Genomic DNA, 230,686 nt, shown 5'->3' with positions numbered 1-230,686 from the left:
CTCACGAGAATGCATTTTCTAATTAATCATTTATCGCATGATCTGCTTCGATATCCTCACCTGAAACTATTTTTTGAGCAGTCCACTTTGCATTTGGCGCGGACCAGAACTCGTTTTCGGGCGACAGACCTAGCGGCAGAAATACTGCTGCGCATAAATATAAGCTTCCCGTATTGATATAACCCTCAGCAAGGCCAGGTTGGTAGCCATACAATCCAGGACGCAACCAGCCGTTTTCATCAAAATTCCCAGGCGCTTCCATGATTCGTTGAATGACGGCAGTAAGCGCGCACCGAACTTGGGAAGGTTGGAGCTGCTCATCCAAAAATTGCTGCAGCGCAACCTGGGAGAGAAGTTGAAAGGCTCCGAACCGATACGTCAAAGATCTACCTATTGCAGGATAAGTACCATCAGGCGCAATGAACCTCTCCAATATCGTGGCGTATCTCTGAGCCCGATTAAGGATAATTGGTTTTAATTCAGCATAATGAGGTGAGTCTTGTTCAAAAAGTTTTATTAAATCTACTTGCATCGGTTGAATAACAAAGCTGTTGTAATAATCCCAATGAAAATCCTTCCCATCTCCATATATGCCATCGCCTTTGTACCAAATCTTAAACAAATGAATAGCAAAACCAATGCGCATTTTGTCATATTCTTGATCTCCAAGCAAGTATAAGCCAGCTTCAACCATTGCACTGAAAAAGAGCCAATTATTCGAACAATTTGCTGTTTTACGGGTCTTCTTAAAAGCAGATATTAAATTATTTCTAACCCGATCGTCCAGCTTGGCGGTAATATTGTTTGGTGCTCGTAAAAGAGCATGAGCAAGGAATGCTGTGTCAACAAGTGGTTGGCCTTTGGTTATAAAATCCATATAATCCGGCGAGTTTGGGTCTGTTGCTGCATCAAGACTATCCATCATTAGCTGTTCGTATTTGGATCTCAGCTGTTCTTCTTCTCCTTTCAGATCATTCAACTCTATCCAAGGTGCGATTCCACAGGCAAGTCTTCCGAATGCCTCAAGATATGCAAATTGACTGCGATGGCTATTAAACTCAGTTGGTAATTTTTCCTTCAGCTTTCTTTGAGCAAGGGATGACAAAACCGGTTCCGCAATTTTTATCATTGTATCGAGCCAATACTTACGCTGTTTTGTAGCAATCATCTTATTAGCTCCTCATTTTCATTTATTAATTTAATCTTTTCAATTTAATTCTGTCACCAAAGGAGAATATATTTGTCAGACTATAAAGTCTTATCCTAAAAAAGCCGGAATGGAGCATGATGACACCAAATCCGGCTCGTTCACCTTTTATTGAATACTTACATCATCAAAATACGCTGTGTTCGTATTTCCAGACCATAAATCTCCTATCAGTATCCTTTTGAAGCTAGTTACGCCAGTCGGCGATGCAACAAGTATACCGTCGATGTACATGTCTACTTTAGTGCCAGAGGTATAATCCCACTTGAACTCATGCCAGCCTGTAGTTCTGGTTACGTTTGTTGCCGAATGTGTACCGCCTAGCCGTATTGCATATTTAGTTTTGGAAGTCGGGGTATTGACCTCTATTCCCCGAATAGTTACACCGTCATCCACAAAAGCTGCAGTTTGCATGTTCATTGCGCTGGCATTGTCATAAAACCACATCGTAACCACTTTGTTATGACTCGATTCGAACGTTTGCGAGACAGCATCCATATCTTCATTGACGATATAACTATTGCTACCGGAATGCTTAATAGCCGTACTCGTCGACGGAGTTCCTTTGCCTGGTACCGCTGCCCAATTGCTCAAACCACTCTCAAATCCGTCAAACGAATACATCGATTGGAATACGGTTGTGTCAATCACAAGTGCTGCGTCATCAGCATATGCTTCACCAGTTCCGGAAGTTTTCTTGAAGTAAATCGTGGCGCTTGTATTCGCTGCCCCTGTCTGAAAGTAAACTTTAACGAAGGTCCAGGTGGAACTGTTAGATGGAGTCGACACATCGGATCCTCCGTAGTTCTTGACACCTAACACGGCAGTTTCACCTGCTGGCGTTCTAAGCCAACCTCCAGCAACATAATTCGTATTCGGTTGCAGGCCTGTAATCGTCTGAGCCACACCGTCAACCCCACCGCTCAGCTTTACTCCGTATAGCTGAGAACGAGATTTGCCGGAATTTGCGGCTTGTCCCCAGTGATTGTCTTCTACCACTACAGCATTATGTGCGTCCGTTGTTGACCAATTGGTAAGGTCCCCTAGCTCAAATCCTGCGTTTTTAGCCAAATTCATATGAGGTGTACTTGGGGTAGAATAGGACGGACTAGGAGGAGCCGTAAAGTTGTGACCAGCTGTCCAATCGGTCCCTCCGTACTCATAAGCTCCAATATCAGGAGCACTACCCACATAACCATCTGTAATACCAGGAATGACGATCCCAGCATCTTTGGCAGATGAAGTAGAAAGCAAACGATAATCACGACTGGCTTCATTCACAAACCCTGGGGAGTTCGTGAGATTGCTGCCGATTGTTGTGTACGCTGTAACTTCCGGATCATACCCTTTAATAATGTTGTTAAAGATACGATCCCCGTACATATCCGTCAGGAAAGTATTACCCCAAGCATTAATCGTGGAAGCTTGGGTCCAAGCGGTATTATTGTAGACCAAGTTATAGTTGGAAGGTATGTTCAGCTGAATACCCGCGTTATTCCAAGTCACGTTATGATGAATGATGAAATTGCTAGTGAAATTATCCAGATATATACCTATCCCTAGATGAGTAGATTTACTATCATGGACATAATTGTGATGGATCTCGGTATTCCCTCCATCTGTATTTGGTCCATAGATCATTCCCAGGTCAGTGGTTAGCCAGCCGGCGTTATAAACGTCGTTATATTGGATGTTATTCGCGCTCATCCCGGGAGCGAAGAATAGGGTAACCCTACCTGCATCACTCACGGTATTATGGCTAATTAAACTATTTGCCCCTTTAAGGTTCACTAGCCCATCCCAGTCTGGTATATACCCACCGTCATGAATATAATTGTTAATCACGTTGTTTGAGTTGCCTTTAACTGTAACAAGGCTGCCGGAGCTATAGGCAAGCTCACTGTCTCGGATCACATTATGGCTGCCGTCCAAGATTATTCCGAGGTTGGTTTGCTCTTCAGCTGCTGTATTGAGTTTATTGTGAGAAATATATTTGCTAACGATGCCTTGAAGCAGACAGTTATGGGTCAAACTATCCATTTGAATCGTCGCAGCTATGGTTTGAATGCCTTTAATATCGACATAACCTTTATCCGATAGATCGAAGGCGATATTTCTTTTTTTGGCTTCGACTGTTTGGCTTGAAGGGTCTCCACCACCCGGTGCAAAGAAGTAGAGCATGGAGCCCGCAGAATCATACCACCACTCCTTCTCCACATCCAATGCGCCTTTTATTCCTGACAAATAATATTTATTGCCCGATCTTGGAGTATAAGAGGCGCCCGATTGTCTGAGTGCATCAAATGTCAGTGTCTTCGTTGTTGAATCATAGGCAGTAACGGTCGGAGTCTGGGCAATCCATTCACTTCCGCTTGTTATCCAGAGTGTAGCTCCGTTCCAGAACCCCGTCCCTCCGGGAAGATTCGAATCTGTGATATGATTTGCATTAGTCCCAGCGCCTGCGCTTGCTCTCGTTGGACTGAGCAAAGTACCTGTCTGGTTAGGCCAACGTGCTTCATTCATCATTTCACCATTTACGAACACTTGGTTACCTGCCCCTAAGGTCCAATTCATTGATGCTTTATATATATTTCCACTGTCCTGCGTCCAGCCTGAGATGATGTCATTTCCACTTACTGTAACGGTTTCATCCATATAATTCTGGTAAGTAATCTTGTTTCCCGTGGTGCCAGAGTTAGCTGGGGTAACCGTTTCGCGATACGTCCCCTCCCTCACATAGACCGTATCCCCAGCTTGCGCCGTGAGAGCAGCCTGTTGAATTGTTAGAAACGGCGTGCTTAGAGAAGTTCCATCATTGGAATCGCTTCCATTTGTGGCTACATAAAAAGTGGTTCCCGCGGCATTCACTTCAGTGTTGGGGGCTGCTACAGACAAGGGTGCGATTATCAAGGCACTCAACATCAATTTGAATAAACGACTCTTCCATCCACTTGTTTTCCCATACATTTGCACACGCTCCTCTTTGATCATTTGAGGGTTTGGCTGACAAGGTACACTCAAAATATTCTAATGTATTTAGCTACGCTACCCATTCAAAAGAGTTATCCTCCCTCCCTTTGAAAATCCAGCTCTATGCGATAGGCTGCCCATGAAACAATTAACATACTTCAAGGACTCACTAGTACCGCCAATATTATAAAACTTTCTTCGTTATCTCAAAGCAAAGTTCGGAAACAATTCCCCCCGATTAGCTGAGTGCGATTCAACACTATCCGTTGGAATGGAGACTTTTTTAGCTTCCCTCCTTGCTGTGTTCAACCATCAATGTGCGTTCTTATTATCACGTTAGAACTGTACTGATTACTACTGTAATAAATGAAAATCGCTCTACTTATCCCCTGTACAATACTGAAAACACTGTAATTTTACCCAGATACACATTACGCAGTGGTGCTCAGATTTCGTGGGACAAAAAAAACCGGTCGAGATTGCATCTCGCCGGCTGATTGTGTTTGTTATTATATACTGAACAGAGTGTTCATAGGCACCTGTAAATCTTTAAAGACGATGGATTGGATCGTTTCCTGCTCCGTATATTCTTTTTAAAATTCCACTTATTGTGCAAGCAATTTATCCAACAAGCGAATGATCATCGCAACTGACTCAGCACGGGAAGCAGATTCATTCGGTTTGAACAATCCGTTGCCTTTACCACTTACGATACCTGCAGTTGCGAAAACATTGATTTGTTCAGAAGCCCAGTTCGTAACTACATCCGAGAATGGATTGGATGTGCTAGGAGCAAAGTTCGTCAGCCGAGCAAGCATTGCAACGATCTCAGCGCGGGAGATCTTTTGATTAGGATGGAAAAAACCATCACCATAACCCGTGATTATCCCTTTAGCCTGTAATGCTGCAATCGCTCCTGAAGCCCAATGCCCTTTTGTGTCAGAGAAGGAAGAACCGCTTGAATCCGTTAGACCAAAAGCTTTTGCAAGCATCATGGCGAACTCGGCGCGAGTTACCTTTTCATTGGGATGGTAAGAACCATCTTTATAACCCGTTACAATACCCATCTTAGCGGCACGTTCCACTACTGAAGCACTCCACGAAGATGCTGGAACGTCCGAAAAGCTTACAGCAGGAGCCGATTTCTCTTTTTCCACGATAGCCTTAACTACGTCTACATCTACCTTGTCATTGAAGACAAGCTCCGAAGACGTTGGTGTTGGTGTCGGTGTTGGTGTCGGTGTTGGAGTTGGAGTTGGAGTTGGAGTTGGAGTTGGAGTTGGAGTTGGTGTCGAAGGCTCAGTTCCTTTTGTTTTCACGACAGAAAACTCATCGATCACATTACCCGCACTCGTACGTGCTTCCACATGAATCTCATCCTCAGTAATTTCAATAGCGGAATATACCGGAACGTCTTCATCAAAGATATAATTCAAATAATTATATTGAGTACCATCATAGAATTTCCAGCCCGAAGCACCACCATCAAGATATACAGTACCCTCATTTGTAGCTTTATTTGGCTTTCCATCCAGCATTGGATAGGTGCGCGCATACACATGATCATGACCAACTAGAACCAAATCAACTTTCTTCTCTTCTAATATCGGTGCAAAATACGTTTGTGTATACTCAACTAGGGATTCTCGACCATTTTCTGTATGATAGGCAGGACGATGGAACATAGCGATAGTCCACTTTTTATCATTCTTATCCAAATCTTTTTCCAACCATGCTGCTTGATCAATCATTTGTTCCTCTGTACCTTCTGAGTTCAATACGACAAAATGAGTATCATCGACCTCATAAGAGTAAGCATATTGCAGTTGGGATTCTGGTCCGTTCTCTGGGAAATTCGCACCTTTGGTGAATACTTCTTTCCCTTCACTCTTCACATCATGATTACCCAATGTTAGAGCAGTTGGAAGTTTTGTTGCATAGACCGAAGAAGCTTGCCAGAACTTTTGCCATTCTTCGAATGCGCCGCCTACATCAACCATATCCCCGCCATGCATAATAAACTGTGTTGATGGATATTGTGTTATAGCGTTAGTCATTAGTTCTTGATAGGTTTGTATTCCTTGTGATTGATTCGTATGAGAATCTGTAATATACAAGAATGAGATCGGTGTTGATTTATTTTGATCTACTGTAGAATATTCATACCACTCCGACCAATTGCCCTCATAGCCTACACGATATTTGTAAGCGGTATCTGCTTTCAAGCCTTCAATCAGCGCATTATGAAACCGGATTTCACCCTTCGTTCCATTTTCCTTCATACTAAGCACTTGAAGCTCACTCTCAGCTTGATGCTGTTTTACATGATTGATATCAGGGCTATCTCCTGTTCCCCATTCGCTAGCTTCAATGTATTGAAGATAAGTAAAGGTTTGGTCTGGCTTTGTTTGCCAAGCAGCGCTCAGCTCAGAAGACATATCTTCTGCCACATAGGTTTGAACATATTGAGGTTCATCCGTACCGTACTGCTCCACGACTTCATAATTGACAACCTTACTGTTCTGATCACCGTTGACAGCTTGAACCTGATAGGTTCCAAGTGCCAATGTAGTTAGGTCTGTCGTTAATTGTCCTTTAGCATCTGTTTTACCAAGGCTACCGCTCAATAATTGACTGCTAACATCAGCTTCAGAGATATAACCTGTTGTTTGGCCATCTGCGAGAATAACCTCGAATAATCCATCCTCAGCTTCTGCTGTAGCATAGTAACGTTCACCAGCTTTTGCAACCATTAATACACCAGAAGATGTATCATCATCCTCATATACATTAGACGTTACAGTGTTAACTGTAACCACTGAGCTTTGCTTTAATAATCCAGTGAAAACAATATCCGTACCTTCATACGGTTTGCCCTCACGGTCTAATACTGTAAATGTAGATGGTGTGCCCAAACCAACTCCCGTCATTCCCAGCTGATATGGAAATGAGATTGTATAGTGAATAGGAGCAGCTAGTGGTGAGCTAGTCTGAACTTCGCCAGCTGTAAGATTCGTATTACTCATTGTTATGGTTTTGTAATCTTCACCGCGCTCTAACGCGGCATGAGAGCTCACTCTGAAGTTAACAGTAACGACATCATGGGCTGCTGCTATTACGTTATTAAGTGCTACCTGAACAATTCCGTGCTCATTATCAATATCTGAGGTTAGGACAACTCCATTCGCCGGAGTAATGCTTTCTACTTGAAGGGTACTTGCATCATAATTTAATGCGAATTTTGCCCATTCTGCATTCAAGTAATCTTTAATACTAACTTGAACAGAGTAGATTTCATTACTTACTGCTTCTTTGTCAGCAGTCATGACCAAACGTTCTCCTGCATTCAGAGTGAAGGCGAATGTTTTCCCTGCTGGGTTACCATCCTTATCCTTCACTTCAATAACAAGCTCATGATAACCGCCATCCACATATTCTCCTGGATAGGTTAATAAATTTGTATCTGGAGAATAGTGCACTTCATCCGTAATATCCGTTCCGTCCAAAAGAACAGATAATGTATCCAAATCCAGACCTGATCCATTATCGGTCAGCTCAACCTTTAATTCATCAAGTGGAGCGCTTAGTACTTCATTCGGGGCAGGGGCTATAGGTTTAATGTTTGGAACGTCTTTATCCTCATCAAATTCCTCATAAATAAAGGTAATATCATCTACCCAAATAGAGCCCTTATTTTTCTTGCTCATATTCGATTGTTTCAATTGGAAAAACAATTCAAGGACAATCGGACCTGGTTTACCCTGCGGAACATCCGCCTCAATATATTTCCAACCAGACCAGTCGATACCCATTTGATTTTCATCATAGAATTCTGCTTGGAAAGAAGATCCACCTTTATCTCTAAATTTTGTCGTTAGCAAATGTCCTTCATTGTTCCCATAAACCCACATGCCTACTTTAGTAGGGTATCCTGTTACTGGAATATTCCCCGTTTTATACCCTACTTCAATTTGAGAGGGGTTATCTACTATGCCAATCATATCGTAATCAATTCTAGCCGAATATTGTCCATTTCTTACATGCTTCTTGTTATTTTCCAAGTGCAGCGTAGCATCATATATACGTTTAGGATTAAATTTCACATCTGTGATTCCATCTTCAAAATCTTCAATCATGACGGATGGCGCAGTTTCATCTGCTGCATAGATATGATTATTTTGACCAAAACCTGTATGTAACCCTCCTCCTAGCAACGCTATCATGGATGCGATCACTATTGTCTTATGTAATCCTTTTGCCTTCATTGCTTTTCCTTCACCCCTTAGTAAATTTATTATTCAATGAGAACTATAACAGTGCAGTGTAAAATGAAAACTCCTTAATTATTAAGAAATTATTTTTTATTCACATAAATTGTAATTAAATATCCTTCAATTAAGTTGGAACTTGGAAATGCAAAAAATCCACAACCTCTTGCGGTTGTGGATTTACATGGTGGGGGCGAACCGTGGCTGTGCAAAACCACAATTCGCCTTCATGTGTTTATAGGGTACCAGCTTAATCACTTGCTGTTCCAATGTCCAACTTGAACCTCTGCAAAATACGACCCAACCTACGCATTGCTGTCCTCTAGTACGCCCAATTCCCTTGACGAAAAACAGGCTCAATTGTACCGTCAGGCAGTTCTCCGTCAATATCGAGATCAGCGCATCCAATCATGAAGTCAACATGCGTAAGACTTACATTAGCGCCCCGCTCCAGAAGTTCCTCATTGGAAAGCTTCGTCCCGCCTTCTAGGTTAACGGGATAAGCACTCCCAAGTGCAAAATGACAGGACGCGTTCTCGTCAATACCCGTATTATAAAATACTCTGTTCAAGTTTGATATTGGGGAATCATGCGGCACTAATGCCATCTCTCCGAGATAAGATGCACCTTCATCCGTTTCGAGCAACGATGTTAAATGTTCGAGACCCGACTCGGCATCATAAGCAACCACTTTGCCATCCTTGAACGTAAACGTGATCCCTTCGACAAGTCTACCGTTCAAATTGAGAGGCAATGTGCTTGTTACCGTGCCGTTCACACCGGTTCGATGCGGCATGGTGTACACTTCTTCAGTCGGCATATTCGCGACAAAATACACACCTTTCTCATTCTCCCCACCGCCGCCACGCCAAATATGTCCTTCAGGCAGCTCCACACGTAGATCCGTTCCCGTCGCACGATAATGGAGACTCTTGTAGCGTTTCGCATTCAGTAGATTCTGACTCGTCTTCAAATGATTAATATGCTCACGCCAAGCGGCGATAGGATCATCTGTATTCACACGCACCATTTGGAAAATAGCTTCCCACATCGCATCCACTCGTTGCTCCTCCGGAAGGTCAGCGAACACTTTGTCCGACCATGCGCGAGTTGGCGCTTTAATCAGCGACCAGCTAATTTTACTATTCCGCGTATACTTTGAATATTCCTTTCGAGCGATAGCCGCAGACTTGACCGCCGCTGATACTTTAGAAGATTCGATACCATGGAACAGCTCTGGGTTTGGCACTTTGATATGCAATATTGCCCCGCCCTCTTCAGCAAAATGCACCATGCTATCTGCTAACCACTGCGGATAATAGTCGAAGGAATCGTCTGACGCCTTCTCAAATCGAACACGAGTAATCGCATCGTCATCCCACTCGACAATGACAAATTTGGCTCCTGCTTCATAAGCTTTCGCCACAATTAATCGCGTAAGTTCAGCCGTTTCAATCGGGGCATGTACGATAAGCACTTGCCCAACTTGAACATTCACACCAACCCTAACGACTAATTCAGCATATTTGTTCAACATTAACTCAAATGTCTCCATTCACCGAACCCCTCTCTAAATCTTCCTTATTATATCTAAGCTTTTGCTAATTCACTGGACATCTTCCAGCACAATTGCTTTCTCCATTATATTATCGTCCATCACAAATCCATTTCCTATATCAGCCACCTGAGTACGCACTGTTCTAAATCCTTTTTTCTCATAAACAGCAATAGTTGCATCATTATAACGATTTACCGTAAGCCATATAATATTTAGTCTTCGATCTTTGCATATCTCTACCAAGAACTCCATAGCCAGACTTGCATAACCTTTTCCTCGATGCTCTTTTCGTATGTAAAATTTGCTTAAAAATAGCTTGCCTTCTTCTTCTTTTATCCCCAAGTAACCGATATTATTGCCATTTACATTCATAAAATAATATTCATAACCCTGATTTTTAATTTGGTTAGTAAGCGCATGAACGGATTGAAATTTATCCACCATATAATCAATTTGTTCATTTGATATAATGCTTACAAAATATTCATTCCAAATTTCCGATGCCAATTTAGCTAAAGAAGAGACTTCTGCCTCTGTCTCTACTTTTGGATAAAAAAGTTCCATGATTTTTACCAACCACCTTTTTAATTGTAAGTCAATTCTATCATATTCAAAATAATATTAGCGAGAGCAGTTGCTTTGATGCATTAGACTCCGTTCCTTCAGTATGGATGTTCTGATTAATCAGTACTAATAATTGCATTTTATTGGAAAATTAAAGGTCTGTATTATGAGGAGTGATGTAAATGATGGTGAAAATGGTTATTAAAATAAAGCTTAAGGAGGTTTGATATCAAGCGCTTATCGATACAACGGGGAAAGTTGATAATAATGGAGGGCGCAGGATTTCCCATACGCCCTGATCTTCCTAACTAGTAGATGGATAGCAACTTCTTACTCTTTTTGGTGTGAGTCGTCGTCGTTATCTTCAGCAGCCTCTCCCGCTTTATTACCCAATGCTGCACCTACGATACCGCCTACAACAGTTCCAACAGGACCCAAAGCGGAACCCACAACAGCGCCGACAGCACCACCACCCACAGTTCCTACAGCTTCTCCAATGTCAGCTCCATCTGAATTGGTTCTATTGCGGTCAGAATCACCGTTTCGATTGTGGTCATTGTTTTTAGTCATCTAATATCACTCCCTCATTTTAATGAACGCTGCTACTTGTAGTGCAGTCAGAATGTATATCTTCCCCTAACTAGTCAGAATCTATTCTATCCTGGTGATCTACCTGTACATGCTGAACGGTTATGCGATCTTCTTTTCGAATCCTATCCATTATTCACCTTTCCTGCTGTTAACGCGGAGCCCTAACCTTAGCAAAAGACTCTTTCTCCAAAATGGAGAAAGAGTCTTGGTCCACCCATTGATTATGCAAATTAAGCTCTTCCTTAAAAACAGCCTCATGGTCATGCCCGTTCGTTCCATAATTGCTGCTGATCGTGTGTTACGGGAGCAGTACTCCATATCGGAGCTTCCGGTTTTGCTGTTGACCGCGCGTAATCAGCCTGCTGACATCTATACCGGATTCTCGTCAGGAGCGAACGATTATGTTTCCAAACCTATAGATGCGCTGGAACTTAAATACCGGATCAGGGCTTTGACCATGCTGAAGCAGTCCATTAATGAACGTTTGCGCTTAGAAGCCGCCTATCTTCAGGCACAGCTTAAATTGACAATAAAAATGACTCATAAATTGGCAACAATTTGTACGTCATTTTTATTATAGTCCTGTCATTTTTAGTTTGAAATCGTACGATGAAGCCTCAGCTAGTTCTGAGCACTTGTAAGAACCTTTTGGTTCTTACAGAGCCCGCCTGTCGCGTACCTATACCCGTATGATTGCTGTAAGCACATATGTGTTCTTACAGCAGCAAAACTAGCTTATCTGAGCACTTGTAAGAACCTATTGGTTCTTACAGAGTCCGTCTAGCCGCGTACTTATACCCGTATGATTGCTATAAGCGCATATGTGTTCTTACAGCAGCAAAACTAGCTTATCTGAGTGCTTGTAAGAACCTATTGGTTCTTACAGAGTCCGTCTAGCCGCGTACCTATACCCGTATGATTGCTGTAAGCGCATATGTTTTTCCTGACGCAGCATGTATTACAATAAAAGACCCAAATGTTCATTTGCTGATGGTTGTTTTGGAGTTTCTGAACTAACCGCTAAATAAAACCGCTGTAGAATTCATGCGGATAAATCTATGCAAGAGCCCGCAGTACGTCATCGATTTTCATGCCATGAGCGAGAATTCCATAATTCATCCAGCTGAGAAAATCGACCTCGAACACACGATTATGACGCACAGCGGGAAGTGACTGCCAGAGGGACGTCGCATAAAACTCCCTCTTTTCATGCTCCGTTATTTCAAAAGTGACGAACAAGTTATCGGCATCAAGCTGCGCGAGTAATTCTGGTGTTAACTCGGCTGTTCTTGTACAATTCGTCAATTGCTTTACAAGCGGATGAGGCGTCATTTCCAGATCCTTGTATAGAACGGGCCCCGTATAACTCTTCTCCGGACCGCCATACAGCAGGATTCCATTGGCGCTGACTCGAAGAAAAACAGTGGTTTGGTGTTGAATCGCGCGAAGCTTTTTCCGGGCGGCATCTGCTTTTTGTTCATACTTAGATATAATATCAACCACCTTAACGCTTTTGCCTCTACCAATCAGATCTGCCATGGTTCGCAAGGTCTCCCGCCAATCTTCTCCCTCATTGGACATTTTGTAGAGCGGAGCCTGCTCCTCAAAGAGATGATAATCCCATTTATCTTGAAACCCAGAGTCTACCAAAATAAAGTCCGGCTTTATCGGCAGCTGAGCAGCATATTTATCGGAAATCTCAATGGCCGGAATATGATCAAGCCCCAAATATGACTGTTTCCCCCACTTAGAAATGGAGCATTGCAGGATAGGCGTAACGCCAAGCGTCACGAGGAAATCTTCAAGAAATGGTGCGAATACGCGGATTTCCTCCCGGTAATGTCTTCGGTATTGTCCTGGTGATATGCCAACCGACTTCTTGAAACGGCGGTTAAAATAAAACTCATCGCCAAACCCGGCGTTCAGGGCGATATCGGATAAACGATCGCCGGTCACTTGCAGCAGATGCTTCGCTTGATCAATTCGAATCCCAGACAAATACTGCAGTGGCACCTGACCCGTTATCTCTTTGAACAAACGCGAGTACTGCGAGCGACCAATATCGGCCAAATCAGCCAGCTGACCCACCGACCACTCGTTGCGATATTCACGGCATAGTCGATCGATTGTGGCCTCAACCGCATTACGACTGCTCTGAGTGTAAGATATGGTGAGATTCTGCTTGAGAATATGGCGAAGCAATTGTTGAAAACATATTTGTTGATCGAGATAGGCCAATTCATCGCTTGTATCTAATATGCTAAAGCCATAAAGTGTCTCCACCCATTCCAAGCACTGGGAAAACGGGTTGCACACAACTTCTCCTGTGCAAGGAAATAAAGAACCTGCATCGATTTTCAAAGAGGCTTGAGCATCTCTTTCAATATAAAGTATCTCAAAGATCAATTCATAAATAATGAGTCCGTTTTTGCCAACTTCGCTTACGATCGTTGCGCCCGGCTCACATATGAAACATTTGCCGCGCTCGAGCTGAAAGCCGCAGCCATCTAGAACTAGACGCCCTCCGCCGTCCATAATGATGTACAATCGATAACATTCATTTATATTTGCCTTATGTTTTTCATGAGGCTCAAATTCCTTATAGCTTACTCCGATCAAGCGATAGAGCTTGCTAGGAGATACATTCGTATTGGAGATAGTCTCTTGCATAGATTTACCATCCCTCCTTATTGTGAGAATGATTATCACTAAAAACACTATAAACGATAAAGAAGAGCATATCAACTGTACGTTGAAATGCCCTTAGGACCGATCAAGCTAAATCGTCGTCTTCTTTGTATTACTTCAGTAAAATCCTCTGCAGATCTTCAATCTTGAGCTGGTTGGCCATGAAAGCACCCGTTTGCCAGTAGGTCCTATCTACTTGATAAACATTTCCATTTCGGACAGCAGGGACACTTTTCCAAATTGGACTATTCATCAATTCATTGATAGATTGTTGATTCTCAGTCGATGACCATGTTCCGTTCGAAGTCAAAATAATGATATGGTCCGCATTAAGATCAGGAAGCTTCTCCATGGAAATGGTGTCAATGAATGCGTCCATTTCTGCGACCATTTTCGGCGCGGTTAAGCCTAATTCTTTGTATAGGATAGAACCTATGAATTTGTTCTTAATACCAAGTAGATTGAGGTCATTCTCACCGATATTAAGGCGCAGAACGGCAACAGATTCCTCTCCGATCGATACTTGCAGCTTACTTTTTGTATCCGCGATTTTCTGCTCGTAGTCCTTCACCAGCTTCTCTGCTTTCTCTTGTTCACCAATTAGATCAGCAATCTTTAGAAGAATATCGGAGGAACTACTCGTCAAAATTTCGTCAGGCATCCGATAGGTCGGCGCTACTTTAGAGTATTTTTCATAAATGACCTCATCCACGAAACCTTCGGTAATAATGAGATCAGGTTCTGCTTCTAGTAGTGCTTCAATACTTCCTGTGATATCAAATTGAGGAACATCTAAATTCAAATAATCCTGTTTACCCCAATTCGGATGGTACCACTGAATAACAGGTTCCACACCAAGAGCGACTAAATAATCCTCCAAATAAATGGCTGCTATTCGCTTTGGCTTGACCGGAATTTCAACCTCTCCGAAATAATCCTTTACTACACGGGTTTCGTTATTATTCGTTTGTACGCCTTCGCCGTTCTCTGCGGCTTTGTCTGTCTGTGCATTCACTGCATTTCCTTTGTTCGCTGCTTCCTTCTTCTCTTCTTGCGATGTGCTGCATCCTGTAAGTGCCGTGATGACAATGAGAAGAGAAATGAGACCTCTTACAATGATGTTGCGTGCTCCTGTATGCCGAAACATATTTTACCCACTCCTGTATATGTATTTTAGTAACGAAATGTTATCAGTGATTATCATTATCATTTGGTTCATGAGCAATTATATCATTATGGTTTTGGGAAGCAATGTCCTTTCTAATGCGAGTTTTTTATCCAAACGCGTGATCATTAAAAAGAATCAATCCTACAAAACATGTAATCTATATAAAAAAAACAACCGTCTTTAGGCAAAATGCTTTACCCAAAGCCGATTGTTTTTAACTAGCAATAATTACTTCATCGCACCCGAGGTTATTCCAGCTACAATGTATCTTTGAAAAAAACATAAACGAGTATAACAGAAACCATTGAAATTAACAGCCCTGCGAACCATTTGATTATTTACTCGTTTCCTCTGCTAATGCTTACTTTTCCATCCTTACGAATCACGTCAGCACCGATCGTGTCCGTTAAAACAGTCAGCGGAACATAAGCATGACCATTCTTCAGCACGACTGGATTTTTCATCATGATTTGTTTTCCATTAATAGAAACAACTTTCGAATCCACCTTAAAAATCATTTCGGATTTGGATACTTTGTCATCATTAACGATAATTTCATGTTTCCCTACATTCCATTTCACTGTTGCATTTAGACTTTCCATAACAAAACGAAGCGGTGCCATTTCCGTTTGTCCTATTCTGAATACTTTTAGCTCTCGTTCATCCTCAACTAGCAGATCTACTGATTTCCCTTGTTGCACAGGTGGTGAAGGATCTACATTACTATCAGGTTGTTGTGCCTGCGCCGTATAGGCGATTCGATCCACTTCAGCGATCTGAGTTTTACCTGGATACACATACTCGTTCGCCCAGCCATTGGTTTTGGTAGCCGGCCACATGTTAGTAATGATATAACCAGGTGCTGAAGGGAGAGCTCCCCTCGAGCCTGTTTCCGTATGAACGAGCTTGCCGTCTACATACCACTTGATTGAATCCGGTGCCCAAACAAAAGCGTAATCATGGAAATCATCCGCTGCGTCAAAGCCGAGTGGAATGATCGTCGAATGCATGCCAACACCTTTGGTAAAATAATTCGTTTCGAATTGAGTCGTGTTTTTACCTAAAATCTCAATATCAATCTCATCTGCCTTACCATCTGAATCAGCTCCATAGGTGAAAAAAACGGTTACGACTCCATCTCCTTTAACCGCTTTCATTCGCACCTCGAACTTCCCGTATCCGTAACGCTGTGTTGTGGAATACTCCCCCGAAGCGTATGGTTTCTCGGAGCATTGTGCTTGATCCTCTAGACAAGGAGTGTTGTCAATCAACAATTTCAATTTACCGTCTTGAAAGACGACATGATCGTCTCTCCAGCCGCTTAGAAAAGTTCCACCATTGGACCATCCGTTAGAAGCATACCAGCGATCCGAATCCTTCTGATCAAGTAAATCTATGAATGTTTCACCAAAAGCTTCTGGCGTTTCTGCTTCCTCTGCCATAGCAATTACTGGCATTGCGGAGAGCATAACTGCGACAATGAATGTTAGCAGCGTGGATATAAGATTTCGTTTCACAAATGAGCCTCCCCGTCATCATTTTGAGCTTTCCGCCATTTTCATACCATCCTAATTGCCGTTACCTGAGGTCTCACCTCCCAATGTAAAAGGAAAAATAATAAGTTCTTTAGGGTTAAATTTTACAAATAAAATATAACCTTTTCTCCTCCATAACGATTAAAAACTGATACTATCCAACTGTTATTTGACATTCGCCCTTCAGAAATTGGTTTGAGCTTAGGCGCGCAAGATTAATGAAAGGTGAATAACGAAGATGGAGCGGTGCTGCGTTGACATGATCTAACGGATAAGTTACATTTATTATATATTTTAATATATTATATATATTTAACAAGGGAGAGAACTTTTCGTGATAAATGAACAATCAGATCAATTTACAGACATAACGATTATTGGTGGCGGTCCTACGGGGATGTTCGCTGCGTTTTATGCCGGAATGCGCCATGCAAGTGTAAAAATTTTGGACAGTATGCCTCAGCTTGGCGGACAGTTGTCCGCTTTATATCCTGAGAAATATATATATGATGTTGCCGGATTTCCTAAGGTCACAGCCCAGCAGCTTATTCAAAATTTGAATGTACAAATGAATCATTTTCCTGTGCAGGTTTGCCTTGAAGAGAAGGTTCAGCAAGTGATTAAGAAGGACGAGCATCATTTTGAAATCATGACCGATAAAGGAACGCACTACAGCAAGTCTGTCATTATTACTGGAGGCATAGGCGCATTTGAGCCGCGGCGACTAGAGCTACCAGAAGCCAAACATTTCGAAAGCACGAACCTGCAGTATTTTATAAGTGACTTAAGTCAGTATAGCGGCAAAAGGGTTATCATTAATGGGGGCGGCGACTCAGCGGTCGACTGGGCACTTATGCTTGAACCGATTGCAAGCGAGGTTACGCTCATTCATAGGCGGGACAAATTCCGTGCTCACGAGCACAGCGTAGAAAATCTTCTGAAATCCAAAGTAAATGTTGTTACGCCAGCGGAGATTACGGAGCTGCATGGTGATGAGCATATCGAGAAAATAACGATTACCTTTGGCAAAACAGGAGAAACACGCGAGATCACATGCGACGCGCTTATCGTTAATTTTGGCTTTGTTTCCTCGCTTGGTCCCATTTTGGAATGGGGGTTAGAAGTGGAGAATGGCTCCATTGTGGTTGATACTCGCATGGAAACAAATATTAAAGGAATCTTTGCAGCTGGTGATATAACAAGTTATCCCGGCAAAATAAAGCTTATTGCTGTTGGTTTCGGAGAAGCCCCTACTGCCATTAATAACGCAAAAGTTTATTTGGATCCTTCCGCCAAACTCTCGCCCGGCCACAGCAGCAATCTGAAGCTTTAACATAAAAAAATAAGAACAGTGAGATATCAATTCTATCTCACTGTTCTTGTTTTTGTCTCTTTTTTATCGAATAGGTACATCTTTGTCCACCTTTGGCAAGACACTCGGATCTCGAAACATCTACATCACCCAACATCGTTTCAAACAACTTCAATTCACATTGGCAGGCATGCTGATATTTGGTTGCCACTTGCTCAATTGGACAATTGTTTTCTTTCAAAATAAATTGATCATCATCGATCTTTTCCCATTCCACCATATATCCGTTTTCGTTTTGAATATCTGCAAGTGCCTTCACTCTATCCGCCAGGTCTTTGCTTTGCATGCTCGATTCGTATTTTTTAGTCATTTTGTTTTTGCGACCTTCAAAAAGCGATTCCACCGCCGACGCGCCGAGCTGATCCGTAAGCTCATCCAATAATTCAAGAGTTAATGTATGATATTTGCGCGGAAAAAACCCGTCTGCATGCTCCGTTAAGCAATATACCGCTGTTGGTCTGCCCATCGCTTGTCTTACCGTCTTCGATGAAATTAGGTTATCTCTCTCAAGCGATTGGATATGACGTCTGACGGCCATAACCGTAATTCCTAGTTCTTCCGTAAGATCCTTTGTACTTAAGTTACCTTTCGTTTTCAGAAGCTGAAGAATATATTCTCTCGTAGAAAGCTGCCCTTGATCTATATTGGTCATTCCTGATCACCTTCCGATAATTGTCATATGAAATACTACCTGTCTGAAATGAATACTGCAATAATAACATTTTCTAAAATCAATGTCTCCACTCTACAATAGATTTGATCTTTTATATACTATTATATATAATAAATTTAATAATTCAATCCATCCTATTTTCCAATTCCAAGCGAGGTGCATATATGATGATAGAAATCAGCGAAAAAGCAGAATCCATTATTAATCAGATGGTAATAGATACAGGAAATGATCATACGTTTTTGCGAATAGGTGTTGATGATGGCGGCTGCAGCGGCTTATCCTACAACATCAAATTGGATGATACCATCACGAATGATGACCACTCCTTGCAAACTGAACATATTAACGTTGTGTGGAACACTCAGAGCGAGCCCTATTTGGCGGGCTTGAAAATTGATTATGTTGAGCAAGGCATGACTGGTGGATTCACGATTGATAATCCGAATGCTAAAGCAACCTGCGGCTGCGGGGCTAGCTTTCGAACGGCGACCTTCAAAGGTAAACGCGAGAAGTGCGATTAATGGTCCATTGTTAAAAAGGAAACGATACACCCTTTCCTCCAAATCGGAGTGAGGGTGTTTTTTAAATTATACTTATTATATATTTATGTTGACTAAGTATGTAAATTCAATTACGATGTAACTATAACTTACCAAATATATTTATGGAGGAATGAACCATGTCACATCAATTACCTGAACTGCCTTATGCAAACAATGCTTTGGAACCTCATATCGACGAGCAAACCATGATGATTCATCATGACCGCCATCATAATACGTATGTAACAAACTTAAATGCCGCTTTGGCGAACTATCCTGAACTTCAGCAAAAAAGCTTAAATGAGCTGCTTCAAGATTTAAAAAGCATCCCTCTAGATATTCGTACTGCAGTACAGAACAATGGAGGCGGACACGCCAATCACTCATTATTTTGGGAATCGATTGGACCGAGTGGCGGAGGATTGCCCACAGGTCATTTGGCTGATGCTATCGAAAAGGAATTAGGCGGCTTTGATTCGTTTAAGGAACAGTTTTCGAAAGCAGCAACTACTCGTTTCGGCAGCGGGTGGGCGTGGTTAAGCATAGATCATAAAGGCAATTTGTTCGTTTCGAGCACGCCTAATCAAGATAGTCCACTAATGGATAACTTGACTCCAATTCTGGGACTTGACGTTTGGGAGCATGCTTATTATCTTAACTACCAAAATAAGCGCCCTGATTATATTTCGGCATTCTGGAATATCGTGAAATGGGATGTTGTAGCGGAACGTTACGAAGCAGCGAAAAAATAAGATTTCAAAAACATCAAAAAGAGCTAGGCTGCTATTTGGCAACCTAGCTTTTTTTAATTCCACATGTACATTCGTCACGGCTGTTCCAAAATACTGCCGTCACTGCCGTCATCCAATACTTTTGACTCTACGCTTGTCATCGACTTCAGTAACTCCGTTACTGTCACGAATTCAAAACCTCGCTTATCCAGCTCATACAGTATCGTATCCAATGCTTTGACAGTCTGCTCAGAGCCTGGAATGTAATCATGGAGCAATACGATATCACCGTTTCTTGCGTTATTCAATACTTTTTTTACGATTTGGTTTACACCAGGACTTCTCCAATCATTCGTATCCTGATGCCAGGACCACAAAATCGTTTTGTAGCCTAATGTTTTGGCAATCTGTATGGAATTCTCATTGTAATAACCTCCGGGCGGGCGAAATAAAAGTGGCTTTTTCCCCGTCAAGGCTTCTAATGCATTTTCTGTTTTTACGATCTCATCACGAATCGTCGCTTGGCTTATCGATTTCAAGAAGTAAACATGATTAAACGTATGATTAGCTACCTCATGTCCTTCTGCTACTTCGCGCTTGATCGTTTCTGGGTAAAGCTTGACCTTGTTGCCTAATACAAAGAAAGTTGCTTTTGCATCGTATTTCCTTAACAGATCGAGTATCACTTCCGTTGTTTTGGGATATGGCCCATCATCAAAGGTCAAAGCAATTTTCTTATCTTCCGTAGGAACCTCCCACACAATTTCTCCCCGTTTCTCATAAAAAAAACGGTCCTTCTTAATTGGAGTTGAGAAACCTACCAAAAAAACGATCATGAGCAGCAATAGTAGGCCACGCTTACTGATTAACAACGATTTTCCTCCTAGCGGCTTATCGATATGTAGAGGGATAGAGAATATATCGGCAGCTCCATGTGGAGCTGCCGATATCAAGTGTAGATTAACGAAGCGGAGCCGTTATTGCATTGCCGATATCTCGAATAATGGTAGTCACGTCATTAGCTAATGTTTTCAATGGATGTCCATTAGTCATACTAGTGTTCATCGTTTGTATTTTTTTATGCATGCCTTGATCGGACGTTACATGAAAGTTGTACTCTGGGTATTGTCCTTTTAACGCAGCATGTACTTGTTTCTCGATAATTGCTTTTTTGCCTATATTATCAACATCCAGGCCTACGATAGCATCTTTATTATGAATAACGACTGTTGCTTTTTTTACACCGCTGACCGATTTCGCACGGTTGGCTAACTGACTGGCGCTTTTATTATGATCCACACCATATTTGTGTATAGATCCATCTATGCCATTCATACCGTCTCCATCTACGCCATAGGTACGATTAGCACTATACGGATAATTGTTATTATTATTCAATAAAGGATCCACACCATACGCTCTGTTATCCAAATTGTTAATTCTTCTATCTGTCATATTAGTGCCATAAGGAACGGTTTTTGTCTCTATTCGATGCAGATCGTTTTTGGCTCTCATCGATTGTTGCTTCACAGTATTGTTTTGTCCACATGCTGATACCGAAAAGCCAATAGCAAGCACCATTACTGTAGTAAGTACCGGTTTTAAATGCTTTTTCACTACATAACACCTCCTGTTTGATGATAATAAGTTGTACTAAATGCGCTCATTCATACATGGGAAAAATAAAGCTGTTTTCAATAGTTGGCTATTTCCTCTGGAAGGCCCTAGTCATAAGATCTGCAAATCCAAAGCATTCATACGTGGTAAATGCAGCTTCCTGTCATTAAAGAAGCATTTTTCTTATCCAAATCAGGGGAATAACGATTTATTTCCACACAAAAAAGGAACAGTCATCCGCATCCTGCACAAGCGGCTCACTGTTCCCTTTACATTTGATTTTTCATTGTTTAATCCTCAACATTTCTTACATCAACGGATACATGCAATATTTGTTCGCCTGTTCCTCTGTATACACCTTTAACCGGCACAATATCTTTATAATCTCTCCCATGTCCGAGCTTTACATAGCGCTCGCCAACAGGATCAACATTGGTCGGGTCAAAGCTGCACCAACCTAATCCAGGTACAAAAGCTTCAACCCAAGCATGTGAAGCCTGCTCGAAATCAGCGCTTCCTCCCTGTAGATCTCCTACAAAGTGATAGCCGCTTACGTATCTGGCAGGGATGCCGATTGCTCTGCAGCTAGCGATCATCAAATGCGCAAAATCCTGACATACGCCTCGTTTGCTCAAAAACATATCCGATGTTTTTGTCTTTACATCTGTCGCTTCAGGATCATAGATGAATTCGTTCCTAATCTTTGTCGACAGAGCACTTAGCCAATCGAGAACGCTTGCCCCACTATTCTCGTCTGAGCTAAAAATTTCATGAGCAAATTGCTCCACCTCGGACGTCACAGCTGTATATTCAGTCGTAAGCAAAAACTCAGTGAAACGGTTGGCAGCGTCATCTGTTCTGAGCCAATTCCATGCCTGCTCTGGTGGACGCTTGCTTAAGTATTGTTCACGTTCTTCCGACGTTGGTGCCTGCTTCGTTACAACGGTCATAGTCGTCCGAATGGTAAGTCGTTTATGCGGTCCATTTACCGAGAAGGCATGAACACGGTTGCCAAAATAGTCCTCATAAGTGAACAATGAGGCGTTCGGCTCAATAGAAATCGCCTGCTGATAACAAGACTGTCTTTCATTTGTGCTTGGCGTAAGTCTAATTTCATTGACACTGTCCGTCACTGACTCTGCATACTCGTACCGCGTCACATGTGAAATACTCAGCTTCATGCGCTTGCCTCCCCCATCCGAAAAAAGGTTTTAGCGAAAGCCATTCCAAGCTGTTGACAAGCTTCAAGCAAATGAGCAACGATCGTTCCGTTACGATCAATAACCATATCCTCCCGCTCCAGACATGCCAAATCCGCCTTCACCTTACCCACTTGGCGGATTACTTTTTCGTGTGCTGTACGCAGCTGCTTATCCTGCAGCTCAATATGCCGCATATGATCATCAAGCGTATGCAGCGCAAAATGAAGAGATCGCGGAAACACGCCATTTAGAACTACAAATTCGACGATGGACTCCACAGAGATACCATCTGCATAATAACGACGAAATGCCTGATATCCGCTAACCGAACGCAATACGGCCTGCAAATACGGATATGCCCTCGCATTGTCCCAACCCTCGCCGCTCGCTGCATTGCCCACTGCTTTAATGATGCGCAGCGTATTCTCAGAGCGCTCCAAGTACCTCCCGCATTCAATGAAATGCCATTCATTTTCCCTTGGCATAACCGATTGGCTGACCCCTTGAAAAAGTGCCGTCCACTCCTTGATTCGTCCGAAAAACAAATGCGGAGATTCACGCAGCATATCATCCGGCTGCTTCTCCCGCAGCCACAAGTAGAAGGCATTTGTTGCATCCCACATTTCACTCGGAACCTTTTCACGCAGCGTTCGAAGATTACCTCGAGCATGACTGACGCAGGAAACTAAAGAATTGGAATTATCACGATCAAGCGTCGTATAGAAGAGAACATCCCGTTCGTTGTAGCTGCTGTATTGCTGTTCATAAGCCTCTCGACTGCCTAGGGCATCTACGATTCTTGCCCATTTCGAGTAAGGCTCAGTCACATCGCCCTCCAGCCTTGCTTTTAAGCTAGTCGTATCCTCATCAACTTGAAGATGGTAATGAACATCAATTAATCTAGCGTGGTTCTCAGCCCGTTCCATGTAGCGACCAATCCAAAACAATGCTTCTGCATTCCGGTTCAGCATTGCAATCCCTCCTGTTAATTATCGATTTAGGACCCACGTATCCTTAACTCCGCCGCCCTGTGAAGAGTTGACTACAAGCGAACCCTCTTTCATCGCAACACGCGTTAAACCACCCGGAATGACATGTGTCTCTTCCCCCATCAATGCAAAAGCTCGTAAATCAATGTGCCGAGGCGTCATGCCGCCATCAAGCATAACCGGCGCTCGCGACAGCTTCATTGTCGTTTGTGCGATGTATCGTTCAGGTTCTCGTTTGATCGCTTCGGCAAATGCATGAATCTCAGGCAATGTAGCGCTCGGACCAATCAGCATGCCATAACCTCCAGAGAGCGATGTCTCCTTCACAACGAGCTGATCCAAATGATCAAGCACATAATCACGTTCTTCCTTGCGCGATAAAATGTACGTTGGAACGTTATGCAAAAGTGGCTCCTCCCCCAAGTAGTAACGAATCATGTCGGGAACATACGCGTAAACGGCTTTATCATCCGCAACTCCGGTTCCTGGTGCATTGGCAATAGCTACATTGCCGGCACGATAAGCATTCATGAGTCCAGGCACTCCAAGGAAGGAATCAGGCTGAAAGGCAAGCGGGTCAAGAAAATCATCATCAATGCGCCGATAAATGACGTCAACTTGACGAAGTCCGCGTAAATCGCGCAAATAAATCTTGTGGTCTTTGTATACGAGGTCCCTGCCTTCAACGAGGTGAATGCCCATCTGCTGCGCCAAAAAGGTGTGTTCGTAATACGCTGAGTTATAAGCACCGGGTGTAAGCAACACGATGAGGGGGTCGCGTTTGCCATTAGGAGAAAGAGCGCGAAGCGAGCTTAGGAAACAATTTAAGCTGCGGTCAATGCTTTGTACTGAATTCGATAAATACAAATCATGAAACAGCTCATTCATTAACGTTCTGCCCTTAAATAGATAAGAAAAACCAGATGGAGATCGCAAATTATCCTCCAGCACATAATACCGGCCCTTCTCATCACGAATTAAATCAATGCCCGATGCTGTAATATATACACCGCATGGAACATGTAGACCAGCCATTTCAGGCCGAAAATAAGTATTTGAAACAATCATTCTACGAGGAATGATACCGTCTGCAACAATTTTTTGTCCGTGATAAACATCATGAAGGAATGCATTCAACGCTCGGATTCGCTGCCTTACGCCTCGATCAACACCTTCCCATTCATGCTTAGGTATGACGCGAGGGATATAGTCGAACGGAATCGTTCGCTCAAGCGGCTCATTTTGCGCACCATTATACAGAGTGAAGGTAATACCCTCCTCCATCATTCTTTGATTAATCGCATTTTGCCGAACAGCTAGCTCAGCTTCATTCATTCTTCCGAATAAACGATGAACACTTTCGTAGTGGGCACGAACAGAAAAGTCCTTGTCGAACATTTCATCGTAAAAGGTCTGAGCATCGTAATATTGCGATTGCGACTGTTTGGCCGTCGACATGACAACCGCCTCCTTCAAGATGGCCGCTGTACCATTTTGGTACTAGCAAGTTAAACATTTGATCAATAATGTTATTTTTATGTTAAAAAACTTAACAATTTTAGCAAGAATGGATCTGAATGTTAGGATAATCATACTAAATTCTGAATATTGTGTCAACTTACATAACACGAAAGCAGGAACCCTCGGATGAGAGAATTCCTGCTTTTTCTAGGCTGCGTTTTATTTTAGGATTGGTTTAATTGTTGTAAGTCTTTCGTGACCTTATCGACCATGTTAACGAAGGAAGCCAGTTCCTGCGAACGAGCCGCTTGATTACGTGCTTCAACCGAAGTCTGCTCCGATTCTTGTCGTACGGCGGTTAGCTTCTTATCGATTTCCTCCAGCTTGGACTGTATTCCTTCAAGCGCATTCCGTGATGAAGCGGCCAGCTTCCGCACTTCATTCGCAACAACCTCGAAACCTCTCCCATTCTCGCCTGCTCTCGCCGCTTCAATTGCAGCATTAAGACCTAACAAATGAGTCTGATCCGATATGCCGCGAATCAAGGTTCCCATTTCGTTAATGCCGTCAAGCTCCTCACGAAGCTCACCCAATAGTGTATGCGTCTTATCCTGGGATTGCGAAGTTGAAATCGCAGTTGCCGCGATGGATTGTGCACCCTCATCCAATTCAAACATAAGTGAAGCAAGCTCCTGTACAGCACTCGTAACGGTAGTCAGCATGTTGGAACGATTATCCGCCAGCTCTTGAATTTTCTTCTGTTCATGCTGGTTATAAGCTTCAAGCACGAATTGCGAGTCCAGATTAAACAATTTCGTCAAAGCATGTACGACATCCTTCCAGCGTTCAGGAAGAACTCGTTTCAATACATTCGTCGATATGTCCAGGTAAGTCATATATGTACCCAAATACCAGTCCGTCGTCAATCCAATTCGGGAATGGACAGCGCCTATTTTAATTCGATTATCAATATATGATTGATCGATTACCCCTTCGGTAAGCGACATGTAATACCATATCTGCGTTTCCTTTAATCGATCAATGGTACTTACATTAGAGATAATAGCAACCAACTCCGGCTGCTTACCAATACTTTCATAAAATCGGTCGACCACTTCATGGACAATATTTTGAAAAATAGGCTTACATTCCGCTAAAATTTTGAGATCCTGCTCTGTAATACCCGTGTATTCTATCTGTTTCTTTCGCTCTGCTGATAAATTGATCAAATTAGTCCGACTCCTTCGGTATATAGTAGATCACTATTACCTATTATATCGGAAAACATTCAAGAAACAGTATGATCATAATAAAATCTTTTTAAACATAGAGGAAGAAAAGAAAAGCTGATAGACAATTGTCTATCAGCTTCTCTAATACTCAGGCCGATCATTTATCGATTCAACAAGCTACCTACATAACGAAGCAATTCATTCGAGCATACCGGGCAATAGCTATGCTCATCCATAAGACGTTTTGTTACTTCATTAATTCTCTTCAATTGGCTCTCATCCGGTGTTTTTGTAGACGTCGTTATTTTGACAATATCCTTCAGATCAGCAAACAGCTTCTTCTCCACAGCCTCGCGCAAACGTTCGTGGCTCGTAAAGTCGAACTTCTTCCCTTTCCGCGAATAAGAGGAAATTCGGATCAATATCTCTTCGCGGAACGCTTTTTTCGCATTTTCGGAGACGCCAATTTGCTCCTCGATGGAACGCATGAGACGCTCATCCGGATCCATCTCTTCACCTGTTAACGGATCTTTGATTTTGGCCCAATTGCAATACGATTCAATGTTATCCAAATAATTTTCAAACAAGGTGCGAGCAGATTCCTCATAGGAATATACGAATGCCTTCTGAATTTCCTTTTTCGCCAGCAGGTCATATTCCTTGCGCGCCACCGAGATGAAATTCAAGTACCGCTCACGCTCATCCTTCGTAATGGAGGGATGATGATCGAGCCCTTCCTTAAGTGCACGCAACACATCGAGCGCGTTGATACATTGTGTATCCTGCTTAATGAGCGCGCTGGAAATTCGGTTAATAACGTAGCGCGGATCAATACCTGTCATGCCTTCCTCTAAGTATTCGTTCTGCATTTCCTTCAAATCCGCTTCCTTAAACCCTTCCACTTCCTCGCCATCATACATCCGCATCTTCTTCACTAAGTCCATGCCTTGCTTCTTCGTTTCCTTAAGCCTTGTTAAAATGGAGAAGATTGCAGCGGCACGCAGAGCATGAGGAGCAATATGAATATGCCGCATATCACTCTGAGCGATCAGCTTCTTATAAATCTTCTCTTCGTCGGAAACCTTAAGGTTATAAGGAACCGGCATAACGATCATCCTGGAATGCAGAGCCTCGTTTTTCTTATTACTTATGAACGATTTGTACTCCGATTCATTCGTGTGAGCAATAATGAGCTCATCCGCGCTAATCAAAGCGAATCGTCCTGCCTTAAAATTGCCTTCCTGCGTCAATGAGAGCAGATTCCATAAAAACTTCTCATCGCACTTGAGCATTTCTTGAAATTCCATTAATCCGCGGTTTGCTTTATTAAGCTCTCCGTCAAACCGATATGCACGAGGATCGGATTCAGATCCATATTCCGTTATCGTAGAGAAATCAATGCTTCCAGTGAGATCAGCAATATCCTGTGATTTCGGATCGGATGGACTGAATGTGCCGATTCCAACACGATTATCCTCTGAAATAAACACTCGCTCGACGAGTACGTTTTCAATATCGCCGCTGTATTCCGTTGAAAGCCTCATTTGGCATGAAGGACATAGATTGCCTTCAATCCGTACGCTAAGCTCCCTTTCAATATCAAGACGAAGCTCATGAGGAATAAGATGGAGCGGATCCTCATGCATCGGGCAGCCTTTAATCGCATAAACGGCTCCTCGTTCTGTTCTGGAGAAGCGCTCAAGACCTTTTTTGAGCATTGTAACGATCGTCGACTTCCCTCCGCTTACAGGCCCCATTAATAACAAAATCCGTTTGCGAACCTCCAGCCTGCGAGCTGATGAATGGAAATACTCCTCAACCAGTTTCTCGACCGCGCGATCTAGCCCAAAAATCTCTTGATCAAAAAATTTATACTGCTTATTGCCTCCTACAACTTCCACCCCATGAGATTCAATCATTTCATAAACGCGAGAATGTGCAGTCATGGCCGGGGACGGGTCCTTCCTCAGCAAATCAATGTAATCCTTGAATGTTCCTGTCCAAGCAAGTTTCTCGCTCTCAGCCTGATACTCCGATATTCGCTTGAAAATGTCCATACCGTGCCTCCTCCCATCGCTTCCGCATTCCACTTATCATTCTACGCCCGGGATTTGTCTCTAGACGCTCTATCGAGTGGTGCCAACTTTTATTGAGGTATTACATTCCTATGCTTATTCGAGGAGATAATTGCACACTATTTTTGTCCATCATCCATCAAAAAACGACAAGCGCGCAAAATCCTTTGTTATAATGAAGCATAAGCATCAATGGAATTGAACCGGAGAGGAGTCAGCAACAGTGGCAGTAGCAAGAGAAGAAGAGCTTTACAAACCTATAAAAAAGTACTATGAGCAGCTTGGGTATATGGTGAAAAGCGAGGTCCTCCATTGCGATTTGGTCGCTATTCATCCTGAGCGAGCCGATACGATAATTGTCGAAATGAAAAAAACGTTCAACCTCGCCTTGCTTCTGCAAGGGGTTGAACGTCTGCGATTAAATAGCCATGTCGTGCTGGCTGTTGAACGAAACCGAACGAAAAGCGGTGCGCACAACCAACGTTTTGGAGATCTGACGGAACTGTGCCGAATGCTTGGACTCGGATTTATGACCGTCACCTTCTATAAAACAAAGCCGCCGGTCATCGATTGGTTATGCCAGCCGGGCGACCCGCCGCTGCGCAGTGTAAGGCGCAAGAAGCAAGCGCAGCTGCTCACCGAGTTTAAAGAACGCAGCGGCGACTATAACGTCGGCGGCAGCACAGGTCGCAAACTTGTTACAGCTTACCGCGAGAAGGCCCTGCGCTGCGCTTATGCGCTTCACACCTCGGGGCCTTTAGCTCCGCGCGAGGTGGCAGCTATTACTGGCTATAGACGAAGTGGAGAGACGCTGCGCAGCAATTATTACGGCTGGTTCGATCGCATCGAGCGCGGCAAATACAGCCTGCGCCCGGAAGGCGCGGCTGCACTTTCCGAATATGAAAATGTTATCGCTGAGTGGGCAGCCTCGGTTAGCTCCGCGCCGTAAATTCGCCGAGCGCCTCAACAAACCGCAATACACCTTGCTCTGTACGCGCTCCTGTATTGTACGTATAGTTCAGCCTTGCCGTGTTGCGCTGTGGATGATCGGCATAGAACGAGCTGCCCGGTACAAACGCAACTCCTTTTTGAACCGCACAACGCAGGAGTGCCTCTGCATCCAAACCGTCAGGTAGCTCCAGCCATAGGAACATGCCGCCCTTCGGTTTCACCCAATTGACGCCCTCTATCCCCTGGCGCTCAAGGAGCCCATGCATTTCAAGCATACGCTCGCCATATGATTTGGAAATAAGCCTAATATGGTCATCGAGATTAAATCCTTTAAGCAGCTGACTTAATATTTGTTGATCTATCGTACTCGAATGAAGATCAGCAGCTTGTTTAGCCTTGGCAACCATGTTGATGACTTCGCTATCCCCAATTGCCCATCCTGCCCTAAGAGCAGGCGCTACTGTTTTGGAAAACGTGCTCGTATAAAAAACCGCTCCGCCCTCTACTTGTCCTTCTAATGAAAACAGTGTAGGGAATTGCTCACTCTCATCAAATTTTATGTCTCCATAGGGATCATCTTCGATAATAGGCATTTGATTCTGCTTGCAAAGTGCAAGCAGTTTCTTCCTGCGCTCAACACTCCAGACACGTCCCGTAGGATTGCCAAAGGTCGGTACGGCATAAAGCAATTTGGGACGATGCTCGCGAATGAGGCGCTCTGCATCCTCAGGAATGATGCCGTCCTCATCACTCTCCGCAGCTACTACCTTTAAACCATGAAGTGCGAATACTTGCAAGCTTGCCAAGTAAGTAGGCTTCTCAACCAAGACTACATCGCCAGGTTCCGTAAGTACACCAACGAGCAAATCAATCGCTTGCTGTGATCCTGTTGTCAGAATCATTTGCTCTGGATTAACATGCATTTGCTTAACTGCCATACGCTCGCACAGCTGCTCCCGCAGAGGCAAATACCCAGCTGTTAGACCATATTGCAATGCGCTTGCTCCTGCAGTAAATACGCGGTCGGCTGCTTCACGTACTGCTTGTACTGGGAACAGTTCCTCAGCTGGAAGGCCCCCAGCAAACGAGATCATTTCCTTACCTTGCGTCAGCTTTAGTATATCCCTAACCGCAGATGATTTAAGCTGTGACACTCTAGATGAAAAACGATAATTCATATTGATTGCTCCTCCTCGCAAGCTATATTGCTATGCTTATACTCTCTATGTTAACAATGTGTTCACAACTTTTAAAGTTTTCTTTTTTGCCGTCGTTGGTTATAATAAAGACAGCTTACTTGGAGGTGTCCCACAGATGAACTTTATTATCGTTATGACTGTGTTTGCATTGTTCATTGTTGCGATGCTTACCAGCTCCTACAATGATGACAAAACAAAAGGACTATAAGCCGGCTGTATCCGCTTATAGCAAGCGCAACAAAAAAACGAAGCTTCCCGAAGAGCGTCAACACTCTTCTCGGGAAGCTTCATTTCGTTAAAACGGCATGCCATAACGCTGATTAGCGTTGTAGAACTGCCATTTCTTCCATACAAACACCACAAACATAACGATCCTTGAAATCACGAACCTCAACCATTGATCCGCAAAAAACACACTTTGGACGGTAACGCTCCAAAATGATATGGTCACCTTGGACGAAAATTTCAACGGGATCGCCCTCGTTCATCAAATAACGTTTACGTAATGATTTTGGAAGTACAATACGTCCGAGTTGATCCACTTTTCTTACTACACCTGCTGGTTTCATCACTTTCACCTCTTCTGTGTCTGGTTTCGCAAGCTATTTTTGAGAAACCTCTGCGTTATAGTCTTTCGATGGTACTTCTGCATTTCCTTCCTAAATTCATAATTTCTTAATATCCTGCTATAATTCTTTTTTTCAGAGCAAAAAAATTCCAAAAAATGATAAATAAATTAACATTTTTAATCGAGACCTGGAAAATCATTTTGTCTGAGCGCTTCATACACAATAATTGCCGCAGAATTGGACAAGTTGAGCGAGCGTACGGTGTCTGTCATCGGCATTCTAATGCAAGTTTCGATATTCGCATCTATTAGCTCCTGTGGCAGACCCTTTGTTTCTTTCCCGAACACAAAGAAATCGCCATCCTGATACTCGAACTGTGAATACGGCTTTTTTGCTTTTGTGCTTGCATAGAAGAAGCGGCCCTGCGGATAACTTTCGAGCACCTCTTCGAAGGAGTCATGATACTCAATATGAACGGAATGCCAGTAATCGAGGCCAGCCCTTTTCAAAGTACGATCATCCGTATCAAAGCCAAGCGGTCTTACTAGATGCAAAATAGTGCCGGTTGCAGCGCACGTGCGTGAAATATTACCCGTGTTTGCCGGAATTTCTGGTTCTACCAAAACAATATGAAATGGCATAGTTTTATTTCTCACCTCTCATTTTGCCTATTATACACGAAAATGACTAATATTTTTACACCCACTTTACGTACCGTTAATCTTAAGCATAATTTCAACCTTCATAATAGAACCATACTAGGCGGAAGCACATGGAGGAGAGCTGAATCATGCGAAAAAAAATATTAATCGTGGATGACGAACCATCTATTTCAATGCTGATTGAATTTAACTTAAAACTGGCAGGTTATGATGTACGTTGCGTAGGTGATGGTGAAGCTGTATTCGACATGCTTAAGCCCTTCCGTCCCGACTTAATTGTTCTAGACCTCATGCTGCCAAAAATGGACGGACTCCAAGTTTGCCGCGAGCTGCGCAAGCAAAGCAATGCTGTACCGATCGTTATGCTGACTGCACTGCAAGACGTAACCGATAAAATAGCTGGTCTTGATAATGGTGCCGATGATTATATGACAAAACCATTTAGCCCACAGGAGCTTGTGTCCCGTATTCAAGCTATATTCCGTCGTGTTCAATCGCTCCCTGGCACTGCCGATGACACAACCTTCAATATTGGCCGTTTGAAAGTTCAAGTTGAGCAGCGTGAAGTATTCATAGACGGCAAATCCGTTGAGCTGACACCAAAGGAATTTGAGCTCTTATTGTTTCTCTGCCGCCATAAAGGAAAAGTACTCAGTCGCCAGCAGCTGCTCCATGGCGTTTGGGATTACCATTTCCTCGGTGACACACGAATCGTCGACGTTCATATAAGCCATCTGCGTGACAAAATCGAGAAAAACGCACGCACGCCAGAATATATCATGACCGTTCGCAATGTCGGATATAAATTAAACGGTCCTCACGTTGCTGAGAGCACCCTAGCACAGGCTTAACGAACTTGTAACGTCTATACTAAAAAAACCGCCTGCTTCTTATTTAGAAGCGAAGGCGGTTTTTTTCTATTCTAGCAACGATATAGGCAAAACCAAAACCGTTTATTAACCGTTCCGTTTTTGGAAATCAGCCATAAATTGCGCTAGCGCTTGACAGCTCGCAAGCGGCACAGCATTATAGGTTGATGCTCTCAGGCCGCCGACATCACGATGTCCCTTCAAGCCTTCAAAACCTTCTTTCAACGATTCCTTAACGAACTGAGCCTCAAGCTCTTCCGTCTGAATACGGAAAGTGATATTCATCAATGAACGGCTTTGCGGCTGCGCACAGCCCGTGTAGAAGCCGCTGCTTTGATCGATAGCATCATAGATCAGCTTCGTCTTGTCGCGGTTGTATTGCTCAAGCTGAGCAACCCCGCCTTTAGCTTTAATCCACTCCAGAACCAGCTTCACCATGTACACTGAGAAAGACGGTGGTGTATTGTACAGCGAGCCACTCTTCGCATGCGTGCTGTAACGGAACATGGTTGGAATCGTTTTGGAGCTATTTTCAATAAGATCTTTACGAATGATGACAACGGTAACGCCTGATGGCCCAAGGTTTTTTTGTGCGCCAGCATAAATTACACCAAACTTGTTCACATCAATCGGTCTGCTCAATATATCACTGGACATATCCGCAATGAGCGGTACATCGCCCGTATCTGGGAACTCTTGGAACTGTGTTCCACCGATCGTTTCATTCGATGTTAAATGAAGATACGAAGCATTGCTAGGAACTTCAATTTCCGACAAAGTCGGCACACGCATAAATTTGTCAGCTTCTGTCGATGCAGCAATGACTGTTTCTCCGACAAGTTTCGCTTCTTTAAGCGCTTTGTCAGCCCAAGCCCCCGTCATCACGTAAGCTCCTGGCTTGCCAGGTTGCAGAAGATTTAGAGGAAGCATAGCAAACTGCGTGCTAGCGCCGCCTTGCAGCAAGAGTACCTCATAATTTTCTGGAATTCCGAACAATTCACGAAGCAAGGCTTGCGATTCATTGTTCACTTCTTCATACATTTTGCTTCGGTGAGACATTTCCATAATGGACATCCCTGCGCCCTGATAATCAACAAATTGCTCCTGGGCTTGCTTCAGCACCTCAAGTGGTATTGCGGCTGGTCCTGCATTAAAATTAAATGCTCGTGTCATCTTCGGATACCCACCTCTGTTTCTTTATTTATGATATGGTTATGATAGCAATTTTGAAGGGCTGCATCAAGTGTATTCCACATATTAAATAAATAAAAAGTCGAACGTATGTCGCAATACCGACAAAAAACATTCGGTTTTCGTTCATTATTTCTTATAATACATAAAAAAACGGGTCCTAGAAGGACCCGTTTCTTATATTTCTTAACGATTGGATTAGCAATCGTAGTAAAGGCTGAACTCATGCGGATGAATACGGATTGCTACAGCTTTAGCTTCTTGACGTTTTACTGCAACGTAGTTGTCGATGAAGTCTTTAGAGAATACGCCGCCTTCTGTCAAGAAATCGGAATCTGCTTCAAGAGCGTTAAGCGCTTCGTCAAGCGTTCCAGGAACGCTGCGGATTTCTTTTTTCTCTTCTTCTGGCAATTCGTAGATGTTTTTGTCGAAAGGGCCGTAACCAAGAGCAACTGGATCAAGCTTACGCTTGATGCCGTCCAAACCAGCAAGCAGCATAGCTGCAAACGCAAGGTAAGGGTTAGCAGTGTTGTCCGGCGTACGGAATTCAATACGACAGCCTTTAGGTGTTACAGCTGCAATCGGAATACGAACTGCTGCGGAACGGTTACCTTTCGAGAATACAAGGTTAACCGGCGCTTCGTAACCAGGCACAAGACGTTTAAATGAGTTCGTGCTTGGGTTTGTGATTGCGATCAAAGCCGGAGCGTGGTAAAGCACGCCGCCGATGTAGTGCATAGCCATTTCACTTAGGTTTGCATAAGCGCCTTTGTCATAGAACAAAGGAGTGTCGCCGTTGAAGATAGAAGCATGCACGTGCATACCGCTACCATTGTCACCAAATAGTGGCTTCGGCATGAAAGTAGCCGTTTTTCCATATTGGCGAGCAGTGTTGTGAATAATATATTTGAATTTCATAAGATTGTCGGCTGTTTTTGTCAATGTGTCAAAACGGAAGTTGATTTCTGCTTGACCAGCAGTTGCTACTTCATGGTGATGACGTTCAACGCGAAGGCCTGATTCCTGCAAGAGACGAACCATCTCGCTGCGGATATCTTGTTGGGAGTCAACTGGAGCTACTGGAACATAGCCGCCTTTAACTGGAATTTTCGAACCAAGGTTTCCGCCCTCTTCTTTACGGTTCGTGTTCCAGCCAGCTTCCTCGGATTCAACAACATAGGAAGATGAGTTCATTGTGCTTTCATAGCGAACTTCGTCGAAGATAAAGAATTCAGGTTCTGGTGCGAAAAATGCTGTCGTACCAATACCCGTTGTTTGAAGATACTCTTCAGCCTTTTGAGCGATGCTGCGTGGATCACGGTCATAGCGATCGCCATCAGGTGTATGAATATTACACATAACGTTCAGTGTAGGATGATCAGTGAAAGGATCAATAAATACGGATTCAGTATCCGGCATCATTACCATGTCGGAATTTTCGATACCGCGGAAACCTTGGATCGAAGATCCATCAAAAGCTACCCCGTTTACAAAAGTATCAGCATCAACCTCAGCAGCAGGAAGCGTGATGTGGTGTGCATGACCTAGAAGATCCACGAAGCGGAAATCTACAAACATAATGCTGTTTTCTTTAATATTGTCCAAAACATTTTGAACTGACATTATAATTTCCTCCATTTCCGAACATTAGCGTAGTGTTGAACAGGTATTGTTCAATTATTGCTCCAAATCCATGTCGTTATTATAAAACTAGCCTTCAATCTCCGTCAATAGCTATGTAAGGTATTTTTTGAACTCATGTTAGGTATACTTACAAGTTTGTCCGGTTGTTCACAAATCCTCCAAAATAAAAGCTGAAATCCTTGTACATATAAGGCTTTTTGATAGCGGTTACACAAACAAAAAAAAGCTTTGCCATCCTGAGATGGCAAAGCTTCGTTTGACGTTATGTTAGATTTTCCATTCCTTAAATGCGTCTGCTGGAGCTTTCGGCGTATCAAATTGCTTGCCTACGATAGGTGCAAGCTTCTCCAAGTCCTTCAACAAATTAGCGAATTGATCTGGGAACAACGATTGTACCCCGTCGCCCGTCATCGAGTTATCTGGATCGGTATGCATTTCAACGATCAAACCGTTCGCACCAGCCGCTACCGAAGCTTTGGACATTGGCTCTACCAGCTCACGACGGCCTGTTCCGTGGCTTGGATCAGAAATAACAGGCAAATGGCTGAGGGATTGAAGCACAGGAATCGCTGTTAAATCGAGCGTATTGCGCGTGTAAGTTTCGAATGTTCGGATTCCGCGCTCACACAACATGACATTTGGATTTCCACCCGCCAAAATGTACTCAGCTGCATTCAAAAACTCATCATAAGTTGAGCTGAATCCGCGCTTAAGCAGTACTGGCGTTTGAATCGTTCCAAGCTTGCGCAATAAATCGAAGTTTTGCATGTTGCGCGTACCCACTTGAAGAATGTCTGCATATTCCGCACAAACATCTACATACTCTGGCGTCATAACCTCTGTAATCGTCAGAAGCCCATGTTTCTTGCCCGCTTCCGCCATCATAACAAGACCTTCTACACCTACGCCTTGGAAGCTGTATGGCCCTGTACGAGGCTTAAAGGCGCCTCCGCGCAGCACTTGCCCGCCAGCCGCTTTGACCAAACGAGCAATCTCATCAATCTGCTCCGGTGTCTCAACCGCACAAGGACCACCCATAATAACGAGGTTGCTTCCGCCGATTTTCACACCTTTTATGTCAATAACCGTATCGTCTGGATGAAAGTCACGACTTGCTAACTTGTACGATTTTGAAATCTTAATAACGTTTTCCACACCTTTCATTTGACGCAAATGCTCAGCAAGCGTAGGCTCGGCTTTGCCGATAATACCAATGACCGTCCGATCGGTTCCTCTTGATACATGTGCCTGAACACCTGCTCTTTCGATATGAGCAACAATTTCTGTAATGCGTTCTTCTGCAATATTTGAATTAGTTATAACGATCATATGGATCACTCCTTAATATAATTGGGGGTTTGGAAAAATAATATCTGCAAGCATTCGCTTGGTAATGCCAAGCCTCGCTTGCTCCGTGCGTCTTATCTAGCTTTCTAACTTGAACACATATTCACTTCATGGCTTTTAAGCTTCGTAGCTTTTAAGCTTCTACGCTTTTAATCGCTAAAGTAAATATACAAGATAAACTTATTTCCGTCAACCCTTGTCGCAATAAAAAAGGAGATGATACCAATCCATGATGCATTTCCTGCATCACTCATTAGTTTCATCTCACTTTTCATGTTAGCTATTTATTCAGGTTTCTCAGCGGTTGCCGTTGCAGATGCCGCAGGCGTCGACTTCACTCGAACGTTAGGCAGCAGCTTATTCATATTAACCGTACGACGGATTTCCCATGTCTCAGGATTATTATGATCATACTGCTCCAAATAAGTAATGACCTCTTTAGTGAGCGGCGTCGGCGTAGAAGCACCGGATGTAACCGCAACACGATCGACACCTTTTAGCCATTCCTGTTCAATCTCTGATACATCGGAAACGCGGTAAGCTTTCACTCCTGCAATTTCCTCTGACACTTGCGCTAGACGATTGGAATTGTTGCTTCGCGGATCGCCAACTACGATCGTAAGCTGCGCTTCCCCTGCTTGCTCTGCTACCGCCTCTTGACGAACTTGAGTTGCCATGCAAATTTCATTATGAACCTCTGCAGTAGGATAACGCTCAAGAAGCTTGCTTATAACATGACGAATATCCCATTGTGACATCGTCGTTTGGTTCGTTATAAGAATGCGCCCTTCCGGCACATTAAGCGCAGCAATTTCCTCTTCCCGTTCGATGAGGTGAACCTGCTCCGGCGCAACGCCGATCGCTCCTTCAGGCTCAGGATGGCCCTTCTTGCCAATATAAATAATATGATAGCCTTCTGCCGATTTATCGCGAATGAGATCATGTGTCCTCGTAACGTCAGGACATGTTGCATCCACAACGGAAAGTCCCTTTTCTCGAGCACGCTGCCGTACTTCTGGCGAGACGCCATGCGCTGTAAAGATAACGGTGCCTTGTTCGATTTGATCCAAAATGTCGAGTCTGTTGGCACCATCAAGCGTGATGACACCTTCCTGCTCGAATGCTTCTGTTACATGCGCATTATGGACAATCATGCCTAATATATAAATAGGTCGCGGCAGCTCCAAGTTTTTGACCGTTTGCAAAGCCAGCACCATCGCGTCGACGACGCCATAGCAATAACCACGCGGTGATATTCTAACGATTTCCATTCATTGCACCTGCTTTCTGACCGGATATGCGTAACAACTATTATTCCTTCATTTCATCCGTTGCTACTATTATAGACGAATGAGACGTGTCAGAAAAGCTAATTGGCAGCCAAATCGTAAACTTCGTGCCATTTCCTTCGCTAGTGAGCACTTCTACAGAGCCTTTATGCTCATCAATTATCCATTTTGCAATGGATAAACCAAGACCTGTACCAACAGTAACTCCTCGCGATTCGTCCGCTCGATAGAAGCGTTCGAAAATATGAGGAATTTCATCCGGATTCATCCCAATTCCCGTATCTTGGATAACGAAGCCGATTTGCTGCTCTCTTCTGACTGCGCTCAGCTCAACCGAACCTTCCGACGTATATTTGAATGCATTCTCAATAAAAATAAACAACAGCTGCTGCAAATAATTGTGATTGGCATTGACGCGTACCCCATCCAATGCCGATAGATCGCCAAGCTTCCATTCAGCTGTACGCGGGAGCAGCTGCGCTCTGCGCACAACCTCCTCTGTAAGCGGCAGCAGGTCCAGCGGCGTCTTCTCCATCGTATAACCGGCGTCAGCTCTTGCAAGCGCCAGCAGATCGTTAACGAGCGTGCTCATTCGGATCGCCTCAGCAGAAATATCGCTCATCGCCTCCTTAGACATATCCCAACGATCGGAGTCCAACGGCAGCCACTCACCCGTATCGATGTTTTTGTTCGTCTCGCGAACTCGCGTCCACATCCGCTCAAGCAGCTCAATGTTCCCTCGTATCGTCGTCAACGGCGTCCGCAGCTCATGAGAGGCATCGGATACAAATCTGCGTTGCGCCTTGTAAGCTTCATCCAGTTCATTGTACGCCATCTCCAAACGCGCGAGCATCACGTTTAACGTACTTACAAGCCTTCCAATCTCATCCTTCGGTCCCATGACAGGAATACGCACACTGAGATCTGAGCCATTCTCAATTTGCTCCGTAGCACGAATGACGCGTTCAATTGGACGAAGCGCCTGACGTGCGATCAATAGCCCTACTGTAAAGGCTATAAAAACAACAATTGATGATGAAAAAATCAGAATAGTACGTAATCCATTCAGGAATCGTTCCTCATTATATGAAAATACACCCACTTGGACTAATCCCACTAAGCTGTTATCACTCTCTAAATAAACAGGTCGCTGATATGTGAGCATAGCATATTTGTTTTTGTTAATTTCGACGTGGATTTTAACAAAACCCTTCTTAGGCTTAGTATTGACCTCAGGATATGGTATAACAAATTCATAAGGGAAGTTGTTTGATTGCTTAATAGCGCCTTCCTTATAATTTACCAATTGAATATACATGTCTTTTTTGTCAATTCGAAATTGAGGACCTACTATTAAATCCAAAGTTTCATCTAGAAAATTAGTTGCACCGATAACATTGATTTTACTATTTTGAACCAACATTTGTTCTTTAATCTCAGCATACGTATTCCAATTAACAAAAATATATATAAATATCCCGAAAACGATCAATGTAACCGCAAGCAAACCCGAATACCAAAGTGTCAGCCTGAGCCTTATAGACATATGTTTAACCCGCCTCTCCGCGAAGCACATAACCGGTGCCGCGAACCGTCTGAATGAGTCGGTTTTTGCCTCCGTCCTCTACCTTTTGGCGCAGCATCGCGATATACACCTCCAGCACATTCGATTCTCCGCTGAAGTCATAACCCCAAATTTTCTCCATAATCGCATCACGCGTTAGCACTCGACGAGGATTTTGCATGAATAACAGCAATAAATCATACTCCTTGGACGTCAGCTCAATTCGCCGTCCCGAACGAATCGCTTCCCTAGCATCCATATCCAAAATCAAATCCTCATAGAGCAGTTGATTGCTTGACTGTTCTATCTTGTCTGCTTTGCGGCGCAACAAAGCACGTGTCCGCGCAAGCAGCTCCTCCAGTGCAAACGGCTTGACCAAATAATCGTCAGCTCCAAGATCGAGCCCTTTTACCCGGTCATTGATATCATCCTTTGCCGTCAGCATCATAATCGGTACCGTACTGCCTCCCTCGCGCACACGGCGGCAAACTTCCCAGCCATCCACTTGAGGCATCATTACATCAAGAATGAGCAGATCCGGCTCCGTCTTAAGCAGCACCTTCAGCCCTTCCATACCGTTAGCAGCCGTTGTCACCTCATAACCTTCAAACGCCAAGCTTCTGCGAAGCAAAGAAATAATTTTTTCATCATCATCTACGACTACTATATGTTGTCTCAACTGCTTGTCCCCCTCTATTTGCAGCAAAAAGCACAGAGCCTGCTGTCTCTCTGCGCTTTTTGTTCTTATCCATCGTCTTAAGGCATTATTGAGCGCCTAGCGTATTCTTATCACCGATCTCAACCTTCAAATTCATTGCACTGCCTTTACGCAAAATATTCAGCTCGATCTTATCGCCGACTTTTTTTGTTTTAATTTGATCAATAAGAGCTTGCGTGTTTGCGTATTTCTTACCGTCAATGCCGACGATGACGTCGAACTGCTGCAATTCAGCCAAATAAGCTGGAGAATTATAGTATACATTGCGAACGATAGATCCTTCTACTTTATCCATTCCTAACTGCTTCGCAATGTCTTCCGTTACATCCTGAAGCTCAGCTCCAATATATGGTGAGGCTGGCTTAGGAATCGTCTTGTTGTTTTTAAGATTTTCAAGCACATCTTGAATCGTACTCGTCGGAATCGCGAAGCCAATGCCTTGTGCTTGCGAGCTTACTGCTGTATTAATACCAACGACCTCCCCGTTTACATTCAGAAGCGGACCGCCAGAGTTACCTGGGTTAATGGAAGCATCCGTTTGCAGCAAATGCTCGTATTTACGTGCACCCTGCGTATCTGGAATATCAATAGGACGTTCTTTGGCACTTAATACGCCAACAGTAACGGTATGATCGAAGCCGTATGGGTTACCGATAGCAACAACCCAGTCACCAATATTAATATTATCGGAGTTGCCTAGCGGCAGTGTCGGGAACGCTTTATCTCCTGTTACTTTAAGTACTGCTAAGTCTAACTCATAGCTTGAACCCAGCAATTCAGCCGTGAATGGCTTATCATAACCTTGAACGATAACCTTGATTTGATCCGATTCTCCAATTACGTGCTGATTCGTTAAAATATAGCCCGTTGAATCGAAGAAAAATCCGGTACCGATGCCTGATTGCTGCATATTGCCTTCTTCATTCTTTTGTCCTGCATCCGGCTCTGTTGTTCCCGGGTAATCATCGCCAAAAAATTGGCGGAAAAACGAATCATCGGGCATAATGTTGCTATTGTTGCGTTTTGCGGTATTAACGAATGTTTCGATTTTAACTACCGCCGGACTAGCAGTCTCGAACAATTGAGCAATATTGTCTGGTCTAGCCGCAACTGTAGACGCGCCGCCGTTGCTGGTAGTACCCGCAGAAGCAGATGAACCCGATCCGCTAGATTGTGTATTTGATGTTAAAGCAGCTTCTTTCGTGAACCAGTTGTTTATATCCGCTGTATACATCAAGGTGCCCACTACGAGAACACCTGCTAAAAACGATGAAAAAATGGCTTTAAAGGACGTCCGACGCGGTTCCCTTACTTGCCATGGCCCTTTAGAGGACTGCGGCGATGGAGTAAACGTCCGAATTTGCGATTGTATAGACGATTGCGATCTCGCGCGCTCGGATTCCAAAGTTGAATCTGACTGCACTTGCGCTTCCTCTGTACTAGATGCCTGTGTTTGCGTTTCATGCGTATTGCCATAAGGCTGATCTTGTATCAGCTTAGGCTTATCCGATCCGTAGCCAGCAGTGGAAGGATTTCCTCCCTCTTGTGAATTCGCCTTATATGGCCCATACGAATAATAATAAGATGGCTTTGCTGGCTGCTCCTGTGACTCATTTGAGATTTGCTGTGATGAGTCAATCCCGCTTTCATTGCTATCAGCTGAGCCGTGCCCCTCTTCATTTTTCCGAAAGAAATCGTCGAATCCCTTTTTGTTGTTTTGATCGTCCATGTACGTTCTCCTCCTTGAATCTTATTGCATCATGCGTCCAATTGGCACTCTATCCGGAAACATGTTATTTGATATAGTTCTATCATGCACATTCTACCTTAAAACAAACTTAAAAGGAATTTAAACAGAAATAAAAAAAACGCTCCCAAATGATTTTGGCAACGTTTTTTCGAACCCTTTTACGATGAAAATCAATGCAGAAAAAGCTGCTCCACTTCATTCAATGCATCCTTTGCGCGATCGATCCACTTTGGTTCTACCTCAGCATCCGGATTTGAAGGCGATTGAAATTGATCGAACAGCGCTCCTGCTACACGTACGGATGCTTCCGGATCATTTCCTTCTCGGTACTCATGCTTAAGTACATAAGGGGTGCCCATCATGATCCTCGCCTCATTATCTTTTTCCCCAACATCGATATGACCAGCAATGACTTCAAAAGGAATGCGAAGCCAAACTTTATGCGCATCATCAAGCGCTCGGTCAAAGGAACCAGCAGCATACTCCCAATTGCCGCCAAGCGTGAATTGCTGCGACTCCAGCAGCTCTTTCGTTTCTAAGAAATGTTGCTCCCGTGACTCCAGCACGGACGAAATGGGTATCATGAAGGCTTCTCCTCTACACTAGCTTATTTCTAATCTCTTTTTGCTAGTAGGTAGTATACCCTCCCATTTCCACCTTTATGTGCGATTAGCCCAGCCCTTGCGATGGGCCAGCACAGCAAGTTGAGTTCGGTCGTCAAGCTCACACTTCATCAATAAATTGCTGACATGTGTTTTTACCGTCTTCACGCTAATATGCAGCTCTTCAGCAATTTCTTTGTTTGATTGTCCATCTGCGATAAGAAGCAGCACTTCCTTCTCACGTTCCGTCAAGCCCTCATCACCAGACTGCGCTGTCTTCTGTCTTAAGCCTCTCGTTAGCGCCTGCGAAACGTCTGCGGTCATGACCGGCATTCCTTTGAAAGCGCCACTGATCGCATATATAAGCTCTTCTGCAGAAACGGTTTTGAGAACATAGCTGACAGCGCCAGCCTCGATCGCACCATAAACCTTATCATCCTCGAGAAAGCTGGTCAGCATTACGATTTTCATATCTGGAAAATGAGAGATAATCGCCCTTGTCGCCTCAATGCCATCCATGCCAGGCATCATAAGATCCATCAAAATAATATGAGGCCTCATTTCCTCCGAGCTTGCCTTCAGCATGTCTATTGCAGACTGTCCATTGCTCGCTTCAGCAATGACATGAAGCTTCGGCTCCAACATTAGATAAGTTCGAAGGCCCGTCCTTACCATATCATGATCATCCACTATCATCACTTTTATAAGCTCAGATCCACCCATTATTCTAGCTCTCCCCGCTACATTTTTGGTATCGTAACCTTTACCCTCGTCCCGCTTCCTGACTTACTCCAAATTTCGGCCGCGCCGCCAAGCTTCTGAGCTCTTTCCTGCATCGTAGACAGTCCGTATGAGCCGCGCTTCACCCCATCTACATTGAAGCCGATTCCATCATCCTGCAAAATCATGCTAACCTGCCGTTCCGTATCTGCCATTGTCAGCGTACAGCCCTTCGCTTTTGCATGCTTTACGATATTCGCCATTGCTTCTTGGGCAATGAGAAAAAGCTGATGCTCCTTCGCTTCGGATAAGCGCTCCTTCAAACGCCATTCAAGCTCACCCTGCAAATTATTTTGTCGGCAATAATCAGGGAACCACTTATCTAGTGCTTCATATAATGTTCGACCTTCAAGCTCCATAGGCCGCAGCTGAGCAATAAAATTCCTCATTTGTTTCTGAGCTAAATTAGACATATTGACGAGCTGCTCGAGCACGGAGTCAGCCCGTTCACGATCAACCTGCTGCAGCTTTGGAAGCGAAGAGGCGCACATATGAATAGCGAATAATTGCTGGCTTACCGTATCATGCAAATCTCTTGCCAAGCGCTTGCGCTCCTCGAGTACAGCCGCTTCATTCGAGGCCGATTCCGTCATCACGTACTCTTCGCCTCGAACTTGCAGCCATTTCATCTTTTCTTCCATTTGCTGTGCGAGCTCATTAAACTCACGATAAACCTCAATAAACGAATTGTGTCCACCCTCTGTGATCCGAACGCCGAAGTTGCCGTTAGAAGCTTGCTTTAACGATAAATGGAGCGTATCAATTCGGCGTCCAATTCGCTGTGCCGCCCAGTAGCCAAAGGCCACGCTCACAAGGATGAAGACGGAGGCGGCCCCAAGGCGCACTTCCGTCTTATTGACTTCATCTATTAGTCCATTCCAAACCACCGCTCCAAGGAGCAGAGACAGGGAAGATGCAATGACGAACATTCCAATGAGTTCCCACTTTCCGCTCCTCAAAAAACGAACCATCATACCCGGGTCACCCTACCTTTGTAACACGAACATCTCCGATAAACGTGCTAACGACCAGTTTAATTTTTTTGTTCGATTCTTGATAGGTAGGCGATTGAATATTGATATTCGTAAACAATCCGCCTTCTTTCTGGCCTAACACCTTCACATCGCCAATAAAGGCGCTTGAGACGACCTGTACGCCTACTTCGTAATCATTCGGGACGTATACCTTTACATCGCCAATAAATGAAGAAACATGAATTTTCGTTTCACCCATAGAAACCTGAGCCTTTGTTAAATCGAGCACTGTATCTCCAATGAAATGGGATATATTGAGCGGCTTTAAATCCCAATAATCATGACCGATATGAATATCCCCAATAAAGCCGGAGCGATTCTGAACATTCGAATCGTTGTGGTTCCACCACTCCACATGCTCCTTATGATTTCGTTTCCAATCTTTCTCATTTTTTTTGAGCTCTGATTTATGGTGGCTTTTCCATTCCTTATACTCTTTCTTGCTCGCAGAAAAATCATCATAGTGTTTATTTGATGCATTTTCTTGCTTCTCTTCCTTAGAGTGGGTGTCCGCTGGCTGCTTCGTAGGATCGGGATGTAGAGGCGGAGCAGGCGGAACAGATGCTTCATCCGTGTAAGGACGGTACGATTTCCAATCATCAGTTGGCGGAGTCTGGCGCTTTGATCTTGGTCTCCAAATAATATTGATCCCGATTAAAATAACAGCTATTGGCCAAATGTAAGGGATGATGTCGCCAATAGACCAAGAGAACAAATCTAAGTTGCGTCCCAAAAATATACAGCCAATAAGCAGGACGATTGCGCCCCACCAGCTTGAGCCCGAGCCGTATGTTCTGCTGGACAACAATCCGCGAATACCTACAATCATGATGATAACAGGCCAATAGGTAGAAAAAAGATCGCCAATATCAAAGGTCACATGACCCGTTTGATTCAGTAAAAACAAGACGCCAACTGCAATGATGATTAATCCGGTGAATAACCGGTTTGCGAAGTTTCCGTTCATGCGGCACCAGCTCCTTACGATTCCATCGTTGTTTGATAATCATAGTATAACGGACAACATCCAATAGAAAAAGGGACGGCCGATTGAATTGTTAATCGGTCTCTAGACTGAGCATTTGTTGATTCTATCCATTTTAAACCTAACACGCGTCATAAAACATAACGTTCAGCGTTGACATTGCTAACGTCTTCTATTTATAATGATGAACGGATTAGGAAAATCGAGACTACTAAAGATGATTACTAGGAATAGGAGATGAAGAAATGGACGTTATCGAACTGTCAAAAGGCTTAGATACGATCTGGGTCGTTTTGACAGCGGCCATGATCTTGCTCATGGAAGGCGGATTCGCACTGCTTGAAGCAGGATTTGTTAGGCAAAAGAATGCCGTAAGCATCATTATGAAGGTTTTTGTCGACATCGCTTTCGGCGCACTTGTTTTTTACTTTTTTGGATTCGCTCTCATGTACGGGCAGGACGCAGGCGGAATCATCGGAACGACCGGCTTCCTCATCAATGGAGACCTGTCTCACATAAACTTAAATATTACGCATGAAACCTACTGGTTATTCCAATGTGCATTCGTTATAGCCGTCATTTCAATCGTGTCTGGCGCGGTAGCGGAGAGAATAAATTTTAGAGCTTATATCTTATTAACTATTGCAATGACAGGTTTCATTTATCCGTTAGCAGGACACTGGGTATGGTCAAGCAATGGCTTTCTTGGTTCGCTTGGTATGATTGATTTTGCCGGGTCCGCCGTCATTCATGCTTTGGGCGGTTTTTCCGCACTTGCTGCTGCCATTTTCATTGGCCCGCGTATCGGCAAATTTAGCCCTGACGGCAAAGCGAATATCGTCCCGCCTTCTAACTTGCCGCTAGCTTCTGTTGGCGCATTCATTCTTTGGTTTGGCTGGTTTGGCTTCAATGCAGGCAGCACGCTTAGTGCTACAAACGGCTCAATCGGACATATTGCAATTACAACAATGCTCTCGGCTGCTGCCGGAGGCGCCACATGTATTCTGTTTACGATGTTCCGCTATAAGAAAGCTGATCCGCCTATGGTCATTAACGGTTCACTCGCTGGCCTTGTGGGCATTACAGCAGGCTGCGCATTCGTATCCGATATCGCTGCAATCGGTATCGGCGCAGTATCAGGAATTGCGATGGTGCTGGTTACAGAGTGGCTCGAGCGCAGACAGGTCGACGATCCTGTTGGCGCCTTTGCCGTACATGGCGTCAGCGGCAGCATCGGTACACTCGCAGTCGGCTTATTCGCACTCCCCGAGCTAACCGAAGGCGTAGGCAAGGGTTACTACGGTTTATTTTATGGGGGAGCCTTTGACTTACTGGGCGTTCAAGCGCTTGGGTTAATTATCGTTTCCCTTTGGGGCTTCGCTCTAACATGGGGCGCACTATGGCTGATTCGCAAAGTAATTCCTGTCCGCGTCTCCAAGGATGAGGAGCTCATCGGTCTTGATGTTGGTATTCACGGAGTTCCTGCATACAGCCAGGAGCATGATTTCCTCGATTATGATCGTTTGAAAAACAGCAAATAATAACAAAGAACCGTCCAAGCCGATGTGGCCTGAACGGTTCTTTGTTATTTATACGTATGATGCAATTAATCGTTCATCTCATTGGCAAGCTCATAGGATACCGTTACAATATCGGTCGGAGCCGCTACGTTTTTTATGGAACGAGCACTTTCGATTTCCAGACGGAGCGCACGAACTTTCTCCATCGGTTTTCTTACAAAATGTATATATTCAACGGCCAGATGATGATCGGGCTTCCTGCCTGTCAGCATTCTTCTAAGTGTAGACATCGATTGATACGCGCGGTCTTCCATCAGCCTTCTTTTCTCATAACGCTCAACCATCTGTTCAATTTCAGCTATTTCCTGCTCTTTCTTAGCAACGTAGGCATCAATAAAAGGAAAAACCTCGCCCGCTTTACGATGATGGGCAGCAATTACAAAGCCTGAATGGATGATCGGATCTGTCATGAGAATTCACCTGTCTCGTCATGTTATTATTTCTTACATATGTAATCATACAACAAACCGAGGTCATTTGAAAACTCTTTTTTATGCGAACGAAATATCTGCGCCAATGACACCTACTACGGTACCGTCGGTACTCCGTAACGGAATCGAAACGGGACAAAAGAAAAGAGGAACCGTTAAGGTTCCTCTTTGATTTCTTCTCATGGCATAGCAAAAAATATTACTTCTCAGCTTTTTGCTGAGCATTGTTTGCCGCTTGTTTGCCAGCAGCGTTGTTCTGGTTAAACTCTTCTGCGAATTCTGCATTGTATTGATTGTTTTGGGCTTTGTTGTTTTTGTTTTTAGCCATTGTATTCACCTCCCCGGTTCATTGATAGTATGGCATTCTTGCCGCATATTATACGACCTTTTTACGATTCTAAATACGTCTGCGGAATAGGCTTTCCAGCCTCTATTGCCAAATTAATTTTGTTCAGCCATGCCTGTGAAAGCTTGCCCGTTCCTATTCGCAGTACCTCTACATGAACCGTGCGCTTCCCCCACTGCTCGTACACCTGCTTGATCGTTTCAAAATACAAATCGATGCGTTTTCCCTTTATGGCTGAGCCTGTATCAGCCACCACACCATAGCCATAGCCAGGTATATACAGCAGCGTTCCAATAGGAAAAAGCTTTGTATCCGCCGCTATCGTAGAGACTTGATCTCTGCGTACCTTTACGCCTGAATAGGTGATTCCATATTGCGGATGCCCTGGGCGTTTGCCGGTCGATTCTACGCCAGCTGTATAACCTGTAGCAACAACTTCAACTTTATTCGGCTTGGTTTTTATAGAATTGGACGCTGCTGCTTTTGACTTGCCTAGGTTGTCGCTTTTGCTTGCAACAGCGCCCTGCTCTGGCGCCGCTGCTTCAGCATGTACTGTGCCGCTCATTGTATCTAAGCCGATGACGATAACAGACAGGAGCAGCAAAGCGGTTAAACCTTTTTGAATATAAAAAAAGCTTGTAGCCATCTGGGTACTTCCTCCTCAGAAGAATAATGCCCCGATGGCTCAAGCTTTATGCGTTAATTATTATTGTTCTTTGTTTGCGATCTGCTTTTGCAATAGAGAAATCAGCTCTGTAACAGGAAGCGCGCCAAGATCACCCTCGCCGCGTTTTCTTACAGAAACGGCTTCTGCTTGCATTTCATTCTCGCCAACTACGAGCATATAAGGCGCTTTTTCAAGCTGAGCCTCACGAATTTTGTAACCTAGCTTCTCATTGCGCAGGTCACTTTCTACACGAATGCCGTTTTCTTGCAGCTGCTCTGCTACTTTGCGTGCATACTCTTCATAAGCAGTCGATACCGGGATGACCTTCGCTTGTACTGGTGACAACCATAGCGGAAGCGCGCCAGCAAAATTCTCTAACAAGAAAGCAGTCATTCTTTCCATTGTGCTTATGATGCCGCGGTGGATAACGACCGGACGATGCTTTTTGCCATCATCACCGACATATTCAAGCTCGAAACGCTCAGGAAGCAAGAAATCAAGCTGTGCAGTCGACAATGTCTCTTCTTTGCCAAGCGCAGTTTTAATTTGAACGTCAAGCTTAGGACCGTAGAATGCAGCTTCACCTTCAGCTTCGAAGAACGGAAGTTCCAGCTCCTCGACAACCTCACGCAGCATGCGCTGCGACATTTCCCACATCTCATCATTTTGGAAATACTTTTCAGTATCCTTAGGATCACGATAAGATAAGCGGAAACGGTATTCCTTAATTCCGAAATCCTCATAAACCTTACGGATCAAGTTAACAACACGTGCAAATTCTTCTTTAATTTGATCCGGACGGCAGAAGATATGCGCATCATTAAGGGTCATAGCACGTACGCGGTGCAAGCCTGTGAGCGCGCCTGACATTTCGTAGCGGTGCATCGTACCAAGCTCAGCAATCCTTACAGGCAGATCACGGTAGCTCCGCATGTCACTTTTGAACACCATCATATGGTGAGGACAGTTCATTGGACGAAGAACGAGCTCTTCGTTATCCATGATCATTTTTGGGAACATATCCTCGCTATAGTGCTCCCAGTGACCGGAAGTTTTGTAAAGCTCCACATTCGCAAGTACCGGCGTATAGACATGCTCATAACCCAGTCTTTCCTCTAGATCCACGATATAACGCTCCATCGTTCTACGAAGCTTCGAACCATTCGGCAGCCATAACGGCAAGCCTTGACCAACCTCACGCGAGAAAGTGAACATTTTCAGCTCACGACCTAGTTTACGGTGATCACGTTTCTTCGCTTCCTCTAGGAAGTGAAGATGCTCATCCAATTGTGCTTTCTTAGGGAAAGCTGTTCCGTAAATACGCTGCAGCATTTTGTTTTTGGAATCTCCGCGCCAGTAAGCACCAGCTACGCTTAACAGCTTAAAGGCTTTAATTCGGCCAGTAGAAGGCAAATGCGGTCCACGGCATAGATCGAAAAACTCACCTTGGTCATACATCGTAATTACTGAATCTGCTGGAAGATCACGAATAAGCTCCAGCTTAAGGTTATCGTCAAGCTCAGTGAAAATCGACAGCGCCTCGTCTCTGCTAACTACACGACGACGAATATCGATGTTTTGCTGAACAATTTTGTCCATTTCCTTCTCAATCTTCACAAGATCCTCAGGCGTCAACGATTGCTCCATATCAATATCATAGTAGAAGCCATCCTCGATTACTGGACCGATTCCAAGCTTAACATTCGTATTCCCATACAAGCGTTTGATTGCTTGTGCCAGCAAATGAGCTGTACTATGGCGATATACTTCAAGGCCGTCAGCTGAATCAACGGTAACGATCTCAATTGCGGCATTTTTCTCGATAGGTGTATATACATCTACTACTTTACCGTCAATTTTTCCGGCAATCGCATTTTTGCGCAAACCCGTACTGATCGAGCCTGCTACTTCTTCAATAGTTGTGCCAGCAGCATATTCTCGTACCGCGCCATCTGGCAAAGTGATTTGAATTGTCATTTTGGTTCATCCTCCATTTTGTCCGTAAGCAAGTTACGCTTCCATTCATCATTCCAAGCAAAAAAGAGCACAAAAAAAGCACGCATCCCTAAAAAAGGGACGAGTGCTTGTGTGCTCGTGGTTCCACCCTACTTCGACTGCTCTCATTACCTAACGCAGCAGTCCTCGTATTATCTGGTAACGGAGATTTCCGGTATAGCATACTGCTATAGCAATCAGCTTCATAAGAAACTTGCTACAGGTTGGGCTATACAGCTTCAAAGGGGTATGTCTGTGGACATTATGGAAGGAAATTACAGCCGTGTTTCCTCTCTCTGGACCAAACATCATAAACAGACACATGTCTTTTTCATTGCCGATTACTTCGTATATGTGTGTCATTATAGCTCGACTTGAGCGTTTGGTCAAGGCTATAAGCTTCAATTGTGCGCTAATTCGTTAATTGCACCTATGGCTGAACGAGTTCATCAAGGCTGCTGCTGCAAGAAGCACATTGCAAACATACGGTAACCCGTTGATCAAAGATCGTTTGAATCGTCCGAATAACCTGCATATCCTGCTGCCTTGTATGGATCGTAATATGCTTAGGAGATACGGCAATCAGCGAGCTGATGACCATGTCTTCGATATTCATTTCCGTTTCAAGCATTTCTGCTACAATGCGATCCGTTGGCGGATTCGGGTCAAGCGGTTGGAAGCTTTCGTCATAAAGCATGAATTCGTGTCCGCCCTTATGCAGCAAATGGACCATCGGCAGCTTCGTGTCTTGAAGAAAAACAAAATATTTTAACAGGGAAATAAACTCCTGGTATTGTTTATCGAGCACATACTCATCTAATGCATATTCTACGACCTCAGCTAGTTCCTTCCGATATGGCTCGAGTCTAAATGTCGTAAACCCCTTAACGTTAAGCTCGGTATTATCCTGCAAAAAAAACTTGACCTCAGCGGCTACCTTGCTCTTTCGTCTTAAACGATCCGCATCCAGAAATCTCGTTCCAAGACCGTCCCATTCTTTCCCATGCAGCAAATCATGACAATATCGCTCGATAGCAGCTGTATCGGCTGAACTATTATTACGATACTTTCTGCGAATAATAGCAGCTAGCAACCCAGGCTCCATCTCACTTACTACAAACTCAGCTATGGCTAGTGAAGCTGCTTTATATACGGCTTGGCCGTGCAGCTTTAACTGAAATTCCGGCAGCAGTGCTTTACAGCTTATATCCTGATCAGATATCTGCTGAAAATCAATGACGGCTGTTTGCTCCGTTTTTGAGCCAATATGTAAATCGACGAGCACTTGTTCCCTCAACAAATGAGTTAGTTTGTTTACCGACTTTTGGAGACTTGCAGGTAACGATACCGTGAATAGCTCCATCAGCTCACCCCTTTCCTTCCTTATCAGTATATGGTGCCGCGTACGGGGATATACGATGAAGACATTGGAATGTAAGGGAAGCAAGCATACAAAAAAACGTTTGCCGAACTTCCCTGCTGCTTAGTGGGATGTTCAACAAACGTATTTTCGCTACTTATATGCCTAAGAGGCACTAATTTTGCATGACGAAATCTAGATCAGCTTTATCGGATTCATTGTAAAGCTTCAAAATATTATATTTCGTATCACGTTGAGCTGGAATTTTGCCGCACTCACGAATAAGCTGAAGAATAAGTTCAATGTTTACTTTATGTGTCGTTCCGGCAGCGGAAACGACATTTTCCTCAATCATGGTGCTTCCAAAGTCATTGCAGCCATAAGATAACGATAACTTGCCCATCTCAGGACCCATCGTCACCCATGAGGATTGGAAATTCGGAATATTATCAAGCATGATGCGGCTAGCCGCAACAATACGCAAATATTCCTCTGGTTTAGCTTTCTCAAGCTTTAGGTTTGTGTTGTCTGGCTGGAATGGCCATGAGATAAACGCCAAGAAGCCCGTCGAATCATATTTGTTCGCGATGCATTCATCTTGAGCATCACGGATGCGCAGCATATGTAATGCTCGCTCTTCAACGGTTTCACCAAGTCCATACACCATCGTTGCTGTCGTATTCATGCCATGACGGTGCGCAGATTTCATAACGTCCATCCAGTCTGTCCAAGAGCCCTTCATGCGGCTGATCTTGCGACGTGTGCGGTCATCCAAAATTTCAGCACCGCCGCCAGGCAAAGAATCAAGTCCAGCATCATGCAGCTGTCTAATGACTTCATCGAGGGAAAGGCCATTTGATACAACCTTCATCTTCTGAATTTCTGCTGGAGAGAACGAGTGCATCGTTATACCCGGGAATTGCTGTTTGATTTTGCGAAGCAGATCCAAATAATACGTAAACGACAAATCTGGATTCGTACCGCCCTGCATCAAAATTTCGGTACCGCCAACGTCGATCGTTTCTTGAATTTTGTTCAAAATCGTATCGTCAGGCAGTACATAACCTTCTTTAGAGCCTGGAGCGCGATAAAACGCGCAAAAGCGGCAATAAACATCACATACGTTCGTGTAGTTCACATTTCGACCAACGACAAACGTCGTTATTGGTTCTGGATGATGCTTCAGCATTATTTGATTTGCCACATGCCCCATCTTTTCAATCTGATCTGAGGCTAACAATTCCATGCCTTCTTCGAGCGAAATTCGCTCACCGCGCAACGCTTTATCCAAAATATGGTCCAACGTTCCCATTCCGCAAGACCTCCTTATGTCCGTTCTTTTTGATACTAACCATCACTTCATCCTAACATATATCTCTAGTGCAAGTCACCCGCCGTATGATGGCATCTCGCCCTGAAATAAGGAAAAACACGGCATGTTCGTTAGAACATCCGTGCTTTCCTTTCTTTTCGTCCCTTTTAGGCGCGAAGAGCATTATCCAAATCTTCAATAAGATCCTCAATATCCTCTAGGCCAACCGAGTAACGAACCAATCCATCTGTAATGCCGCGTGCATGACGGACTTCTCTAGGCATTGAAGCATGAGACATCATCGCTGGGTAAGAAAGAATGCTCTCTACTGCACCCAAGCTTACGGCTACAAGAGGAATTTGAACTTTGCTCAGCAATGTTTTGGCACGTTCACCGCTTCCTACGTCGAAGGATACGACAGCTCCGTATCCAAGCGACTGCTTCTCATGTATGGCCCGGCCGGGATGATTCTTTAAACCAGGGTAATAAACAGCCGTTACTTCCTTATGCTCAGACAACCATTCAGCAAGCCTGCGGGCGCTTTGTTCGCTATATTCCATCCGAGCTTTCAGCGTCTTCATGCCGCGCATTAACAGCCATGACTCTTGGGCGCTTAGAACCGTGCCCATTCCGTTTTGGAGCTGCTTCAAGCGCTTGCCAAGTCCTTCGTCAGCGGTAACCGCAAGACCCGCCAGCACGTCGCTATGGCCGCCAAGAAACTTTGTCGCACTATGCAGGACGATATCGACGCCATGCTCGATTGGCCGCTGGTGATACGGAGTCATAAACGTATTATCAAGCAGTGTAAGCAGGCCATGCTCTTTCGCCCAAGCTGTCGTCTCTGCAATATCTGTAATTTTGAGTGTCGGGTTGGAAGGCGTCTCCATAAATACTGCTTTCGTATTTGGCTTAAGCGCCGCCTTAACTGCTTCAAAATCCGTCATATCTACAAAGGTAGACTCAATGCCAAGTCGATCCAAAATCGTCGTCAGCAAACGGTAAGTTCCGCCGTATACATCCTCCGTTAAGATGACATGCTCTCCAGCAGACAGCAGCAGAAATGTTGTTGATATGGCTGCCATGCCTGACGCAAATGCGAAGCCGCGAGCACCGCCTTCAAGCAGTGCGATGTAATCCTCAAGCGCTTGGCGTGTTGGATTACCGGAACGGCTGTAATCATATTGCGGCGGATTGAAAATATCATGATGATGGAATGTCGAAGCTTGATAAATAGGTACGCTTGATGCTCCTGTATGCTCATCAATCTCAGCTCCGAAATGCAGCAGCTTCGTTGCAAAACGGCGATCTTGAGGTTGAATTTTGTTGTTGTCGTTGCTCATCGGTTATTGAACCTCCTCTATTTCACGTTTTGCAGCTTCGAGCGCTTGCGCTAAGTCGCTGATCAAATCATCCGCATGTTCGATGCCGACCGAGAAACGAAGCAGACGATCGTCAACGCCGATTGCTTGACGAATTTCGAGAGGGATGTCGGCATGCGTCTGAACCGAAGGATACGTCATCAAGGATTCAACCCCGCCTAAACTCTCAGCAAATGCAATTAGCTTAATGTGACGAAGAATCGGCTCCACATAACGAGCGTCCTTTAACCGGAAAGAGAAAATACCTGTATTGCCGGAGGATTGCCTATTCTGAACCTCATGTCCAGGATGATGTGGCAATGCTGGATAATATACATCCTCTACCGCCGGATGCTCAAGCAAATAGTTGGCAATCGTGGTGGCATTATACTGGTGACGCTCCATTCGAAGGGCAAGCGTCTTCATTCCCCTCATTAGAAGCCATGAATCCTGAGGCCCAAGCACCGCTCCGATGGAATTGTGCAGGAATGCCATCTCATCCGAGAGCTCCTTGCCTTTTGTTACGATTAGACCAGCAAGAACGTCATTGTGGCCACCTAAATATTTGGTCGCGCTATGAATGATAATATCAGCACCCAGTTCAATTGGGCGTTGGAAGAATGGCGTAAGCAGCGTATTGTCCACAATGGTAAGCAAGCCTTTGGACTTCGCCCATGCAGTTACTTTCTCAATATCTGTAATCATCATAAGCGGATTCGTTGGTGTTTCTATAAGAACCGCTTTCGTATTCGGCGTCCATAATGCCGCCATGGCATCAATATCATTTGTATCCACATACGATGCTGTCACACCAAACCTTGACATGATCCGCTCTAGCAAGCGATAAGTACCGCCATATAAATCAAGAGATACGATCAAATGATCGCCCTGGCTGAATAAAGCGAATATCGTTTGCAGAGCCGCCATGCCGGAGCTACAGGCAAATGCTGCATCTCCTGCTTCTAATTGTGCAGCCGCTTCTTCTAATACAGCTCTTGTAGGGCTTTTCGTGCGTGCATAATCAAACCCTGTACTCTGTCCTAGCTTAGGGTGACGAAATGCTGTTGCTTGGTATACTGGAAAGCTTATCGCCCCAGTTACAGGCTCTTTAACAGATCCAATCTGAGCTAAATGGCTTTCTATCCTCATTGTAATGTAGCACTCCCTAATATAGTTTTAAATGCCTCCACCCAAATCATACGGTGTTTGCTGATAAACATAATAATTTAGCCAGTTCGAGAATAACAGGTTTGCGTGCGCACGCCAGGTTGACAGCGGCGGATTTGCCGGGTTATCACCTGGGTAATAATTTTTCGGTACATCTATTTGGAACCCTTTGGCTTGATCCCGATCATATTCATATTTAAGTGAAGTTGGATCATATTCAGAATGACCTGTAACAAAAATTTGTCTGCCATCTTTAGATGCCACAATGTATACGCCTGAATCAGCTGATTCCGATAAAATATCAAGCGACTCAACGGAGTCGATGTCCTCGCGGCGTACCTCGGTATGACGAGACTGCGGCACAAAAAACATTTCATCAAAGCCTCTTAGCAGATTAACATTTCGTTTTTCAATCGTATGTGGAAACACACCGAACATTTTGCTGTCCAAACTGTATTTCGGAACATTAAAGTGATGATAGAGCCCAGCTTGTGCAGCCCAACAGATATGGAAAGTTGAAGTTACGCGTCTAGCGCTCCAATCCATAATCTCCTTCAGCTCTTCCCAGTAGTTTACATCCTCGAAAGGCATATGCTCTACTGGCGCGCCTGTAATGATGAGCCCGTCATAATATTCATCCGATATCTCATCGAATGTTTTATAGAAAGATTCCAGATGATCGGCTGAAGTGTTTTTGGATGTATGTGTTCTAGGATGCAGCAGCACTACTTCGACTTGTAACGGCGTATTGCCAATAAGTCTAAGCAGCTGCGTTTCGGTTGTTTCCTTGGTTGGCATTAAGTTCAAAATCGCGATTCTTAGCGGCCTAATATCCTGATGGTAGGCAACGCTCTCATCCATGACGAAAATGTTCTCGTTGTTTAAAACTTCTTTAGCCGGTAAGTTGTCTGGCACTTTGATTGGCATAAGTTTCACTCCTCTTGAGGCAGATTGACCGCATGAACATGAAAAAGACCCTTTCTGCTGTGAGAAAAGGTCGTATGCTCAGTAAATAAGCCATCCGCCTCTCTCATCTCTCAGAAACATTAAAGTTTCCGCAAGAATTAGCACCGTGCGTTTACACGCCGGTTGCCGGGCTTCATCGGGCTAGTCCCTCCGCCTGCTCTTGATAAGAAAGTAGTCTATTCAATTTTCCGCGGTTATATTTCACCTTCACTTTAATGCATTCTGTCAATCGCGTCAAGATGCTCTATTCATATCCTTGACATTTTGATGAAAAAAAACGATTGTTTTTAGGCTTGAATGTAAAGCTGACGCGGGAGTATACTAAACAAGAATTATTTCATTTATTTGACTAATAAAGGGGTGCATAAGGACATGGAAGGCGACCAACCGAAGCCTGAAAACTATCGAATACGGTTACTGCCGGCCAGGTCCGATTCAGCCGGCAGTTTCCTCTGAAGAAAGAAAGGAGTGACTCCGGATGAAAATCCGTCTTGTTAGCAATGGCATGTTTACTACTATTGAAGATATTAACGAAACACTTATTCCCGCAAAAGAAGGATTTTACTGGATCGACGCTGATGTGGAGGATCTTGCTGTTTTGCAGCCGCTGTTCAGCATGCATGACCTTGCAGTTGAGGATTGTCTCAGTGAAGAGGAGCAGCGTCCTAAGATTGAAATTTACGAAAGCCATTACTTTATCGTAATCAACAGTATACGATTCGATGATGAAGAGATATTCTTAAGAGCACTGAACATTTTTCTCGGCCGCCACTTTATTATTACGGTTACCAAACAAAAAATTAACGAGCTTCGTTCACTAAAACCGGTACTCTGGGAACAAGAGGTCAGCCGGCCCGATTATTTCTTGTATCATCTCGTCGACATTGTTGTCGATAACTACTTCCTTGTTGGCGACCGTATCGACACCCGCATCGAAGCGCTTGAAGAAGATATATTAATGCATACCAAAAAATCACATTTGAACGAAATCATCGGGCTGCGCGGTGAAATTTTGTGGCTCAAAAAGGTGCTCGGTCCACAGCGCGACGTCATTGCAACGCTTAACAAAAAAGATTTGAAGCTCATTGACGATCAACTTCAAAAATATTTTAGCGATATATACGAGAACGCCTTAAAAATTGCCGAGTCCTTCGATACGTACCGCGATCTAATGGGGAACTTACGTGAAGCTTATCAGTCCAGCGTATCTAACCGTGCCAATGAAATCATGCGTGTATTTACAGCAATTACGACTATTTTCATGCCACTCACCTTTATAACCGGCATCTATGGAATGAATTTTGATTTCATACCAGGTCTTCACCTTCGATTAGGATCGTACATTTTACTTGGCATCATGCTGCTGCTCGGCATTAGCATGTTTTACATTTTCCGCAAGAAGGAATGGCTCTAGAGACCTGCGCCATATTAATTACAGTGCTGCACTCGTACGGGCAATTGATGCCTTACGAGCTGCAGCCTTTTTTGCTGTAACGGCCACTATACTTTATAATAGTAAAATATGCATTTGAGCATTCTGTACCTATGAAAGGGGGATTGACGTGAATATTAGTCAGCTTGAAACACTCCTTACGATATCCAAAACGATGAGTTTCAGGAAGGCCGGCGAATTGCTGAATCTCACTCAGCCTGCCGTATCGGCACAAATTAAAAGTCTCGAGGATGAATTCAAGACGATCCTCATTAACCGTAATCAGCCGGTTACATTAACGGAACACGGTCAAGTTTTTTTGGAGCATGCGGAGCAAGTTCTTTCGATTGTGGAGCAATTAAAGCAGAAGCTTTCCGATATGAATCTAACGCCACAAGGCCATATATTACTCGGAACTACCGCATCGATCGCCATTCAGATTTTACCGCGCGTGCTTTCTTATTTTCATAACCAATTTCCTTTAATTAAAACAACGATTCATTCCATGCCCTCATCCCAAGTTATGGCCAGTGTCGAGAACGGGTCAGTTGATATAGGGATTACATATCTCACTGAAAAAAATCCGAACGTTTCCTCTTCCGTCCTTTATTACGATACGTTTGAGCTCGTTGTTCCTCCTTCCCATCCAATGAGCAGGTTGACGCATACGACAGTTGACACGCTCAAGGACATTCCAATGATTATGCTTGCTCCTGATACGCTTGGCCGGAAATTTGTCGATCAAATATTTCGCAAATACAATATTCAACCCAATATCGTCATGGAGGTTTCCAGCAGCGAGGAAGTGAAGCGTATGGTTGAAATTAATCTAGGTGCCGCAGTCGTTTCAAAACTTGCAATAGCAAACGAGCTCCGACTGGGTACACTAAAGATGATAAAGGTCAACGAACTTGAGATGAGTCATCCTGTCGGAGTGGTCTATAAATCAGGACGTTACATCAGCACGGCAATGCAGCAATTTTTGAGTGACTTAAAAGGTATGCCTGAACATCAATTCATCAGCAGCGAATAGTCGATAAGAAGCATCCAACAGACAATCAACTAGGAGAGATAAAAATGAAATTCGATTTACATACTCATCATTTCAGATGCGGTCATGCCGATGGCAATATTGAAGATTATATTATTGCTGGCCTGAAAGCAGGTCTTCAAGTTATCGGCATCTCGGATCATTCCCCTTACTTCTATCATGAGAATGATCAGCCTTCGCCGGGTATTGCAATGGCAAGAAGCGATTTCACCAATTATGTTAATGAAGTATTGCGTTTAAAGGAGAAATACGCGGGCAAAATCGAGGTCATGCTTGGAGTAGAATCGGATTTTTTCCCTAATCATCTGGACAGTTACAAAAAAGCATATGAAGGCGTGCCCTTCGATTATATCATCGGTTCCGTGCATCAAGTTGGCGATGTCAGTATATTCAATCGCAATCGCTGGAAAAACTTAAATGAGCAGCAGCATATTGAAGTGAAACAAAGCTACTACGATCTTATCAAGCAATCTGCACGCAGCGGCATGTTTGATATTTTGGGACATATCGATGCGATGAAGGGCTATTACCCTGCTTTCTCTGACATTCCTGCGAATAAGGATATTGACGGTGCGTTGCAGACGATTGCCGAGTGCGGCGTTTCCATAGAGATTAATACATCGGGAAGCACCAAAGATGTTGGCGGATGGTATCCAGCGGATGCAATTCTGGAGCGTGCACTTCATTTCGGCGTAAATGTAACCTTCGGTTCGGATGCGCATTTGCCGAGCAGAGTCGGCGATGAATTTGAGCTTGTTCAAAAAAGACTGAAGGAAATTGGCTTCTCACAGTGGGTTTATTATCGTAAGCGCCAGCAGGTTATTGTACCGATATAAGCGTTCGAGAAATAATGCAGACAAAAAAAAGTGGACCTGCACGTCGCAGGTCCTAAAGGATATATTAAAAGGGGGTCTTGTTTATTATAATAGCCCACTAATGTAATGAGACGATAACAGAACTATTTCATTTGTGTAACAAATTTGAGGGGTTGAAAATCGATGTGGCTCATTACGGCCATCAGCAGCGCAATTTTATTTGGACTAGCGGGCTGGTGGATGAAAGTATCACAAATGCGTGGCGGCTCTACAAGAACGCTTCTGCTCGGACTGTATGCTTCCGGAACCCTCGGCTTCGGCGTGCATGCAGCGCTCGAAGGAACTTTTTCCTTTCTTGCAAATCCGAAGTTGTGGATAGCTGGCATCATTATTGGAGCAGGCTCCGCATGGGGAAACGCTTTGTTTATGAAAGCACTGCATTATGGTCCTGCCAGCCTGACCTCTCCTCTAACGAATATGAACATCATATTGGTTATCGCATTGGCAACCTTGTGGTATAACGAACCGCTTAGCGCCACTGAGGCTATCGGTATTACGCTGCTTTTGCTTGCCGTAATCTTTATTGCTCATAGAAGGAAAGAACCTCTCACGATTACAGAAAAGCGATGGTTCGTTCTCGTCTTTTTGGCGGTTGTGCTATTTGCGCTGCGAAATGGCGGATTAAAAGTAACCGATGAATTAGGACTTCCTAGCGCCCCAATTCTATTTATTGCATACGCTCTCTCCTTATGCTGGTTTCTCATTCCTGTCAAAACAACGGCTGCACGTTCTGCTAAGCGGACTGGGCTTTGGCTCGGGATTATAGCCGGTCTGTTTTCATATGGAGGATTACAGCTGTATGCGATTGCGATTGCTACTGGTCAAGCGAATCTGGCTGCTCCTATCTTCGCAACGAACAGTCTCGTTGTAGCAGCTGGCGCTATTATTTTTTATAAAGAGAAGTTAACGATTGTACAATGGACAGCCTTTGCTTGTACCATTCTCGGGTTGATCGTTATTCGGCTGTGAGGAGCGATAACTTTTTCTGTTTTTTTCTAACTTTTGTATAGTAAATATACTTTTTGTATATATAATCGCATTCCCAGTGAAATTAACTTACTTTTAGTTTGTTCATATGGTACAATAGTTTTACAAAAAGCGGGGTGATACGGTTGGATTATTCGACAATGTGCCCAAAGTATGAAGCCGCAGCCGACATTTTAGGCAAGAAGTGGACTGGCAGAATTATTCGGGTATTGCTTGGAGGACCAAAAAGGTTCAAAGAGATTAAAGAACAAATTCCCGAAATGAGCGACAAAATGCTAACGGACCGGATGAAAGAGCTAGAAACATTAACGATTATTAAACGTCAGGTTTATCCTGAAATGCCAGTACGTATTGAATATGAGCTAACCGACAAAGGCCGGGGGCTCGAACCAGTCATTGAGACCATTCAAACTTGGGGCGAGCAATGGATGTAAGATAAGAAACCGCTTAGGCGGTTTTTTTATTGTATTCTCTTACCCTAACAGAATTGACAAAGGATTATTTATCTACTATCATTGATAATAATAATCAATATCATAATAGGCAAAAGAAAAACCCCCGATTAGATCGAGGGTCTCCCATTAAGCAATTGCTCTACATACCAAGCCATTTTTTGAATAAATGTTTGGTCGTATCTTTATTGATTGCTGCGATTGAAGTCGTAAGCGGAATGCCCTTCGGACATGCGCGAACACAGTTTTGCGAGTTACCGCAGCCTTCGATGCCGCCGTCTGTCATCAATGCATCCAGACGTTCCTCTTTGTTCATCTCACCCGTTGGATGAGCATTAAACAAGCGAACCTGTGAGATTGCAGCAGGACCGATAAAGCTGTTCCGATCATTTACGTTCGGACATGCTTCAAGGCAAACGCCGCAAGTCATACATTTGGAGAGCTCATAAGCCCATTGACGCTTCGTTTCTGCCATCCGCGGACCAGGGCCCAGATCGTACGTACCATCAATTGGAATCCATGCCTTAACGCGTTTCAGAGCGCCAAACATACGCTCACGGTTAATGACAAGGTCACGAACAACCGGGAATGTTCTCATTGGTTCAAGACGAATCGGTTGCTCCAGCTTATCGATCAGAGCGCTGCACGCTTGACGAGGCTTGCCGTTAATGACCATCGAGCATGCGCCGCATACTTCTTCCAAGCAATTGGAATCCCAGCATACAGGAGCCGTGCTGCCGCCATCTGCCTTTTTCGGATTACGTTGAATTTCCATCAAACCGCTAATGACGTTCATGTTAGCGCGGTATGGAATTTCAAACTCTTCTGTATAAGGTTTGGAATCAGGAGTATCTTGGCGTGTGATGATAAACTTAACCGATTTTGTAGCTACAGTCGTTTCAGCCATCATTATTCTCCTTTCTTCTTGTCGCTCGAGTAATCACGTTTACGTGGCTTGATCAAGCTTACGTCGATATCCTCGTAAGAAATTTGTGGACCTTCCTTCGTCCATTTCGCAATCGTCGATTTCATGAAATGCTCGTCGTCGCGTTCTTGGAAGTCTGGTTTATAATGCGCACCGCGGCTTTCGTTGCGCAGCAATGCGCCTAGCGTCATCGCTTCGGACAGCTCAAGCATGTTCCAAAGCTGACGAGTAAATGCCACGCCTGCATTGTTCCATTGCGCTGTATCGTTAATATTGATATTTGCATAACGCTGCTTCAGCTCTTTGATCTTGTGGATCGTCTGCTCAAGCTTGTCATTAAAGCGTACAACTGTCATATTGTTCGTCATCCATTCGCCTAGCTCTTTGTGAATGACATATGCATTTTCAGTGCCTTTCATATTAACGATGCTGTTGTACTTGTCCGTCTGACGCTTGTTCTCGCGATCAAATACGGAGGAAGCAACATCTTCAGCTGATTTCTTCAAGCCTTTGATATACTCAACAGCTTTTGGTCCAGCCACCATACCACCGTATATAGCCGATAGCAAGGAGTTCGCGCCTAGACGATTGGCACCATGGTATTGATACTCGCACTCACCAGCTGCAAACAGACCAGGAATGTTCGTCATTTGATTGTAATCAACCCACATGCCGCCCATCGAATAGTGAACCGCTGGGAAGATTTTCATCGGGATTTTCCGTGGATCGTCGCCCATGAATTTCTCATAGATTTCAATGATACCGCCGAGCTTAACATCAAGCTCCTTCGGATCTTTATGAGACAAATCAAGATAAACCATGTTTTCTTGATTGATACCAAGTTTCTGATCTACGCACACGCTGAAAATTTCACGCGTCGCAATATCACGAGGCACAAGGTTTCCGTAAGCTGGATATTTTTCCTCAAGGAAGTACCAAGGCTTACCGTCTTTATAAGTCCAAATCCGACCGCCTTCGCCGCGCGCTGATTCCGACATCAAGCGAAGCTTATCATCGCCTGGAATAGCCGTTGGGTGAATTTGAATGAACTCGCCGTTCGCGTAGTTAACACCCTGCTGGTAAACTGCGCTGGCAGCTGTGCCTGTGTTAATAACAGAGTTCGTTGTTTTTCCGAAAATAATGCCGGGACCGCCTGATGCAAGTATAACCGCATCTGCACGAACCGTGTGTACTTCCATCGAGCGCAAATCCTGCGCCGAAACGCCGCGGCAAATGCCGTCATCGTCAACAACAGCGCCAAGGAATTCCCAGTGCTCATATTTGTTAACTAGTCCTGCTGCTTCCCACCGGCGTACTTGCTCATCCAGTGCATATAGAAGCTGCTGTCCTGTCGTTGCACCCGCGAATGCTGTACGAGAATGCTTCGTGCCGCCGAAACGACGGAAATCAAGCAAACCTTCAGATGTACGGCTGAACATAACGCCCATCCGGTCCATAAGGTGAATGATGCCTGGAGCAGCATCACACATCGCTTTAACTGGCGGTTGGTTGGCGAGGAAATCTCCGCCGTATACGGTATCGTCAAAATGCTCCCATGGAGAATCGCCTTCTCCTTTTGTATTAACAGCGCCGTTGATGCCGCCCTGTGCACATACTGAGTGGGAACGTTTGACCGGTACTAGTGAAAACAGATCAACGTGAACGCCAGCTTCTGCTGCTTTAATGGTAGCCATCAAGCCCGCAAGACCGCCGCCTACGATGATAATTTTATTTTTAGCCATAACGTTTCGCTCCTTGTCTACAAACTAACCGATATTCGTAAGTGCCAATGCAGCACTTGCAGCTTCTTGGAATTGATCTCCGCTAAACGCGATAAGCGAAAGGATAAACAATGCTGATACGATTACAAAAACGCCCATGCAAATAAAAGAAGAGATGCGTTGAGCTTTCGGGCCGATCGTAATGCCCCAGCTGATCAGAAACGCCCATAAGCCGTTGCTGAAGTGGAAAACAGCTGCTAAAACACCAATAACATAAAGTACGAAGTAAGTAGGGTTGTTGGCAATTTGATTCATCGTTGATCCCAGCTCTTCATGCGTGATGTTGCCGAGATAAACTTGAATCCGAGTTTGGAATACGTGCCAGAATACGAATACAAAGGTGATTACCCCTGTTATACGCTGTGCGGTAAACGCCCAGTTCCGGCCGTATTTAAAACGTCCCGTATTTGTGTTCGATTGGTAAGCGACATACAAGCCGTAAATACCATGAAACAATAGCGGAAGGTAAATACCGAAGATCTCGAGTAGCGGCAGCACGGGCAAGCTGTTAATGAGATGTACGCCTTTGTCAAAGCCTTCAGGCCCGCGTTCAAACGCCTGGTAGTTAGTCAGACCATGCACGACGATAAATCCGCCGAGTGGAATGATCCCGAGAAGCGAGTGAAGCTTCCGCGAGAAATACGAATTTCCTTTCATGTCATTCCTTCTCCTTTCAAAACTGTGAGTGCTAGCATGCTTTTTTCAAAAATATAAGAATGTATCGGATTTCCCTTTATACATTGCTTATATTTCAGCGCAAACGAAGTGCTGCGCAGCCAAAGGTTGTCAACAGCTGTTTACGCTTGGCAAATCATTCTACATTGTAACCCCAGCATGTATGTCCGTCAACAAAACTCGACACATATTAGCCACACTTCCCATCCTACTCCTTTTAAGCTTATAATGGAATTGCTTATTTTTTATAATTTCTTATAACAAAATGACATAAGGGGTTTCATTCATGAATGAAGAGATGCATGTCTTCACCGTTATTGTCGAACAGTCCAGTATGAACAAGGCGTCCGCGCTGCTAAATCTTTCTCAGCCTGCACTCTCTCGCAAAATAGCTAAGCTAGAGCAGGACCTAGGTTCTCCTTTGTTTCATCGGATCGGAAAGCGGCTGGAACTCACACGAATTGGGCAATTAACCTACGAATATGCCCTAGAGCTTCGACAGCTTCATCGCAAATATTTGCAAACCGTCTCTGAGTTCACGTCGGCCGGACATACGACCTTAACGATCGGCGCAAGTTTAACGACGCTTCAAACCACATTGCCCGACCTCATTCAAAGCTTAACGTCCACCCATCCGGAGATAGACATTAAAGCGATTACCGGCAAAACACATGAAATCGTTTCTCTAGTACGCGACCATAAAGCTGATATTGGCATCGTCGCCTCGAGTATTGAGGATTCCACGCTGCGGTGCATTCCTCTATTCGAAGATCATTTATCGCTGATCGTGCCTCGCAATCAGGTTATTACTGATAAAGGAACACTTGGTATACAAGATTTGACTGGAATGCCGATGATCTTGTTTTCAAAAGGTACTTGGTACCGGTTGCTGACAGACGAGCTTTTTGACAAGTACCATCTTCAACCGGATGTACGAATGGAAATTGACTCGTTTGAAGCTATATTGCGTTTGCTGCATACGTGTAGAGCTGCGACGCTCCTGCCTCAATCGTATATGCGCAATCAACTGCTTGAAGACAACGAACTTATCGTTATTCCGATTCGTGAATTAGAGGATACCAAGCGCACCACATCGCTCATTCATGCGGATTCAGCCGCTCTAAGTCCAGCGGTTCGTCTATGGATTAATGAACTCGCAGCAGGTTTCCCCAGCAAAAAGGACAGCAGCTTCTAATACAGCTGCTGTCCTTCAGCATTTCCAATATTACACTTCCAAATCCATACCTGTCTAATCTGGAGTTTCCAACTGTGAGCTGCTCCCACTTAATAGAAGGACTAACGTATGACCGTTGCCTCAAAGTCTTCAATTTGCTCATTTGTTCCTATAATAACCATGACATCCCGCAAAGAAAGTACATCCGTTGCTGTCGGAGCGATGATGATGCCATTCGGCTTGTTTATTGCAACAATACTGCACCCAAATCTGGCGCGTGGATTAAGATCATGCAGCGACTTGCCATCCAAGCATTGCGGAACGGCAAGTTCAGCTATCGTGTACTCCTTAGAAAGCTCAATATAATCAAGCAGGTTCGGTGAAACGAGCTGATGAGCAACCCGGATTCCCATATCGCGCTCTGGATAAACAACACGGTCTACACCGATTTTCTCAAGCACCCGACCATGCAATTCCGTCATAGCTTTCGCAACAACTTGCTTCACATCCAAATCCTTAAGCAGTATGGTCGTCAAAATGCTGGATTGAATATCGTCGCCAATGGCAACAACGCCGCAATCAAAGTTGCGCACGCCAAGCGAACGCAGCGTTTCTTCATCTGTACAATCGGCAGATACGGCATAAGTAAGGATGCCGCTCATGTCCTGAACAGCTTCCTCATCCTTATCTATTCCAAGCACCTCATGACCGAGCTGGATGAGTTCTCGCCCTAAGCTCGAACCAAATCTCCCTAAGCCGATGATTACAAATTGTTTCTTTTTTATTCCCACTTACAAAATCTCCTATCCAATCGTAATTTTGCCTTCAGGATGCCGATAGAGTTCTTTTTCTGTGCGAGGCCCAAGCGCGTAAGCGAGCGTCAAGGGGCCAAGCCTTCCGGCAAACATGGTTAAAGCAATGACTATTTTTCCAACGATGCTCAGTTCTGGCGTAACGCCAACGGATAACCCAACCGTTCCAAATGCTGATGTTGCTTCAAACAACAGCTTTATAAAGGCTTGATCCTCCGTCATCGACAAGATCATCGTAACGATAATGACAAGCGCTAATGAAATCAAAGTAATCGTGAGTGCTTTAAATATCCTATCTTTGCCTAACCTGTATCGAAAAAGCACAATGTCTTCTCGTCCTCTAATCATTGCAATAACAGCACCGATTAATGTCGTGAACGTCGTTGTCTTGATCCCGCCGCCAGTTGATCCAGGGGATGCACCGATAAACATTAATATGATCGTGAAGAACATCGTCGCTTGCCGTATCGCTGTGTAATCTAGCGTATTGGCTCCCGCTGTCCGCGGCGTCACCGACTGAAAGAATGAGGACAAAATTTTACCGCCCCAGTCTAACGAGCCGAGCGTTTTTGAATTCGAAAATTCAAAAATAAATATGACGATCGTTCCCACAGCAATCAATGTCCCCGTCATCGATAGAACAACCTTACTGTGCAGCGAAAGCTTTCGGTTTTTGCGATACTCCATCAAGTCAGACATAACGACAAAACCTAACCCGCCGGATATGATCAGCATCATTGCTGTAATATTGACGATGGGGTCGGATACATATAAGGTCAGACTGCGGTAATTTCCAAAAATATCAAAACCAGCGTTGTTGAATAATGAAATGGCATGGAATACTCCGAAATAAGCAGCTTTGCCCAGCGGCATATCGAATGCAAACCGTGAAGCAAACAACGTTGCTCCAACCAGCTCTATCGTTAATGAATAAACGATAACTCGCCTAATCAGACGCACGATACCTTCCATACTCGACTGATTCATCGCCTCTTGCAGCAATAGCCGCTCACGCAACGAAATCCTCTTGCGAAGTACGAGCGCTACCAGAGTTGCCATTGTCATAAATCCAAGTCCACCGAGCTGGAACAAACACATCAATATAATTTGACCCCATACGGAGAAATAAGTTCCGGTATCCACGACAACTAGACCTGTTACACAGGTTGCCGAAGTCGCTGTAAATAGTGCATCTATAAAAGGCAATCTTTCACCGCTTACCGATGCAAAAGGCATGGATAATAATAAGGCTCCCAGCAATATAATAAGTGCAAACCCACTTACCAAAATACGCGGAGGTGACCACTTCAAAACATTCCAATCTACCTTCATCCAGTTCCCTTCTTTTTGATTATGTCATGTTGTCAATTATTGTTTTTAAGCATAAAAAAAAGCACTGGAAACTCAAGTGCTCGTGCGATGAGTCCTGTTCCAATACGCCTTCGAGGTTAGCTGACGGATTCGGGCCTGGACAGGCAGCCCTATTCAGCGGCAGAAGTTGATGCTTCACCGCTAAAATTCACCCCATGCCGCCCAATGTTGAACTGCTCTGCTTCCAGCGTATTCATCCATTTGGACAACTTTATGGTTCCCCCGATTTCCTTAGGAAATTCGGCTATGCTATGCAATTAGTATGACGTTAACGATTATAATCCCAAAGCACTCCCGATATAAAGCTGACGTTTACGACAAACTGGACGATATTAGCCCAAAAAAGGGCAATGGGACAAAGCAGCATATAGATAGCTTGCTGGACATCGTTATTTCGCACTTTTTTGAAAACAAACGATCATTTTCATTGGATAAATCAGGGATTTATATGTTAAGGTAATGAAATGAGCTATTTATTATAAAGACAGTTGAGGTGAACCTATGATTGATTCTATTAAACCCAATGAATGGAAACGTTTTATATGGGCAGCAGTTGCTTGCTTTGTTATTTATGCAGCCGTTCAAATTGGTCCGATGATTGCAGCTATCGCATCCGGCGAAATGAACACCAAGGTCATTGAGAAATCAGTGGCAGCCGATGCGGCATCTGCATTTGTAGAGAAAGAAACAGGCCTGAAAGTAAAATCCGCAAAAGCGGTACATCAAACCGATAAAATCATGAACGGCTACTTATCCAAACATGAATTGATCAAAACTTATACGGATAAATATGATGCTAATTTTCCTACAGATACGTTTCAAGTCGATCTGAAATTCATAGGTGGCGGCAGCGGATTTGTGTACGTACATATGCAAAGCGGGAATATTGTAGCGTGGAACTTAAAGATTGACGGGCAACAGCTGTCAGATGATGATAAGTCAAAAGCAGCGATAACATTTCTAACCAATAAGAAAATAAGCAGCATTGATTTCAAGGAAAATCTCATTTTGCCAAACGGCGATTGGCATGCTGGCAACCCGACAGCAGCTTATACCATTGATGAAGCGAAGTTAACCATCGATGTAAATGCTCTTATCGTGAATGATCAAACGATCATTTCCAAATATAAACCTGCTTTTATTGCTCCATCTGACTATATTAGTTATGTAAAGAAACAGGATAAAATAGCTGGATACCTTACCTCTATCGGTTATCTGCTCATGAGCTTCGTTTTATTCGTCTTAGCCATTATTTACGCGGTGTTGTATCGAAAACATACTTCCTTCAAATTCGGAATCGTGTTGACCATCGTTTATTTAATCACTTACACCATCATGAATCTGAACGTACTGGATGGTATCCGGGCTACACTCGGAGAGACTGAAATGGCAGGCGCGACAGTTTCAGTAACAGCCATTATTAGTGTTCTGCTTGCTATTCCAATGGCCGGTTCCATATATATATCCATCATTGCGGGAGACGGCCTTTGGAAGGCTCAAGGGCGCGCATTATGGCCGCGGTTTGGACAAAAGGGATATGGCGACTATGTATGGCGCAGCGTAGGCTTGTCGTACTTATTCGCAATCATTTTGTTTGCTATTCAATCGGTTATCTTTATCGCCTTAAAATTATCCATCGGCACATGGGAAACCTCAGACGTTTCCCAGTCTCCGTATAACATGGGCATTCTATGGCTGATGCCAGTGCTGGCTTGGGCTGCCGCAATTGGCGAAGAAGCCGTATTCCGCTTTTTCGGCATCGGACTATTTCGCAAATGGTTCAAAAATACGTTTGCCGCAGCACTGCTGCCAACCTTCTTCTGGGCGCTCGGCCACGTGATGTATCCATTTTATCCGTCCACAACAAGATTGTTTGAGCTGATGATTATCGGGCTATTGTTCAGCTTTATATTCGTCAGATACGGCTTCATTACAGCGATGTTTACCCATGCGATCTTTAACAGCGTAGCGGTCGGCTTATCCTTGCTGACCATTGGAACCGCGCCGAATATTATCTCAGCCATCTTTTTCTCCGTGCTGCCGGTGCTGATTGCATTTGTTATTAAATATTTAAGTCACAAAAAAGAGAAGAAGCCGTCTATGACGACGACTCCTCCCCTAGAGCAGCTATAATTTGCGCAGCTAATTTATCTCCAATAGATAGAGGCCGAAAGTCTTCGACTGAGGCCTCTTTTATTTTTTTGATCGAGCCAAAATGCTTGAGCAGCAGCTTGCGGCGCTTCTCGCCGATACCCGGAATCGAATCAAGCTTCGACTCAACCATGGACTTGGCGCGCTGCTCGCGGTGGAATGTAATCGCAAAACGATGCACCTCATCTTGAATGCGCTGCAGCAAATAAAACTCTTGGCTATCCCTTGGCAAAGGAACAATTTCCGCAGGATCTCCTGTCATAAGCTGCGCCGTCTTGTGCTTCGCATCCTTCACAAGACCGCATACAGGAATATACAAACCAAGCTCATTCTCAAGCACGTCTAGCGCTGCTGATATTTGCCCTTTGCCTCCATCGACCACGATCAGATCTGGAGGTGCCAAATCTTCCTTCACCACACGCTCATAGCGACGCCGTATAACCTCGCGCATCGTTTCGTAATCATCCGGACCTTGTACTGTTTTCACCTTGTATTTGCGGTATTCTTTGCGGTCTGGCTTACCATCTGTAAATACGACCATTGCCGAAACTGGATTCGTACCTTGAATATTTGAGTTATCAAACGCTTCAATTCGGCGTACTTCACCCAGTCCAAGCCAGCCGGCAAGCGACTCTGCCGCTTTAACGCTCCGTTCCTCATCCCGCTCAATAAGTCTGAATTTCTCATCCAGCATCACCTTCGCGTTATCTATAGCCATCGTCACGACCTCGCTCTTGCGTCCGCGCTGCGGCATGAGCACCTTTACCTTCAGCCAGCTATGCAAGGATGCAATAACATCGTCAGCGTGCGTAGAAGCTGTCTCGTCGACTATTGCCACCCCATCTACTGTTTCTGCAGCCTCTAACTCTGGCGGCACTGGCAGCAGTATTTGCTTAGGCAATGCCGGATTATCGCTGTAATACTGCGTCACGAATGTCATGAAATCATCATACGCTTCCCCGTAATAAGGAAATGTCGTGCCATGCCGTTCAATAAGCTTGCCTTGGCGCATATACAATATTTGAACGCACATCCAGCCCTTATCTACCGCAAAACCAAAAATATCACGGTCAAGCGCATCCGACATTGTAATCTTCTGCTTCTCCATAACAGCATCGATAGCAATTAGCTGATCCCGAAACTCCTTCGCACGCTCAAATTCAAGCTTCTCGGCAGCTTCCTCCATCTTGCGCTGCAGCTCATTTTTCACGACATCTTGACCGCCGTTAAGAAACTTTGAAATTTCTTGAATCATCCGATCGTATTCCGTCTGCTGTACATCAAATTCACATGGCGCAATACATTGTCCAAGATGATAATATAAGCACACCTTATCCGGGAGTGTCTTGCATTTGCGCAGCGGATAAAGCCGATCGAGAAGTTTCTTCGTTTGCTGAGCCGCATAAGCATTCGGATAAGGTCCGAAGTACTTGCCTTTGTCTTTAATGATGCGTCTAGTGACCTCGAGCTTCGGATGTTTCTCGTTCGTTATTTTTATATATGGGAATGTTTTATCATCCTTCAAAAGGACGTTATATCTCGGATGGTATTGTTTGATCAAGTTACATTCTAAAATGAGTGCCTCCATATTGCTTGAGGTTACAATGAATTCAAAATCGCGAATTTCTGATACGAGCCGCTGAGTCTTTCCATTGTGGCTGCCGTTAAAATAAGAACGCACTCGATTTTTGAGCACCTTCGCCTTACCTACATAAATGATGACACCTTCGCTGTTTTTCATGAGGTAACAGCCTGATTGATCCGGGAGCAAAGCTAGTTTGTTCCGTATCGTCTCTTTTGCCTCTGCAAGCTGCTGTTCTGCCTGCTCCCGATCCGTATGCTGATGATCCATGCTCTCGCCTCCGACTGCCAGATGATTCTGTACATATTTTATCATAACTCGACCATACTTTGTCTTACAATTGTCACCGCTTCTGACTTTACAACTGTTTGCCAGTTTGAGTATACTAATATAAGTTGAATAAACCGATACTACATAAAGACGACCGTATATTGGTTGTTACTTACGTAACGGTCTTTTTCAAGGAGGACGTCAACGATGGAAAATGTAAGAGACCCGCGCGAGCATTTTAACGAAGAGCCTCGCCATGACTTGATGGACGTCGTTTTCGGCTTTGGCGGCATGCTCGGTTTTATGACCGTCATTTTCGCTATTGCTGTAATCGTGAAATTCATCATTTCATAAGAAAAAGGAGCAGCTTGCTGCTCCTTTTTTTGTTGCCCATTATAGGTATGAACCTGTTTAATCACGTTTCTGAGAGATCCGAAATGCCTTAATGTATTCCTCATAATCCCAGTCGGCCAAAAACTTACGGGCGGCGTTTTGCCCGGAATGAAACAGCATATCCCGGTCTTCGGCGCCCAGGCCAAACTGTGTTGCACTTACCTTGCCTGTTGGGATAAAAACAGTCCGCCGTTCGGAATGGCTATCCACATGCCGCTGGTCATGGGCTTTAAGCATCGTCTGGAACATGGCGTGGAACATGGAGATGGGACCACGAATCTCATAAAAAGGGGTTTCCGTACGGTCCCCTAATAGCCGGAATCCAAACGTGGGCCAATTCGGAATCCCCTCTACGTCAAAGAGCCAGATCGGATAGTTGCTGAGTAGTCCCCCGTCAAGAATATAAAACGGTTTTCTTTTTAGCTTTGTCCGTAATCGGTAAGGCTGAAAGAAATAGGGAATCGTCGTACTCATTCTAACCGCGGCGGCAATCGGGAACTGGGAAGGCGAAATACCGTAGCGAGAGAGATCGTCCGGCAGAACCATCATCTTCCCGCTGCTGATATCGGAAGCAATGATTTTCAGCTTGCCCTCCGGCAAGTCCCCGAAGGTAGACACCCCTTTTCGGTTCAACCAGTACGTTAACCTCTCTTCCAATGGCGTGTTCAGATAGATTCCCGATCGAAAAAGAAGCGGAAGCGCTTTGCCGAGAATGGGTAATGAATGAACCCAGGTTCTCCCAAGCAAACGAGAATAATCGAGCTTATACATGATTTCGACCAATTCGCCTGCACTATACCCGCAGGCCAGAAGCGCAGCCACGACGGAACCGGCCGATGTTCCCGCCAAGCGTTCCCACTCGTATCCGCTCGCCTCCATTACCTGTATGGCGCCAATGAACGCAATTCCCCTTACTCCCCCGCCCTCAAACACGGCATCCGCTTTCATAGACGTCTCTCCTCCCAGCCCTTTAAGAGCCCAATGAGCGTTTGATGGGTCTATTAATCAATATTACTACTTTGATGAGTTCATGTATGGAGAGGGATGCTGCCCTTCCAATTCGGTTTTAGCTTCGCGTTATTCGCACCGCTGGGCTTATGAAATACTTTTCTTCCAGAATACAACAAACCCAATGCCTGCGCAGCATTGGGTTTGTTGCGAACTATTTTTTATCGTGTCCAATGGGAGGGCTACTGCACAATTCTAAGCGCTTCACCTGCAGATTGATTCTCCCGCTGCTTCGATTGCTGTTGAGACTCGGACGGAACCTGCTTCTTCTGAGAGGGACCATCATAACGCGTTCTTTCCGTCCGGTCGATCTGTACAATTTTTCCATCATGGACAGTAATCGTCACATGCCCATAATTAAGACCTGTTACTTGTTCGCTAATACGCTCCAGCCATTGCTCATCTAACTCTAGCGGTTTTGCCATTCGAAACCCCTCCGTTTGATTTGATTTATTCGACTTTCTCCACTGGCTTCTGCGCACCAGACTTCCACTCTACAATGCTCTTCACGATCATCGTTACGACCGCAAGCATGACAAGCAAAGATGCAACTGCGAATGACGCCGAAAATTGATATTCATTGTACAAAATCTCAATATGCAGCGGCAGCGTGTTCGTCTCGCCGCGGATATGGCCGGATACGACAGATACCGCACCGAATTCGCCCATTGCACGAGCATTACACAAAATAACGCCATATAATAGTCCCCACTTGATATTCGGCAGGGTAACCTTCCAAAAAATTTGCCAGCCTTTAGCTCCTAAACTTGCAGCCGCTTCCTCCTCTTGGACGCCCTGTGCCTGCATTAGCGGGATAAGCTCACGAGCGACAAAGGGAACCGTAACAAATACGGTTGCCAGCACGATTCCGGGAACAGCGAAAATAATTTGGATGCCCCGCTCATCCAGCCAAGGTCCAAAAAATCCTTGTGCTCCAAATAAAAGCACATAGATCAATCCAGAAATGACCGGCGATACGGCAAATGGCAAATCGATTAATGTAATCAAAATATTTTTACCGCGAAAACGAAATTTGCTGATTGCCCAGGCCGCAGCTATACCAAAAACCGTATTAACAGGAACAGCGATCAAGGCAACGATAAGCGTAAGCTTAAGCGCCGACAAAGCATCTGGCTCCGTAATAGAATCAATGTATACGCCTACGCCTTTTTTTAATGCTTCAACAAACACCGATACCAGCGGCAGCAATACAACTAATCCCAGAAATAACATGGCGATTACGATCAGAAGCCATCGAACGGGACCCGATTCTGTAATATGACGTGGGCGTTTGGAAGCTTCTCCATTAGTGTGAACCGTTATTGCTCCAGCCATTTGAATAAGCCCCCTCCTTAGTCTGACACTGTGCGGCGATTCATTCGCCACTGCAGTAAATTAATGACTAGCAGCATCAGGAAGGATACAACGAGCATTACGAGTGCAATGGCAGTAGCGCCAGCGTAATCATATTGCTCCAGCTTCGTCATGATGAGCAGTGGAGTTATTTCCGTTTTCAGCGGCATATTGCCCGAAATAAACACAACCGAGCCATATTCACCGATACCTCTAGCAAAAGCGAGTGCGAAACCCGTTAACAATGCCGGCAACAACTCAGGCAAGATTACTTTCCAAAAAGTTCGCAAGCGATATGCTCCAAGCATAACTGCCGCCTCTTCCGTTTCTTTCTCCATATCCTGAAGTACCGGCTGCACCGTACGAACTACAAACGGAAGCCCAATGAATATAAGGGCGATAGTAATGCCGATCGGGGAGTAAGCAACCTTAACGCCTAGCGGTTCGAGCAGCGAGCCAATCCAACCATTCGGGGCGTAAATTGCAGTCAACGCTATGCCAGCAACCGCTGTTGGCAAAGCGAATGGCAAATCGACTAAGCTGTCTATAATTTTTTTGCCTGGAAACTGATAACGAACGAGCACCCATGCGATTAGTAATCCGAATACAGCATTAACAAGTCCAGCGAAAAATGCTGTAAGGAAGCTGACTCGGTAAGAAGCAACGACACGTGCATTAGTAACTGTGTTCCAAAACTCGGACCAGCTGAGCTCTGCCGTTTTGAAAAAAACGGCAGTCAGCGGAATCAACACAATAATGCTTAAGTAAAACAAAGTGAACCCAAGCGATAAACCAAAACCCGGCAGTACGTTACGGGGCTTGGAACCTTTCATGTGAAGTCAGCTCCAATCTTGTTTATACCTTGCATTATGAACCTGGCGTGTAAATTTTGTCGAAAACTCCGCCGTCTGCAAAGTGTTTGGTTTGCGCTTCTTTCCAGCCGCCAAAATCTTTATCAATCGAAAGTAAATCAAGGGATTTGAACTGATCAGCATACTTCGCAGCAACAGTCTCGGAAATTGGACGGTAGTAGTTTTTAGCCGCAATTTCTTGGCCTTCTTCTGTATAGAGATATTTCAGGTAAGCTTCAGCTACTTCACGAGTTCCGCGCTCGTCAACCACTTTGTCAACAACAGCAACTGGTGGTTCAGCAAGGATGCTTAGGGAAGGATATACGATTTCAAATTTATCTGGACCAAGCTCATTAATGGATAGGAAAGCCTCATTCTCCCAAGCAAGCAATACATCGCCAATTCCACGTTCTACAAAAGTAGTCGTTGATCCGCGTGCACCGGAATCCAGTACAGGTACATGCTTGAATAATTGTGTAACAAACTCCTGTGCCTTCGCTTCATCATTTCCGTTTTGCTTGAGCGCATAGCCCCATGCCGCAAGGTAGTTCCAACGTGCTCCGCCAGACGTTTTAGGGTTTGGAGTAATGACTTCAACTTTATCCTTGATTAAATCGTTCCAATCCTTAATGCCCTTTGGGTTTCCTTTACGAACTAGAAATACGATTGTTGATGTGTAGGGTGCGCTATTGTGCTCAAACTTTGATTGCCAATCCGCTTTGATGAGTCCTGGTTCAACGATTGCATCGATGTCATAACCAAGTGCAAGCGTTACTACATCCGCTTTCAGGCCATCAATAACTGCGCGGCCTTGTTTACCGGAACCGCCATGTGATTGTTTAATGGTCACGTCTTGGCCCGTTTCAGCTTTCCAATGCTTCGAGAATGCTTCGTTAAATGCTACATAAAGCTCACGAGTAGGGTCGTAGGATACATTCAGAAGTTCAACCGGAGGTTTTGGTTTTTCAGTGGCCGGTGTATCTGTTGCCGCTGTCTCGTTAGCAGGCTTATTCGTTTCTTTGTTTGTTTTGTTGTTGCCGCCTTGACCGCAAGCAGCCAAAACCAGCACTAATGCCAATAGAATAACTGCGGAACGAACATGAGTAATTTTCTTCATCTTCTCATACACCCCTTTTTTTAATTAACAGGCTTGCAGAAACATTTATGATGGTTAATAACAGTAATTATGTTTCTCCTAATATAGGTGTTTACTCCGGTTCGTCCGGTCGGAAAACATTATTCCTACCTGCTTAGTTGGTTATGGAAGAATCTTACCAGTGCCCCCCACTTTCTGTCAATACTTAATTTCAAATAATTGATAAGTCCTATAAGAAAGCTTTATAAGAATGATGAACTAACCATCCAATCTAAAAACAACCCCTATACTGAATGCGCTTTCAACCATAGTGAGATAAAGCTTGGCACTGCTCAAATCCTCCATAAAAAAAGCTTTGGTTGGCGGATTCCTGATACAGGAATCCGCTAACCAAAGCTATGATCGATTACTTCTGTCCACGCTTGTTCTCACCAGTAACCATAATGACCTCTACGTAAGGCCGTATTCGGTCCATTATACGCTGCCCCTTATGCAGCTCATCGCCATCCTTGCTCGTGAAGCTGAAATGCCTCTCAAGCGCCTCCAGCTCGTAGTTGGAGGTGTAGAACGTTGGCTTGCGCTGCATCCGATAATTCAAGATCGCACCGAGCACATGATCACGGACCCAAGGGTTTAAGTTTTCTGCGCCCATATCATCAAAGATAAGCAGATCGGTTTCTTTCATCATCTCGACCGTTTCCTTGAGCTTGCCCGGCTCATGCATAAGCGTCTTCAGATCTTCCACAAAGTCAGGCATGTACACGATCACACCCGAATACCCAGCCTTCGCAAGCTCATGAAGTAAATAACACATCAGAAATGTCTTGCCCGTTCCGAAGCGGCCTGCCAAATACAAGCCTTCCTCCTGCAATCCATGCTCTTTTGTACGGTCGATATATTTCTGAACTTGTCCAACCGCCTTTGCGCGCTCAAGATCCCTCGTTATAATCTCAGCGGACGAGTATCCGCGCTGCAGCGCCTTCTCGTCTATGTAGAAGCTTCTAATCCGGCTTCTAATCTGATCCTCATTCTGACGAGCGTTAAATTTCTTGCATGCTACCTTACGGTCATATAACTGCGTTAGCCCATTCACCGTTTCAGAGCTAAGCAGAGTATAGTGTCCTTCGAAATCATTCGGACAATTATCTAAACCCGGGCAATTCGAGCAATTCCGGTATTCCGTAACATATTGATAAACCCGATTCAAATTAAGACGTATCGTCTGCTCATCCAAATCCGGATATTTAACCCGCAGCTTCTCTACAAGCGGTTCTGCAAGCAGCTCAGTCAGCTTATGCTCCGCCTTTTCCGTAAAAGTTTTGCCGGAGGGCCAAGCCTTCAGCAATTCGCCCATTGACTCCATCATCTGCTTACACCGCCTTTTTTATTTACCGTCTAATTTCCGAGCCAGCTTCAGCAGCTCTTCAAGCTCGTCGGCTGAAACTGCCGAGGTAGATTGATTTTCCTGTACAATTGGAATCGAAGGCTTGCGGGATGTTCCCCTGCTGTTGCCTCCGCTTCGAGAGCCGCCCTTCGAGCCGTTGAAGCCTCCGCCCGCGTAGCTGGTCGCAGCTTCCTTGCGGCGCTCCTTATCCTGCTCCACTTGGGCTTGTTCTCTCACATAAAGCACAGCCTTCTCAAATGTATCGATTTGTTTCACGAGCATGTTCGACGCCACAGCATCCAAAAAGGTTTTTGTCACACGCTGCGCATCGTTAGCACCTATAACATAATGAATGAGAACATTTATAACGGGGGCTGCTAATTTATAGTTGAGGTCAATGCGTTCAAATACACGTTCGATCCAATCCGGTACCGCGCCGGGGAAAAAGCGCTGAAGGAACCGTGTATGAGGCTCATTTCTCATTAGCATGTTATATTGCTGAACGTCACAGCGGCCACTAAGCTGATTCGGAACTTGCAAATAATGCTGTTCCTGTACCTCGAATTCCTCCGTCAAATCTTCTTGATCAACGGTTTCCTCATCTGCAATCACTTTCGTACGTGACAGCGCTCGCTCACGTTCGCCTTCCCGTTTCTTGTCCTGCCTATAAAACTGATTGGCACGCAGCTGAAGCTCGTCAACATTAAGCACGCCGCTCTCACCGAAAATACCATCCTCATCAAGCAGACGACAAATATCAACTACGGCCAGATTATATTTATAAGCTACGTAATTCACCTGAGATAGTTGTTCCTCATCGCTTCTCAGTCGCTCAACAAAGCGGCGGTTTGCGGAATTACGAGGAAAACGCAAAATAATTTCGCCATAGGGTATTCCTGCCGTTGCTTGTGCTGGCCTTACGGCTGATTGCCTTGATGGCGCAACCTCCGTCAGCGCTTGCTCAAGCTCATTATCTACGGATTGCATATTAAGCTTAAACAGCTCATAGAAAGGCACTGAAATATTTTCTTTCGTTAATTTCGCCCCTGCCAGCTCATCCGGTTCACTGGCACCAAATGACTCTCGAAGCGAGATTACCGCATATTTGCCGACCTTATCGCGCAGCAGCATCGTTAAATGCATATTGCGAAAAAATTCGACTGGCGACAACGGCTGCGACAGCTCATATTCATAAATAACATCGGCATTATCAGGGACGCCTAATCGTGACGTTTGCAGCAAACCAACAGCTTCCAGCTTCGATGCCTGCTCGATAAGATGCTTGCGTCCGCGCTCGTTCATCTCCAGCCCTAAACCAAGAAATAACTTGCGCTGCGGTTCAATAGAAGAGTATCCTGAGGTGCCTTCGGCAATACCATGATAAAGCTGCTGGTAAAATGCGACGGCAAATGCACCAATCATCGGCTGATAGATTAACGACAGCATTTTGTAGTCGAGGCTGCTTAGCGAAAAATCGCGAAAAATGTAATAACGGTGGTGTTCCGTGTACTGCAATATATTATTGATGCGCATAGCATCAGCTCCATCCTTAACTAACATTCTATCATTTTAACATAAAAACCGATGTTCAGGACGAGTCGAAAAATAGAAAAATCCCCCGAAGGAGGGATTTTTTTAAAATATAAGAAAGTATATTATTAGCTTCTGCTTATCTTATATTTCTTCGTCAAAGCTACTTCAGCATCCAGAGGACGCTGAAGGCGTTTTTGCTTGGCTTAAAACATTTTGTAGCCGCCCTTGCGAAGCGCTTGAATCGCCCATCCGCTAACGTATGCGCCGATTAGCGCTCCGATGACGGGTATGTAGTCGATGACTGTATAATGAGCAAAGTTTTCAATCGTCGTTGACGCTGATTGATCCCAAGGAGCCCAGATACCTAATACAAGTAATGCGATAATAAATAAATATATTGGGAACCACGTTGTTTTCAACAACATATTCAAAATAAATCCAATGCCGAACATCATAACTAAAAACAGCACGGTTGCAATAATTAATTGAAGCATCCAAACTTCCCCTTTCAGACTCTCGTTTATTAGTTTAATTAATGGAAAGATGGAAGTCAATTATATGCGGACAAATGTCACAAGACCGCCATTTGCTCAGTCTACCCTCATTACGATACAATGATTGCAGCATCATTATGGAGCTTGAAGGGAGCATTTATACTATGAGTGAAGCAGCACAAACATTAGAAGGCTGGTACGCGCTGCATGATTTCCGCAGTGTCGATTGGACCGCTTGGCGCTTAGCCGATGAAAGTGAACGCAGCCGCGCGCTGGACGAGCTGCAAACGTTTTTGCAGCAATGGACCACAGTGGAGGAAAATAAAGAAGGCAGTACAGCTGTTTATTCAATCGTTGGTCAAAAAGCAGACTTCGTATTCATGCATTTGCGTGAAACGTTAGAAGAGCTTAACGCGCTTGAAACAGCGTTCAACAAAACAACGTTCTCCAGCTTCACTTACCCGGTGCATTCGTATGTAAGTATAGTAGAACTGAGCAACTACATGGCACAACCTGGCTCTGATCCGATGCAAAACCCGGATATCATCGCTAGACTGAAGCCGACGTTGCCTAAAGCAAATCACCTTTGCTTCTATCCTATGAACAAACGCCGCGATGGACAAGACAACTGGTATATGCTCGCAATGGACGAGCGTAAAACGTTGATGCGCAGCCACGGCATGATCGGACGTCAATACGCAGGGAAAGTGAAACAAATCATTACTGGCTCTGTCGGTTTCGACAACTGGGAATGGGGCGTTACACTCTTCGCCGACGATGCGTTGCAATTCAAAAAGCTGATTTATGAAATGCGCTTCGATGAAGTAAGCGCACGTTACGCAGAGTTCGGCGATTTTTATGTCGGCAATTTCTTGAACAGCGAGAAATTCGAAACATTTCTTAAAATTTAGTTTTAAAAAAGCCTGAGCCTCTCATTCATGAGGCTTGGGCTTTTTTCGTATTGGCGAGGGGGATTTCTTGGCTGCTGGCGCATATGATGGTTTTTTGAGATAAAAAAAATGCCTTCGCCCTGGAACAGCATAGCCGCTGCCCCATTAGCGAAAGCCTAAATGATTAATGATCTGTATCCTCTTCATCTTCGTCGTTCTCATCTTCTTCCAACCCGAGCCGCTTCGCTTCCAGATACTCTTGAGTAGCCCGGTCACGAGCGCGACCTTTGTCCTTCAACCGTTCAATCGCCGGCTGAATAAGGAGGTCTACTTCCTTTTGCACCGTATAGGCCAAGTCGTATCGTTTTTGCGATTCTAAGAAGGAGCCGACTTCCATCAATGCATTGTAACGGTCCAGCTCATCTCTGGTTAGCAATCCGCGGACTTGTACGCTGCAATGTCTCATTATAGAAACTTCCCTTTACGAAGAACGAGCGAGATTCCGCCGATAATGAACAGGTAACGAAGGTCGATCGCTTTTTTCAGCCAAGCTGCTACGCGACCTTTATATTTTTTGCCAAAAGCAACTCCGATTGCTTCGCCTTTGCCTAGTGATGCTACCGTTCCTTTGTTGCTGAACGTGAAGCTCTTCGGCGGTTGATTGCGAATGGAAGCGACAAGGTTATGCGCACATACGACACCTTGCTGCATCGCGATTTGAGCAGTCGGCGGATATGGACGGCCTTCTGGGTTGAACATCAGCGAGTTATCGCCAACGATATAAATGTTCTCATTGCTCGGGGAGCGAAGGAATTCATCAACCTTCACGCGTCCGCGCATCGTTTCGAAGCCTGCTTCTTCTATTAGACGATTGCCACGAATACCGCCAGTCCAGATCACGGTAGCCGATTTGATCTCTTCGCCTTCGCCAACGATTACACCCTCTGGCGAGCACTCCTTAATTGCTGTGCCAATACGGAATGTTACGCCCTTCTTGGTCAATACATCCATCCCGTACTCTACGAGTTCAGGATCAAAGCCTGGCAGCGCCGTTGGTGCCGCTTCGATGTTGTAGACTTTTACAAGCGCAGGATCAACGTCAAATTGCTTGCACAGTTCAGGGATACGGTCAGAAAGCTCACCAACAAACTCAATTCCTGTGAAGCCTGCACCGCCAACAACAAACGTCAAATAATCCGTACGATGCGGCTCACGTTTGAAACGAGCGAATTGGTACTCAATATGCTCACGAATTAAACGAACCGAGTTGATGCTGCGGATATTCATTGCATGTTCGCCTAAGCCTGGGATTCCGAAAGTCTCAGGCTCGCCACCAAGACCAATAACCAGATAATCATAAGACAACGTGCCGTCTTCGAGAATAACTTTTTTATCTTGCGGACGAATTTGAACGACCGTCGATTTCACGAAATCAATTTTAAATTCATCGATCAATTTAGAGATGCTTACCCGCGCATTTTCCGGATTATCGGTGCCTGCCGCTGGCATATGGAGATGTGTTGTAATATAGTGGTAATCATGTTTATTAACTAACGTAACGTCAGCTTCATTGTAATTTAATTCTTTTTGCAGACGAAGTGCGGTCAAAATGCCGCCGTAGCCTGCGCCAAGAATAACGATTTTAGGTATGTTACTCATCGCTTAATCCCATCCATTCCTTGTTTATCTTTGTATTTATACTTTGTGAAAAATTACACATGCTAAACCGAATATTTATAATGATGAGTTCAGTGTGTTCTAATTAAAGTGCTTTTATCAATGATCCGATTGCATTCAACCGACAGCTTTCGACGTTTAATGCAACTACTCCCGTGCATAACATACATCAGAAATTCTACAGAGTTTTCGGGGAAAGTTCAAGGGCAAAATGTACGAAATTGTTTAGAACTCTATACAAATTAATTATTTCCTTCTTATTCCTGGAAAGATTATAATTGAAGTCATAAAGCTTATAACGTGGAGGTAGCTAAAATGTCAAACCTTGAATCAGTAGTTAACCCCGTCGATATTTTAATCATCGGAGGCGGGCCTGCAGGAATGTTTGCTGCTTTCTATGGCGGTATGCGCCAAGCTTCAGTTAAGCTCATCGAAAGCATGCCCCAGCTAGGCGGCCAGCTTGCAGCGCTTTATCCTGAAAAATATATTTACGATGTTGCTGGTTTTCCAAAGGTAACGGCACAAGAACTAGTTGACCGTCTGAAGGAGCAACTCAATCATTTTCAACAGGAAATCTGTCTTGAGGAAAAGGTAATAAACGTAATCAAACATGATGAACGCCTCTTTGAAATTATAACAGACAAAACTAAACATTATGCTAAAGCGGTCATTATTACAGCAGGGGTAGGTGCGTTCGAGCCGCGAAGGCTTGAATTGCCTGAGGCCGCAAGATTTGAGAAGAAAAACCTTCATTATTTTGTGGGTGATTTGCAGCGTTTTCAGGGGCAAAAAGTGTTGATTAGCGGCGGCGGCGATTCAGCCGTTGACTGGTCGCTTATGCTGGAGCCCATTGCTGAGAGCGTTACGCTTATTCATCGCCGCGACAAATTCCGGGCGCATGAGCATAGCGTAGAGAATCTAATGAATTCCAAGGTTAACATCCTTACTCCAAAAGAAATTACAGTGCTTCATGGTGAGGAGAGCATTACGAAAGTTACGTTATCCGATGTTAAAACATTAGAAACGACTGAACTTGAAGTGGATGCCGTCATCGTCAACTTTGGCTTCATTTCTTCGCTCGGTCCCATTGCCGATTGGGGTATTCAAATTCAAGGCGGTTCGATTATCGTGGATACTCGAATGGAGACGAATATTCCTGGAATCTTTGCAGCAGGCGATGTGACTACTTATCCCGGCAAACTTAAACTGATTGCTGTAGGTTTCGGAGAAGCCCCTACCGCTATTAACAATGCAAAAGTTTATGTTGATCCTGCTGCAAAGCTATCTCCAGGCCATAGCAGCAACATGAAGCTCTAGTGCATTTATCTTCATTGTAACAGTAAAAAAATAAACATAAGGGTATCCTAACCTTGGCTTAACTCATTCATACACCTACTGCATTCATATGCAAGGTGAGCCTAGGAGGATACCCTTATGTTTTGTCCTGTTTGTAACGGCTTTCAATATTTGCATGTCCGCTGCTCCTCTTGCGATAACGCAATTATCGATTGCGGTCGTGCATCTGATCTGACGAGCCCGTATGCTCCCTATGAACAGATCGAAGACGAGCCGCTCATAAATAGTGTGCATTTGCAAAACTCTATATCTTGCAAGCATCTTGTGTATTGCTCGTCTTGCAAGCTTACTGCCGAGGTTTTGGTTAAGGAAATGTAATCGCTCTGCTCTGCTTTGCTTATGAATAGGGACTGTTTTCTATGCTGTAATTTTGATGTTTTCTGGTTTGAGTCTTCTGCGTGTTATTTCAATCGCTAACATTCGAATAAACTCGGGCTCCAATTCGAACTGCACAGCTGCATAATAAGTGTCTACTAACATTTCGTCAGACAGTAGCTCCATACTACACACCCTTTCTTCCATTCTTTGGTTACTACTTTTTCATAGTAGCATGGCACTATTAGAAGGACAACAGCCCCGCTTATACACAAGATGTTGTGGATACGATGTGCACAGCATGTGTATATACATCGAATTTGAAGCAACATCAAGGTGGATAATGTGGATAGAGTTATCCACAGGTCCTTTTTTCCATCATCTCAATAAAAAACTTTAATCGAAATCTAGTAATCTATTAATGGAATATATTAACGTCATTACATAATGACTCCTCAGTATGGTATTCTCGCCAGACAAAACAGCTCCTGTCTTTCATTCTTATACGAAAAAAAAGAATGCTTAGAAGTTAAAAAACTCCCCAGCATCCAAATATTTCAGACCATTCCAGAACGTAAATATAAGTGGATTATTGAGGCCTTGTATTCACTTCAAATATCCATATTTCCCCTTGTTTATCAATGCCGTAATCAAAACCTAACTGGCCTATTCCCGGGTACTTGGTTTCTAGCACTCTTGTTGATAATACCGTAAGCTCACGCATCTTCCGCTTTTTCTCCTGCACTTGTGTGGGCGAAATGGATCTGCTAATGCCGTTAGCTGCCGAGACCAGCGTGCCGCCTCGGCATAAATTGGTTACGAACAGCCCTTTTCTGGCAATTCGACCTACAATGGCGCGATAGACCCAGCCGTGCTCCGTTTTCACATATTTTACTCGATAATCTATTGGCCTGCCGTCCACCGTCGCCAAAAATATCCCTTTTTGAATAATATAAGCCCGGCCTCTACGTTCGTTGTTTAGCGACCCTACTAACGCAGCAAAACTAGCAAATCGTTTCGTTTTCGAATAATAAGTATAGGTATACCCATTACCGTCTCGCGTAACCTTAATGACACCGTGTCCGCCTGCTCCAACAACGGGCTTAACAACAACCATTTGATGTGTATCCAACATGCTCCTGAGGTTATTCGCCGTAAATCTCCTTGTGGGAGGAATATGCGGTGCGATGCCGGAATGAGAGAGCAGTGTTGCCGTCTTAGCCCATTTGCTAGCTAATTGCCTACCCCGATAATCACCCAATGAATTCTATCCCCTTTCCTACCGCTTCATCCATAGCATATGACAGAGCACTATCTGTCTCTTGGATGAATGACATAGGTTAGGAGCCTTTATTACCAAGTTTGCCAACAATCGCCAGCCATTTGCCTCGTTTTATATCCGAAGAACCTTTTACTGGACCGATATTTGTAATACGAACTGGTTTAATACCGCAAAATTGGAGTGTCGCAATCTTCATCGCGCGGTGCCCTGGCTGACCGTATACAAAGCGGTTATACCATACTGGCGTATCCATCGTAACGATCAGGCGAGCTGTTTTTCCAGACAACAGCTTATCCCACAGTACGGAGCCTTCACGGTATTTAAAGGCAAAGCCCGGCAGCAAAACCCGATCCAAGAAACCTTTGAGCAAAGCTGGCAGCGTCCCCCACCAAGTCGGATAAATAAAGACAAGATGATCCGCCCACTTAATAGATGCCTGCGCCTCTAGCAAATCCGGCTCTAGCTCCGTACGCTTCGCATATCCAAAGGCAAGATTAGGATTAAAGCTTAGCTCATGCAGGTTTATTATCCGAACCTCTGCGCCGCCCTGAACCGCTCCGTCGCCGTAAGCTTTAGCCAGAGCGCTGCAATAGCTGGTCTTGTTCGGATTTCCTTGAATGATAAGTATTTTTTTATTTGAGCTCACCTAGACTTCACCACCATTTCATTTAATACGATAACTGTTAGAACCGTACTCATCGTTAATCGCTTTAACACTATTCGGATTTTCCGTCTTGCAAAATAAGCAGCATAAATTGATAAAAGTCTTCTTTCTCGAACGCACGTGCTGATGATAAAGGCGTATCAGCTAACATAATGTTGCGAACGCACATGCCGTATGACAACATTACGCCTTGCTCTGCTGCCTTGCGCGCATCAACCGTTCGACTAATGAGTCCCTCACTTTGTCCGCTTTCTATCCAATAGAGCAAAGTAGCGGTTGAGCGCTCGTGAAATTGCTGCAGCACGTTCGCGATGCCTGGCTTATCCTTCTGACTGAGCAGATAAGTTAAGATTTGATTAGCGACACTGTCCTTCTGCTGAAGCTGATCAAGCCCTTCTGTAATAGCAAGCAATGGAGCTGTAAGGCTGCAGCTTTGCTCTATAGTAAGAAGAAAGGAATCGTTAATCAGCTCCACTTGCGAAGCCAATATGAGTCCAAAAAGCTCTTCTTTGCTTTTCACATAATGATAAATGGCACCTTTGGACAATCCGGTGCTAAGCATAATTTGCTGCAACGTTGTATGTCGACAGCCTTTCTCCTTAATCAGTTGTTCCGCTGTTTCCAGCAATAATTTATAACTCGCATTCGCCGTGTAATCTACCATACGCTGCCTCCCTCATTAATCCTTGCATCCAACGATAGCTGAATCGAAATACCACAGACCGTCGGTCGGTTTATTTATAGCTTCATAATACAGACCGCTGGTCGGTTTGTAAAGTTTTATTTATCCTTTTCATTTATAACCAAAAAAACCGGCAAGCACCTCTATTGAGGACCGCTTGCCGGTTTTCACCGTTCTATTTGCCTGATTGCTTCTCGAGTGCTGCCTTAAGCTTATCTGCCAAGCTATTAGACATCGACGTATTATCGCTATACTGTTCAATCAGCTTTTGGTTTTGTTTGCGATTCACTTTGCCACTCTGCTTGTCGCCAAGCATTTCGATTACATTGCATGGTTTACATTGTGCAAATTTGCCAGCTTTGCCGTCTTTAATCTCCATTTTCTTATGGCATTGCGGGCAACGCTTATTGGAGAGCATCGGCTCTGCTGAGCGGCGATAGCCGCATTCGCGATCTGAGCAGACGAGCGATTTGCCGCGTTTGCCGTTAATTTCGAGCAACGGCTTCTCACATTCGGGACAACGTGAATGGGTCAAATTATGCGGCTTGTATTCCTTCGTCTCAGCAATAACTTCAGAAACCCATTTTGAAGCCTGCTGCCGAACATTTTTCATAAAAGCAGCTGGATCGCCATTACCTTTTGCAATCCGCTCCAGTTCCTGCTCCCATTTTGCAGTCAAGTCAGGACTTCTAAGCTCGTTTACTACGAGTTCAATCAGCTGCTTTCCTTTACCGGTTGGCATTAGCTTGTTCTGCGTACGCGTTATGGTGTCCGTGCCGAGAAGCTTCTCAATAATGTCAGCTCTTGTTGCCGGCGTTCCTAGACTGTGCTTCTCCATGCGAGTGAGCAGTGTCGCTTCTGTGTAGCGTGCTGGCGGCAGTGTACGCAGCTCGCGCACCTTCTCCTGCTTCACAGGCAGCGACTGTCCTATCGTTAACGGTGGAAGCAGCTGGGCAGGCTGTCCTTCGGCCTTCCCTTGCCCCGAGCCCGCTCCTCCATTGTCATCATCGTCATCCTCATCATGGCTGGCAGAATAAGCGTCTGACTGATAAATTTCCTTCCAGCCCTTCTCCTTCTCGATCTTCCCTTTTGCATAAAGCATGTCCTTGCCTATAGCAAGTACGACACTCGTCTCATCATAACGATAAGGGCCATAAAATAATGAGATAAACCGTTTTACGATTAAATCGTAAAGCCTACGCTCATCATTGCTCAGAGCAGACAGGTTCACGAATTGTTCTGTAGGAATAATAGCATGATGATCCGTTACTTTACTGTCATCTACAATTCTCTTGGTAATGGGGAGCTGCATTCTGACCAGCTTGCGAGCGAGCTGTGTATAAGGACCAACAGCGATGCTCTCTAGGCGTCCCTTTAAGGTCGGAACCATATCGCTCGACAAATATCTGGAATCCGTACGCGGATACGTAACAAGCTTATGCTGCTCGTATAACTTCTGAAGAACGTTGGACGTTTGTTTGGCTGAGAAGCCAAGACGTTTATTCGCATCACGCTGCAGCTCGGTAAGATCATATGCCTGAGGATGCGGCTCCGATTTCTCCAAAGTGCGCAGCTTGTTTACCTTTGCTGTTCCCTGCTTGATACGAGCGGCGATTGCATCTGCATCGGCACGGCTCCATACTCTTCCATCATGCGTATCCTGCTCCCGCCAATGCGCAGAGAACGAACCAAAATCAGCGGATACAAGCCAATAGGGCTGTGATTGAAACGATTGTATTTCTTGTTCCCGCTCCATCAGCATCGCGAGCGTAGGCGTTTGCACACGGCCAGCTGCTAGCTGTGCATTGTATTTGGTCGTCAATGCTCTCGTGACGTTCAATCCAATTAGCCAATCCGCTTCCGCTCGGCAAACGGCCGAAGCATACAAATTATTATAGTCCTTTCCTGGTTTGAGGCTGTTGAAGCCGTCTTTGATCGCCTTGTCGGTCTGAGATGAAATCCAAAGCCGCTTAAACGGCTTGCGCCAATGAACAAGTTCCATAATCCAGCGAGCGACCAGCTCACCTTCTCGGCCAGCATCCGTAGCAATAATGAGCTCACTAATATCTTGCCGTTTACATAGCTGGGCTACCGTACGGTATTGCTGTGACGTTTCTTTCATAATCTTTAGATTCATTTTCGGTGGAAGCAGAGGTAAATCTTCCAAATTCCAAGTCTTATATTTCGGATCATAATCCTCCGGCTCAGCCAGCGTCACCAAATGACCCAGCGCCCAGGTTACAACATATTTAGAGCCTTCCATGTAGCCTTTATGTTTCTGTCCGCAGCCGAGTACACGGGCTATTTCCTTCGCCACGCTCGGTTTCTCTGCCAGTACAAGCGATTTCATTCGAATTATTCGCTCCATTCCATTTAGATGCACGGTTGCTAACTGAATAAGATTCGCATCATTCATTATGACGAAACGATACCATAGGCTCGCAGCCTGCGCAACGCCTACAGCCTCAGCTCACCATTAGCAGTCAGTCACTTTTGTATCGATTCCGCATTTTTTCTATCGTATTTAACATAGGAAGACTAGTAATCAATTCCTGCTATTCTTGCGAATTTTACTGCTATAATCTCGGTGTGATATAGTAGGTTCAGCTTATAAGTAAGCAGATTAAGAGCTGGGGAGCGTTGATGGATGAAGCTGCGTGTTGTTGCTATTGTTTTTGGTGTTTTACTCTTATACAGCGGCATTTCCTTCTATATTTGCTGGAATGGGTGGCTGTTTTTATCTACTCTATTTCATTTAGAAAATGCGGGAGTCTATACGATCGTCGCTAGTATCATTGCATACTCGTACATTATCGGTCGACTAATTTACCGTGCGCCTGTTAAACCGATTGCTGAGGCACTAAAGCTGATTGGTTCCTACTGGTTTGCTGTTTTGGAATACGCCGTATTCATATTGCCACCTGCCAATCTGCTTTCCTTGATCTTAAAGGCAGCAGGCGCGGAAAAATCAATATATATCGTTGGTGTAGGCGGGGGCGCGTTGGTTCTTATGGCTATACTCCTCATTCGTGGTTCATGGAATGCGTGGAGTCCGATTATTCGAACCTATCACGTTCAAGTACCAAAACCCGCTGGACCATTGAAGAAACTGCGCATCGCCATGGCTTCTGATCTTCATTTGGGTACAATCGTAGGCAATCGGCATTTAACTCGGCTTGTGAAAAAAGTTGAGAAAATTAAGCCCGATCTTATTTTACTTCCTGGTGATATTCTTGATGATGATATAGAGCCTTTTCTTCGCAAAAATATGTCAACCGAACTCGGCAAACTCAATGCTCCATTAGGTGTTTACGCAGTGACTGGAAATCATGAATACATCGGCAGGAAAGTGCCGGAGTTTATTGCGGCAATGGATGCGATCGGCATTCGCGTCCTCATGGACGAGACTGCGCTCATTGCAGACAGCTTCTATGTCATCGGGCGCAAGGATAAAGCATCCGCGGGTTTCGGCGGTAATGGCAGGCTTCCTATTAAAGAGCTAATCGCTCCGCTAGATCAGTCTAGACCGCTGATCATGCTCGATCATCAGCCTTCAGACATCGCAAGCGCAGCAGATAATGGCATCGACATCTCTGTATCCGGCCACACTCATCGTGGACAGATGATGCCTAACCACCTCATAACGAGAAAGCTGTTTGAGCTCGATTGGGGTTATTTAAAAAAAGGCGGACTGCATGCGATTGTCTCATCAGGCTTCGGAACATGGGGACCTCCTGTGAGAATTGGCAGCCGATCTGAGGTCATTCATATCGAGGTTGAATTCGTAACCGTTTAAAAGCATCGTTTAAGACCATGAAAATAGCGGCAACAAATGTACGAAACACCCTCTTTCCCGGCTAATGAGCCTATGAGGAGGGTAGGATGACATTTGCTTCCGCTATTTCTTTTTACATATCGAAACAATTAGGAAATTAGCACTTCATCATTAATCAACATCAGCAATGCGCCATTCGGCACCTTTTTTCTTGCTCTTATGGAACACATACATCGACATGCTGCCGCCATCTTCATTATCCCTTGCTGCTATAACTTGAACGACAGCCTCAAACAACGATTTTTGCTCTTTTATTGATATTGGTTGTTCGACCTTTATGCTCGTAATTGTGAATCCAGTAAAGCTACCTGAATTTTCGCGTTCCTTGCGGACGCTTTCCGTATACAAGCTCAAAAAGCCATCCCAATTTTCTTCATGCATATATTTGATACGAAAATTGATAAGCTCAATAAGCGGCTTCTCCTCATCGGAAAATTGCGAGCTGTCCAAGTAGGCAGGCTTATACGCTTGATTATTCGGTGACTGTGAAGGTTCTACAGATGAGGTCTCCTGTTCACTAGCAATCGGTGATGGCGACATACTTGGCGGAATCGGCTTTTCTCCATCTTTATTATTGGATACATCCACCACATCCCTCTCATCTGCACCTCCTGTAACAGAACCACTCACCGAATAGGCCTGTTTCAGCAGAGCTTTAATCTTCTCCGTAGATGATTTCCCTATTCTGTAAAGCGTTCCAGTGTCACCCGGCTTCATGAAATTCCCCAGTTCATATTGCTCCGAAATGTATAGAAAATAACGCTGCTCGCCTAATGTTACTGTATAAGGAGGAAAGTCGATATCTACTTTTCCCGGCTGCCGCTTTCCAAATCGGAATGCATATTCAAATGCTCGTATCGATTCTCGGTCCTTCCATACCACCTGTGAACTCGGCTCCGCCTGATCAAAAGAAAGCATCCGCTCGACGATGACCTGATCCTCATTTACCCGAAACAAAAACATAAATAATGCTGCAACCACAACAACCACGCCAATGACTATTATATAGCCACGCTTCAAATACTCACATCCTTCCTCCATAAAATCGCTACCGTTGCTACCGATTATTTCTTGTCCGATAAAGTAAATAAATAAAGAAAGGTGCTCCAATTCCGGACGTAAACACGCCTACCGGAATATCCAGCGGCAGAAAGGCCGTTCTAGCAATTAAATCCGCCAATACTACAATGATTCCGCCAAATAAAGCTGAAATCGGAATTAGCCTGCTTGCAACAGGACCCACTAATCGACGTGCTGCATGAGGAGCTATCAAGCCGATAAAGCCGATTACACCTCCTATTGAAACTGCAGATCCAGCTAGCCCCACGCTAATGAGGATAAGTATAAACCGCTGCCGCTGTACATGACTGCCTAAACCAATCGCAAGCTCATCGCCTAATAGCTGAATATTGGTCTGTCGCGTATATAGGAACGCGATAACCATTAAGACGACGGTCCATGGAAAAAGGTTCCATACATATGTCCAGGTTGAGCCATACACGGTTCCAGTCAACCAAATATAAGAGGAGCTTGCTGAATACGCAGGGCTGAACACAAGCATAAATGTCGTCAGCGCCGACAAAAACGGAAGCGACTCCGATGCCGACTAACACGAGGCGAAAAGGATTTACGCCTTTTTTCCAATTTTCATCGATCACTCAACCAGCTGGGAGCAATATTTGCGGAGCATTGCCTTACGAGTTAATAAGGAACGGGAAGCTGAGCGCATCATTCGGCGAATGATCATACTTGAGCAAGATGCAAGAAAAAAACTTGCTCCGGTTACAAAACAAGGTAAATGGGTAATCATAAGACTGCTCCCAAACAATTGCCGCCTTTACGGAGTTTCTGAGCACAGCTTAACTGAATTGTTTTACGATCGCTTGCAATTTCAATGCGACGAGCGCGTCACGCATGCGATTTATAAAGACAATGCACTAGAGCATCTGATTGAGCTGAATCCCGAAAACATCTTCATCATATGGAGTGAAGAGTCGGAAGTGAATGCTCTGGCAACTAACACATTATGGAAAAATCTCCGTGCTGTGAGGGAAAACCGTGTTTACTATCCCGAATCAAGAGAGTGGGATCCCTGGGGACCAATCGGACGCGAGCATATGATTCGAGAGTTGAAGCGTTATTTTACGAAAAACGCAGCATTTGCATATTGACAAATAATTATTTTTGTGGTATAATATAATATTTTTCTATTTACATGCTTATTAACTACTGATACGATGTTACTTGAAATTAGCAACTCACCTGCATAGTAAAAACTTCTAAACAGTAGCGGAGGGTTAAAATGAACATTGCAAGCGGAGTTAATATGTTGCCTATCTCAGCGATTATGATGGGTCGGATGGAAACGATCTATCCCACTTTGATTTGGGATCACGACACTGCGATCTTAGTGGATACAGGCTATCCGGGGCAGGTTCCATTAATAAAGGAGCAAGTGGAGCGCGCTGGCCTTACGTTTGAGAGGCTTACCAAAATCATCATTACCCATCAAGACCTCGACCATATCGGGAGCTTGCCTGCGATTTTGAAGGAATTGCCTCATAAAGCGGAGGTGCTTGCTGATAAAGTAGAAGCTCCTTACATTCAAGGTGAAGCACATTTGCTCAAAGTTACACCAGAATCGATCGAGCAAGCCTTAAAAGCCTTGCCGGCAGAGGTACCGGAAGAATGGCGAGCCGCTTTCAGGAAGACGTTGGAAAATCCGCCTAAAGCGAATGTTGATGTTATCATTACAGATGGGCAAGAATTGCCGTATTGCGGAGGCATTATCGTCATCGGCACACCTGGCCATACGCCCGGTCATATTAGCCTTTATCATAAAGCTAGTAAAACTTTAATTGCAGCTGACGCTCTAGTCGTTGAAAACGACCAACTGTTAGGTCCAACACCACAATATTGTCTCGACCCTGATACCGCAAAACAATCCATCAAAAAATTAACGCAATACGACATAAACACAGTCATCTGCTATCATGGCGGATTATATTCTGATCATGTTAATGCACGAATTTTAGAGCTGGCTGCAGAATAACAAATAAGGGAGCTGCGAACGTAATCAACGTTGGCAGCTCCCTTTTATACATTTATATGGGAAGTTTTGTAGTCAAGCATTCCTTCTAAAACCCGCCTGCCAGCGCTTTTTTTAAAAACTGGCCTGTATAGGACGTTGCAATTGCCGCTACCTGCTCAGGCGTTCCTTCAGCAACAAGATTCCCTCCCGCTGCTCCGCCTTCAGGCCCTATATCGATAACCCAATCGGATTCCCGGATCAGCTCCAAGCTGTGTTCGACCAGTATAACTGTATTGCCGGCATCCACTAATTTGTTCAATAGAGCAAGCAGCTGGCCAACATCTGTTGGATGCAAACCTGTTGTTGGCTCATCCAGCAAATAAAGAGTATGCTTGTTTGATTTCTTGTTCAGCTCCTTAGCAAGCTTAATTCGCTGGCCTTCTCCGCCGGACAACGTTTTTACAGACTGTCCCCATTGTAGATAACCTAGCCCCACCTCGCATAGCAGCTCGGTCATGCTCGCTATTTTCGCTTTGCTTTTGAACACGGATCTGCTCTCTTCAACTGTCATATTAAGCAAATCCGATATCGAGTAACCCTCGTACGTGACGCGCAGCACTTCATCCTTAAACCGTTTTCCTTTGCAGGACGTGCAGCGGATTTCTAGATCAGGTAGAAAACTCATATCTACTGACAATACGCCTAGCCCTTGGCAGGTCTCACAGCGTCCACCTGGCGTATTGAATGAGAAATGCTTCGAGGACAGCTGACTGCGCTTCGCTTCAGGCAATCCCGCAAATAGATTTCTCAGCTGTGTAAATACATCTGTATAAGTAGCTATGTTCGAGCGCTGCATACGACCTAGCGGCGATTGATCGACCGTGATTTGATTGCCGATATGTTCAAAGCCAGAGATGCTGTCGCAGCCAACGATGCGCTGTTTTCCTTGTCCTCCCTCAGCTAGCAAATCAAATAACAAGGTTGATTTGCCTGAGCCAGATACCCCCGTCACCGAGATGAGACTGCCAAGTGGAAAAGCAACGTTAAACCCTTTTAAATTACGAGCATGTGCATGGACAATCGACAGCTGTTTACCGTTGCCTGGCCTTCTTGTCCGTACTGCCGGTGGCAAGCTTTCCTGTCGCAAATATGCACCTGTTACAGAATGCTCGCTTGCCATCAGTTCCTCCAAGCTGCCTTCGCCAACGACCGTTCCTCCTAGATATCCAGCGCCTGGACCGATATCGATAATATGATCCGCAGCTCTCATTACCTCAATATCATGCTCAATGACGAGAACGGTGTTGCCCAAATCACGCAGCTGCATGAGAACACGAAGCAAGCCTGATGTATCGCGCGGATGGAGGCCTGTCGTCGGCTCATCCAATATATAGAGCACCCCAGTAAGTCCAGACCCAAGAAGTGAAGCTAATCGCAGACGCTGCGCTTCCCCGCCCGACAGTGAGACGGTCTGTCTATCAAGTGATAAATAACCAAGACCAACATCGATGATTCTCTCTAAACGAACCGGCATATCGTTCATGACGGGAGCTAGCAGAGGCAGTCCCCCAGAAGGCACGGCATCCTGCAGCTGCTTCGTCCAAGTGAGCAAATCCTCCAATGACCAAGTGGAAACTTCCGAGATCGAGGCTCCTGCTACTAGAGCTGACCTGCTTTCCTTTTTTAGACGCATACCCTTGCAATCCGTACAGCCTTCCTGCTTAAAATAATCGTTTTCCTTTTCTGCTGCCCCTTGCTCGCTCTCCTTCTCTTTATACCTTCGCCACATGCCGGTTACGATGCCTTCAAACTTGCCTTTCCCGACTGTTTTTGGTGGCGTGGCATTAGGAAAATGCCTCATGAATGCATCGCTCTCCACGCCATAATAGAGCAGATCGCGCTGGATTTCTGTATACTCCTTTAATGGCAGATCGAGATCAAACGTGAATCCATAGTGGTTTCCTGCTGCCGTTAAAATGCTAGCATAATAATCGAGGTACACTTCGTACAAGTAGGTCACACAGCCGCCACGGAAACTCAGCTCTGGATTAAATACAGCTTCTAAGTCGAGCGTTGCAACATGCCCTAGCCCGCTGCAAGTTTCGCAGGCTCCCTCTGGCTTATTAAATGAAAAATGAGACATACCGAGCTTCTCATGCTGTTGATGACAGCCTGGACATACGATCGTCTGGCGCCCTTCCTCTTCTTCAGCTGCAGCAATATCATTCTCTTCATCGAATGTTGGCGGTATCGTTTCGCCGCAGCTGCTGCATGCACGGCTGCTAAGCCTTGAGTAGACAAAACGCAAATAAGTATAAATATCCGTGACCGTTCCAACCGTAGAGCGTGGATTGCGATTGGTGACATGCTGACCAATACTAATAGAAGGAGAAAGTCCCGCTATCGATTCCACCTTCGGCTTGCTTATGGAATCCGATACCATCCCCATCGACTCCATATACTGCCGCTGACATTCCCTTTGCAGCGTGTCCATTGCAAGCGTTGATTTGCCGGAGCCTGAAGGTCCTGTCAACACAACCAATTTGTATTTGGGAATGGAGAGTGAAATATTTTTTAAGTTATTCTCGCGCGCACCTGTAATGACTATCGTATCTTTCATGCATGTCCTCCTCATTGACAATGTAATTCATTTTTTTTGGTAAGCAACGCTTCGCCTATTACGATCCCTTTCCCAGCATTTATTCCAGCATACTACATTGATGCAAGTGAGAAGGTTACTGATACTAATGCCTGATTTAATCGGATTTTGTTGACAAAAGGTTCCCATGGTTGTTTAATGTTTTTAGATAATGAACGGAGGTGTTTTTTGATTATCCGACCGATTGATATTGCCAGGAAATTAAATATTAGTACAAACGCTTTGAGGCATTATGAGGATTGGGGAATTATTCCGCCAGTTGGACGAGGCGCCAACGGTTATCGGATATACACGGAGGAACACATTGCTTATTTTGAATGTATCAGAGCGATGAATGAAGGTTTTGGCATGACGCTTACCAAGGAAGTGATGCTTAAGCTAATCCATGGTGAGATGAATGAGGCGTTATGGCTAGTAAATGGCGCACAGGCAGAACTTCACCGTGACAAAACGATCGCCGATAAGACGATTCTTGCGCTAGAGACAGATGAAATTGATTTGCTGCATACAGCAAGGAAAAGAAAAGGGATGACCATTGGGGAAGTATCCGAGGAAACAACGATACCAAGCTCCGCTATTCGTCACTGGGAGAAGATGGGACTCCTTACCATTAATCGCAACAAGGAAAATGGCTACCGCATCTTCAGTCCAGCAAACCTGCGTCAAATCTTGATTATTCGCACCTTCAAAGCGGCGGTATGGTCGCTTGAGATCATTCAGCAGGTGCTGAAAGAGGTTGACGATAACCGTGTAGAAAATGCGATAAAAATTGCGCGTGAATCGATGCAGTTTCTAAATCGAATCAACAAGAATCAGCTGCTTGGAGCGCATTCTTTGTATAAGCTTCTGCTCGTAATCGAACAAAAGCAACGATCATAAGCCAAACTCATCAACATATGAAGCTACGCTTGATTGCAGCAGACCGATCAAATCTTCATTCATATATTCGAATTCATCCGGTATGTGAAGGCAGATCAGCCGCTTCCCAGCAAGCTCATGGCCAAACTTGCTTTGCAGCCTTCGAATATGCTTTTTCTCCATGGCAAAAATAAGATCCGCCCAGCCAATATGACCTGCCGTCACCTTAATCCGGGCATTCTCTTCCGTACCGGCGGATCTCACCTCGTGGCCACCGACGCCTTGAAAAATCGTCTCGGCTGTCAAGCTTCGCCATTTGTTTCTACTGCATACAAACAATATATTTATCGAGAACACGCTCCTGAAATGTTTTATTATTCACCTAGTCGATTATCTCAAGTAAATTACCCAGCTCATGATAGAGCTCTAGCTCCGACAATATGCTCTTGCAGCGTCTAAGTATCCGTCTATCATCCATAATTAATTTCTTGTGCTGGGCATCGCGAATGAATGCGAGTTTCTTCTCCGGGCTGGCCTCTTGCAGAATATCATCGAGTGCTCGCTTATCGTTCCAATCGATGGAAAGCGGCTCATCTGCTGTATAATCCGCCTGACCAGAAAGCGGCATAACACCGATCGTGTCCAGCGTTTGAATACAAATCGCTTGCTCCCTTTCCTCATGTACACTTTGTATATACTTTTCCAAGTCCGGAATTTCACTCAGTCCAAAGTGCTGCTTCAGCTTTCGCAGCTCCAGTGACTGCTGCTCCGCCGAATTCTCTTCTTTTTGCTCCCGTATCTTTTCAAAGAAATCAGCGAATGTCGCAGGGTTATTATATAATAGGCTCCTATCTGTAATGATAAGACGAAGGAAATCCTTTATATTTTTGGCTACAAGCCATATTTCTGAGTCATAATCCATAGGCGATACGACTGCTATGCAGGCATGCTCCAAGTCTGTGACAGCTCCAAAATCAGTAACGAAACAATAGTGAATGCCATCACTACCGGAACTGGCGAATGGAATGAAATCAGGCGGCGTACAATGATAGCGGAAATCATATTTTTGCATAATAAGCCCAAGCTCCAGATCCATTGCTCTTCCGAGTTCCGTCTCCAGCTCGTACAACCGATTAATCGCCTGCGGCACCTCGTAGTTGCCATATTGCCGATGAATGCGGGGCTTATCCCATTTTTGTTCGGTTTCCACGATGTGCCCAAACGATATTTTCGAAGGCAAATTTGCTCTATCGATACTGGCATAGGCTTGGATCATATCCGGCACGTACTCACGCGTCATTTTTTGGCCGGACAGGATTTGGTGCAGCTGCGTAAGGTCATCTTCTTCCCACGTCAACAAGCTCTCCAACGAAATACCGCCCTTATGACCAGAAAGACGCAGCAAGATAGCATCAAACTGTGCGCGGTTCTCCTCCTTTACGAATGCATATTCTTCCAAAATGAAAGCAATCATCGATTGTTTATCCATGCTCCGCTCCATCTCCCTATCATCCAGCCGATTCGGCATTTCAGGTATTTAATGCTAATTATACCAAATGAATCAACTGGAAAACTAGTTATTCGTCCTAGTCCAGCACTCGATATTGGAAATGGTAGAGTATGAAAGCTTGCTCTCGTCCTCTTTTAAACGCAGCATAAGCTGAGTTTCATAGACATCCAGCTCAAATAATTGCTCGATATGATAAATACCTTTCGGCAGATTCGCGCTGTATACAGCCATGGCAACCGCAATTGCCGTTTGTGCTGTGATCTCAGCCTCCTCCGTACCTTGCAGACCATACTCCATTTTTGCAGCCACACCTGCTTTACTTCCATACCCTGTGACCTTTACCGCATAACGAGCAGAACCGACCCGAAGTCCTCCGAGCACCTGAATGGCCAACCGTCTCATCGTTTTTAACCGCAACAAGCGATCGATTCCTATTCCCTTGAAGAGCGCTATTGTGCTGGTGACGATCCGAGAATCAAAGCACAAACATGCAGATACAGTTGGTACACCTAACGTATGGGGCAGTGTTTCTTGATCGGAAAATGGGAAGCGATAGGCTGTTCGAACTCCTAAATCAGCGCCAAAATCTGTTTTTATCCCTTCCGTAAAGCTGCTCACTCTTCGCGTGCGGTCTGATTCGGTAATATGAAATGACCGCGAAAGACTATCGACTGTCCATTCGATTGCCGCTTTGCCATGTGCGTCTCCAAGTCCCAGCATAATTCCGACATCAATTCGTTGCACCTCATCCATGGACAACACAGCTTTTAGCGCAAGCAGATTTGTAAGGCCTGGCGCAAGCCCGACGCTTAATACTGCAGTTCCGTTTAGATCGTTCATGCTTTTATTCAATTGCTCCATCACTGCAAAAAAAGCGCCATTCGCCGATACGTCCACATAGTCTGCCCCAGCAAGCAAACACGCTTCCGCAAAGGCGGTATCCATCTGATCCAAGCACATTACAACAAGCTTTACTCGTTCTAGCTGTTGTTTCTCAAGTGGCTCTTCCACTGAAATTCGGAGCGGCTTTACCATACCGCCTCCACTGCGGCAAAATTGTTCTGCCTTCGCAAGACTTCTGCCTGCTGCATACACTTTACCGGGATAATGAATCGCAAGCTGATTGCATATTTTACCGCCAACATGACCGTAACCGCCAACTACTATTATGTCTGTTTTCATAGCTGTACCCTTTTCCTCTCTTCAAATAAAATAAACCGTCTATCAAATAAGCATTACAGCCTGTTATATCCACATTAGAGCTGTTCATCATCCCATCCATTATGTAAAATGAATGAATTAAGAATTATTCTCAATTATAGTGGAGAACAAATAAACCACCATCCCATAAATGTGGGATTCCGAATACAGGAATAAAGGAGACAGCACATGTCTGTAACCACGGATGAGGTCAAGCAGCAATTAAATAAGTTGTCCGATGCACCAATATCATTACAGCGTTATCGCCAATCAGCCTTATCCTTGATAAAAGAAGCCGTGCCTTATGCAGGTGCTTGCTGCACTTCGGTTGATCCGATGACTCTGCTCTCGACAGGTGCGACAACAGAAGAAGCTGTTGAGGCCATTCATCAGCAGTTATTTGAATACGAATATTTGCATGAGGATTACAACAGCTATGAGCGACTGGCCCAATCAACGATACCAGCAGCAGCATTAAGCGAAGCAACTGACGGACAAATGGATCGAAGCGGCCGTTATCGTGAAGTTCTCATGCCCGCCGGGTTCGGAGACGAGATGCGAGCTGCACTGCTCAGCGATGGAGTGTGCTGGGGATATTTAACATTATTTCGTAAAGCGGGAGAACCCTTTTTCATTGAGGAGGAAATTTTGTTTATCACCTCAATCGCTCCGGTTTTAGCCAAATCATTAAAAAAATACGCTCTGGAGCTTCCCTCGACCGACGTTGTTACAAGTTTAGAGGAGCCTGGCATTTTGGTGTTGTCAGAACAGCTTCAATTCATCTCATCCAATCAAGCTGCACGCCACTGGCTTTCCGCTTTAAGAAGCTTAGAGCATATTGAGGATGATACACTGCCAAGACCGATCAGAGCCGTCTGCTCACGAGCACTGGCGCAGACAGACTCTGCACCTGATGAAGTAAAATCAGCTAAAGTTTGTATTCGTATGCCGAGCGGTCTATATTTGTCCGTGCTTGCCAGCAAGCTGGACGGAGCTGACGGCATGATTCAGCTTGCGGTTTCAGTTGAACCGGCTAAACCATCCGATATTCTTCCGCTTATATCAGAGGCATACGCGCTGTCAGTACGCGAGAAGGAGGTTATAGAACGGATCATCAAAGGATTTTCTACCAAGGAGATCGCAATGTCTCTTCATATTTCCGCATACACCGTTCAAGACCATCTGAAATCGATTTTCGCCAAAACCGGCGTAAACAGCAGACGCGAGCTATTATGGGAGCTGTTCTCAAGGCATAACTAAAACAATCCACCTCATTCTCGTGAGGTGGATTGTTTTTCATATTACTTGCATTATCAACGAGGTAACGTCCAGCTTACCCTTGTTCTATCGTACTCGGATCCATATACACCAATTCCCATAGATGATCATCTATGTCCTGAAAACTCCAGCTGTACATAAATCCATGGTCTATTGGATCTTTTGCAGGTTTGCCGCCAGCTGCCAAAGCTTTATTCACAATTTCATCCACTTGCTCTCTGCTTTCTGCAGATAAAGCCAAAATAACTTCGGTTGTTTTCGATGGATCTGAAATTTCTTTATTTATAAACGTTTGGAAGTACTCCTCAACCAGCAGCATAGCAAAAATATTAGGTCCGATTATCATGCAAGTAGCTTTCTCATCAGTAAATTGGGGATTGAACTCAAACCCTAATTTACTAAAGAAATCAACTGTCTTATTCAAATCTTTAATCGGTAAATTCACAAAGATGTTCGCGGACTGAAATGCCATAACCTATCACCTCATTATTAGAATGTCATACCTGTAAAACATCGTCATTATCATATCCCTATTCTAGCAATTTTCCTAGTAATAATTTCTTATTGATTACTTTTTTTAAAACACACAATAGGCGTCGATAAATAAGCTTTGCCTTGCGAGCTATTCTGTTTTGCCTTCTAAAAACAAAGGACGTTTGTTTTCGTAAGTCCTCTCCAGCTTGTCAATCTCGGCTTTAATTTCCTGAAGCCATGCCTCATCACCTATCATGTTCGCCATATATCCGAAATTATATTGTTCAGCAAGTCTTTGTGCATATTTGGCGTTCAGCTTCATACAGGCGTTCATTTCTGAGGTTTCTTGTTCCGATAAGCTGCGCTTCTCCTGAAGCAGCCACAGCTCAGCAAGGCGCCAATGAACATTCATCATATGGATCATTCCCATCGTTCTATTAATGACCTTCCTCACTATTCTTTCCCAATCGTCGCCAAAATAATCTCCTTGCTATTAAACTTACAAATAAATAGTAGACTTCCTATGAAAAAAAAAGAGTCTGTCCCTAAAGGTCATTGACGACCAAAGGAAACAGACCCACTATTTCAGTATGCTCGATTGCTTCATGCTGAACGCCCCGATTGTATCGTTGCGACCGGCTTTCCTCCATAGACTATTCGAACAAGCTGACTGCCTTACCTTTCACTTCTTCAAGTATTTTTTTGCGGGCTGCATCATCAATTTGCGGCACGCTGCCAAAAAACATATGCCCTACCGGTGTGATGCCGCAAAATTCATAAATGCCCGTATCGGATGTTATTTTGAGCCCATCATACATGCCGGTCTGGCTATAAATCTCTGAAGGCGTTCCGTGCGTATTAATAATGAGCCCCTTCTTGCCGGCAAGCAGCTTGCTGATCGTTCCATCCTCCCCATACGCATAGGCGAAGCCATAAGAGAATACTCGATCAATGTACCCTTTAATAAGCGCAGGCAGCCCCGTCCACCAAATCGGATAAACCATAGTGAACGCATCCGCCCATTTCACATGATCTTGCTCCGCTTTAATATCCGCAGGAGTATTGCCCTCACGCATCGCTTGAAAATCGCTGGCCTTGAGCACAGGGTCAAATCGCATCGCGTACAAATCTCGAACGACGACCTCATTGCCTTGCTCCTTCAAGGAAGCAATGAAAGTCTCAACAATCGCGTTGTTAAAGCTGTCTGGATTAGGATGACAATAGACGATTAAGTGCTTCATAACACGGCTACACCTCCGAATGTATATAGACATCAGTCTGCAATAGTGTTGCCTATCCACCTTGCATTATGTAAGGTGGAATCACATCTGCCTTCACGTTCAGAACCTTGACTCTTGCTGGTTTTTCCTTTGATGGGCATTCGCACAGTCCAATTGCAAATAATCTGCATAGGTATAGACAGATACCATGTATTTTGGGCTTGGAGGAATGGTTATGCAATCGTCTTTCCACACGCAAAGGAACCAACCAGATCGCTTTTCAAGAGATGATTATATACTCGATATGAAACAAGGGGATGTAACCGGAGACGGTATACCCGATCAAGTATACTTATTTGGGCATAAACCCGATGGACCATCAGGCATATTCGCAGATCGAATTACACTTGTTATACAGGATGGATATACGCAGCAGCGCACGGTCATTCCTTTACAGAACAATGCCGGTTATAACGCTAACTTGTTTCTTGGCGGCTTTGATCAGAATAAAACATTAGACATTTTGGTAAGCATCGACACCGGCGGAAGCGGTGGCTACGGCATCTTCTACATCTATTCTTTTGCCCATCATGCACTTCGAATGCTGTTCGACTCAGATAGCTACAATGAACAATACACGTTTCGTGTCCAATATGGAGACTTTTACAAAGTATTCGTATCAAGTTCTCAGCTTGATCTATTGTTTACGATTGACATAAGCGGCAAAGGCGCCCCTTATTTGTCCTCCTATTACAACGATGACGGAAAGTTAAAGAAGCCTGTTCAAGGCGAGGTGCTTGCTCTGACAGCTCTTAATCCGATTGTGACTCCTGAGAATCGTGTTTCTTATGATCTACTGGCTCTTCAGCGAATCATCGGTACCACGAACGCAGATACACTTGGTTATGTTGAGAATCAACTGACATGGAACGGTAACATGTTTGTTTCTTCCAGACTAACGGTCGCGATACTCGGTACCACATTGATTTCACATTTCTAGCCTTTTTCCAATTGGAGCAGAAACGAATCTTTCGCCCAATCCGTGCTCTGTGTTTTTGCATATCATGCATTAGCCTAAATAATAAGGAGTGATTCTGCATGGCATTTATGCCGCCAATAGGTCCTCAGGGCCCGATGGGACCAATCGGACCTTTCGGACCTTTCGGGCCTGGGCCGGGTCCACAAGGGCCTCAAGGACCTCAAGGACCACAAGGACAGCCAGGTCAACCAGGAATGATGGGACCAACCGCGCCGCCTCCGCAATTCACGCCGCAGCAGTCGGCATCACTGTTCGCTGTTGATCCAGGAGCTATTTCCGGCTGTTTATTTCGGAACACTTACGTATGGCTTAACAATGGTCAAGGCTTTTGGTTTTTCCCTATATTTGTTGGACGCACTTCCGTCGCAGGCTTCCGTTGGTTCGGCAGATCATGGGGATACACTGGGATTGACTTAAGGCGAATCAGCTCATTTACTTGCTTCTAACAATAGGAATAAAAATATAAAAAACGACTTCTCCTCCATCCCGAGGAAAAGCCGTTTTTTTACTTTCTCTATGCATTTGCGCCGCGAAGCATACTCTTCATGTAGCTGCTGCATGCGGTGATGAAATACAACGTCTGCATCACAATATAAATACCGATAACGACGAAAGAGTAAATCCAATTGGATGACTCCAAAATATTATCGAGTGCCTTCATCGCGAACAAAGCATGACATATGCCGACGACGACAGGAACAAAGAAGACGATGCCTACCTGCGTGACGACGATTTTGCGAATCTCTGCCTTCGTCATACCAATGCGTGTCAGTGCCTTAAATTGCGCTTGATCCTCTTGCAGTTCAGTAAATAGTTTGAAATAAATCATACTTCCAGATGCAATAAAGAACAGCAAGCTAATAAACATTCCAATAAATAAAGTTAATGAAACCATTTCATTCAATTCTTCCAAATACAATGCGCGGTTGAAATCGACTTGCGGCTGAAACTCCTCCGGCACCAGCTTTCTAAGTTTCTCAGATAAAGCCGCGGTTTTTTCCCAATTGCTTAGCTCGTAACCATACATTACGAATAGCTCATCCTCTGGGACTGTTGATAAAAGCTTCATGTAAGAGAAATCATCCATAACAAATGTAAAGTAATTACTTTTCAACCAGTTCATCACTTTCGCTTCTACCAAGCCGTTAATATCGAATGCCGCTTCCTTACCATTTATGCTGCCTTTTAAAACACCTACGTTTTCTCTGCCTTGTGTTTTATAGGACTGTATAAGCGTCAACTTGCCATTTTCAGGTTGAATGCTCGGTTGACCCGTCATTGAAGCAAGCTTATTGTAGTCGGTAGCTGAGATAATCAAGGCATCATAATCATTTTCACGAGGTTTTTCATCTCCCCATTGAAGTGAAAAACGATCAATGAGTACGCCTGCGACTTTTGCTTCTCTTATAATTTTGAAACCATCTTCTTCAACGACAGCTTTTAGCTTTGCTGGGTCAATAACTTCATGCGTATTCAATCCCTTTTCACTGTAAGCAAGTGAGAAAGGAGAGTTCATCAACATCCCTTTCTTTCCACCAATGTTCATAACATAGACGGTTCCAAGTGCAGTCATAACGACAGCGCTAAGAATAGAAACAATAAATAAAATACGCGCATTGTCCTTTATCTTATAACCGAGTTGCGCGAAAACGATCATATTCGTGCGCTTATAGTAAACGGAAGACCTTTTTTGAATAAATCGCAGCAACAAAATGCTTAGCTGCGAAAAAAGAAAATAAGTTCCAATAATAACCGTTATTAGAATGGGCAAGGCAAGAAGCATGAAATTCCCGCCGTTCATAACCAGAGCCATACCGTAAGCAGCTGACAGGCAAACGACTGAAATCGCAACCAGCCAAGGCGAGAATACGAGCTGTCCTTTTGGCTTGCGAGCAGCCTTCAGCAAATCGATAATTTCCGTACGTCCGATGCGAAGCGCAGTCCATATCGATATCAGCATGAACAGAATAAAAAATCCGCCTGCCGTTAGTCCAACCGCTTTAAGTGGAGCAGCGAATGGAATCGATTCATTCAAATTTAGCAGTACGGCTAATGCCATAAAAAACAGTTTGCTGAACAGCATGCCAAGACCAATACCAACAGCGATTGCCATTAATGCGATAGCTGCATTTTCAAAAATAACGAGCTTTCGAAGCTGAACCCGTGTCATCCCAAATAAGGAGAACAGACCAAATTCCTGCTGCCTCGTTTTTAGAAAAGCTGAATTCGAGTAGAGCACAAACAAGAACGAGAATATGACGATAATATATTCACAAAATACCATGCCTGCACGAATTTTTGATGCTGCCATAATATGACCGCTCACTACTTCAGGATGATACAGAAACGCTGCATAAATATAAAAGATCATAACGGAAAACACGCTGCTCAGAAAGAATGCGCTGTACGACCGCCAGTTGCCCCGAATGTTACTAAGCGCGAGCGAACGGAACGTCATCGAAATTACCTCCCAGCACGCTGAGCGCATCTAGTATTTGTTGGAAGAACGCCTGCCTGTTCGAGCCGCGTCGTATTTCCGAGAAAAATTTGCCGTCTTTGATGAACACGATACGCTGACAGTAGCTCGCGGAGAAAGGGTCATGCGTGACCATCAATACTGTCGCCTTAAAACGCTCATTCATATCCTTAAGAGAATCCATAACATCCTTCGCTGATTTGGAATCGAGATTCCCAGTGAGCTCATCTGCAAGCACGAGCGATGGCTGATGAATAATGGCTCGCGCGATCGCCGCGCGCTGCTTCTGTCCGCCGGAAACCTCATACGTCCGCTTATTCAAAATTTGTTTTATTTGCAGCAGCTCAGCGAGCGAATCTAGCTTCTGTTCAATTTGCTTCGGCGCCATGCCCTCCAATACGAGCGGCAAAATGATGTTTTCCTTGATTGATAATGTATCGAGCAGGTTGAAATCCTGAAAGACGAAACCTAGCTCGCGACGACGAAATAAGGCAAGCTTCTTGTCCGTTAGCTTACTCGGATTTACGCCGTTAATTTCAATTTGACCAGAGGTTGGACGATCGATCGTGGACAACAAATTCAGCAGGGTTGTCTTTCCGCTTCCCGATGGCCCCATGACACCTACGAATTCTCCCGCTTCCACCTGCAGCTCTATATCCTCAAGTGCTTTGTAAGCAACGTTACCTTTACTGCTGTATATTTTGCCTAGCCCTTCTGCTTTTAGTACGCTCATTGCTTTGTTCCTCCCCAGATCTGTCTGTAATGTGCTTCATTACCGTTAGTATAGACGAGGGGAAGAGGTTAAACCCATCGATTTCCCTTTCATTCGCACTTTGCTAACCTTACAAATTTGTCACCTAACCTGAGTGCCCGTCACTTTGGCTGCCCATGATATGAATGCCGCGAGGTTTAAATGAGACACTGACCGTCGTGCTTTCTCCGAGAACCGAGGAAACGGACATCTCATGGCCTAACCGATTGCATACCTGCTTAGCCAAATAAAGCCCCATTCCGGTAGACTCGCCCGCAGTACGTCCGTTCTCACCAGTGAAGAAGGGATCAAAGATGCGTGGCAGATCATGCGGTGCGATGCCAATACCCTCATCGGACACCTGTAGTCTGCCGCCTCCGTCACTGAACGCTTCCAACTGAAAGAGCAGTTTCTTGCCGCCTTCTTTGTTTTTACTGTATTTGATAGCGTTGCTAATGAACTGATTGAGCACAAATGTCATCCATTTCTCATCCGTCTCAACTAGGGCTTCTCCCTCGACACGTGGGAATATGGAATAACGGATACAAAGCTTCTTATGCGCATTAATAACCGTGCGCACGAGTTCATGCAGCGCAACCTGCTTGACATGCAGGTCAATTTCAAACTTATCCAGACGAGCCGTATACAGCATCATCTCAAGTCCCCGCGACATTCGGTCTGTTTCTTCTTGCATACTAAGCGCTAGCTGCTGCTGTTCCTGCTGCGAGAATGAAGTTTGCTGCAAAACTTCCTGAGCGTGCAAATCGATGACAGATACAGGCGTCTTCATATGATGCACCCATTGGAGCACAAAATGATTATGTATCTCCTGCTGCCTTCGGTATTTACCAAGCTCGTTCAAATAAGCTCGGCTTTGCTCCGCCAACATTTTAGCGACAAGCTTCTGCTCTTGTGTAACAATAGCTTGTACAATTGTCGATGCCTGCAGCTCTTCGGACCGTGCAATCGCATCTAACAATTGATTAAAGTAAGTACGCTGACGCAAATAATCAACGACCAGCCAGATCCCTAACAAAAATAAAGCAATGACTATAAAATAATAAATCGTTCCTAGTTCAACTAATCCGGGGTAACGCTCACGTTCAAGGAGCAGCAAAGTGACCGCCAATAATATAATTAAACAAACCATAAAAACAAAAAGCAGACGATCACGCAAAAACAACGCCAGCGATAAACCTCTCATCGTGACGTTTCCTCTACTATATTTGCTATTGTCAGCTTATAGCCCTGTCCCCGCACCGTTTCGATCGCTTTAGGGAGCCCAAGCTCCTCCAGCTTTTTCCGAAGTCTAGTCACATTGACGGTAAGCGTATTATCATCGACGAATTGCACGTCATCCCAAAGCGCTTCAAGCAATTGCTCGCGCGATACGACCATGCCCTGCCGCTTCATCAAGCATTCGGCCAGCAGCTGTTCATTCTTCGTCAGCTCAATGCGGCAGTCTCTCCATTCAAGCTCATTTCGGTTCAAATAAAGACGAAGAGCTCCAGCTGACAATTCCGCCGAATTCAGAACATTCCCCGTTTCGGCTGATGCAAATCCAGCTGCAGCGTATTCCCCATATGCTCGCCTTAATACACTTTTCACCTTGGCCATTAATAAATCCAAATGAATAGGTTTCGTAATATAGTCATCGCCGCCGTTCTCAATGGCCATGACCTGATCCATTTCACCTGCGCGGGCAGAGATAAAAATAATAGGGATACTTGAACGAGTTCGAATTTGCCTGCACCAATAATAACCATCATAATAAGGTAAATTAATATCGAGCAGAACTAAATGCGGATCATAAGTCTCCAGCTCCGGCATAATTTCACGAAACTGTGTAACAACGGCTGCTTCAAATCCGTATTTATCCATATTTTTTTTGAGAATTGAAGCAATCTTATCGTCGTCCTCTATGATGAAAATGCGATACATGAAGTTCCTCCTATAGGTTTACGCCTTATCCTTCCGTTTTCTTCTCTTTGGGAACAATAAACCGCACCTTTGCTCCCTTGCCAGGCTCCGAAACAATGTCCAAATATCCGCCGATGCTGCGAGCTCTCTCCTCCATGCTGAATAAGCCAACACCGTGACCGATGCGATCAGGACTAAAACCGAGCCCATGATCCGTTACGCTAACGACGACCTCTTCCTCTCGCTCCTCAACCGCAACCTCAGCCTCACCCACATCCGCATACTTCGCAATATTCGTTAACGCTTCTTGAATGACACGATAAATAGCTGTTTCCTTCATAATGCCCAGCCTGCTCTTTAAATGGCATGTGAGCGTCACTCGAATGCCAAAATGCTGCGAATAATTATCCACATAGGTTCTTATTGCTGGAACGACGCCTAGATCATCGAGTACAGAAGGCCTCAGCTCCCAAGCGAGACCTCGGATATCCTCCATCACACCGGATACGTCACTGCGAAGCGCACCTAGCTCAGCGATGTCATCGTGATCGCCGATTAAGCGGTCAAGCCGAATAAGCAACGAAAAGAGGCTTTGACCAATTCCGTCGTGCAGCTCTCTCGAAATTCGTTTTCGCTCTTCCTCTTGAATCTCGATAACCTTAACCATCATTTCCTTCAGCTCTTGCTCGGCCCGCTTTCTTTGCGTCACTTCGCTGCGAATGGCCAAATATTGATAAGGGTTGCCTGCCTCATCAACGAAGGGGACGATCGTCGTGTTTACCCAGTAATAGCTGCCATCTTTGGCACGATTTTTGATTTCGCCTCGCCATACCTCGCCGCTTGAAATAACCTCCCATAGCTTGCGGAAAAAGTCACGTCCATGAAATCCGGAATTAATAATCCGATGATCCTTGCCAATGAGTTCTTCACGGCTATACTTCGATATTTCACAAAACTTATCGTTTACGTACTCAATCCGGCCTTTTTGATCTGTTACCGCAACGATCGACGATTCGTCCAAAGCAAACTTCACATCGGCAAGCTGTTTAAGCGACTGATTGACTTGCGTAAGCATCGACTTATCGTCAATTTCATCCTCCAGTACAGAAAGAAGATAATCGACGTCTGATCCAATCATACGCCGAAAGTTGTTACCGCCATGTTTAATCAAAATGCAGCAGTCCCTTCTCAAGCGCAAACTTAATGAGCTCCGGCCTCGTTCTAAGCCCGAGCTTATCCATGACATGGCTTTTGTGGGTCTCAACAGTCTTTACGCTTATAATTAAACTTTCCGCTATTTCCTTATTCGAATACCCTTTGGCGATCCAGCCCAGTATTTCCTTTTCACGCTCAGATAGCGTGTTATAAGGGCTGTTATCCTCTCCGCCTTGCTTCAGCTTGACAAGGTATTCGCTCATTAGCCGCTTTGTAGCGGTCGGATAGAGATATGCATTTCCTTGCGCTACCGACTGGATAGCCGTTATGAGCTCATCATGAGGCGCATTTTTCAAAATATAGCCTGATGCTCCGATATGAATCGCTCGGAACAAATATTCGTCATCGTCATGCATCGTCAGAATAAGAACAGCCGTCTCAGGAAGCAACTTCTTCAGCTCCGTCGTTGCTGTCATGCCGTCTTTGCCATGCGGCATACTCAGGTCCATCAATACGACATCCGGCACTAATTGCTGTGCCATCTGAATCGCCTCGTCCCCTTCCGAGGCTTCGCCCACAACCTCGATGTCATGCTTGCCGTGCAGCAGCATCGCTAAACCCGATCTGACCATTGCATGATCATCACAAATAAGCAGCTTAATCATCTTGTTCTCCCCTCGCTGTAATGATTCAGAGTTCTATATGATTCCAACATTTATCTTATCTTAACTATTATAGCTTACATTAATCTGCGAATGGCATTTGCAGTCAAAAAAATCCATCGCTAAACAAGCATCGATGCCAGCTCTACTGTGATGTGCGAGGCTTTCTCAAGCTCATCTGCAACATAAATTTGTTCGGAGCGTCTTCCTATCAGCAGCACGCCACAAATGCCTTTTCGTGTTACGATAGGCACACTCGCAGCAATTCGCAGTTGCTCCGTCAAAAGAATCGGCTCTCCAAGCTTGAACCGCACCGTATCGGTCATTGCCGCACTCGTGCTTGCGGTTCTGCCAGAGCGTATCGCGGTACCAGACAAACCCGCTGTCGACTTCTGCTCAACAAGAGGTGTGCGCTCACTTATACTGCCTGACGCCTTCGACCAGCGCAGCTTACGTTTGCCCGTATCGATCAAGCCGAGTATAGCGAAATCGCTGCCTGTCTCCCTCTTCAATCGCTCGATGTAAGCAGCGATTTCCGCTTCTATCGTCTTCATCCTCATTCCTCCTTCAGGAAATACAAGCAATCTTTGAACTTTATTATAAAGCTATGCTGATGCTTTGTATGTCAGGGAATTCCCTGAATTATAACCATCCAAACGGTCATAGCACTAGAATGTTTCGTTATTTTGGCATAGAAAAAAGGAGCCCTGTTACAGGCTCCTCTTTCGACGGTGTTTGATCGTTCGAGTCTCTTCACATCTAACACTTCACATTGTTAAGATTACTTGGGCACCGCTTGTACACATTCCGTTTTAATGGATTGTTGTAAGCGTGTGTGTTCAGATATGCTCTGCGACACAACCCCTCGCTTTCATAAAAGCTAAGTGATTAAATAAGTTCCTCCTGTAGCCCTAGCACCAAATGGTCCAATGGAACCACACCTCTCTTCACACCGTCAAATCTAATATGCACAATTTTTGATAACCTTATACTTGTTTCAAATTTTTTTTTTGATGACCGCGTTCATCCGTTTAATATTCGAAGTTCTCATGATTAGCAAATAGGCTTGATGTTTCTTTTTCAGCTTCATGCTGAGCGCTTTTCTGCTCCGCTTCTTGTTTGTTCAGCACAAAGAACATTTCGCCTGCAAAAAATACGATGGTAAAACCAATCACTAGCATTAATTTAATGGTCGTTGCTTTATTTCTTTTCATCAATTCATTTTTTTCGGTTTTTATTGTCCATGTTCTCTTGTCTTTTTCAGCAATACTCGCCATATGACCACAAGAACACTTGATCGGTGAATGGAATGTGTAGCCTTGTGAGGAAATCGTATAGTTATCTGTTTGAACCGTATGCTTTCTATTGCATGATGTACAACCTACCTCAATAAACTGTCTATAATCACGAATAAATTTCATGCGCTGTTATCCCCCAAGATGATCGATTTATAGACTTAAAGCCAAACCGACAACAAAAAAAACTTCCGGAAAGCGTATGAAGTTCATACGCATTTCGGAAGATACCATACATCGCTAGTTATTAGCACTCGCCTGCTGCAGCTGGTTTACCTGCATCTTTCGCCGTGCGGAACGACGAACCACAGCCACAAGTTGCACTTGCATTAGGGTTCTCAATCGTAAAGCCGCCGCCCATTGCCGATTCCTTGAAATCGATGACGAGACCGTTTAAGTATTTGATGCTGTCGCCATCTACAACTACCTTAAGACCTTCCATATCAAGAGCTTTATCGCCTTCATGCTCTTCATCGTCAAAGCCCATGCCATAAGAGAAACCACTGCAGCCGCCTTCTTTTACGCCAATACGCAAAAACAGCTCGGGTCCGCCCTCTTCAGCAAGCATTTCTTTTATTTTGTCAGATGCTGTATCACTAATTGTGATCATGCTACATCCCTCCGTTTATCCATAATTCATTTCAATTGCTGTTTGCTGTTCACTTACTTATTTGTAGTATACTCCACTTTGTTCAGTTGCTCAATAGAAGCATGCCTACAAACATTTTTTACAATTCATCCCATTCCCATTACTTTTCTTATTGCCCCTGTTACGTATGAGGTTTATAATAGTTACAGCTTCTTTAATCGGAAAAGAAAGTTATTTTTTTCACAATCTACTTAAATCAGGGAGGCTTAGCCATGAACGTTATAATACCGACAGAGGATTCAAAGATGCAGCACATTATTGAAAAAGTGCGTCATGGGCAGCGTTTAACGCTTGAAGATGGTGTTTTCTTATATCAATCAGATGACCTGCTTACAATTGGACAGCTTGCGAATGAAGTTGCCATGCGCAAAAATGGCAAAAAGGTTTATTTTATCGAGAACATGAGTCTTTATTTTACGAACGTATGTGAAGCCCATTGTGCATTTTGCAACTTCCGTAAGGATGAAGGCGAAGAAGGCTCCTACACGCTTAGCGGCCCGCAAATGATTGAATATGTGGAGCAGCATTTCCACCCAGGCGTTCGAGAATTTCATATCGTAGGCGGTCATAATCCGAATGTTCCATTCCAATACTATGTGGACTCTCTGAAAGCATTGAACGAACGTTATCCCGAAGTTACCCTTAAAGCTTATACCGCAGCGGAGATCGACTTCTTCTCTCGGATCAGCGGCTTAACTTACCGCGAGGTGCTTGAGGAGCTGATGAAAGCAGGCCTGAAGTCACTTACAGGCGGAGGCGCTGAAATATTATCTGATCATTACCGCAAAAAAATGCGTGTGGATAAAGCCGATGTTACCCAATATTTGCAGGTCCACCGAACAGCTCACGAGCTTGGCCTGCGCACGCACACAACGATGCTATATGGTTCAATTGAAACCAAAGAAGATCGCATCCGCCATATGATGCATATTCGTGATCTTCAAGATGAAACGAACGGCTTCCAGGTATTTATTCCGCTTTCCATGCAGCCGATTAATCCAAGAGCTGGCATTCGCAGACGCAATTCCGCTTTTGAGGATCTTAAGACGATTGCAATCAGCCGTTTGATGTTAGACAACTTCCAGCATATTAAAGCTTACTTTATTAACATTGGCGTACAGCTTACACAAGTGGCATTGACGATGGGCGCATCCGATGCGCATGGCACGATCGTGAAGGAAAAAATTAGCCATGCTGCAGGTGCCCTAACTCCTGAAGGCATCACACGCGAGGACCTCATTTGGCTGATTAAGGGTGCAGGACGGATTCCAGTTGAGCGCGATACGTTCTACAACGAAATTAAAGTTTACGAGTGAGTAATCTACAACACGATAGCACAAAATAGATCATCATCAAGAAGCGTGGAGTTGGAAATCATATGAGAAAACTTATTATTTTGGGTGGAGGTTATGGCGGTCTTGCCATAGCTAACGAGCTCTTGGAAAAACAGCTGCCAATCGATGTTTCCATAGTCCTGATTGACCGCATGCCTTTTCAAGGCTTGAAGACGGAATATTACGCGCTTGCAGCCGGAACGGTTTCCGACTTGGAGCTTCGCGTTAAATTTCCGGTTGATCCGAGAATTTCGCTCGCTTACGGCGAGGTCACCGATGTGGATATGGAGCTGAAGCTTGTTCATATCGAGGGTCAGGAATCGATTGAATATGAATGGCTTGTTATCGGCCTTGGCTGTACGGATAAATATCATGGGATTGAAGGCGCTGAGCAATATTCGACCAGCATTCAGACCTTCTCCGCTGCTAGACAAACTTATGCTCAACTAAACGACGTTAAACCTTATGGCCAAATATCCATCGTTGGCGGCGGGCTAAGCGGTGTTGAAGTTGCAGCCGAGCTGCGCGAGAGTCGTCCCGACCTTAACATTCGTATTTTGGATCGTGGGCCAAAGGTGCTTTCTGCTTTCCCAAGCAAGCTTCAAGCCTTTGTAGCAGAATGGTTCGAAGAACATCAAGTTGAAATGCGCGGTCATGTCGGGCTTACTAAGGTCGAAGGCGGCATTTTGTATGACGGCAACTCACCAACCCCTATTTATACAGACGTAACGGTATGGACGGCAGGCATACAGCCTGTACCACTCGTACAACGCATGGAATTGCCGAAGGATAATCAAGGCAGACTTATCATTAATGAATATCATCAATTGCCGGATCATACCGATGTATTTATCGTTGGTGACTGTGCGGCGCTGCCGCTATCGCCAAGCGGTCAAGCCGCAGGTGCCCAAGGCAAGCAAATTGCCGAGGTACTGCAGGCGATCTGGCATGATAAGACACCACGCCTTGGCAAAATCAAGCTTAAAGGCGTTCTCGGTTCCCTTGGCAAAAAAAGCGGCTTCGGCTTGATGGGCGGAACCGCGATCATGGGTCGTGTGCCTCGCCTTGTTAAGAGTGGAGTGCTCTGGCGGTCTAAGCGCCACCTCGGCTAGTCCATTCGATTACAAATCGTCGAGCAGCTTATCCAGCGCATCTTGATCTGCCTTTTGCTGCTCAATCGCTTTTAAAATATTATCGTACAGCTCGTCTACCGATTCTGCTGATACGATTTGACCTTCAACTAACGCGAATGGGTTTAAATAACATTCGCCGCAGTTGCCTAAGCAACCATATTCGGTTACTTCGTATTCATCATTTTGCTCAAATAAGTTCATTATACGATCAGTGCCGTGATGCATATTACTGGCACAAAATTCAATCATTGTTTTAAACAATTGCCTCACCTAACTTTACTAAGTTACTATCCATTTTCAATTGCTTCACTTTGTACTATAATAGGGGAGAAAGGAGATGATTGCAATGAGTGAACAAGTACAAGACACAATGTACGATGAAGTATTGGACGTACTCGATAAGCTTCGTCCGTTTTTGCAGCGCGACGGCGGCGATGTTGAGCTCGTCGATGTCGAAGGCGGCATCATCAAGCTTCGCCTAATGGGTGCATGCGGAAGCTGCCCAAGCTCGACGATCACGCTTAAAGCGGGTATCGAACGTGCACTTCTCGAAGAAGTTGAAGGTGTAATCGAAGTCGTTCAAGTATTCTAAAAATATAAGAACGAATCATGATTGCTCAAGGCATGACAAATGATGAAGAGTCTTATCGACAGCATCGGAGCTAGCTCCGATGCTTAACGATAAGACTCTTTTTTTTAATCATATGCGATCAAAACATTCCTTTAATATTAGCAACGATCGGATCAAAGCCACCAGTGACGTCGATGACATTGCCGGTCAAGAAGTTCGACTGCCGATCACATAGAAACAGCACCACGCGCGCTACATCCTCACCCGAACCCGGGCGACCGATCGGCGATTCTTTATCGTAGTCTTCCTCTACCTCGGCAATAGATCGTTCCTTATTATCGCCCCGAATATCTCCAGGTCCAATTAAATTGACCGTAATGCCATGCGGCGCCTCTTCGACAGCTAATGACTTCGTAAACGATACAAGTCCCGTCTTCGCCGCTGCATATACCGCCCGATGCGGCCAAGCTCTCGCCTCTCCTGCATGACCAAAGCCAAAATGGACGATACGCCCCCATTTCCGCTCTCGCATGCCCGGCAGCAGGCGATGATCCAGCAGCATGACACCTAATAAATTACCATGGAGCAGTCTAATGATTGTCGCTTCATCATATTCACTGAACAGACGCCGCTTGCGGACAAATGGACCGGCATTGTTGACTAATATATCAACGCCGCCAAACGAGCGCTCAGCCTCGTCAGCAAGCCTCTCCACGCCCTCAGTCGTTGCAATATCGGCCTGCACTGTAATTGCCTTAACGCCTAACTGCTCGATCTGTGCCTTTACCTGCTGTGCTTCAAGCTCGCTCTCGTAGTAGTTAATGACAACATTGCAGCCTTGCTCGGCAAGCTGGAGCGCCGTTCGTTTACCGAGTCCTTTCGCGCTACCTGTTACTAATGCTGTTTTGCCTTTGAGCCCCACGAGTTTCCCCCCTCGGGATTATGGTTGCTTGTTTCGCATCAATCCGCATGCGTATTGATACGTGAGCAGCAGTGATTCCATCGCCAGATATAGACCCTGCGTCAAATCAGCGGATTGCTCTGCTACATTTTCCAACTTGATCTCTTCGCCGTACATACGACTGCTTTGAATAAGATCATCTTGCATTTCCGAATTCATATAATGAATTTCGGTGTTTCTGCGCTTACGCATCCTTGTCGTGGATTCCTTGTATTTCTCCTTCACATCGTTCAGCTTCCAAGTAAGCCCCGGATGCGCTTTCTTCTCCCGCATATTGCGTAAAACTGTGAAGTAAGAAAAATGCGGTTTGATCCGCTCTGTTCTCATATCCAGCAGTTCATTAAGGAGTGTTCCAAGTTTATCCAGCAAGGAAAAGACACGGATAAAAGCGTTTTTATCAAAGTAGATATAACGATTATAATGGATACGTTCCTCATCTGTCATTTGTTTGAGCGATGAGGAAGTAATTTTATGTTGAAAATGAAGTGCGACATAGTGGCTTTGCTCCAGCTCGTCCAAAGAAGAACGGAGACCAAGCGTCCAAATCTCATATTTGCGAAGCTTTTGAACGTTATCTCCGCCCTCAGACATTTTTTGGGACAAAATGGAGACGAACTGATCCATAAAACGGTACGTTTCTGCAAGGGTTCCTTCCGCTTCTCTCAAGGGTTCATCAAACAGGAAACGCAGCATAATCGAACAGTCCCTTCTTCATTAACATGCCTTCAGCTGACTCAGAGGCCTCTACTTAATTAAACTATCCGTTACGCCCTTCCCTTAGTCGCCATGAACGAATTAATATATCCATTAATATGCCGAACAATCCGGTAACAATTAAATTATGCAATAAGTTGGTGAATAGAAACCACTCCGAGTTCGATATGGTTGCTGTCAGCAGTGCACCGCTGAAAATTTGAGTAATGACAAGTCCAAGCGTCCAAGCAGCAGGCTTCGTTAATCCGGCTCCGCCATGGCTAACCTTGCGAATATGAAGGAACAATCCTGCAAGGCTAATACCAAGCAGCAAGGCAGCCACACGGTGGATAAACACCGCTCCCGTTGCACCGCTAATCTCCGGAATAACTTCCCCATTACAAAGCGGCCAGCCTAGGCAGCCCCCGCCAGACTCCGTATGCCGAATGAATGCTCCTAAGTATACAACAACGTAACAAAAAATAGATGTGAGCAGTACACGAGGAAAAATAGAACGCGGTACTTTAAACTCCGCTGGTGGTCCGTTTTTCGCTCTAAACGTCCAAATCACTAACAACAATGTCGCAGCAAAAGCGATTAATGAAATACCGAAATGTATGGCCATAATAGGCGGAGATTGAGGCCACATTACGGCGGCGGCTCCCATTAGCGCCTGGATAATGGTGAATAGCAATGCGCCACCTGCGTAAAACAATGGCTCCTTAAAGCCTTTTCGGTTTTGTTTAAATTTACGGAACATTGCAACAGCAGTAGCGAGAACAAGAAGACCTTCAAAGCCCGTTACAAGCCGATGTGAATATTCAATCATGGATTCGATCGTATAAGCAGGTATAAATTTGCCATGACACAAAGGCCAGTCATCACCGCAGCCTCGTCCTGAATCCGTATTCGTCACTAATGCCCCGCCGAGCAGTACAAGAAGCATTCCGATGCACGCAGCGATAGCTAACGCGCGAAAACGCCCGGTTACCATAATAAAATCACCTTATTTCATGTTTTAATAACAGTTCAATTATAGCCATAAAAAAAGGCAAAAGCCATGTTGAAAATGTGACACTTCCGAGTAGAAGCATAATAAAAAAGGAAAGCCCGCGCAGAGGGAATGCTTTCCCTCCATACGCGGACTAACGGTTACTTATGAGTCAGCGCATCGCTGACTTGGATGGCACGATCGACGAATTCCTCGATTTCCTCGCGTGATTTGCGCAGCTTGCTAACGAATCTAACAAGCTCCTTGCTTTCACGGAAAGCGATAAAGCTCGGTATACCTAGTATGTTCAGTTCGGAGCAAAGATCAGGAAGATCATCACGATCAAGCTCGATGAAAGTGACCTTGCCCTCATAATGACGTTCTAAATCCGGCATAAATGGATCGATAAAATGGCAGTCCTTGCACCAAGTTGTCTTAAATACAGCTATGGTGAGTCCTTCGCTTGCAACTGCTTCCCGGAAAGCCTTGTCAGTCGTTAACTTTTTCATTATGCACCTCTACACATCGCTTAAATTTAATGTTCACGTATGTTCTAGTTCTTGCTTAGACTTCCCGATCTAGTGTAAATATTCTCATGTCCTCGCCCATATCGGTCCAGCCAATCTTTGCTTTTAATGCAGAAGCCAAATTACGTGCCGAAACGTAGGTCGTTCCATTAATAACCGTTACCGGGAAGGACCATTTCACGTTTTTCCCGTTAACAACAGCGGTGTCACTGCCGTTCTTCATAACAATTGTCGTATTTGTAGCCTCATCATACACCTTTAAGCTTTTTGTTGTTTTGTCGTACGTAAGAGTAGCCCCTAGCTCCTCAACCGTATCGCGAAGCGGAATAATAGTAATGTGATCGGCAGTCAAAATAACAGGATTATAATAATCAGAAGGATACCAAGTGATGTTTTGCTTGCCGATATGCATTTTATTTTTCAACAGATCATAAATCAATGATTTCTCATCAAACTGCTTCAACACTTGATAACCTTGCATGCCAAACAGCTTCTCGACAGGGATATCCGTTTTGGATGCTACAGGCGCATCTGCTTTTACAGTGCCGTTCACATTCCACGATTCGCTCTCTACTTTGATTGTTAACCCTTTAATCGGCAATACGCCATATTCCAAATCAATCGTAGGCATGTATGAAAGCTCATAAGCTTGCTTCCGAATATCAAGTTTATTATCTACGTAAACATCTGCTTTGATCGTTAAGTCCTTGGTGAATATTTCATCTAATGTTTCTTTTTGCTCTTCCTCAAGCAGCTTCAGCTCACCTTGCAATTCTGTTAACAGAAGAGCGATAGCATCTGTCGCCTCCTTGATTACTTCCTTCGGATCCTCAGCATCTAATCCGCTGCCTTCAAATGGGTTAATCGTACCCGCGGCTGCCCATACATCCGGATTGCTTTGAAGAATCGTAAGCACGCCCGCTACCATTTTATCTAAACCAGCACGATCAGCAACGAGAGCATCGACATATTTTTTCACCCATGCCCAAATTTCAGGACCATCGAGGTCAATATGCACCTTCATCAATGAAGTCGGTGAACCGTTAATCGACTCATTTACAGGTTTCACTTCAATTCGTTCCGGATTCGGCAGGTTATGTATGACATATGAGCCGATTGTATCAAGCATCTGGTGGCCAAGCGCCGTTAACGCCGCTTCGTCAAGCGCCGGTGTTTCAGCAGACGCTGCTCCAGCTGGCAATCCAGTCAAGTCTGACACACCCGCTAATCCAAGGAGACTCTCACTCGTCAGGTCAAGAACAAAAGGATGCTTCGCTCCTTCAAGCTCCAGCACCGCAAGCTTATCGGACATTTTCAAAGCGAACTTAATGCTTGCCGTTTCTCCAAAAACAAGACTGCCGTCCAAGGATATATGCGAGCTGTCCTGAGCTTTAACATGATCTAGCTGAAGCTTCATATTAGACACCAGCTTCATAATCGCCATTTCTTCTTCAGGTGCACCTTCATAGGCTGCTTCATCAAGCAGCAGCTTAAATTCTAAAGATTGCTTGCTTTCACTTGATGTAACTTTGAGCGAATTTTTGAGAGCCGTATTAAAATCAAGATTAGAAACAGCTTGACAACCTGCAACGAAAATAAGTGTTAAGGCTAATAAAAGGATCAATAACTTGCTTGGTCTTGCAAAAAATAATTTCATCCACTCGTCTCCTTTATCATCGAACATATTAAGTAGATCTTCGTTATTCACAAACTCTACTCATTGTACAGGAGACTCTATTTATTGTAAATGTATGGAAAGCACTAGTTTTGTCGAATTTACAAGTCTTTTTACAATCGATAATTACGACTGTTTTGTTTTGATTTCCACTTGTTTTTTCTCATGATGCCATTTGATTTTCCAATCATAATAATCGCCAAAGTCACGTAAAGAAATCATCCGCATGTGAGCACCAGACTTTTCCGAGAAATTTATGCCAGTGACTTCTTTTCCATCTATAAGCAGCTTGGCAGAATGATTTCCCTTTCCCTTCAGCTTATGGAAAAGAGCATCTTCGGTTTCACCTGCTCTTGCCCCATTTATTCGGTAGCCCGTGCGATGGAACTTGGAGTTGATGCCTTCTTTCGTCGTAAACGTTACCGATATTCCTGCCGCTTCTGTCAGCTCCAATATAGTTTCATTATAGGCACCGTATGGGAAAGCAAGCGCACTCACCGTATTGCCGAGCTCGCTCCGCAGTCTTTCTTCTGCCTTAAACAGATCATTACTCAACCGCTGCACATACTCCTCGTTCGTTTCCATCTTTTTCTTATCTTTATCATAACTCAGTTTGGACATGACCGGTGCTTCATTCCCGTGTTCATTCACTACGCCATAATGATGCATGTCAAAGGTGTGGCTCATAAAGCTCATCCCAGCTTGCTGCATTTCCCTCATCTGATCCCAAGTCAGCTTAGGCGTTCCTGGCTTTGTACGATCATCAATCGTCGAGACGATAACAAAGTTAACAGCAGGGTAACCGTATTCCTTCAAAATAGGATAAGCAAGCTTATAAAAGCTTTCGTACCCGTCATCAAATGTAATCAACAACGCATTGTCGGGCACGCTGCCTTTCCCTTGCATAAAGTTTACGTACTGTTTGATACTGATCACTTGAAAACCATTCTGCTTCACGAGCTGCATCTGCTTTTTAAATCGCTCTACAGCAATAATTCCATCAGACTCAGGTTTTATTGCTATATCATGATACATAAGAACAGCGACCTGCTCTGAATAATAAACATTCTCTTTTTTGGAAGGTACACTAAACAATTCTAACTGTGTATCAAACGCTGTCTCCAAATATTGCTCCGACACCATAAGCCTGTCATTTTGAATCATCGCAGGCGCTTTACCCTCTAGCTTTGTACCATTTACGATAAATTGAATGTCGCTTACCTCGTTCTCATTCGAACATCCTGTAAGCAGCCATCCAACCATCATGGCGACGGCAATTACGATTGCGAGCGCTGTTTGTTTCTTTTGATCCATTTTGTTTTCCTCCTTGGCTACCCAACTAATGGATAGTTTAGAGGAAGGATCTTATCGACTGCGTTTATTGCCGCTTAACATATGCTTAAAGAATTCTTAAGTTTTTTGCTGCGCTAATGGGAAGCTCATTTCGAAGATCGTCTCCTTAGCGGTGCTGCTAACCGATATCCGTCCATTTTGCGCTTCGATAATACTTTTAGTAATCGCGAGTCCAAGGCCTGTCCCTCCCGACCCCGACTCTGTAGATCTTGATCGATCAACACGGTAGAAGCGGTCAAAAATAAAAGGAACATCTTGGGCCGGAATTTGCTCGCCATAATTAATGATTCGAATGACAGCCCTATCCTGTCTATTCTCTATTTGCAAATCAATAATCTTGCCTGAGCTGCCATATTGAATGGCGTTCGTCATTAAATTATCGTAGGCGCGTGCGAGCAGGTCCCCGTCTGCCATAATGAACAATGTGCTTTCTTTGGTTAGAATATTGCAGCTCATCTTTGCTTTCTCAAGGCTTGGAACAAATTCCTCTGCAAGCTGCAAGGCGAATCCTACAATATCTAATTCAGAAAGCTCTAGCGGCATGCCATTGTTTAACTTCGTATATTCAAACAGATCATCGATCAATCGTTTCAAGTGCTTCGATTTCTCATAAGCGATGTTTACGAAATATCGAAGCTCTACCTCATCCTGATAGCGATCCTGATCAATCAATTCAAGAAACCCTAATATAGAAGTAAGCGGTGTGCGCAAATCATGCGATACACCAGTAATTAAATCATTTTTTGACTTCTCGGCATTTCGCTCATCCTGCAGGAGCTGATTGAACTGCTCGCCTAATACATTTATGCTGCTTGCAATTTCCCCAAGCTCATCTGCCGCTTTGACTGGAATGACATAATCAAGCTTCCCAGCTCCCAGCTGCTGCAGTCCATAGCGTATTTCCTTTAAATACATAATCATGTTCCTACTCGTCCAGAAAAATAGAGCAAGAAACAGCAAGCAGCCGAAAATCGCAATGACAGGGGTAGAACCGATATTATTTACGATCCAAATCAATGTTCGATCATACGATGTGTATTCTATGAGCACATAGGCAAGCAAATGTCCCGCAATAACGAAGCATAACATAAGACCCAAGCTTTGTAAGAAAGCGAGGATAAAGGATAATCGAATCGTACGGAAAAACTTATAGCTCTTTTTATTTTCACTTCCCCCACTGTTTTTTCCGTCTTGATCTCGTTTCAAGTCACGCTGGTCAAGCTTTCTGTAGCTGATCACAAAGATGAAGATGGCCGCAGCAGTTACTATAGGGGTGGAGCCTATATTCTCTATTGCCCACTTGATCGACTTGTCGTATGGAGGAATGTATAACATAAACCATAGAAGCATCCGACCAATAACAGCAAACAGCAATGCTGCTCCAACACTTGCAGCAGCTGCCTTTATATTGAATTTGTACTTGTTCTTCATGATTTCAACACCTTTATTTGAGAGGTTTTGCAAGTAAATCGGTTAAGGAAGACGATGCCCACACTCAGGTTATAGCGCATCCATTTTATAGCCAATCCCCCAAACTGTTTTTATGAATTTGGGATTTTGGGTGTCCTTCTCGATTTTTTCTCGGATTTTACGGATGTGCACCATTACCGTGTTTTTGGATTCCATAAAAGGCTCGTTCCAAGCGCTCTCATAAATTTTGTCCATGCTAAGGACAATACCGCGATTGATGGCCAGCAAGTTAAGAATGGAAAATTCACGAGGCGTCAGCTTAATTTCCTGTCGATCAACGGTTACAGTGTGTGTTGCCGTATTTATAATGAGATCATCAATGATGATTTCATTGTCATTATGAATCGCCTTCGAATGAAATTGCTTCGCCCTGCGAATATGCGATTTGACGCTCGCAAGCAATACCAAAGGGCTAAATGGCTTGGTTACATATTCGTCTGCCCCTAAGCTTAAACCCGATATTTTATCGATATCCTGTGTTTTAGCAGACAGCATAATAATCGGAATATGGTTTTGCTCCCGAATTTTCATACATGCCTCAAGCCCGTCCATTACAGGCATCATCACATCGAGAATAATGAGGTCCACTTTATGATTATTCAGCTTCTCCAGAGCTTCAAGTCCATTAGATGCCTTTAACATCGTAAACCCTTCATTTTTAAAATAAATTTCCATAAGACTTAAAATTTCTTTCTCGTCGTCTACCATTAGAATGGTTTCTCTAGTCATGCTTGTACTCCCTCCTGCTTGTGCTCCATTTAAATATAACATGATCTGTATCCGTTGGTTCATTTATGTATGTTATGCAACTGCTGAAGAAAATAAAAAAGGAGCAGACTTCGCTTGAACGCGTAAGCAAGCTCCCGATGATTATATGATTCCCTTACTCAGTCGTTGACGTTTTTTCATTGCTTTCTCCGGCAGCTGCTCCATCCGGTGGCGCGGGATCTTCTTTCGCAAGCATTTCTTGACCTTTAACCTGCAAAATACCAAGTGCCGCGTTTAGATCTTGTTTGTCTTCCTTCACCTTTTTCATTTCTTCCTTAACAGCTGTTATGAATTCCTCATAGAAGCTGTCAGGCAGCTTATCATGATCCTTGTAGCTATTAAATGTACTTGGCTTTAATTCATAAAATGCCGCATAATTATGTCCTTCAGCATTTGTTATATATTTCGTGCGAACTGGCAAGCCATTGTAATTGTTCGACTTCGATTTCACTCTCGCAAAATCATCGCTTGTCACATAGTTAAGAAAACCCCATGCGACATCTTTGTTCGGAGATTCCGCTCGAATCGCAAACAGCATATTGAAAGACATAAAATTCGATTCATCAGGACTCAGCTGTCCAACAGGAGCCGTCACAACATCCCAATTTTTCACAACCTTCTCTTTTAGTGATGGATAGTCGCTTGCTTGCTTAATTTGGTTAATATAGTTTGTATCTTGCAGGGTCATCGCTAATCTGCCAGAAATGAAAGGATCAGATAACAAATAGTCCTCATAGGTTTGCGACATAGCTCCATCCTGGTTATTTAATCGTTCAAAATAGATCGCATTCGATTCCTCAGCGTCCAATGCCTGCTGGAATGCAGCTTGCCATGAATCCGTATGAATTGTCATTTGTTTTTTTGCAGCATTTACATAACTAACTTTCTCAGACTCCGCAAACATACTGGCCATATCAAATAAATCCTCGCGATACCCCATCTTTAAACCGTATACCCGCTCCTTAACATCACCTTCGGCCGGGAAGCGTCGCGCCAATTGCAACGTTTCATTCCAGCTCATCCGACTCGTTGGAGGCTCAACTTGGTATTTTTCAAATAAATCCTTGTTATAGTAAAGAACCTGGCTGAAGAAGCCCGGAGACAAGCCATACACTTTGCCGCCGCCCAGCTCTCTCAAATAATCAAGCATACCAGGGATCAATCCCTCCGTTTCGTATTTTCCCTTCTCCATAAATGCTTCAAGATCATAAAGCTTGCCATCGACTGCCCATTGTTTAAATTTCTCAGGGTCAAGCATTACAATATCTGGCTGCTCTTCTTCAATAAATGTATTAAATGCAGCATCATAATCTGCTGGTTCTCCGCTATAAATCGATTGATTGCTTACAACTTCAATTTCTACTTTTGGATATAATGCCGAGAACACCATGCCATAGTCTTGAAAGAACGAACCTTCATCGTAATACATGACTTTTAGAGTCGACTGCTTATTTTTATTCATATCATTATTGTCCCCTCCAAAGCTGCAGCCTGTTACCAATAATGCAAAAACAACTAACGGTATGAACAATTTTGATATTACTTTCATCTTTCGTTTCTCTCCCTCTCCACTTACCCCTAATATGTATCCCTATCCTGCTAATAGATAGTTTAGAGGAAGAAACTTACTAATTATCTCTATTGCTTCTTAAAATTAGCTTAATAAATCCTTAAGTTTTACAATGTGCTGTGCGCTGCAGGGGCACCCCATTTCGAATATCATCTATAGCAGCTCATAAGCTCCGATAACCTGCATTGCAGAAACCGCAACAGAAACCTGAAATGAAGCACGAAGTGAGGAGCTGCATTGCAGTTATGCAGTAGAAACTCCCTTAAGAATGATTAACTTGCCGGAATTAATGATTTCTACTGTAAAAACTGCAACGTAGCAATGTGCAGCTCACTCCAAAGCGGATTCTATTGTACGAAATGCAATGTAGGTGGCGGCAGCTGCTATACCCATCATTTTTCGCTTCAAAAAACCTGCCGCAGCTGCGTTTCTGGGAGATTATAAATAAGCAGAAAAAAAGGACACAATCCCTCTTAAGGGCTGTGTCCTTTTTTCCTCTAAAGCTTATGCTTATACGGCTTTTTTGTAAAAGGGCTTTAAAACGAGACCTAGTATTTTGCGCAGCGGCCCAGGGAACGAACGTACATCCTCCGGTGTTACGACACGGAGCGCTGCGAGCAAAATGAGATAAAGTCCGCCTACAACAGCGGATGCAACAGCAGCTGCTAAGAAATAGGACAGCTTATCCGCCCATGCACCCGTTATAGCCAGCACCCCGTACTCAGCGCCCCAGCCTGCGAGAGCAGGTACAGCGATTGCGATCATATAGGCTATCCATTTGCCGCCAAGAACGTTCAAGTTAACGTCCTTGTTAATGCTTCTTAAATTCAGATACGTAATGACAATAAAACAAATGGATGATCCAATAATGAATCCATATACGCCGAGCACAGGCGCGAGCGCTAGACTGAACAGCACTTTAAGCGCTAACCCAATAAACGTATGGTTCATAGGCAGTTTTGGCTTGTTTAGCCCATACAGAATCGAATTGGAAATCATCATCGTTATTTGAAAAATCGCTCCTGCTGTAAGCATGGCAACTGTACCGCTGCCGCTCGGAGTCGTAAATAAGAGTCCCGTAACAGAATAGGATGCCACAGCCAGCAGCAGCGCAACCGGTACGCCGGTAAACAATACAATTCGCATGACGAGCGACGACTGACGCTGTACTTCCTTCATATTATTCAAAGCAAATGCCGATGAAATGATCGGAATAATTGAAGCGCCGAGCGCAATTGCCAGAATTGGAGGGATACCTGCTATTCCCATCGCCTTCGTGGAGTAATCTGCCAATGCTTTTGTTGCCGAATTCTCATTGTAGAAAGACTGCGTCAATCTCATAAATATAGTGATATCAAAAAAGTATAAAAGCTGTACAGTCATAGCCGTTACGACTGCAGGAATGGAAGTGCCGAATATTTCTTTATATATGGTTCGATAAGGCAGGTTGGAGGTCGATTTTACTGACTTATCCTTGCCTGTGACAGCTGATTTCGCTAGCTCTGATTGATCCTGTTTTTTCAGCTTCCGCCAAAACCACATCATAACCGAGAATGCGCCTATACTTCCAAGCACGGAGCCGAAGGCAATGGCTGCAGCACCATATTTATCTCCCCAGCCCCAGCCAAGCACGATTAGCGCTAGTCCGATTCCGCCGATGAGCCGCAAAATTTGTTCCATGATTTGAGAAATACCGCCAGCTGACATGATCTGTCTGCCTTGGAAATAACCTCGCATCATCGCAATAATCGGAAACAGCAGCAGCGCAGGCGCTATAGCCTGCAGCGATAACGCAGCATCCGGCACCTTCGAGAACCGTTCATAAGCTGGTGCAAAAACAAACATCGCAGTGGCAAGCAATATCCCTGTCACTGCTCCAAACATTAGTGCCGCTCGATAAATCCGCTTAGCTTCATCGGGCCTGCCAAGTGCATACCGCTGTGAAATCATTCTACTAATTGATAGCGGTATACCGCCCGTAGCAATCGTTAGCAGCAATAAGTAGATCGTATTCGCTGAGTTAAATGCCGCCTGTCCGGCAGCTCCCAGCATATATTCGAGCGGAATCCGCTGGAACAAGCCGAGAAACCGGACGACTAAAGCTGCGGCTGCCAGTATTATTGTGCCTTTAATTAATGAGTCTTTTTTTAGCATAATGGTCTGTCAAAGTCTCCCTATCCTTTATTGCCAATTGGCTCCAGTGGCTGATGATTGCCGCGAACAGGCACTGCTGCATAGGATGGAGCTGCCCAGCGTACGCCATTCTGAATCACTTGCAAAACTTGCGGGTTATAGTAGGTTGGATATGTCTCATGTCCCGGACGGAAATAAAAGATTTTGCCTTGGCCGCGATTAAATGTGCAGCCGCTGCGGAACACCTCTCCGCCTTCAAACCAGCTCACGAAGACAAGCTCGTCCGGCGCCGGGATATCAAAGTGCTCGCCATACATTTCCTCATGCTCAAGCGTAATGTATTCAGGCAAGCCAGCTGCAATCGGATGCGCTGGATTTACGACCCAAATTCTTTCCTTCTCGCCCGCTTCGCGCCATTTCAAATCACAGCCTGTGCCCATTAGTTTCTTGAAAATTTTTGAGAAGTGACCGGAGTGAAGCACGATTAAGCCCATACCTGCAAGTACACGCTGCTGAACGCGGTCTACGATGGCGTCATCTACCTGGTCATGCCCCATATGTCCCCACCATATTAGAACATCCGTATTGGCTAGGCGCTCCTCTGTAAGGCCATGCTCTGGCTCCTCAAGCGTTGCTGTTGCCACTTCTATATCGCCGCTTGCAATCCCTTTGGCTAACGCTTGATGAATGCCATCTGGATATACATTTTTGACTTCCTCGTGAATCTTCTCATGCAAAAACTCATTCCATACGGTTACTTTTATCATTGAACGATCCACCTTTTATTCATTTATTTAATTAAAGACAAGCCAAAGTACAAACAACACGATCATTGCCAGCTGCAAAATAATCTTCACGACAACGCTGGAAAACAACCCTACTACCGAACCCAAACCAACCTTGAGCGCTTTATCATAACGTGTTCCAATAATCATCTCACCAATTACGGCACCGACAAAAGGACCGATTATGAGACCCAGTGCTGGAATGACGAAGGGACCGAAGATAAGGCCAATTGTACTGCCGATCACTGAGGCTCGTGAGCCTCCAAATCGCTTGACTCCCCAAGCGCTAACCGCATAATCAGCGACAAACAGCACGATCACGATTACCGTTTGGATGAACCAGAACCAAAAACCAAATTCACTAAACGAGAAAAATAATCCATAGACGAAAAACGCGCCATAAATGGCAAGAGCTCCCGGAAGAATAGGATAAACAGCTCCTGCCATCCCCACTACAAATAATAGAACAACTAATGTCCAACCCAAAATATCCATACGTTTCTCATCCCTTCAGAAGGTAACGTTTAATCACCTCTGCGACTCCATGCTCGTTATTCGTAAAGGTGATGAAGTCTGCGGCTTCCTTGACCGCTTCTTGCGCATTTCCCATCGCTACGCCTAAGCCGGCTTCGCGAATCGCCGCAATATCGTTCAAGCTATCGCCAACGGCGATGACTTGCGACATTTCGATGTTAAGCAAGCCGCAAAGCTCTTGAAGAGCGCTTGCCTTGGATACGCCGAGCGGATTAAGCTCCAAATTCGACGGCGATGAATTCGTGATCTCAAGCGCCCCCCAGCTTTGCACCTCAGCGAGCAGCTTCTCTCTAATGCTGTCATCCTCTGTGTAATAGCCGAATTTCAACCAATGATGCGAAGCATAATCATCAGCAGGCGTAATCCATTTTTCTTTATTGAAAACTTCATCGGCTGTATAAGCCCAGAACCACGGCTCGCCATGTGCGAGAGCAAGCTCATGCAGCCTTTGTACGTATACGTGGCTTAGATGCGTGCGTTTATGCAGCACATGCGGACGATGCCATATCTCGCTGCCGTTTACTGTAATCATAGGTGTCTCCAGCTTCAATTGCTCTGCATAAGGCAACGCACTGCGAAAACCTCTTCCTGTTGAGAAGCTGACAATGACTCCAGCATCAAGCGCTTTTTGAATCCATTCCGCATTTTCCGTACTGATTTCACTCTGCTCATTCAACAATGTTCCGTCCATATCAAGCGCAAGCAATTTATAATCTCCCAATATTGTGCCTCCTCATAAATGCCGTACAATGATGTTACCTAACTAGTAAATTATTTTAGCACATTTACGACAGATTCCAAATGAAAGTCGTTCTAAAAAACGCGAATTGCTTATGATTGATTAGAAAAAAAGGAGCAGCCTCCGCTTGTTCGCGTAAGCATGCTCCTATCCTTTACACATTTCCTTACTTACTCCGTAGTTACAACCGAAGATGAAGCTCCACCGCTTTCCGAGGTTGCTGCTCCTTCAGTTGGCACAGGATCTTCCTTCAACAGCATTTCCTGGCCTTTAACTTGTAAAATATCAAGCGCTGCATCCAGTTCCTGTTCCTTTTTCTTCACCTTGTCAAGTTCCGTTTTTGCAGCTCCTCTAAAATCGCCCCAGAAGCTTTGCGGCAGCTTATCAAAATCCTTATAACTATTAAAAGTGCTCGGTTTTAAATTATAAAATGCTGCAAAATTACGTCCTTCTGTATCCGTAATATATTTGGTGCGTACTGGCATGCCATTATAATTGTTCGACTTCGCTTTCACTCTCGCAAAATCATCGCTAGTCACATAACTAAGAAATTTCCATGCAACGTCCTTATTCGGAGAGTCCGTTCTAATGGCAAATATGTTGTTGAAAGACATCATATTGGATTGGTCCGGATTTTGCTCACCGACAGGCACGGTGACAATATCCCAGTTTTTGACGACTTTATCTTTTACTTTTTCATATTCAGATGCTTGCTTGATTTGATTAATATAGTTGGTATCGGAGATCGTCATCGCCAAACGTCCAGATATGAACGGATCTCTTAACAAATAATCCTCATAGGTTTGTGACATATTGGACTCTTGATTGTTCATGCTTTCAAAAAATAGCGCGTTCGAATCCACAGCATCGATTGCTTGCTGGAATGCCATTTTCCACGAATCCGTATTGATCGTCATTTGCTTTTGTGCAGCATTTACATAGTTAACATTTTCGGATGCAGCAAACATGCTGGCCACTTCAAACAGATCTTCACCATAGCCCATTTTCAGCCCATATACCCGTTCCTTCACATCCCCTTCTGTTGGGAAGCGGCGTGCCAATTGGATCGTTTCGTTCCAGCTCATGCGATCTTTGGGAAGCTCGATTTGGTATTTTTCAAATAAGTCCTTATTGTAGAAAAGAACCTGACTATAAAAGCTTGGAGTCATGCCGAATACTTGACCGCCGCCCAGCTCTCTCAAATAATCAAGCATGCCGGGAATGAGTCCCTCGGCTTCATACTTTTCCTTCTCCATTATTGCATCAAGATCATACAGCTTGCCATCTAGCGCCAGCTTCTTGTATTGTTCGGTATCCAGCATCAGTATGTCAGGCTGCTCTTCCTCAATGAACTTTGCCAGTGCAGCATCCATATCCTTATTGTCACCTTGATACATTTTCTGGTTCTCTACGACATCAATTTCAACATTTGGAAATAATGCGGAGAAAACCATACCGTATTCCTGAAAGAAAGATCCCTCATCATAATACATAACCTTCAATGCAGTCTGTTCCGTTTCCTTTTCGTTTTTGTCTCCCCCAAAGCTGCAACCAGTTACCATTAATGCAATGATTACGATCGGTATCACAAATTTCGAAAGCACTTTCATCTTCAATTCTCTCTCCTCTTCATTTTCCTCCTAATATGTACCAATTACATTACGATTCTTTTTGGATAAAAGTTGCAGTAATACACCTTTTCTTGAAATAAATATGAAAAAAGCATCCATATCGGATGCTTTTTAGGATTATTATGCTAATTTTCTTAACCGCAGCTTTTTGATTACAATGCCATGCGATGGCGAGAACAAAAAAGCGATAACGAACAATAATGAAGCTGCGCAAACCATACAGCCTGCGATTGAAGCATCTAATAGAACAGCGGCGCCATAACCAATGAACGTGCTTGCTATGCCGACTGCAACACTTAAAACGATCATGAGGCCGAGCCGATCGGTCAATAAATAAGCGGTGGATGCCGGAATAATGAGCAAGCCTACAACGAGTATGGCTCCTACGCTCTCAAAGGAGCTGACTGTAGCCATAGAGACGAGACCCATTAATAAATAATGAAAGACCGCTACAGGTATGCCGATTGCCGCCGCAAGGGCTGGATCAAACGCGCATAACTTGAATTGCTTATAAAATAAACCGATGACGGACGTAATAATAAGGAGTGTTGTGCCAAGCAGCCATACGGCCTTCGGTCCCATATTTACGCCGCCAAGCTCCCAAATATTCCAGTGTACATATGCAATCTCACCGTACAAAATCGCATCCTGGTCCAAATGCACCTGACGAGCATACAAACTTACGAGAACGACGCCAATTGCAAAAAGAGCAGTGAACACGACCCCGATCGAGGCATCGGATTGTATGCCGCTTTGCTGAAACATTTGAATGAGGAAGGTCGTCAGCAACCCGCATAATAGAGCAGCGAACATCATGAGCAGCGAATCCCGCGATCCGCTAAGCAGAAAAGCAATAACGATGCCGGGCATGACAGAGTGGCTAATGGCATCACCGATCATCGCCATTTTGCGAAGCACGAGAAATACGCCAAGAATGCCGCAGCAGCTTGCTACTAGAGCACCCGTAAGCAAAATCCAGAAGTCGCTCATAAAGCCGCCTCCTTCTTCACATGGCCCTCGAGAAGCGGCTCTGTGTCACGATTGAAGCGCTGCTTCACTTTTTGGCGAAGCAGTCGTTTTGCTAGTAATCCGCGCTGCGGACCAAATAGTATTGAAATGCAGAAGAGAAGTGTGGCAGCAAGCACCGTTACGGGACCCGTAGGCAAATTAGATACCGAAGCACTAATCCAAGTGCCTGCTGCGCCGCTGATTGCACCGAATATGCCTGACAATACAACCATGAGCCCAAGGCGATCCGTCCAGTATCTAGCTGATACAGCCGGCGTAATCAGCAATGCAGCTACCAGTACGACACCTACCGCCTGTATGCCTGCTACGACAGCGACTACGATCAGAAGCATGAGCAGCTGCTCAAGAAAGGCAACTGGATACCCGATGCCTCTAGCAAACCCGGGATCAAAAGAAATAATTTTAAACTGCTTAAAGAGCAGCGTGCACACCGTAATAAGAGACACACATACGACTGTCATCGTTATAACGTCAGATGCAATCATTGAAGCCGCCTGCCCGAACAAAAACTTATCCAAGCCAGCTTGATTGCCATAGCTGCCATGCTGAATTAGTGTGAGCAGCACGATACCGAGGCCAAAAAATCCTGACAATACGATCCCCATCGCCGCATCCTGCTTAAGCTTGGAGTTTCGAGTAATGTATCCAATGCCAAACGTTGCAATAAGGCCAGCTATGCCAGCTCCAATGAGAAATAGTCCAATTGATTTAACGCCAGTAAGCATAAATGCGATGCATATGCCTGGCAATGCTGCATGAGCTAAAGTATCGCCCATTAAGCTTTGTTTTCTAAGATACGAGAAGCAACCAATCACTCCGCTGCTTAAGCCAAGCATCGTACAGCCGAGAAATATCCATTGCATATTCGGATCGGACAGCATCGTCCATATTCTATCCATGAATTACTCACCCTTTCCGTCAAAACGTGACGGAGACTGCATGCTGCGATCAAGAAAGGCCAGTCTGCCGCCGTAAGTACGTTGTAATTGCTCCTGTGTAAAGGTTTTCTCTGTTTTGCCAAATGCCTGAAGCTCTACATTCAGAAGCAGCACGGAGTCGAAATAATCTTGCACGGTCGCTAGATCATGATGGACAACGATGACCGTTTTCCCTTGCAGCTTCAGCTCCTGTAGCAATGTGATAATCGCTTTCTCTGTAGCCGCGTCTACGCCTGCAAACGGTTCATCCATAAAGTACAGCTTTGCATCCTGTGCCAGCGCGCGTGCAAGGAACACACGCTGTTGCTGTCCGCCAGAGAGCTGACTGATTTGTCTGCCCGCATAATCGGCCATACCAACCTTGTTCAGGCACTCCATCGCGATAGCCTTATCCTTCGCGCTTGGACGACGGAACCAGCCTAAATGACCATAACGGCCCATGAGTACAACATCAAGCGCATTCGTCGGAAAATCCCAATCGACCGACTCTCGCTGCGGGACATAACCGATCATTTTCCGCTGCTGCTTATAGGACTTCCCATACACTAGCACTTCTCCGCTAATGCTCGGTATGAGGCCAAGAGCCGCCTTCATCAATGTCGATTTACCGGCGCCATTGGGCCCGATTACACCGACTAGCTCACCCTCAGTTACTTCGAACGACACGTTCCGAAGCACTGGTTTCTTCTGATAAGCAACACTTAATCCCTTGATCGTAAGCGGAGCAAGTTGATTCCTATTTTGCTTGGCTGCAGTTTGAGAATAGTTCATATCTATCACTCACTTTCCTTGCCTTTTTTATGTTATTTCAATGCGGCTACTATCGTATCCACGTTATGCTTAACCATACCGATATACGTTCCTTCAACTGTACCGGCATCTCCCATTGCGTCAGAGTAAAGCTCTCCGCCAATCACCACCTCATGGCCTAAGCTCTTTGCTCCTTCTATGACCGACTCAATCGATTTTTTCGGAACGCTGGATTCGATAAAAACAGCTTTTATTTTCTTCTCAACTAAGTAGTCGCGCAGCTTACTGACATCCTTCGAGCCGTACTCAGACATCGTATTCATACCTTGCAAACCCGTGACAGTTAGACCGTATGCTTCACCAAAATATCCAAATGCATCGTGTGCAGTTACAAGAATACGATTGGCCTCTGGAAGAAGGGCGATTTGCTCCTTCGCATAAGTATCCAGCTCCTCAAGCTGCTTGATGTAAGCTGCCGCATGCTCTTTGTAGTCGTCGGCATGGGTAGGATCCTTCTCCACCAAAGTATCGCGAACGACTTCTGTAGCAGAAATCCAAAGCTTTACATTAAACCAGATGTGCGGATCATGCATGCCGGCACCTTGCCCAGGTGCAGAATGCAGCTGATCTTCCTTCAGATACTTCGAGATGGCAATTGTTGGCTTGCGCTTCTCCAGCTTCTCGAACAACTCGCCCATTTTCCCCTCTAGATGCAAGCCGTTATAAAAAATAAGGTCCGCATTGTCCAGCTTGCTCACATCACCTTGCGACGCTTTGTATAGATGGGGATCGATTCCTGCACCCATCAGTCCGCTCACTTCCACAAACTCGCCGCCTACCTGCTGAGCAATATCCGCTATCATTCCCGTAGTCGTTGTAATCTTCAGCTTGCCGCTCCCGTCAGACACCTCTTCCTGCCCGCAGGCTGATACCATCATTGCCGCCACCGTCAAAAAAATAAGAGTCATAATGAATCTGCGAAGAGCAGAATTCGTCTTGTACGCTTTATTCATAACTGATATCTCCTCCATCCCTATCATTTTTAATATGCAATATAGTTTGCCCTTATGAATCTTAGTTTACCTAATGCCTTTTTTTTAATTATATACAAAAAAGTTGCTCTAGTGCAACATTTATTTTGAATGATGCTCTGCCAATAAAAAAAAAGGCAGATCGGAGCGGATGCTCCAACCTGCCTTACAAAATGGTTTTTGTCAATTATTCGTTCGTTCCTGCCCCTGCAGCAGTATTATTCGCTGCAGTATTATCAGCAGTATTATCAGCAGTATTATCAGCAGTATTATTCGCAGCATCATTCGTAACTGGTGTCTTCTTCTTAGGCACACCGTACAAACCAATCTCTTCGTCGTAAGCATCGAAAATTTTACGCGCGATTGGTGATGCTCCGTAACTCCCGAAACCACCATCAGGTACAACAACAGCTACAGCAAGCTTTGGCTTATCAGCTGGTGCATAAGCGATAAACACCGCATTTTCTGCAGTCCGGCCCTTCACAGATTGCTGCGAGGTTCCCGTCTTCCGATTATAGGTGTAATCCACACCTTCAAAACCTTGCGAGTTAACCTTCGACATGCCTAGCTCAATTTCTTTCCAATATTCAATCGGATATTTTACTTCATTCAAAATCTCAGGCGTATATCCTTGAATGACATTGCCATCTGAATCTTTAATTTCGTTAACAAATTGCGGCTTCATCCGTTTGCCGCGATTGGCAAGCATTGCGGTATATTGTGCAAGCTGCAAGGTTGTATAACGACCTTGTTGACCGAAGGAGGCTTGAACAAGCGCTGACTGCGAACTGGCGTTTTTCGCCTCATTAAAGTACTCAATAATGCCCTTCGTTTCGTTAGGCAAGCCGCTTTCCGTCAGTACACCAAGACCAAATTGCTTCATGTATTCGTCCCAAATTTCTACGCCGCTCTTGCCATTTTTCGGGTCTCTTCTATAAAGCTTATCCCCAACCATAGCTGCCATAAACGTATTGGAAGAATGTTGAATAGCTTGGGCTCCATCAATGTAGCCATACGATTTGAATTGGGAGTTACGGATATAGGTCTCGTACCCTGCTCTACCATACGAGAATCTCCCATTATCTAAATAAGTACTTGACGTCTTAAACAATTTCTCGTTCAATCCAACAAGAACGGATAATGGCTTCAATACAGAACCCGAGGGAAGGATAGAAGAAGGATGCTCATTGCGCTCCTCTTCGGAATACTTGCCAAAAACCGTTCGAATCGTACCGTTGGATAATATGTTTTGGAAGTTTTCGTAATCCTCTTTACTAATGCGACCGCCTGACCATATATTGGAATCATAATCCGGCATACTCGCCATCGCCACGATTTTCCCCGTATCTACTTCCATTGCTACCGCGAATCCGGTTTGTGCATATTTGGCACGCTCATATTTGTTCGTAGACGTTGATATTTTTTTGAGCTGATCCATAATTGCCGTTTCCGTTTTTAATTGTACGTTTTTGTTAATGGTTAAATAAAGATCGGACCCCTTTGTAGGGTTCGTAATTTGCATGGGTCCAATAATACGTTCAGCATTATTAACCGGATATGTTTTTAAACCATTTTTGCCGCGCAGCACATCCTGATACATCCGTTCAAGACCGTCGAAGCCAACATCCTCCTCATCCAAATATCTCAGAGTCGGATCTTCCTCTGTCGTCTTTTCCTTGTAAAAATCCACGTTCTCACGAACCGTATTAAACTTCTTTAAATACCCAACGAGCTGCACCGCAATCGAATCCGTGTCATAGTTCCGGACGCTTTCCTCCATGATATCTACACCTTTGAATGCTGTGCGGTTTTCCATGAAATAAGCAATCTCTTCATTCGTAAGGCCGGATTTGATCCTCCTTGGGGTCGAGATGTTATTCCGTTTAAAATCAAGATCCATCTGGCGAATAATGTCGTCAACCGTCATCGCTTTGGCAGGATTGCCAAGCTCCGTAAATATTTCAAAAAGTTTCTGCGCCATCTCTTTTGCACTAGCAGTCGCTTTCTCAAGCTTAAGCTCAGGCTGAATCGTAAAGTAGATGGACTGGGTCGATGTCGAATAGGCAATCGCATGACCTGTAGAATCGTAAATATTGCCCCTTATCGGCGGAATCTTCACGCTTCGTGTACTTTTGCCGATCCCTTCAGCGCTAAGTATTGGCCCCTCCACAAATTGCAAAATGGCTAATCTTACGATTAATATACTAAACAATGCGAACGTAATAAAGAAGAATAAATTCAAGCGAAACGAAAAATGACGTCGATTTATAATTTCCCTTTTTTGCGGATCATCTTGCATGTTTAATCACCTCATATCCTTCTCTCATGTGCTAAACATCGCGAATGTGAGTATCGTCAAATGCCGGCGGGTTAAACCAATCTCCGGTGTTGGCCCAAGTGGCATCCAGCGGAATCCAGCTATCATCACCTTCACCGATTCGCACTTCATTCCATGCATGCGGACCATATCCTCCCTGGCCGTCTGCTCCCATACCTGTGACAACTCGCACCTCAAGGCCTGCTGACCTAGCCATTACGGCATATAAACGAGCTATATCTATACATACGCCTTTTCGCGTATCAAATGTCTCGGGAGGTGTCTGTTCCTTCCAAATACCCTGCTCTTCATAATTCCGAGCTTTGTCATAATCATAAGCAATTCTTGTTCCAAGAAAGTCGTATAGCTTTCTCGCCTTATCCTCATTCGTTTGCGCATCCTTGGTCACATAAAGAGCAGCTTGCTCAATTTCCGCTGGGATGGCGTAATCAATAATCTCATACTTACGTTGTAAAATTTGTTTGAACTGTGCTTCTACCGCTTGAGCAAGCACGGGCCCTTGTCCTGCTAGAACATCTCCAGCAACTGGACTCAGCCACGAAGCCGCTTTGGTATACACCATAGATTCGGAAATTTTGTCGACATACCAGCCATTTGGCACAAGAGACACATAAACGAACAATAGAACAACGAATACAAATGAACGTCCAGCCCCGTGAGCAGCACCTATTAAAGCCCCTATAACACGGCTTGCACCTCGCCTGCCTTGCAAGTGAGCAATAGGTTCTTCCTTGCCGCTCCGCAGAACTCCTTCTATTGTACGTTCCAGCAAAGGCTCTACAAAAGCTGCCAATGCCCGCAGCAGCAAATAACTGAGCAGGAACAAGACGCCATAGCGCAGCAGCGCAAAATCCCTCAAGCTCGTAAGCAGTGTGTACCATGCTTGCTCCACACCGCTGAGGTCATGAAGAGGAACCTTCACCTTGCTTGTCATCCACTCTGCTAAGGCTGGTGACAATGTATTCGTAAGCTTTGCTGCCAGTACCAAACAAACGATAACAGCTACACCTTCCCAAACAAAAAAGAAAAGACGCCTCGCAGATCCCGATGCGCCTCTCCTCATCCCCTGTATAAGAGAGCCAAACAGCAATAGAAGCACAATGAAAGCAATAGGCTCCAGCTCTCTAAATAAATGATCCCAGTTCGTCATCGGCATTACCCGTTCTGCTTCGCTTGGTCGATGAAGGTTTGTATCGTACTATCAAGCTTCCACTTGCCAAGCTCCGTCCCGCGGAATGAAACGGCAACCTCATTCGCGCCCGGCTCTCCGGTAAGCTCTACATTTTTGGTTTTCACTGTAAAGGTTCCATCTCCATTCGTCACGAAGGTAGCATCCTTTGCTTCGCCTACCATTGCATTAACGGCTTCCTGTTTTACTGTATCCGCAACCTTAGTGCCAATCTCTTTCAAATCATCCATAGTGTAGCCGCTATAAACGACAATACCAAGCACGATTGCCACCACGAGTGCCCATTTCACAACAGTCTTCACGATGCGGATAATAATTAATAACAAGATAAGCGCAATGACAAGCACGAGCCAATGTTCTTTTAAAAAAGCTGTCCAAGTGTCTACATCATAGGTCGAAAAATTCAAAAAGTCCAAGTATGATCCCCTCCATTATACCTCGTACAAATTCCCATTACAAAATATTATAACCTACTAAATATAGGGCGTAAACGCTCGTTTCCTTTTTAGACAGACATATCCTGTCCCAATTAAACGTACAAGTATATAAGATTGTAATTGGCTAGGAGGGGCAGCCCTGTGAAAACCGCGGTTTGGCTTTATTTATTTTTGTTTATCGCATTCTTTGATTTGCACGCGCAATACCCTATTTTAACACCTTTTGCTATTTCTTTAGGTGCAGCACCTTCCTTTATCGGACTTATGATGGGCATGTACTCCATTACGCATTTGCCCGGTAATCTTATCGCTGGCTTCGGTGTTGACCGATACGGCAGCAGATTATTTATCGTCTTCAGTCTTATGGCAGCCGGCATTATTCTCCTGTTTCAATCGCATGTGACAAACCCTTGGCAGCTGCTCTTGCTTCGCTCCATCAGCGGTTTTGTGTTAGCATTTCTGTCTCCGGCATGCCTATCATTGCTCGCCAGAATTACGAGTGATCGAACGGAACAAGGGAAACTTATGGCTGGCAATGGTCTCGTTCATACACTGGCTGCAGTCGTCTCGCCAGCAGCAGGAGCCTATCTCGTTGCAAAAATTGGATTTGCGACCGCTTTTACGCTGCTTGGATGGGTATTGATCGTTACATCCGTCTGCGCTCTGTTCTTTATTAAAGAAGTTCGCCAGAGAGTCGAACAAACACCACATGAAAGTATAGAGGGGAAAAAGAAAACGAAGCTGCCGCTTGAGCAAGCTGTTCCTATCCCTTGGCTCGTCTACTTGCTTCCCGTTGCGCTAAGCTGCGCGCAGGGGATCTTATCGTTCGAGCTGCCTCTGCTTGCCAAAACTCAGGAAGCGATGATGACGACTGGCCTTTTATTTTCCGTTGTCAGCATCGGCGCTCTCGTCACACTAAGCATGCTGTTTCTAAACCGAGTATCCGCTTATCAGCGAACATTATGGGGCTCGCTTATTCTTGCCATTATTTATTTTGGGATTGCCTCCGATATGCCGGCACCTCTCGCATTAATGCTGCTGTTTGTCGGTATGGCAAAAGGAGTTATTTTGCCCGCACTGTCCACATTGTTAATTGAGCTTAGCGGCGGAGCGCGTTATGGACGTACCTTTTCCGTATTATCCATCGCCTTCTCCGTCGGCGCATTTATCGGACCTATGGCGGCAGGACAGCTTCGCAACTACATTTCACCTTACTACATAGCGTTTATTGCATTGATGATAGCTGTCGCGCTGCTGCCACTGCGCATTTCCCGTTCACTTTCCTCCCGCACCCATTTTTCGTAGGCATAGGTATATGCACAGGGCTAATTTCCCATCATGACATATGCTGTATTATGACAGATGAGTAGTCAGATCGGCTGATCCTAAGCTGTTTACAATCATCGCTTTAACAAAAGGAAACGGGGTGACTCTATTTATGTCTGGAAATGTAGGTTCCGTAAATCAAGGTTATGGGCACGGCGGCTTCTCAAACCTCGGCATCATCCTTGTACTGTTTATCTTGCTCGTAATCATAGCGTGTACTTGTCTCTATTAGTTTAAATCATAAACGGTCTGCAGACTGCAGGCCGTTTTTACATTTTGAACGAAACTTCAATCATTCCCGCTCTCGGTAAAATCGATATTTGGTGGTAAACTATACATGGGCTTCATGCTCCTACTCTAATTTTCACTACTCGGGGTGACCTTGATGGATATAGCCATAATCGTAGAAGGAAAAAATGATAAGGCAAGACTAAAACGCGTGCTCGCGCAGGATGTACCGATCTTCTGTACTTTTGGTACGCCCGGCTCCGAACAATTGGACAAGCTTAGCAAACAGGTCGGCAAGAGCCAAGCTTATATTTTTACAGACAATGATTCCTCGGGAAAACGGATTCGCTTCTTGCTTCGCGATGTATTTCCAGATGCCGAGCATATTTATACCCGCAGAGGTTATTCGGGCGTCGAGCATACACCAGAGGAATATTTAATTGAGCAATTAGAAAAAGCGGGCCTCGATGCGCATATCCTGTACCCTGCGCAGAGTCCCGCTTCTATTTGGAATAAAGATGAATTTTAAAGTACTTTGTTTAATTGAGCGACGATTTCTTCAGCCGTCAAATCTTCTTTGCTGCCATCGATCCATTTGCGAATTTGACCGTCCTTATCAACAATCGTAATTACATTTGAGTGCGAGAAGGAGCCGTCCTCGTTTTTAATGACACCGATGCCAAAATCTCTAGCAATTTGCAGCGTGTTCACTTCATCGCCGCGCAGGAATCGCCAGCCATTAAGATCAGCAAAATTCCGCTTTGCAAAATCACGAATGACTTCAGGTGTATCGCGTACCGGATCAAACGTAATCGAAATGAGCTCTGCCTTAGTGCCAAGCTTGTCCTCCGCTTTTAACTGCTCCTGTACTTGTGATAGCAAGAACGTGGTCGGCGGGCAAACATCTGGACAATTTGCGAAATAAAAATATACAATTCGTGCCTTGCCATTTGTTGAAGCAAGCGTTACCTTCTGATCATCCAGATCCGTCAGCTCAAACGCTGGCGCAGCCTTCTCGATTGGAAGTGTCTGCTTCTCCGGCATACCATACGTAATAAATAAATAAATTCCCATAGCTGCGCAAAGCGCAAGCACTGCTATTTTGAAGCTATGCTTTTTGACAAATTCCACGGTAGTCACTCCTTAAGACGATGATTATGATCCTGTCGTATTAAGAATCATAACGATAAATATAACCATTAAATAATTGACCGAGATAAGAAAATTGGTTTTCGCCCATTTGTCGGTATCCTTGGCTTTTGTTCCACGCAATGTGTGGATAAGCCAGATTAAACTGCCCACAACGGATATGACCAAGAAAAAAATACCAACATAACCGTATGAATAAAACAATATGCCCGTTGGCAGAAGCAAAACGATGTAAGGAATCATTTGAAGCTTCGTACGTTTGATTCCTTTCACTACAGGCAGCAATGGAAAACCTGCTGCGCGATATTCCTCAACCCTTCTAATCGCAAGCGACCAGAAATGTGCCGGCTGCCATAGGAACATCAGAGCGAACAATATCCAAGCTCCAGCATCAATCTCCCCCGTTACCGCACAATATCCGATAACCGGCGGCATAGCTCCAGATATGCCTCCTACCGATGTACTCCAGGTTGAGGTACGCTTAAGCCACATTGTGTACACCACAATGTAAACAGCCCATCCTAGCAGTCCAAGAAAGCCCGATAACGGATTGACAAGCAGGAACAGAACAGCTAGACCAACCACTCCCAAAATAATGCCATAAGCCAGAACAGAACCTGGCGTCATTCGACCGGTAGGAAGCGCCCGATCCTTCGTACGTTCCATTTTCAAATCCAATTCCCGATCCCAATAATTGTTAATCACGGTTGCTGACGCTATCGTCAACGTTGAGCCAATAATCGCCCATATAAGCAATAGAACGTTAATGTCCCATTTGGAAGCAACCATGAAACCACCTATCGCAGCAAACACATTCAGTCGAAGTAGCCGCGGTTTTGTCAATGCAATCCAGTCTTTAAGCACGAAGCTAGCCTCCCAAGTTATGCGACAAGACGCTAAAAGCGTCTATCATCCATTGATGAATCGTTTTTAATCATACCGAAAAAAGTACACGATGACAACGTTCGACCGTTTTGTTCATCATTTTGCCACGCAAATTGTGACAAATCATTTAGTAACCAAATAGATGGGCGCCGAGTACAATAGCTATGTAGTTGGATGCCTATTCCGATCAGCGCATTAAACCGTCCTAAAGTATGCGAAAGGGAGTGATCTGTCAATTCTATGGCAGTTATTAAAACCAATTCCGAAGATACGAAGATGCTCGCTAGGCTCATGCGAGCAGAAGCTGAGGGCGAAGGCGAACTCGGCATGCTTATGGTAGGCAATGTTGGCGTAAACCGCGTGCGAGGAAATTGTATAGACTTTAGAAATATTAGGTCCATTCCTGATATGGTCTATCAAAAGCCAGGCGGTTTCGAAGCAACGACTAAAGGTTACTTTTATCAAAGTGCTCGCGATAAAGACATTCGTTTAGCAGAGCGGGTCATAAACGGCGAGCGTCAGCACCCGGCTTCTAACGCGCTATGGTTTTTCCGTCCAGCAGGCAGCTGCCCCGATACATGGTGGGATCAGGCTAACAGCGGCAGGTTCAAAAAACATTGTTTCTTCGTTCCAACGCCAGAGGCTTGTCCGTCCGTTTATTAAAACTATTTCTAAAGTGTGAAAGCGAGGAAATTCTAAATGTCTAACGGTTATGGTTACAAAAATCAGGTAAGTCCCGCAAATACAGGTCCTGTTCAAGGCTTCGGTTACGGCGGATATGGTCAATATCAATATCCAATGGGGATGCAACAACCAATGGGAATGCAACAACCAACTACTCTCCCAGCTAATTTTCAAGCACAGCAAGCACCAATGATGCCGCCTAGCGTACCTAGCGGATCGTTTGTTACGCCGTCAGGCGGCACCATCGTGTCTATGCCTTCCGTCGAGGAATCCTACGTAGAGAACATTTTACGTCTAAACCGCGGCAAAATGGCAACCTTCTATATGACTTACGAGAACAACCGCGAGTGGAATGCTAAAATTTTCAAAGGAATCATCGAAGCTGCTGGTCGTGATCACATCATTATTAGCGATCCAACGACTGGTATGCGTTACTTACTTTTGACGCTTAATCTTGATTATGTGACATTCGATGAGCCGATTGCATATGAATACCCATTCCAAGGCGGCGTAGTAAGTTCCTCCACTCCGCTCGGCATGGCTACTCTAGGCACAGTGAATTCTAGCCGTTAATCATAAATTATCTGCTTAAATGTGCTGGCTTAAATGTCCAAATGTTCATTTTCGCAGCACCTCCAACAATAAAGTTCGAAATGTGATTCCAAGAGGAACGCTCACTGCAGCGTTCTTTTTTGATTTCCTCTGCTTGCTCCAAGGTAGATGCGTTCCATACCTCTACAAACAGGCCAGGCTGATCCGTTCCTTCATATAATTGCACATCATGTCCTTCCTTTAGAAGTGCAGAGGTATAGTCAAGATATTGTGCCCGAAACTCGGGTGAAACACGGTATTCTGCAAAACAAATGTACATTTGCCTTCAGTCTCCTTTTGATTGTATTGATAAAGTTGCTCCGCTCCGTCGATACTACATCTAATCATCGATTGAGGAGGACTTCTCATGGATACAGGCACACATCTTGTCATGGGCATCGGGCTCGCAGGTCTTGCTGCAGTCGATCCCGTGGTAGCAGCAAATCCAGCCATTCAAACCGCCGTCCTGCTCGGCACGGTTATCGGATCACAAGCACCGGACTTGGACGGTCTTCTTCGTCTAAAGGGCAACGCTATTTATATTCGCAATCACCGCGGTATTTCTCACTCATTACCGGCTATCGCCATATGGACAGTGCTCATTACCGGCATTCTCCAATTGTTTTATCGCGGTTCACTGCCTTGGCTGCATATCGGGGGCTGGGTGCTGCTCGCAGTGTGTGTACATGTGTTCACCGATTTGTTTAATACTTACGGAACACAGGCTATGCGGCCTTTCACTGACAAATGGATCTCTTGGAATATTATACACATATTCGATCCCATCATTTTCACAACTCATGTCATAGCTATTTTACTGTGGGCTGGCGGGTTCGTAAATCCTGCATCGATATTTCCGCTTATGTATCTCTTTCTAGCCATTTACTTTGTGTGGCGAACCGTATCCTCGAGAAGTACCCTGCAGAAAATGAAGACGCTGGATACCGAACACCATGAAGGTGATGTTTATATCGTCATTCCAACGATTTCACTTACGATATGGAATGTGGTCAAGCAAGTGAAAAATGGCGGATTCGCTATCGGAAATTTGCGGAATGACCACTTAACTTGGATTGACTATGTGGAATGCTCTGACCATCCGGCAGTCGCCAAATCAAAAAACGATCCAGCCATCCGATCCTTTTTATATTTCACAAGTTTCGCCTGCGCAGACGTTCGTGAGCATACATGGGGTTATGAGGTCAGATGGTGTGACGTGCGTTATCGACATCGCAAGCAATACCCATTCGTTGGCGTTCTTCTTATGAATAAGAACGATGAGACCATTGGATCTTATGTCGGCTGGCTTAGCGACGAGCGATTATTGAAAAGATTGCGCATGGATACTTTTTAGTATTGACGTTAGAAAGCCCTTTGCCTCAAAATAGAGGGGGCTTTCTTTTTTTTGCCCTATATTATAGAAGAAAGTCGATTGCCCTTATGCTAAAATGATGGTTACAACAACAAAAAAAACCCAAGGCATGCCTTGGGCTTCATTTCGTCATTGTGTATTAGAAGCGATTAACGGGAGCCGCCTGACAATTGTTGCTCAGCAATTTGAACAAGCTTTTTCGTAATATAACCGCCTAGGGAACCTGCATCACGAGTTGAAACATTACCGTAGTAGCCATCTTGAGGAATTTGTACGCCCAGCTCTTGAGCAGCCTCAAGTTTCATTTGTTGTAATGCTGCAGTCGCTTGTGGAACAACAAGTTGATTTCTGCTTCCTGCCATAATGTATTTCTCCTTTCGTCCTCTGCACTTTGATGTGTGTTGCAAGCTTGCAAGCTTATTATGTGCACCATCAAAGAATCTATTCTTAAACCATTAAAATATATTGACGTTTTATTAAGGAGAGAAAACACGATGTCCAAACCGCTTTCTTTGTTCTTTTCAGTGCTAGCTATCGTATTTATGAGCGCTATGGCCATCTCCATCAGCTATAATGGTTGGCTCGTATTATTATTTGGATTGTTAAGCCTTTTCACCATAGGAGCCGGATTTATTACAAAGGCTCGCTTGCGGAGAAAAAAACAAGGCTGACGCATGGCGTCAGCCTTGAAGATACTTAAATGATTAGCCGCGAGGCGGCAGAAAGCCCATAAGTTCTTTCACGTCTGCCAGTGTACGATCTGCGACCATGGAAGCTCTTTCTGCGCCTTGCTTCAAAATTTGATGAATTTCGCCTGAGCTGCGGATTTCATTATATCTAGCTTGCAGCGGTTCTATAACCGAAACCACCTGCTCCGCAAGATCCTTCTTGAAAGGTCCATAACCTTGCCCCTCATAGCGAGCTTCGATTTCTTCAATACTCATATTCGCACAATGAGCATAAATGCTCATTAGATTGCTGATTTCAGGCTTATTAGCTGGATCATATTTAACTTCGCGGCCTGAATCAGTCGTCGCTCTGCTTATTTTTTTGCGGATGACATCCGGCGAATCAAGCAGCGCAATGTAGCTGCCTACATTTGGATTGCTTTTGCTCATTTTTTTGCTAGCGTCATCGAGCGACATTACCCTAGCGCCTACTTTCGGAATATATGGCTCTGGTATCGTGAAGTATTTGCCAAACCTTGTATTGAAACGATGCGCCAAATCACGCGTCAGCTCCAAATGCTGCTTCTGATCATCACCCACAGGAACTAAATCCGCATTATAAACGAGAATATCAGCTGCCATCAGGGTCGGATATACGAACAAGCCCGCCCCAACAGAATCTTTGCCTTCAGATTTGTCCTTGAACTGCGTCATTCGCTCTAACTCGCCCATATTGGCTAGCGTCGTAAACAACCATCCGAGCTCAGCGTGCGCACGAACATGGGACTGCACAAATACATTCGCTTTGAGCGGATCAATGCCTGCAGCTATAAATAATGCGGCTACCGCTTCCGTTTGCTCTCTTAGTGCAGCCGGTTCCTGTGGAACCGAAATCGCATGTAAATCGACGATCATGAAAAAACATTCTTCCGTATGCTGCAGCTTTACGAAGTTTTGCATGGCGCCAATGTAGTTTCCTAGTGTGAGCTGGCCGCTTGGCTGAATGCCAGAGAGTACCTTTTTCATTATGCTTCAACCTCTTTCATTTCGAATTTGATGATTCACGTCTAAAAAAACGCAAAAAATCCCCCGCCGCAAGGGACGAGGGACCGTGGTGCCACCCTAATTCGCTTATGGTACGCTTTTTTATACTAACGAAGCGCGTTATAATCCCATAAGCCTTGTTGCTCCATAACGGGGAGCGTCCGTACAAACATCTTCGGCCGCACGTGCAGCCAGTTTCCGTTCATAGGCTCCGGGGCCCATTCAGCATCGACGTTTGCACCGGTTCGCACCACCCACCGGCTCTCTGTACGCAATTCATTCGAGCTTACTTATTCCCATCATTGCATTTAAAACGATTATACATCTGTCATCGTTAATGTCAAGTGCTACGAAAGTTGTCCTATCCTGCATCGTTGCCGCATAAGCTATAGTCATAATCGTAATCCTTACATTAAGAAAGGATACTTTAAATGGCAAAATTTATTTATCGCATCGGTACACCATTGCTCGGAGTAGGTTGCTTGATTATGCTCGCCCTCATCGTTACCAATCGAGAACTTCCCACTCATCTCTTTAATATCACTAATTTGCAATCTTTCAAAATATTATTTATAAGCATTATATTAGAAGCTTTTCCATTCATCTTGCTTGGCGTGCTGTTCTCTGCTCTGCTGCAAGTATTCGTTACGGACGAGCTCATTCAAAAATTCACGCCAAAAAACCCGGTCATGGGCGTTCTATTCGGAGCTTTGCTAGGCATCTTATTCCCATTATGCGAATGCGGAATGATACCGGTTGTACGAAGGCTTATTCGCAAAGGCATGCCTGCTTATATCGGAATCGTTTATCTACTGGCCGGCCCCATTGTTAATCCGATTGTTTTTGCTTCAACCTTTGCTGCTTTTCGAACTACGCCAGAAATGGCCTACGCTCGAATGGTACTAGCCTTTGCAATCGCTGTTGTTATCGGCTTACTTCTTTATAAATTTATGCGCAGCAGCCCGCTTAAGGCAACTCAAAATTTTCATTTGATAAAGCATAGTCATACACACAGCCACAATCATTCACACAATCATGAGCATGGGACAAGCAGCACTGGATTCCGAGGACGTGTCGCCTCGACCTTATCGCATGCTTCAGATGAATTTTTCGAAATGGGTAAATATTTTATTTTCGGGGCATTGTTAACCGCAATAATTCAGACTGTTATTGATCGCAGCACGTTTGAGGCATTCGCTGATCAGCCTATATTTTCATACATTTTCATGATGGGTTTCGCTTTTATTTTATCGATTTGCTCTACATCAGATGCCTTCATTGCTTCATCTTTCAACGGCATGTTTGATTTTGGTCCGCTGCTTGCTTTTCTTGTATTTGGACCTATGATCGACCTGAAGAACACCTTGATGCTATTAACGACATTCCGTATGAAGTTTGTCTTTATACTTATTGTACTTACCGCGGCGCTAACCTTCATCGGCGCTTGGATAACGGAGGCGCTGTTATGATTCATCACCTTATACGTGCCGTCATTCTTACAGGCTTTGCTCTGTTTATCCTCTACTTGGATCGTACAGGTGAAATGGCTCTTTATATCGCTCCAAAAATGGAACTGTACGTTAAACTATCAGCGTTAGGTCTATATGCGGCAGCTATTTATCAAATATATGCAGCGATACAAAAACGTATCGGCAATCAAGCGCCGAGCTGTGATTGCGAGCATGAGCCTTCTCCATCCGTATTCAAAAACATGATCATTTATGGGTTGTTTTTACTTCCGCTGCTGCTCGGTTTTCTCATTCCGACTGGAACCCTTGGCAGCGATATCGCCTCCAAAAAAGGCATTATCCTTTCTGGGAGCTCCTCGGTAGAGGAGACTGGTGCTGGCCTCGATGCCTTTTATCCCTTTGATGGATACATCGAAGCTCATGCCGCTTACGCAAAAAAGCTTAATAGCCAGCCACTCATTAGCGTACCAGATACTCAATTTATTGAGACATTGACGACACTCGATCTATTTCGAGAGGAATTAATCGGTAAAGAAATTGAAATTTCGGGTTTTGTTTACCACGAGGAGGATATGGGCAAGGAGCGTTTTGCTGTCAGCAGATTTGCCATGAATTGCTGCTCCGCTGACGCTATGCCGTATGGACTTATGGTTTCTTGGCCAAAAGCGATGGATTACGCTGACGATGAGTGGATAACCGTAAAAGGCAAATTAACAACATCAAAGTATATGAATAGTGTAGTCATGACTCTAGAAGCACAGCGGATTGAACGAATCAAGATGCCAGAAACGCCTTATGTGTATCCTGATCTTGACTTTGGTCTATAAAAAATATGGAGCTGACGGAAGCCGTCAGCTCTTTTTTTGGTTCGTTATGACTGTTTATTGTGAATCCCATAAATCATTTCTTTTCGGATAATAGCGTGAATTCCAATTGGCCATATTGTAATTAGACTCAAAAAGTATGCTAGCCGACCAGGAATTAGCGCTTGAACGAACGGAAAAATCGTATAATATTTCGCCATGTGACCAGTCTTTCCTGAACTTGAGCGATTCAATGGCCATTTGTTTAAATGCCTGCACTTGAACAGCTGTCAGTCCCTTGTCGACCGGCTCAAACTTTCCGTTTTTGCATTCGATTGGATGATGCCTTATCCCAAATTTACCCACCGCATTGTTCCGAACATGAATTAATACTGTACCAGCAGTAGCGTTTGTCAGTTCAACTTCAAGCTGACGAAACACGAATTCAACTTGACGAGCGAGCGCTGCAGATTCCGTTTGCATACTTATTATCCTCCTTTATGAATTATTAGGCATGTGTTTCCATCTGGGTCTTATCGCATATTATATAGTCCATTTGTATCATTATCAATATAAAATTCCACTTTATTTTATTTAATTTGATATTATTCGACTATATTTATTTTTTATATACCTTATTTTTACACAATTAAATAAGAGCGCTTGAATATCCTCTTATTAAAATGAAACTTACGAACTAAAATAAAGATTTATTCCCCGTTTTAGTTTAGCAAATTTCCCTTGCGACTCATTCCTATTCAGGAGTTATGTACCATTCACACATATACCATCAATTAATAATAAAAATGTTTCCTAATCGACTTTAATGGTATCATTTTCTAATTATTGTTACACCGAAAACGTATTTAGTATTTTCCGAATAGCCGATTGCGGTCTTTATTTATATTTTTTATGAATCGACAATTATAGACCAATTTCGCACTGGGTGCTATAATATGGATATTCTAATAAAAGGAGCGCTTACATAATGATCCAATGGTACTATTCGCTTTCCGTGCGCAATAAGCTGCTGATCACTTCTTATCTTAATTTAGCAGTGTTTGCCCTAATTATGCTTGTCATATTATCAGCATCAGGCGGCTCGCTTATCGCTGGAATTATTTTTACAATCATTATGGCAATCGCTACGCTTCCACTTGTTTCCTTCATCGAAAAATCTATTAATAACTCATTTGATGAAATTAAGGGAACTGCACTTCGTATTTCCAAAGGCGACTTTACTCAAAAAATCGACACAGCGTCTTCGTCAGCATTAGGCGAGCTAGGGCATTCGTTTAACAGTATGATTGATAAACTTCGTGACATTCTTACGGAAACGACCAACATTATCCGTCATGTGTCCGATACTAGTCACAGTATTTTTGACAAAAACAATAATATTCAAATCGCGATGCAGCAGGTTGCTGCTTCCGCTAACGAGCTTGCTACTGGGGCTAACGAGATTTCCGAGGATGTTTCGGAGATGAGCGAATCCATTACCGAGATCGAAGTGAAAGTATCGGATTACGCTACTTCAACGAAAGAAATGAATACACGCTCTGAGCAAACGCTTCAGCTAGTAGATAAAGGCATGAAAGCTCTTGACGTACAAGCTGACGGCATGCGCCGCAACGTTGAGGCGACAGAGAAGGTTTCTGCTACAATTGAAGATTTAGCTCACAAAGCACGGGGGATTAGCGCAATCACAACTACCATTTCCGATTTGGCTGAGCAAACCAATTTACTCTCGCTAAATGCATCTATAGAGGCCGCAAGAGCTGGTGAGCACGGAAGAGGCTTCGCTGTTGTAGCGCAGGAAGTCCGCAAGCTTGCTGAGGAATCCAGTGCTTCCACCAAACAAGTGTTCAACCTGGTGAAGAGCATTGACGAAGGCATCAAGCAAACCATCAGCAATATGAAAATAAATGAAGAGGTCGTTAAGCTGCAAACGGAGCATATTAAGGAGTCAGAAATTGTATTTACTGAAATCGTTCAAAGTGTTCAGTTTATTACAGATAAGATTTTTGTTTTCTCCCAAGAAAGCGACGTTATGCTTGACAGTGCTCGCAAAATATCCGGAGCAATCCAAAACATTTCCGCTATTACGCAGCAATCTGCTGCTGGTACCGAGCAAGTATCCGCTTCTATGAATGAGCAAATCGCATCCGTACAAGCGGTAGTTGAAGAAACTGAACGTATGCGTACAATGGCAGCTCAGCTATTAAGAACCATTAATGTTTTCAAAATGAAATAATCGAGTTTGTGATCGGTAGGTTATAAACCAAAAAAAAAGACCATAATTCTCCCATTGAAAAATGGATGATTATGGTCTTTCATATTATTTAGGCTTGCTGCTTACTCCGATATGCTTCACGCTGCTCTACCCGAGCACTTTCTTTCAGCCTCGGACAGGTAAAACAATAATATCCGCCATCTACGAGGTAATATAAGCAGCATGCTGATTTCAACCGAACCTGCTTTTCTTTGTCACCCATTGACTCTGTCATTCGGAATTTCACATCAAGCGGATTTTTGCTTCTGCCGAAGATAACGCCATCAAGCGATTTAACCAAATCAAAATTGCTCGTAATGCTGTGCTTCACCTGCTCGTCTTCTTCGGCATCCATCATTCTGTCGTAGCCGTATGCAAGCGAGGTAGGAAGCTGACTCCAGAGCATGCCGACTTGCAAAGTTCCAACCTTCGCAATTGTTTCAAAAACAGGACGGATTGTATGCTCAAAAAAACTGCTGAATTTATCCTTTACCCAAATTGCTTGCTCTTCCACAGGTAATGGAGCGGCTAGTAATTCAAAGTTATGTAAATGGAAGCTGACAGCATAATATTCATGATTATTATATTCAGCTTTATATAATTGAATCGTTAAATTGTTTAGAGATAAATCTGGCGCTTGTTTCAATGCGGACAACGTATAAATTAAACCCAACATAGGACCACGAAACCATCCTGCCATGTATACTTCCCCTACGGAAGGATCCATGCCTTTAACTAGCGGTGTATAGAACTCTAATAATTGCTTCAATTTATCTTCATTTAATAAATCAATTGCAGGACAGCTAAACACAAGATTTTCTCGCTTATTTACCGTTAAATCATAGCTGTTCTCCAACATCGCAAGCAACGCTTCATTCATTGATGTTCTCGTCCTTCCATAACATTCATGTACAATAATAAACGATACATTTTATTATACAACGGACGAAAATGATTATCAATTGCAATTAATTATTGCATCGTAACGGATAATTCACCAAGCTGTTCGATTTCTACCGTTACAACATCACCTGATTTCAAATACACCCGTTGATCCCTCGGGTATCCAATTACAACCCCTTCCGGCGTCCCTGTCAAAATGACATCACCAGGCAAAAGCGTCATATGCTTGGAGATATAACTAATAATGGACCGACAAGAAAAGATCATATCTTCCGTATTCGATAGCTGCTTCTGTACACCGTTCACGCGGCAAGAAATGGTGAGCTTATCCGGATCATTTACTTCCTCTGCCGTTACGATATAAGGTCCAATTGGTGCAAATCCGTCGCAGCTTTTGCCAAGCATCCACTGTGATGTACGACGCTGCAAATTCCTCGCCGACAAATCATTTGCACAGCTATAGCCAAAAACGTAATCGAGCGCATCAGCTTCTTCGATGTTTTTTGCTGCTTTTCCTATAATGATCGCAAGCTCCGCTTCGTAATCCACCTCATTGCTCGTATGCGGCAGCTCAACTTTATCGTCGTGAGCACTGAGGGAATTGGCAAATTTATTGAACAAAATAGGAGAGGTTGGAATTTCAGCTTTCGTCTCCTCTGCATGTTTGCGGTAATTTAGCCCTACACAAATAATCTTTTGCGGGTTCGTAACAACTGGTGCATAGGTGAAACTTGAATCATGAGGCACATACATGTGGTTGGCATTTGCTGCAGTTGCCTTTATAACCGCTTCAAGCTGTGTTAATGCCGCTTCCCCACCTGCAATAGCTTCTTCTATAGATAATGGCGCTGAAATACCCGCTGCTTGTGAGGCCGCTACAATATCTATAATCCCTAAGTCAACCTTTACGCCAAGTTTCAATTGATTACCTTGCTTATACTGCAATAGCTTCATTAAACATACCTCCCTGTCTTCAAATGGTGAACTATATTTATCTTAAGCCTCTCTTTTTTTAATGTAAAGCGCATGAAAGTATGCGGCATGGGTAAAATAGCGGCACGACTTGTTTACAATCAATCATGGGGACTGATGCAGATGTGGAAAACACCACATGAAAAATGGATGACTGTGGCAGGAATCGCTTTAATCGGCTGTATGCTGCTTAACATATCGACCGATTCATGCGCAGCAGCTGCCGATAAGCAGCAGACAGAGCAGTACAAACCAGCTAAGGAAACAAAAAATCGACAACCGGCTGTCGTGTCTTGGGATAAGCTCCATAAGCAATTTCCCAATGCCTTTCTACTAAATGGGCCTCGTAATAAGAAAAGAATTGCACTTACGTTTGATGATGTGCCCGATCCAAGATATACGCCAGCTATATTGGATATATTGGCTGAGCATGATGTTTGTGCTACATTTTTTATTGTGGGTAATCGTGCAGCCAAATACCCATCTCTAGTTAAACGAATACATAACGAAGGTCATATTATCGGGAATCACTCTTATGACCATGCCGTTTTTTCCAAACTTACTTTATCGAACTATCAGAAGCAAATTTGGCGGACGGACACCATTATAAAAAATATAATTGGATATTCCCCGCATTTTATTCGACCGCCGTACGGAGAGTTGCTGCCTCAACAAATAAGATGGAGCAAGCAGGCTGGTTTTGTTATCGTCAATTGGGATGTGGATTCCGTCGATTGGAAAAACAATCCCAGCAGTGCTTTGGTGTTGCAAAATATTAGAAGCACACTCCAGCCTGGATCGATTATTTTACAGCATGCAGGAGGAGGTATCGGCCAAAACCTATCGGGCACGGTTAATGCACTCCCGAAGCTCATCCATTTATTGCAAAGCAAAGGGTATGAGCTCGTTACACTGCCTGAGCTCATAGGACAATCCGCAGCTCGTTGAATTTACGATACAAAAAAAAGGCAATTCCTCATGAAGAGTGAATTGCCTTTTCTATAGATCTGCTTATTCTAAAATAAATACTTTCACGTTTTGGATACCAAAAGACATGGCTTGGCTCGTTACACCTGGTACAAAAATATCAACTCGGTTGCCTTTAATAGAACCGCCAATATCCGTTGCTGTTGCAATCATTCCGCCTTGAGGCAAACCATTATAAGAATATCCTGTCACATAAAGCTTGGTGCCAAGAGGTATCATTTTCGGATCAACGGCAATCGTACCAACCTTGAGCTTATCACCAAAGTAATCGACTGCTCCCCACTTGCCATTCTCAGATGCTGCTGCTGTGTAAGCCGTAGCTTGTACGAGAAGAGCTTTCGAGTAAGCGTATTCTTTACCATTCATAGCAGTAACCGTTTTTGAGGAATCTGCTGTTGCAGCATTCATCGTTACTGGTTTCTTCTTAGCAGAAGCTTCAGTGGAAGGTATCGTAAGCTTTAAACCTTTATATAAGTTAAGTGGATCAATCTTGGGATTAGCTTCCATCAGTGTATCCAAAGGTACACTGTACTGCTTGGATAGCTTCCAGAATGTATCATTGTTATTCGTCGTATGTGTTTTTGAAGCTGCACTTACCGTTCCAGCGGCCATCATAACGGATAATCCTACTACTGCTGCTGCTAATGTACGTTTTTTAAACATAGGGTAAATCCTCCTGTGCGTTTCCGAAGTTTCACAACTTCGATAACGTTATTATAAAACTTGTTAAGGGCGGCAGACCGCCCTTAACGTACTGCTTTTTGTCTAAGGTTTGATGAAAGACTAGCCGATAAACATTTGAACCCATTCGCCGTTTACATAACCAACGCCGATTTTTGTAAAGTTACCGCTAAGAATGTTTGCTTTGTGACCTGGACTATTCATCCAAGCAGTCATAACGTCTTGTGGCGTTTTTTGACCGGAAGCAATGTTTTCACCAGCATAAGAATAAGTCACTCCGAAAGAACGCATCATATCAAATGGAGATCCGTATGTCGGCGACGTATGGCTAAAGTAGTTGTTAACGTCCATATCTTTTGCTTTCTCTGTAGCTACCTTTGTAAGCAAGGTATCGCTCTTCAAAGCGGACAAACCAGCTTTCGCACGTTCCTTATTAACTAAGTCGACAACTTGCGATTGATATGCACTCAAATTGGTATTTCCTGTGTCGGTACCAGTTCCCGGTTTCGTTACTGTGCCTGTACCAGTTCCCGGTTTCGTTACTGTACCTGTACCTGTACCAGTTCCCGGTTTCGTTACTGTACCTGTGCCAGTTCCCGGTTTCGTTACTGTGCCTGTTCCAGTTCCTGGTTTTGTTACTGTACCTGTGCCAGTTCCCGGTTTTGTTACTGTGCCTGTGCCAGTTCCTGGTTTCGTTACTGTACCTGTGCCCGGCTTAGTTGTTCCTGTATTACCATCTGTTGTTGGCCATTTAATGAAACTGCCATTCAAAAGCTTGCTAACATCTATTCCATATTTATCACCGATCTGTTTGATCGTATCTTGGCTAATGAGACATGGTTGTTGGAACGTGGAGAATGTTTTCACAGCCGGTGCTGCACCTGCCGTTGGAGCCGTAAAACCTGCGCCGATCACCGTTGCTGCGATTATGCTAGCGACACCTACACGTATTGGTTGCATCTTCATGAATGAGTCCTCCTAATAAGATAAGTTTTTTATAAAAAAGCGTCTGACGATTGAAGCTTCCTCAGCTGCGCATTCGTTTTGTTTGCGCATCGTTCTTCCCGACGCCACTTATCTTACCATGGGGTTTTTGGTGTTTCATGACACAAAAACTGGTAATGATGCGAAAATAGCCAGTAAAACTGCACCATTACTGCTTTATGAGAATATGCTCATCACGGTTTTTTACTGTTTTTAGAGCTGCCCGCTAGCTTTTCGAAGCTCATTTGCGAGCCGATGAATTTCATCTTTCTCTGCTTTAGTGCTTGCTGCAAACCATGCTGGAGAGAGCCAAGTAGAGATGATTTTATTCGCATCTGCTGCGTTCATATCAACATCCCTCCAGTCGCGAACAAGTTCTAAGAAAGCAGTTTTGTTAACTGAACTTCCCGGACAGGTTTTCGCTGGACTGAAATCGCGATGGAACATAATTTGATTATGAGGCAGCTTCCACATGGCAGCAATTTGATTAGTAAGCTTAACAGCTGTAGCAAGTTGAGCTCCTTCCAGCTTCTCGGCTCCAATATCAAAATTACCGATCATCTCGAACATAAACGGATGTATGCGATCGGGATCAGAGTCGTTGTAGCCAACAGCAGAAGCCGGAGCCTCCAGAAGCGAGCGCCCCTCCCATATATAGCCGTCAGGATCGATCGTTGCATGCTGGGCAATATCGCCCCAATTTTGTGTGATCGCATGAAACCGCCACATTCCTTGTATAATCTTCATTTTATTTGCAGCTCTGCGATAATCCGCAATGGTCGGCTTCCATGTGCCATGCACATGAATCTGCGAAAACTTTACTTTTGACACGTATAGCTTCAAATAATCAACATACTCGGCAAAAGTAAACCTTTGAAAATTTTTGCGTTCTACAACCATTCCGTATCGCATCCTCTCGATAAACAATTGCTATATTCTATGCTTTAAATGGATGAATCGAGACGGCAAGCATATAAAAAAACAAGCCATGGAAAATGCCCACAGCTTGCTTATCATTGAATAGATTCTATATGCTTTTGCTCTTGCTTATCGGTTGCCTAGTTTGAAATTACCTGTATCCGACTCCAGGTCAATCTTAATATCACCGCTGCCGATCATTCCTTCTACATACGTATCGGACTCCTTATTAAACGAGAAGCCATCCCATTCAACATCCGTGTTTCCGGTATCCTTCTTGATGTTAATGGCTGCGGAGACAGGATCTTTGTCTACATTAATGATGATATTGCCCGTATCAGTCTTAACTGCAATATCGTTTAGCAATTCGTCAGACTCCACACGCACATTCCCAGTGTCTGTTTCGCCTTTCAAGCTGCCTTTTCCATCTGTCAAAGTAATATTTCCTGTATCTGTTTTAAAAACAAATTCCTTAGTCACATAATTCGATAATTTCAGATTGCCGGTATCTGATTTTAAATTCAATTTGTCCGCTTCCAGCTGATCAATCACAATATTGCCGGTATCCGTCTCGATATTAATGGAGTCCCAAAGCTTTGCTGGCAGTTCTACCGTCATCTTCAGGTTGATGATACTAATACCTATAGAAAATCGATCCTTCGTATCTCCCTTGATATAAAGCGTGTCTCCCTTTGGAATAGCTGTAAATATAATATCCTCAACAAGTTTTTTGCTTACGTCTCCCTCTAGCCGTACCTTAATATCATTTGATGTACCAGGCGTTAATGTGACATTAAACGTATCGGTTTCCGTCTTGATCGATCGGATGGCCGACGCATCAACACTTTTCTCCTGTAAATAAGTTTCCCCCTGAAACTTTGTTACAATATCATCCTTATCGAATACAAAAAACGCGCAAAGCACTCCTATACCTAATAAAACTAAAGCTACAGCCGCCAATTTTCTCATTTATTATTCCCCTTTACAATTCTTGTGTTGAATTTCAAATATTTTAAAGTCATCTTATAGAAGGAAGTTGTGAGTGCCTTTAAGCCGATGATGAGTAAAATCGTAATGGAAGTGGTAATCAAGCCTATTGTTAATGCCTGTGGCTTAGTGAATGTGCCGTTCCACAAGCTCTCTACCACGATTCCGATACCTCCAACGCCAATCCCTAAAGCCGACGCCCATAAAGCGATAATGACCCCCGCCAAAGCCAGATAGGGACCTAGAACGAAGATGATATTGAATAAACCAAGGCTTGCTGTTGCAAATACTGCTTTTGAGAGTTTTCCGAAGCCCTTGTTCGTCTCTGCCTGACCGACCCGGTATCCCAGCAATAGTTCATTCGCAATCATTCGCGGATCTCCAAGCTCACTTGCCGCTTGCTCCTCGCTTTGACCATTCTCAACCGCTTGTTGAAAATGAAGGTAATAATCGTACAGCCATTCCTTACGCTGCACCTCTGGTATTACTTTGAGCATGCTCTCAAGCTCCAACATATATCGATCTCTTGTCGTCATGGTCTTAAACCTTCCTCTACAATTTCATTTACGGATTGTGTGAAACTTTCCCATTCTGCAATTAATCTGCGCATATGACTCCAGCCCTCTGCTGTTAATTGATAGTACTTCCGAGGCGGGCCTTCTGTGGACTCCTTCAAGTACGTAGAGAAATAACCATCCTGTGTCAATCTGCTTAGTAAAGGATAAACGCTGCCTACTGCTACCTCGAACTTTTCGGAAATTTTAACAGCTAACTCATAACCGTATCGATCTCCTCTTGTCGCGAGTACAAGGACGCATATTTCAAGCACGCCCTTTTTAAATTGAATGTTCATTTCGTGTCCTCCATCATTGAAGTTCTAGTTCATCGGTATTGTATGTGGAAAGATACTAATCATAACTTACTATTAATTAATGCAGTATAGCTTCGTATAGTTATTCCTTCTTCTGTATAATTTACCACACGCTATTCTATAATGCAAGATAGTGTGCAAAAAAGAATACCTCCAACCTGAAGGCTTATGCGCGTCGGTCGAAGGTATTCCTGTACATTAATTTACGCTTATGAATTTTCCTGTTGCTTGTGACTCGAATGCACTCAAAATGACTTTCAAAGAAGCACGACCATCTTCACCGCTTACAGCAGGCGTTGTGTTCGTAAGAATGCTTTCCAAGAAGGCATTGACTACTCCGCTTGTCTCTTGCTTATCGTTAGTCGAGATTGCGCCAACTTTATGCTTCTCAACCGTTCCGTTGCGCAATTCTACAATCACTTGATCATCAGGATGCGTACCGATTTTCATTACGCCGTTCTCACACCACAAAATTGTGCTGTTGTCCTCACCCTTGTAGTAAGTCCAGCTAGCTACAAGCGTACCGATTGCGCCACTCTTCATACGTAGCAAGCATGATGCATTATCATCAACTTCAGTACCCTTCTTATCAAGCGTGCCAACAAATCCAGCTACTTCTGAAACTTCGTCGTCAAGCATCCAGCGAATAAGATCGGATTTATGAACGCCTAGATCGCCCATTGCGCCCATAATTGCTTCTGGCTTACGGAAGAACCAGCTGTTTGCGCCATCGATGCTCCAGCCATCCGGACCTGGGTGACCAAAGGATGTGCGGAATGTAAGCACTTTGCCTAGAATGCCTGATTGCAGTACTTGCTTTGCTTTTATATGAGGAGGCATGAAGCGTTGGTTATGTCCAACCATCAAGTGAACGCCGTTTTTCTTAGCTGCTTCGATCATCGCTTCTGCTTCTTCGTCAGTTACAGCCATTGGTTTCTCAACAAGGACATGAGCGCCAGCATTAGCTGCCGTAATGGACATTGGAGCATGCAATGCATTTGGCGTACATACGCTCACTGCATCAGGTTTAATTTCTGCAAGCATCGTTTCAAAATCAGCAAACGCTTTGCCGCCATGCAAATTTGCATAAAGTTCTGCGCGCTCGATAATTGGATCTACGAATGCAACGAGCTCAACATTATCATGCGCCGCATATTCCGGGATGTGACGGTATTTCGAAATGGATCCGCAACCTACAACTGCTACACGTACTTTTGACATGAATATTTTCCCCTGTCTATTATTAATTAGATTATTTGCTCAAAAAATTTGATTTCAACCATTCCATGCTTTCTGCAACAGCTTCCAGCGGAGGATTCGCACATGTGTCCTGCTCAACAATAATCCATTCTACAGATGCTTTCGATGCAGCATCAATAATAGGAAGAAGCGGCAAGTCGCCACGACCAAGCTCTACCGTATCGATTTGTTGACCCTTCTCACCTGCGCGGAAGTCCTTCAGATGTAGAAGCGGCAAACGTCCTGCGTATTTCGCAATGTAAGCAAGTGGATCTACACCGGAGTATTGTACCCAGCCAATATCCATTTCAACTTGTAGGTATTGCGGATCAATCCGCTCATACAAAGCGTCAAATACGATTTGGCCATCGATTTCAACTTCAAATTCGAATTCATGATTATGATAAGCAAAAGAAATGCCTGCTTCGCGGAAACGCTTTCCATACTCTTCAAATTTCACAAGATGTCCGCGCCATGCTTCTGTATCACGAGCATCAACCGGCAACCAAGGACAAATTGCATATTTAGCTCCAATAGTTTGAAGATAAGCTATTTCCTCATCTAGATTACCTTCAAGCAGATGCAAGCCAATGTGGCTGCCGATTGCTTTCAAGTTCAACTCCTGCAGCAGGTCGCGCATGTCTTCGGCTTTGATATCGCCGTATCCTGCAAATTCTACGCCTTCATAACCCATAGCAGCAACTTTACGAAGCGTACCTTCAAAATCTTGTGCGGTAGCGTCTCTTAACGTGTACATCTGTAAACCAATATTCATTCGTGACATGTGAGCTGCACTCCCTTATATTTATTATTTGTTGTATTTGATTTTGTTTTCTGATCTTTATTATATCGACAGTCATAAGCGAAAACTAGCTATATTATTAGTCTTTTCTTATGCGATTTTGGCTTATGCTTGTACAACAGTACAAAAAAAGGGGTAGCTTTGGGCCTAGCCTCCAAATGGCTGTGGCAAAGCTACCTCTTTATTTTTTAGATATGAATAGTAAACTCAAGCTGCTTAGGTCCACCTGCAATGTGTATAACCGTATCATTTACATCAGCTTTTACGCCCTCTACCGATCGAATAAGCCCAAGACCCTTCAGTGCCAACGATAACGGTTTGCCGCTGCCCTCCATTTGAACAGTAATCGCTTCACCTTGGCGGCTCACCGATATCGTCATTTCTGTTTCGCCTTTAATAGTACGAACTGTAGTTGCGGCAGTTGCTCCGTCTTCTAGATTATAAAGCTCAAACTGAACGCCATCCGCGTAATCATAATCTGGTCTAACATCATTTGCTCCAAGCGCAATAATTGAATTTGGACGTACGAACAATGGAAGGCTAAAGAAATCATACTTTTCTTTACGCCATGATCCGCCCTCTACAATTTCACCGGACAGCAAATGTGTCCATTTTCCTGCAGGCAAATAATAAGTAACATTACCCTGCTCGTTAAAAATAGGAGCTACCAGCAATGAATCGCCAAGCATGTATTGACGATCAACCATTTCGCTGGTCGGATCTTCAGGGAATTCAAGCACCATGGCACGCATCGAAGGCAAACCAAGTTCGGTAGCTTGAACAGCCGTGTTGAACAAATACGGCATGATACGGCATTTCAGCTTCGTGAAGAAACGCGTTACATCTACCGCTTCCGTATCGTATGCCCAAGGCACCCTGTACGATTTGCTTCCATGCAGGCGGCTATGGCTGGACAGCAAGCCAAATGCTAACCAACGTTTGAATACATGCTCTGGCGCAGTATTCTCGAATCCGCCAATATCGTGGCTCCAGAAGCCGAAGCCTGACATACCAAGCGACAGACCGCCGCGCAAACTTTCTGCCATGGATTCATAATCCGCATAACAATCGCCGCCCCAATGTACAGGAAATTTCTGACCGCCAGCCGTAGCTGAACGTGCAAACAGAGCTGCTTCGTTTTTGCCAAGCTTCTCTTCAAGCACTTCAAATACAACTTTGTTATAAAGCTGAGTGTAATAATTGTGCATTTTCATCGGATCGGAGCCGTCAAAGTAAGCCACATCTGTTGGGATGCGCTCACCGAAGTCGGTTTTGAAGCTATCAACGCCCATATCGACTAGCTCACGCAAATAGCTGGCGTACCACTTGCATGCTGCGGGGTTCGTGAAATCAACAAGCGCCATTCCAGGCTGCCATAAATCCCATTGCCATACGTCTCCACTTGGTTTTTTCACCAAATAGCCATTTCGTTTGCCTTCCTCGAACAAGCGCGAGCGCTGCGCGATGTATGGATTGATCCACACGCAAATTTTAAGTCCCTTTTCTTTCAAGCGTGACAGCATTCCGACTGGGTCTGGGAATACCCGCTCATCCCATTTAAAGTCTGTCCAATGGAACTCACGCATCCAAAAACAATCGAAGTGGAACACATGCAAAGGCAGATCGCGTTCTGCCATGCCGTCAACAAAAGAATTAACTGTTGCTTCATCATAGTTAGTCGTGAATGAAGTTGTAAGCCATAATCCAAAAGTCCATGCTGGCGGCAAAGATGGCTTGCCTGTCAAATCCGTATATTTATGAAGAACATCCTTCATGCTAGGACCATCGATAATGAAATATTCGAGTGACTCCCCTGCCACACTGAACTGTACCTTCTTTACTTTCTCCGAAGCGATCTCAAATGATACGAGCTCTGGATGATTGACGAATACGCCATAACCCTTATTTGTCATGTAGAAAGGAATATTTTTGTAGGATTGCTCGGAGCTTGTGCCTCCGTCTTTGTTCCAGAGATCGACGACTTGTCCATTTCTTACGAATGGCGTAAAGCGCTCACCCAAGCCGTATACCCACTCGCCAACGCCAACATCCAATTCTTCGCGCATATAGGTATTGCCGTTATCTTCTTTAATGTAGGCCATCGATTTTTGCGTGCTGCCCGTAATGCGCTCGCCCCCGCGATAGAAATCCACTGCCCATACTGGTCCTTTGCGTATATGAACGCTGAGACTTCCGCTTGTTAGAACAGCTTCCTCATCGTTTTCTTCTATAACAACATGATCGCCGGTTTGTGAGGACAACTCAAAGACTGGACCACGTTCCCTAACTCCAGCATGATGCACGAGCTTAACGCCGATAATGCCTGGCAGCGGAGAATGAAAATGTACCGTTAATAACATCGTATCCAGCATATTTGATCGATTATAGATAGGCTGTGGCGATGCATAAGCAGTCAGCTTGCCATCCTCATGCTCGAAATCATGGACCTGTACGGCCCCTAATATTTTGTATTCATCACGAATGAGCCAGTTGCCGTCTGTAAATTTCATGGACTGAACCAACTTTCCTGTTTAGTTTTATTTGCAATCCTATATATTTGCATTATACTGATAATTAATCGAATAATTCTAACAGAATAATGCTCATCTATAGCACTATTTTGACGATACGCCTCTAATGATTAGCAACTAACTCGCATCTAGCACTGGAGGCCTTCCAAAATGGATCAAACAACTAGGCATGCCTTAAAAGAAGACCGGCTGCATGGCGACAATATGTTCCCGCTTGCCGCCTACTGGATTGAACATGAAGAGGCTGGCATCCCGGTTCTGGACTGTCATTGGCATGCAGAAGCAGAGTTTTTCTATGTGCTTGAAGGTGAAGTGCTGTTCCAGATTGATACCGATTATTTCATTGTAATAGCAGGCGAGGCTGTTTTTATAGACGGTGGCGACATCCATGCTGGACATGCACGAGGAGTTACAGCCTGTTCTTTTTGCGCAATCGTGTTCGACACTCATTTGCTCGCCAGTGCCAGCTACGATGCCGTGCAGGAGCGCTTTATCTCACCGCTTCAGGATAAGAAAAAAACGTTTCCTAGACATATTCAGCCAAAAACGGATTGGGAAATAGCGCTGCTTCAGCATTTGCAATGCATTATGAAGGTATGTCAAAGTCAGCAGCCTGGTCATGAGACCGCGGTGAAGGGGCACTTTTATTTAATGCTTCATGAAATTGCCGCGCAAAATAAGTTTTGCAACCGCAGCGAAACAAGCAATGCCGACTCTACAAAAATTGACAGACTAAAGACCGCCATAGTCTATATGCAGAATCATTTCCAACGTCCTATACGGATAGCAGAAATCGCTGACCAAATTCCGATGAGCGAAGGACAATTTTGCCGCTTCTTCAAGACCATGACCAGACAAACGCCAATTGAGTATTTGAATGCTTATCGAATTAGACAAGCAACGGAGCTACTTCTGAAGCCAGAGCTTAAAATTTCAGCTGTGGCGCTTGATGTCGGATTCGATCATATTAGTTATTTCGTCAAAGTATTTCGCAAAATGATGAAATGCACGCCTTCCCAGTTCCGCAAAAAACAGCTTGAAACGTCGGATCGTCGTCCATAATAAGAAAAATCGTGTATGATTTGGTCTTTTACGCAAAAGTTACAGCTTTGTAACCAAATACTCACCGAATTTTAAGAATTATTTAATAATTGTACGTTACACTATAAAAAAAAATCCTTCGCGGGATGGAGGTCCATACTATGAAAACGATGCTGATGTTCCAAAATAAAACGATACCTGTTTATTTAACAGATACAAATAAGCAAGCTATTGAGAAATTGACCGCAGTACTGAATCGTAAACTCACAACAGGCAAAAACGCGCTTAAAACATGTATCAAATCATTAATTAGCGTAGAAATTGTAGGCAGTGAGGCAACGCTTCATTCTTATTTCGAACGTGACACTCTAACCATTTCCCTATATTAATCCAATCTTCTCATATAACGAAATACGAAGTGGGTGATCCTTATGGTCTGTACAGGCCATTAGGATCACCCGCTTTTTTTTATTTAATAACATCCATACACATTGACTAGTAAACATTTGAGTTGTGTAATTAACTTTTGAATTATATAATGTTAGCAAAGAAAACGGAATGAGGAACGATAGATGAACATAGAGGTTAACAGCCGAAATATCAAGTTTCTTGAATGTTTTTCATCGGACACGAGAGTGAAAATCATTGAATTATTAAATATTAAGCCGATGAACATTAAAGAAATAGCTGAAGCGCTTGGCATTTCGTCGGCAATCGTTACTAAACATATTCAGAAACTAGAGGAAGCATCCATTATAACGACAGAGAGTGTACCAAGTACGAGAGGACGTCAAAAAGTGTGCCATCTCACACTGGATTCAGCTACGCTGCAATTCCGTGTGAAGGAGCAGACCGTCCAAAATAGGTATGCCGTATCCATACCTATTGGTCAGTATTCCTCTTACGAGGTAAAACCTACTTGCGGACTAACATCAGACACCAAAATTATCGGCATGGTTGATGATCCTCGCTACTTCTCCGACCCTGAGCATGTTAAAGCATGCCATCTGTGGTTTGGAAGCGGCTATATTGAATATCGCATTCCCAATTACTTAGTTGGAAAGCAATGCGCAAAAAGCATTTCCATATCGCTTGAAATTTGCTCGGAAGCACCCTCCTATAACGAAAACTGGCCTTCCGATCTTTCATTTTATATCAATGATATCTTTTTGGGAGTTTGGACATGCCCAGGGGACTTTGGAGCAGTAAAAGGTGTATATACGCCAAGTTGGTGGGACCTCGGGACTCAGCATGGCTTGCTGAAACAAATTACCATCGACTCGGAAGGCTCCTTCATCGATGGCATTCGTATGTCTGATCGGACGATTACAGATCTTGCTGTAGGTTTCGGAGATGATATTAGATTCCGTATTTGTGCCCCAGAGACCGCAACCCACAGCGGAGGATTAAGCATGTTCGGCAAGCAATTCGGCAATTATGATCAGGACATTCAGGTTTACGTCGCTTATTAGCAGCTTGGTCGACCAAACATATGCCGCATTTATAGATGATATGGACATATTTTTGGATAAGGCTGGCTGTCAAATGCGTATGCGCAGCAAAAAGCAGGGGATGCACCTGTTAGTGCATCCCCTGCTTTTTGCTTATTTCTATAAGAATGATCACTATTGCGTTGTTGTCGTCTGCTGCTCTTGCTGCCTTGGCTGTCTACCGCCAGCTCCGCCGCCGAAACCACCAGTGCGAACGGTAATGGATTCTGCAACCTGAGTATCGTCTGTTAGCATAATAGACAAAATATCATCGGCTTTTAGATCAGCCAGCGCTATTTCCTTCTCCACCATTTGTTCATTCTCGAAGGTGACTGTAATGATTTTGGTCGTATCTGTCACCTGAATGTCCACCGTCTCGTCAGTGAACATGGCGTCCATATTCATTCTGCCGCCTTCAGGAGCAGTTCCATCCCCAGCGGGTGCTTGCGGAGGTTCACCATCTGCTGGCATTTCACCGCCTTCTGACGGTTGTTGTCCCTCACCGACTGCTGGCATGCCGCCAGTACCGTCACCTTGCGCCGGACCACCTTGTCCCATAGCCGATTTATAAAGGGTAATCGTTTGACCTTCCACCGATTTCACTTTTCCCATCAAATCCGCTTGTGCACCCATCTGGCCCATACCCGCTCTGGCTCCATTCCGCTGTACTTTGCCCTGAGCATCCACTTGCTGATCGGAAGAACCTTGTTCATCCTGAGCTCCGCAGCCTGCCAAAGCAGCAGCGATAACAACAGCGCTTAGCATCACTTTCCATTTGTTCATATCGTTCATCTCCTGCGAATATGTAATGAATAGCTTCTATTCATACGATTCTAGCATTCGAATATGAACATGAGATGAACGGGAACTCAAGCGGAAATTAACCTTCCTGAGAAAGCGGATTCCGCTTCCAATTGCCTGATATAAATAGAAACGTTCCGATCCATCCGCAAATAGAAGCAATAATCAGCAAGAGTGATAGAGATACACTATGCGAAAGCGATGTGCTTAAAGTCGGCCCAATCGTTCCCCGAATACCAAAAAGCATCAAATGCAGCCCAAAAACCATCGCTTCCCGGCCAGGCGCCAGTCGGAAGACAAATGCCAATATACCGATATCCCAAATCGCTTCCCCAATTCCTTGTATCGCATTGCCGGTTATGACTGCAGCATAACTGCCCCAAAGTCCATATAACATCGGCACTATAGCATAAGCTGCAATGCCGCATAACAGCGTATATTTAATATCTATTCGATCGATCATCCAGCCCGCTATCCAGAACGTAAGCAGCAAGGCCGTAAAATAAGCGACACGAGCATAACCGATCTGTAAGTTGGACAGATGAAGCACATCCACCTGTATAATCTGATACAACGGATTAGCAAACATATTGCCAAATCCAGTAAGCGTAGTCGCAGCTAGAAAAACAGCCAGCGTTCGATTTTCTTTAATCAGCTTCCATTGCTCCTGAAGCGGAAACCGGCTCGTTTTTTTCAGTGAAGCAGGTTTATCAGGTGCCTTCTGAACAGGCAGCCTCAGCGTATTAAATAGTCCTATAGAGAGAAAACCCGCAATGGAAGCCGCAATGAGTGGTCCAGACGGCCCAAAAGCATCGGACCAGCTTCCAACAAAGTAAGCAAGCGGGATCATGATGATTCCCATTGCCACCCGTACATACCCCATTAGCCTTCCGCGCAAATCAGAAGGATACATCCGCGATACCAATGCGGCATACGCAGGAGCCTGAATGCCCATTAACAGTTGAAATAGCAGCGCAGCCACTACATATAAGGAAGGATAAGCGAAAAACGCTGGCAATAGCAGAAGCAATCTGCCGATGGCATTAGGGATGACGACGAACGGTTTTGGGTTATTCGCTTTCTCAATCCAAGACGCCCAAAAGGGCGAAAACAGTAAACCAACTGCAGGTGCTGCTGATAATAATCCAACTTGGAAATTGCTTGCTCCTTGTTGAATCGCGAATGCAACATAAAACTGGTTCATAACGACATTAAATAAGCTGAACAGACAAGACGCACCTAAATCAATGCGGGCATTTCTCCATACATTTGCAGTCATTGGCATACCGAACTTCATGATTCGCGAACTTTCCTTGGCCTCGGATTCCATTTGGGCAGCTACCTTCTTCTCTAGGTTGATGATATACGCACGGAGGACCCTTTGCGCAGCAAAGGATCCTCTCAAGCACTACATTCGATAGGATATTACTACACTCCTAACTTTTTGTACAGCATTAGTTGATCAGAAAAAAATGCGCTTCCATTAACCGTTATCACGTTCGGTTCTTTCTAATATTCCAGGAGTATGATAGACTTTTTCTCAAACGGTTTTAGTCAATTTTTTAAATCATTGGAGGGTACTACGTGAGTATAGCAATAGGAATTGATATTGGCGGAACAAAAATAGCATTTGGCTTCGTAGACGAGCAAGGAAACGTTATCGCTAAAGGTTCATTAAAAACGGATCTCCAGATCGCTCCCGCAGACATGCTTGCACAAGTTGCTGACGCGGTAAAGCAGCTGGCCGAGCAAAATGGATTATCACTTGAGACGCTTAAGGGTGTCGGCGTAGGTGCGCCCGGCCCGCTTAATACAATAAAGGGCGAGCTAACTTGCCCGCCAAACTTAAAAAGCTGGTGGGGCTTCCCCGTTGTAGAAACATTGAAGTCACATCTGCCGCTTCCGATTAAAATGGAGAACGATGCAACCGCTGCTGCCCTTGCTGAGAAATGGGTCGGAGCTGCACAGGATTCCGAGCATTTCATCTTTATTACGATAAGCACTGGCATTGGCGCCGGCATCTTTATGCATGGCAAGCTGCTGACCGGATCAACGGGCAATGCCGGTGATGCCGGATTTATGATTATGGACCAAGCCGGCACACCATGGGAAGTAGTCGCCTCCGGCACAGCTGTTGCTCGTCAAGCGACAGAGCTGCTTGGCCGAGACGTTTCTTCCAAAGAAGCATTTGAGCTGGCAGCGCAAGGTGACCCACAAATGTCCGAGCTGGTTAACAGTGTATTTAAAACGATCGGCATGGGCTGCGTATCGCTTATCAATATTCTAGATCCAAACAAAATCGTAATCGGCGGTGGCGTCTCACAAGTAGGCGAATCCCTATTTGCAGCCGTAAGAGACTATGTATCCAAAAACGCGCTTAACCCATCAGGCAGGGAAACCGCTATCGTTCCCGCACTGCTGCAGCAGGACGCAGGATTAATCGGCGCTGCCGCATTAATTCAACAAGCTTACTAAGACGACTGAACTTAAAAAAGAAAGAGCTGCAGTTCGAGGATACAAGCCCTGAACGGCAGCTCCTTTTTGTGTGGTGATAGGTACCTGATAATTGATATTACTGTTTTCAATCATTGGTTTAGGAGGAAAAACTTATGGGGATAGAATGGTACGATAGGATTGCAAGAAGAAATGGCGGATATCGAAGCAATGCCATATTTACGATCGACGGCATTTCTGCTGAGCAAATATTTGAAGAAAGGTTAGTCGAAATGTTGCCTGCCTTTCATTCCGTTCTAGATGCGGGGTGCGGACACGGTGATTTTACACTAAAGATGTCACGCCATGCTAAGTCGATTATAGGGTTTGACAATTCAATCGAAATGATTAAAATTGCTAACTCCATGAAAGATGAGAGCAAATCGGATAATATACAATTTATTTACACTACTACAAAGACCGACTTGCCTTTCTCCGACGGGCAATTTGATCTTATTTATGACAGGCGTGGACCAACATCCATTTTAAATCATAGTAGAATACTCCGCTCAGGAGGTACGGTATTCGGTATACACTCCGGCGCTTTGGACACTGTTAAAGAAAGATTGCATAGTAATGGATTTATTAATATTCAAATTGAAGAGCTTAATCATGCTGTTTTCTATTTTCCAAACAAAAATGAATTTGCTAAGTTTCTCACAGGAATTCCCGGAAATCCAGACTATACTGATCCTTCGTTAAGTAAGCAATTAGAAATCAAGATTGAAGAGAATCAAATAAATGGAAAACTAGGTATGAAAGAATACAAATATATTTGGAAAGCCAACAAACCGTAATTTTAATTTCTAAGCGGCAGCCAAGGCATCTCATTTTAGCATCCATGGCTGCCACAGCTTCTTTATCGTTATTTCACGCGGAGGCCGTTCAAATAAGTCTGTATTACAATGCTCAAGCTTTCATCGATAGCCTGCGGCATGCCAAATCCGCCCTTCTGCTCAATAGAGGCGAATCCGTGCAGCAAGCTGCGCAATCCCCGAACACTGTGAATCGCCTTGTCATACTCAAGCTCATAATAACTAAGCGTCTTAACTAGCAAATCGACAAGCTGCTGTCCAATTGCCACATATTCTGCTTCACCCGCATCCGGCGAGCGTAACGTCAGTTCATACACACCGGGATGTTTCCTTGCAAAATTGATATATGCCGAAGCAATAGCATGAATCGCTTCATCGCCTTCTTTATCCTGTAACGATTCATTTAAAGCTGCATTCAACTTCTGTAAGCCGTAGACAGCCAGCTGTATGCGTAAAGCGTTCAATCCATCCACATGGTTATATAATGAAGGAGAACGAACACCAAGTTTTTTGGCAAGCGTCGCCAGCGTAACTTCTTGAATGCCTAGCTCATCTGCTATGACAGCTGCTTCCTCTACGATAGTCGCCAAATCAAGTCCTCTTCTAGGTGACATAGTATCCCCCTATCTTATCTCTTTAGCTAAGGAACGTTCCGCTTTGGCAATCGCCTTCGCAAGTAAACGTTTGGGCTGCAACAACATGTTGCCGTGGCCTGAAGCGATCAATGAAGGTTCCAAATCTCTTAATCGACGAGCCGTTTCCAAACTCGTTTGTTTATCCCAAGTAGCCATAGCTGGAAATGGAAAAAGCAGTTTCACCTGTCCTGACACCGCAACGCCTGCTCTAGTCTGAAAAGCATCTCCTACGATTAAAATGTCGTTCCTAGTGTCAAGGAATGCCATTGAACCAGGCGTGTGTCCCGGTGCAGCTACCGCAAGCAAGGAACCAACGCGATCACCATCCACCAGTAAAACATCGGGTTTTGTTCGAATATTCTTGGGCAAACCGCCACGAATGGGAACGTTAGGCTCATTAGCATCCAACGTTTGATCACCGCTCAGCAGTCTTGCATCTCTTTTGGATATATACACCTGTACACTTGGAAGCAATTCTTTTAAGGCGTCGAGGGAACCAATATGGTCCGCATGAGCATGTGTTAAAACAATACGATTAATGGGCTTGCCTAGCTGCTTCGCTGCCTGCAGAATAGCTTTGACGTTGTTCGGAAGTGCAGCATCCACTAACGTCAAGCTATCCTCCTCCTCAATTAAGTAACAATTTACTGGAAATACCTTTGGTAAATAGGTCAGCTGCACCACTGTTTTCTCGCGTGTCATTCTCATTGCAATAGGCCCCCTCAACAAAAACTAATGATATTAGCTTTATAATAAACTAACACCATTAGTTTTAGCAAGCCTATTTTTATTTTTTCTGTTCACTATGAAGAAAAGCATCAATTTCTGCCTTGGTGGGAATCGATGATTGGGCACCTATCTTCGTAACGGCAAGTGCTGCTGCTGCTGCTGCAAAGGTTAATGCTTGCTCAGCTGGGCTCCCCTCAGCGCTGGCAGCGGCGAATGCACCGAAGAAAGTATCACCCGCTGCTGTCGTATCAACAGGTTTTACTTTGAATGCTGGTATTGATAACGAGTATCCTTGCTCATTTTGATAAAAGCAGCCTTTCTCGCCTAACGTAATAATGACGTTGTTTGTGCCTTTGCCCATTACCACCTCTGCCGCTGCTTGAGCTGAGGAAACATCGTTTACCGTTAAGCCAGTAACAACAGCCGCCTCGGTTTCATTAATAATTAGAGTATCAATAAGCGGAAAAACATGCTCAGGAATAGCCCTTGCCGGCGCAGGGTTATAAAACACTTTAATGCCGCTGCTGCTCGCACTATTCATGACAGACAACGTCGTCTCCCATGGTATTTCATTTTGAAGCAGCACAGCATGGATATCTGACCACTCTTCATAACCTGCTGCTGCATCCTTCTCTGTCAGTTGACCATTCGCACCCTCAGATAAAACAATATGGTTTTCCCCGTCACCATTTACCGTAATAATAGCGAAACCAGATGTTCCTTGTTTGCGTAATACTTGACTAGTGGAAATTCCATTATCTTGCAATGATGTTATCAATGTTTGTGCAAAAGGATCCTCGCCAACTGCGCCAATCATCGCGCATTTCGCACCTGAGCGAGCCGCAGCAACCGCTTGATTTGCCCCCTTGCCGCCAGGAAAAAACGAAGTGGCTGTACTTGATATGGTTTCTCCTGGGAGTGGGAATTTTTCGACCTGACTAACGATATCCATATTTATGCTTCCAACTACAAGCAATTTCTTCATAGTTTGTTCATTCCCTTCCCTATATAACGATCCGGTTCATTTTTTGAGTGCATGTACCTATTTTAACAGAAGGAGTAGATATTCACATGATTACAGCTTTTATTATCGGCTGCGAGGTAGCGTTTTGGTTATTTGTACTCATCGGATTATTATGCCGTTATATTTTTCGTTTAAAAAAGATTGGAGCTTTATTCCTGATAGCCACACCTCTAATTGATCTGGCATTAATTGTAGCGACTGTCTATGATCTGCGCGGCGGCGCTGAAGCTACTTTCGCCCATAGTCTAGCTGCTATTTATATCGGTGTTTCTATCGCTTGGGGACATCGGATGATTAAATGGGCTGACGAAAGATTCGCTCACCGCTTCGCGAGTGGACCTGCCCCAGCTGGTAAACCCAAGCATGGCAAAGAGCATGCCCGCTACGAACGGAATGGCTGGCTCCATCATTTGCTCGCATGGGTCATAGGCTCAGCCATTTTGTATGGCATGATTATGATGGTCGGCGATGCAACGCGAACAGAAGCATTATTTAATACCCTTCGTTTATGGTCAATCATACTCGTCATCGATTTTTTCATTAGTTTCAGCTATTCCCTCTGGCCACGCGAGAAAAAAGCAGAATCCTGATTGCAGGATTCTGCTTTTCCTGTACTAAAGATGTACTTATCGTGTAATAAGCTGCTCGCGCCGCGGTCCTACCGACACACTTGCGACCTTAACGCCAATCGATTCTTCTACAAAACGAACATATTGCTGCGCCGTCTCAGGCAGCTGTTCAAATGTTCTCACTTGCGAAATGTCGCTGCTCCAGCCTGGCAGTCGCTTAAGTACTGGCTTGGCCGAAGAAAGCGCAGCTGTGACAGGAAATGAATCCTTAATGATTTGTCCGTCCAGCTCATAACCTATGCACACCGGTATTTCTTCTAAGTATCCAAGCACATCAAGATTGGTAAGCGCAACTTCTGTAGCCCCTTGCAGCATGCAGCCATAACGCGTAGCCACCGCATCAAACCAACCCATTCGCCGCGGGCGACCTGTCGTTGCGCCAAATTCTCCCGCGTCACCGCCCAATCGCCGAAGCTCGTCTGCCTCAGCTCCTGAAAGCTCACTCACGAATGGACCCGCTCCTACGCAGCTGGAATACGCCTTAACTACCGCAATAATTCTCGTAATGGCATATGGCGGAAGTCCCGCACCTACTGGCGCAAAACCTGCCAATGTTGACGATGAAGTCGAATAGGGATAGATGCCGTGATCAGGATCACGCAGCGCTCCCAGCTGTCCCTCCAGCAAAATCGACTTTCCAGCTCGGTAAGCTTCATTTAGCAGCTTGGTTGTATCGCAAACGAAAGGCCGCAGCTTCTCAGCTTGCTCCAGCAGCTCTGGCAATAGCTCCTCTGCTTTTATCGGATTTCTGTTGTACAACTGCTCAAGCAGCACGTTTTTGGCCGCTAATGATTGCTCAATTCGCTGCAGCAATCGCGTCTCATCAAACAAATCTGCAACTTGTACGCCAAGCTTCGCATATTTATCTGCATAAAAAGGAGCTATCCCTCTTTTCGTCGATCCGAAGCCGTTTGTCCCAAGCCGTTCCTCTTCCAGCTCGTCAAATAGGCGGTGAATAGACAGTACAACCTGTGCGCGTTCGGATATTCGAATTTGCGGCTCAGGTACTCCTCTTGCTAACAGCTCTTCCCTCTCCCGCAGCAGCACCTCAATATCCAAAGCCGTACCTGGTCCAATGACATTCGTAATCTCTGGATAAAAAACACCCGAAGGCAGCATATGAAGCGCAAACTTACCGTAGCTGTTTATAATCGTATGCCCCGCGTTGCTGCCTCCCTGATAACGTACGACATATGCGGATTTAGCTGCTAGCGCATCCGTCATTTTCCCCTTGCCTTCATCTCCCCAATTTGCTCCCACTATTGCGGTTACCGTCAATTCAATCGCCTCCTAATGTTGTTATTGCCCTTTAATGTTTATTATAATGAATGAAGCGACATTAAAATAATTGATATTACTAATATAAGATATTAGGTGGGATAATGACTTTGATCGTAAATATGGAGTGGTATCGTGTCTTTTATTGGACAGCTAAGACAGGAAGCTTATCACGTGCTGCAGAACAGCTTTATATTACACAGCCAGCCGTCACGCATACAATCAAGCAATTAGAAGGCAAATTGGGCGGACAGCTTTTTTTTCGCATGGCAAAAGGGGTTAAGCTTACGACAGAAGGTGAAGTTCTCTTTCGGTATATCGAGCAAGCGTATAGCTTCATGGAAACAGGGGAAAAAATGCTTGCGGAAATGCACAACCTGCAAAGCGGTGAAATCAGTATCGGTGCTAGCGACACCTTATGCAAACATTATTTGATGCCGTATCTGGAGCAGTTTCATAAGGAATATCCTGATATTCGCATTCGTGTGACGAATCGAACAACACCTGAAACCATAACACTATTGAAAGAGGGAAAGATTGATTTTGGTATCGTACATATGCCTGCTTCTGACAGACAGTTGGACCTTCGGATAAGTGTGCCCCTGCAAGACATTCTCGTCGGTGGCCCCGCCTATTCGTCTCTTGCTGATAGCGCTATGAGGCTTGAAGATATTAGCAAACACCCGTTGTTGCTTTTGGAAAAAGGAGCTGGCACTCGCCAATTCCTTGACGAGTTTGCCGCAGCGCATGGTATCAAGCTCGTTCCAGAGCTTGAGCTCGGCAGCATGGATCTGCTTGCAAAGTTCGCACGAAGCGGCTTCGGGCTTGCCTTCCTCGTTCGCAGCTATGCCGCTGATGAACTAGCTTCACGCGAGCTCGTCGAGATCCCGCTGCTCCCGCCTATTCCAGCACGCAGCATCGGCATAGCTACCTTACGCGGTGTTCCGCAGTCCGCAGCATCTAAACGATTTTTAGAGCTGCTGCCTTAATTGCTTAGCAACTCCCTTCTCTGCTCGCTGCCGAAAATTATAGTACCGTACTCATATGCCCAATCACACCACTGATCTCTCACGCATCCGTAGCGTCTACATTGTACTCTATACAATGCAGATCCCCCGTTGAAATGATTGTTGGCCAATCGCTGCAGTTTGTGCAATAGAATGACTCATACTCGCCCAATAAGTCAGTTTAAGACCTATTCTATTGCATTTTCTGCAATGCAGCTTCAGGCGACCGTCTCCATGTCAGGTTTCTATTGCAAAAAGTGCAGTAGTCACCTGTGCTATGCTGCATTGTAAACCCATAAAAAAACGTCCTATTTTAAATAGGACGTTCGGGTTGCATATCTTTTTTTCTCGCCGGTATTGTAATTGAAACCGAGGTGCCGACTCCTCTTTTGCTAACGATCCGTACGCCATACTCTGCTCCAAAGTGAAGCTTGATCCGCTCATCCACGTTACGAACCCCGTAACCTACATTCAATCTCTCAACGGGATCGGACATCTGCCGTAAAATCTCGGGATTAATACCAACGCCATCATCAATGACTTGAAAGGTAATCATCTCGCCCTCCAGCTTCCCTACAATCCGAATATTAATCCGCTCTCCATACCAAGCATGCTCAAGCGCATTTTCAATAAAGGGCTGTAAAATAAGCTTTACGGTCGTGAATCTCAAAATATCCGGATCAATGTCAAACCAGATTTGCATGCCGTCTTCGAATTTCGTCTTCTGAATATTAATGTAGGCATTAATCTGCTCCAGCTCATTGCGAATGGGGATAACGGTTCTCCCTTCATTCAGAGACAATCGGTAAAACTTAGCTAAATCGAGCACCATTCGCTGCAGCTTATCTACTTGTCCAAACTTAGCCAATCGACTGATCGAGGACAACGTATTATATAGGAAATGTGGATTGATTTGCGCTTGCAGCGATTCCAGCTCCGCTTCCTTTTTCTTCATATTCGTCATATATACTTCTTGGATTAACCCATCGATATTATGACCCATTTCGTTTAAAGCAAAGGAAATGCGCGTAAATTCATCCTTCCCTTTAAAATGAATCTTTTTCTTGAAATTTCCTTCTTGAAAGGCATCCAGCACACGAACGATTTTGATTACCTTACGGGAATAAAAACGAGAAATATACAAGCCTGCAAGTGAAAATACGACAAAGCAAGCCAAGCAAATTAAAAAAGTCCATAACCTCACCTTATTGGTCGCTTTATCCATTATATCGGCCGGAACAAGTGCGAGCAGCTTCCAATTCAGGTGTGGAATTTTTTCCTCGACGACCCAATAGTTCGCCATATCCTCTTCGCTAAGTGATTCACCGAGATTAAACATCGTATCACCGGAGGAGAACATTATTCTTCCATTCTCGTTTATTGCAAAAATTTTAGTTCCTTGGCCGATTTTCTCTGATTCAACGCTCTCCAGCAGATCTGTAAGTCTCAGGCTAATTCGAACGAAACCAATTTCCTCGAGCATAATTGGATCGTTCATATTAACAAGTCTTCGCAGCAAGGATATATGCCCGAATTTCGAATCCCCCTCGACCTGCTTCCATTGCATGGTCTCTCCATACCTCTCCACGGGATATTCCAAATACCATGCCCTGTCCTTAATTCTAGAAATATGATACAAATCGAATAATGGCCCCTCCGCGTTAAGCGGATCGGTATTATTATAATTGTGATAGATTTCCGGCAATGTATTGTTATGTAGATAGACTGCTAAGCGCATTTTATTGCTTGCCGCTTCCACTGTTGTTTGCATTTTTGGAAGGAGCTGCTTCGTCGTGGCTTCGTAGCTAACCCAGCCTTCCTCATAATGACGCAAGTAAGATGCAAGATTACTGTCAAAATAAAGCATGCCTGAAATACGTGAGACATCCTCCATTTTGTACATAATATTATCCTTCATCTGAGTCAGTGTTCCATAATTGATCTCGCGAGTCCGCTCTTGAATCGAGCTTGTAAAAATAACATTCGCTGCATAGCCAATAAGGATTACCGGTACCATGATAAACAAGCTGTAGGTGAGCATGATCTTAATCCCAAACGGAATATAACGATGCTCTTTCTTGTGTATGGTCATTTTCGTCTAAACTCCAACGGCGTCATGCCGTACATTTCTTTGAATTGTTTGCTGAAATATGGCAAGTGACGATAACCTACTCGATCAGCTATCTCATAAATTTTCATATTTGTGGTTTTGAGCAGCTCACATGATTTTTCCATACGCAGCTGAATGAAATACTCACTGAAGTTTTTACCTGTTTCCTCTTTAAATATAAGTCCAAGGTAGTTCGGTGATAAAGAAAATTGCTCCGCCAAATCACGCAATGTAATATTATCATGTGTACGTTCTTTCATATAATCAATCATTTGCTTAATAAGCTTCCAATTTTTTTTGTGCTTATTGGCCTGCAAAGTCTCAGATATTTCATAGACCCTACGTCTTAGCCATACGTGAATGTCATTGATCGTCTCAAACTGCATAATGATATCGTAATTATTCAGCTCCATGCCAAGCAGCTGAAATACATTTTCATTCGTTCTTTGCAAATAATTATCAAGCTTCATTACGATGTAAAGCGCATAATTTCGCAGCGTAAACTTCGACTTTAAGTTTTTTGCAACCTGAAATAAGTCGTCCAGCTCATCATGAATGTGAACAAGCTCATAACCCGACATGGCATCAAACAACGCTTCTAGTTTAGCATCGAGATGCTTAACATCCTCTTTCTCTGCCGATCTGACCTCGCCATGGCCAATTACTTTACCTTTGCCGTAGAACATTTTCAAATCCAATGCCTCTACTGCCTGACGATAGGAAGTTGATAATTCGTTGATCGAATCACATAATTCACCAACACCTGCGGTAATGGAAAACGTATGCTGTTCATTGACTCGATTAACAATCTTCAATGGCAAAGAATCATGATCCGATTGCTCGATCAGAAGCGCAACCCTAAACTTACTGATTTTACAAATATGCTGAATGCCAAACTCCTTGCAGATCGATACTAACTGCGGTATCTCATCCTGCTCGGCGCGAGTCTCGTCGTTTAATTTCCAAGACAAATCATCCACTTCAATTACGGCTACTAAACCTGGATATACAAAACGACTCATCTCATATTCATGATTGAGTACCTCAATGGTCTTGTCGTCGCTGGTTCCTTCAAGCAATTGCAGCAAATATTCATTTTTGACGATCGGCACCATCTGACCATATGCATTCTGTCTTTCTTGTTCCTGATCCAAAACATCTCGAACCTTAAGCAAGGAATCAATAAGCTCCTGATCATCCATCGGCTTCAGCACATAATTGACAGCATTTAGCGACAACGCCTGCTTTACATAGCTGAAATCTTGATAACCGCTTACGAAAATAATTTTAATATCCTTTGACATCTCAAGTGCACGTCTAGCCAGCTCAAGTCCCGTCATATTAGGCATACGCACGTCGGTAACGAGAATATCTATTTTTTCAGTATCAAGCACTTTACAGGCATCAAATCCGTTCATCACACCTGCTACGATTTCCATACCGAGATCTGTCCAAGGAATAAAGGCACGCATACCTTCCAAATCCAGCTTTTCGTCGTCCGCTAGCAATACTTTATACATGATGTTATCAGCTCCAATTAGGAAAAGGCTTAACGTACATCGAGCATTTCTTCGTACTATTAAAACGTAAAAACTCGGGTACACTAAAAATCTTAGTATACCCGTCGTTTTTACGAAAAGCTATGGCTTATTCAGCTTTCATTTTTGCAAGATTGGCTTGCCATTTTTCTGTTTTGAATGCTAGCAATTTATCATAACCAGCTGCTTGAGCATCTTTTTCGCCTTTATCAAGAATAGCTAGTACTTCAGCATCATTTTTAGCGAACAATGCTTTTGCTCTAACCTCTAGGAACAAGTCCTCGATACGTTGACGAATAATACCTTCTTCAGTATCCGGTTGTGGATCGATGTTAATGAATTCTGTAGCATTCGATTGCGTTTTCCACGTAACTTCACGTTGGTAACGAGTAGACCAGTTTTGCTGTTCTACCGGCAATGACTCTTCAAATTTCGCTTTCGTTGTATCAAGGAATACCGTGTTACCAACCCAGTTCAGGTTCGTTGTAATCGCTTGAAGCTTAGCAAGACCACTTGCATCAGAAGTATATTTTTCTGTGAACTTCGGTGTTTCGCCGTCAGCTTCTACGCCATCCCAATAAATTCCTGGAGGTCCCCACATCAAAGCACTTTGTCCTTCAGGACCAGTCAACCAGTCATAGAAAGCGAAGATTGCTTCTGGGTTTTTAGCACTTTTCGTAATAACTGTTACGTTCCAGCCTAACATACCATACGTACCAGGGAAAACTTTATCCTTGTCAACGCCATCTTTATGAATCGGCCAGATCATGAAATATCCAGCTTCTGGATCGTTTTTCGTAAGTTCAGCATGTGCTTGCATCGCAATCTCAGTAGGGCTTGCTGATGCAAATACAGCTACACGGCCAGTCATTACTTTTTCCGTAATTTGGTCAACCGTTTGAGTCATTGCATCTTGTGTAATCAATTTTTCACGGAATAGCTTGGAAGTGTACTGCATTGCTTCACGGTACTCAGGATCAAGGAAGATGGAAGTCAGCTTGTCACCGTTAGGCACAGCACGCATACCTGGGAATTTCTGATCGTTTTCTTTGAATGCAGAGTACAATACATCAAGACCTTGTCCATCTTTTGCTAAATGCGGCTCGTAAGGAACAACATTCGGATATTTTTCTTTAACTAGCTTCAAGTAGTTGTAAAGATCGTCCGTTGTTTCAAGCTTAGGAGATCCAAGTTCTGTGTAGATCTTTTTGTTTACAACATAACCAGCGTTGCCGTTAGGTTGTTTTGTATACCAGTTAGGGAATTGATAAAGCTTGCCATCTTCCGAACGAAGCATGTTGATGCCTTCTTCGCCCAACCATTTTTTCAAGTTCGGATATTTATCAAGATAATCATCGAATGGTACGAGTAGATCAGCTGTGCGCAATTTCTCAACATCGACGCGCTCAAGCCAGATCGCATCAGGAAGATCGCCAGTTGCAATCATCGTATTTAGCTTTTGTGGAGCTGCACCACCGGAGTGGATTGGTTTTACGTTTACTTTCTTTGTATCTCTAATCCAAGTACTTGTAATGTCGCCGCCCCATGCTGGCATTGTGTACCAGTCATAATGGCCATAAAGGGTAAAATCAAGCTGCTCCTTGCCAAGTTCATAAACTGATGCAGGCTTATTGCCACTGTTTTCCTCCGGTTTGTTTCCTGTTTCTCCGTTTTCTGTTTTACCGGAATTACCGCTACAGCCTGCCATTAAAGAAACGGCCATAAATGCAGAGACGATTGGGACGAGTAGTTTACTTTTCTTCATCTGTTTATTATCCCCTTTCAAGCACATTTTTATATGTTCAAAGCTTTCGCTCTAAACCACATGTCTTAAACTGCCAACTACTCTTTCAGTGATCCAACAAGAACACCTTTGACGAAATATTTCTGAACGAATGGATACACCATAATGATAGGAATCGTAGCAACCATCATCGTCGCCATAGACAACGACTTGCTTGTTACCGTTCTCATTTTGGCTAATTGTCCCTGCGCAGCAGAATCAAGCTGCGACATTTGATCCGATACGATATTAGAGTTCAAAATCTGCTTAAGCATCGTTTGTATAGGAAGCAGCTTCTCGTTGGTAATGTAGATACTTGGACCAAACCAATCATTCCAATGAAAAACAGCCGTGAAAAGCGACAACGTTGCAATAACTGGACCAGAGAGCGGAACAACAATTCGGAAAAAGATACCCCAGTTGCCGCTTCCATCGATTTTCGCTGATTCCTCAAGTCCTGCAGGCAAGCCTTGGAAGAAAGTGCGGAAGATGATCATGTTCCATACGCTAACTAGTGATGGAATAATGAATACCCAGAATGTATTCATTAGGTTAAGCTCACGAATGAGCAAGAAAGAAGGAATAAGTCCACCACTAAAGTACATCGTAATGATACACAAAATCATGTAAAACTTACGGCCCATCAGTTCTTTCTTCGAAAGGCCATATGCGAATAATGCCGTTATAAATATGGATGCGATTGTACCGACAACCGTCCGAGAGATCGAAATCAGAAACGCAGTTACCAAACGCTCATCCTTGAATACGATACCGTAGTTTTCCAAGGTCCAATCACGAGGCCAAAAGGTCACGCCCCCCATTGAGGTGTCTATTCCGCTGTTGAAGGAAATGACTAGTGCATTCCAGAATGGATAAAATGTCATAAAAGCTAATAACGTTAGTAAGATGTAGATGGTCACCGTCATCACGCGGTCTCCAAAACTGAGCCTGATCACTGCATCATCCGCCTTTCCGGGCTAATTGTATAGTTTACCACAAGCTGCTGCCGGCCCTGCGTGCCAGAAAGTTCGCCATTGTCAAAAGTCCTACGCTGATAACGGCTTTGAACAATCCGACCGCTGTAGCGTATGAGTATCTAGAGCTTTGTATCCCGACTCGATAAACGTACGTATCGATAACATCTGACACGTCCCTGAGTACAGGGTTAACGGCAAGCAATAGAATATCTTCGAAACCTGCATTCAGTAGATTTCCGATCGCCAGAATCATGAAAATGAGGACAACTGGCATGATCGAAGGCAATGTGATCAAAAAGATTTGTTTAAACTTGCTAGCGCCATCCATCGATGCTGCTTCATACATACTTGGATCAATACTTGCTATTGCTGCTAAATATACGATGGAACCAAACCCGATTTCCTTCCAAACCCCAGTCGAAACGAGGATGGACCAGAATAGTTCTGGAAGTGACAAGAAGTTGATCGGTTCATCGATAAAGTTCATGTTCTCAAGGACGATGTTAATGCTTCCATTGTCCGTAGAAAGCATCGACATAATGAGTCCCGCAACGATTACCCATGACATAAAGTGAGGCAGGTAACTTACCGTTTGTACCAGTCGCTTAAACATTAAGTTTTTCACTTCGTTAAGCATAAGCGCCAGCAAAATGGGTGCCGGGAATCCAATAAAAAATTTCAACAAGCTTATGATGACCGTATTTCGCATGACCTTGAAAAACTCCGGAGAGCTGAAGAACATGTCAAAATGTTTCAATCCGACCCATTCGCTTGCCATAAAGCCTTTGAAAATGCTGTAATCTTGAAAAGCCATTAATATGCCATACATCGGGATGTAACTAAACACTATGATTAGTAACAATGCTGGCAATACCATCATTTGAATATCCCATTGCTTTACGAAACGTAGAAACGCATTTTTAGTTTTAGGTTTTGGTTTTTTCAGTAATTCTTCATTAACGGATAGTTGCGCCACTACTCAATCCCCCTTGCTCTAGTTGTTCTACTAGTATTTTATCGTGATCATAAACACACTAATAGCTATCTGAACAACTAAAAATGATACTTTTCAATCATTGGAGTAAGCGCAATCATTAATAAGTATAAAAAAGCAGATCGAGGAAACTTCTCGATCTGCTTTATATTTATTTCATTTTGCATCATGTCTGCCGTAGCTGGCAGCAAAACGCTTCATTTTTTTATAGGCTGGAGGATCTAGTTTTTTAAGGGGATGAAATTGCGGATGATTGGAATTCACCTCAAGAACCCATAAATGCTGCTGCTTATCAAAAGCAAAGTCGATGCCAAACTCATGCATACCTGAACGTTTTTTGCTTAATGCCTGAGATATTTTTAAAGCCACAATGCTAAGTCTTCTTATCCGCTTGTTTGTAACTTTAGTAGAGAGGCCTTGCTTTGCTCCGAGTTTTTTCATTGAATATATAGCCCCGCCTTGATAATAGTTCGTTACGATTTTATGGTGAGCTCCTACCTTTACCATAAAGCCCGTACAAACCCACTTCCCTTTTGGCTTTCGCTGAACCATCGCCCGAATATCGTACGGACAACCATTCACCTGGTCTAATGATATCCCTTTTTGAATGATGAGCTTGCTTGATTTCTCTCTCTTTAATTGCTTATAAACATCTGAAACGGAATGATAATGTCTCTGTATTTGTTTTTTCTTAACGATCGAATACAGCTCATATCCCGAATCGACCCGTTCCAGCTTAAAAATGCCCATTCCGAGCGAGCCTACGTCAGGCTTCACATAAATGGTGTCATAATGGCTCAGCATCATCTGCAAGTGATCACGATTGAATGAAACGGTTTGCGGCACATATCGCTTCAGCTTCTTATTGGCGGATAAGTATTTGCAGACGCGCAGTTTTCCTCTTATATTGCGGCTAGCATACTTTTTTTTATACACAAATGTTCACCTCATCTTACTGTATGAACGGATGAACGATAACAATTGTACGAACGTTTATAGACACCAAATATACTAAACCCATATTTCTTCCAACCGTTTCGAACATTTTTATATTATTCACGTTATAATGTAGTTAATATAATCGAAGGGTGTGTCGAATAGTAATTATGAGTTGTTGGACATAATAAAATTGGAAGGTAATCGTTTAAATCAAATAGATTCATAGACTTGTGTGAGGTATATATCATGAAAAGCGGGGCAATCAAATGAAAATCTTTCAAAAAATAAGCAATGAGGCTCTTTTATACCGTATTATTCTAGCAGTAGTTGTTGTGTTTTTCATTGCAATAGGAACATTCGTTGCATTTCAACAAGGCCATGATTTGTATTTAGGAAATTTCGAAGAATATAATAATGATGACGTAAAATATATTCGAAGTGCCGAGACATTGCTTAATGACGGGAAATTTATTTATCACAAAGTAGAAGATTCAACTGTGTTTATTATGCCTGCCCTTACGATGGTGTTGGCCTTATGTATGAAGATATTTGGATATTGGAGTGGTATTACTGCATTCCGTATTCTTCAAGTTTTAATGATGGCAGGAACTATGATTCTTGTTTATCAAGTTTGTCGTCGATTTTTCCATGAACGAATTGGGGTAATCGCAATTATATTGTTTGCTTTGTATGCACCAAATTATATGGCTGCGAATTTGATTTTGACCGAATCCATCGGACAGTTATTTTTATGGTTGTTTATTTATACGGGGATTGTCGCTGTTGATAAAAAGAAATTAACCTGGTTCGCCATTGCAGCAATCAGCTTAAGTATCGGGATATATGCAAGACCAAACTTTGCATTACTGCCGGTAGTATTTTTGATCTACATGCTTTATAGAGGATATAAAATAAAAGAGATCGTAAAACCAGCTATTGTTGTAGCAGGGGTAATACTAATTTGCATATCCCCTTGGTGGATAAGAAACGCTGTTGTATTTGATAAATTCATACCACTTACGCTCTCGTCCGGCAATCCATCTGTATTAGGAGCTATGATAGATTGGAGATATCCAGCTGGTGCAGAAGAAAAATTCAAAGATGACTTTAAGCGATTAGGCGAAGCGAAAGATGCTATAGAATCCAATGAAATTCAAGTTGAGCTTGCAAAAAAAATTAGAAATTATGGATTTGAAACGGATCGTAATCGATATATTAAACATTACACCGTCGATCGGGTAGTCGATATGGTCAAAGTTCCATATTATTGGAAGCCCGTACTTCATATTTCGAAACCCATCGTGGGAGTATATCATTACGTGTTGCTATTGCTCGGAATAATCGGAATGTTGATGACTGTTGTTTTAAAAAGTAAACGAAAAGAACTTTCTATATTGATAATAACCATTCTATATTTCATTTTTACTTCGCTGCCATTTATTACTTTTGAACGATACGGTTATTTCTTAATGGCTTTCATCACGATATATGCAGCATATTTACTTCATAAGCTTTATGAAGTAGTAAGTTCAAAAAAGAGGAAACCTTTAAGAGAACGTGGATAGTTTCGAACCCTCCCAAACCCTCCCTTCCAAGGGAGGGCCCCAAGGGCTGCGCCCTCTGGACACCCGCAATTGGACTAACGTTGGAGCTAGTCATGCGCTTGGTGGGGACGCCTGTGTTGGAACGCTTTCGTCCATGCGGACACGCTTTACTTTGGTGGATTACATTTGATTACTTTACTACCAGACCTTTAAATCCGTTACTACCACACCTTCAAGGCGTTACTACCAACCTTCAAAGGCGTTTCGAACCCTCCCAAACCCTCCCTTCCAAGGGAGGGCCCCAAGGGCTGCGCCGTCTGGACACCCGCAATTGGACTAACGTTGGAGCTAGTCATGCGCTTGGTGGGGACGCCTGTGTTGGAACGCTTTCGTCCCTGCAGGACACGCTTTACTTTGGGAGGGAGCACAACCCTCTGATTACTTTTATTTAACCCTAATTGGTTATCCTAGCGGATATTTAATCAGGGTTTTTCTTATTTGTCAGTTACGTTGCAGTTTGTGCAACGTACGGGGGCTTTATTAGTTAGTTAATGGGTTACGTTGCAGTTTGTGCAATAGAATGGGGTAACTTGGAGCGGATAATCGTTCGTGGAGATTATTCTGTTGTATTTTTGCAGTGTAGGGGCGTAATTGGGGGTTGATGTCAGGTTTCTATTGTATAAAGTGCAACAGAGGCACCTAGCGCTGAGCTAGGTGCCTCTGTTTGAGATATTGTTATGATTGAGCTTAGTTTACTGGTTATTCTTTTACCGAACCCATGACCAGACCTTTGACAAAAAACTTTTGAAGGAATGGATATACGATTAGTATCGGAAGAGCGCCGATGAAGATTTGGGCTGATTTTACTGTTTTTTGTGAGATTAGCGCTAAATCAGCTGGATTCATACTCATCGAGCTCATATCGCGCTGGATGATGACCGTCTGGAGGAAAGTCGCCAGCGGATAACGCTTTGGATCTCCAATATAAAGCAGACCGTCAAACCAGGAGTTCCAATGAAATACCATGCTGAACAAAGCAAGCGTCGCGATGGCTGGCAAAGAAACAGGAAGATAGATACTAAACAATGTACGGAAGTGGCCTGCTCCGTCAATCAGTGCTGCTTCTTCCAGCTCCTTAGGTACGCCGCGGAAGAAGTTGAGCATGAGGATGGTTAAGAATACATTAACCGCGCCGGGAAGCACTAGAACCCAAAAGTTGTCCATGAGACCAATCTTTTGAATGACCATATAGAATGGGACAAGTCCCCCATTGAAGAGCATCGTGAATACGAATAGCCATGCATAAACATTTCTGCCGCGGAATGCGGAGTTTTCTTTGGATAACGGATAAGCAGCCAAGAAAGCTAACACCAAGGTCAACAGTGTTCCGATTACCGTCCTTTGCACGGCAATCCACATCGAGTTTAGAAAGATTGGATTACTCGTCGTTTTTCTGTAGGCTTCCAATGTGAAATCGACCGGCCACAGGCCGACGATATTAGCATCAGCAGCCGCTTTGGCACTAAGCGATACGGCAAACACATGCAGCAGCGGAATCACACATAACAGTGCAAGAACGATCAATAGGATTGTATTAAATGTGTTGAAAATACGATAGGATGGTGATTTATGATACATTCGGCAGGTCCTCCTTTATCAAAAAATTCTGTAATTCGCTAGTTTGTAAGCAAGGCGATATGAAATGACGACTAAAACAAAGCTGATAACCGATTTAAACAATCCGATTGCAGTACCAAAGCCCATTTCACCACTTAGAATAGCTGTGCGGTATACAAACGTATCAATAATATCGCCCTTCGCGTAAACCAATGAATTATAAAGGTTGAAAATTTGATCAAAGCCCGCATTAAGCACGTTTCCGAGCGCCAGCGTACCGACTACGATAGCAATCGGAATCATCGATGGAACCGTAATATGAAGCGTCTGCTTCCAACGGCTTGCGCCATCCACCTCCGCAGCCTCATATAGCGAGGGGTTAACGTTGGCAAGTGCGGCAAGGAACACAACTGTTCCGAAGCCAAACTCCTTCCATACATCAGAGAGAATAACCGTAAACCGGAACCAATCGCCATCGCCTAAGAAGAAGATCGGTTCTATACCGAATATTCCTGTCAGGAGACGGTTCACTAACCCGCCTTCTGTTGATAGAAGATCCGTAAGAATACCGCCCAAAATAACCCAAGATAAAAAATGTGGCAAATAGACAAGCGTCTGTACGAAACGTTTTACAAGCTGCTTTCTAATTTCGTTCAAAAGAATAGCGAATACGAATGGAGCAAAGAGGTTCAGTACCATTTTGAAAATGGCAATGATTAGCGTGTTCCAGATTACTTGCAAACTGTCTTCCCTCTCGAACAAATAGCGGAACTGATCCAGTCCAACCCATTCCGAACCTGTCAGGCCGAGCCATGGTTTATAATCCTGAAAAGCCATTACAAGTCCACCCATTGGCAAATAAGCGAAGATGATTAGAAAGGCGAGGGATGGAAGCACCATAAGATGAAATGGCCATTGCTTTATGAGGTAATAAAACAGCGGTTTTCCTTTTGATTTGACAACAGATACCGAAATGTCATCTTGTTGAATAATTTGCTGCTGAGACATATTTTGTTCCTCCCACTGGATGAAATATAGAACGCAATCAGCCTGTCATGGCACGTATGCATCGCGTTCCTTATATAAAAATTATATCAGCGTCCGAAAATTTGATGTAGCTAACAAACCCAACATTCATGGCACAAATGCAACCACTTTTACGGTAATGCAAGGGAAGTTAGCTTGCTGCATCACAAAAAAATGCGGCCCCTCAGGGACCGCATTTCGTAAGCCTTATTTCACTACGCTCGTATACCACTCATTAACTTCTTTAGTCATATCGTCGCCGCCGGATGATTTCCAGCTTTTCACGAATTCATCAAACGCTTCAACTGGTTTAGCACCATAAATGATCTCATTAAACGTTTGAGCTTCGATTTTTTTCAAATAGTCCATACGTGATTTCATTGTTTTGGTAGGCGGACCTACAAACATATCCTTCTTAGAAATCGCATCTTGCTCCATGACGATGGTTGCGGCAAGCGCTGTTTCCGGACCGTATTGCGCAACGACTTCTTTCTCTCGATATGTCTTCGCTTCTTTGCCTTCCGCTAGGTTAAGCAGTGCTTTAAACTGTGCGTCAGGAATACGTGCTCCGTCACGTACAATGAAATAACGTAGGGGAGCCGTAATTGCGCCGCCAGGAACATCATCCAGATACAGCGGTTTGCCGTTAGCATCAAGCGCATAATCATAACCTTCAAAAGCGCCTAGCTCGAATGGGCTTCCTTCTTGCGGGTCAGCTAGGTTATCGAATAGATAGTTCTCGTAAGTAAAGAAAGCTTCCGGGTTTTTCATATCTTTATTGATAAGAATAACACCATTCACAAATGAAGTTCCGTGACGCATTGCTTTACCGTCTTCACCTGTAGGAATAGCATAAGGCTTCCATACTGCGCCTTCAGCATTTTTCGCCGTATCCAGCAGCGGCCAGCCGCTCATCCAATAAGGTCCAGGAATAATGCCTGCTGTGCCAGCTACAGCCGGTTCAGAGGTTTTGTTCTCATCCCACAGCGCTGCTTCTTTCGGAATATAACCTTTGTCGCGCCATTCTTTCAGCTTAATTAGGCCTTGCTTCATGCCTTCGTTCGTAGAGCCATACTCCAATGATCCATCCGCTGCTACATTCCATTGTGCAGGAAGTGTGCCATATGCGCCAAATACCCATGATGGGTCGCCCATCCAAGTATTCATTGACGTTTTAAAGCCAACGCTTAGCGGAACGACTTTTTCTGGTGATAACCCTTGTGGATTATTGTTTTTAAAAGCTTCCATTACCGCTTCCAGCTCAGCAATCGTTTTTGGAGCCTTCAGATTAAGCTTATCCATCCAGTCTTGACGGATCCATAACACATAATCGTTGTTGTAAGCATAATCAAGTAAAGGGATACCTATCCGCTTTCCGTCACGCATATAAGCGTTCCATACGCTCGAATCAAGATTCATTGCTGCTTTCCATTTCTCGCCGGCATATTTATCGAACAGCTCGCCTGCATCTTGGAACATGCCGGAGTCAATAAGATCTTGTGCGAGCAGTTTGTCGCCAACGACTGCAACATCCGGCATTTTTTGACCGGAGGACATCGCTAGGCGCATCTTTGTGGCAAATGCTCCATTGGTATCCGTAACCGACCAGAGCGAATCTACTTTAATACCGAGCGTATCCAGCGCCCATTTCGTTGCAACGTTGTTTTCAATTGTTTCTCCCTCGCGGAAGGTAAGCGCAGGATCTACTCCCCATACGGTGGAGATCGTTACTGGCGGATCATATTTTTCTTTGTAAGGGTTTTCCTCATTGCCCGCGGCAGAGTTGTCGCTTGGCTTATTAGTCGGCTCTGTCTTGTTGCCGCTGTTCGAGCAGCCAACGATGGCAGATACGATTAGGAGCATACAAAGCATAAACGTGTACCGTTTCTTTGTTTTCGTATTCATTGTAATCCCCCTCATGATTATGTTCTACATGTTCAATTATAGGCTTAGGGGCAATTTCAGCCTATGACACAAAGCGAACATATCAGCACCTTTTACAACCACTTTACTGTTCGCGAAACTCCTGAGGTGTCATGCCATAATATTTTTTGAAAGTCTTGCTAAAATATTGCGGGTTCTGATAACCAAGCTCACTCGTAATTTCATATATTTTTTTATTCGTATTTTTCAGCAAATAAAGCGCCCGCTCCATCTTCATTCCGATGATCCATTCACTTAAGCTTTCTCCCGTTTCCGCTTTAAATACTTTCGAGAGATAGACCGGATGAAGAAATACACGATCAGCAATCGTCTTTACGGTCGTATCCAGACTTAGGTTGTTCGCAACGATTTCCTGCACCTGCTTAACGATAAAGCTTTTTGAGCTCTCCTCTTTCACTGAAAGCTCGCTTTGCAGCTTATGCAGTACACCGATTGACCAATCCTCTAATCGATCAGGCGACAATACAATCGTTTGATCCAAAATAAAATCGATACCCAGCTCATTGATTTGGGATACATATTGCCCCTGCCTATGCGTGATATACATAAATGCATTCGTAAGTGCCAAGTATACCTCGTATAGATGCTCTCTTGAAAATCTCGTATTTTTCAAATCGGCAAAAACATCTTTAATTTTCTGTTCCACCGCATCCCAGCGCTTCGATTCCAGTAATGTAATCATAGTAGGCGGCTTATACAAGCTTTCCATCGATTTAACAAAAGTGTTGTCCTTGCCGGAGCGATCCTCCAAATAATGAATAGAATGCTGTTCTTCGTTGGCAATCATGAACATGGCGCCTAGACCTGAACGATACGCCGTCGTAATGGCATTCGGAAACTCGAACCAGTCCGTCACGACAATTGAAATATCTCCTTTAAGATAATTGCTAACATTGGTGCGAAGCTTCTTGGTTGCATCGGCTAGTATCGTTTTACGTAAATTGCGGCTTTCCACACTGTATTCCGATTTCTCGCCGACTTCATATTTAGGCTGCGCCATAATAAGCAGATATTCATGTGGGGCTTTGCAATGCCACACATGAAAATGCTGAGCAAACGATTCCTCCGCGATATTCCCGACAGCAAACTCCATAAGTGATGAAGAACTATAATCCAAATGCGAAAATTGCTTACCCAGCTGAACGAGCATCATAACGGTTGGGCGTTCAATCTGAAGAGAAATTTCGTATTGCGACAGCTTCTCTTTAATCGTTTTCGGGGAAAGCTGCCTGCCTAACACCAAATCGACCATAAAGTTCGCACGCAGTACCTTAAAATCGGATTTGCGATCATAAAGCAACTGCTGGTATTTTTCGGCCTGCTCCCATTCATCCTTAAGCGCTTCAATAGCTCCCGATATCGTTTTCACAAATTCATCATCATTTACCGGCTTCAAAATATAATCAAACGCTTGCAGCTGAACAGCCTTCTTGGCGTATTGAAAATCAGAATGCCCTGTAAGCAGGATGCATTTGATGTTGGGCCAGCGCTGGCTGATCTCCTGAACGAGCTCAAGCCCATTCATTTCCGGCATAGCGATATCTGTAACAACAATATCTATGGAGTTTTCTTCAAGAAGCTCCAGCGCTTCAAACGCAGAAGTCGCTTGATACACGCTTTTCACGCCAATGGAGAGCCACGGAATGGTCTTTTCCAAGCTTCCTGTAACATACGACTCATCATCAATCAATAAAATTTCAATCATGTAAAATCCCCTTTTTTTATCTAGCTTGGTGACCAAGTAATGGTGACTTTTAGACCTCCAAGATTGGAAGATGAGAAGCTAACGCCAGCTGAACCACGGAATCGCAAATGCATGCGCTGATGCACATTCCAAAGTCCACAGCCCATTTGCTGATCCATTTGATTTTGCATTTTGTGCTGAAGAATGAGAATATCCTCCATGCTCATCCCCTTACCGTCATCCTCTACGACAAGCCGAGCCCCTTCCTCATGCCACTCACCCGTTATTTGAATGATTGATGCATCAGTCCACGCCTCAATACCATGGATAACCGCATTCTCAACGAGCGGCTGCAGCATCAGCGGCGGAATTTCAAGATGGCGCATATCCGAAGGAAAATGAATGGAATAACGCAGCCTCGACATCCGCATTTTCTGAATTTCCAAATAGCTGGTCACAAAATTAATCTCCTCTGACATGGCAACAAGATCACGTTCCTGCCTTGTCGTATAGCGATAATAGTTGGACAAATGATGGGACATAGCAACGACCGCTTCATACTTTTCGAGCTTGGCCATACTGGATATGAACGAGAAGCAGTTATAGAAGAAATGCGGGTTAATTTGCGATTGCAGCTGTTTTAAACGCGCTTCCCGCACATGAATTTTTTCCAAATATACCGTTTCGAACAACTCTTGTATTTGAGCAACCATTAAGTTGAAGCGTGTATAAAGGAACCCGAACTCGCTCCTGCCGCGCGGCTTCATCCGAACCGAATAATCGCCGTTTTTCAGCTTCTGAAACCCAATAACGAGATGTTTAATTGGTACCTGTACCTGCGCGTATAAAAGATAAGCAGCAATACAGCATAACAGCAACAAACCTGCGAGCGATACATAAAATAATTGATTCGTCTTTTGAATAGGCCGTATGATTTCGGAAATCGGAATATAATCGATCAAATGCCAGCCAATCGTCTCTGACTTCACAATGTTGACCAAATATTTTTCTCCGCCCAGATCGATCGTACGGCTCTCCATATCCAGCAGCGGCTTTTGCTTCAACAAATGGATAACATTGTTCGTCAGTTCCTTATCTGCCGAGCGATTATAAATAACTCCTACATTTTCCAAATAATAAAATGGCTCTCGGCGGCCATCGCTCTTGAACTTGTCCAACATATCTGTAATATTCGAGCTGTCGAACTGTACCTCAATGACCAAGTTCGAGCTGCTTGGATCCAAATAACTGGAATATGGGGTTACCGCATAACGGGAAAAAACAAATTGATTATTTTCAGCAGCCTTCACTTGCCAGCCAGGCTTCAATCTTTTTTTCAAATCAGCGTCGTCATAGAGGACAACGTCATTATCGGAAATGTCCCTATGAAGAATCGGTGAGTAGATGTGCATACTGCTTCGCCATTTCGAAGAATTTTGTTGAATGGCAAGCTTTGTTTGAATTCTTTTGATCAAAGTAATCATATTGAGGTTCAGCTCCGGCATTTCCGTAAAAATATCGCGAAGCGACGAAATATCAGGATCCTGTATCAATAAGTCAGGCCAAAGGGCCATCGAATCGATACTTGTATTGACTTGATTTTGGAAAAAAACGAGCTGATTCGTGTTCGACTTATTAAGCTCCTCGCCAAGTATATCGGTGCTGGTCTTATTGGAGTAAAAATAGAGCAGCATAATCGGAACCAGCATAATGATAATTAGAGCGACGATTTTAGTAAATAAATTAATTTTAGGCATATTGCTTCGCACCTCGGCAGGATGTCATATGGGCAGCTGTTTAATAATCTTTATCTTCCTCTTCACCATACGTGGACATTCCGTTCAATTCAACCCGTAAAATCGAAATGTATGTTATGTTTTTGCAACTACTTTATTGCGCAACGATTCTATTCTTTCAAAAAAAGAACCGGAATATCGGATTTTGCTCCGAAATTCCGGTTCGTGGAAGATGGCGATTACAAGCCGAGCAAATTGCTGCCGCTAGCCAATTTCACTAGCCATCCCTCCAATACATGCTCATATAGTAAGCCTTTAATTGTTATATTTGTACGCAAGCATTGAGGGCAGCGCGTTGCCTTCAAAATCGAACAGCGTCGTGTTATCCACCACATTCGGAGCGTCTTTCTGCCAGCCTACACCTGGTACATAAATCATGATGGGATCCCAGTAGAGCACGCCAAGGCATCTTCCACCTTCAACCTGCTTAATGCCATTCATCAGAGAATACATGAAATCACGTTGACCTTCTGGCGTGCTCTCGTACGGCTCAGGCCCATTGTTCTCAAGCTGACCTCGCATGCCTGCACCCGTAACCGAGCTCCAGTTAAAGCCTGCTTCCATCAGCAAAATATCCTTATCAAATCTTGCGACCAGCTTATTGCAAAACGCTACAAGCTGCTGAACCGAAGCCTGCGTCCAGAACGGGTAATAAGAAGGACCGATAATGTCATAAGGAACGCTATACCGCTCACAATTGCCAAAAAACTGCTCGTATTTCTCATCCTCGGTGGCACCGTCCAAATGAATGACAACTTTGCTCGCTTCAGATACTTCCTTCACCGCCTGATATCCAGCCTTTAGAAGCTCAGCCAGCTGCGGCCAATTAGCAATGGCACCATCGGGATAACACATTCCGCCTTGTATTTCGTTGCCAAGCGATACATATTCGGGAACTGTGCCTTGTTCGATCAACCGCGTCATAAATGCTCGTGTATATTGATATAAAACCTCTCTCAGCTCCACAAAGGAAAGTTCTTTCCAGTTATGAGGCTTATGCTGGGCTAAGCCGTTTGTCCAGTAATCACTGTAATGGAAAGAGAATTGAATTTGGAATCCCATGTCCTTCGCTCTTTTTGCCAAAGCAAGAGTTTTTTCTTCGTTCTGATAGCCTCTAGCATCCAGTTGATTCGAAGGCCAATGGTCTGGATTTCCAGGATCATTGTACAGTCGAATCCGAACGATGTTATGCCCGTAAGCTTTCAATATTTCAAGGCCGTCCTTTGATTCATGCTTATCTTTGTATATGCCCCCGTTCTCCTCAATCCGAGGCATCTCGGAGATGTCTCCGCCCTTCAGCAGCTCATAAGACTCATCACTCTTCACAAGCTCAAACGATTTGACCTTACACCAGTTGCCCTCATTTGCTTCGGTGATGAGACCAATGGTGCACTGTCCATCCCTAACTTCAATGCCTCGTATGATAACAGGTATCCAATGAGGCGATACCGGAAGGCTTGTCAACCGAGTGTCACCACTAGTGGACTCCGCGTAAATATAACAGGTTTCTTGCCCTCCGCTGTTTTGCGTCCAAGCCGTCAATGTATAGTAGCCATTCTCAAGCTTTTCAATAATCTTAGACACAGACGAGCGATAGGAAGATGTATGTTGAATCATGAGATATTCAGTAGATGACTGATGATCCTGCTGGATGCTCGCGGCGGCTTGATTGCCGTTAGACTGCACGTTCCAGTCAGCCAGTTGGTTTGTTTCAAAAGAAATATGCATGCTGTACCTCCGATTTGTGTAGGAATCGTTCGTTCGTTCCTTCTTATCGTATCAAACCGCCTTCACCCCATATAGGGCATATTCACAACATATTGGTTGCTATTCCAACCATAACTTATAGATTATCAGGCATGGTGAATGGACGGACTATGCAGGTTTCATAATCTGTTTATGTGCGTTCCAAAAAAAACACCCCTTTGCATCAGCAAAGGGGTGTTCAACTATTGACCTAATAAAATTTTTGCATAGGGTGAATCAATAGGTATCATAATGACTGGCTCGTTTTTCAACGTCGTTGCATAACTCTCCAAAGTCCGGTAGAAATTGTAGAACTGCGGATCACTGCCATATGCCTTATTATAGATAACTGCTGCTTCACGCTCGCCTTCAGCGACGATTTTTTTGGAATCAGCTTGCGCTTGCGCTAATAGCTCCGTAGCTGTACGATCCGCTTTGGAAGTAATTTTTCGCGACTCCTCATCACCCTCGGACAGGTAGCGTGCTGCGATCGATTGACGATCCGAAATCATCCGGTTGTATACGCTTTGCTTGTTTTCCTCCGGCAAATCGGTACGTTTAATGCGGACATCGATGACTTCAATACCATAATTATCACGAGTTAACGCCGACACAACATCCTTGGTAATCTCATCGTTAATATTGCCGCGCGCTGTGTTCTCGCTAATGATATTATCGTAATTGACCTCTGAGAGCTTGCGCCGAACAGAGTTGTACACAGCCTCATCGATCCGCTGAATACCGCCGCTGACCGACTGCACCGTTCTTAAAAATTGCGATGCATTCGTGATGCGCCATACCGTATAGTTGTCTACTACGATCGGCTTCTGATCCTTCGTTAGAATCGTTGTTGGAGTGCTTTCATATGTCATTTGATATTTAGGCAGCGTCGATACGTTCTCAATAAACGGAAGTTTAAACTTTAGGCCCGGCTCTGGTACGGCTCTCATCGCTTCACCAAACCGAAGCACAACCTTATACTCGCCTTCCTTCACGATATACATCGAGCCTGAGCCCAATATAACAACAACCAGTACAACAATAATCGTTAACCATTGGTTTCTTTTCATTGTGCGTCACCTCCTTGCGGAGCTTCTGTGACTGGCGGCGTTGATGCCGGCGGAGTCGTCGTGCTGCCCGTTCCGCTGCGCAGCAACTCATTTAGCGGCAAATAGTTTACCGTATCGCTATTTGAATTCGTAATAAAGATTTTGGCGTTCGGCAATATTTTTTCAAGCGTCTCTAATACTAAACGACTTTGGGTAACATTCGGATTTTTTTTGTATTCTCCGAATATCGCATTAAACTTGGCGACGTCACCCTCGGCATTCAGGATCCGAGATTTCTTCTGTCCTTCAGCATTTTCAAGTAGGGCTTGCGCCTCTCCGCGCGCTTTCGGAATTCGGTCGTTCTCGTACTTCGCTGCGTTATTGATTTTTGTGTTTTTCTCCTCACGTGCATTCGTTACTTCACGGAAGGCTTCAGCCACTTGACCGCTTGGCGGCTCAATATCCTGGAACTTAATATCAATAATTTGTATGCCCGTTTTGTACTTGGCCTGCAGCTCAATCAGCTTCTCCCGAACCTTGTCTTGGATAACTGTTTTACCGTCAGTAATGGCATAATCAAGCTTCTCCGAGCCGATTACCGCACGAATCGAGGAGCTTGCCGCATTACGCAGAAACTGCTCGGCATCCGAAATATTATATAAGTAATCATGAATATTGCTTATCTTCCACTGTACAACCGCATCCGCTGATACGATATTTTCATCGCCCGTGATCATCATCGCTTCCTCATCAACGGGAATGGATTCTGAGCCCTCTTGACGATAACCAATATGAATCCGCTGTGTCAGCTCCGCTTTTACAGTAATGACCTCTTGAATCGGATAAGGCCATTTAAAATGCAAACCTGCTGAGGTTTCATTCGAATATTTGCCAAAGGTTAAAATGGCTGCACGTTCTTGCTCCTGTACCGTGTAAAAGGATGTTGTTCCTAAATAAATGACAATAATTGCGGCGACGACACCGAATACGATCTTTTTAACCGTACTTGGCTTTAGCTCTGGCGGCCTTCGACCACTCATACTATGATTCTCGCCTAGGTTCTGATTTTGATCTGTAAAGCTCAAAGAAATCTCCCCTTCCAAGCATCTTTTATATGGCTATAGGGGATAATACGCGAAACAGATGAAAAAGTAACCGATTTTGTCATATTTTTCTTAACTATCCTAATTAACAGTTTGTTTTCTTCATTTTACTGCCAATTAATCCATTTTAGTCGCTATTACGCCTGTACATAGAGCAGCAACTTAGACTCTGATGGTGCCAGCTCAATACGATACCCGTCACCTTCTGTCTCCAATTGCCCTTCCTGTCCACTCCACAAATCCCGAACGACTATCCCCTTAGAGGAATCTATGCCCATTCTTGCAAATGATGCGAGCAATATACTTTCCTTCTCCGCTTCGAAATTAAAGGCAGCAACGTAGGTTCCTTCCTCTGTGCTTAACATGAACAGATTTTCGCTTTTGTTTCCGCTGGTGCACTCCACCGGACGGAAGGTTACACCTCGCTTAGCTAGCGCCATAATCTCTGGATTTGTCATCCATTCTTTTGCTCGCTGCGCGGCCTCCTCCATTCGGTAATCATCGCCGAGTAGAAGCGAGGTACCCGAAATTACTGCGCTGTTCAAGCGGCTTCTTCCTTCATGCTCGCTAATCGCACGTTGATTGACGCTTTTGAACAAAACCACATGGTCCGGATCGTTAAATCGATACAGGTTGTCATTAATCCACCAGCCATAAGTAAGCGCGTTAAGCATATATTCCGTATCGTTAATGGTTCCGAACGCATCGCAAGAAACACGGCGGCTATGTGCATAACCGTGCGGGAACAACGGAGCGATAGATAAATTAATCAAGAATGGACGTCCAACCCGCTCCGGCGCAAGCGTATCTCTAACGAGCGCCATGCCAATATTATAGGCCTGTATGCCCGTTCTCACGCTCTCATCATGGAAAACCCCTTCCATAGAACCATGTGCGAGGAAGTCCAATTTCACATAGTCAAAGCCGAGCTCCACAAAGCTGTCCAGGGTTCTCTTAATCCGCTCTTGCGCTTCAGGATGTGTCGGGTCAATCGGGAAGGCGCCATCGAGCTTCGGCAGCGGCTGCCCTGCTTGGTTCTTGATAAGAATGTCCCGGTAAAGCACACGGTCATCGGTTCCTTCCACCGGCGAGTTCGGATCACTTCCCCAAAACGCGAATGGTGTGAAATAAATCCCCGGCTTCTGACCATTGGCTTTCACCCGTCGCACCGCATCCTTCATTTGCTCTTCAGACAAGTTTTGCCAGCAAGCGTCAAAATTAACATACAGACTATCGTTTTTGTCGGCAAAACTATTTTGCTGCAGTTCCTTGGCAAAGAAATCAGAAGTATGTGTATAAACGTCATAATCTAGCTTGTCCATGACAGCTGACCAGCTGTTCCAGCCCATTGGAATGCCGCCTTCCCAAGGAAGAGCGGGTGCCAGAACCGCATTAGCCTTACCGTATTGCTCAAGCCCGTCGCGATAATCCGAGAACGCGCCTACGAAGATCGTCGGCGATACGATGCTTTTTCCGCGAAGGGCCCCATGCGCCAATGTGTCCCTCGTCTGCATATCAGCTGCTCCGCCATAAACGCGAAGCCTGCCCAAGTCCTCCGAGAACGTTCCTTCCACGACAACACCTGTTTTCCAAGTATCATGTGTGACTGATCCAATAACAAATCCATTTCTGCTTTGTGCACGATAAATAGCCGTTGTCTCATAGCTGTGTACGCTGCAAGGAATGACATGTGAGGCAAAACGAACCCATTTGTCATTATCGAATGGCACGAATAACGCTCTAATCTCCTCGCTGGCGTCCGCTCCCGTTCCAAATTGTGCAATGCTTCCATCGTTCAAATAGGCTGCGAGCGGCGTTATTTCATTCGTCTCCCATTCGAGCTCGCTTTCTACTTCCAGTTCCATCAGCAAATAAGGAAGCTGTTCGTACATGCGGAAGTGTTGACGCATTAACGGCTTGCCAATTTCTTCATGCTCAAAGCTCCAGTGCAGCCCTTTACCATAGCCATCCTCAATGGATTGAACAGAAGCTTCATTTACATAATGTTTGCTGTAGAACGTTGAGCGCAGCTGTTCTAAACCATAACGCGCTTCCGCATAAAGGCCTACCAGCGCTGCACCGCTGCTCCAATTCAGCGATACATTTCCTTCTGACAAATGTACCTTTACCTGAATGACTCCATTATCAACAACATATTCCTCCGTACGCTGTTCCAGCTTAAATTGCCCGATTCTCATCTCTCATCCGCTCCTTATTTAAAATTGAAGAAGGCCGGCAGCGCCGGCCTCCATCATCTTTGCTATACTTTATTTCCAAAGCTCTTGACGATTTTTGTAATTGCTAGTGTAAATAGCTTCAACCTTCTCGTCTCCAGCAGCCTTCATGTCACTAAGCATTTTATCAAAAATGCTAGTTGCATCTTCAGAAGACTTCGCCATAATCGCTTTCGTCAGACCCTGTTTCACAATATCATTCACCTTCTGCTCATTCAGTGCTTCAGGCGTTCCGCCCTGTGGCCCTAAACCGTCAAACAGTACGGAGTCATAAACAGAGTCGGACAAGTTTTTGAGAGCCATCTTATCGACAGCACCGCGTTCAAAGCGACCAGCCAAGTCATAAGGTGTTCCGTCGGAACCATTGCCGTTTTTAATAAACCAAGTCCATTTACGAATACCTGATTCCTTTGTATACGCATTCCAATCGTCTTTAAAGCTTTGCAGCACTTCTGGACGCGGCGTATGCTTGCCATCCTTCATATCCCAGTGCTGGCCTTCAATTCCCCACATCAACAAATATTGTCCTTCCTCGCTCGCCAGGAAGTTCATAAATTGCATCGTGCGTTCCGGGTTTTTATTTTTCTTTGTAATCGTAATCGCATCCCAGCCTAGTGAGCTGCGTCCACCGTAAGTCGTTTTCGCAGGATCTACGCCATCTGCTACAACCTTGTAAGGAAACAGCTGCGATTCTTCACCACGATCCTTCTTCAGAATCGTATTTGCTCCTCCCGCATCCCAATACGCGCCTGTAGAAGCAAATACAGAACCTGTCGCCAATTTTTGTTCCCAAGCCTGCTTCTTGTTAATTGCCCATTCCTTATCGATCAAGCCAGAACGGTATAAATCATTCATGTACAGGATCATTTCACGATACTGCGGATCTTTCACGTCAAACTTCAGCTCGCCATTTTCATCGTAGAAAGGCAGCATGCCGAACATCCCTTTGAAAGTGCCTAGTGTACCGCTAAAGTTTTCTCCATCCATAGAAAGAGCGATCGTTTCTTTGCCGTCCATCGTTGGATATTTCGCTTTAAAATCCAGAAGCAGCTGCTTAAATTCTGTTTCAGTGAACGGCACGCCGCCATCCGCTTTGTCAGGCGCTAGCTCCTTCAAAATATCCTTGCGCATATTGAAGCCGAATACAGGCTCATTTTCAAATCCGTACCAGTTGGAAAGGTAATAGTTTTTACCGTCTTTATAGCGCGTTTTGTTAAGCACATCGCCATACATTTTCGCTACATCTGGACCGTTTTTCTCAATCAAATCATTTAGTGGAATGATAGCACCTGATTCGATGTATTTGTTGACCAAGTCACTGCTTCTCTCGAACATAATGAGATCAGGCAGATCATCGCTCGCAAGCATCAGATTAAGCTTCTCAGCAGGGTTGCCGGTTGGCTGTTGAATTTCGACCGTAATCCCTGTCCGCTTCGTAATTTCCGCCGCAACAGTATTGCTGAACTTATCTCCTGTATTTTTATCGAAGAAAGTGATTGTGAGCGGTTCATTTGACTTGTCATTCCCTGTGCTGTTCTCGCCAGCAGTAGAGTTGCCGCCATTTTTAGCATTATTGGAGCCGCAAGCAGATAATACAGATGTAACCACGATTACGCTTAGAAATAATACGATCCCTTTTTTAATACGCATGTTAGAAATCCCCCTCATAAGTGATTCTATTATAGTACATTTTGATCCCCATTCGTTCTTTAAGCGCGATTGGCATCACCTCCAACAAAATTCCCGCTCCATTAGCTTTTCACTGCACCAAGGGTCATGCCTTTAACAAAATATTTTTGTAAAAATGGATAAACCATTAATATAGGAAGCGTTGCGACCATTGTTGCCGCCATCCGAATCGTATCCGGTGACACAGCCAGTCGTTTCGAAGCATCCGCAAGCTGCTGCGCATCGCCCACCATCGAGCTGGTTTGATACTGATTCAGTATTTTGACAAGCACTGCCTGAAGCGTCTTAAGATCAGAGTTGTACGTAAACACGTAGGAATCGAACCAAGCGTTCCAGTGACCAATTGCTGTAAACATTCCGATCGTCGCAAGCACTGGTGTCGTTAGCGGCAATATAATTTTGAAGAAGATTTGCAAGTAATTAGCGCCGTCTATTTTTGCTGACTCATCCAGCTCCTGCGGAAGCTGCTGCATGAAGGTTCGTACAATAATCATATAAAACACATTCATCATGCCTGGTAAAATAAATACCATGAAGCTGTCAATGAGATGCAGGCTTTTGAGCACCATATAATAAGGAATGAGTCCGCCGCCAAAATACATGGTGAACACAAAATATAGTGACCAGAACCGATTTCCAACGAGCTCGCGCTTACTTAGAGAAAAGGCAAGCATACTAATGACAATAACCGCGAGTGGAGTTCCGATTAACGTCCGCAGCACTGTAACTTTTATTGCCATCCAAATCTCGCTATCGGATAAAATTTGCTTATAGCTGGCTAAGCTGAAATCTCTTGGCCACAAATACAGATTTCCTCGCAGCGTATCTTCGGCACTATTAAGCGAGATGATGAATATGTTCCAGAAAGGATAAAAGGTTACGATAAAAACCGCGATGACGAATAAGTAGACGATAGACATAAACAGAAAATCATTTTTAAATTTTGCCATGAAGTGTTCTCCTTTTCTTGTTTGTACTAGAACAACGACTGTTCATTCATTTTTTTGGCCATCTTATTGACGCTTAGAACAAGGATGAATGCGACGACCGATTTGAATAATCCAACAGCTGCTCCGTATGAGAACATTCCGTTTTGCAAACCATATTTGTACGTGTACGTATCAATAACTTCTGAATATTGAAGCACTGTATTATTTTGCATCAAAAATTGCTGATCAAAACCTGCGTTCAAAATCCCGCCAACCGCTAAAATAGCAAGAATGATAATTGTCGGTTTAATAGACGGCAGCGTGATATGCAGCATTTGCTTAAGACGGCTGGCCCCGTCTACCTTCGCCACCTCATACAGCTCTGGATTAATAGCCGAGATAGCGGCCAAATACATAATCGCGTTAAAGCCCATGTCCTTCCATGTGTTGGAGAATGCTATGATCCACCAGAACAACGGACCTTTTTGCATAAACTGAATCGGCTCATCAATGATTCCAAGCCCAGTCAATATATTATTAATGACACCGCTTGAAGAGAGTACTGTGATAATAATGTTCGCTGCAATGACCCACGAAATAAAATGAGGCATGTAAGATACGGTTTGAAACGTCCGTTTGAACCAGCCATTGCGCATTTCATTAATCATCAGGGCAAGAATAATCGGCATTGGAAATCCGAATAACAGAGATAGAAAACTTTGAGCCAGCGTATTGCGCATTATTCTGACGAAATCGCCATTCGTAAAAAAGTAGTTAAACCAATCCAAACCTACAAACTCCGTCGTAAAAAACTGTCCAAAAAACGATCCTCCGCCTGGAGAATAATTAATGAAGGCCATGTATAAGCCAAACATGGGGACATATGAAAATATGAGTGTAACAATTAAAGCCGGAAGCATGAGCACGTATAATAGCCGCTGTTCCTTCAACCTGCCCCATACATTTGAATTTCCAATGCTGCGCTTCTTTTTGGGTGGAACAGATTTACTTGATTCCGCTTTCAATATGGATTCCATTTTATAACCTCCTGCCAATCTTGCGTTGCTTAGTGACTTCATTATAGGTCGGTCGCTCGTCCCATTCTATACAAGCATTTACCGATTTGTAACGCAAAACGACACACTTCCAAATGCTCCATTGTTGAAATCCGTTATTGCAGATAAACTAATTAAACATCCAGAAACAGATACAGGATAAAAAGGTGGGGATAAGCATGTACAGCATTTTGATCGTGGATGACGAAGCCATCGAGCTCGAAACGATGGAGCATTATGTCCCTTGGGACAAAATCGGCATTACCGTCGCTGGAACGGCACGCAATGGCAAAGAAGCGCTTAGTAAGCTGGCTGAACTAAAGCCCGACATTATTTTGACGGATGTCCGTATGCCGATTATGGACGGGCTTGAATTCGGAAGAAGGGCTAAGCAAATAGATAAGAACGTTAAAATCATTTTTTTAAGCGGACATAACGAGTTTCAATATATTAAGGCGGCGCTGAACATTGAAGCGACTGGTTACTTATTAAAGCCGATAGACATGGAGGAGCTTCTTGCCTTAATTGAGAAGGTAAAGAAAAAATGCGAAGAGGAGCAATTGGCAGATCAGGGCGAAGAATGGCTGCGTGAAAAATGGATGACGCGTATTATACGCGAACCTAGTTCAGAGAAGCGCATGGATTGGACTCACAAATGGGAGCTTAGCTCGTCTGATTTTAGTGCGAACAGGGAATTTTCGGCTATGTATGTAACTTTTGATCCACCGGCAACCTATCCAAGTGCACTATCGCAGCCGCCAAGCCTAGTCTCCTCCGACAGAACTGATCTATTACGAACGGTTGCAAGGCAATACCTCGATTCCTTTATTGTCGTTGAAAGCGAGCCTCATGAATTATTCGTGCTCTTTCAATGGAAGAATGAGCAGAGAGCCGCACTAGCTACTCTGGACTTCTGGGAGAAATTCCGAGAGCAGCTGATTCCATCACACGGCGCACAAATTACGATTGGCCTGTCCACGCCGCATAAAGGCTTTCATTTGATATGGGATGCCTACTTGCAGGCGCGTGCCTGCAATGACGAGAAGTTCTTCAAATTAGGCGGAGCTGTCATAACGCCGGATGCTGTATTGCCTACCAAACAAACAGATGATGATGGCGAACAGACTGCTGCAAGGTTAGCCTCCTCCATACAATTAGGAGATACGAATCAAGTATCCATGCAGTTGGAAGCGTTCTTCTCGTCTATTCGTGAAGAGCGTATTGATCGGAATTTCGCGATCCGAGCGATTATTCGGTTATTGGCCGCATTAGAACAGCATTTTTCCATGCTGCTTGCAGGCTCACTAAAGGACTTGCTGCTCGTAGATCATTGGAAGGTCATTTCGTCCATGAGCTCATCCTCGCATATTCAAGCTTATGTCTTGCATTTCTGCGATGAAATAAGAAAGGCCGCAAGTGAAAGAGATGTAGATCGCAATCAAGCAGTAGCCGACCAAATCGTTAAGCTCGTAAGCCAGCGGTATCATTTGCCGCTTACGGTTGAAGAGATCGCGAAGGAGGTCTACCTCTCTCCAAACTATATTCGAAGTATTTTCAAGGAAAAAATGGGTGAGACGATTCTCGATTATATAACGAAGGTTCGCATGAACCGGGCTGCCGATCTATTAAAGGACAAATCGCTTAAGGTTCGTGAGGTCGCCCACAACGTCGGGTACGAGAACGTCTCTTATTTTTGCTCCATATTCCATAAGCATAGAGGCAGCACCCCTAACGAATATCGGAAAATGTATTTATAGGCTGGAGTGAGTGAGCATGAAAAGGGTAGCAAGCTGGCTGACCAAGCCTTTTATTAATTTACGGCTAAGAGAAAAGCTGTTTGTCATGTTTTTACTCGGTGCTATTATTCCTTTAGTATTTTTTGTTTTATATTCTTATCAGACCATAAAAAGTGAGCTTTCTGACCAAATGTATACGAACTCCGTTTCGTCCGTCGCTCAAATCAACTCGAATCTAGAAAATAAACTGGATACGTACATTAAGCTCTCAGCCAATCTTTATTTGAACAATACGCTGCGCGCTTACTTAACGAACAACTATACTCAGGAGCCCTCTCTGTTTGTCGACGCATATCAATACATCAATAACACCTTTTCGAATATGCTTACTACGAATCCAGATATTCATTCGATCTCAATTTATATCAATAACGATTCGCTTCCAGCTGATGGTGTCTATATTAAACGAATGGACGATGCGTTCAGAAGGTCGACTACTTATCGATCACTGCTTAACAGCTACGGTAATGTTCGTTTTGTAGCAACGCCGCCCGTTGTTGACCAACCATCCATGTTCACCCTGACGCGTATGCTTAATATTAGCAATCTTGATAATGCTTACGGCATTTTAACCATTAATATTTTGGAATCGGATATCTTCCGTTTGATGGAAAAAGAGACGCCAGAGAAAACGATACTAATCGTTAATGATAAAGGCCTCATTATGTCCGCTAAAGACAAAAGCATGTTGGACCGTCCGCTAAGTCAATATGTGCAGGATGAATTCCCGAGCGGCAGAGAAGGTAGATTTGACAGCAGCTTTAATGGAGAAAAAATGCTCGTCGTTTATAATACGACCAAATTCGGCTGGAAGAGCGTCTCCCTTGTCCCTTACAGCAGCTTCTTATCCAAAGCCAATAACACAGCTAAGCGGATCTTAATTTTTGCGTTAATCAGCTTCGGACTTATGACGCTGCTCATTTACGTTGCAGCTAGACAATTCACGAAACGTGTAGATTATTTAGTTGGCATGATCCGCCGAATAGAAAGAGAAGAATTTGATCTGCTCGACATTAGACCGCTTGGTCGCGATGAAATTGGTCAGATCGGAAACGTGCTGCGCCAAATGGCACAGCGGCTGAGCAATTTAATTTCCGACGTATATAAGAAAGAAATCGATAAGAGAGAAGCCGAAATGAATGTGCTTCAAGCACAAATTAACCCGCATTTTTTGTACAATACACTGGCCTCCATATCGTCGCTTGCCATTAGAAATTCAGATCAACGGATGAACAAAATGGTTACTGATCTAGCAAAATTTTACCGGATATCACTCAGCAAAGGGAAAAACAAACTTTCGATCCATGAAGAAATACAGCTTACCCGCTACTACGTCGCTATTCAACAAGTGAGATTCGGTGAGCTTATTCGTGTACATTATCAAATTGACGAGTCCGTGCTCCCCTGCCCAATCGTAAAGCTAACGCTGCAGCCATTCGTAGAAAACGCGATGAACCATTCCATTTGGGACGACAAGCTCGGTATTAACATTATGATAAAAGCTTATCGTGACGGCCTTGATATCGTTCTTAAAGTCATTGACGACGGTATGGGCATGCATATGCGCGGTCATAGCGGAAAAGAGCTGCCGATTAGCGGCGACACCTTGTCTGGTTATGGCATTCGTAACGTGGACAATCGAATTAAGCTTTTGTATGGCGATTCGTATGGCGTCTCTATTTACAGCAGGTTAGGAATAGGCACGACAGTCACGATACGAATCCCTGGTCGTTAAAAGCAAGCTAGACAAAAAAAATCCCTTAAGCATCATCTGCTTGAGGGATTTTTTTCAACCTTGCGTACATTCACATTTACTATTCTTTATCCTTGCTGCCAAACTATTTTACAGTAATTTTGTAAAGCTTCGATTGCGCACCATTCAAGTCTGCCTTTAGTTGTCCCGTAACCTGACTGGTGGCATTCGTCCATAAGTCCGTTACGTTCACTTTGGAGGACGAAGAAATGCCTGCACGTTCAAAATCTATCGTCTTCGACACAGGTTCATTCGTATAATTAAACACCGCGAGGTAGTAGTTCTTCCCTTCTTGCATGATGAACGTATCCGCAGCTCCTGTTCCAGTGTTGCCCTCGATTGGCTTGAAAGCCTGACCTTTAAGCGCAACCTCGTTCACTTGTTTGTTAGTCAGCAGCTTCTTCATTAAATCTTGTGCTGCAGGATCACTAACATCGTCTGAGCTTAGAAATACAGTGCCGGAGATGACCGCTGAATTGACCCGAGTCTGCGCAGCATCGAACGAGCCGCCCTTCGCAAGTGTCATATAATCTGGATCTGTATACGGATAGATCGTTCCGTTCTGCCACCAGCCATAAGTAAGATTATTTAGCTGATATTCTGTTCGACTCAGTGTGCCGTCAATATCGCATGAGATTCGTCTTGCGTGCGCATATTGACTCGGAAATAAAGGAGCAATGGAGGCGCTGATGAACATTTTCCCGCCAAGCACCTTATTAATATGAGCCATACCTTGATTGTAAGCCTGGATACCCGTTTGCACATTTGGATCAAAATGCTTGCCCTCGAAGGAGCCATGGCTTAGAAAGTCAATCTTAATATACTCGTATCCGTAATCGAGAAACCGTTTGAAATAATATTCAATACGCTGTTTAGCGCCTGGATGAGTCGGATCAATCGCGTAGGCGCCGTCTACCTTCGGCAGCGGGTTTCCGCTTTGATCCCTCAGAATAATATCACCGTACGTATATTTCCCATCTGTGCCTTCAACAAGCTGGCTCATGTTATCGCCCCAATAAACAAATGGGCCATAATAAATGCCGGCTTTTTGTCCGTTTTTATTAATAACCTTAACGGCTTGCTTAAGCTGCTCCTCAGTCAGGTTATCCCAATAGGAGTCCAAATTAATATACACATTGCCTTTATTCGCGAATGATTCCTTTTGCAAATTTTTCTTAAAGAAATTAGACACAGCAACTACTTTATCGTAGCTTAAGTCGCTTTCAAAGGCACCCCAGCTATTCCAGCCCACGGGTACACCTTTCGGAACGCCATGCTTGAAAGACAGCGGCGGAGCAACCGCTGCGTTCGCTTGGCCGAAGCTCTCAAGGCCCTCACGGTAGTCTGCATAGTAGCCAACGAGAATTTGTGGTGAAGTGAGCGTCGTTCCCGTTACCTTTCCATGCGGAATCGTATCATGTGTCGAGGTAGGCGAAGAGAACCCGCCATATACCTTCAGCTTGTTTAAGCGATCATTAGAACCGCTCCAAAATATGCCCGTTTTCCATTTATCATGCGTAACCGATCCAATGACCAGTCCATTGCGGCTTGTATTATCATAAATAGCAGTCAATTCTGAGCTCACATAGTTATTATTGTTCAGGCTCGTATTTATCGTCCGCGCTTGGTACCTGGACCACGCGTCATTATCGAATGGAGCGACCAGCACCCTATTATCCGAGTTGGTGCCAATGTCGATTCCACCCTTCGCATTAAGTACAAGAGGAGCCATATCATTGGTGCTAAGCGTCGCTTCGCCTGTTACTTGCTGACTAATCAGAAAATAAGGCAAGCCTTCATAAATTTGATAAATTTGCTTCATCGTCGGAAGTCCGGATTCACGATTTTCAATCGTCACCCGAATGCCTTTGCCATGACCGTCTTTTATTTTCTCAACTTTATTCATGACGAACAGATGCTCAGCGTAGTTTTTACTGTCCAGCTGCTTGTCTAATTGGATACTGCTGTACAACCCTTTGGCAATCGTCTTGTTGTTCCATTCAAAAGCCGCAAGTCCTGATTCTGTGTTATAAATGATTTTGTTGGCACCGTTTGTTATAGTAATGCCCGACTCATGCTCCTTCACATTAATTGAGCCAAATTTGCTAGCATCGATTTCCGCGCCAATATTGCCAATCCCCTCGACATCACCCGGGTTCTCGCCTGGTGCCTGGGAGCTGATGATTTCGATTTTATCAATATCCGGCGACCAACCACCGTTATCGTCAAATAGGATGGTATTGCTTCCAGCTTGCAGCTGCACCTCTATACTAAACGTGCTAACCGTATCCCAGTTCGCGGTTGCGGGAGGGGAATAGGTCTCTTTCTCGCTATTGTTCACGCTAATGGCAAAGGAGCGAGGATCACCGGAAATGTAGCTCACCTTCAAGGTATAGACACCTTCCGATGGAGCGATAACCTTATTGAATAGCAGCGTTGATCCGCCCCAAATGTCACCTACTTTTGTTCCACCGGAGCATTCCGTTTCCGTCTTGCATGACCGTACGGCAGAGTTGCCCGTTAATTTATTATCCTGTCCTTCCGCTTCATATACTTGTCCACTGCCAGCCGGTGGTTCATTCGGGTCAGTTCCCGGCCCAGCATCCAGCAATCGGAGCTCGATTTTATCGATATCCGGAGAGTATCCGCCCTCATCGTCGAAGCGAATGACGTTCTCGCCCTGCCAAAGCTCCAGCTGTATCTCGTAAGTCCCTCGCGTGCTCCAATCTGTCGTTTTCGGAAGATCATAACGATCGCTTCCCCCTCCGTTCACACTTACGGCTAACGATCTAGGGTCGCCCGATATGTAATGCACTGTCATGGCATAAATACCCTCAGCCGTCACATTCACAGCATTAAACTGCAAAGCGGAGCCACCCCATAGACTGCCTACCAATTGATTTCCTGAACAACCAACCGCAGGCTCACAGTCCTTAACAGCTGCTTTGCCGCTGAGTTGATTCACCGCTGCCTCCGCCTCAAAGGATTGACTGCTTACGGCGGCTCCTGACGTCTGAGCCTCGGCTATTGTCGCTGTAGCCCCCATTGCCGTTTGAAATAAAACGAGCAATGCGAAAATAATAGACAAGCCTTTCTTGAATTTGAAACTACTCAACATCATTTCCTCCTCTTAACCGTTTAATGTAAAGCGCTTTCTTTTTTAGTTTAATGGCGAATCTAATACCGAACTATCCAAGAATGTTACGATTCGTACTCCAAACCCACTAACTTTCAGAAAAAAATGCCCCAAAAGCAGAATACTCTGCTCCTGGGACATGATTTTTGGCAACCATCATTGTCATTTGCTCGCTTTAAGCATTTCACCTATCGCTCCAATGCTGCCAAGCGTATCAATTGCTCTCGTTGGAATGAACACTTTATTCGCGGCTCCCTGAGCAATATCAGATAATGCCTCGAGCGAACGGTATGTCAGCACATTATCATCGAGGCCTGCAGAGCGTATAAGCTCGATTCGACTTTTCTCTGCTTCAGCAATGGATTGAATGGCCTTCGCTTCACCAAGCGCTTCCAGTTCCTGAGCATGGCGTTGTCCTTCCGCTTGACGGATTCGGGCCTCCTTATCGCCTTCGGCCTTCAATATTTTACTTTGCTTATCACCCTCTGCGCGCAAAATCATATCCTGCTTCGCCGCTTCTGCATCAAGTACCATCGCTCGTTTGCTCCGTTCCGCCTTCATTTGCTTATCCATTGCATCTTGGATGTCCACTGGCGGCTGAATATCAATGACCTCTACCCGCTCAATACGTACGCCCCACTTCTCTGTCGCTTCATCAAGAGCAATTCGAATGTCGGACGATATTTTCTCGCGCCCTGATAATGTCTCATCAAGCTCCATTTTGCCAATAATTTGCCTCATAGTAGCCGTGCTAATATTCCGCACCCCGTATACATAATCAGATATGCCGTATGTAGCTTGCTCTGGACCGGTCACCTGATAAAAAATAATGGTATCGATCTTAACCTGAACATTATCCTTCGTTATAACCGTTTGCGGCGGCACGTTTGCTTGCTGAATCCGCAAGTCATGGTAGGTTCGAACATGATCAATAATCGGAATCAGAATGTTGACGCCAGGCGTAAGCAGTCGGTTAAACTTCCCTAGACGCTCTACAACGCCAATCCTTTGCTGAGGTACGATTTTGATCGATAACGCTACAAAAACGACGACGATTGCTAATAAAATAATGGCAACAATATAACCCATATACGGTTAGCCTCCCCATTTCTCGACTTGAAGCACTGCGCTTCCACGACTGACAACCCTGACAGCTTCACCCTTCAACAACTGCTCATGCGATACAGCACTCCACGTTTCATTTCCCACCTTGACGATACCGGGCACTTCAGCAGCAATAGCCTCCAGCACGATTCCTTGCTTGCCCACGAGCTCGTCCACAGCGTCCTTAAAACCTTTTGAGGCATGGAAACGACGAGTAATTGGACCTGTAAATAAAGTCAATATAAGAACAACAATGCAGCCAGCTACCAACTCCAGTACAAAAGAGCCCGGCCAAAACCAATCAATGGCTGCTGCGATTACAGCACCAATGGCAAGCCAAAGCAAATAAAATGTTAACGTCAGCATTTCCACGACTATCAATATGCCAGCGAGAATGAGCCATATCACCCACAATTCCATCCTTTCACCTCCCCTTCTTCATTAATGTATTCGTTTATGAACATCCTATGATAAGAAAACACTTGTCAAACCACTACTTCACTATGTAGAATCAACAAGGGTCAAATATAGACAACCTATTATAATGAAGGAGCTTATACTCATGAAAAGCGCAATTGGGGTTCATGAAAGACCGCCTACCCTGCAAAGTTTTCTGCTAAGCTTGCAGCATTTATTTGCGATGTTCGGCTCTACCGTGCTCGTACCGAATATACTCGGTGTAGATCCTGCAATCTGTTTGCTCATGAACGGAATTGGAACGCTGCTTTATCTCTGGATATGCAACAATAAGATTCCGGCATATCTGGGCTCGAGCTTTGCATTTCTTGCTCCAGCTGGCGCCGTTATTGGCAATCATGCGGGCGGAGGCAGCTATGAGGCTGCACTAGGTGGATTTATTATCTCGGGCGTCATCTTCACGATTGTCGCTCTCATCATCCAAGCAGCCGGCACTGGCTGGATCAACGTCGTATTTCCACCTGCTGCTATGGGGGCAATCGTCGCGATTATCGGTTTAGAACTCATTCCAGTAGCTGCTCGAATGGCAGGATGGATCATTCCGACCGATGCCGACCCGACCGTCGCATGGAGCCCTGATCCAAAAATCGTAGCTCTCTCCACCATCACTCTTGCCGTAACGGTACTAGGCTCCGTGCTATTCCGCGGATTCATGCGTATCATTCCGATTCTGATCGGTATTATTACAGGATATGTGCTTGCCTATTTCATGGGCTTTACTGATTTCAGCAAGCTCGCTGAGAATAGCTTTGTGCAATTGCCACATTTCACTACCCCAGAATTCCAATGGACGGCGATTATTGCGATCGCGCCTGCGTCGCTAGTTGTCATCGCTGAGCACATTGGGCATCTGGTCGTTACTGGCAATATCGTAAACAAAGACCTATCGAAGGATCCAGGTCTCCACCGCTCGATGCTGGGCAACGGGATTTCTACTATTCTATCGGGCTTCGTAGGCTCTACGCCTAACACGACTTATGGTGAAAATATTGGCGTTCTTGCGATAACGAAGGTTTACTCCACCTTTGTCATTGGCGGCGCGGCCGTCATTGCAATCATCCTTTCGTTCTCCGGTAAATTCTCTGCGCTTATTTCCGGTATTCCTGCGCCGGTTATGGGCGGGGTGTCCTTGCTGCTGTTCGGTGTTATCGCCGCTTCCGGCTTTCGGATGCTCGTTGAATCCAAAGTGGATTACAGCAAACCTACAAACCTATTTTTGACAACCGTCGTTCTTGTTACTGGTCTTAGCGGCGTAAAGCTAACGATCGGGGACTTCTCTCTTACAGGGATGGCTCTCGCAACCGTAGTAGCTATTGTACTCAGCCTGTTGTTCAAAGTGTTTGACGTACTTAAGCTATCCAACGACCACGAATCATCAGGTCACTAAACAGTAAAAAGGGGTCTCCTAGGAGACCCCTTTTTATTTGTGACATCTATTATTTTTCCATGCTCATTTCTACTAAAAATTCGCTAAGCTGCTTTTCAGATATTACTCTTATGCCGTTATTTCTAAGCAAGGCAGTGGTAACCCCATTACCAGCCCTCTTATTGCCTTTAAACTCACCATTATTTATAAATCATTGCGCTGCCGCAAGGTTGAAGCAAATCTCAGCCGCTCTACATAACATAGGAGAAAAGGAGTGAGTCCCCAATGCCCGACTACCGTATTATCGTCGATCTTTCTGATCGTCAGCTCTATCTGCTGGACGGCGACGTCGTCACTCGAGCTTTTCCCGTTGGCATCGGCAAAATGTTAACTCAAACGCCTACAGGCGAATTTACGATTATTAATAAGCAGCCCAATCCCGGTGGACCGTTCGGTGCCTTCTGGATGGGACTCTCCAAGCCGCATTATGGCATCCATGGCACAAACGATCCTTCTTCCATTGGCCATATTGTTTCACACGGATGCATTCGAATGTATAACGATGATGTGCTCGCCTTGTCCAAAATAGTGCCTATCAACACGCGTGTTACCATTCGCCTTTAGTCTAGCAGGCAGCTCTCGGTTTCACGGGGTTCATTTTAGCCTTTTTAGGCGTACTCATGCATTCCTTTATCTTTCAATATTTTGACGATTTCCTTTACCTCTTGCGCCTTGTCTTTTGCACATATCAGCAGAGCATCCTTCGTATCAGCAATAATTAGACCATCAATTCCGATCGTAGTGATAAGCCTGTCATCCCCATAAATGATGGAGTTCTGTGTTTCGATTCCCACATAGTTGGCTTTGACAATATTGCCATGCTCATCTGGAGGAAAAATCGCGCCAAGCGCATCCCAGCTTCCAATATCATTCCATCCAAAATCGCCTTCAATAACTACAACCTCATCACAGCGCTCTAAAATACCATAATCAATTGAAATGTTTTGCAGTAAAGGATAGATCTCATTAATCATTTCTTCTTCGCGCTCCGTACCCATATATTCAATTAAAGGCAGCAATGTTTTAAAGAGCCTCGGAAGAAACCTTTTGAAATTATCAATAATGCATGAGGTTTTCCAAATAAACATACCGCTGTTCCATAAATAATGACCGGATTGAAGGTAAGATTGCGCTTTTGCAAAATTAGGCTTTTCTACAAACTCGGCCACCTCATAAACATGACACGGCTCCGTAATGAAGGAATCTTTCTTGCAAGAGATATAGCCATAGCCGGTTGAAGGAAAAGTAGGCTTGATGCCAATCGTAACAATCTTATTTGTCTCCAAAGCAACGATGCATGCATCATCCAATGTTTTCTTAAAATTATCCTCTTCGGTAATATGATGATCGGAAGGAAAAACGACCATTAGAGAATCACCGTGGTTTTTCTCAATAAATAAGGCCGCGAGGAGAATGCTCGCCGCCGTATTTTTGGCGACAGGCTCTACCAAAATATTAACGTGTTGAACACTCTTATGCATGATCCTCTCGAGTAACACCGCTTGGGAGCGATTGGTCACTACGATCGTGTTTTCCATCGGAATAACACCGTTAAAGCGTTCGATCGTATCATTGAGCATAATATCGTTGCCGCTAATATTGATCAGCTGTTTTGGCAGTTCCTGCCGGGATAAAGGCCAAAAACGTGTTCCGCCTCCGCCTGCGAGAATCGTAGCAAATTTATTCATCATGCATCACCCCATGAGCAATGCAATAAGAGACAATGTTTTCCGAGCCTTGATTTAAATTTAGACCGCTTGCATGTATGCCATCATAACAGCCGCCGGTCTCTGCATCAATTAACGATTCATGACGTGAGTTCCGTCCATGAAACCACTCATAACATATCGAAGCTTGGATACGATAGGTTTCCTTCCCTAACGTTTTGTACGCCTCAAAGCAAGCTAGCAGCATCTCGCAAGCTTCTATCGGCTGCTCGTCATATAATGCTGCTTCCCCACCTCTCTCAAGCCAGCCATGACTGCCGACTGGTTTGAAATAGCCTTCTTTTGCAAAAGTGATTTCGGCTAGAAAGTCCAAGCTTTCCTTAGCGGCTTGTCTGAATGGTTCTTTATGCGATAAATGTGAAGCTTTGAAAAGTGCCCATGGCAGCATGGCATTGCCATAAGTAATACGATCCTCAAACCAATGCCAGCCCTCTCCCTTATTGCTTTCATATTGCGTATACAGCCGCATCGCAAGTTCCTCAATTAACGAAACGATTTGAGCCTGTTGAAGGAAGGTTGGATCATCACTTTCCATGTTCGGATATGGGAACTTATAATGAAGCGAATTCTCGGTCTGCATCATTGAAGTTAAACCAATAATTGCATAAGCCATCGCTCGAGGAGATCTCAAGCTCCTCACATGGGGCAGCGCCTGATTGATCATATATTTGCACGTATTTTGCACATTATGAGGTACGGATGATTCCGAAAGTGTAAACCCCAGCGCCCACAAACAACGGCCCAGACAATCCTCAGACCCTGTTTTCTCAATGAACACTCGGTTGAAATCCATAAAGTTTCGAAAACTTCCATCTTCATTTTGAGCATGATGGATAAAGGCCAGGTAAGTATTTATAAGGCCCAAGGACTCCTTATCTCTTCGGCGCTTATTCAGCATAACTGCAGCAATCAGAGCTCTTGCATTATCATCGGAAGTATAACCTTTGGAACGGTCGGGAATACCGAATTTAGTATGCTGGAAAATGCCTGTATCATCTGTTAATGTGCGCAAATAATCCGTTAACAGCGGCTTGATCATGCTTACTCCCATTAAACCGCGCTCCCTTTTAACACATAATGATGTGCCATCGTTTCACGGAAAAGTACCGCATATGATTTGGCCACTTCATTCCACATCATCGTGCTGCCTAAAGCAAGGGTGTTGTTCTCCATCTCCACTTTCAGATCCGGATTGTCCAATATATTTAAAATATGATTTTCTAATGATTTGGAATCATGGAAATCCGCAAGCAATCCTCTTCCGTCAGCCAACATCTCTACGGCGTAGCGATACGGAGTCGAGACAATCACCCTTCCATAACCAATCCCGAATGCTAGTGTTCCACTTACAGCCTGATCCTTGCCAAGATAAGGCGTCATATATATATCTGATAATACTAGAGATTGAACAACTTCCTCCTGCGTCAAATGTTTGTCGACAAACGTAACATGCTGCTGAAGGTCAAGTTTTTCCACTAGATCCGTCAGCTTCTTTCTGTAAACTTCCCCGACCTCTTGTTTGACAACAGGATGCGTCTTGCCCAAAATCATATAAAGTGCTTCCGGATGCTTCTTCACTACTCCACTCATGGCCTCAATCGCATATTCAATCCCTTTTCCTGGGCTTAAAAAACCAAACGTCGAAACAATTTGCCGATTAGTATAACCGAACTGTTTCTTAAGGTCATTTCTAGATTCGGTAGCGACTACAGGAACCCCATGATGGAACATCTCAATCTTTTCAAGTTCTATACCGTACACTTCATGTAAATCCTGTATTTTGTTATGCGCCATCGTAATGACCTTAAAGCTTAAATCCGCTAGCCGCTTCATAATTAAACACTGCTTATCGCTAGGTTCGGACAATACGGTATGAAAAATAACGATGAATGGAATTTTGAGCTTCTCTGCCAAATCCAATACGTACTCTCCGCTTTCCCCACCGTAAATACCAAACTCGTGCTGAATAACTACCATATCTATGTTTGATTGATTGAGCTCCATCGCTATTTTGCTATAATCTGCACGATTATGCTGTCCAATCTGACCCATCACCTGATTGCCATAGGCATAGGATTTGTTATTATTAACCGCAATCATTCGTGGTGCATTAAAATCCTGGATGTGTTCGATCTCGTTCATCAGATCTTGAGAAAAGGTAGCTAATCCGCATTCTCTTGGCAAGCTCGTTCCCAAAAATGCTACATTCCGCTTTATTAAAACTTTACTCAAAGAAATCACTCCCTTATTTTAAAAATATTTACAAATGACAATAAAAAAAAGAAATAAAGAAGTCTTTATTTCCGAGTTCAAACGATATGCTTTTGGTTTTTAGCTATCCCGATGTTATTACTTAGCAGCTTTCAGATGCTGCCATTTCTTGCAATTCCGCTCCTATCTGCTGTTTAAACCTTAACACGACCATATTTTCTTGTCAATCGAGATAGATTTGTACACGCATTTGACAAGTAGGGAACTTGTGATAAAATTAACATATGACAAGAAAATATGGTCGTTAGCGGACTGATTAGACATTCTATTGCTAATCAGTCTTTTTTATTGTCTGTTTGACAGCACCCCATTCGATAAGGAGGCAACAAATGATGAGCAATACTATCCAATTAAACGAACGGGTCGATTTAAGTAAATCTCAAATTAATCTATTAAGAAAACAAGGACAGGTACCAGCCATTGTATATGGCAAGGATGTCGGCAGCATTTCTGTTATCGTCGGTGAGAAAGAAATACTTTCAGTCATCAAGCACAACCCACGCGCAATTCTAAATGCAGCCATCCCGGAAAAAGGGAATAAACCTGTATTAATTCAAAATATACAAAGAGATCCGCTAAGCAATAAAATTGTTCACGTTGATTTCTATCAATTGAATATGAATGTAAGTTTGGATTCGAAAGTAACGATTCATTTCTCCGGAGAACCAGTAGGTGTCAAAGAAGGAGGAATGCTTCAAGTAGAGATGTACGAAGTTGAGGTTCGCTGCATGCCAGACAATCTGCTGAGCGCATTCGAGGTAGATATTAGCGGTCTTAAAATAGGAGATCATCTACTTGTATCTGACCTTTCCTTCCATGAAGGTATAGAAGTTTTGTCCGATCCTGGTGCGATGCTAGTTAAAATCTCGCAAGCACAAACCGAAGAAGTAGTCGCTTCAGCCTAATTGTTAACTAAATATCAAAGGGAACCCTATACAGGATGTACAGGGTTCCCTTTTATTTATTCGGATCTTCATCTAAATCTTTATCATCATGAACGACTACGATAAACTGTCCAGGACTTACATCAAAATATTTGCATAACCTCCATAACAGATCCCGTGGATACTGTACCATCTCATCCTTATACATCTTCCGAACCGAATCAAAATGATAGTCAATATCCTTTGCAAGTTGTCTGATAGATAAGTTTGGATCCTTAGCTCTCATGATTTCTTTTAAATTACTGTGAACCCCCGGCATTTCTACACCTCCACTTCGATAAATATATAACGACCTGAATATATAATCAACTACTCCATCTTCTAGTATTCCCCATTCTCGAATATGACGATAAGTACGACTTCATTTCGTTAGAACACACAAAAAAACGGCTCTATCACTAGAGCCGTGCGATTTATAAGCTTTGGTGCGGTAGACAGGATTTGAACCTGCACGTCCATTGGACACTACCCCCTCAAGATAGCGTGTCTGCCGTTCCACCACTACCGCACATTGTAAATTGTACGATCCTTCACTCACATTCGCTTAAGCAGCAAATGGTGAGCCATGAAGGACTCGAACCTTCGACACCCTGATTAAAAGTCAGGTGCTCTACCAACTGAGCTAATGGCTCTCGCGTGACTGCAACGAGCTCCATAGAGCTGGTACACTTTGAGGATTAATGGTGACCCGTAGGGGACTCGAACCCCTGTTACCTCCGTGAAAGGGAGGTGTCTTAACCACTTGACCAACGGGCCGTCTGGAACTTAGAGAACAAATATGCTTGAGACAACAAAAATGATTATATCAGCTTTTCATCAGATGTTCAAGCATTTTTTCTCAAGTTTTTTAAAATAATATTTGGGCTTTACGATTCAATCGTTTCAGCTTTAAATACATTGTCTAACTTGTCTTCAGGCGTAAGTCTTTTCTTGAGCGGCACCTTAACGTCTCTTCCCAATTCTTTGAAGAAAGTTTCGACGTCACATTCGATTTTGTCCACATATACCGATAATTTACCTTTTTCGATAATCGCTTCATTGCCTTCTGCTGGTACAGTTACTTCGATCGAGTATTTTTTCATTAAAGTATTGCTGTAACGAGCGAAAATCTCAAGCAATTCCTCGTTGTTAAATTTGCCAATCGCTGCTTGTCCCTTGTTCGTAAAGTTTAAGTTTATTTTCATGTTTACAGCTCCTCATCTCTAATGATGCATCTGTTTTCACGGCTCGAGCAACTTATAATGAAAAAGACCACTCTCTAGTCAGATTTATGATCTGAATATAAAGTGGCATCATCTATCAGAAAAGTGCATGCAAAATGACACCTTCTAAGTTCACCTATATACATCGGCAAAGAGTAAGTTATGGTGCGGTAGACAGGATTTGAACCTGCACGTCCATGGGACACTACCCCCTCAAGATAGCGTGTCTGCCGTTCCACCACTACCGCACATTTATAAGTCGAATTTCCTTCACTCACATCTTCTTTGAATTCAAGAAAATGGTGAGCCATGAAGGACTCGAACCTTCGACACCCTGATTAAAAGTCAGGTGCTCTACCAACTGAGCTAATGGCTCTCGCTGCAATTGTAAACAAGCTACAGAGAGCTAGTACATTTTGTGAATAATTGGTGACCCGTAGGGGACTCGAACCCCTGTTACCTCCGTGAAAGGGAGGTGTCTTAACCACTTGACCAACGGGCCATACAGAACACTTCAATTGAGATTTTTCACGATGCTGCAACCACTGTGGCAAATAAAAAAGACCGGATGAACGGTCTTCCCGTTACAAACACTTGTGAAAAAAATGTGGCGGAGAGAGAGGGATTCGAACCCTCGCACCACTTACGCAGTCTAACCCCTTAGCAGAGGGTCCCCTTGAGCCACTTGGGTATCTCTCCAAATCTGGCTCCCCGAACAGGACTCGAACCTGTGACAACTCGATTAACAGTCGAGTGCTCTACCAACTGAGCTATCAGGGAAAAGTAAAAGTGACAAGTAATAATATATCATGTACTACTTTGATTGTCAATCACTTTTAACACTAATTTTCCGCGACATTTTCCACAAGCATATTTAGCCGGATCAATCTTCCGTTTGCGCAAGTACTCCATCCCACATTTGGTGCAAAAAAGCTTGTACCGAAACGGCTGCTGCTTACGCTGCGCGCGTTCAGGAAGTGACTGACAATAACGTGAGCCGCCTACTTGTGCAAGCAGTTTTTTGAAATCAATGTCGCGATGCTGGTATCCCCGCTTCAATATATGCAAGTGATAATGGCAAAGCTCATGCTTGATAATTTTCTCCGTTTCTTCATGGCCGAAAGCCGAAAGCTGATGTGGACTGATCTCAATATTATGGGATCTTGTAAAGTAGCGACCTCCCGTTGCTTTAAGGCGGCTGTTGAATGTTGCTTGATGTAAAAAAGGACGATCAAAAAAGGTTATCGAAATATGCTCAACCCATTGCTGCAGCGCCTCGTTATTCATTCATTATTCTCCCCCAACTACTTGAATTTTAAAGCTGCGATAGGCTACACTGTCAAGTAGGAATTATTAAATATGCAGAAAAATTGTAGCAGAAGTACGGTAACATACTAAAGGGGAGATCTTACTATTATGGCAACTATGCGCTATGTCCTATTGAAACAAAATGACAGCATCTTTTTCGTGGAAATGCCTGATTCGCACGCTTATCAGCTAAGCGCGCTCAATCTCCGGCTTCATAAAGAAATCGATAAATTAACGGCTGAGCATGTTCCAAGCTTGCCTTATGCTGTAGCTGAATGCAACGATGTCGAGCTGCATGATACATCGATTAAGATCGTTTCAGGTCTGGATTACATCAACAGCCTTGAGAAGGATTTTGCTGGCGTACAAGAAAAGTCCTATCCGCTTATTTCGCTTTTAACAGAAATTCGCGCCTTGCAAGCTCAGCTTGAACAGTGGTACGAAGAATACGAAGAAGAACAGAGTATATAGGTAGGACCTGCACGGACACACGCCCTTCCCCATATTGTAGTATTACAACAAGTTAGGCCTGGGGAAGGAGAACGATATGTATGCCACAGTGGCTGTGCAATCAAATGATGCGTGCATTTCAGAAAAAAGATCGCAGACAAATTAAGCTGCTTAATGACTGCTGGTATTTCTACCGAAACAAACAAGGTCTGAAGGAAGATGAAATGGGCACCGAATTTCAGTAATGTAATGGAGCTCTGCCCAACCACATAACCGTATACGGCTGCTGCCATTCTTATAAGGGATACGCTCATTTAAACGGTGAAATAAATGTAGAATGTCAATGAGCACTCCTAACTACTTATCATTAAAATAACAAAAGCGACCCTCATCTTCTGAGGGTCGCTTTTTGTTATTGATTAGTTACGATTAAATTAGAATTTGTTGAAAAAAGTGACGTCATCAACCGATAAACGCGTTGTTTCTCGTCCTTCTACAGCCGCTTTGCCGATTGGCAGCATCAATGTCGGCAAATAACGATCCGAGATATTAAACAATTCCATCACTTGATCACGGTTATAGCCGCCCATAGGAACGGAATCATATCCTTTCGCACGAGCTGTCAGCATAAGTTGCATCGCCACAAGGCCTGTGTCAAATACAACGATTTCTTTCAAACGCTCTGCCGGCAAAGATGAGTACATCTTCGTAGAGTTCGCAATAAAGTTGTTGCCCACTTCTTCAGTCATAAAACCTGCTTGGATCGCTGATCCATAAATTTTCTCGGATAAAGTGTACATTTCCAAATCAGCTAGAACAATAACAATCGCAGATGCAGCAGCAACCTGCTTTTGATTAAATGCGATTGGAAGCAGTTTTTGCTTCAATTCTGGATCCGTTACGACAAGGAAACGCCAAGGCTGCATATTGGATGAGGATGGTGCTTTGATTGCAGTTTCTAAAATGTCTCTGATTTCTTCCTCAGAAATGACTACGCTGCTGTCATATTCGCGAACGGAACGACGGCTATTTAAAACGTTAAAGAATGTTGCATCCAGTTGCTCATTCGTTTGAGCTTTTTCTTGTGAAGCACTTTGAGTTGTTGACATATGGTTCCCTCCAAAGGAAATTATTTTATCTGTGCCAGATTCTACTCAGTTAATCTCACGAATATACTGTGCTTCGCCCAGCACAGTTAATGAAAGATAAACTGTATCATTTATATACACAGTATAGGTCGTGTCGTTACATTTGTCAATTGACTAACTTTAATAAATTTAATTACTTTCTAAGAAGAATTAGGCAATGTTTTTTCTGCCAGCTGCGCAATTGTAAACTGTTGCAGTGTTTCGATCGTTTTCTGTTCAATTTCGTTTGCAATATCCATGAATGCTGATTTCATGCTCATGCCAGCTTCATGCAAGCTGATCGTGTCCAGCATGCCGCTGCAAAGCGGTTCTCCTACTTTGAGGGCGGTGTACACCTCTGCTAGCGATATCGTCTCTGGAGGGCGCTTCAGTCTATATCCTCCATCACGGCCTTCTCTCGTTTCAATTAACTGTCCGGCTGCCAGCTTAGCCAGCACTTTACGCAATTGTGTTGCTTCAGAGTTCAAGCAACCGGCAATGGCTGCACTTGGGTAGCATTCCGACTTGCGCGATAAAATAACGAGTGCTTGCAATGCGAGCCCAAACCATTTTGAATGGGCAGATCCGCTTACCTTTTCTGTTTTCATAGTCATCTCACTCCTTTTGTAGGGTAGTTGGCGATGCCCATGCACTTGATAAATTATAAAGGGCTTGCCTCATAACAGGCAAGCCCTTTATATGGAAAACGTTAGTTAGGCTTGCGCATACTCAAGCTAACGCGTCCTTTTTTTGAATCGACGCTAAGTACCCATACGGTCACTGTATCGCCGACAGACACGACATCCATCGGACGTTTAACGAACTTATCGCTGAGCTGAGAAATATGAACGAGTCCATCGTTTTTGATGCCAATATCGACAAACGCGCCAAAATCGATGACGTTGCGCACCGTCCCATGAAGTTCCATTCCTGGAGTCAGATCCTCGATATTGAGCACATCCGTATGGAAAATCGGAGGAGGCAGCTCTTCACGCGGGTCGCGCCCCGGACGAAGCAGGCTGTCCATAATGTCCCGCAAGGTAGGTACACCGACTCCAAGCGTTGGCGCGATACGATCTGCGTCAAGCTCAGCAAGCTTCGTTCTCAGCTCCTCTGAGCCTAACTGCTTAAGTCCAAGGCCAAGCTCACTAAACAGCTTGTCTACCACCTCATAAGACTCTGGGTGAATAGGCGTGCTGTCTAATGGATTGACTGGTTCAGCAATTCTCAGGAAACCAATACATTGCTCATACGATTTTGCGCCTAGGCGCGGTACCTTCTGCAACTGGTTGCGTTTAATGAATCGTCCATTCTCATCACGGTATTTAACAATATTTTTCGCTATCGTAGCGTTGATGCCCGCCACGTAGGATAACAATGATGCTGAAGCTGTGTTCACATCAACGCCTACATGGTTGACGGCAGATTCAACTACGCCGCCAAGCGTCTCATCCAACCGCTTTTGACTAACGTCATGTTGATATTGCCCAACTCCAATTGCCTTTGGCTCGATTTTTACGAGCTCTGCAAGCGGATCCTGCAATCTACGGGCAATCGATACTGCGCTGCGCTCTGCGACATCAAGCGTTGGAAACTCCTCCTGAGCGAGTTTAGAGGCCGAATAAACGCTTGCGCCTGCTTCATTGACGATTATGTACTTAAGATCAGAGCCGCCCGCTCCGGCCGCTTTACGCTTGCCTATCAAGGTAGCAATAAATTGTTCCGTCTCACGTGAGGCTGTACCGTTGCCAATGACGATCAATTCCACTTTATATTTATCAATTAAACCATTTATAAGTTTTTCTGCTTCAGCTACCTTGTTGTTTGGAGGCGTAGGATAGGATACAGCAACCTCCAGCAGTTTGCCAATATCATCAATGACCGCAAGCTTGCATCCCGTACGAAATGCAGGGTCAACACCGAGCACGATATTGCCGCGAACCGGCGGCTGCAGCAGCAGATTGCGCAAGTTTTCAGAGAAAATTGAAATCGCATGCTCTTCTGCCTTCTCTGTCAGTTCACCACGAACCTCACGTTCAATAGATGGCGAGATAAGTCGCTTATAAGAGTCTTCAATGACTGTTACAAGCACATCACGTACGGATTGCGCTGTGCCGTTTCTAAGCAGCTTTCTCTGGATATGCTCATGAATGCGTTCCGTTGGAACATCGAATGCAACGCGCAGTACATCCTCACGCTCAGCACGATTAATTGCAAGGACACGATGTGGCGGCAGCTTTCGAACTGGCTCCTGATAGCTGTAATACATTTCATAAACCGTTTCTTCCGCCGCATTTTTAGCTTCTGTCTTAATTATCGCTTGATCGAAAGTGAATTTACGTACCCATGCGCGAATGGAAGCATCATCCGCAATATTTTCGGCGATGATGTCCGAAGCTCCATTTAAAGCATCCTGAGCGGTCGGTACACCTTTTTCTACATTCACATAACGGGCTGCTTCAACAAGCGGATCACCGCTGCGTGGCTGTGACCATAACCACTCCGACAGAGGCTCCAGTCCTCTTTCCTTCGCTACGCTGGCACGAGTCTTGCGTTTTTGCCGGTATGGTCGATACAAATCCTCAATCTCTTGCAGCTTGACCGATTGTGTAATCGCCGTACGCAGTGCTTCAGTTAGCTTGCCTTGCTCATCTATTAGACGAATAACCTCGCGCTTGCGCTCTTCCAGGTTCCGCATATATTGCAGCTTCTCTTCGATTGCTCTTAAATCATTTTCATCCAGCTCACCTGTCATCTCTTTGCGATAACGAGCGATAAATGGAATGGTGTTGCCTTCATCAAGCAAACCAACTGCCGATTTCACTTTTGTTACCGGGATCGATAACTGCGCAGCAATGCCAGTAATAATCCGCTGACTTTCAGCTGCTTTCTGTTCTGCTGTCAACTTCGATTTCCCAACATTCTCTTCTGCATCATCTGTAAAATGCTGTACCTTCGTATCTGTCAAACGTCATGCCCCTTCCTCATGCTTCATGCTCCCGTATAAGGGTTGTTCGCCATCTCAAAACCTATCGTCGTACGACCGCCATGTCCTGGATATACAATGACTTCTGGGCTTAGTTTGTACAGCTTCAAACGAATGGAGTCATATAAATCCCGTTCACGTCCACCGGGCAGGTCCGTTCGGCCAACCGACATTTTGAACAGCACATCGCCTGAGAACAAATGATTGCCATGCAGGAAGCTGACGCTGCCAGGAGAATGCCCTGGCGTATGCATGACTTTGAAAGATAAGCCAAGCAGCGATAAAGTTTGTCCTTCCGCCAATGCATATTCAGCAGCATCTGTTGAGAGCGGAGGCGTTACATCCTGCCATCTCATTGAACCATTTTTACGCGGATCTGTTAGCCAATCTGCCTCCAAATCATGTATGTACACAGGGCAATTAGCGAGCTTTCGCAATTCATCCACTCCGCCCATATGGTCGAAGTGGGCGTGAGTTAGAAGGATTGCCTCGACCTTAACGCCATTTAGGCGCTCAATCAGCTTGCGTGGATTCATTCCTGGATCAATGACGATGGCGCGTTCCTTCGGCTCTTCACCATCGCTAGAAGCAGGCTCCTTCACCGTAATGAGATAAGCATTGGTTTGCAAAGGGCCTAATGTAAATGTCTCAATTCGCATATTCTCACTCATAATCGCTTAAAATGACTCCAACAAAGTGCGGAGTTCTTTCACAATAATGGATTGATATGCGGTTCCTTCTCCATAACGACGGCCAATTTCTTGCCTTGTTACCGCAAGCTTCTCTTGATAGTCGGATGCTTCACGGTCTGGATTTTCTTTTTTAAACGCAAGCATAGCTTCCTGAACATGAGTCGGACGCGGTCCCCATTGACCCAGTACTGCTCCGCCAGTATCTGCAACGATAACGACAGGTACAGAACGGCCGCCCAGTGTCAAAAATTGATCCATCGTATCGAGATGCTCTTCCATAATAAGCACTTCAGTCGGTACACCGCTGTTCTCAAGCACCTTGAACACAACAGGTATATTGCGCACAACATCGCCACACCAATCAGCCATCAGAATCAATACGCGGAGATCATCACGGTTATTAAGCGATTCGAAGTATTCCTTGTCACTCTCATCGGTCCAAACGAACTTTTCCGACCAATCCAAAAACTGCTCTTTATTTTTGGTCATGCCGTCAATGAATTGTTGCGGGCTAATACCTTTACCCAGTTTATCTGCAATGCTTTTGCTCATATGAATCCCTCTTTCGTCTATTTAATGGGTACTCCTCAGAAAACTATGCAAGGTTGACTGTTCCATTATACCGATTTGCGGCGTGAGCGTACAAATTTGAAAAGCACATAAACGATAAGCAGCGCAATTGCAATCAAGATGGCTGGCTGTACATAAGGCGCAGCTTTCTCATCGATTTTATCCCAATTCTCACCTAGCGATTTTCCTAAATAAATAAATAAAATAGACCAAGGCAGTGAAGCAAGTGCAGTTAGAAGTGTAAATAGACCAAAATTCATTCTTGCCATACCCGCTGGGATTGAAATAACTTGTCTCATAACTGGAACAAAGCGAGCTGTGAACACGATGCCTACACCATACTTATTAAACCAGTTTTCTGAAATATCAACGTGCTTTTGCTTGATTTTAATATATTTCCCGTACTTCTCGACGATTGGACGTCCGCCATATCTTCCAATCCAATATAAAATCCAGTTTTGTCCGATCGCACCAAGTGTACCGAACGCTACAGCGCCCCAGAAGGAAATATCCCCCTTCCATACTAGGTAACCTCCAAAGCCCAACACAATTTCACTTGGTATAACTTCAATTAATAGACCGATCAAAATGCCAAAGTACCCTAAGCTCTCTACCCATTGCAATACATTGTCCAAAATTTCATGAATAAAATCCATTTCTGTTCTCAATCCGCCTTCCTGCATAAAATATGGCTTTCACTTGCTATTACTGCGCTGAAGCTATTCTAACATACGATACAGACAACCTTCCACTTTTGTCATGTGCTGACAAGCCCCTGCATAGACTAGCCTTAAATGATACGAATAGATGAGGTGAGCGTTTCATGTCAAAGGTTTTTATTGTAAGTAAACGACAGATTCAACTGTTTATTGTAGTAGCTGTCCTAATCGTATTTACCGGCGTTTACTTAAGCTGGGACAGATCAAAGGAGGCAGCTGGACAACCAGCAGAGCCGCGAATCTTCCAGATTGTTACAGTTGAGTACAAATCACAAACCGCTGACGGCAAAGAGCATGAAATGTACCGCTGGGATCCGGGTCAGATTGTTGTCCAAAAAGATGAGCTAACCGAACTGCATATTACCGGAGTAAGTGGAGATAGTCATCCTTTTGTCGTGGAAGGCCTTGACATTAAGGGCGAAGTGATAAAAGGCAAAACGACGATTGTACGATTCACTGCCAAAAAAGAAGGTACTTATCCTATTTTATGCTTGACCCATACTGATATGCGCCATGGCGGTCCAATGGTTGGCTATATCACTGTGGATTGAATGTAATAAGCAGGCAAACAGCTTAAACGTGTGACCTCCTCCTCCCCAGGCGCATACATATGGGTTAGAGAGGAGTCGGTTTACAATGAAAGCTAATGCGCCAAAACATACAGCCGGCTTACCGACTGCGCGTAAAATTCGCAGAGCCTGCAGCAACGAGCTGTACCGCACCGTGAAGCGGATGAAGATTTGGATACCCAAGGAGAAGATGGAGCAGGCTGAGACTCTTTATTTTAAAAAAGTTATTGTCAACTTGATTTGGGTCCACGAAAATAGAAACAACCGGAAGCTCCAAGCCGATTGGTGGGAAGAGAATGTTAGTACTGAGATTGCAGAGCTATGGGAAGTAGATCGCACTCAGCTTTGTATCGCCTTTAGAGAAGCATTTGGCGGGTAATGCCGCTCAAGTTCTCCAAGTGAATGAATGGTACAAAGTCCTAAAAGAGGCTACCCCATCATGAATCGGGATAGCCTCTTGTCTTTTTTATGAAACTGCTTGATCATGTGACGACTAACTTTCTTCCTTCAATCGATCACAGGATACCGTTTTTGTGTTCACGGGATTATTGCCTACCATAACGGTTGCCATCCCATTCGACTCATCAACATTTTCAATCCAGACAGAATCCTCATCCAGATTAACTTTGAATGTCTGCTCCGATTCGTATATTTGCTTCGCTCGTGCTACGTCCATATTGCCTTCCCCTCCTGTCTTTTTCAATAAATACATTCTATTGGTTTTTTATTATCTGGATTCGTGCTCCATCGTATCGGTCGTTGATTCGTCAATAAGGCCATTTTGCAGCGTCACATTGCCGCCGCCCAATCCTTCATTTACCATCCTGTCGATATCCATAAAATAATCATCTCGACCCTCGTGCTTCGGATCTGCCCCTTGTTTTTGCTCATTGTTTGCATCGGTCACAGTAATACCCTCCCAATTGTTTTTGCGAATACTTATAACTTGTACTGCTGAGTTCGCATTCGCGGCGGTAATGACATCATGTTTTAGCCACCTTCGAAAAATATGCCCGAAAACGTAGCCAAGCATGCATCGCTCACAGCAGCGGCGACAACATGCGAACTAAAGCTTCTGCTGCCTTTTGCCGAGACGGACGATTCATAAAAATCCTTTTATCCAATTCCCGGCTATGCTTCAAATCCTCCATAAAATCGGTTTCCAGCCTTTTAATCGTCCCTTCATCAAAAAGCACTGCGTTCAGCTCAAAATTACTAAGCAAGCTGCGCATATCCACATTCGCCGTTCCAACAGTTGCCAGCAATTGATCTACGATCATTACCTTCGAGTGAATGAATCCCTTCTCATAACGGTAAACCTTTACTCCCGCTTCAAGCATCTCCTCCATATAGGATAAAGTGGCTAGCAGTACGAGCTTGGAATCCGCAATGCCGGGAATGATCAGTCTCACATCTACTCCGCTGAGCGCCGCTGTTCTGAGACTCATTAGCAGACTCGCATCAGGAATAAAATAAGGCGTGGTTATATAAATCCTATTGGACGCTGCTGTTATCGCAGCAAACATAACCTCGTCAATCTTATGAGCATGTTGTCCGGGTATGCTTGAAACCATTAGAACTCGTTCATTTCCTAGGCAATGATGCGGGGGCATATACGTTTTACCATCCAGCTCTTCTTTAGCGGCGAAGGCCCAGTCGTTCATGAACAACTCCTGCAAGTAATAAACAGAGTCGCCTTTCAAACGCAAATGAGTATCCCGCCAGAAACCGAGCTTCGGATTCTTGCCTAAATATTCATCACCGATATTGATACCACCGATAAAACCAACCTTCCCATCTACAACAACGATTTTACGATGATTGCGATAATTTAATTTTCTGTCAAAGAAGGCGATTCGCGGCGGCAAGAAGCAGCTCGTCCGAACCCCTGCAAGGTGAAGCTCTTTTATATATGCTTCACTTAAATGCAAGCTGCCTATCCCATCATAAACAACTCGAACCTGTACTCCATCCTTCGCTTTATTTGTAAGCACCTGCAAAAAACGCCTGCCAATTTCATCATCACGAATCGTGTAATAATCCATATGTATATGATGGGTCGCTTGTTCCAGCTCACTAAATATCGCTTCATAGGTGTCGTGACCGTTATTCAGAACTAATGCTTCATTATTACACGTAATCGGAAACGGAGCTAAGCCAGTAAGCATTGCAAAAAGTTTCTTATGTCTCTCAATCTGCTCATTCCCCATGTCTGCTGCCTCTAAAGCCTTCTTCGATAATTGGTTCGCATAGCGTATAGCCTCCTGCTTAAATCGTTCCATACGCCTGCGTCTTACAAAGTCTTTGCCAAGCATGACATAGGCAATAAAACCTATAATCGGGAACAAAAAAGCAATGAGAAGCCATGCTGTTAACTGTGCCGGACGACGATGCTCCATCACGAATACGGCGGCTAATTGTAAGACATATAAGAATAATAATACTGCCAGCCATATGAACCCAATAGCCAAAAT

213 protein-coding genes, 8 tRNA genes, 4 pseudogenes, 2 riboswitches and 1 other annotated feature are annotated in these 230,686 nt (G+C 44.3%); of the genes and pseudogenes, 56 read left to right on the top strand and 169 right to left on the bottom strand.

What is annotated here, in order from left to right:
* Positions 1 to 22: 22 nt before the first annotated feature.
* The 6 genes from AC787_RS03715 to AC787_RS03690 all read right to left on the bottom strand — a co-directional run bounded on the left by AC787_RS03715 (position 23) and on the right by AC787_RS03690 (position 11,137).
* A complete protein-coding gene (locus tag AC787_RS03715; protein WP_054023559.1) occupies positions 23 to 1,168 on the bottom strand; it encodes a DUF2264 domain-containing protein in 1,146 nt (381 codons plus the stop codon).
* Positions 1,169 to 1,315: 147 nt separating this feature from the next.
* Positions 1,316 to 4,174, bottom strand: a complete 2,859-nt coding sequence (locus tag AC787_RS03710) for a DUF1565 domain-containing protein (protein ID WP_054023558.1) — start codon at positions 4,172 to 4,174, stop codon at positions 1,316 to 1,318.
* A gap of 608 nt (positions 4,175 to 4,782) precedes the next feature.
* Positions 4,783 to 8,442, bottom strand: coding sequence for an S-layer homology domain-containing protein (locus AC787_RS03705; RefSeq protein WP_054023557.1), 3,660 nt, complete (start codon positions 8,440 to 8,442; stop codon positions 4,783 to 4,785).
* A 325-nt stretch (positions 8,443 to 8,767) separates the two neighbouring features.
* Positions 8,768 to 10,000 carry an aminopeptidase gene (locus tag AC787_RS03700; RefSeq protein WP_054023556.1) on the bottom strand — a complete coding sequence of 411 codons (1,233 nt, stop codon included), beginning with the start codon at positions 9,998 to 10,000 and terminating at the stop codon, positions 8,768 to 8,770.
* A 51-nt stretch (positions 10,001 to 10,051) separates the two neighbouring features.
* On the bottom strand, positions 10,052 to 10,567 hold the full coding sequence (locus tag AC787_RS03695) for a GNAT family N-acetyltransferase (protein WP_054023555.1): 516 nt from the start codon (positions 10,565 to 10,567) through the stop codon (positions 10,052 to 10,054).
* A gap of 330 nt (positions 10,568 to 10,897) precedes the next feature.
* Positions 10,898 to 11,137, bottom strand: coding sequence for a glycine zipper domain-containing protein (locus AC787_RS03690; protein ID WP_054023554.1), 240 nt, complete (start codon positions 11,135 to 11,137; stop codon positions 10,898 to 10,900).
* 322 nt (positions 11,138 to 11,459) lie between these two features.
* Here AC787_RS03690 and AC787_RS33630 point away from each other — a divergent pair.
* A pseudogene (locus AC787_RS33630) lies at positions 11,460 to 11,681 on the top strand (two-component system response regulator); the annotation flags it as partial.
* A 533-nt stretch (positions 11,682 to 12,214) separates the two neighbouring features.
* On the opposite strand, the gene AC787_RS03680 reads toward AC787_RS33630, so the two are convergent.
* The 3 genes from AC787_RS03680 to AC787_RS03670 form a co-directional block, all read right to left on the bottom strand.
* Complete coding sequence (locus AC787_RS03680) at positions 12,215 to 13,828, bottom strand: helix-turn-helix domain-containing protein (RefSeq protein ID WP_063847481.1); 1,614 nt, start codon at positions 13,826 to 13,828, stop codon at positions 12,215 to 12,217.
* A gap of 130 nt (positions 13,829 to 13,958) precedes the next feature.
* On the bottom strand, positions 13,959 to 14,993 hold the full coding sequence (locus AC787_RS03675) for an ABC transporter substrate-binding protein (protein WP_054023552.1): 1,035 nt from the start codon (positions 14,991 to 14,993) through the stop codon (positions 13,959 to 13,961).
* 359 nt (positions 14,994 to 15,352) lie between these two features.
* Entirely contained in the window at positions 15,353 to 16,531 is a 1,179-nt protein-coding gene (locus tag AC787_RS03670) for a family 16 glycosylhydrolase (protein WP_054023551.1), read from the bottom strand.
* 352 nt (positions 16,532 to 16,883) lie between these two features.
* On the opposite strand from AC787_RS03670, the gene AC787_RS03665 reads away from it, so the two are divergent.
* The gene (locus AC787_RS03665) at positions 16,884 to 17,882 is read left to right on the top strand and encodes an NAD(P)/FAD-dependent oxidoreductase (RefSeq protein WP_054023550.1); all 999 of its coding nucleotides are present in this window, start codon (positions 16,884 to 16,886) and stop codon (positions 17,880 to 17,882) included.
* Between the two features lie 37 nt (positions 17,883 to 17,919).
* Here AC787_RS03665 and AC787_RS03660 read toward each other — a convergent pair whose 3' ends face one another.
* Positions 17,920 to 18,573: a helix-turn-helix transcriptional regulator gene (locus AC787_RS03660; RefSeq protein ID WP_054023549.1), complete on the bottom strand. Its 654-nt coding sequence runs from the start codon at positions 18,571 to 18,573 to the stop codon at positions 17,920 to 17,922.
* 188 nt (positions 18,574 to 18,761) lie between these two features.
* On the opposite strand from AC787_RS03660, the gene AC787_RS03655 reads away from it, so the two are divergent.
* The gene (locus tag AC787_RS03655) at positions 18,762 to 19,118 is read left to right on the top strand and encodes a HesB/IscA family protein (RefSeq protein ID WP_054026879.1); all 357 of its coding nucleotides are present in this window, start codon (positions 18,762 to 18,764) and stop codon (positions 19,116 to 19,118) included.
* Positions 19,119 to 19,276: 158 nt separating this feature from the next.
* On the top strand, positions 19,277 to 19,891 hold the full coding sequence (locus tag AC787_RS03650) for a superoxide dismutase (protein ID WP_054023548.1): 615 nt from the start codon (positions 19,277 to 19,279) through the stop codon (positions 19,889 to 19,891).
* A gap of 74 nt (positions 19,892 to 19,965) precedes the next feature.
* On the opposite strand, the gene AC787_RS03645 is transcribed toward AC787_RS03650, so the two are convergent.
* The 8 genes and pseudogenes from AC787_RS03645 to AC787_RS03615 all read right to left on the bottom strand — a co-directional run bounded on the left by AC787_RS03645 (position 19,966) and on the right by AC787_RS03615 (position 28,428).
* Positions 19,966 to 20,742, bottom strand: coding sequence for a polysaccharide deacetylase family protein (locus AC787_RS03645; RefSeq protein ID WP_235560892.1), 777 nt, complete (start codon positions 20,740 to 20,742; stop codon positions 19,966 to 19,968).
* An 88-nt stretch (positions 20,743 to 20,830) separates the two neighbouring features.
* Positions 20,831 to 21,487: a YhcN/YlaJ family sporulation lipoprotein gene (locus tag AC787_RS03640; protein WP_054023547.1), complete on the bottom strand. Its 657-nt coding sequence runs from the start codon at positions 21,485 to 21,487 to the stop codon at positions 20,831 to 20,833.
* A 290-nt stretch (positions 21,488 to 21,777) separates the two neighbouring features.
* Positions 21,778 to 22,668 carry a transglutaminase family protein gene (locus tag AC787_RS03635; protein ID WP_054023546.1) on the bottom strand — a complete coding sequence of 297 codons (891 nt, stop codon included), beginning with the start codon at positions 22,666 to 22,668 and terminating at the stop codon, positions 21,778 to 21,780.
* Complete coding sequence (locus tag AC787_RS03630) at positions 22,665 to 23,660, bottom strand: alpha-E domain-containing protein (protein WP_054023545.1); 996 nt, start codon at positions 23,658 to 23,660, stop codon at positions 22,665 to 22,667. Before AC787_RS03630 ends, AC787_RS03635 begins: the two co-directional genes overlap by 4 nt.
* 18 nt (positions 23,661 to 23,678) lie before the next feature.
* Complete coding sequence (locus AC787_RS03625; protein WP_054023544.1) at positions 23,679 to 25,136, bottom strand: circularly permuted type 2 ATP-grasp protein; 1,458 nt, start codon at positions 25,134 to 25,136, stop codon at positions 23,679 to 23,681.
* A 227-nt stretch (positions 25,137 to 25,363) separates the two neighbouring features.
* The gene (locus AC787_RS35275; protein WP_414730965.1) at positions 25,364 to 25,816 is read right to left on the bottom strand and encodes a methyl-accepting chemotaxis protein; all 453 of its coding nucleotides are present in this window, start codon (positions 25,814 to 25,816) and stop codon (positions 25,364 to 25,366) included.
* 96 nt (positions 25,817 to 25,912) lie between these two features.
* A pseudogene (locus AC787_RS35270) lies at positions 25,913 to 26,368 on the bottom strand (protoglobin domain-containing protein); the annotation flags it as partial.
* A gap of 164 nt (positions 26,369 to 26,532) precedes the next feature.
* Entirely contained in the window at positions 26,533 to 28,428 is a 1,896-nt protein-coding gene (locus AC787_RS03615) for a PrkA family serine protein kinase (RefSeq protein WP_054023542.1), read from the bottom strand.
* 241 nt (positions 28,429 to 28,669) lie between these two features.
* On the opposite strand from AC787_RS03615, the gene AC787_RS03610 reads away from it, so the two are divergent.
* On the top strand, positions 28,670 to 29,395 hold the full coding sequence (locus tag AC787_RS03610) for a DUF2161 family putative PD-(D/E)XK-type phosphodiesterase (RefSeq protein ID WP_054023541.1): 726 nt from the start codon (positions 28,670 to 28,672) through the stop codon (positions 29,393 to 29,395).
* On the opposite strand, the gene AC787_RS03605 is transcribed toward AC787_RS03610, so the two are convergent.
* From AC787_RS03605 to trmL, 3 genes are all read right to left on the bottom strand, one after another.
* Positions 29,379 to 30,575, bottom strand: a complete 1,197-nt coding sequence (locus tag AC787_RS03605) for a PLP-dependent aminotransferase family protein (RefSeq protein ID WP_054023540.1) — start codon at positions 30,573 to 30,575, stop codon at positions 29,379 to 29,381. The two genes, AC787_RS03610 and AC787_RS03605, sit on opposite strands and share 17 nt — an antisense overlap.
* Before the next feature lie 341 nt (positions 30,576 to 30,916).
* The gene (locus AC787_RS03600) at positions 30,917 to 31,165 is read right to left on the bottom strand and encodes an AbrB/MazE/SpoVT family DNA-binding domain-containing protein (RefSeq protein WP_054023539.1); all 249 of its coding nucleotides are present in this window, start codon (positions 31,163 to 31,165) and stop codon (positions 30,917 to 30,919) included.
* 176 nt (positions 31,166 to 31,341) lie between these two features.
* Complete coding sequence (gene trmL, locus AC787_RS03595) at positions 31,342 to 31,806, bottom strand: tRNA (uridine(34)/cytosine(34)/5-carboxymethylaminomethyluridine(34)-2'-O)-methyltransferase TrmL (RefSeq protein ID WP_054023538.1); 465 nt, start codon at positions 31,804 to 31,806, stop codon at positions 31,342 to 31,344.
* Positions 31,807 to 31,955: 149 nt separating this feature from the next.
* Here trmL and AC787_RS03590 point away from each other — a divergent pair, with 149 nt between their 5' ends.
* Complete coding sequence (locus AC787_RS03590) at positions 31,956 to 32,678, top strand: response regulator transcription factor (RefSeq protein ID WP_054023537.1); 723 nt, start codon at positions 31,956 to 31,958, stop codon at positions 32,676 to 32,678.
* A gap of 105 nt (positions 32,679 to 32,783) precedes the next feature.
* Here the strand turns inward: AC787_RS03590 and serC are convergent, their stop codons facing one another.
* The 11 genes from serC to liaF form a co-directional block, all read right to left on the bottom strand.
* On the bottom strand, positions 32,784 to 33,869 hold the full coding sequence (gene serC / locus AC787_RS03585) for a 3-phosphoserine/phosphohydroxythreonine transaminase (RefSeq protein ID WP_054023536.1): 1,086 nt from the start codon (positions 33,867 to 33,869) through the stop codon (positions 32,784 to 32,786).
* Between the two features lie 216 nt (positions 33,870 to 34,085).
* Positions 34,086 to 35,510, bottom strand: coding sequence for a type I glutamate--ammonia ligase (gene glnA, locus AC787_RS03580; protein WP_054023535.1), 1,425 nt, complete (start codon positions 35,508 to 35,510; stop codon positions 34,086 to 34,088).
* 288 nt (positions 35,511 to 35,798) lie between these two features.
* Entirely contained in the window at positions 35,799 to 36,860 is a 1,062-nt protein-coding gene (aroF, locus tag AC787_RS03575; RefSeq protein ID WP_054023534.1) for a 3-deoxy-7-phosphoheptulonate synthase, read from the bottom strand.
* Positions 36,861 to 37,162: 302 nt separating this feature from the next.
* A complete protein-coding gene (locus AC787_RS03570) occupies positions 37,163 to 38,149 on the bottom strand; it encodes a 4-hydroxy-3-methylbut-2-enyl diphosphate reductase (RefSeq protein WP_054023533.1) in 987 nt (328 codons plus the stop codon).
* Between the two features lie 40 nt (positions 38,150 to 38,189).
* Positions 38,190 to 39,713: a sensor histidine kinase gene (locus AC787_RS03565; RefSeq protein ID WP_054023532.1), complete on the bottom strand. Its 1,524-nt coding sequence runs from the start codon at positions 39,711 to 39,713 to the stop codon at positions 38,190 to 38,192.
* A gap of 4 nt (positions 39,714 to 39,717) precedes the next feature.
* The gene (locus AC787_RS03560; protein ID WP_054023531.1) at positions 39,718 to 40,410 is read right to left on the bottom strand and encodes a response regulator transcription factor; all 693 of its coding nucleotides are present in this window, start codon (positions 40,408 to 40,410) and stop codon (positions 39,718 to 39,720) included.
* 85 nt (positions 40,411 to 40,495) lie between these two features.
* Entirely contained in the window at positions 40,496 to 42,178 is a 1,683-nt protein-coding gene (locus tag AC787_RS03555; protein ID WP_054023530.1) for a S1C family serine protease, read from the bottom strand.
* Positions 42,179 to 42,369: 191 nt separating this feature from the next.
* The gene (locus AC787_RS03550) at positions 42,370 to 42,783 is read right to left on the bottom strand and encodes a YugN family protein (protein ID WP_054023529.1); all 414 of its coding nucleotides are present in this window, start codon (positions 42,781 to 42,783) and stop codon (positions 42,370 to 42,372) included.
* A 75-nt stretch (positions 42,784 to 42,858) separates the two neighbouring features.
* Entirely contained in the window at positions 42,859 to 43,524 is a 666-nt protein-coding gene (locus AC787_RS03545) for a response regulator (protein ID WP_054023528.1), read from the bottom strand.
* A gap of 17 nt (positions 43,525 to 43,541) precedes the next feature.
* Complete coding sequence (locus AC787_RS03540; protein WP_054023527.1) at positions 43,542 to 44,555, bottom strand: sensor histidine kinase; 1,014 nt, start codon at positions 44,553 to 44,555, stop codon at positions 43,542 to 43,544.
* Positions 44,556 to 44,562: 7 nt separating this feature from the next.
* On the bottom strand, positions 44,563 to 45,582 hold the full coding sequence (gene liaF / locus AC787_RS03535) for a cell wall-active antibiotics response protein LiaF (RefSeq protein WP_054023526.1): 1,020 nt from the start codon (positions 45,580 to 45,582) through the stop codon (positions 44,563 to 44,565).
* Between the two features lie 263 nt (positions 45,583 to 45,845).
* On the opposite strand from liaF, the gene AC787_RS03530 reads away from it, so the two are divergent.
* A complete protein-coding gene (locus tag AC787_RS03530) occupies positions 45,846 to 47,141 on the top strand; it encodes an ammonium transporter (protein WP_054023525.1) in 1,296 nt (431 codons plus the stop codon).
* Between the two features lie 65 nt (positions 47,142 to 47,206).
* Here AC787_RS03530 and AC787_RS03525 read toward each other — a convergent pair whose 3' ends face one another.
* The 9 genes from AC787_RS03525 to metA form a co-directional block, all read right to left on the bottom strand.
* Complete coding sequence (locus AC787_RS03525; protein ID WP_054023524.1) at positions 47,207 to 47,590, bottom strand: hypothetical protein; 384 nt, start codon at positions 47,588 to 47,590, stop codon at positions 47,207 to 47,209.
* Positions 47,591 to 47,810: 220 nt separating this feature from the next.
* Positions 47,811 to 47,939, bottom strand: a complete 129-nt coding sequence (locus AC787_RS35015; protein WP_268760159.1) for a hypothetical protein — start codon at positions 47,937 to 47,939, stop codon at positions 47,811 to 47,813.
* Positions 47,940 to 48,000: 61 nt separating this feature from the next.
* Complete coding sequence (locus tag AC787_RS03520; RefSeq protein ID WP_054023523.1) at positions 48,001 to 48,603, bottom strand: 3D domain-containing protein; 603 nt, start codon at positions 48,601 to 48,603, stop codon at positions 48,001 to 48,003.
* A gap of 60 nt (positions 48,604 to 48,663) precedes the next feature.
* Complete coding sequence (gene thrS, locus AC787_RS03515) at positions 48,664 to 50,601, bottom strand: threonine--tRNA ligase (protein WP_054023522.1); 1,938 nt, start codon at positions 50,599 to 50,601, stop codon at positions 48,664 to 48,666.
* Positions 50,602 to 51,049: 448 nt separating this feature from the next.
* Positions 51,050 to 51,982: a putative sporulation protein YtxC gene (locus AC787_RS03510; RefSeq protein ID WP_054023521.1), complete on the bottom strand. Its 933-nt coding sequence runs from the start codon at positions 51,980 to 51,982 to the stop codon at positions 51,050 to 51,052.
* 172 nt (positions 51,983 to 52,154) lie between these two features.
* Positions 52,155 to 53,291, bottom strand: coding sequence for a cyclic dehypoxanthinyl futalosine synthase (gene mqnC / locus AC787_RS03505; protein ID WP_054023520.1), 1,137 nt, complete (start codon positions 53,289 to 53,291; stop codon positions 52,155 to 52,157).
* 167 nt (positions 53,292 to 53,458) lie between these two features.
* Entirely contained in the window at positions 53,459 to 54,631 is a 1,173-nt protein-coding gene (locus AC787_RS03500) for a trans-sulfuration enzyme family protein (protein ID WP_054023519.1), read from the bottom strand.
* Positions 54,632 to 54,634: 3 nt separating this feature from the next.
* The gene (locus tag AC787_RS03495) at positions 54,635 to 55,798 is read right to left on the bottom strand and encodes an aminotransferase class I/II-fold pyridoxal phosphate-dependent enzyme (RefSeq protein WP_054023518.1); all 1,164 of its coding nucleotides are present in this window, start codon (positions 55,796 to 55,798) and stop codon (positions 54,635 to 54,637) included.
* 27 nt (positions 55,799 to 55,825) lie between these two features.
* Entirely contained in the window at positions 55,826 to 56,743 is a 918-nt protein-coding gene (gene metA / locus AC787_RS03490; protein ID WP_054023517.1) for a homoserine O-acetyltransferase MetA, read from the bottom strand.
* Positions 56,744 to 56,843: 100 nt separating this feature from the next.
* Positions 56,844 to 56,952: riboswitch (SAM riboswitch) on the bottom strand.
* A gap of 308 nt (positions 56,953 to 57,260) precedes the next feature.
* Between metA and corA the strand changes: the two genes are divergently transcribed.
* The 5 genes from corA to AC787_RS03465 all read left to right on the top strand — a co-directional run bounded on the left by corA (position 57,261) and on the right by AC787_RS03465 (position 61,561).
* Positions 57,261 to 58,196 (top strand): magnesium/cobalt transporter CorA, encoded by a 936-nt coding sequence (gene corA, locus AC787_RS03485; protein ID WP_054023516.1) that lies wholly within the window; start codon positions 57,261 to 57,263, stop codon positions 58,194 to 58,196.
* Positions 58,197 to 58,344: 148 nt separating this feature from the next.
* Positions 58,345 to 59,247 (top strand): LysR family transcriptional regulator, encoded by a 903-nt coding sequence (locus AC787_RS03480; RefSeq protein WP_054023515.1) that lies wholly within the window; start codon positions 58,345 to 58,347, stop codon positions 59,245 to 59,247.
* Between the two features lie 44 nt (positions 59,248 to 59,291).
* Positions 59,292 to 60,101, top strand: coding sequence for a histidinol-phosphatase (locus AC787_RS03475; protein WP_054023514.1), 810 nt, complete (start codon positions 59,292 to 59,294; stop codon positions 60,099 to 60,101).
* A gap of 162 nt (positions 60,102 to 60,263) precedes the next feature.
* On the top strand, positions 60,264 to 61,109 hold the full coding sequence (locus AC787_RS03470) for a DMT family transporter (protein WP_054023513.1): 846 nt from the start codon (positions 60,264 to 60,266) through the stop codon (positions 61,107 to 61,109).
* A 143-nt stretch (positions 61,110 to 61,252) separates the two neighbouring features.
* On the top strand, positions 61,253 to 61,561 hold the full coding sequence (locus AC787_RS03465; RefSeq protein ID WP_054023512.1) for a winged helix-turn-helix transcriptional regulator: 309 nt from the start codon (positions 61,253 to 61,255) through the stop codon (positions 61,559 to 61,561).
* A 160-nt stretch (positions 61,562 to 61,721) separates the two neighbouring features.
* Here AC787_RS03465 and sdhB read toward each other — a convergent pair whose 3' ends face one another.
* Genes sdhB through AC787_RS03450 form a run of 3 tightly spaced genes read right to left on the bottom strand, consistent with a single transcriptional unit; the run spans position 61,722 to position 64,942 of the window.
* Positions 61,722 to 62,486 (bottom strand): succinate dehydrogenase iron-sulfur subunit, encoded by a 765-nt coding sequence (gene sdhB / locus AC787_RS03460; protein ID WP_054023511.1) that lies wholly within the window; start codon positions 62,484 to 62,486, stop codon positions 61,722 to 61,724.
* A gap of 2 nt (positions 62,487 to 62,488) precedes the next feature.
* Complete coding sequence (sdhA, locus tag AC787_RS03455) at positions 62,489 to 64,246, bottom strand: succinate dehydrogenase flavoprotein subunit (protein ID WP_054023510.1); 1,758 nt, start codon at positions 64,244 to 64,246, stop codon at positions 62,489 to 62,491.
* Between the two features lie 24 nt (positions 64,247 to 64,270).
* On the bottom strand, positions 64,271 to 64,942 hold the full coding sequence (locus tag AC787_RS03450; protein WP_054023509.1) for a succinate dehydrogenase cytochrome b558 subunit: 672 nt from the start codon (positions 64,940 to 64,942) through the stop codon (positions 64,271 to 64,273).
* 304 nt (positions 64,943 to 65,246) lie between these two features.
* Between AC787_RS03450 and AC787_RS03445 the strand changes: the two genes are divergently transcribed.
* Positions 65,247 to 66,155 carry a LysR family transcriptional regulator gene (locus tag AC787_RS03445; RefSeq protein WP_054023508.1) on the top strand — a complete coding sequence of 303 codons (909 nt, stop codon included), beginning with the start codon at positions 65,247 to 65,249 and terminating at the stop codon, positions 66,153 to 66,155.
* Between the two features lie 101 nt (positions 66,156 to 66,256).
* Here AC787_RS03445 and AC787_RS03440 read toward each other — a convergent pair whose 3' ends face one another.
* Together AC787_RS03440 and AC787_RS03435 are read right to left on the bottom strand one after the other, a co-directional pair.
* Complete coding sequence (locus tag AC787_RS03440) at positions 66,257 to 66,919, bottom strand: potassium channel family protein (protein WP_054026877.1); 663 nt, start codon at positions 66,917 to 66,919, stop codon at positions 66,257 to 66,259.
* Between the two features lie 18 nt (positions 66,920 to 66,937).
* Complete coding sequence (locus AC787_RS03435; protein WP_054023507.1) at positions 66,938 to 68,278, bottom strand: TrkH family potassium uptake protein; 1,341 nt, start codon at positions 68,276 to 68,278, stop codon at positions 66,938 to 66,940.
* A gap of 90 nt (positions 68,279 to 68,368) precedes the next feature.
* Positions 68,369 to 68,573: riboswitch (cyclic di-AMP (ydaO/yuaA leader) on the bottom strand.
* Positions 68,574 to 68,818: 245 nt separating this feature from the next.
* Here AC787_RS03435 and AC787_RS03430 point away from each other — a divergent pair.
* On the top strand, positions 68,819 to 70,450 hold the full coding sequence (locus tag AC787_RS03430) for a CPBP family intramembrane glutamic endopeptidase (RefSeq protein ID WP_054023506.1): 1,632 nt from the start codon (positions 68,819 to 68,821) through the stop codon (positions 70,448 to 70,450).
* Here AC787_RS03430 and uvrC read toward each other — a convergent pair.
* A complete protein-coding gene (gene uvrC / locus AC787_RS03425) occupies positions 70,416 to 72,320 on the bottom strand; it encodes an excinuclease ABC subunit UvrC (protein ID WP_054023505.1) in 1,905 nt (634 codons plus the stop codon). The two genes, AC787_RS03430 and uvrC, sit on opposite strands and share 35 nt — an antisense overlap.
* 207 nt (positions 72,321 to 72,527) lie before the next feature.
* On the opposite strand from uvrC, the gene AC787_RS33625 reads away from it, so the two are divergent.
* Positions 72,528 to 72,674 (top strand): YqzM family protein, encoded by a 147-nt coding sequence (locus tag AC787_RS33625; RefSeq protein WP_152970574.1) that lies wholly within the window; start codon positions 72,528 to 72,530, stop codon positions 72,672 to 72,674.
* 57 nt (positions 72,675 to 72,731) lie between these two features.
* Here the strand turns inward: AC787_RS33625 and AC787_RS03420 are convergent, their stop codons facing one another.
* The 8 genes from AC787_RS03420 to AC787_RS03385 all read right to left on the bottom strand — a co-directional run bounded on the left by AC787_RS03420 (position 72,732) and on the right by AC787_RS03385 (position 80,432).
* Positions 72,732 to 73,661, bottom strand: a complete 930-nt coding sequence (locus tag AC787_RS03420) for a patatin-like phospholipase family protein (protein WP_054023504.1) — start codon at positions 73,659 to 73,661, stop codon at positions 72,732 to 72,734.
* Between the two features lie 242 nt (positions 73,662 to 73,903).
* The gene (locus tag AC787_RS03415; protein ID WP_054023503.1) at positions 73,904 to 74,146 is read right to left on the bottom strand and encodes a YezD family protein; all 243 of its coding nucleotides are present in this window, start codon (positions 74,144 to 74,146) and stop codon (positions 73,904 to 73,906) included.
* A gap of 25 nt (positions 74,147 to 74,171) precedes the next feature.
* The gene (cysW, locus tag AC787_RS03410) at positions 74,172 to 75,056 is read right to left on the bottom strand and encodes a sulfate ABC transporter permease subunit CysW (protein ID WP_054023502.1); all 885 of its coding nucleotides are present in this window, start codon (positions 75,054 to 75,056) and stop codon (positions 74,172 to 74,174) included.
* A gap of 17 nt (positions 75,057 to 75,073) precedes the next feature.
* A complete protein-coding gene (gene cysT, locus AC787_RS03405; protein ID WP_054023501.1) occupies positions 75,074 to 75,907 on the bottom strand; it encodes a sulfate ABC transporter permease subunit CysT in 834 nt (277 codons plus the stop codon).
* A 34-nt stretch (positions 75,908 to 75,941) separates the two neighbouring features.
* Positions 75,942 to 77,042: a sulfate ABC transporter substrate-binding protein gene (locus AC787_RS03400; RefSeq protein WP_054023500.1), complete on the bottom strand. Its 1,101-nt coding sequence runs from the start codon at positions 77,040 to 77,042 to the stop codon at positions 75,942 to 75,944.
* Between the two features lie 385 nt (positions 77,043 to 77,427).
* Positions 77,428 to 78,384, bottom strand: coding sequence for a primosomal protein DnaI (gene dnaI, locus AC787_RS03395; RefSeq protein ID WP_054026876.1), 957 nt, complete (start codon positions 78,382 to 78,384; stop codon positions 77,428 to 77,430).
* 21 nt (positions 78,385 to 78,405) lie between these two features.
* Positions 78,406 to 79,938: a helicase DnaB gene (locus tag AC787_RS03390; protein ID WP_054023499.1), complete on the bottom strand. Its 1,533-nt coding sequence runs from the start codon at positions 79,936 to 79,938 to the stop codon at positions 78,406 to 78,408.
* Positions 79,939 to 80,141: 203 nt separating this feature from the next.
* Positions 80,142 to 80,432 carry a YuiB family protein gene (locus AC787_RS03385; RefSeq protein WP_054023498.1) on the bottom strand — a complete coding sequence of 97 codons (291 nt, stop codon included), beginning with the start codon at positions 80,430 to 80,432 and terminating at the stop codon, positions 80,142 to 80,144.
* A 164-nt stretch (positions 80,433 to 80,596) separates the two neighbouring features.
* Here AC787_RS03385 and hemQ point away from each other — a divergent pair, with 164 nt between their 5' ends.
* Positions 80,597 to 81,343, top strand: a complete 747-nt coding sequence (hemQ, locus tag AC787_RS03380; protein WP_054023497.1) for a hydrogen peroxide-dependent heme synthase — start codon at positions 80,597 to 80,599, stop codon at positions 81,341 to 81,343.
* Between the two features lie 163 nt (positions 81,344 to 81,506).
* Here hemQ and AC787_RS03375 read toward each other — a convergent pair whose 3' ends face one another.
* Positions 81,507 to 81,788, bottom strand: coding sequence for a hypothetical protein (locus AC787_RS03375; RefSeq protein WP_054023496.1), 282 nt, complete (start codon positions 81,786 to 81,788; stop codon positions 81,507 to 81,509).
* Positions 81,788 to 82,981 carry an NAD(P)/FAD-dependent oxidoreductase gene (locus tag AC787_RS03370; protein WP_054023495.1) on the bottom strand — a complete coding sequence of 398 codons (1,194 nt, stop codon included), beginning with the start codon at positions 82,979 to 82,981 and terminating at the stop codon, positions 81,788 to 81,790. Before AC787_RS03370 ends, AC787_RS03375 begins: the two co-directional genes overlap by 1 nt.
* A gap of 333 nt (positions 82,982 to 83,314) precedes the next feature.
* Here AC787_RS03370 and AC787_RS03365 point away from each other — a divergent pair, with 333 nt between their 5' ends.
* Entirely contained in the window at positions 83,315 to 84,316 is a 1,002-nt protein-coding gene (locus tag AC787_RS03365; RefSeq protein WP_054023494.1) for an NAD(P)/FAD-dependent oxidoreductase, read from the top strand.
* A 117-nt stretch (positions 84,317 to 84,433) separates the two neighbouring features.
* The gene (locus AC787_RS03360) at positions 84,434 to 84,673 is read left to right on the top strand and encodes a hypothetical protein (protein WP_054023493.1); all 240 of its coding nucleotides are present in this window, start codon (positions 84,434 to 84,436) and stop codon (positions 84,671 to 84,673) included.
* 39 nt (positions 84,674 to 84,712) lie between these two features.
* On the opposite strand, the gene sda is transcribed toward AC787_RS03360, so the two are convergent.
* The 5 genes from sda to AC787_RS03335 form a co-directional block, all read right to left on the bottom strand.
* Positions 84,713 to 84,856, bottom strand: a complete 144-nt coding sequence (gene sda / locus AC787_RS03355) for a sporulation histidine kinase inhibitor Sda (protein WP_054023492.1) — start codon at positions 84,854 to 84,856, stop codon at positions 84,713 to 84,715.
* Between the two features lie 403 nt (positions 84,857 to 85,259).
* Positions 85,260 to 85,931: a YheC/YheD family protein gene (locus AC787_RS03350; RefSeq protein WP_054023491.1), complete on the bottom strand. Its 672-nt coding sequence runs from the start codon at positions 85,929 to 85,931 to the stop codon at positions 85,260 to 85,262.
* A 79-nt stretch (positions 85,932 to 86,010) separates the two neighbouring features.
* Positions 86,011 to 86,598 carry an NAD(P)H-dependent oxidoreductase gene (locus AC787_RS03345; RefSeq protein WP_054023490.1) on the bottom strand — a complete coding sequence of 196 codons (588 nt, stop codon included), beginning with the start codon at positions 86,596 to 86,598 and terminating at the stop codon, positions 86,011 to 86,013.
* Positions 86,599 to 86,668: 70 nt separating this feature from the next.
* The gene (locus tag AC787_RS03340) at positions 86,669 to 87,280 is read right to left on the bottom strand and encodes a TetR/AcrR family transcriptional regulator (protein WP_054023489.1); all 612 of its coding nucleotides are present in this window, start codon (positions 87,278 to 87,280) and stop codon (positions 86,669 to 86,671) included.
* 193 nt (positions 87,281 to 87,473) lie between these two features.
* Positions 87,474 to 89,648: a DNA topoisomerase III gene (locus AC787_RS03335; RefSeq protein WP_054023488.1), complete on the bottom strand. Its 2,175-nt coding sequence runs from the start codon at positions 89,646 to 89,648 to the stop codon at positions 87,474 to 87,476.
* Between the two features lie 297 nt (positions 89,649 to 89,945).
* Between AC787_RS03335 and AC787_RS03330 the strand changes: the two genes are divergently transcribed.
* On the top strand, positions 89,946 to 91,094 hold the full coding sequence (locus AC787_RS03330) for a metallophosphoesterase (protein WP_054023487.1): 1,149 nt from the start codon (positions 89,946 to 89,948) through the stop codon (positions 91,092 to 91,094).
* A gap of 150 nt (positions 91,095 to 91,244) precedes the next feature.
* Here the strand turns inward: AC787_RS03330 and AC787_RS03325 are convergent, their stop codons facing one another.
* Both AC787_RS03325 and AC787_RS03320 read right to left on the bottom strand, forming a co-directional pair.
* Positions 91,245 to 92,153, bottom strand: a complete 909-nt coding sequence (locus AC787_RS03325) for a hypothetical protein (RefSeq protein WP_054023486.1) — start codon at positions 92,151 to 92,153, stop codon at positions 91,245 to 91,247.
* A gap of 37 nt (positions 92,154 to 92,190) precedes the next feature.
* Complete coding sequence (locus AC787_RS03320) at positions 92,191 to 92,715, bottom strand: FecCD family ABC transporter permease (RefSeq protein ID WP_054023485.1); 525 nt, start codon at positions 92,713 to 92,715, stop codon at positions 92,191 to 92,193.
* A gap of 43 nt (positions 92,716 to 92,758) precedes the next feature.
* Between AC787_RS03320 and AC787_RS03315 the strand changes: the two genes are divergently transcribed.
* A complete protein-coding gene (locus tag AC787_RS03315; RefSeq protein WP_082360612.1) occupies positions 92,759 to 93,304 on the top strand; it encodes an ABC transporter substrate-binding protein in 546 nt (181 codons plus the stop codon).
* A 131-nt stretch (positions 93,305 to 93,435) separates the two neighbouring features.
* Positions 93,436 to 94,185 carry an MBL fold metallo-hydrolase gene (locus tag AC787_RS03310; protein ID WP_054023483.1) on the top strand — a complete coding sequence of 250 codons (750 nt, stop codon included), beginning with the start codon at positions 93,436 to 93,438 and terminating at the stop codon, positions 94,183 to 94,185.
* Positions 94,186 to 94,270: 85 nt separating this feature from the next.
* Here the strand turns inward: AC787_RS03310 and uvrA are convergent, their stop codons facing one another.
* Positions 94,271 to 96,784 (bottom strand): excinuclease ABC subunit UvrA, encoded by a 2,514-nt coding sequence (gene uvrA, locus AC787_RS03305; protein ID WP_054023482.1) that lies wholly within the window; start codon positions 96,782 to 96,784, stop codon positions 94,271 to 94,273.
* Between the two features lie 207 nt (positions 96,785 to 96,991).
* On the opposite strand from uvrA, the gene AC787_RS03300 reads away from it, so the two are divergent.
* Positions 96,992 to 97,702 (top strand): MerR family transcriptional regulator, encoded by a 711-nt coding sequence (locus AC787_RS03300; RefSeq protein ID WP_054023481.1) that lies wholly within the window; start codon positions 96,992 to 96,994, stop codon positions 97,700 to 97,702.
* Here the strand turns inward: AC787_RS03300 and AC787_RS03295 are convergent.
* From AC787_RS03295 to AC787_RS03285, 3 genes are all read right to left on the bottom strand, one after another.
* Positions 97,697 to 98,029 carry a low molecular weight protein tyrosine phosphatase family protein gene (locus AC787_RS03295; RefSeq protein ID WP_054026875.1) on the bottom strand — a complete coding sequence of 111 codons (333 nt, stop codon included), beginning with the start codon at positions 98,027 to 98,029 and terminating at the stop codon, positions 97,697 to 97,699. The genes AC787_RS03300 and AC787_RS03295 overlap by 6 nt on opposite strands.
* Before the next feature lie 34 nt (positions 98,030 to 98,063).
* Positions 98,064 to 99,170, bottom strand: a complete 1,107-nt coding sequence (locus AC787_RS03290; protein WP_054023480.1) for a hypothetical protein — start codon at positions 99,168 to 99,170, stop codon at positions 98,064 to 98,066.
* A gap of 84 nt (positions 99,171 to 99,254) precedes the next feature.
* On the bottom strand, positions 99,255 to 100,373 hold the full coding sequence (locus AC787_RS03285; RefSeq protein WP_054023479.1) for a saccharopine dehydrogenase family protein: 1,119 nt from the start codon (positions 100,371 to 100,373) through the stop codon (positions 99,255 to 99,257).
* A 207-nt stretch (positions 100,374 to 100,580) separates the two neighbouring features.
* Between AC787_RS03285 and AC787_RS03280 the strand changes: the two genes are divergently transcribed.
* Positions 100,581 to 101,651: a helix-turn-helix transcriptional regulator gene (locus AC787_RS03280; protein ID WP_054023478.1), complete on the top strand. Its 1,071-nt coding sequence runs from the start codon at positions 100,581 to 100,583 to the stop codon at positions 101,649 to 101,651.
* A gap of 73 nt (positions 101,652 to 101,724) precedes the next feature.
* Here AC787_RS03280 and AC787_RS03275 read toward each other — a convergent pair whose 3' ends face one another.
* The 3 genes from AC787_RS03275 to AC787_RS03265 all read right to left on the bottom strand — a co-directional run bounded on the left by AC787_RS03275 (position 101,725) and on the right by AC787_RS03265 (position 103,384).
* Positions 101,725 to 102,141 carry a VOC family protein gene (locus tag AC787_RS03275; protein WP_054023477.1) on the bottom strand — a complete coding sequence of 139 codons (417 nt, stop codon included), beginning with the start codon at positions 102,139 to 102,141 and terminating at the stop codon, positions 101,725 to 101,727.
* 150 nt (positions 102,142 to 102,291) lie between these two features.
* Positions 102,292 to 102,558 carry a hypothetical protein gene (locus AC787_RS03270; RefSeq protein WP_054026874.1) on the bottom strand — a complete coding sequence of 89 codons (267 nt, stop codon included), beginning with the start codon at positions 102,556 to 102,558 and terminating at the stop codon, positions 102,292 to 102,294.
* A 238-nt stretch (positions 102,559 to 102,796) separates the two neighbouring features.
* On the bottom strand, positions 102,797 to 103,384 hold the full coding sequence (locus AC787_RS03265; protein ID WP_054023476.1) for an NAD(P)H-dependent oxidoreductase: 588 nt from the start codon (positions 103,382 to 103,384) through the stop codon (positions 102,797 to 102,799).
* Between the two features lie 214 nt (positions 103,385 to 103,598).
* Between AC787_RS03265 and AC787_RS03260 the strand changes: the two genes are divergently transcribed.
* Entirely contained in the window at positions 103,599 to 104,363 is a 765-nt protein-coding gene (locus AC787_RS03260; protein ID WP_054023475.1) for a hypothetical protein, read from the top strand.
* A 98-nt stretch (positions 104,364 to 104,461) separates the two neighbouring features.
* The gene (locus AC787_RS03255; protein WP_054023474.1) at positions 104,462 to 104,848 is read left to right on the top strand and encodes a hypothetical protein; all 387 of its coding nucleotides are present in this window, start codon (positions 104,462 to 104,464) and stop codon (positions 104,846 to 104,848) included.
* Between the two features lie 68 nt (positions 104,849 to 104,916).
* On the opposite strand, the gene AC787_RS03250 is transcribed toward AC787_RS03255, so the two are convergent.
* The 9 genes from AC787_RS03250 to erpA all read right to left on the bottom strand — a co-directional run bounded on the left by AC787_RS03250 (position 104,917) and on the right by erpA (position 113,271).
* Complete coding sequence (locus tag AC787_RS03250; protein WP_054023473.1) at positions 104,917 to 106,860, bottom strand: ABC transporter permease; 1,944 nt, start codon at positions 106,858 to 106,860, stop codon at positions 104,917 to 104,919.
* On the bottom strand, positions 106,835 to 107,611 hold the full coding sequence (locus AC787_RS03245; protein ID WP_054023472.1) for an ABC transporter ATP-binding protein: 777 nt from the start codon (positions 107,609 to 107,611) through the stop codon (positions 106,835 to 106,837). The genes AC787_RS03250 and AC787_RS03245 overlap by 26 nt, the downstream gene beginning before the upstream one ends.
* 124 nt (positions 107,612 to 107,735) lie before the next feature.
* Complete coding sequence (locus tag AC787_RS03240; RefSeq protein ID WP_054023471.1) at positions 107,736 to 108,833, bottom strand: sensor histidine kinase; 1,098 nt, start codon at positions 108,831 to 108,833, stop codon at positions 107,736 to 107,738.
* Positions 108,830 to 109,570 (bottom strand): response regulator transcription factor, encoded by a 741-nt coding sequence (locus AC787_RS03235; protein ID WP_054023470.1) that lies wholly within the window; start codon positions 109,568 to 109,570, stop codon positions 108,830 to 108,832. Before AC787_RS03235 ends, AC787_RS03240 begins: the two co-directional genes overlap by 4 nt.
* Before the next feature lie 25 nt (positions 109,571 to 109,595).
* Positions 109,596 to 110,687, bottom strand: a complete 1,092-nt coding sequence (locus tag AC787_RS03230; protein WP_054026873.1) for a PAS domain-containing sensor histidine kinase — start codon at positions 110,685 to 110,687, stop codon at positions 109,596 to 109,598.
* Positions 110,688 to 110,712: 25 nt separating this feature from the next.
* Positions 110,713 to 111,369, bottom strand: a complete 657-nt coding sequence (locus AC787_RS03225) for a response regulator transcription factor (RefSeq protein ID WP_054023469.1) — start codon at positions 111,367 to 111,369, stop codon at positions 110,713 to 110,715.
* 119 nt (positions 111,370 to 111,488) lie between these two features.
* Complete coding sequence (locus AC787_RS03220; protein ID WP_054023468.1) at positions 111,489 to 111,920, bottom strand: GAF domain-containing protein; 432 nt, start codon at positions 111,918 to 111,920, stop codon at positions 111,489 to 111,491.
* Positions 111,921 to 112,397: 477 nt separating this feature from the next.
* The gene (locus AC787_RS03215) at positions 112,398 to 112,787 is read right to left on the bottom strand and encodes a hypothetical protein (RefSeq protein WP_054023467.1); all 390 of its coding nucleotides are present in this window, start codon (positions 112,785 to 112,787) and stop codon (positions 112,398 to 112,400) included.
* 121 nt (positions 112,788 to 112,908) lie between these two features.
* Positions 112,909 to 113,271: an iron-sulfur cluster insertion protein ErpA gene (gene erpA / locus AC787_RS03210; RefSeq protein ID WP_054023466.1), complete on the bottom strand. Its 363-nt coding sequence runs from the start codon at positions 113,269 to 113,271 to the stop codon at positions 112,909 to 112,911.
* A 251-nt stretch (positions 113,272 to 113,522) separates the two neighbouring features.
* Here erpA and mqnE point away from each other — a divergent pair, with 251 nt between their 5' ends.
* Positions 113,523 to 114,626, top strand: a complete 1,104-nt coding sequence (gene mqnE, locus AC787_RS03205) for an aminofutalosine synthase MqnE (RefSeq protein WP_054023465.1) — start codon at positions 113,523 to 113,525, stop codon at positions 114,624 to 114,626.
* 62 nt (positions 114,627 to 114,688) lie between these two features.
* The gene (locus AC787_RS03200; RefSeq protein ID WP_054023464.1) at positions 114,689 to 115,756 is read left to right on the top strand and encodes an NAD(P)/FAD-dependent oxidoreductase; all 1,068 of its coding nucleotides are present in this window, start codon (positions 114,689 to 114,691) and stop codon (positions 115,754 to 115,756) included.
* 9 nt (positions 115,757 to 115,765) lie between these two features.
* Here AC787_RS03200 and AC787_RS03195 read toward each other — a convergent pair whose 3' ends face one another.
* Complete coding sequence (locus AC787_RS03195; RefSeq protein WP_321166094.1) at positions 115,766 to 116,038, bottom strand: YuzB family protein; 273 nt, start codon at positions 116,036 to 116,038, stop codon at positions 115,766 to 115,768.
* A gap of 121 nt (positions 116,039 to 116,159) precedes the next feature.
* Here AC787_RS03195 and AC787_RS03190 point away from each other — a divergent pair.
* Positions 116,160 to 116,369: pseudogene (locus tag AC787_RS03190) on the top strand (NifU family protein); the annotation flags it as partial.
* Between the two features lie 118 nt (positions 116,370 to 116,487).
* Here the strand turns inward: AC787_RS03190 and AC787_RS03185 are convergent.
* From AC787_RS03185 to AC787_RS03085, 21 genes are all read right to left on the bottom strand, one after another.
* The gene (locus tag AC787_RS03185) at positions 116,488 to 117,270 is read right to left on the bottom strand and encodes an SDR family oxidoreductase (protein WP_054023463.1); all 783 of its coding nucleotides are present in this window, start codon (positions 117,268 to 117,270) and stop codon (positions 116,488 to 116,490) included.
* An 18-nt stretch (positions 117,271 to 117,288) separates the two neighbouring features.
* Positions 117,289 to 118,002, bottom strand: a complete 714-nt coding sequence (locus AC787_RS03180) for a Cthe_2314 family HEPN domain-containing protein (protein WP_054023462.1) — start codon at positions 118,000 to 118,002, stop codon at positions 117,289 to 117,291.
* Positions 118,003 to 118,066: 64 nt separating this feature from the next.
* Entirely contained in the window at positions 118,067 to 118,996 is a 930-nt protein-coding gene (locus AC787_RS03175) for a COX15/CtaA family protein (protein ID WP_054023461.1), read from the bottom strand.
* 158 nt (positions 118,997 to 119,154) lie between these two features.
* Positions 119,155 to 119,502 carry a thioredoxin family protein gene (locus tag AC787_RS03170; RefSeq protein ID WP_054023460.1) on the bottom strand — a complete coding sequence of 116 codons (348 nt, stop codon included), beginning with the start codon at positions 119,500 to 119,502 and terminating at the stop codon, positions 119,155 to 119,157.
* Positions 119,503 to 119,557: 55 nt separating this feature from the next.
* Positions 119,558 to 121,177: a copper amine oxidase N-terminal domain-containing protein gene (locus tag AC787_RS03165; RefSeq protein ID WP_054023459.1), complete on the bottom strand. Its 1,620-nt coding sequence runs from the start codon at positions 121,175 to 121,177 to the stop codon at positions 119,558 to 119,560.
* A 144-nt stretch (positions 121,178 to 121,321) separates the two neighbouring features.
* The gene (locus AC787_RS03160) at positions 121,322 to 122,509 is read right to left on the bottom strand and encodes a polysaccharide deacetylase family protein (protein ID WP_054023458.1); all 1,188 of its coding nucleotides are present in this window, start codon (positions 122,507 to 122,509) and stop codon (positions 121,322 to 121,324) included.
* A 96-nt stretch (positions 122,510 to 122,605) separates the two neighbouring features.
* Entirely contained in the window at positions 122,606 to 123,979 is a 1,374-nt protein-coding gene (locus AC787_RS03155) for a HAMP domain-containing sensor histidine kinase (protein WP_321166093.1), read from the bottom strand.
* Positions 123,980 to 124,048: 69 nt separating this feature from the next.
* A complete protein-coding gene (locus tag AC787_RS03150) occupies positions 124,049 to 124,747 on the bottom strand; it encodes a response regulator transcription factor (RefSeq protein ID WP_054023457.1) in 699 nt (232 codons plus the stop codon).
* Positions 124,748 to 124,901: 154 nt separating this feature from the next.
* Positions 124,902 to 126,335 (bottom strand): ABC transporter substrate-binding protein, encoded by a 1,434-nt coding sequence (locus tag AC787_RS03145; protein WP_054023456.1) that lies wholly within the window; start codon positions 126,333 to 126,335, stop codon positions 124,902 to 124,904.
* Between the two features lie 531 nt (positions 126,336 to 126,866).
* Positions 126,867 to 128,510 (bottom strand): polysaccharide biosynthesis protein, encoded by a 1,644-nt coding sequence (locus tag AC787_RS03140; RefSeq protein WP_054023455.1) that lies wholly within the window; start codon positions 128,508 to 128,510, stop codon positions 126,867 to 126,869.
* Between the two features lie 20 nt (positions 128,511 to 128,530).
* Positions 128,531 to 129,256, bottom strand: coding sequence for a ThuA domain-containing protein (locus tag AC787_RS03135; RefSeq protein ID WP_054023454.1), 726 nt, complete (start codon positions 129,254 to 129,256; stop codon positions 128,531 to 128,533).
* A 27-nt stretch (positions 129,257 to 129,283) separates the two neighbouring features.
* Positions 129,284 to 129,769, bottom strand: a complete 486-nt coding sequence (locus tag AC787_RS03130; RefSeq protein WP_054023453.1) for a DUF456 domain-containing protein — start codon at positions 129,767 to 129,769, stop codon at positions 129,284 to 129,286.
* Between the two features lie 7 nt (positions 129,770 to 129,776).
* Positions 129,777 to 130,529, bottom strand: a complete 753-nt coding sequence (locus tag AC787_RS03125; RefSeq protein WP_082360610.1) for a Cof-type HAD-IIB family hydrolase — start codon at positions 130,527 to 130,529, stop codon at positions 129,777 to 129,779.
* A 188-nt stretch (positions 130,530 to 130,717) separates the two neighbouring features.
* On the bottom strand, positions 130,718 to 132,157 hold the full coding sequence (locus AC787_RS03120) for an ABC transporter substrate-binding protein (RefSeq protein ID WP_054023452.1): 1,440 nt from the start codon (positions 132,155 to 132,157) through the stop codon (positions 130,718 to 130,720).
* 141 nt (positions 132,158 to 132,298) lie between these two features.
* On the bottom strand, positions 132,299 to 133,168 hold the full coding sequence (locus AC787_RS03115) for a metal ABC transporter permease (protein WP_054023451.1): 870 nt from the start codon (positions 133,166 to 133,168) through the stop codon (positions 132,299 to 132,301).
* A complete protein-coding gene (locus AC787_RS03110) occupies positions 133,165 to 134,106 on the bottom strand; it encodes a metal ABC transporter permease (RefSeq protein WP_054023450.1) in 942 nt (313 codons plus the stop codon). Before AC787_RS03110 ends, AC787_RS03115 begins: the two co-directional genes overlap by 4 nt.
* A 3-nt stretch (positions 134,107 to 134,109) precedes the next feature.
* Entirely contained in the window at positions 134,110 to 134,916 is an 807-nt protein-coding gene (locus AC787_RS03105; RefSeq protein WP_054023449.1) for a metal ABC transporter ATP-binding protein, read from the bottom strand.
* Positions 134,917 to 134,948: 32 nt separating this feature from the next.
* On the bottom strand, positions 134,949 to 135,908 hold the full coding sequence (locus tag AC787_RS03100) for a metal ABC transporter solute-binding protein, Zn/Mn family (protein WP_152970572.1): 960 nt from the start codon (positions 135,906 to 135,908) through the stop codon (positions 134,949 to 134,951).
* 205 nt (positions 135,909 to 136,113) lie between these two features.
* A complete protein-coding gene (locus tag AC787_RS03095; RefSeq protein ID WP_054023447.1) occupies positions 136,114 to 138,225 on the bottom strand; it encodes a peptidoglycan D,D-transpeptidase FtsI family protein in 2,112 nt (703 codons plus the stop codon).
* Positions 138,226 to 138,256: 31 nt separating this feature from the next.
* A complete protein-coding gene (locus AC787_RS03090) occupies positions 138,257 to 139,420 on the bottom strand; it encodes a transglutaminase-like domain-containing protein (RefSeq protein ID WP_235560891.1) in 1,164 nt (387 codons plus the stop codon).
* Positions 139,420 to 139,869 (bottom strand): hypothetical protein, encoded by a 450-nt coding sequence (locus AC787_RS03085; RefSeq protein WP_054023446.1) that lies wholly within the window; start codon positions 139,867 to 139,869, stop codon positions 139,420 to 139,422. Before AC787_RS03085 ends, AC787_RS03090 begins: the two co-directional genes overlap by 1 nt.
* A gap of 162 nt (positions 139,870 to 140,031) precedes the next feature.
* Between AC787_RS03085 and AC787_RS03080 the strand changes: the two genes are divergently transcribed.
* Both AC787_RS03080 and AC787_RS03075 read left to right on the top strand, forming a co-directional pair.
* Positions 140,032 to 141,195 carry an MFS transporter gene (locus AC787_RS03080; RefSeq protein WP_054023445.1) on the top strand — a complete coding sequence of 388 codons (1,164 nt, stop codon included), beginning with the start codon at positions 140,032 to 140,034 and terminating at the stop codon, positions 141,193 to 141,195.
* Positions 141,196 to 141,601: 406 nt separating this feature from the next.
* The gene (locus AC787_RS03075; RefSeq protein ID WP_054023444.1) at positions 141,602 to 141,973 is read left to right on the top strand and encodes a toprim domain-containing protein; all 372 of its coding nucleotides are present in this window, start codon (positions 141,602 to 141,604) and stop codon (positions 141,971 to 141,973) included.
* Here AC787_RS03075 and AC787_RS03070 read toward each other — a convergent pair.
* Both AC787_RS03070 and cyoE read right to left on the bottom strand, forming a co-directional pair.
* Positions 141,970 to 142,575 (bottom strand): SCO family protein, encoded by a 606-nt coding sequence (locus AC787_RS03070; protein WP_063847480.1) that lies wholly within the window; start codon positions 142,573 to 142,575, stop codon positions 141,970 to 141,972. The two genes, AC787_RS03075 and AC787_RS03070, sit on opposite strands and share 4 nt — an antisense overlap.
* A 24-nt stretch (positions 142,576 to 142,599) precedes the next feature.
* On the bottom strand, positions 142,600 to 143,457 hold the full coding sequence (gene cyoE, locus AC787_RS03065) for a heme o synthase (protein ID WP_054023443.1): 858 nt from the start codon (positions 143,455 to 143,457) through the stop codon (positions 142,600 to 142,602).
* A 261-nt stretch (positions 143,458 to 143,718) separates the two neighbouring features.
* Here cyoE and AC787_RS03060 point away from each other — a divergent pair, with 261 nt between their 5' ends.
* Both AC787_RS03060 and gerQ read left to right on the top strand, forming a co-directional pair.
* Positions 143,719 to 144,141, top strand: coding sequence for a cell wall hydrolase (locus AC787_RS03060; protein ID WP_054023442.1), 423 nt, complete (start codon positions 143,719 to 143,721; stop codon positions 144,139 to 144,141).
* Between the two features lie 36 nt (positions 144,142 to 144,177).
* Complete coding sequence (gene gerQ / locus AC787_RS03055) at positions 144,178 to 144,735, top strand: spore coat protein GerQ (protein ID WP_054023441.1); 558 nt, start codon at positions 144,178 to 144,180, stop codon at positions 144,733 to 144,735.
* Between the two features lie 7 nt (positions 144,736 to 144,742).
* On the opposite strand, the gene AC787_RS03050 is transcribed toward gerQ, so the two are convergent.
* Complete coding sequence (locus AC787_RS03050; protein ID WP_054023440.1) at positions 144,743 to 145,033, bottom strand: hypothetical protein; 291 nt, start codon at positions 145,031 to 145,033, stop codon at positions 144,743 to 144,745.
* A gap of 87 nt (positions 145,034 to 145,120) precedes the next feature.
* Here AC787_RS03050 and AC787_RS03045 point away from each other — a divergent pair, with 87 nt between their 5' ends.
* Positions 145,121 to 146,107: a metal-dependent hydrolase gene (locus AC787_RS03045; RefSeq protein WP_054023439.1), complete on the top strand. Its 987-nt coding sequence runs from the start codon at positions 145,121 to 145,123 to the stop codon at positions 146,105 to 146,107.
* A gap of 167 nt (positions 146,108 to 146,274) precedes the next feature.
* On the opposite strand, the gene AC787_RS03040 is transcribed toward AC787_RS03045, so the two are convergent.
* On the bottom strand, positions 146,275 to 146,487 hold the full coding sequence (locus tag AC787_RS03040) for an alpha/beta-type small acid-soluble spore protein (protein WP_054023438.1): 213 nt from the start codon (positions 146,485 to 146,487) through the stop codon (positions 146,275 to 146,277).
* Positions 146,488 to 146,619: 132 nt separating this feature from the next.
* Between AC787_RS03040 and AC787_RS34030 the strand changes: the two genes are divergently transcribed.
* A complete protein-coding gene (locus AC787_RS34030) occupies positions 146,620 to 146,796 on the top strand; it encodes a DUF5325 family protein (protein WP_161807509.1) in 177 nt (58 codons plus the stop codon).
* Between the two features lie 33 nt (positions 146,797 to 146,829).
* Here AC787_RS34030 and trpS read toward each other — a convergent pair whose 3' ends face one another.
* A complete protein-coding gene (gene trpS, locus AC787_RS03035) occupies positions 146,830 to 147,819 on the bottom strand; it encodes a tryptophan--tRNA ligase (protein WP_054023437.1) in 990 nt (329 codons plus the stop codon).
* A 68-nt stretch (positions 147,820 to 147,887) separates the two neighbouring features.
* Positions 147,888 to 148,149, bottom strand: a binding site (T-box leader).
* A 119-nt stretch (positions 148,150 to 148,268) separates the two neighbouring features.
* Between trpS and AC787_RS03030 the strand changes: the two genes are divergently transcribed.
* Positions 148,269 to 149,306 carry a permease gene (locus tag AC787_RS03030; protein ID WP_054023436.1) on the top strand — a complete coding sequence of 346 codons (1,038 nt, stop codon included), beginning with the start codon at positions 148,269 to 148,271 and terminating at the stop codon, positions 149,304 to 149,306.
* A complete protein-coding gene (locus AC787_RS03025) occupies positions 149,303 to 150,133 on the top strand; it encodes a TIGR03943 family putative permease subunit (protein ID WP_054023435.1) in 831 nt (276 codons plus the stop codon). Before AC787_RS03030 ends, AC787_RS03025 begins: the two co-directional genes overlap by 4 nt.
* Before the next feature lie 54 nt (positions 150,134 to 150,187).
* On the opposite strand, the gene AC787_RS03020 is transcribed toward AC787_RS03025, so the two are convergent.
* Positions 150,188 to 150,592 carry a hypothetical protein gene (locus tag AC787_RS03020; protein ID WP_054023434.1) on the bottom strand — a complete coding sequence of 135 codons (405 nt, stop codon included), beginning with the start codon at positions 150,590 to 150,592 and terminating at the stop codon, positions 150,188 to 150,190.
* A gap of 505 nt (positions 150,593 to 151,097) precedes the next feature.
* Between AC787_RS03020 and AC787_RS35265 the strand changes: the two are divergent.
* Both AC787_RS35265 and AC787_RS03015 read left to right on the top strand, forming a co-directional pair.
* Positions 151,098 to 151,421, top strand: a pseudogene (locus AC787_RS35265) (HAMP domain-containing protein); the annotation flags it as partial.
* Entirely contained in the window at positions 151,413 to 152,363 is a 951-nt protein-coding gene (locus tag AC787_RS03015) for a methyl-accepting chemotaxis protein (RefSeq protein ID WP_414730964.1), read from the top strand. The pseudogene AC787_RS35265 and the gene AC787_RS03015, both read left to right, overlap by 9 nt.
* A gap of 88 nt (positions 152,364 to 152,451) precedes the next feature.
* On the opposite strand, the gene AC787_RS03010 is transcribed toward AC787_RS03015, so the two are convergent.
* Both AC787_RS03010 and AC787_RS03005 read right to left on the bottom strand, forming a co-directional pair.
* Entirely contained in the window at positions 152,452 to 153,261 is an 810-nt protein-coding gene (locus tag AC787_RS03010) for a (2Fe-2S)-binding protein (RefSeq protein ID WP_054023433.1), read from the bottom strand.
* A gap of 92 nt (positions 153,262 to 153,353) precedes the next feature.
* Positions 153,354 to 154,238 (bottom strand): fumarylacetoacetate hydrolase family protein, encoded by an 885-nt coding sequence (locus AC787_RS03005; RefSeq protein WP_054023432.1) that lies wholly within the window; start codon positions 154,236 to 154,238, stop codon positions 153,354 to 153,356.
* 141 nt (positions 154,239 to 154,379) lie between these two features.
* Between AC787_RS03005 and AC787_RS03000 the strand changes: the two genes are divergently transcribed.
* Entirely contained in the window at positions 154,380 to 155,204 is an 825-nt protein-coding gene (locus AC787_RS03000) for a polysaccharide deacetylase family protein (protein WP_063847478.1), read from the top strand.
* 63 nt (positions 155,205 to 155,267) lie between these two features.
* Here the strand turns inward: AC787_RS03000 and AC787_RS02995 are convergent, their stop codons facing one another.
* From AC787_RS02995 to yicI, 9 genes are all read right to left on the bottom strand, one after another.
* Positions 155,268 to 155,906 carry a 3D domain-containing protein gene (locus tag AC787_RS02995; RefSeq protein WP_054023430.1) on the bottom strand — a complete coding sequence of 213 codons (639 nt, stop codon included), beginning with the start codon at positions 155,904 to 155,906 and terminating at the stop codon, positions 155,268 to 155,270.
* Positions 155,907 to 156,026: 120 nt separating this feature from the next.
* Complete coding sequence (locus AC787_RS02990) at positions 156,027 to 156,890, bottom strand: CAP domain-containing protein (RefSeq protein WP_054023429.1); 864 nt, start codon at positions 156,888 to 156,890, stop codon at positions 156,027 to 156,029.
* Positions 156,891 to 157,121: 231 nt separating this feature from the next.
* The gene (locus AC787_RS02985; RefSeq protein ID WP_054023428.1) at positions 157,122 to 157,808 is read right to left on the bottom strand and encodes a peptidoglycan recognition family protein; all 687 of its coding nucleotides are present in this window, start codon (positions 157,806 to 157,808) and stop codon (positions 157,122 to 157,124) included.
* Positions 157,809 to 157,955: 147 nt separating this feature from the next.
* Positions 157,956 to 158,795 carry a DUF4097 family beta strand repeat-containing protein gene (locus AC787_RS02980; RefSeq protein ID WP_054023427.1) on the bottom strand — a complete coding sequence of 280 codons (840 nt, stop codon included), beginning with the start codon at positions 158,793 to 158,795 and terminating at the stop codon, positions 157,956 to 157,958.
* Complete coding sequence (locus AC787_RS02975; protein ID WP_054023426.1) at positions 158,792 to 159,349, bottom strand: HAAS signaling domain-containing protein; 558 nt, start codon at positions 159,347 to 159,349, stop codon at positions 158,792 to 158,794. The genes AC787_RS02980 and AC787_RS02975 overlap by 4 nt, the downstream gene beginning before the upstream one ends.
* Complete coding sequence (locus AC787_RS02970; protein ID WP_054023425.1) at positions 159,346 to 159,666, bottom strand: PadR family transcriptional regulator; 321 nt, start codon at positions 159,664 to 159,666, stop codon at positions 159,346 to 159,348. The genes AC787_RS02975 and AC787_RS02970 overlap by 4 nt, the downstream gene beginning before the upstream one ends.
* Positions 159,667 to 159,882: 216 nt before the next feature.
* A complete protein-coding gene (locus tag AC787_RS02965; RefSeq protein WP_054023424.1) occupies positions 159,883 to 160,905 on the bottom strand; it encodes a Gfo/Idh/MocA family protein in 1,023 nt (340 codons plus the stop codon).
* 31 nt (positions 160,906 to 160,936) lie between these two features.
* Positions 160,937 to 161,707, bottom strand: a complete 771-nt coding sequence (locus AC787_RS02960; RefSeq protein ID WP_054023423.1) for a sugar phosphate isomerase/epimerase family protein — start codon at positions 161,705 to 161,707, stop codon at positions 160,937 to 160,939.
* Between the two features lie 206 nt (positions 161,708 to 161,913).
* Positions 161,914 to 164,235, bottom strand: a complete 2,322-nt coding sequence (gene yicI, locus AC787_RS02955) for an alpha-xylosidase (RefSeq protein WP_054023422.1) — start codon at positions 164,233 to 164,235, stop codon at positions 161,914 to 161,916.
* Between the two features lie 171 nt (positions 164,236 to 164,406).
* Here yicI and AC787_RS02950 point away from each other — a divergent pair, with 171 nt between their 5' ends.
* The 3 genes from AC787_RS02950 to AC787_RS02940 all read left to right on the top strand — a co-directional run bounded on the left by AC787_RS02950 (position 164,407) and on the right by AC787_RS02940 (position 166,769).
* Complete coding sequence (locus tag AC787_RS02950; RefSeq protein WP_054023421.1) at positions 164,407 to 165,318, top strand: AraC family transcriptional regulator; 912 nt, start codon at positions 164,407 to 164,409, stop codon at positions 165,316 to 165,318.
* Between the two features lie 140 nt (positions 165,319 to 165,458).
* Entirely contained in the window at positions 165,459 to 165,686 is a 228-nt protein-coding gene (locus AC787_RS02945) for a hypothetical protein (RefSeq protein WP_053372108.1), read from the top strand.
* A gap of 183 nt (positions 165,687 to 165,869) precedes the next feature.
* Positions 165,870 to 166,769, top strand: coding sequence for an ArsR/SmtB family transcription factor (locus AC787_RS02940; RefSeq protein WP_054023420.1), 900 nt, complete (start codon positions 165,870 to 165,872; stop codon positions 166,767 to 166,769).
* A 153-nt stretch (positions 166,770 to 166,922) separates the two neighbouring features.
* Here the strand turns inward: AC787_RS02940 and AC787_RS02935 are convergent, their stop codons facing one another.
* Positions 166,923 to 167,570: a hypothetical protein gene (locus AC787_RS02935; RefSeq protein ID WP_054023419.1), complete on the bottom strand. Its 648-nt coding sequence runs from the start codon at positions 167,568 to 167,570 to the stop codon at positions 166,923 to 166,925.
* A 97-nt stretch (positions 167,571 to 167,667) separates the two neighbouring features.
* Positions 167,668 to 168,918 (bottom strand): MFS transporter, encoded by a 1,251-nt coding sequence (locus tag AC787_RS02930; protein ID WP_054023418.1) that lies wholly within the window; start codon positions 168,916 to 168,918, stop codon positions 167,668 to 167,670.
* A 254-nt stretch (positions 168,919 to 169,172) separates the two neighbouring features.
* Here AC787_RS02930 and AC787_RS02925 point away from each other — a divergent pair, with 254 nt between their 5' ends.
* Together AC787_RS02925 and AC787_RS02920 are read left to right on the top strand one after the other, a co-directional pair.
* Complete coding sequence (locus AC787_RS02925; protein WP_054023417.1) at positions 169,173 to 170,063, top strand: ROK family protein; 891 nt, start codon at positions 169,173 to 169,175, stop codon at positions 170,061 to 170,063.
* Between the two features lie 134 nt (positions 170,064 to 170,197).
* Entirely contained in the window at positions 170,198 to 170,878 is a 681-nt protein-coding gene (locus AC787_RS02920) for a class I SAM-dependent methyltransferase (RefSeq protein WP_054023416.1), read from the top strand.
* A gap of 68 nt (positions 170,879 to 170,946) precedes the next feature.
* Here the strand turns inward: AC787_RS02920 and AC787_RS02915 are convergent, their stop codons facing one another.
* From AC787_RS02915 to rbsK, 3 genes are all read right to left on the bottom strand, one after another.
* Positions 170,947 to 171,510: a TetR/AcrR family transcriptional regulator gene (locus AC787_RS02915; protein WP_054023415.1), complete on the bottom strand. Its 564-nt coding sequence runs from the start codon at positions 171,508 to 171,510 to the stop codon at positions 170,947 to 170,949.
* A 9-nt stretch (positions 171,511 to 171,519) separates the two neighbouring features.
* Positions 171,520 to 172,239 (bottom strand): MBL fold metallo-hydrolase, encoded by a 720-nt coding sequence (locus AC787_RS02910; RefSeq protein WP_054023414.1) that lies wholly within the window; start codon positions 172,237 to 172,239, stop codon positions 171,520 to 171,522.
* A gap of 79 nt (positions 172,240 to 172,318) precedes the next feature.
* Entirely contained in the window at positions 172,319 to 173,245 is a 927-nt protein-coding gene (gene rbsK / locus AC787_RS02905) for a ribokinase (RefSeq protein ID WP_054023413.1), read from the bottom strand.
* An 86-nt stretch (positions 173,246 to 173,331) separates the two neighbouring features.
* On the opposite strand from rbsK, the gene AC787_RS02900 reads away from it, so the two are divergent.
* Positions 173,332 to 173,874 carry a hypothetical protein gene (locus AC787_RS02900; RefSeq protein WP_054023412.1) on the top strand — a complete coding sequence of 181 codons (543 nt, stop codon included), beginning with the start codon at positions 173,332 to 173,334 and terminating at the stop codon, positions 173,872 to 173,874.
* Positions 173,875 to 173,910: 36 nt separating this feature from the next.
* On the opposite strand, the gene AC787_RS02895 is transcribed toward AC787_RS02900, so the two are convergent.
* Positions 173,911 to 175,191, bottom strand: coding sequence for an adenylosuccinate synthase (locus AC787_RS02895; RefSeq protein ID WP_054023411.1), 1,281 nt, complete (start codon positions 175,189 to 175,191; stop codon positions 173,911 to 173,913).
* A 110-nt stretch (positions 175,192 to 175,301) separates the two neighbouring features.
* Between AC787_RS02895 and AC787_RS02890 the strand changes: the two genes are divergently transcribed.
* A complete protein-coding gene (locus AC787_RS02890) occupies positions 175,302 to 176,180 on the top strand; it encodes a LysR family transcriptional regulator (protein ID WP_054026865.1) in 879 nt (292 codons plus the stop codon).
* A gap of 331 nt (positions 176,181 to 176,511) precedes the next feature.
* Here AC787_RS02890 and AC787_RS02885 read toward each other — a convergent pair whose 3' ends face one another.
* From AC787_RS02885 to AC787_RS02860, 6 genes are all read right to left on the bottom strand, one after another.
* Positions 176,512 to 178,290, bottom strand: a complete 1,779-nt coding sequence (locus tag AC787_RS02885; RefSeq protein ID WP_054023410.1) for a sensor histidine kinase — start codon at positions 178,288 to 178,290, stop codon at positions 176,512 to 176,514.
* Entirely contained in the window at positions 178,287 to 179,828 is a 1,542-nt protein-coding gene (locus AC787_RS02880; protein ID WP_054023409.1) for a response regulator, read from the bottom strand. The genes AC787_RS02885 and AC787_RS02880 overlap by 4 nt, the downstream gene beginning before the upstream one ends.
* Positions 179,829 to 179,955: 127 nt before the next feature.
* On the bottom strand, positions 179,956 to 181,611 hold the full coding sequence (locus AC787_RS02875; RefSeq protein ID WP_054023408.1) for an extracellular solute-binding protein: 1,656 nt from the start codon (positions 181,609 to 181,611) through the stop codon (positions 179,956 to 179,958).
* A gap of 77 nt (positions 181,612 to 181,688) precedes the next feature.
* Positions 181,689 to 182,585, bottom strand: coding sequence for a carbohydrate ABC transporter permease (locus AC787_RS02870; protein WP_054023407.1), 897 nt, complete (start codon positions 182,583 to 182,585; stop codon positions 181,689 to 181,691).
* Between the two features lie 34 nt (positions 182,586 to 182,619).
* Positions 182,620 to 183,582, bottom strand: a complete 963-nt coding sequence (locus AC787_RS02865) for an ABC transporter permease (RefSeq protein WP_054023406.1) — start codon at positions 183,580 to 183,582, stop codon at positions 182,620 to 182,622.
* Between the two features lie 174 nt (positions 183,583 to 183,756).
* A complete protein-coding gene (locus AC787_RS02860) occupies positions 183,757 to 184,536 on the bottom strand; it encodes a YheC/YheD family protein (RefSeq protein WP_054023405.1) in 780 nt (259 codons plus the stop codon).
* A gap of 269 nt (positions 184,537 to 184,805) precedes the next feature.
* On the opposite strand from AC787_RS02860, the gene AC787_RS02855 reads away from it, so the two are divergent.
* Positions 184,806 to 186,104, top strand: coding sequence for a glycosyltransferase family 39 protein (locus AC787_RS02855; RefSeq protein WP_054023404.1), 1,299 nt, complete (start codon positions 184,806 to 184,808; stop codon positions 186,102 to 186,104).
* 738 nt (positions 186,105 to 186,842) lie between these two features.
* Here AC787_RS02855 and AC787_RS02850 read toward each other — a convergent pair.
* From AC787_RS02850 to AC787_RS02795, 12 genes are all read right to left on the bottom strand, one after another.
* Positions 186,843 to 187,721 (bottom strand): carbohydrate ABC transporter permease, encoded by an 879-nt coding sequence (locus AC787_RS02850; RefSeq protein WP_054023403.1) that lies wholly within the window; start codon positions 187,719 to 187,721, stop codon positions 186,843 to 186,845.
* 18 nt (positions 187,722 to 187,739) lie between these two features.
* Entirely contained in the window at positions 187,740 to 188,600 is an 861-nt protein-coding gene (locus AC787_RS02845) for an ABC transporter permease (RefSeq protein WP_054026864.1), read from the bottom strand.
* 333 nt (positions 188,601 to 188,933) lie between these two features.
* Entirely contained in the window at positions 188,934 to 190,631 is a 1,698-nt protein-coding gene (locus AC787_RS02840; protein WP_054023402.1) for an extracellular solute-binding protein, read from the bottom strand.
* Between the two features lie 103 nt (positions 190,632 to 190,734).
* The gene (locus tag AC787_RS02835; RefSeq protein WP_054023401.1) at positions 190,735 to 192,375 is read right to left on the bottom strand and encodes a response regulator transcription factor; all 1,641 of its coding nucleotides are present in this window, start codon (positions 192,373 to 192,375) and stop codon (positions 190,735 to 190,737) included.
* A 20-nt stretch (positions 192,376 to 192,395) separates the two neighbouring features.
* The gene (locus AC787_RS02830; protein WP_054023400.1) at positions 192,396 to 194,111 is read right to left on the bottom strand and encodes a sensor histidine kinase; all 1,716 of its coding nucleotides are present in this window, start codon (positions 194,109 to 194,111) and stop codon (positions 192,396 to 192,398) included.
* Positions 194,112 to 194,405: 294 nt separating this feature from the next.
* Positions 194,406 to 195,878, bottom strand: a complete 1,473-nt coding sequence (locus tag AC787_RS02825; RefSeq protein WP_054023399.1) for an arabinogalactan endo-beta-1,4-galactanase — start codon at positions 195,876 to 195,878, stop codon at positions 194,406 to 194,408.
* 221 nt (positions 195,879 to 196,099) lie between these two features.
* Positions 196,100 to 196,966, bottom strand: a complete 867-nt coding sequence (gene hflC / locus AC787_RS02820; RefSeq protein WP_054023398.1) for a protease modulator HflC — start codon at positions 196,964 to 196,966, stop codon at positions 196,100 to 196,102.
* Positions 196,963 to 198,030: an FtsH protease activity modulator HflK gene (hflK, locus tag AC787_RS02815; RefSeq protein WP_235560890.1), complete on the bottom strand. Its 1,068-nt coding sequence runs from the start codon at positions 198,028 to 198,030 to the stop codon at positions 196,963 to 196,965. The genes hflC and hflK overlap by 4 nt, the downstream gene beginning before the upstream one ends.
* A gap of 155 nt (positions 198,031 to 198,185) precedes the next feature.
* Positions 198,186 to 200,246 carry an alpha-galactosidase gene (locus tag AC787_RS02810; protein ID WP_054023397.1) on the bottom strand — a complete coding sequence of 687 codons (2,061 nt, stop codon included), beginning with the start codon at positions 200,244 to 200,246 and terminating at the stop codon, positions 198,186 to 198,188.
* A gap of 69 nt (positions 200,247 to 200,315) precedes the next feature.
* Complete coding sequence (locus AC787_RS02805; protein WP_054023396.1) at positions 200,316 to 201,932, bottom strand: ABC transporter substrate-binding protein; 1,617 nt, start codon at positions 201,930 to 201,932, stop codon at positions 200,316 to 200,318.
* Positions 201,933 to 202,033: 101 nt separating this feature from the next.
* The gene (locus AC787_RS02800) at positions 202,034 to 202,921 is read right to left on the bottom strand and encodes a carbohydrate ABC transporter permease (RefSeq protein WP_054023395.1); all 888 of its coding nucleotides are present in this window, start codon (positions 202,919 to 202,921) and stop codon (positions 202,034 to 202,036) included.
* Positions 202,922 to 202,947: 26 nt separating this feature from the next.
* Complete coding sequence (locus tag AC787_RS02795) at positions 202,948 to 203,937, bottom strand: ABC transporter permease (RefSeq protein WP_054023394.1); 990 nt, start codon at positions 203,935 to 203,937, stop codon at positions 202,948 to 202,950.
* Positions 203,938 to 204,134: 197 nt separating this feature from the next.
* On the opposite strand from AC787_RS02795, the gene AC787_RS02790 reads away from it, so the two are divergent.
* Together AC787_RS02790 and AC787_RS02785 are read left to right on the top strand one after the other, a co-directional pair.
* Complete coding sequence (locus tag AC787_RS02790) at positions 204,135 to 205,712, top strand: response regulator (RefSeq protein ID WP_054023393.1); 1,578 nt, start codon at positions 204,135 to 204,137, stop codon at positions 205,710 to 205,712.
* 16 nt (positions 205,713 to 205,728) lie between these two features.
* Positions 205,729 to 207,486, top strand: a complete 1,758-nt coding sequence (locus tag AC787_RS02785) for a sensor histidine kinase (protein WP_054023392.1) — start codon at positions 205,729 to 205,731, stop codon at positions 207,484 to 207,486.
* 103 nt (positions 207,487 to 207,589) lie between these two features.
* On the opposite strand, the gene AC787_RS02780 is transcribed toward AC787_RS02785, so the two are convergent.
* The 3 genes from AC787_RS02780 to AC787_RS02770 form a co-directional block, all read right to left on the bottom strand.
* Positions 207,590 to 210,619, bottom strand: coding sequence for a carbohydrate-binding protein (locus AC787_RS02780; RefSeq protein WP_235560889.1), 3,030 nt, complete (start codon positions 210,617 to 210,619; stop codon positions 207,590 to 207,592).
* Between the two features lie 183 nt (positions 210,620 to 210,802).
* Entirely contained in the window at positions 210,803 to 211,729 is a 927-nt protein-coding gene (locus tag AC787_RS02775) for an SPFH domain-containing protein (protein ID WP_054023390.1), read from the bottom strand.
* 6 nt (positions 211,730 to 211,735) lie between these two features.
* Positions 211,736 to 212,164 (bottom strand): NfeD family protein, encoded by a 429-nt coding sequence (locus AC787_RS02770; protein WP_054023389.1) that lies wholly within the window; start codon positions 212,162 to 212,164, stop codon positions 211,736 to 211,738.
* A gap of 142 nt (positions 212,165 to 212,306) precedes the next feature.
* On the opposite strand from AC787_RS02770, the gene uraA reads away from it, so the two are divergent.
* A complete protein-coding gene (uraA, locus tag AC787_RS02765) occupies positions 212,307 to 213,608 on the top strand; it encodes a uracil permease (RefSeq protein WP_054023388.1) in 1,302 nt (433 codons plus the stop codon).
* A gap of 264 nt (positions 213,609 to 213,872) precedes the next feature.
* Positions 213,873 to 214,211, top strand: a complete 339-nt coding sequence (locus AC787_RS02760) for a L,D-transpeptidase (RefSeq protein WP_054023387.1) — start codon at positions 213,873 to 213,875, stop codon at positions 214,209 to 214,211.
* A 44-nt stretch (positions 214,212 to 214,255) separates the two neighbouring features.
* On the opposite strand, the gene AC787_RS02755 is transcribed toward AC787_RS02760, so the two are convergent.
* Genes AC787_RS02755 through AC787_RS02745 form a run of 3 tightly spaced genes read right to left on the bottom strand, consistent with a single transcriptional unit; the run spans position 214,256 to position 217,606 of the window.
* Entirely contained in the window at positions 214,256 to 215,338 is a 1,083-nt protein-coding gene (locus tag AC787_RS02755; RefSeq protein ID WP_235560888.1) for a mannose-1-phosphate guanylyltransferase, read from the bottom strand.
* On the bottom strand, positions 215,328 to 216,425 hold the full coding sequence (locus tag AC787_RS02750; RefSeq protein WP_200930693.1) for a glycosyltransferase: 1,098 nt from the start codon (positions 216,423 to 216,425) through the stop codon (positions 215,328 to 215,330). The genes AC787_RS02755 and AC787_RS02750 overlap by 11 nt, the downstream gene beginning before the upstream one ends.
* The gene (locus tag AC787_RS02745; protein WP_235560887.1) at positions 216,425 to 217,606 is read right to left on the bottom strand and encodes a glycosyltransferase family 4 protein; all 1,182 of its coding nucleotides are present in this window, start codon (positions 217,604 to 217,606) and stop codon (positions 216,425 to 216,427) included. Before AC787_RS02745 ends, AC787_RS02750 begins: the two co-directional genes overlap by 1 nt.
* 368 nt (positions 217,607 to 217,974) lie before the next feature.
* Between AC787_RS02745 and AC787_RS02740 the strand changes: the two genes are divergently transcribed.
* Positions 217,975 to 218,550, top strand: a complete 576-nt coding sequence (locus tag AC787_RS02740) for a 50S ribosomal protein L25 (RefSeq protein ID WP_082360607.1) — start codon at positions 217,975 to 217,977, stop codon at positions 218,548 to 218,550.
* Positions 218,551 to 218,602: 52 nt separating this feature from the next.
* Here AC787_RS02740 and AC787_RS02735 read toward each other — a convergent pair whose 3' ends face one another.
* The 11 genes from AC787_RS02735 to AC787_RS02685 form a co-directional block, all read right to left on the bottom strand.
* On the bottom strand, positions 218,603 to 218,848 hold the full coding sequence (locus AC787_RS02735) for a helix-turn-helix domain-containing protein (protein WP_054023384.1): 246 nt from the start codon (positions 218,846 to 218,848) through the stop codon (positions 218,603 to 218,605).
* A 164-nt stretch (positions 218,849 to 219,012) separates the two neighbouring features.
* Positions 219,013 to 219,097, bottom strand: a tRNA-Leu gene (locus tag AC787_RS02730).
* 48 nt (positions 219,098 to 219,145) lie between these two features.
* Positions 219,146 to 219,221, bottom strand: a tRNA-Lys gene (locus AC787_RS02725).
* A 49-nt stretch (positions 219,222 to 219,270) separates the two neighbouring features.
* Positions 219,271 to 219,345, bottom strand: a tRNA-Glu gene (locus AC787_RS02720).
* A gap of 110 nt (positions 219,346 to 219,455) precedes the next feature.
* Positions 219,456 to 219,773 carry a hypothetical protein gene (locus tag AC787_RS02715; RefSeq protein ID WP_054023383.1) on the bottom strand — a complete coding sequence of 106 codons (318 nt, stop codon included), beginning with the start codon at positions 219,771 to 219,773 and terminating at the stop codon, positions 219,456 to 219,458.
* Positions 219,774 to 219,954: 181 nt separating this feature from the next.
* Positions 219,955 to 220,039 (bottom strand) — tRNA-Leu (locus tag AC787_RS02710).
* 52 nt (positions 220,040 to 220,091) lie between these two features.
* Positions 220,092 to 220,167, bottom strand: a tRNA-Lys gene (locus AC787_RS02705).
* Between the two features lie 51 nt (positions 220,168 to 220,218).
* Positions 220,219 to 220,293 (bottom strand) — tRNA-Glu (locus tag AC787_RS02700).
* 106 nt (positions 220,294 to 220,399) lie between these two features.
* Positions 220,400 to 220,490 (bottom strand) — tRNA-Ser (locus tag AC787_RS02695).
* Positions 220,491 to 220,495: 5 nt separating this feature from the next.
* Positions 220,496 to 220,571 (bottom strand) — tRNA-Asn (locus AC787_RS02690).
* A 27-nt stretch (positions 220,572 to 220,598) separates the two neighbouring features.
* Entirely contained in the window at positions 220,599 to 221,078 is a 480-nt protein-coding gene (locus AC787_RS02685; RefSeq protein WP_054023382.1) for a SprT family protein, read from the bottom strand.
* A 129-nt stretch (positions 221,079 to 221,207) separates the two neighbouring features.
* Between AC787_RS02685 and AC787_RS02680 the strand changes: the two genes are divergently transcribed.
* Complete coding sequence (locus AC787_RS02680) at positions 221,208 to 221,570, top strand: hypothetical protein (RefSeq protein ID WP_054023381.1); 363 nt, start codon at positions 221,208 to 221,210, stop codon at positions 221,568 to 221,570.
* 80 nt (positions 221,571 to 221,650) lie between these two features.
* On the top strand, positions 221,651 to 221,794 hold the full coding sequence (gene cmpA / locus AC787_RS33615; RefSeq protein ID WP_152970569.1) for a cortex morphogenetic protein CmpA: 144 nt from the start codon (positions 221,651 to 221,653) through the stop codon (positions 221,792 to 221,794).
* Between the two features lie 189 nt (positions 221,795 to 221,983).
* Here cmpA and AC787_RS02675 read toward each other — a convergent pair whose 3' ends face one another.
* The 6 genes from AC787_RS02675 to AC787_RS02650 all read right to left on the bottom strand — a co-directional run bounded on the left by AC787_RS02675 (position 221,984) and on the right by AC787_RS02650 (position 227,580).
* Positions 221,984 to 222,658, bottom strand: coding sequence for a nitroreductase family protein (locus tag AC787_RS02675; RefSeq protein ID WP_082360606.1), 675 nt, complete (start codon positions 222,656 to 222,658; stop codon positions 221,984 to 221,986).
* A 179-nt stretch (positions 222,659 to 222,837) separates the two neighbouring features.
* Positions 222,838 to 223,284 carry an RrF2 family transcriptional regulator gene (locus tag AC787_RS02670; protein WP_054023380.1) on the bottom strand — a complete coding sequence of 149 codons (447 nt, stop codon included), beginning with the start codon at positions 223,282 to 223,284 and terminating at the stop codon, positions 222,838 to 222,840.
* Positions 223,285 to 223,385: 101 nt separating this feature from the next.
* Positions 223,386 to 225,644 carry a Tex family protein gene (locus AC787_RS02665; RefSeq protein ID WP_054023379.1) on the bottom strand — a complete coding sequence of 753 codons (2,259 nt, stop codon included), beginning with the start codon at positions 225,642 to 225,644 and terminating at the stop codon, positions 223,386 to 223,388.
* 23 nt (positions 225,645 to 225,667) lie between these two features.
* Positions 225,668 to 226,333, bottom strand: coding sequence for an MBL fold metallo-hydrolase (locus tag AC787_RS02660; RefSeq protein WP_414730929.1), 666 nt, complete (start codon positions 226,331 to 226,333; stop codon positions 225,668 to 225,670).
* A 6-nt stretch (positions 226,334 to 226,339) separates the two neighbouring features.
* A complete protein-coding gene (locus tag AC787_RS02655; RefSeq protein ID WP_054023378.1) occupies positions 226,340 to 226,906 on the bottom strand; it encodes a thioredoxin family protein in 567 nt (188 codons plus the stop codon).
* A 65-nt stretch (positions 226,907 to 226,971) separates the two neighbouring features.
* Positions 226,972 to 227,580: a DedA family protein gene (locus AC787_RS02650; RefSeq protein ID WP_054026858.1), complete on the bottom strand. Its 609-nt coding sequence runs from the start codon at positions 227,578 to 227,580 to the stop codon at positions 226,972 to 226,974.
* A 167-nt stretch (positions 227,581 to 227,747) separates the two neighbouring features.
* Between AC787_RS02650 and AC787_RS02645 the strand changes: the two genes are divergently transcribed.
* Both AC787_RS02645 and AC787_RS02640 read left to right on the top strand, forming a co-directional pair.
* Positions 227,748 to 228,194, top strand: a complete 447-nt coding sequence (locus AC787_RS02645; RefSeq protein ID WP_054023377.1) for a cupredoxin domain-containing protein — start codon at positions 227,748 to 227,750, stop codon at positions 228,192 to 228,194.
* Between the two features lie 85 nt (positions 228,195 to 228,279).
* Complete coding sequence (locus tag AC787_RS02640; RefSeq protein WP_054023376.1) at positions 228,280 to 228,591, top strand: hypothetical protein; 312 nt, start codon at positions 228,280 to 228,282, stop codon at positions 228,589 to 228,591.
* Between the two features lie 114 nt (positions 228,592 to 228,705).
* Here AC787_RS02640 and AC787_RS02635 read toward each other — a convergent pair whose 3' ends face one another.
* From AC787_RS02635 to cls, 3 genes are all read right to left on the bottom strand, one after another.
* Positions 228,706 to 228,888: an H-type small acid-soluble spore protein gene (locus AC787_RS02635; RefSeq protein ID WP_054023375.1), complete on the bottom strand. Its 183-nt coding sequence runs from the start codon at positions 228,886 to 228,888 to the stop codon at positions 228,706 to 228,708.
* Positions 228,889 to 228,939: 51 nt separating this feature from the next.
* Entirely contained in the window at positions 228,940 to 229,119 is a 180-nt protein-coding gene (locus tag AC787_RS34345) for a hypothetical protein (RefSeq protein WP_054026857.1), read from the bottom strand.
* A 133-nt stretch (positions 229,120 to 229,252) separates the two neighbouring features.
* Positions 229,253 to 230,683: a cardiolipin synthase gene (gene cls / locus AC787_RS02625; RefSeq protein WP_235560886.1), complete on the bottom strand. Its 1,431-nt coding sequence runs from the start codon at positions 230,681 to 230,683 to the stop codon at positions 229,253 to 229,255.
* Positions 230,684 to 230,686 lie beyond the last annotated feature (3 nt).

Origin of the sequence: Bacillus sp. FJAT-28004 (genome assembly GCF_001280845.1) — a bacterium.
In the GTDB taxonomy this organism is placed as follows: Bacteria; Bacillota; Bacilli; order Paenibacillales; family Paenibacillaceae; genus Pristimantibacillus.
Note: the sequence above shows the minus strand (reverse complement) of the source record. Positions and strands in the feature narration are given on the sequence as shown.

Excerpts from the sequence above, each read along its gene's own strand:
- AC787_RS03715 (WP_054023559.1), bottom strand. The coding sequence starts at position 1,168 with ATGATTGCTACAAAACAGCGTAAGTATTGGCTCGATACAATGATAAAA.
- AC787_RS03710 (WP_054023558.1), bottom strand. The coding sequence starts at position 4,174 with ATGTATGGGAAAACAAGTGGATGGAAGAGTCGTTTATTCAAATTGATG.
- AC787_RS03705 (WP_054023557.1), bottom strand. The coding sequence starts at position 8,442 with ATGAAGGCAAAAGGATTACATAAGACAATAGTGATCGCATCCATGATA.
- AC787_RS03700 (WP_054023556.1), bottom strand. The coding sequence starts at position 10,000 with ATGGAGACATTTGAGTTAATGTTGAACAAATATGCTGAATTAGTCGTT.
- AC787_RS03695 (WP_054023555.1), bottom strand. The coding sequence starts at position 10,567 with ATGGAACTTTTTTATCCAAAAGTAGAGACAGAGGCAGAAGTCTCTTCT.
- AC787_RS03690 (WP_054023554.1), bottom strand. The coding sequence starts at position 11,137 with ATGACTAAAAACAATGACCACAATCGAAACGGTGATTCTGACCGCAAT.
- AC787_RS03680 (WP_063847481.1), bottom strand. The coding sequence starts at position 13,828 with ATGCAAGAGACTATCTCCAATACGAATGTATCTCCTAGCAAGCTCTAT.
- AC787_RS03675 (WP_054023552.1), bottom strand. The coding sequence starts at position 14,993 with ATGTTTCGGCATACAGGAGCACGCAACATCATTGTAAGAGGTCTCATT.
- AC787_RS03660 (WP_054023549.1), bottom strand. The coding sequence starts at position 18,573 with ATGACCAATATAGATCAAGGGCAGCTTTCTACGAGAGAATATATTCTT.
- AC787_RS03655 (WP_054026879.1), top strand. The coding sequence starts at position 18,762 with ATGATAGAAATCAGCGAAAAAGCAGAATCCATTATTAATCAGATGGTA.
- AC787_RS03650 (WP_054023548.1), top strand. The coding sequence starts at position 19,277 with ATGTCACATCAATTACCTGAACTGCCTTATGCAAACAATGCTTTGGAA.
- AC787_RS03635 (WP_054023546.1), bottom strand. The coding sequence starts at position 22,668 with ATGAAGCTGAGTATTTCACATGTGACGCGGTACGAGTATGCAGAGTCA.
- AC787_RS03630 (WP_054023545.1), bottom strand. The coding sequence starts at position 23,660 with ATGCTGAACCGGAATGCAGAAGCATTGTTTTGGATTGGTCGCTACATG.
- AC787_RS03625 (WP_054023544.1), bottom strand. The coding sequence starts at position 25,136 with ATGTCGACGGCCAAACAGTCGCAATCGCAATATTACGATGCTCAGACC.
- AC787_RS35275 (WP_414730965.1), bottom strand. The coding sequence starts at position 25,816 with ATGTTTGAATTGGATGAGGGTGCACAATCCATCGCGGCAACTGCGATT.
- AC787_RS03615 (WP_054023542.1), bottom strand. The coding sequence starts at position 28,428 with ATGGACATTTTCAAGCGAATATCGGAGTATCAGGCTGAGAGCGAGAAA.
- AC787_RS03605 (WP_054023540.1), bottom strand. The coding sequence starts at position 30,575 with ATGAATTATCGTTTTTCATCTAGAGTGTCACAGCTTAAATCATCTGCG.
- AC787_RS03600 (WP_054023539.1), bottom strand. The coding sequence starts at position 31,165 with ATGAAACCAGCAGGTGTAGTAAGAAAAGTGGATCAACTCGGACGTATT.
- trmL (WP_054023538.1), bottom strand. The coding sequence starts at position 31,806 with ATGCCATTTCATATTGTTTTGGTAGAACCAGAAATTCCGGCAAACACG.
- AC787_RS03590 (WP_054023537.1), top strand. The coding sequence starts at position 31,956 with ATGCGAAAAAAAATATTAATCGTGGATGACGAACCATCTATTTCAATG.
- serC (WP_054023536.1), bottom strand. The coding sequence starts at position 33,869 with ATGACACGAGCATTTAATTTTAATGCAGGACCAGCCGCAATACCACTT.
- glnA (WP_054023535.1), bottom strand. The coding sequence starts at position 35,510 with ATGTCAGTTCAAAATGTTTTGGACAATATTAAAGAAAACAGCATTATG.
- aroF (WP_054023534.1), bottom strand. The coding sequence starts at position 36,860 with ATGATCGTTATAACTAATTCAAATATTGCAGAAGAACGCATTACAGAA.
- AC787_RS03570 (WP_054023533.1), bottom strand. The coding sequence starts at position 38,149 with ATGGAAATCGTTAGAATATCACCGCGTGGTTATTGCTATGGCGTCGTC.
- AC787_RS03565 (WP_054023532.1), bottom strand. The coding sequence starts at position 39,713 with ATGTCTATAAGGCTCAGGCTGACACTTTGGTATTCGGGTTTGCTTGCG.
- AC787_RS03555 (WP_054023530.1), bottom strand. The coding sequence starts at position 42,178 with ATGGACGATCAAAACAACAAAAAGGGATTCGACGATTTCTTTCGGAAA.
- AC787_RS03550 (WP_054023529.1), bottom strand. The coding sequence starts at position 42,783 with ATGATACCCATTTCGTCCGTGCTGGAGTCACGGGAGCAACATTTCTTA.
- AC787_RS03545 (WP_054023528.1), bottom strand. The coding sequence starts at position 43,524 with ATGGGTGGATCTGAGCTTATAAAAGTGATGATAGTGGATGATCATGAT.
- AC787_RS03540 (WP_054023527.1), bottom strand. The coding sequence starts at position 44,555 with ATGATGGTTCGTTTTTTGAGGAGCGGAAAGTGGGAACTCATTGGAATG.
- liaF (WP_054023526.1), bottom strand. The coding sequence starts at position 45,582 with ATGAACGGAAACTTCGCAAACCGGTTATTCACCGGATTAATCATCATT.
- AC787_RS03530 (WP_054023525.1), top strand. The coding sequence starts at position 45,846 with ATGGACGTTATCGAACTGTCAAAAGGCTTAGATACGATCTGGGTCGTT.
- AC787_RS03525 (WP_054023524.1), bottom strand. The coding sequence starts at position 47,590 with ATGACAGATCCGATCATCCATTCAGGCTTTGTAATTGCTGCCCATCAT.
- AC787_RS35015 (WP_268760159.1), bottom strand. The coding sequence starts at position 47,939 with ATGGCTAAAAACAAAAACAACAAAGCCCAAAACAATCAATACAATGCA.
- AC787_RS03520 (WP_054023523.1), bottom strand. The coding sequence starts at position 48,603 with ATGGCTACAAGCTTTTTTTATATTCAAAAAGGTTTAACCGCTTTGCTG.
- thrS (WP_054023522.1), bottom strand. The coding sequence starts at position 50,601 with ATGACAATTCAAATCACTTTGCCAGATGGCGCGGTACGAGAATATGCT.
- AC787_RS03510 (WP_054023521.1), bottom strand. The coding sequence starts at position 51,982 with ATGGAGCTATTCACGGTATCGTTACCTGCAAGTCTCCAAAAGTCGGTA.
- mqnC (WP_054023520.1), bottom strand. The coding sequence starts at position 53,291 with ATGGGAACGTTGGACCATATTTTGGATAAAGCGTTGCGCGGTGAGCGA.
- AC787_RS03500 (WP_054023519.1), bottom strand. The coding sequence starts at position 54,631 with ATGAGCAACGACAACAACAAAATTCAACCTCAAGATCGCCGTTTTGCA.
- AC787_RS03495 (WP_054023518.1), bottom strand. The coding sequence starts at position 55,798 with ATGAGGATAGAAAGCCATTTAGCTCAGATTGGATCTGTTAAAGAGCCT.
- metA (WP_054023517.1), bottom strand. The coding sequence starts at position 56,743 with ATGCCAATCAAAGTGCCAGACAACTTACCGGCTAAAGAAGTTTTAAAC.
- corA (WP_054023516.1), top strand. The coding sequence starts at position 57,261 with ATGAAAATCCGTCTTGTTAGCAATGGCATGTTTACTACTATTGAAGAT.
- AC787_RS03475 (WP_054023514.1), top strand. The coding sequence starts at position 59,292 with ATGAAATTCGATTTACATACTCATCATTTCAGATGCGGTCATGCCGAT.
- AC787_RS03470 (WP_054023513.1), top strand. The coding sequence starts at position 60,264 with ATGTGGCTCATTACGGCCATCAGCAGCGCAATTTTATTTGGACTAGCG.
- sdhB (WP_054023511.1), bottom strand. The coding sequence starts at position 62,486 with ATGGCTGAAACGACTGTAGCTACAAAATCGGTTAAGTTTATCATCACA.
- sdhA (WP_054023510.1), bottom strand. The coding sequence starts at position 64,246 with ATGGCTAAAAATAAAATTATCATCGTAGGCGGCGGTCTTGCGGGCTTG.
- AC787_RS03450 (WP_054023509.1), bottom strand. The coding sequence starts at position 64,942 with ATGAAAGGAAATTCGTATTTCTCGCGGAAGCTTCACTCGCTTCTCGGG.
- AC787_RS03445 (WP_054023508.1), top strand. The coding sequence starts at position 65,247 with ATGAATGAAGAGATGCATGTCTTCACCGTTATTGTCGAACAGTCCAGT.
- AC787_RS03435 (WP_054023507.1), bottom strand. The coding sequence starts at position 68,278 with ATGAAGGTAGATTGGAATGTTTTGAAGTGGTCACCTCCGCGTATTTTG.
- AC787_RS03430 (WP_054023506.1), top strand. The coding sequence starts at position 68,819 with ATGATTGATTCTATTAAACCCAATGAATGGAAACGTTTTATATGGGCA.
- uvrC (WP_054023505.1), bottom strand. The coding sequence starts at position 72,320 with ATGGATCATCAGCATACGGATCGGGAGCAGGCAGAACAGCAGCTTGCA.
- AC787_RS33625 (WP_152970574.1), top strand. The coding sequence starts at position 72,528 with ATGGAAAATGTAAGAGACCCGCGCGAGCATTTTAACGAAGAGCCTCGC.
- AC787_RS03420 (WP_054023504.1), bottom strand. The coding sequence starts at position 73,661 with ATGAAAGCGGATGCCGTGTTTGAGGGCGGGGGAGTAAGGGGAATTGCG.
- AC787_RS03415 (WP_054023503.1), bottom strand. The coding sequence starts at position 74,146 with ATGGCAAAACCGCTAGAGTTAGATGAGCAATGGCTGGAGCGTATTAGC.
- cysW (WP_054023502.1), bottom strand. The coding sequence starts at position 75,056 with ATGGCTGGAGCAATAACGGTTCACACTAATGGAGAAGCTTCCAAACGC.
- cysT (WP_054023501.1), bottom strand. The coding sequence starts at position 75,907 with ATGAAAGGTTCCAAGCCCCGTAACGTACTGCCGGGTTTTGGTTTATCG.
- AC787_RS03400 (WP_054023500.1), bottom strand. The coding sequence starts at position 77,042 with ATGAAGAAAATTACTCATGTTCGTTCCGCAGTTATTCTATTGGCATTA.
- dnaI (WP_054026876.1), bottom strand. The coding sequence starts at position 78,384 with ATGGAGTCAATGGGCGAATTGCTGAAGGCTTGGCCCTCCGGCAAAACT.
- AC787_RS03390 (WP_054023499.1), bottom strand. The coding sequence starts at position 79,938 with ATGCGCATCAATAATATATTGCAGTACACGGAACACCACCGTTATTAC.
- AC787_RS03385 (WP_054023498.1), bottom strand. The coding sequence starts at position 80,432 with ATGCTTCAATTAATTATTGCAACCGTGCTGTTTTTAGTTATGATGTTC.
- hemQ (WP_054023497.1), top strand. The coding sequence starts at position 80,597 with ATGAGTGAAGCAGCACAAACATTAGAAGGCTGGTACGCGCTGCATGAT.
- AC787_RS03375 (WP_054023496.1), bottom strand. The coding sequence starts at position 81,788 with ATGAGACATTGCAGCGTACAAGTCCGCGGATTGCTAACCAGAGATGAG.
- AC787_RS03370 (WP_054023495.1), bottom strand. The coding sequence starts at position 82,981 with ATGAGTAACATACCTAAAATCGTTATTCTTGGCGCAGGCTACGGCGGC.
- AC787_RS03365 (WP_054023494.1), top strand. The coding sequence starts at position 83,315 with ATGTCAAACCTTGAATCAGTAGTTAACCCCGTCGATATTTTAATCATC.
- AC787_RS03360 (WP_054023493.1), top strand. The coding sequence starts at position 84,434 with ATGTTTTGTCCTGTTTGTAACGGCTTTCAATATTTGCATGTCCGCTGC.
- sda (WP_054023492.1), bottom strand. The coding sequence starts at position 84,856 with ATGGAGCTACTGTCTGACGAAATGTTAGTAGACACTTATTATGCAGCT.
- AC787_RS03340 (WP_054023489.1), bottom strand. The coding sequence starts at position 87,280 with ATGGTAGATTACACGGCGAATGCGAGTTATAAATTATTGCTGGAAACA.
- AC787_RS03335 (WP_054023488.1), bottom strand. The coding sequence starts at position 89,648 with ATGAAATCGCTTGTACTGGCAGAGAAACCGAGCGTGGCGAAGGAAATA.
- AC787_RS03330 (WP_054023487.1), top strand. The coding sequence starts at position 89,946 with ATGAAGCTGCGTGTTGTTGCTATTGTTTTTGGTGTTTTACTCTTATAC.
- AC787_RS03310 (WP_054023483.1), top strand. The coding sequence starts at position 93,436 with ATGAACATTGCAAGCGGAGTTAATATGTTGCCTATCTCAGCGATTATG.
- uvrA (WP_054023482.1), bottom strand. The coding sequence starts at position 96,784 with ATGAAAGATACGATAGTCATTACAGGTGCGCGCGAGAATAACTTAAAA.
- AC787_RS03290 (WP_054023480.1), bottom strand. The coding sequence starts at position 99,170 with ATGGATAAACAATCGATGATTGCTTTCATTTTGGAAGAATATGCATTC.
- AC787_RS03285 (WP_054023479.1), bottom strand. The coding sequence starts at position 100,373 with ATGAAAACAGACATAATAGTAGTTGGCGGTTACGGTCATGTTGGCGGT.
- AC787_RS03280 (WP_054023478.1), top strand. The coding sequence starts at position 100,581 with ATGTCTGTAACCACGGATGAGGTCAAGCAGCAATTAAATAAGTTGTCC.
- AC787_RS03275 (WP_054023477.1), bottom strand. The coding sequence starts at position 102,141 with ATGGCATTTCAGTCCGCGAACATCTTTGTGAATTTACCGATTAAAGAT.
- AC787_RS03270 (WP_054026874.1), bottom strand. The coding sequence starts at position 102,558 with ATGATGAATGTTCATTGGCGCCTTGCTGAGCTGTGGCTGCTTCAGGAG.
- AC787_RS03265 (WP_054023476.1), bottom strand. The coding sequence starts at position 103,384 with ATGAAGCACTTAATCGTCTATTGTCATCCTAATCCAGACAGCTTTAAC.
- AC787_RS03260 (WP_054023475.1), top strand. The coding sequence starts at position 103,599 with ATGCAATCGTCTTTCCACACGCAAAGGAACCAACCAGATCGCTTTTCA.
- AC787_RS03255 (WP_054023474.1), top strand. The coding sequence starts at position 104,462 with ATGGCATTTATGCCGCCAATAGGTCCTCAGGGCCCGATGGGACCAATC.
- AC787_RS03250 (WP_054023473.1), bottom strand. The coding sequence starts at position 106,860 with ATGACGTTCCGTTCGCTCGCGCTTAGTAACATTCGGGGCAACTGGCGG.
- AC787_RS03245 (WP_054023472.1), bottom strand. The coding sequence starts at position 107,611 with ATGAGCGTACTAAAAGCAGAAGGGCTAGGCAAAATATACAGCAGTAAA.
- AC787_RS03240 (WP_054023471.1), bottom strand. The coding sequence starts at position 108,833 with ATGAGAGGTTTATCGCTGGCGTTGTTTTTGCGTGATCGTCTGCTTTTT.
- AC787_RS03235 (WP_054023470.1), bottom strand. The coding sequence starts at position 109,570 with ATGTATCGCATTTTCATCATAGAGGACGACGATAAGATTGCTTCAATT.
- AC787_RS03230 (WP_054026873.1), bottom strand. The coding sequence starts at position 110,687 with ATGATTGGATCAGACGTCGATTATCTTCTTTCTGTACTGGAGGATGAA.
- AC787_RS03225 (WP_054023469.1), bottom strand. The coding sequence starts at position 111,369 with ATGATTAAGCTGCTTATTTGTGATGATCATGCAATGGTCAGATCGGGT.
- AC787_RS03220 (WP_054023468.1), bottom strand. The coding sequence starts at position 111,920 with ATGAAGACGATAGAAGCGGAAATCGCTGCTTACATCGAGCGATTGAAG.
- AC787_RS03215 (WP_054023467.1), bottom strand. The coding sequence starts at position 112,787 with ATGAAATTTATTCGTGATTATAGACAGTTTATTGAGGTAGGTTGTACA.
- erpA (WP_054023466.1), bottom strand. The coding sequence starts at position 113,271 with ATGATCACAATTAGTGATACAGCATCTGACAAAATAAAAGAAATGCTT.
- mqnE (WP_054023465.1), top strand. The coding sequence starts at position 113,523 with ATGAACGTTATAATACCGACAGAGGATTCAAAGATGCAGCACATTATT.
- AC787_RS03200 (WP_054023464.1), top strand. The coding sequence starts at position 114,689 with ATGAGAAAACTTATTATTTTGGGTGGAGGTTATGGCGGTCTTGCCATA.
- AC787_RS03180 (WP_054023462.1), bottom strand. The coding sequence starts at position 118,002 with ATGCTGCGTTTCCTGTTTGATGAACCCTTGAGAGAAGCGGAAGGAACC.
- AC787_RS03175 (WP_054023461.1), bottom strand. The coding sequence starts at position 118,996 with ATGGTAACCGGGCGTTTTCGCGCGTTAGCTATCGCTGCGTGCATCGGA.
- AC787_RS03170 (WP_054023460.1), bottom strand. The coding sequence starts at position 119,502 with ATGAAAAAGTTAACGACTGACAAGGCTTTCCGGGAAGCAGTTGCAAGC.
- AC787_RS03165 (WP_054023459.1), bottom strand. The coding sequence starts at position 121,177 with ATGAAATTATTTTTTGCAAGACCAAGCAAGTTATTGATCCTTTTATTA.
- AC787_RS03160 (WP_054023458.1), bottom strand. The coding sequence starts at position 122,509 with ATGGATCAAAAGAAACAAACAGCGCTCGCAATCGTAATTGCCGTCGCC.
- AC787_RS03155 (WP_321166093.1), bottom strand. The coding sequence starts at position 123,979 with ATGAAGAACAAGTACAAATTCAATATAAAGGCAGCTGCTGCAAGTGTT.
- AC787_RS03150 (WP_054023457.1), bottom strand. The coding sequence starts at position 124,747 with ATGACTAGAGAAACCATTCTAATGGTAGACGACGAGAAAGAAATTTTA.
- AC787_RS03145 (WP_054023456.1), bottom strand. The coding sequence starts at position 126,335 with ATGAAAGTAATATCAAAATTGTTCATACCGTTAGTTGTTTTTGCATTA.
- AC787_RS03140 (WP_054023455.1), bottom strand. The coding sequence starts at position 128,510 with ATGCTAAAAAAAGACTCATTAATTAAAGGCACAATAATACTGGCAGCC.
- AC787_RS03135 (WP_054023454.1), bottom strand. The coding sequence starts at position 129,256 with ATGATAAAAGTAACCGTATGGAATGAGTTTTTGCATGAGAAGATTCAC.
- AC787_RS03130 (WP_054023453.1), bottom strand. The coding sequence starts at position 129,769 with ATGGATATTTTGGGTTGGACATTAGTTGTTCTATTATTTGTAGTGGGG.
- AC787_RS03120 (WP_054023452.1), bottom strand. The coding sequence starts at position 132,157 with ATGAAAGTGCTTTCGAAATTTGTGATACCGATCGTAATCATTGCATTA.
- AC787_RS03115 (WP_054023451.1), bottom strand. The coding sequence starts at position 133,168 with ATGAGCGACTTCTGGATTTTGCTTACGGGTGCTCTAGTAGCAAGCTGC.
- AC787_RS03110 (WP_054023450.1), bottom strand. The coding sequence starts at position 134,106 with ATGGATAGAATATGGACGATGCTGTCCGATCCGAATATGCAATGGATA.
- AC787_RS03105 (WP_054023449.1), bottom strand. The coding sequence starts at position 134,916 with ATGAACTATTCTCAAACTGCAGCCAAGCAAAATAGGAATCAACTTGCT.
- AC787_RS03100 (WP_152970572.1), bottom strand. The coding sequence starts at position 135,908 with ATGAATAAAGCGTACAAGACGAATTCTGCTCTTCGCAGATTCATTATG.
- AC787_RS03095 (WP_054023447.1), bottom strand. The coding sequence starts at position 138,225 with ATGCAAGATGATCCGCAAAAAAGGGAAATTATAAATCGACGTCATTTT.
- AC787_RS03090 (WP_235560891.1), bottom strand. The coding sequence starts at position 139,420 with ATGCCGATGACGAACTGGGATCATTTATTTAGAGAGCTGGAGCCTATT.
- AC787_RS03075 (WP_054023444.1), top strand. The coding sequence starts at position 141,602 with ATGGATATAGCCATAATCGTAGAAGGAAAAAATGATAAGGCAAGACTA.
- AC787_RS03060 (WP_054023442.1), top strand. The coding sequence starts at position 143,719 with ATGGCAGTTATTAAAACCAATTCCGAAGATACGAAGATGCTCGCTAGG.
- gerQ (WP_054023441.1), top strand. The coding sequence starts at position 144,178 with ATGTCTAACGGTTATGGTTACAAAAATCAGGTAAGTCCCGCAAATACA.
- AC787_RS03050 (WP_054023440.1), bottom strand. The coding sequence starts at position 145,033 with ATGTACATTTGTTTTGCAGAATACCGTGTTTCACCCGAGTTTCGGGCA.
- AC787_RS03045 (WP_054023439.1), top strand. The coding sequence starts at position 145,121 with ATGGATACAGGCACACATCTTGTCATGGGCATCGGGCTCGCAGGTCTT.
- AC787_RS03040 (WP_054023438.1), bottom strand. The coding sequence starts at position 146,487 with ATGGCAGGAAGCAGAAATCAACTTGTTGTTCCACAAGCGACTGCAGCA.
- AC787_RS34030 (WP_161807509.1), top strand. The coding sequence starts at position 146,620 with ATGTCCAAACCGCTTTCTTTGTTCTTTTCAGTGCTAGCTATCGTATTT.
- trpS (WP_054023437.1), bottom strand. The coding sequence starts at position 147,819 with ATGAAAAAGGTACTCTCTGGCATTCAGCCAAGCGGCCAGCTCACACTA.
- AC787_RS03030 (WP_054023436.1), top strand. The coding sequence starts at position 148,269 with ATGGCAAAATTTATTTATCGCATCGGTACACCATTGCTCGGAGTAGGT.
- AC787_RS03025 (WP_054023435.1), top strand. The coding sequence starts at position 149,303 with ATGATTCATCACCTTATACGTGCCGTCATTCTTACAGGCTTTGCTCTG.
- AC787_RS03020 (WP_054023434.1), bottom strand. The coding sequence starts at position 150,592 with ATGCAAACGGAATCTGCAGCGCTCGCTCGTCAAGTTGAATTCGTGTTT.
- AC787_RS03015 (WP_414730964.1), top strand. The coding sequence starts at position 151,413 with ATGATTGATAAACTTCGTGACATTCTTACGGAAACGACCAACATTATC.
- AC787_RS03010 (WP_054023433.1), bottom strand. The coding sequence starts at position 153,261 with ATGAATGAAGCGTTGCTTGCGATGTTGGAGAACAGCTATGATTTAACG.
- AC787_RS03005 (WP_054023432.1), bottom strand. The coding sequence starts at position 154,238 with ATGAAGCTATTGCAGTATAAGCAAGGTAATCAATTGAAACTTGGCGTA.
- AC787_RS03000 (WP_063847478.1), top strand. The coding sequence starts at position 154,380 with ATGTGGAAAACACCACATGAAAAATGGATGACTGTGGCAGGAATCGCT.
- AC787_RS02995 (WP_054023430.1), bottom strand. The coding sequence starts at position 155,906 with ATGTTTAAAAAACGTACATTAGCAGCAGCAGTAGTAGGATTATCCGTT.
- AC787_RS02990 (WP_054023429.1), bottom strand. The coding sequence starts at position 156,890 with ATGAAGATGCAACCAATACGTGTAGGTGTCGCTAGCATAATCGCAGCA.
- AC787_RS02985 (WP_054023428.1), bottom strand. The coding sequence starts at position 157,808 with ATGGTTGTAGAACGCAAAAATTTTCAAAGGTTTACTTTTGCCGAGTAT.
- AC787_RS02980 (WP_054023427.1), bottom strand. The coding sequence starts at position 158,795 with ATGAGAAAATTGGCGGCTGTAGCTTTAGTTTTATTAGGTATAGGAGTG.
- AC787_RS02975 (WP_054023426.1), bottom strand. The coding sequence starts at position 159,349 with ATGACGACAAGAGATCGATATATGTTGGAGCTTGAGAGCATGCTCAAA.
- AC787_RS02970 (WP_054023425.1), bottom strand. The coding sequence starts at position 159,666 with ATGAACATTCAATTTAAAAAGGGCGTGCTTGAAATATGCGTCCTTGTA.
- AC787_RS02965 (WP_054023424.1), bottom strand. The coding sequence starts at position 160,905 with ATGTCAAAAGTACGTGTAGCAGTTGTAGGTTGCGGATCCATTTCGAAA.
- AC787_RS02960 (WP_054023423.1), bottom strand. The coding sequence starts at position 161,707 with ATGTCACGAATGAATATTGGTTTACAGATGTACACGTTAAGAGACGCT.
- yicI (WP_054023422.1), bottom strand. The coding sequence starts at position 164,235 with ATGAAATTTACAGACGGCAACTGGCTCATTCGTGATGAATACAAAATA.
- AC787_RS02950 (WP_054023421.1), top strand. The coding sequence starts at position 164,407 with ATGGATCAAACAACTAGGCATGCCTTAAAAGAAGACCGGCTGCATGGC.
- AC787_RS02945 (WP_053372108.1), top strand. The coding sequence starts at position 165,459 with ATGAAAACGATGCTGATGTTCCAAAATAAAACGATACCTGTTTATTTA.
- AC787_RS02940 (WP_054023420.1), top strand. The coding sequence starts at position 165,870 with ATGAACATAGAGGTTAACAGCCGAAATATCAAGTTTCTTGAATGTTTT.
- AC787_RS02935 (WP_054023419.1), bottom strand. The coding sequence starts at position 167,570 with ATGAACAAATGGAAAGTGATGCTAAGCGCTGTTGTTATCGCTGCTGCT.
- AC787_RS02930 (WP_054023418.1), bottom strand. The coding sequence starts at position 168,918 with ATGGAATCCGAGGCCAAGGAAAGTTCGCGAATCATGAAGTTCGGTATG.
- AC787_RS02920 (WP_054023416.1), top strand. The coding sequence starts at position 170,198 with ATGGGGATAGAATGGTACGATAGGATTGCAAGAAGAAATGGCGGATAT.
- AC787_RS02915 (WP_054023415.1), bottom strand. The coding sequence starts at position 171,510 with ATGTCACCTAGAAGAGGACTTGATTTGGCGACTATCGTAGAGGAAGCA.
- AC787_RS02910 (WP_054023414.1), bottom strand. The coding sequence starts at position 172,239 with ATGAGAATGACACGCGAGAAAACAGTGGTGCAGCTGACCTATTTACCA.
- rbsK (WP_054023413.1), bottom strand. The coding sequence starts at position 173,245 with ATGAAGAAATTGCTTGTAGTTGGAAGCATAAATATGGATATCGTTAGT.
- AC787_RS02900 (WP_054023412.1), top strand. The coding sequence starts at position 173,332 with ATGATTACAGCTTTTATTATCGGCTGCGAGGTAGCGTTTTGGTTATTT.
- AC787_RS02885 (WP_054023410.1), bottom strand. The coding sequence starts at position 178,290 with ATGACCATACACAAGAAAGAGCATCGTTATATTCCGTTTGGGATTAAG.
- AC787_RS02880 (WP_054023409.1), bottom strand. The coding sequence starts at position 179,828 with ATGTATAAAGTATTGCTAGCGGACGACGAAAAGCTGGATTTGGAAGGT.
- AC787_RS02875 (WP_054023408.1), bottom strand. The coding sequence starts at position 181,611 with ATGAAGAAAAGTAAACTACTCGTCCCAATCGTCTCTGCATTTATGGCC.
- AC787_RS02855 (WP_054023404.1), top strand. The coding sequence starts at position 184,806 with ATGAAAATCTTTCAAAAAATAAGCAATGAGGCTCTTTTATACCGTATT.
- AC787_RS02850 (WP_054023403.1), bottom strand. The coding sequence starts at position 187,721 with ATGTATCATAAATCACCATCCTATCGTATTTTCAACACATTTAATACA.
- AC787_RS02845 (WP_054026864.1), bottom strand. The coding sequence starts at position 188,600 with ATGGTGCTTCCATCCCTCGCCTTTCTAATCATCTTCGCTTATTTGCCA.
- AC787_RS02840 (WP_054023402.1), bottom strand. The coding sequence starts at position 190,631 with ATGAATACGAAAACAAAGAAACGGTACACGTTTATGCTTTGTATGCTC.
- AC787_RS02835 (WP_054023401.1), bottom strand. The coding sequence starts at position 192,375 with ATGATTGAAATTTTATTGATTGATGATGAGTCGTATGTTACAGGAAGC.
- AC787_RS02830 (WP_054023400.1), bottom strand. The coding sequence starts at position 194,111 with ATGCCTAAAATTAATTTATTTACTAAAATCGTCGCTCTAATTATCATT.
- AC787_RS02825 (WP_054023399.1), bottom strand. The coding sequence starts at position 195,878 with ATGCATATTTCTTTTGAAACAAACCAACTGGCTGACTGGAACGTGCAG.
- hflC (WP_054023398.1), bottom strand. The coding sequence starts at position 196,966 with ATGAAAAGAAACCAATGGTTAACGATTATTGTTGTACTGGTTGTTGTT.
- AC787_RS02810 (WP_054023397.1), bottom strand. The coding sequence starts at position 200,246 with ATGAGAATCGGGCAATTTAAGCTGGAACAGCGTACGGAGGAATATGTT.
- AC787_RS02805 (WP_054023396.1), bottom strand. The coding sequence starts at position 201,932 with ATGCGTATTAAAAAAGGGATCGTATTATTTCTAAGCGTAATCGTGGTT.
- AC787_RS02800 (WP_054023395.1), bottom strand. The coding sequence starts at position 202,921 with ATGGCAAAATTTAAAAATGATTTTCTGTTTATGTCTATCGTCTACTTA.
- AC787_RS02795 (WP_054023394.1), bottom strand. The coding sequence starts at position 203,937 with ATGGAATCCATATTGAAAGCGGAATCAAGTAAATCTGTTCCACCCAAA.
- AC787_RS02790 (WP_054023393.1), top strand. The coding sequence starts at position 204,135 with ATGTACAGCATTTTGATCGTGGATGACGAAGCCATCGAGCTCGAAACG.
- AC787_RS02785 (WP_054023392.1), top strand. The coding sequence starts at position 205,729 with ATGAAAAGGGTAGCAAGCTGGCTGACCAAGCCTTTTATTAATTTACGG.
- AC787_RS02775 (WP_054023390.1), bottom strand. The coding sequence starts at position 211,729 with ATGGGTTATATTGTTGCCATTATTTTATTAGCAATCGTCGTCGTTTTT.
- AC787_RS02770 (WP_054023389.1), bottom strand. The coding sequence starts at position 212,164 with ATGGAATTGTGGGTGATATGGCTCATTCTCGCTGGCATATTGATAGTC.
- uraA (WP_054023388.1), top strand. The coding sequence starts at position 212,307 with ATGAAAAGCGCAATTGGGGTTCATGAAAGACCGCCTACCCTGCAAAGT.
- AC787_RS02760 (WP_054023387.1), top strand. The coding sequence starts at position 213,873 with ATGCCCGACTACCGTATTATCGTCGATCTTTCTGATCGTCAGCTCTAT.
- AC787_RS02755 (WP_235560888.1), bottom strand. The coding sequence starts at position 215,338 with ATGATGAATAAATTTGCTACGATTCTCGCAGGCGGAGGCGGAACACGT.
- AC787_RS02750 (WP_200930693.1), bottom strand. The coding sequence starts at position 216,425 with ATGGGAGTAAGCATGATCAAGCCGCTGTTAACGGATTATTTGCGCACA.
- AC787_RS02740 (WP_082360607.1), top strand. The coding sequence starts at position 217,975 with ATGATGAGCAATACTATCCAATTAAACGAACGGGTCGATTTAAGTAAA.
- AC787_RS02735 (WP_054023384.1), bottom strand. The coding sequence starts at position 218,848 with ATGCCGGGGGTTCACAGTAATTTAAAAGAAATCATGAGAGCTAAGGAT.
- AC787_RS02715 (WP_054023383.1), bottom strand. The coding sequence starts at position 219,773 with ATGAAAATAAACTTAAACTTTACGAACAAGGGACAAGCAGCGATTGGC.
- AC787_RS02685 (WP_054023382.1), bottom strand. The coding sequence starts at position 221,078 with ATGAATAACGAGGCGCTGCAGCAATGGGTTGAGCATATTTCGATAACC.
- AC787_RS02680 (WP_054023381.1), top strand. The coding sequence starts at position 221,208 with ATGGCAACTATGCGCTATGTCCTATTGAAACAAAATGACAGCATCTTT.
- cmpA (WP_152970569.1), top strand. The coding sequence starts at position 221,651 with ATGCCACAGTGGCTGTGCAATCAAATGATGCGTGCATTTCAGAAAAAA.
- AC787_RS02675 (WP_082360606.1), bottom strand. The coding sequence starts at position 222,658 with ATGTCAACAACTCAAAGTGCTTCACAAGAAAAAGCTCAAACGAATGAG.
- AC787_RS02670 (WP_054023380.1), bottom strand. The coding sequence starts at position 223,284 with ATGAAAACAGAAAAGGTAAGCGGATCTGCCCATTCAAAATGGTTTGGG.
- AC787_RS02660 (WP_414730929.1), bottom strand. The coding sequence starts at position 226,333 with ATGAGTGAGAATATGCGAATTGAGACATTTACATTAGGCCCTTTGCAA.
- AC787_RS02655 (WP_054023378.1), bottom strand. The coding sequence starts at position 226,906 with ATGAGCAAAAGCATTGCAGATAAACTGGGTAAAGGTATTAGCCCGCAA.
- AC787_RS02650 (WP_054026858.1), bottom strand. The coding sequence starts at position 227,580 with ATGGATTTTATTCATGAAATTTTGGACAATGTATTGCAATGGGTAGAG.
- AC787_RS02645 (WP_054023377.1), top strand. The coding sequence starts at position 227,748 with ATGTCAAAGGTTTTTATTGTAAGTAAACGACAGATTCAACTGTTTATT.
- AC787_RS02640 (WP_054023376.1), top strand. The coding sequence starts at position 228,280 with ATGAAAGCTAATGCGCCAAAACATACAGCCGGCTTACCGACTGCGCGT.
- AC787_RS02635 (WP_054023375.1), bottom strand. The coding sequence starts at position 228,888 with ATGGACGTAGCACGAGCGAAGCAAATATACGAATCGGAGCAGACATTC.